Annotated in this window: 194 protein-coding genes, 1 tRNA gene, 1 pseudogene and 1 riboswitch (1 of these 197 only partly in view); of the genes and pseudogenes, 100 read left to right on the top strand and 96 right to left on the bottom strand. The window is 64.8% G+C overall.

What is annotated here, in order from left to right; translation table 11 throughout:
* Together J8F10_RS30985 and J8F10_RS30980 are read right to left on the bottom strand one after the other, a co-directional pair.
* Nucleotides 1–349, bottom strand: the 5' portion of a protein-coding gene (locus J8F10_RS30985; protein WP_210660436.1) for an RNA recognition motif domain-containing protein. The gene continues 44 nt to the left of window position 1, outside the view; only the first 349 of its 393 coding nucleotides appear in the window; the start codon lies at nucleotides 347–349; the stop codon falls past the left edge of the window.
* Nucleotides 350–715: 366 nt separating this feature from the next.
* Nucleotides 716–1,738 carry a S1C family serine protease gene (locus J8F10_RS30980; RefSeq protein ID WP_210660435.1) on the bottom strand — a complete coding sequence of 341 codons (1,023 nt, stop codon included), beginning with the start codon at nucleotides 1,736–1,738 and terminating at the stop codon, nucleotides 716–718.
* 149 nt (nucleotides 1,739–1,887) lie between these two features.
* Between J8F10_RS30980 and J8F10_RS30975 the strand changes: the two genes are divergently transcribed.
* Nucleotides 1,888–2,643, top strand: coding sequence for a segregation and condensation protein A (locus J8F10_RS30975; protein WP_210660432.1), 756 nt, complete (start codon nucleotides 1,888–1,890; stop codon nucleotides 2,641–2,643).
* 68 nt (nucleotides 2,644–2,711) lie between these two features.
* Nucleotides 2,712–3,509, top strand: coding sequence for an SDR family NAD(P)-dependent oxidoreductase (locus J8F10_RS30970; protein WP_210660430.1), 798 nt, complete (start codon nucleotides 2,712–2,714; stop codon nucleotides 3,507–3,509).
* Between the two features lie 63 nt (nucleotides 3,510–3,572).
* Here the strand turns inward: J8F10_RS30970 and J8F10_RS30965 are convergent, their stop codons facing one another.
* On the bottom strand, nucleotides 3,573–4,241 hold the full coding sequence (locus J8F10_RS30965) for a HEAT repeat domain-containing protein (protein WP_210660429.1): 669 nt from the start codon (nucleotides 4,239–4,241) through the stop codon (nucleotides 3,573–3,575).
* A 330-nt stretch (nucleotides 4,242–4,571) separates the two neighbouring features.
* On the opposite strand from J8F10_RS30965, the gene J8F10_RS30960 reads away from it, so the two are divergent.
* Together J8F10_RS30960 and J8F10_RS30955 are read left to right on the top strand one after the other, a co-directional pair.
* On the top strand, nucleotides 4,572–5,567 hold the full coding sequence (locus J8F10_RS30960; RefSeq protein WP_210660428.1) for an ROK family protein: 996 nt from the start codon (nucleotides 4,572–4,574) through the stop codon (nucleotides 5,565–5,567).
* A 99-nt stretch (nucleotides 5,568–5,666) separates the two neighbouring features.
* A complete protein-coding gene (locus J8F10_RS30955) occupies nucleotides 5,667–6,125 on the top strand; it encodes a hypothetical protein (RefSeq protein ID WP_210660427.1) in 459 nt (152 codons plus the stop codon).
* A 39-nt stretch (nucleotides 6,126–6,164) separates the two neighbouring features.
* On the opposite strand, the gene J8F10_RS30950 is transcribed toward J8F10_RS30955, so the two are convergent.
* Nucleotides 6,165–7,322: a hemolysin family protein gene (locus tag J8F10_RS30950; RefSeq protein ID WP_210660426.1), complete on the bottom strand. Its 1,158-nt coding sequence runs from the start codon at nucleotides 7,320–7,322 to the stop codon at nucleotides 6,165–6,167.
* Nucleotides 7,323–7,696: 374 nt separating this feature from the next.
* Between J8F10_RS30950 and J8F10_RS30945 the strand changes: the two genes are divergently transcribed.
* The 9 genes from J8F10_RS30945 (at nucleotide 7,697) to J8F10_RS30905 (ending at nucleotide 16,880) form a co-directional block, all read left to right on the top strand.
* Nucleotides 7,697–8,962 (top strand): TIGR02996 domain-containing protein, encoded by a 1,266-nt coding sequence (locus J8F10_RS30945; RefSeq protein WP_210660425.1) that lies wholly within the window; start codon nucleotides 7,697–7,699, stop codon nucleotides 8,960–8,962.
* A gap of 103 nt (nucleotides 8,963–9,065) precedes the next feature.
* The gene (locus J8F10_RS30940; RefSeq protein ID WP_210660424.1) at nucleotides 9,066–10,310 is read left to right on the top strand and encodes a TIGR02996 domain-containing protein; all 1,245 of its coding nucleotides are present in this window, start codon (nucleotides 9,066–9,068) and stop codon (nucleotides 10,308–10,310) included.
* Nucleotides 10,311–10,332: 22 nt separating this feature from the next.
* Entirely contained in the window at nucleotides 10,333–11,583 is a 1,251-nt protein-coding gene (locus tag J8F10_RS30935; protein WP_210660423.1) for a TIGR02996 domain-containing protein, read from the top strand.
* A 34-nt stretch (nucleotides 11,584–11,617) separates the two neighbouring features.
* On the top strand, nucleotides 11,618–12,877 hold the full coding sequence (locus tag J8F10_RS30930) for a TIGR02996 domain-containing protein (protein ID WP_210660421.1): 1,260 nt from the start codon (nucleotides 11,618–11,620) through the stop codon (nucleotides 12,875–12,877).
* A 31-nt stretch (nucleotides 12,878–12,908) separates the two neighbouring features.
* On the top strand, nucleotides 12,909–13,307 hold the full coding sequence (locus J8F10_RS30925) for a metallopeptidase family protein (RefSeq protein WP_210660419.1): 399 nt from the start codon (nucleotides 12,909–12,911) through the stop codon (nucleotides 13,305–13,307).
* 159 nt (nucleotides 13,308–13,466) lie between these two features.
* Nucleotides 13,467–14,042 (top strand): POTRA domain-containing protein, encoded by a 576-nt coding sequence (locus tag J8F10_RS40455; protein WP_210660417.1) that lies wholly within the window; start codon nucleotides 13,467–13,469, stop codon nucleotides 14,040–14,042.
* Between the two features lie 78 nt (nucleotides 14,043–14,120).
* Entirely contained in the window at nucleotides 14,121–15,074 is a 954-nt protein-coding gene (locus J8F10_RS30915; protein WP_210660415.1) for an ABC transporter ATP-binding protein, read from the top strand.
* The gene (locus J8F10_RS30910) at nucleotides 15,071–16,255 is read left to right on the top strand and encodes an ABC transporter permease (RefSeq protein ID WP_210660413.1); all 1,185 of its coding nucleotides are present in this window, start codon (nucleotides 15,071–15,073) and stop codon (nucleotides 16,253–16,255) included. Before J8F10_RS30915 ends, J8F10_RS30910 begins: the two co-directional genes overlap by 4 nt.
* 13 nt (nucleotides 16,256–16,268) lie before the next feature.
* Nucleotides 16,269–16,880: a hypothetical protein gene (locus J8F10_RS30905; protein ID WP_210660410.1), complete on the top strand. Its 612-nt coding sequence runs from the start codon at nucleotides 16,269–16,271 to the stop codon at nucleotides 16,878–16,880.
* Nucleotides 16,881–16,985: 105 nt separating this feature from the next.
* Here J8F10_RS30905 and J8F10_RS30900 read toward each other — a convergent pair whose 3' ends face one another.
* The gene (locus J8F10_RS30900; protein WP_210660408.1) at nucleotides 16,986–17,432 is read right to left on the bottom strand and encodes an SRPBCC domain-containing protein; all 447 of its coding nucleotides are present in this window, start codon (nucleotides 17,430–17,432) and stop codon (nucleotides 16,986–16,988) included.
* Nucleotides 17,433–17,655: 223 nt separating this feature from the next.
* On the opposite strand from J8F10_RS30900, the gene J8F10_RS30895 reads away from it, so the two are divergent.
* Nucleotides 17,656–18,525 carry an acyl-CoA desaturase gene (locus J8F10_RS30895; protein WP_210660406.1) on the top strand — a complete coding sequence of 290 codons (870 nt, stop codon included), beginning with the start codon at nucleotides 17,656–17,658 and terminating at the stop codon, nucleotides 18,523–18,525.
* Nucleotides 18,526–18,769: 244 nt separating this feature from the next.
* On the opposite strand, the gene J8F10_RS30890 is transcribed toward J8F10_RS30895, so the two are convergent.
* Genes J8F10_RS30890 through J8F10_RS30880 form a run of 3 tightly spaced genes read right to left on the bottom strand, consistent with a single transcriptional unit; the run spans nucleotide 18,770 to nucleotide 24,322 of the window.
* Nucleotides 18,770–20,227: a DUF1501 domain-containing protein gene (locus J8F10_RS30890; protein WP_210660405.1), complete on the bottom strand. Its 1,458-nt coding sequence runs from the start codon at nucleotides 20,225–20,227 to the stop codon at nucleotides 18,770–18,772.
* 21 nt (nucleotides 20,228–20,248) lie between these two features.
* A complete protein-coding gene (locus J8F10_RS30885; RefSeq protein WP_210660404.1) occupies nucleotides 20,249–21,211 on the bottom strand; it encodes a hypothetical protein in 963 nt (320 codons plus the stop codon).
* A gap of 3 nt (nucleotides 21,212–21,214) precedes the next feature.
* Nucleotides 21,215–24,322: a DUF1553 domain-containing protein gene (locus tag J8F10_RS30880; RefSeq protein WP_246523674.1), complete on the bottom strand. Its 3,108-nt coding sequence runs from the start codon at nucleotides 24,320–24,322 to the stop codon at nucleotides 21,215–21,217.
* A gap of 132 nt (nucleotides 24,323–24,454) precedes the next feature.
* Here J8F10_RS30880 and J8F10_RS30875 point away from each other — a divergent pair, with 132 nt between their 5' ends.
* Entirely contained in the window at nucleotides 24,455–25,555 is a 1,101-nt protein-coding gene (locus J8F10_RS30875) for a Gfo/Idh/MocA family protein (RefSeq protein ID WP_210660403.1), read from the top strand.
* 299 nt (nucleotides 25,556–25,854) lie between these two features.
* Here J8F10_RS30875 and J8F10_RS30870 read toward each other — a convergent pair whose 3' ends face one another.
* Nucleotides 25,855–27,369 (bottom strand): FAD-dependent oxidoreductase, encoded by a 1,515-nt coding sequence (locus tag J8F10_RS30870; RefSeq protein ID WP_246523672.1) that lies wholly within the window; start codon nucleotides 27,367–27,369, stop codon nucleotides 25,855–25,857.
* A 179-nt stretch (nucleotides 27,370–27,548) separates the two neighbouring features.
* Entirely contained in the window at nucleotides 27,549–28,247 is a 699-nt protein-coding gene (locus tag J8F10_RS30865) for a hypothetical protein (protein ID WP_210660402.1), read from the bottom strand.
* A 210-nt stretch (nucleotides 28,248–28,457) separates the two neighbouring features.
* Between J8F10_RS30865 and glgX the strand changes: the two genes are divergently transcribed.
* The 4 genes from glgX to J8F10_RS30845 all read left to right on the top strand — a co-directional run bounded on the left by glgX (nucleotide 28,458) and on the right by J8F10_RS30845 (nucleotide 33,769).
* Nucleotides 28,458–30,614, top strand: coding sequence for a glycogen debranching protein GlgX (glgX, locus tag J8F10_RS30860; RefSeq protein ID WP_210660401.1), 2,157 nt, complete (start codon nucleotides 28,458–28,460; stop codon nucleotides 30,612–30,614).
* A 27-nt stretch (nucleotides 30,615–30,641) separates the two neighbouring features.
* Nucleotides 30,642–31,961 (top strand): alpha,alpha-trehalase, encoded by a 1,320-nt coding sequence (locus J8F10_RS30855; RefSeq protein WP_246523670.1) that lies wholly within the window; start codon nucleotides 30,642–30,644, stop codon nucleotides 31,959–31,961.
* Nucleotides 31,962–32,359: 398 nt separating this feature from the next.
* On the top strand, nucleotides 32,360–33,319 hold the full coding sequence (locus J8F10_RS30850) for a dihydrodipicolinate synthase family protein (protein ID WP_210660399.1): 960 nt from the start codon (nucleotides 32,360–32,362) through the stop codon (nucleotides 33,317–33,319).
* Between the two features lie 54 nt (nucleotides 33,320–33,373).
* Entirely contained in the window at nucleotides 33,374–33,769 is a 396-nt protein-coding gene (locus J8F10_RS30845; protein ID WP_210660397.1) for a response regulator, read from the top strand.
* Here the strand turns inward: J8F10_RS30845 and J8F10_RS30840 are convergent.
* Complete coding sequence (locus J8F10_RS30840) at nucleotides 33,756–34,835, bottom strand: alpha/beta hydrolase (protein ID WP_210660395.1); 1,080 nt, start codon at nucleotides 34,833–34,835, stop codon at nucleotides 33,756–33,758. The two genes, J8F10_RS30845 and J8F10_RS30840, sit on opposite strands and share 14 nt — an antisense overlap.
* A gap of 113 nt (nucleotides 34,836–34,948) precedes the next feature.
* Between J8F10_RS30840 and J8F10_RS30835 the strand changes: the two genes are divergently transcribed.
* From J8F10_RS30835 to J8F10_RS30825, 3 genes are all read left to right on the top strand, one after another.
* Nucleotides 34,949–35,431, top strand: a complete 483-nt coding sequence (locus J8F10_RS30835; protein WP_210660392.1) for a thiamine pyrophosphate-binding protein — start codon at nucleotides 34,949–34,951, stop codon at nucleotides 35,429–35,431.
* A 6-nt stretch (nucleotides 35,432–35,437) separates the two neighbouring features.
* Nucleotides 35,438–36,001 carry a thiamine pyrophosphate-dependent enzyme gene (locus J8F10_RS30830; RefSeq protein WP_210660389.1) on the top strand — a complete coding sequence of 188 codons (564 nt, stop codon included), beginning with the start codon at nucleotides 35,438–35,440 and terminating at the stop codon, nucleotides 35,999–36,001.
* 302 nt (nucleotides 36,002–36,303) lie between these two features.
* Nucleotides 36,304–38,400 (top strand): hypothetical protein, encoded by a 2,097-nt coding sequence (locus J8F10_RS30825; protein ID WP_210660388.1) that lies wholly within the window; start codon nucleotides 36,304–36,306, stop codon nucleotides 38,398–38,400.
* 6 nt (nucleotides 38,401–38,406) lie between these two features.
* Here the strand turns inward: J8F10_RS30825 and larC are convergent, their stop codons facing one another.
* Complete coding sequence (larC, locus tag J8F10_RS30820; protein ID WP_210660386.1) at nucleotides 38,407–39,573, bottom strand: nickel pincer cofactor biosynthesis protein LarC; 1,167 nt, start codon at nucleotides 39,571–39,573, stop codon at nucleotides 38,407–38,409.
* Nucleotides 39,574–39,664: 91 nt separating this feature from the next.
* On the opposite strand from larC, the gene J8F10_RS30815 reads away from it, so the two are divergent.
* Together J8F10_RS30815 and J8F10_RS30810 are read left to right on the top strand one after the other, a co-directional pair.
* The gene (locus J8F10_RS30815; RefSeq protein ID WP_315854188.1) at nucleotides 39,665–41,596 is read left to right on the top strand and encodes a DUF362 domain-containing protein; all 1,932 of its coding nucleotides are present in this window, start codon (nucleotides 39,665–39,667) and stop codon (nucleotides 41,594–41,596) included.
* A gap of 100 nt (nucleotides 41,597–41,696) precedes the next feature.
* Nucleotides 41,697–42,113 carry a hypothetical protein gene (locus J8F10_RS30810; RefSeq protein WP_210660385.1) on the top strand — a complete coding sequence of 139 codons (417 nt, stop codon included), beginning with the start codon at nucleotides 41,697–41,699 and terminating at the stop codon, nucleotides 42,111–42,113.
* A 50-nt stretch (nucleotides 42,114–42,163) separates the two neighbouring features.
* Here J8F10_RS30810 and J8F10_RS30805 read toward each other — a convergent pair whose 3' ends face one another.
* The 4 genes from J8F10_RS30805 to J8F10_RS30790 form a co-directional block, all read right to left on the bottom strand.
* The gene (locus J8F10_RS30805) at nucleotides 42,164–43,024 is read right to left on the bottom strand and encodes an ADP-ribosylglycohydrolase family protein (protein ID WP_210660383.1); all 861 of its coding nucleotides are present in this window, start codon (nucleotides 43,022–43,024) and stop codon (nucleotides 42,164–42,166) included.
* A 292-nt stretch (nucleotides 43,025–43,316) separates the two neighbouring features.
* Nucleotides 43,317–44,561 (bottom strand): DUF1501 domain-containing protein, encoded by a 1,245-nt coding sequence (locus tag J8F10_RS30800; protein WP_210660381.1) that lies wholly within the window; start codon nucleotides 44,559–44,561, stop codon nucleotides 43,317–43,319.
* 97 nt (nucleotides 44,562–44,658) lie between these two features.
* Nucleotides 44,659–46,053, bottom strand: coding sequence for a DUF1800 domain-containing protein (locus tag J8F10_RS30795; protein WP_210660379.1), 1,395 nt, complete (start codon nucleotides 46,051–46,053; stop codon nucleotides 44,659–44,661).
* A gap of 145 nt (nucleotides 46,054–46,198) precedes the next feature.
* Nucleotides 46,199–47,917, bottom strand: a complete 1,719-nt coding sequence (locus J8F10_RS30790; protein WP_210660378.1) for a hypothetical protein — start codon at nucleotides 47,915–47,917, stop codon at nucleotides 46,199–46,201.
* A 165-nt stretch (nucleotides 47,918–48,082) separates the two neighbouring features.
* Here J8F10_RS30790 and J8F10_RS30785 point away from each other — a divergent pair, with 165 nt between their 5' ends.
* From J8F10_RS30785 to J8F10_RS39410, 3 genes are all read left to right on the top strand, one after another.
* Nucleotides 48,083–49,033 carry a CPBP family intramembrane glutamic endopeptidase gene (locus J8F10_RS30785; protein WP_210660377.1) on the top strand — a complete coding sequence of 317 codons (951 nt, stop codon included), beginning with the start codon at nucleotides 48,083–48,085 and terminating at the stop codon, nucleotides 49,031–49,033.
* Between the two features lie 72 nt (nucleotides 49,034–49,105).
* Nucleotides 49,106–51,691: a U32 family peptidase gene (locus J8F10_RS30780; RefSeq protein WP_210660376.1), complete on the top strand. Its 2,586-nt coding sequence runs from the start codon at nucleotides 49,106–49,108 to the stop codon at nucleotides 51,689–51,691.
* Between the two features lie 22 nt (nucleotides 51,692–51,713).
* The gene (locus J8F10_RS39410) at nucleotides 51,714–52,460 is read left to right on the top strand and encodes a hypothetical protein (protein WP_246523669.1); all 747 of its coding nucleotides are present in this window, start codon (nucleotides 51,714–51,716) and stop codon (nucleotides 52,458–52,460) included.
* Between the two features lie 737 nt (nucleotides 52,461–53,197).
* Here J8F10_RS39410 and J8F10_RS30770 read toward each other — a convergent pair.
* Nucleotides 53,198–56,047, bottom strand: coding sequence for a beta strand repeat-containing protein (locus J8F10_RS30770; protein ID WP_210660375.1), 2,850 nt, complete (start codon nucleotides 56,045–56,047; stop codon nucleotides 53,198–53,200).
* 219 nt (nucleotides 56,048–56,266) lie between these two features.
* Between J8F10_RS30770 and J8F10_RS30765 the strand changes: the two genes are divergently transcribed.
* Together J8F10_RS30765 and J8F10_RS30760 are read left to right on the top strand one after the other, a co-directional pair.
* On the top strand, nucleotides 56,267–56,869 hold the full coding sequence (locus J8F10_RS30765) for an RNA polymerase sigma factor (RefSeq protein ID WP_210660374.1): 603 nt from the start codon (nucleotides 56,267–56,269) through the stop codon (nucleotides 56,867–56,869).
* A gap of 101 nt (nucleotides 56,870–56,970) precedes the next feature.
* Complete coding sequence (locus tag J8F10_RS30760) at nucleotides 56,971–60,372, top strand: WD40 repeat domain-containing serine/threonine protein kinase (protein ID WP_210660373.1); 3,402 nt, start codon at nucleotides 56,971–56,973, stop codon at nucleotides 60,370–60,372.
* 90 nt (nucleotides 60,373–60,462) lie between these two features.
* Here J8F10_RS30760 and J8F10_RS30755 read toward each other — a convergent pair whose 3' ends face one another.
* Nucleotides 60,463–61,311: a dienelactone hydrolase family protein gene (locus J8F10_RS30755; RefSeq protein WP_210660372.1), complete on the bottom strand. Its 849-nt coding sequence runs from the start codon at nucleotides 61,309–61,311 to the stop codon at nucleotides 60,463–60,465.
* Nucleotides 61,312–61,477: 166 nt separating this feature from the next.
* Nucleotides 61,478–61,954 carry a hypothetical protein gene (locus tag J8F10_RS30750; RefSeq protein WP_210660370.1) on the bottom strand — a complete coding sequence of 159 codons (477 nt, stop codon included), beginning with the start codon at nucleotides 61,952–61,954 and terminating at the stop codon, nucleotides 61,478–61,480.
* Between the two features lie 377 nt (nucleotides 61,955–62,331).
* Here J8F10_RS30750 and J8F10_RS30745 point away from each other — a divergent pair, with 377 nt between their 5' ends.
* The 4 genes from J8F10_RS30745 (at nucleotide 62,332) to J8F10_RS30730 (ending at nucleotide 69,900) form a co-directional block, all read left to right on the top strand.
* Nucleotides 62,332–65,241 (top strand): DUF1592 domain-containing protein, encoded by a 2,910-nt coding sequence (locus tag J8F10_RS30745; RefSeq protein ID WP_210660368.1) that lies wholly within the window; start codon nucleotides 62,332–62,334, stop codon nucleotides 65,239–65,241.
* Nucleotides 65,242–65,274: 33 nt separating this feature from the next.
* The gene (locus tag J8F10_RS30740; RefSeq protein ID WP_210660367.1) at nucleotides 65,275–66,615 is read left to right on the top strand and encodes a DUF1552 domain-containing protein; all 1,341 of its coding nucleotides are present in this window, start codon (nucleotides 65,275–65,277) and stop codon (nucleotides 66,613–66,615) included.
* 293 nt (nucleotides 66,616–66,908) lie between these two features.
* Nucleotides 66,909–67,763, top strand: a complete 855-nt coding sequence (locus tag J8F10_RS39405; RefSeq protein ID WP_246523667.1) for a hypothetical protein — start codon at nucleotides 66,909–66,911, stop codon at nucleotides 67,761–67,763.
* A 49-nt stretch (nucleotides 67,764–67,812) separates the two neighbouring features.
* A complete protein-coding gene (locus tag J8F10_RS30730; RefSeq protein WP_210660366.1) occupies nucleotides 67,813–69,900 on the top strand; it encodes a choice-of-anchor X domain-containing protein in 2,088 nt (695 codons plus the stop codon).
* Between the two features lie 67 nt (nucleotides 69,901–69,967).
* Here J8F10_RS30730 and J8F10_RS30725 read toward each other — a convergent pair whose 3' ends face one another.
* Nucleotides 69,968–70,591 carry a hypothetical protein gene (locus tag J8F10_RS30725; protein WP_210660365.1) on the bottom strand — a complete coding sequence of 208 codons (624 nt, stop codon included), beginning with the start codon at nucleotides 70,589–70,591 and terminating at the stop codon, nucleotides 69,968–69,970.
* Between the two features lie 528 nt (nucleotides 70,592–71,119).
* Here J8F10_RS30725 and J8F10_RS30720 point away from each other — a divergent pair.
* The 3 genes from J8F10_RS30720 (at nucleotide 71,120) to J8F10_RS30710 (ending at nucleotide 75,648) form a co-directional block, all read left to right on the top strand.
* On the top strand, nucleotides 71,120–73,321 hold the full coding sequence (locus J8F10_RS30720) for an SUMF1/EgtB/PvdO family nonheme iron enzyme (RefSeq protein WP_210660364.1): 2,202 nt from the start codon (nucleotides 71,120–71,122) through the stop codon (nucleotides 73,319–73,321).
* 151 nt (nucleotides 73,322–73,472) lie between these two features.
* Nucleotides 73,473–74,783 (top strand): hypothetical protein, encoded by a 1,311-nt coding sequence (locus J8F10_RS30715; protein ID WP_210660363.1) that lies wholly within the window; start codon nucleotides 73,473–73,475, stop codon nucleotides 74,781–74,783.
* Between the two features lie 250 nt (nucleotides 74,784–75,033).
* Nucleotides 75,034–75,648 carry a metallophosphoesterase family protein gene (locus J8F10_RS30710; protein WP_210660362.1) on the top strand — a complete coding sequence of 205 codons (615 nt, stop codon included), beginning with the start codon at nucleotides 75,034–75,036 and terminating at the stop codon, nucleotides 75,646–75,648.
* A 236-nt stretch (nucleotides 75,649–75,884) separates the two neighbouring features.
* Here J8F10_RS30710 and J8F10_RS30705 read toward each other — a convergent pair whose 3' ends face one another.
* The gene (locus J8F10_RS30705) at nucleotides 75,885–77,714 is read right to left on the bottom strand and encodes a DUF4394 domain-containing protein (protein ID WP_210660361.1); all 1,830 of its coding nucleotides are present in this window, start codon (nucleotides 77,712–77,714) and stop codon (nucleotides 75,885–75,887) included.
* A 286-nt stretch (nucleotides 77,715–78,000) separates the two neighbouring features.
* Nucleotides 78,001–78,462 carry a PRC-barrel domain-containing protein gene (locus J8F10_RS30700; protein WP_210660359.1) on the bottom strand — a complete coding sequence of 154 codons (462 nt, stop codon included), beginning with the start codon at nucleotides 78,460–78,462 and terminating at the stop codon, nucleotides 78,001–78,003.
* Nucleotides 78,463–79,019: 557 nt separating this feature from the next.
* Between J8F10_RS30700 and J8F10_RS30695 the strand changes: the two genes are divergently transcribed.
* Both J8F10_RS30695 and J8F10_RS30690 read left to right on the top strand, forming a co-directional pair.
* Nucleotides 79,020–79,517: a DUF2203 domain-containing protein gene (locus J8F10_RS30695; RefSeq protein WP_210660357.1), complete on the top strand. Its 498-nt coding sequence runs from the start codon at nucleotides 79,020–79,022 to the stop codon at nucleotides 79,515–79,517.
* 518 nt (nucleotides 79,518–80,035) lie between these two features.
* Nucleotides 80,036–82,048, top strand: a complete 2,013-nt coding sequence (locus J8F10_RS30690) for a preprotein translocase subunit SecA (RefSeq protein ID WP_210660356.1) — start codon at nucleotides 80,036–80,038, stop codon at nucleotides 82,046–82,048.
* A 102-nt stretch (nucleotides 82,049–82,150) separates the two neighbouring features.
* On the opposite strand, the gene J8F10_RS30685 is transcribed toward J8F10_RS30690, so the two are convergent.
* Together J8F10_RS30685 and J8F10_RS30680 are read right to left on the bottom strand one after the other, a co-directional pair.
* Nucleotides 82,151–83,458 (bottom strand): aminotransferase-like domain-containing protein, encoded by a 1,308-nt coding sequence (locus J8F10_RS30685; protein WP_210660355.1) that lies wholly within the window; start codon nucleotides 83,456–83,458, stop codon nucleotides 82,151–82,153.
* A gap of 270 nt (nucleotides 83,459–83,728) precedes the next feature.
* Nucleotides 83,729–84,934 (bottom strand): lysophospholipid acyltransferase family protein, encoded by a 1,206-nt coding sequence (locus J8F10_RS30680; protein WP_210660354.1) that lies wholly within the window; start codon nucleotides 84,932–84,934, stop codon nucleotides 83,729–83,731.
* A gap of 231 nt (nucleotides 84,935–85,165) precedes the next feature.
* Between J8F10_RS30680 and rpmB the strand changes: the two genes are divergently transcribed.
* Entirely contained in the window at nucleotides 85,166–85,426 is a 261-nt protein-coding gene (gene rpmB, locus J8F10_RS30675; protein WP_052553624.1) for a 50S ribosomal protein L28, read from the top strand.
* Between the two features lie 75 nt (nucleotides 85,427–85,501).
* Here the strand turns inward: rpmB and J8F10_RS30670 are convergent, their stop codons facing one another.
* Together J8F10_RS30670 and J8F10_RS30665 are read right to left on the bottom strand one after the other, a co-directional pair.
* Nucleotides 85,502–85,900, bottom strand: coding sequence for a hypothetical protein (locus J8F10_RS30670; RefSeq protein ID WP_210660353.1), 399 nt, complete (start codon nucleotides 85,898–85,900; stop codon nucleotides 85,502–85,504).
* Nucleotides 85,901–86,001: 101 nt separating this feature from the next.
* Entirely contained in the window at nucleotides 86,002–86,289 is a 288-nt protein-coding gene (locus J8F10_RS30665; protein ID WP_210660352.1) for a hypothetical protein, read from the bottom strand.
* Between the two features lie 433 nt (nucleotides 86,290–86,722).
* On the opposite strand from J8F10_RS30665, the gene J8F10_RS30660 reads away from it, so the two are divergent.
* Together J8F10_RS30660 and J8F10_RS30655 are read left to right on the top strand one after the other, a co-directional pair.
* Nucleotides 86,723–89,725: a hypothetical protein gene (locus J8F10_RS30660; RefSeq protein WP_210660351.1), complete on the top strand. Its 3,003-nt coding sequence runs from the start codon at nucleotides 86,723–86,725 to the stop codon at nucleotides 89,723–89,725.
* Between the two features lie 59 nt (nucleotides 89,726–89,784).
* Entirely contained in the window at nucleotides 89,785–90,300 is a 516-nt protein-coding gene (locus J8F10_RS30655) for a dual specificity protein phosphatase family protein (RefSeq protein WP_210660350.1), read from the top strand.
* A 62-nt stretch (nucleotides 90,301–90,362) separates the two neighbouring features.
* Here J8F10_RS30655 and J8F10_RS30650 read toward each other — a convergent pair whose 3' ends face one another.
* On the bottom strand, nucleotides 90,363–90,791 hold the full coding sequence (locus J8F10_RS30650; RefSeq protein ID WP_210660349.1) for a hypothetical protein: 429 nt from the start codon (nucleotides 90,789–90,791) through the stop codon (nucleotides 90,363–90,365).
* A 210-nt stretch (nucleotides 90,792–91,001) separates the two neighbouring features.
* On the opposite strand from J8F10_RS30650, the gene tssA reads away from it, so the two are divergent.
* The 8 genes from tssA (at nucleotide 91,002) to tssG (ending at nucleotide 100,548) form a co-directional block, all read left to right on the top strand.
* Entirely contained in the window at nucleotides 91,002–92,117 is a 1,116-nt protein-coding gene (gene tssA, locus J8F10_RS30645; RefSeq protein WP_210660348.1) for a type VI secretion system protein TssA, read from the top strand.
* Between the two features lie 120 nt (nucleotides 92,118–92,237).
* Nucleotides 92,238–92,753, top strand: coding sequence for a type VI secretion system contractile sheath small subunit (tssB, locus tag J8F10_RS30640; protein ID WP_210660347.1), 516 nt, complete (start codon nucleotides 92,238–92,240; stop codon nucleotides 92,751–92,753).
* A 148-nt stretch (nucleotides 92,754–92,901) separates the two neighbouring features.
* Complete coding sequence (tssC, locus tag J8F10_RS30635) at nucleotides 92,902–94,398, top strand: type VI secretion system contractile sheath large subunit (protein WP_210660346.1); 1,497 nt, start codon at nucleotides 92,902–92,904, stop codon at nucleotides 94,396–94,398.
* Between the two features lie 92 nt (nucleotides 94,399–94,490).
* Entirely contained in the window at nucleotides 94,491–96,068 is a 1,578-nt protein-coding gene (gene tssC, locus J8F10_RS30630) for a type VI secretion system contractile sheath large subunit (protein ID WP_210660345.1), read from the top strand.
* A gap of 43 nt (nucleotides 96,069–96,111) precedes the next feature.
* Complete coding sequence (locus tag J8F10_RS30625) at nucleotides 96,112–96,903, top strand: type VI secretion system accessory protein TagJ (protein ID WP_210660343.1); 792 nt, start codon at nucleotides 96,112–96,114, stop codon at nucleotides 96,901–96,903.
* 2 nt (nucleotides 96,904–96,905) lie between these two features.
* Nucleotides 96,906–97,394: a type VI secretion system baseplate subunit TssE gene (gene tssE / locus J8F10_RS30620; protein ID WP_210660342.1), complete on the top strand. Its 489-nt coding sequence runs from the start codon at nucleotides 96,906–96,908 to the stop codon at nucleotides 97,392–97,394.
* Nucleotides 97,395–97,568: 174 nt separating this feature from the next.
* Nucleotides 97,569–99,446 carry a type VI secretion system baseplate subunit TssF gene (gene tssF, locus J8F10_RS30615; protein ID WP_210660341.1) on the top strand — a complete coding sequence of 626 codons (1,878 nt, stop codon included), beginning with the start codon at nucleotides 97,569–97,571 and terminating at the stop codon, nucleotides 99,444–99,446.
* Between the two features lie 55 nt (nucleotides 99,447–99,501).
* On the top strand, nucleotides 99,502–100,548 hold the full coding sequence (gene tssG, locus J8F10_RS30610) for a type VI secretion system baseplate subunit TssG (protein WP_210660340.1): 1,047 nt from the start codon (nucleotides 99,502–99,504) through the stop codon (nucleotides 100,546–100,548).
* Nucleotides 100,549–100,551: 3 nt separating this feature from the next.
* On the opposite strand, the gene J8F10_RS30605 is transcribed toward tssG, so the two are convergent.
* Both J8F10_RS30605 and J8F10_RS30600 read right to left on the bottom strand, forming a co-directional pair.
* A complete protein-coding gene (locus J8F10_RS30605; protein WP_210660339.1) occupies nucleotides 100,552–101,361 on the bottom strand; it encodes a HEAT repeat domain-containing protein in 810 nt (269 codons plus the stop codon).
* Nucleotides 101,358–102,767 carry a 3' terminal RNA ribose 2'-O-methyltransferase Hen1 gene (locus J8F10_RS30600; RefSeq protein ID WP_210660338.1) on the bottom strand — a complete coding sequence of 470 codons (1,410 nt, stop codon included), beginning with the start codon at nucleotides 102,765–102,767 and terminating at the stop codon, nucleotides 101,358–101,360. The genes J8F10_RS30605 and J8F10_RS30600 overlap by 4 nt, the downstream gene beginning before the upstream one ends.
* Before the next feature lie 153 nt (nucleotides 102,768–102,920).
* Between J8F10_RS30600 and J8F10_RS30595 the strand changes: the two genes are divergently transcribed.
* Nucleotides 102,921–103,898, top strand: a complete 978-nt coding sequence (locus tag J8F10_RS30595) for a hypothetical protein (RefSeq protein ID WP_210660337.1) — start codon at nucleotides 102,921–102,923, stop codon at nucleotides 103,896–103,898.
* 758 nt (nucleotides 103,899–104,656) lie between these two features.
* On the opposite strand, the gene J8F10_RS30590 is transcribed toward J8F10_RS30595, so the two are convergent.
* The 6 genes from J8F10_RS30590 to J8F10_RS30565 all read right to left on the bottom strand — a co-directional run bounded on the left by J8F10_RS30590 (nucleotide 104,657) and on the right by J8F10_RS30565 (nucleotide 113,561).
* Nucleotides 104,657–105,541: a DUF58 domain-containing protein gene (locus tag J8F10_RS30590; RefSeq protein WP_210660336.1), complete on the bottom strand. Its 885-nt coding sequence runs from the start codon at nucleotides 105,539–105,541 to the stop codon at nucleotides 104,657–104,659.
* 64 nt (nucleotides 105,542–105,605) lie between these two features.
* Nucleotides 105,606–107,099: a glycerol kinase GlpK gene (gene glpK / locus J8F10_RS30585; RefSeq protein WP_210660333.1), complete on the bottom strand. Its 1,494-nt coding sequence runs from the start codon at nucleotides 107,097–107,099 to the stop codon at nucleotides 105,606–105,608.
* A gap of 126 nt (nucleotides 107,100–107,225) precedes the next feature.
* Nucleotides 107,226–110,294 (bottom strand): bifunctional serine/threonine-protein kinase/formylglycine-generating enzyme family protein, encoded by a 3,069-nt coding sequence (locus J8F10_RS30580; protein WP_210660331.1) that lies wholly within the window; start codon nucleotides 110,292–110,294, stop codon nucleotides 107,226–107,228.
* Between the two features lie 490 nt (nucleotides 110,295–110,784).
* Complete coding sequence (locus J8F10_RS30575) at nucleotides 110,785–111,354, bottom strand: ECF-type sigma factor (protein WP_210660329.1); 570 nt, start codon at nucleotides 111,352–111,354, stop codon at nucleotides 110,785–110,787.
* A 48-nt stretch (nucleotides 111,355–111,402) separates the two neighbouring features.
* Nucleotides 111,403–112,176 carry a hypothetical protein gene (locus J8F10_RS30570; RefSeq protein ID WP_210660327.1) on the bottom strand — a complete coding sequence of 258 codons (774 nt, stop codon included), beginning with the start codon at nucleotides 112,174–112,176 and terminating at the stop codon, nucleotides 111,403–111,405.
* Nucleotides 112,173–113,561, bottom strand: a complete 1,389-nt coding sequence (locus tag J8F10_RS30565) for an AAA family ATPase (protein ID WP_210660325.1) — start codon at nucleotides 113,559–113,561, stop codon at nucleotides 112,173–112,175. The genes J8F10_RS30570 and J8F10_RS30565 overlap by 4 nt, the downstream gene beginning before the upstream one ends.
* A 192-nt stretch (nucleotides 113,562–113,753) precedes the next feature.
* Here J8F10_RS30565 and J8F10_RS30560 point away from each other — a divergent pair, with 192 nt between their 5' ends.
* Together J8F10_RS30560 and J8F10_RS40450 are read left to right on the top strand one after the other, a co-directional pair.
* Nucleotides 113,754–115,622 (top strand): M61 family metallopeptidase, encoded by a 1,869-nt coding sequence (locus tag J8F10_RS30560; protein WP_210660323.1) that lies wholly within the window; start codon nucleotides 113,754–113,756, stop codon nucleotides 115,620–115,622.
* A gap of 323 nt (nucleotides 115,623–115,945) precedes the next feature.
* A riboswitch (cobalamin riboswitch) is annotated at nucleotides 115,946–116,147 on the top strand.
* Nucleotides 116,148–116,621: 474 nt separating this feature from the next.
* Nucleotides 116,622–117,341 (top strand): PEP-CTERM sorting domain-containing protein, encoded by a 720-nt coding sequence (locus J8F10_RS40450; RefSeq protein ID WP_210660322.1) that lies wholly within the window; start codon nucleotides 116,622–116,624, stop codon nucleotides 117,339–117,341.
* Between the two features lie 119 nt (nucleotides 117,342–117,460).
* On the opposite strand, the gene J8F10_RS30550 is transcribed toward J8F10_RS40450, so the two are convergent.
* A complete protein-coding gene (locus J8F10_RS30550) occupies nucleotides 117,461–119,479 on the bottom strand; it encodes a PQQ-dependent sugar dehydrogenase (RefSeq protein WP_210660321.1) in 2,019 nt (672 codons plus the stop codon).
* 176 nt (nucleotides 119,480–119,655) lie between these two features.
* Between J8F10_RS30550 and J8F10_RS30545 the strand changes: the two genes are divergently transcribed.
* The 7 genes from J8F10_RS30545 (at nucleotide 119,656) to J8F10_RS30515 (ending at nucleotide 126,101) form a co-directional block, all read left to right on the top strand.
* Nucleotides 119,656–121,155 (top strand): DUF1501 domain-containing protein, encoded by a 1,500-nt coding sequence (locus J8F10_RS30545; RefSeq protein WP_210660320.1) that lies wholly within the window; start codon nucleotides 119,656–119,658, stop codon nucleotides 121,153–121,155.
* A 30-nt stretch (nucleotides 121,156–121,185) separates the two neighbouring features.
* Nucleotides 121,186–122,055 (top strand): TIGR02996 domain-containing protein, encoded by an 870-nt coding sequence (locus J8F10_RS30540; protein ID WP_210660319.1) that lies wholly within the window; start codon nucleotides 121,186–121,188, stop codon nucleotides 122,053–122,055.
* Nucleotides 122,056–122,485: 430 nt separating this feature from the next.
* On the top strand, nucleotides 122,486–123,415 hold the full coding sequence (locus J8F10_RS30535) for a DUF1559 family PulG-like putative transporter (RefSeq protein WP_210660318.1): 930 nt from the start codon (nucleotides 122,486–122,488) through the stop codon (nucleotides 123,413–123,415).
* Nucleotides 123,416–123,555: 140 nt separating this feature from the next.
* The gene (locus J8F10_RS30530) at nucleotides 123,556–123,741 is read left to right on the top strand and encodes a hypothetical protein (protein ID WP_210660317.1); all 186 of its coding nucleotides are present in this window, start codon (nucleotides 123,556–123,558) and stop codon (nucleotides 123,739–123,741) included.
* Between the two features lie 234 nt (nucleotides 123,742–123,975).
* Nucleotides 123,976–124,608: an ankyrin repeat domain-containing protein gene (locus J8F10_RS30525; RefSeq protein WP_210660314.1), complete on the top strand. Its 633-nt coding sequence runs from the start codon at nucleotides 123,976–123,978 to the stop codon at nucleotides 124,606–124,608.
* A gap of 38 nt (nucleotides 124,609–124,646) precedes the next feature.
* Complete coding sequence (locus J8F10_RS30520; RefSeq protein WP_210660313.1) at nucleotides 124,647–125,180, top strand: DUF3455 domain-containing protein; 534 nt, start codon at nucleotides 124,647–124,649, stop codon at nucleotides 125,178–125,180.
* Between the two features lie 45 nt (nucleotides 125,181–125,225).
* Nucleotides 125,226–126,101 (top strand): alpha/beta hydrolase, encoded by an 876-nt coding sequence (locus tag J8F10_RS30515; RefSeq protein ID WP_210660311.1) that lies wholly within the window; start codon nucleotides 125,226–125,228, stop codon nucleotides 126,099–126,101.
* Between the two features lie 71 nt (nucleotides 126,102–126,172).
* On the opposite strand, the gene J8F10_RS30510 is transcribed toward J8F10_RS30515, so the two are convergent.
* Nucleotides 126,173–126,583, bottom strand: a complete 411-nt coding sequence (locus J8F10_RS30510) for a hypothetical protein (protein ID WP_210660309.1) — start codon at nucleotides 126,581–126,583, stop codon at nucleotides 126,173–126,175.
* Between the two features lie 29 nt (nucleotides 126,584–126,612).
* Entirely contained in the window at nucleotides 126,613–127,542 is a 930-nt protein-coding gene (locus tag J8F10_RS30505) for a DUF1559 domain-containing protein (protein WP_210660308.1), read from the bottom strand.
* 330 nt (nucleotides 127,543–127,872) lie between these two features.
* Here J8F10_RS30505 and J8F10_RS30500 point away from each other — a divergent pair, with 330 nt between their 5' ends.
* The 3 genes from J8F10_RS30500 to J8F10_RS30490 all read left to right on the top strand — a co-directional run bounded on the left by J8F10_RS30500 (nucleotide 127,873) and on the right by J8F10_RS30490 (nucleotide 131,500).
* Nucleotides 127,873–128,778 (top strand): alpha/beta hydrolase, encoded by a 906-nt coding sequence (locus J8F10_RS30500; protein WP_210660305.1) that lies wholly within the window; start codon nucleotides 127,873–127,875, stop codon nucleotides 128,776–128,778.
* 162 nt (nucleotides 128,779–128,940) lie between these two features.
* A complete protein-coding gene (locus tag J8F10_RS30495) occupies nucleotides 128,941–130,233 on the top strand; it encodes a Gfo/Idh/MocA family protein (protein WP_210660303.1) in 1,293 nt (430 codons plus the stop codon).
* 277 nt (nucleotides 130,234–130,510) lie between these two features.
* Nucleotides 130,511–131,500, top strand: a complete 990-nt coding sequence (locus J8F10_RS30490) for a CHAP domain-containing protein (RefSeq protein WP_210660302.1) — start codon at nucleotides 130,511–130,513, stop codon at nucleotides 131,498–131,500.
* A gap of 227 nt (nucleotides 131,501–131,727) precedes the next feature.
* On the opposite strand, the gene J8F10_RS30485 is transcribed toward J8F10_RS30490, so the two are convergent.
* From J8F10_RS30485 to J8F10_RS30470, 4 genes are all read right to left on the bottom strand, one after another.
* Nucleotides 131,728–132,015, bottom strand: a complete 288-nt coding sequence (locus J8F10_RS30485; RefSeq protein ID WP_210660301.1) for a hypothetical protein — start codon at nucleotides 132,013–132,015, stop codon at nucleotides 131,728–131,730.
* A 435-nt stretch (nucleotides 132,016–132,450) separates the two neighbouring features.
* Nucleotides 132,451–132,852, bottom strand: a complete 402-nt coding sequence (locus J8F10_RS39395; RefSeq protein WP_246523664.1) for a hypothetical protein — start codon at nucleotides 132,850–132,852, stop codon at nucleotides 132,451–132,453.
* A 293-nt stretch (nucleotides 132,853–133,145) separates the two neighbouring features.
* Nucleotides 133,146–133,427 carry a hypothetical protein gene (locus J8F10_RS30475; RefSeq protein ID WP_210660300.1) on the bottom strand — a complete coding sequence of 94 codons (282 nt, stop codon included), beginning with the start codon at nucleotides 133,425–133,427 and terminating at the stop codon, nucleotides 133,146–133,148.
* Between the two features lie 118 nt (nucleotides 133,428–133,545).
* Nucleotides 133,546–133,764 (bottom strand): hypothetical protein, encoded by a 219-nt coding sequence (locus J8F10_RS30470; protein WP_210660299.1) that lies wholly within the window; start codon nucleotides 133,762–133,764, stop codon nucleotides 133,546–133,548.
* Nucleotides 133,765–133,977: 213 nt separating this feature from the next.
* On the opposite strand from J8F10_RS30470, the gene J8F10_RS30465 reads away from it, so the two are divergent.
* From J8F10_RS30465 to J8F10_RS30455, 3 genes are all read left to right on the top strand, one after another.
* On the top strand, nucleotides 133,978–134,271 hold the full coding sequence (locus J8F10_RS30465) for a helix-turn-helix domain-containing protein (RefSeq protein WP_210660298.1): 294 nt from the start codon (nucleotides 133,978–133,980) through the stop codon (nucleotides 134,269–134,271).
* A 63-nt stretch (nucleotides 134,272–134,334) separates the two neighbouring features.
* A complete protein-coding gene (locus J8F10_RS30460) occupies nucleotides 134,335–134,472 on the top strand; it encodes a hypothetical protein (RefSeq protein ID WP_210660297.1) in 138 nt (45 codons plus the stop codon).
* Between the two features lie 1,437 nt (nucleotides 134,473–135,909).
* Complete coding sequence (locus J8F10_RS30455) at nucleotides 135,910–136,836, top strand: SDH family Clp fold serine proteinase (protein ID WP_210660295.1); 927 nt, start codon at nucleotides 135,910–135,912, stop codon at nucleotides 136,834–136,836.
* On the opposite strand, the gene J8F10_RS30450 is transcribed toward J8F10_RS30455, so the two are convergent.
* The 12 genes from J8F10_RS30450 to J8F10_RS30395 all read right to left on the bottom strand — a co-directional run bounded on the left by J8F10_RS30450 (nucleotide 136,809) and on the right by J8F10_RS30395 (nucleotide 146,291).
* Nucleotides 136,809–137,093, bottom strand: a complete 285-nt coding sequence (locus J8F10_RS30450) for a hypothetical protein (RefSeq protein ID WP_210660293.1) — start codon at nucleotides 137,091–137,093, stop codon at nucleotides 136,809–136,811. The genes J8F10_RS30455 and J8F10_RS30450 overlap by 28 nt on opposite strands.
* Before the next feature lie 101 nt (nucleotides 137,094–137,194).
* Nucleotides 137,195–137,563 carry a hypothetical protein gene (locus J8F10_RS30445; protein ID WP_210660291.1) on the bottom strand — a complete coding sequence of 123 codons (369 nt, stop codon included), beginning with the start codon at nucleotides 137,561–137,563 and terminating at the stop codon, nucleotides 137,195–137,197.
* Nucleotides 137,563–138,936 carry a hypothetical protein gene (locus tag J8F10_RS30440; RefSeq protein ID WP_210660289.1) on the bottom strand — a complete coding sequence of 458 codons (1,374 nt, stop codon included), beginning with the start codon at nucleotides 138,934–138,936 and terminating at the stop codon, nucleotides 137,563–137,565. Before J8F10_RS30440 ends, J8F10_RS30445 begins: the two co-directional genes overlap by 1 nt.
* A 64-nt stretch (nucleotides 138,937–139,000) precedes the next feature.
* Nucleotides 139,001–139,801 carry a hypothetical protein gene (locus tag J8F10_RS30435; protein ID WP_210660287.1) on the bottom strand — a complete coding sequence of 267 codons (801 nt, stop codon included), beginning with the start codon at nucleotides 139,799–139,801 and terminating at the stop codon, nucleotides 139,001–139,003.
* A gap of 63 nt (nucleotides 139,802–139,864) precedes the next feature.
* Nucleotides 139,865–140,197: a hypothetical protein gene (locus J8F10_RS30430; RefSeq protein ID WP_210660285.1), complete on the bottom strand. Its 333-nt coding sequence runs from the start codon at nucleotides 140,195–140,197 to the stop codon at nucleotides 139,865–139,867.
* A 409-nt stretch (nucleotides 140,198–140,606) separates the two neighbouring features.
* Nucleotides 140,607–141,158 carry a hypothetical protein gene (locus J8F10_RS30425; protein WP_210660283.1) on the bottom strand — a complete coding sequence of 184 codons (552 nt, stop codon included), beginning with the start codon at nucleotides 141,156–141,158 and terminating at the stop codon, nucleotides 140,607–140,609.
* Nucleotides 141,139–141,327 carry a hypothetical protein gene (locus J8F10_RS30420; RefSeq protein WP_210660282.1) on the bottom strand — a complete coding sequence of 63 codons (189 nt, stop codon included), beginning with the start codon at nucleotides 141,325–141,327 and terminating at the stop codon, nucleotides 141,139–141,141. Before J8F10_RS30420 ends, J8F10_RS30425 begins: the two co-directional genes overlap by 20 nt.
* Nucleotides 141,328–141,393: 66 nt before the next feature.
* On the bottom strand, nucleotides 141,394–142,572 hold the full coding sequence (locus J8F10_RS30415) for a ParB/RepB/Spo0J family partition protein (protein WP_210660281.1): 1,179 nt from the start codon (nucleotides 142,570–142,572) through the stop codon (nucleotides 141,394–141,396).
* 131 nt (nucleotides 142,573–142,703) lie between these two features.
* The gene (locus tag J8F10_RS30410; protein ID WP_210660280.1) at nucleotides 142,704–143,963 is read right to left on the bottom strand and encodes an AAA family ATPase; all 1,260 of its coding nucleotides are present in this window, start codon (nucleotides 143,961–143,963) and stop codon (nucleotides 142,704–142,706) included.
* Nucleotides 143,963–144,364 carry a hypothetical protein gene (locus J8F10_RS30405; RefSeq protein ID WP_210660279.1) on the bottom strand — a complete coding sequence of 134 codons (402 nt, stop codon included), beginning with the start codon at nucleotides 144,362–144,364 and terminating at the stop codon, nucleotides 143,963–143,965. The genes J8F10_RS30410 and J8F10_RS30405 overlap by 1 nt, the downstream gene beginning before the upstream one ends.
* Nucleotides 144,365–144,489: 125 nt before the next feature.
* Entirely contained in the window at nucleotides 144,490–144,690 is a 201-nt protein-coding gene (locus tag J8F10_RS30400) for a helix-turn-helix transcriptional regulator (RefSeq protein ID WP_210660278.1), read from the bottom strand.
* Nucleotides 144,691–145,001: 311 nt separating this feature from the next.
* Nucleotides 145,002–146,291, bottom strand: a complete 1,290-nt coding sequence (locus tag J8F10_RS30395; RefSeq protein WP_210660277.1) for a tyrosine-type recombinase/integrase — start codon at nucleotides 146,289–146,291, stop codon at nucleotides 145,002–145,004.
* A gap of 370 nt (nucleotides 146,292–146,661) precedes the next feature.
* Between J8F10_RS30395 and J8F10_RS30390 the strand changes: the two genes are divergently transcribed.
* The 3 genes from J8F10_RS30390 to J8F10_RS30380 all read left to right on the top strand — a co-directional run bounded on the left by J8F10_RS30390 (nucleotide 146,662) and on the right by J8F10_RS30380 (nucleotide 150,534).
* On the top strand, nucleotides 146,662–147,912 hold the full coding sequence (locus tag J8F10_RS30390) for an LL-diaminopimelate aminotransferase (protein ID WP_210660276.1): 1,251 nt from the start codon (nucleotides 146,662–146,664) through the stop codon (nucleotides 147,910–147,912).
* Between the two features lie 86 nt (nucleotides 147,913–147,998).
* On the top strand, nucleotides 147,999–149,363 hold the full coding sequence (locus J8F10_RS30385) for an MFS transporter (protein ID WP_210660274.1): 1,365 nt from the start codon (nucleotides 147,999–148,001) through the stop codon (nucleotides 149,361–149,363).
* Nucleotides 149,347–150,534, top strand: a complete 1,188-nt coding sequence (locus J8F10_RS30380) for a zinc-binding dehydrogenase (RefSeq protein WP_210660272.1) — start codon at nucleotides 149,347–149,349, stop codon at nucleotides 150,532–150,534. Before J8F10_RS30385 ends, J8F10_RS30380 begins: the two co-directional genes overlap by 17 nt.
* 73 nt (nucleotides 150,535–150,607) lie before the next feature.
* On the opposite strand, the gene J8F10_RS30375 is transcribed toward J8F10_RS30380, so the two are convergent.
* Both J8F10_RS30375 and J8F10_RS30370 read right to left on the bottom strand, forming a co-directional pair.
* A complete protein-coding gene (locus J8F10_RS30375) occupies nucleotides 150,608–151,051 on the bottom strand; it encodes a hypothetical protein (RefSeq protein ID WP_210660270.1) in 444 nt (147 codons plus the stop codon).
* Between the two features lie 8 nt (nucleotides 151,052–151,059).
* A complete protein-coding gene (locus tag J8F10_RS30370; RefSeq protein WP_210660268.1) occupies nucleotides 151,060–151,374 on the bottom strand; it encodes a Dabb family protein in 315 nt (104 codons plus the stop codon).
* 365 nt (nucleotides 151,375–151,739) lie between these two features.
* Here J8F10_RS30370 and J8F10_RS30365 point away from each other — a divergent pair, with 365 nt between their 5' ends.
* A complete protein-coding gene (locus J8F10_RS30365; RefSeq protein ID WP_210660265.1) occupies nucleotides 151,740–152,618 on the top strand; it encodes a WD40 repeat domain-containing protein in 879 nt (292 codons plus the stop codon).
* 18 nt (nucleotides 152,619–152,636) lie between these two features.
* Here J8F10_RS30365 and J8F10_RS30360 read toward each other — a convergent pair whose 3' ends face one another.
* The 13 genes from J8F10_RS30360 to J8F10_RS30300 all read right to left on the bottom strand — a co-directional run bounded on the left by J8F10_RS30360 (nucleotide 152,637) and on the right by J8F10_RS30300 (nucleotide 163,725).
* Nucleotides 152,637–153,920, bottom strand: coding sequence for a YkgJ family cysteine cluster protein (locus J8F10_RS30360; protein WP_210660264.1), 1,284 nt, complete (start codon nucleotides 153,918–153,920; stop codon nucleotides 152,637–152,639).
* Between the two features lie 66 nt (nucleotides 153,921–153,986).
* Nucleotides 153,987–155,171: a hypothetical protein gene (locus J8F10_RS30355; RefSeq protein ID WP_210660263.1), complete on the bottom strand. Its 1,185-nt coding sequence runs from the start codon at nucleotides 155,169–155,171 to the stop codon at nucleotides 153,987–153,989.
* Nucleotides 155,172–155,324: 153 nt separating this feature from the next.
* Nucleotides 155,325–156,263, bottom strand: coding sequence for a N(4)-(beta-N-acetylglucosaminyl)-L-asparaginase (locus J8F10_RS30350; RefSeq protein WP_210660262.1), 939 nt, complete (start codon nucleotides 156,261–156,263; stop codon nucleotides 155,325–155,327).
* A gap of 125 nt (nucleotides 156,264–156,388) precedes the next feature.
* Nucleotides 156,389–156,655: a hypothetical protein gene (locus J8F10_RS30345; protein ID WP_210660261.1), complete on the bottom strand. Its 267-nt coding sequence runs from the start codon at nucleotides 156,653–156,655 to the stop codon at nucleotides 156,389–156,391.
* A gap of 312 nt (nucleotides 156,656–156,967) precedes the next feature.
* The gene (locus J8F10_RS30340; RefSeq protein ID WP_210660260.1) at nucleotides 156,968–157,180 is read right to left on the bottom strand and encodes a carbon storage regulator; all 213 of its coding nucleotides are present in this window, start codon (nucleotides 157,178–157,180) and stop codon (nucleotides 156,968–156,970) included.
* A gap of 757 nt (nucleotides 157,181–157,937) precedes the next feature.
* Nucleotides 157,938–158,282, bottom strand: coding sequence for a hypothetical protein (locus tag J8F10_RS30335; RefSeq protein ID WP_210660259.1), 345 nt, complete (start codon nucleotides 158,280–158,282; stop codon nucleotides 157,938–157,940).
* A gap of 70 nt (nucleotides 158,283–158,352) precedes the next feature.
* On the bottom strand, nucleotides 158,353–158,544 hold the full coding sequence (locus J8F10_RS30330) for a hypothetical protein (protein WP_210660258.1): 192 nt from the start codon (nucleotides 158,542–158,544) through the stop codon (nucleotides 158,353–158,355).
* 54 nt (nucleotides 158,545–158,598) lie between these two features.
* Nucleotides 158,599–159,048: a hypothetical protein gene (locus tag J8F10_RS30325; protein ID WP_052551037.1), complete on the bottom strand. Its 450-nt coding sequence runs from the start codon at nucleotides 159,046–159,048 to the stop codon at nucleotides 158,599–158,601.
* A 1,062-nt stretch (nucleotides 159,049–160,110) separates the two neighbouring features.
* Nucleotides 160,111–160,446 (bottom strand): low molecular weight protein tyrosine phosphatase family protein, encoded by a 336-nt coding sequence (locus J8F10_RS30320; RefSeq protein WP_210662230.1) that lies wholly within the window; start codon nucleotides 160,444–160,446, stop codon nucleotides 160,111–160,113.
* A gap of 294 nt (nucleotides 160,447–160,740) precedes the next feature.
* The gene (locus J8F10_RS30315) at nucleotides 160,741–161,316 is read right to left on the bottom strand and encodes a hypothetical protein (protein ID WP_210660256.1); all 576 of its coding nucleotides are present in this window, start codon (nucleotides 161,314–161,316) and stop codon (nucleotides 160,741–160,743) included.
* Nucleotides 161,317–161,475: 159 nt separating this feature from the next.
* Complete coding sequence (locus J8F10_RS30310; protein WP_210660254.1) at nucleotides 161,476–161,865, bottom strand: SgcJ/EcaC family oxidoreductase; 390 nt, start codon at nucleotides 161,863–161,865, stop codon at nucleotides 161,476–161,478.
* Nucleotides 161,866–161,974: 109 nt separating this feature from the next.
* Complete coding sequence (locus J8F10_RS30305; protein ID WP_210660252.1) at nucleotides 161,975–162,403, bottom strand: hypothetical protein; 429 nt, start codon at nucleotides 162,401–162,403, stop codon at nucleotides 161,975–161,977.
* Between the two features lie 233 nt (nucleotides 162,404–162,636).
* Nucleotides 162,637–163,725, bottom strand: a complete 1,089-nt coding sequence (locus J8F10_RS30300) for an AI-2E family transporter (protein WP_210660251.1) — start codon at nucleotides 163,723–163,725, stop codon at nucleotides 162,637–162,639.
* A 663-nt stretch (nucleotides 163,726–164,388) separates the two neighbouring features.
* Between J8F10_RS30300 and J8F10_RS30295 the strand changes: the two genes are divergently transcribed.
* Together J8F10_RS30295 and J8F10_RS30290 are read left to right on the top strand one after the other, a co-directional pair.
* Nucleotides 164,389–164,865, top strand: coding sequence for a hypothetical protein (locus J8F10_RS30295; protein WP_210660250.1), 477 nt, complete (start codon nucleotides 164,389–164,391; stop codon nucleotides 164,863–164,865).
* A 119-nt stretch (nucleotides 164,866–164,984) separates the two neighbouring features.
* Nucleotides 164,985–165,521: a hypothetical protein gene (locus J8F10_RS30290; protein ID WP_210660249.1), complete on the top strand. Its 537-nt coding sequence runs from the start codon at nucleotides 164,985–164,987 to the stop codon at nucleotides 165,519–165,521.
* A 120-nt stretch (nucleotides 165,522–165,641) separates the two neighbouring features.
* On the opposite strand, the gene J8F10_RS30285 is transcribed toward J8F10_RS30290, so the two are convergent.
* The 7 genes from J8F10_RS30285 to J8F10_RS30255 all read right to left on the bottom strand — a co-directional run bounded on the left by J8F10_RS30285 (nucleotide 165,642) and on the right by J8F10_RS30255 (nucleotide 173,635).
* A complete protein-coding gene (locus tag J8F10_RS30285; protein WP_210660248.1) occupies nucleotides 165,642–167,771 on the bottom strand; it encodes a helicase-associated domain-containing protein in 2,130 nt (709 codons plus the stop codon).
* Nucleotides 167,772–167,881: 110 nt separating this feature from the next.
* The gene (locus J8F10_RS30280; protein ID WP_210660247.1) at nucleotides 167,882–168,109 is read right to left on the bottom strand and encodes a hypothetical protein; all 228 of its coding nucleotides are present in this window, start codon (nucleotides 168,107–168,109) and stop codon (nucleotides 167,882–167,884) included.
* Complete coding sequence (locus tag J8F10_RS30275) at nucleotides 168,106–168,498, bottom strand: hypothetical protein (protein ID WP_210660246.1); 393 nt, start codon at nucleotides 168,496–168,498, stop codon at nucleotides 168,106–168,108. The genes J8F10_RS30280 and J8F10_RS30275 overlap by 4 nt, the downstream gene beginning before the upstream one ends.
* A 5-nt stretch (nucleotides 168,499–168,503) precedes the next feature.
* Nucleotides 168,504–170,270: a DNA repair helicase XPB gene (locus J8F10_RS30270; RefSeq protein ID WP_246523662.1), complete on the bottom strand. Its 1,767-nt coding sequence runs from the start codon at nucleotides 170,268–170,270 to the stop codon at nucleotides 168,504–168,506.
* A gap of 474 nt (nucleotides 170,271–170,744) precedes the next feature.
* Entirely contained in the window at nucleotides 170,745–172,433 is a 1,689-nt protein-coding gene (locus tag J8F10_RS30265; RefSeq protein WP_210660244.1) for a SulP family inorganic anion transporter, read from the bottom strand.
* Nucleotides 172,434–172,478: 45 nt separating this feature from the next.
* Entirely contained in the window at nucleotides 172,479–173,165 is a 687-nt protein-coding gene (locus tag J8F10_RS30260; protein ID WP_210660243.1) for a carbonic anhydrase, read from the bottom strand.
* Nucleotides 173,166–173,287: 122 nt separating this feature from the next.
* The gene (locus J8F10_RS30255) at nucleotides 173,288–173,635 is read right to left on the bottom strand and encodes a hypothetical protein (protein ID WP_210660242.1); all 348 of its coding nucleotides are present in this window, start codon (nucleotides 173,633–173,635) and stop codon (nucleotides 173,288–173,290) included.
* A gap of 230 nt (nucleotides 173,636–173,865) precedes the next feature.
* Between J8F10_RS30255 and J8F10_RS30250 the strand changes: the two genes are divergently transcribed.
* On the top strand, nucleotides 173,866–174,906 hold the full coding sequence (locus tag J8F10_RS30250) for a bifunctional heptose 7-phosphate kinase/heptose 1-phosphate adenyltransferase (RefSeq protein WP_210660241.1): 1,041 nt from the start codon (nucleotides 173,866–173,868) through the stop codon (nucleotides 174,904–174,906).
* A gap of 37 nt (nucleotides 174,907–174,943) precedes the next feature.
* On the opposite strand, the gene J8F10_RS30245 is transcribed toward J8F10_RS30250, so the two are convergent.
* Together J8F10_RS30245 and J8F10_RS30240 are read right to left on the bottom strand one after the other, a co-directional pair.
* On the bottom strand, nucleotides 174,944–178,336 hold the full coding sequence (locus J8F10_RS30245) for a PVC-type heme-binding CxxCH protein (RefSeq protein WP_210660240.1): 3,393 nt from the start codon (nucleotides 178,334–178,336) through the stop codon (nucleotides 174,944–174,946).
* A 288-nt stretch (nucleotides 178,337–178,624) separates the two neighbouring features.
* Complete coding sequence (locus J8F10_RS30240) at nucleotides 178,625–179,506, bottom strand: hypothetical protein (RefSeq protein ID WP_210660239.1); 882 nt, start codon at nucleotides 179,504–179,506, stop codon at nucleotides 178,625–178,627.
* 394 nt (nucleotides 179,507–179,900) lie between these two features.
* On the opposite strand from J8F10_RS30240, the gene ispE reads away from it, so the two are divergent.
* The 4 genes from ispE to J8F10_RS30220 all read left to right on the top strand — a co-directional run bounded on the left by ispE (nucleotide 179,901) and on the right by J8F10_RS30220 (nucleotide 184,351).
* Nucleotides 179,901–180,863 (top strand): 4-(cytidine 5'-diphospho)-2-C-methyl-D-erythritol kinase, encoded by a 963-nt coding sequence (gene ispE / locus J8F10_RS30235; protein ID WP_210660238.1) that lies wholly within the window; start codon nucleotides 179,901–179,903, stop codon nucleotides 180,861–180,863.
* Between the two features lie 21 nt (nucleotides 180,864–180,884).
* Nucleotides 180,885–181,469 (top strand): SpoVG family protein, encoded by a 585-nt coding sequence (locus J8F10_RS30230; protein ID WP_210660236.1) that lies wholly within the window; start codon nucleotides 180,885–180,887, stop codon nucleotides 181,467–181,469.
* A gap of 405 nt (nucleotides 181,470–181,874) precedes the next feature.
* On the top strand, nucleotides 181,875–182,939 hold the full coding sequence (locus J8F10_RS30225) for a TIGR02996 domain-containing protein (protein WP_210660234.1): 1,065 nt from the start codon (nucleotides 181,875–181,877) through the stop codon (nucleotides 182,937–182,939).
* 113 nt (nucleotides 182,940–183,052) lie between these two features.
* A complete protein-coding gene (locus J8F10_RS30220) occupies nucleotides 183,053–184,351 on the top strand; it encodes a hypothetical protein (RefSeq protein WP_210660232.1) in 1,299 nt (432 codons plus the stop codon).
* Between the two features lie 11 nt (nucleotides 184,352–184,362).
* On the opposite strand, the gene J8F10_RS30215 is transcribed toward J8F10_RS30220, so the two are convergent.
* A complete protein-coding gene (locus J8F10_RS30215) occupies nucleotides 184,363–184,662 on the bottom strand; it encodes a hypothetical protein (RefSeq protein WP_210660230.1) in 300 nt (99 codons plus the stop codon).
* Nucleotides 184,663–184,665: 3 nt separating this feature from the next.
* Nucleotides 184,666–185,514: a hypothetical protein gene (locus J8F10_RS30210; protein WP_210660228.1), complete on the bottom strand. Its 849-nt coding sequence runs from the start codon at nucleotides 185,512–185,514 to the stop codon at nucleotides 184,666–184,668.
* Nucleotides 185,515–185,672: 158 nt separating this feature from the next.
* Here J8F10_RS30210 and J8F10_RS30205 point away from each other — a divergent pair, with 158 nt between their 5' ends.
* Complete coding sequence (locus J8F10_RS30205; RefSeq protein WP_210660226.1) at nucleotides 185,673–187,898, top strand: tetratricopeptide repeat protein; 2,226 nt, start codon at nucleotides 185,673–185,675, stop codon at nucleotides 187,896–187,898.
* Between the two features lie 76 nt (nucleotides 187,899–187,974).
* On the opposite strand, the gene J8F10_RS30200 is transcribed toward J8F10_RS30205, so the two are convergent.
* Nucleotides 187,975–188,649: a dioxygenase family protein gene (locus J8F10_RS30200; protein ID WP_210660224.1), complete on the bottom strand. Its 675-nt coding sequence runs from the start codon at nucleotides 188,647–188,649 to the stop codon at nucleotides 187,975–187,977.
* 433 nt (nucleotides 188,650–189,082) lie between these two features.
* Between J8F10_RS30200 and J8F10_RS30195 the strand changes: the two genes are divergently transcribed.
* The 3 genes from J8F10_RS30195 to J8F10_RS30185 all read left to right on the top strand — a co-directional run bounded on the left by J8F10_RS30195 (nucleotide 189,083) and on the right by J8F10_RS30185 (nucleotide 192,792).
* Nucleotides 189,083–189,154: transfer RNA gene (locus tag J8F10_RS30195), tRNA-Ile, on the top strand.
* Between the two features lie 112 nt (nucleotides 189,155–189,266).
* Complete coding sequence (locus tag J8F10_RS30190; RefSeq protein ID WP_210660222.1) at nucleotides 189,267–190,628, top strand: tyrosine-type recombinase/integrase; 1,362 nt, start codon at nucleotides 189,267–189,269, stop codon at nucleotides 190,626–190,628.
* A gap of 328 nt (nucleotides 190,629–190,956) precedes the next feature.
* Entirely contained in the window at nucleotides 190,957–192,792 is a 1,836-nt protein-coding gene (locus J8F10_RS30185; protein ID WP_210660220.1) for an RNA polymerase sigma factor, read from the top strand.
* A 191-nt stretch (nucleotides 192,793–192,983) separates the two neighbouring features.
* Here the strand turns inward: J8F10_RS30185 and J8F10_RS30180 are convergent, their stop codons facing one another.
* The 5 genes and pseudogenes from J8F10_RS30180 to J8F10_RS40980 all read right to left on the bottom strand — a co-directional run.
* Nucleotides 192,984–193,316: a hypothetical protein gene (locus J8F10_RS30180; RefSeq protein WP_210660217.1), complete on the bottom strand. Its 333-nt coding sequence runs from the start codon at nucleotides 193,314–193,316 to the stop codon at nucleotides 192,984–192,986.
* 249 nt (nucleotides 193,317–193,565) lie between these two features.
* A complete protein-coding gene (locus tag J8F10_RS30175) occupies nucleotides 193,566–194,027 on the bottom strand; it encodes a hypothetical protein (protein WP_210660215.1) in 462 nt (153 codons plus the stop codon).
* Between the two features lie 90 nt (nucleotides 194,028–194,117).
* Nucleotides 194,118–194,762, bottom strand: coding sequence for an AAA family ATPase (locus tag J8F10_RS30170; RefSeq protein WP_210660213.1), 645 nt, complete (start codon nucleotides 194,760–194,762; stop codon nucleotides 194,118–194,120).
* Between the two features lie 911 nt (nucleotides 194,763–195,673).
* Complete coding sequence (locus J8F10_RS39390; RefSeq protein WP_246523661.1) at nucleotides 195,674–195,829, bottom strand: hypothetical protein; 156 nt, start codon at nucleotides 195,827–195,829, stop codon at nucleotides 195,674–195,676.
* A 9-nt stretch (nucleotides 195,830–195,838) separates the two neighbouring features.
* Nucleotides 195,839–196,057, bottom strand: a pseudogene (locus J8F10_RS40980) (helix-turn-helix domain-containing protein); the annotation flags it as partial.
* A gap of 275 nt (nucleotides 196,058–196,332) precedes the next feature.
* Here J8F10_RS40980 and J8F10_RS30160 point away from each other — a divergent pair.
* The 12 genes from J8F10_RS30160 (at nucleotide 196,333) to J8F10_RS30105 (ending at nucleotide 213,897) form a co-directional block, all read left to right on the top strand.
* Entirely contained in the window at nucleotides 196,333–197,802 is a 1,470-nt protein-coding gene (locus J8F10_RS30160; RefSeq protein ID WP_210660209.1) for a tetratricopeptide repeat protein, read from the top strand.
* Nucleotides 197,803–197,981: 179 nt separating this feature from the next.
* Nucleotides 197,982–198,971, top strand: a complete 990-nt coding sequence (locus tag J8F10_RS30155; RefSeq protein ID WP_210660207.1) for a hypothetical protein — start codon at nucleotides 197,982–197,984, stop codon at nucleotides 198,969–198,971.
* 94 nt (nucleotides 198,972–199,065) lie between these two features.
* Complete coding sequence (locus J8F10_RS40975; RefSeq protein ID WP_210660205.1) at nucleotides 199,066–199,401, top strand: DUF1580 domain-containing protein; 336 nt, start codon at nucleotides 199,066–199,068, stop codon at nucleotides 199,399–199,401.
* Between the two features lie 135 nt (nucleotides 199,402–199,536).
* Complete coding sequence (locus J8F10_RS30145) at nucleotides 199,537–199,902, top strand: hypothetical protein (protein WP_210660204.1); 366 nt, start codon at nucleotides 199,537–199,539, stop codon at nucleotides 199,900–199,902.
* On the top strand, nucleotides 199,899–201,254 hold the full coding sequence (locus J8F10_RS30140) for a hypothetical protein (RefSeq protein ID WP_210660203.1): 1,356 nt from the start codon (nucleotides 199,899–199,901) through the stop codon (nucleotides 201,252–201,254). Before J8F10_RS30145 ends, J8F10_RS30140 begins: the two co-directional genes overlap by 4 nt.
* A gap of 491 nt (nucleotides 201,255–201,745) precedes the next feature.
* Nucleotides 201,746–205,186 (top strand): helicase-related protein, encoded by a 3,441-nt coding sequence (locus J8F10_RS30135; protein ID WP_390891121.1) that lies wholly within the window; start codon nucleotides 201,746–201,748, stop codon nucleotides 205,184–205,186.
* Nucleotides 205,183–206,487 carry an HD domain-containing protein gene (locus J8F10_RS30130; RefSeq protein ID WP_210660201.1) on the top strand — a complete coding sequence of 435 codons (1,305 nt, stop codon included), beginning with the start codon at nucleotides 205,183–205,185 and terminating at the stop codon, nucleotides 206,485–206,487. The genes J8F10_RS30135 and J8F10_RS30130 overlap by 4 nt, the downstream gene beginning before the upstream one ends.
* Entirely contained in the window at nucleotides 206,484–207,065 is a 582-nt protein-coding gene (locus J8F10_RS30125; protein ID WP_210660200.1) for a hypothetical protein, read from the top strand. The genes J8F10_RS30130 and J8F10_RS30125 overlap by 4 nt, the downstream gene beginning before the upstream one ends.
* Nucleotides 207,044–210,079, top strand: a complete 3,036-nt coding sequence (locus J8F10_RS30120) for a DUF1156 domain-containing protein (protein WP_210660199.1) — start codon at nucleotides 207,044–207,046, stop codon at nucleotides 210,077–210,079. The genes J8F10_RS30125 and J8F10_RS30120 overlap by 22 nt, the downstream gene beginning before the upstream one ends.
* Before the next feature lie 5 nt (nucleotides 210,080–210,084).
* Nucleotides 210,085–210,669, top strand: a complete 585-nt coding sequence (locus J8F10_RS30115) for a hypothetical protein (protein WP_210660198.1) — start codon at nucleotides 210,085–210,087, stop codon at nucleotides 210,667–210,669.
* A gap of 25 nt (nucleotides 210,670–210,694) precedes the next feature.
* Nucleotides 210,695–213,652, top strand: coding sequence for an ATP-binding protein (locus tag J8F10_RS30110; RefSeq protein WP_210660196.1), 2,958 nt, complete (start codon nucleotides 210,695–210,697; stop codon nucleotides 213,650–213,652).
* A gap of 74 nt (nucleotides 213,653–213,726) precedes the next feature.
* The gene (locus J8F10_RS30105; protein ID WP_210660194.1) at nucleotides 213,727–213,897 is read left to right on the top strand and encodes a hypothetical protein; all 171 of its coding nucleotides are present in this window, start codon (nucleotides 213,727–213,729) and stop codon (nucleotides 213,895–213,897) included.
* Between the two features lie 835 nt (nucleotides 213,898–214,732).
* Here J8F10_RS30105 and J8F10_RS30100 read toward each other — a convergent pair.
* Together J8F10_RS30100 and J8F10_RS30095 are read right to left on the bottom strand one after the other, a co-directional pair.
* Nucleotides 214,733–214,960 carry a hypothetical protein gene (locus J8F10_RS30100; protein ID WP_210660192.1) on the bottom strand — a complete coding sequence of 76 codons (228 nt, stop codon included), beginning with the start codon at nucleotides 214,958–214,960 and terminating at the stop codon, nucleotides 214,733–214,735.
* A 467-nt stretch (nucleotides 214,961–215,427) separates the two neighbouring features.
* The gene (locus J8F10_RS30095) at nucleotides 215,428–215,991 is read right to left on the bottom strand and encodes a peptidylprolyl isomerase (protein ID WP_246523660.1); all 564 of its coding nucleotides are present in this window, start codon (nucleotides 215,989–215,991) and stop codon (nucleotides 215,428–215,430) included.
* A gap of 584 nt (nucleotides 215,992–216,575) precedes the next feature.
* On the opposite strand from J8F10_RS30095, the gene J8F10_RS30090 reads away from it, so the two are divergent.
* Entirely contained in the window at nucleotides 216,576–217,298 is a 723-nt protein-coding gene (locus tag J8F10_RS30090; RefSeq protein ID WP_210660188.1) for a PadR family transcriptional regulator, read from the top strand.
* 141 nt (nucleotides 217,299–217,439) lie between these two features.
* Here J8F10_RS30090 and J8F10_RS30085 read toward each other — a convergent pair whose 3' ends face one another.
* Nucleotides 217,440–218,528: an alpha/beta hydrolase gene (locus J8F10_RS30085; protein WP_210660187.1), complete on the bottom strand. Its 1,089-nt coding sequence runs from the start codon at nucleotides 218,526–218,528 to the stop codon at nucleotides 217,440–217,442.
* Nucleotides 218,529–218,591: 63 nt separating this feature from the next.
* Here J8F10_RS30085 and J8F10_RS30080 point away from each other — a divergent pair, with 63 nt between their 5' ends.
* Both J8F10_RS30080 and J8F10_RS30075 read left to right on the top strand, forming a co-directional pair.
* Nucleotides 218,592–218,831 carry a hypothetical protein gene (locus J8F10_RS30080; RefSeq protein WP_210660186.1) on the top strand — a complete coding sequence of 80 codons (240 nt, stop codon included), beginning with the start codon at nucleotides 218,592–218,594 and terminating at the stop codon, nucleotides 218,829–218,831.
* 87 nt (nucleotides 218,832–218,918) lie between these two features.
* Nucleotides 218,919–219,584 carry a MarC family protein gene (locus tag J8F10_RS30075; RefSeq protein ID WP_210660185.1) on the top strand — a complete coding sequence of 222 codons (666 nt, stop codon included), beginning with the start codon at nucleotides 218,919–218,921 and terminating at the stop codon, nucleotides 219,582–219,584.
* A gap of 173 nt (nucleotides 219,585–219,757) precedes the next feature.
* Here the strand turns inward: J8F10_RS30075 and J8F10_RS30070 are convergent, their stop codons facing one another.
* Nucleotides 219,758–220,540 carry an SDR family NAD(P)-dependent oxidoreductase gene (locus J8F10_RS30070; protein ID WP_210660184.1) on the bottom strand — a complete coding sequence of 261 codons (783 nt, stop codon included), beginning with the start codon at nucleotides 220,538–220,540 and terminating at the stop codon, nucleotides 219,758–219,760.
* A gap of 465 nt (nucleotides 220,541–221,005) precedes the next feature.
* Here J8F10_RS30070 and J8F10_RS30065 point away from each other — a divergent pair, with 465 nt between their 5' ends.
* Entirely contained in the window at nucleotides 221,006–222,514 is a 1,509-nt protein-coding gene (locus J8F10_RS30065; protein WP_210660183.1) for an ATPase domain-containing protein, read from the top strand.
* Nucleotides 222,507–224,054: an ATP-binding response regulator gene (locus tag J8F10_RS30060; RefSeq protein WP_210660182.1), complete on the top strand. Its 1,548-nt coding sequence runs from the start codon at nucleotides 222,507–222,509 to the stop codon at nucleotides 224,052–224,054. The genes J8F10_RS30065 and J8F10_RS30060 overlap by 8 nt, the downstream gene beginning before the upstream one ends.
* 2 nt (nucleotides 224,055–224,056) lie before the next feature.
* Here the strand turns inward: J8F10_RS30060 and J8F10_RS30055 are convergent, their stop codons facing one another.
* The 5 genes from J8F10_RS30055 to J8F10_RS30035 form a co-directional block, all read right to left on the bottom strand.
* Nucleotides 224,057–224,611 (bottom strand): cysteine hydrolase family protein, encoded by a 555-nt coding sequence (locus J8F10_RS30055; RefSeq protein WP_210660180.1) that lies wholly within the window; start codon nucleotides 224,609–224,611, stop codon nucleotides 224,057–224,059.
* A gap of 59 nt (nucleotides 224,612–224,670) precedes the next feature.
* Nucleotides 224,671–224,874: a hypothetical protein gene (locus tag J8F10_RS30050; protein ID WP_210660178.1), complete on the bottom strand. Its 204-nt coding sequence runs from the start codon at nucleotides 224,872–224,874 to the stop codon at nucleotides 224,671–224,673.
* Nucleotides 224,875–224,890: 16 nt separating this feature from the next.
* The gene (locus J8F10_RS30045) at nucleotides 224,891–225,286 is read right to left on the bottom strand and encodes a hypothetical protein (protein ID WP_210660177.1); all 396 of its coding nucleotides are present in this window, start codon (nucleotides 225,284–225,286) and stop codon (nucleotides 224,891–224,893) included.
* Nucleotides 225,287–225,298: 12 nt separating this feature from the next.
* Nucleotides 225,299–225,706 carry a hypothetical protein gene (locus J8F10_RS30040; protein WP_210660175.1) on the bottom strand — a complete coding sequence of 136 codons (408 nt, stop codon included), beginning with the start codon at nucleotides 225,704–225,706 and terminating at the stop codon, nucleotides 225,299–225,301.
* A gap of 232 nt (nucleotides 225,707–225,938) precedes the next feature.
* Nucleotides 225,939–226,784: a 50S ribosomal protein L11 methyltransferase gene (locus J8F10_RS30035; RefSeq protein WP_210660173.1), complete on the bottom strand. Its 846-nt coding sequence runs from the start codon at nucleotides 226,782–226,784 to the stop codon at nucleotides 225,939–225,941.
* 121 nt (nucleotides 226,785–226,905) lie between these two features.
* Here J8F10_RS30035 and J8F10_RS30030 point away from each other — a divergent pair, with 121 nt between their 5' ends.
* The gene (locus tag J8F10_RS30030) at nucleotides 226,906–227,235 is read left to right on the top strand and encodes a hypothetical protein (protein ID WP_210660172.1); all 330 of its coding nucleotides are present in this window, start codon (nucleotides 226,906–226,908) and stop codon (nucleotides 227,233–227,235) included.
* A 43-nt stretch (nucleotides 227,236–227,278) separates the two neighbouring features.
* On the opposite strand, the gene J8F10_RS30025 is transcribed toward J8F10_RS30030, so the two are convergent.
* Entirely contained in the window at nucleotides 227,279–227,500 is a 222-nt protein-coding gene (locus J8F10_RS30025) for a DUF3185 domain-containing protein (RefSeq protein ID WP_210660170.1), read from the bottom strand.
* A gap of 269 nt (nucleotides 227,501–227,769) precedes the next feature.
* Here J8F10_RS30025 and J8F10_RS30020 point away from each other — a divergent pair, with 269 nt between their 5' ends.
* On the top strand, nucleotides 227,770–228,321 hold the full coding sequence (locus J8F10_RS30020) for a hypothetical protein (protein ID WP_210660168.1): 552 nt from the start codon (nucleotides 227,770–227,772) through the stop codon (nucleotides 228,319–228,321).
* 487 nt (nucleotides 228,322–228,808) lie between these two features.
* Entirely contained in the window at nucleotides 228,809–230,587 is a 1,779-nt protein-coding gene (locus tag J8F10_RS30015) for a sigma-70 family RNA polymerase sigma factor (protein WP_210660166.1), read from the top strand.
* Nucleotides 230,588–230,686 lie beyond the last annotated feature (99 nt).

Below are 230,686 nucleotides of genomic sequence, written 5' to 3'. Positions count from 1 at the left end.
CGTAGCCGCCACCACCGCTGCGGCCACCGCCGCCACCGCCGTAGCCGCCACCACCACCGCCGCCGCCGTAGCCACCACCGCCGCCACCGCCGGTGCGGGGGCGCTCTTCGCGGGGCTTGGCTTCGTTCACGGTCAGGGTCCGGCCGCCGAGCTGGGCGCCGTTGAGGGCCGCGATGGCCTCGTCACCGCCGTCGTGCATTTCGACGAACGCGAACCCGCGGCTGCGGCCGGTTTCGCGATCGCTGACGATCTGCGCGCCCAGCACGGTGCCGTACTGGGAGAACGCTTGCACCAAGTCGTCGCTGGTGGTCTGGAACGAGATGTTTCCGACGTACAACTTCTTCGCCATTAGTCTTCTTACTCTGGGCCGAAGGCCCGATAGAACGCTGCGCGGAACCCCCCGCGCTGAGGACAGGACTGACGAGTGGCTGAGGTCACGTCATTCACGAAGAATGATCGCGTACCGCAGTTCCTCTGCGACGATGCTGGCTTGACTGTCTTGGAGGCTGTGAGGGTAGCTCAGAGTCGAAAGACCAAGAAGTGTCGAAGCAGATGGCAGCAAAGCGATTCGTAGCTCCTGGGCTGAGGGGCACCCGCCACTCAGTGTGAGGAATAATACACTGCGTTCGCAGAATAAAAAGAGCAATTCCGCCAGAACCCGAAATGTTTTCTTCCGGGACCGCAGATCGGGCGTCTGCGGACCCGGAGAAAAACGCTACCCCCGCACCGGGCTCGGGTACTCTCCGGGAACCACAGCGCGTTCCACCCGGCGCCCCTCGCGTAGTACCGCGACTTTCGCGGGCAAGCCGACCGGCAGTTGCGTGAGCGCGCGGTGCAAATCGTCCACGCTCGTCACCGGTGTGCCGCCGAAACCGATGATGATGTCGTCGATCCACAAGCCCGCGTTCTGTGCCGGGCCTTCCTCTTCGAGCATCAGGATTTCAACGCCGCTCTTTTGGTCCAGCTCGAATTTCTCGCGCAGTTCCGGGGCAACCGGTACTTGGCGCACGTGCAGCCCCAAATACCCACGGATCACGCGCCCGTGCTTCAGCAGTTGCGGCAGGATCGTCTTCGCGGTATTGATCGGCACCGCGAAGCAAATGCCCTGCGCGGGCTGGATTACTGCGGTGTTGATGCCGATCACGCGGCCGTGCGAATCGACGAGCGGGCCGCCGCTGTTGCCGGGATTGAGGGCCGCGTCCGTTTGGATGACGTTATCCACCAAGTGACCGGACACGCTGCGGAGCGTGCGCCCGAGTGCGGAAATCACGCCCGCGGTCACGGTCGACTCGAACCCGAGCGGGCTGCCGATCGCGACCGCGAGCTGGCCGACCTTGATCTTCGCCGAATCGCCGAACGTCGCGAATGGGAACGTGGCGCCCTCGGCTTGTACCACCGCGAGGTCGGTCCACGGGTCGTTGCCGACCACGCGCCCGCTCATCTCGGTGCCGTCGCTGAGGCGCACGCGAACCTTATCGTGCCCCTGCACGACGTGGTGATTCGTGAGCAGGAACCCGTCCGGCGTGAACAGCACGCCGGACCCGCTCCCGCCCCTCATACCTTTGCCGACCCTGAGATTGACGACGGCCGGGCGGAGTTTGTCCGCGACGCCGACGACGGCGCGCGAGAACGCATCGAGTACGTCTTCCGGCTCGGGAGCGGGCTCGCGCTTCGGTTCGCCGGGCGCGCCGGTGCCCTCCCCGCCGTTCGTAATGAAGTGTTGCCAGAACCGCGACATGGCACGGGCCTTTCTCGTTCGAGGTGCCCATTCTATCCCGGGGAGGCAAGGGGCAGGCTGCGTACCGCCGTCCTACCCGGCTAGGTTTCTTTTCCGCCCCCCGCTATACTCCGTGCGCGTGAACGCCCGAAAGTCGCGGTCCGGTTCCCATGTCACACCTCGTCGCACTCGACGCTTTCCACGGCCCGCTCGACCTGCTCCTCTATCTGGTCAAGCGGAGCGAGGTGGACGTTCTCGACATTCCCATCGCCGAAGTTGCTGACCAGTTCCTCGCTTACGTCCTGGCCGTCAAGGAACTGGACATCGAGGCCGCGGGCGAGTTCCTGGTAATGACTGCCACCCTGATGGAGATCAAGGTCCGCTCGCTGCTCCCGGCCGACGAGCACGCCACCAGCGACGATCAGCCGGACCCGCGGCGCGAGCTCGTGCGGCAGTTACTCGAGTACCGGAAGTTTAAAGACGCGGCGGCGGCGCTCGAAGCGAAAGCAGAGGAGGCCGGCACGCGGGTCGCGCGCCAGGAGCCGCCCGAACCGGCACGCGAACATGAGCCCAAGGTGCGCCCGGTCGAGTTGTGGGACTTGGTCAGCGCGTTCGCGCGCCTCATGCGCGAAACCCAGTCGCTCCAGCCGACGACGATCGCGGTGGACGATACGCCGCAACACGTTTACGAAGCGCAACTCATGGAGCGCGTGACCGCGTCCGGCGGGCGCTTGCTGTTCCGCGAGGCGTTCCCGGCGCCGCACTACAAGGCGCGACTGATCGGCATCTTCCTCGCGGTACTTGAACTGATCCGGCACCGCGGTTTGGGCCTGGAGCAGCCCGAGCCCGAAGGCGCCATCTTCCTCGTCACCCTTCCAGACGCCCCGGCAGAGGGCGAGCCGACCGCAGATCCTATCCTGTCTTGAACGAAATCGCCCGCTTTCGCGTGGCGGGCCACTCGAACATCGTTCGTCGCACTACAACGGGTACCGCTATGTCCACGTCACCGTCCCCGCGGCCGGTCGCGCTCGTCACCGGGGCCAGCGCCGGAATCGGCGTCGAACTCGCGCACCTGCTCGCGGTCGATCACGACCTCGTTCTCACCGCACGCCGGGCCGATCAACTCCGCACACTCGCGGACGAGTTGAAGCAGAAGCACGGGGCGACGTGCCACGTGTTCCCCGCAGACCTCGCGGAACCGGACGCGCCGCGCAAGTTGTTCGACGCCGTTCACGGAGCGGGGATCACGATCGATGTGCTGGTGAACAACGCCGGATTCGGCGACCTCGGCCCGTTCGTGAAATCGGATCTCGGTAAAGCACTACGGATGATTCAAGTTAACATCACCGCGCTAACCGAACTGACGGGACTGTTCCTGCCCGAATTCGTCGCGCGCAACCGCGGGCGCATCCTGAACGTGGGCTCCATCGCGGGCTTCCAGGCCGGGCCGTTCATGGCCGTGTACTACGCGACGAAAGCCTTCGTGAACTCGTTCTCGGAAGCGCTCCACTGCGAACTACGCAAAACCAGCGTCACGGTAACGGTGCTATGCCCGGGACCGGTGGCGACCGAGTTCGCGGCGGTTTCGGGGATGCAGGTGACGCGCGTGTTCAGTGCGGGGCAAGCGATGGGTCCGCGCCCCGTGGCCGAAGCCGGCCTGAACGCAATGAAGGCGGGTCGGCGGATGACCGTTCCCGGTTGGCGGAACAAAGTGATGCTGTTTTTGGAGCGGTTCCTGCCGCGGGCCGTGGTGCTTCGCGCGGTGAAGTGGATGATGAGTCGGCGGCTTTGAAGTTTTCCGGGATGTGACTGTTTATCCCAGGATGCGCCCGCAACGCGGGCGCACCCTGGAGGTTCAGTTCACGGCCATCGCGAGCGGGATAAATTCGACCGTGGCGGCCAGTTCGCGACAGCGCTCGTCCTCGATCGCGGCCACGCGAATCGCTTCGCTCACCTCGCCGTCGTCGGGCGCGATCTGGCTGAGCAACCGCGCGCACCGGGCGCGGAAATCGCTGTCCGCGTTGCGCAGGCCGACCAAGAGTACGGGGACCGCGTCGCCGCCGATGCGCTTGAGCGCGGTGGCGGCCACAACGCGACTGCGCGTTTCTGGTTCGGACAGCAGGTTCACCAGCCCCTGAGCACCCGGCCCGGCCGCCGGCCCGAGGCGCCCGAGCGTCCCGGCGCAGTCGCGGCGCACGCTGGTGTCGCTGTCTTTCAACCCGGTCACGAGTGCGGGAACGGCGGGAATGGCTTGAACGCCAAAATCGCCCAGCGCCCGGGCCGCGCGGCGCCGAACGCGGGCCGAAGCGTCGCGCAACCCCTTGGACAGAGCCCCGACCCGCTTGGGGGCGGGCACCGGCAGTTCGGCCAGGGCGACCACGGCCAGTTCGCGGACCTGGGGGTTCGGGTTGTTCTGGGCCTCCAGCAGCACCTCGTAAGCCACGTTCGTCTGCGCGTCCGGCAGCCCGTGGACGAGGATCGTGAAGACCAACTTGTGCATCACTTGCGGTGTGAGCGGTTCCATAATGTGCGCTTCTGGGCGGGGCGACCAGCGGGCGATCGCAGGGGATGTTCCTTCTTGTAACCGTAGATCACTGCCGCACGAAAGTTCGCCCGACTCGGCCGATTTGCGCCCCCCCGCGCGAGTCGTTAACACTCACGAGCCGGCGCTAACGCACGTTAACACCTTCACCTGTCACAACCCGGCGCCGTTGGTACAACTTGGGGAAAGTGTTTGCTATTTCGTGCCCCGTGGTTTGTGCTTCGCCTTGCGCCTTCTGGTGCGCGGGGTGAAGGCCCCGCATGAAATGTCGAACACGAAGTATCCACATAAACGCAATCGACTGAGGCAATAATGGCCGCACAGGAAAATTTCGTCGGTTTAGATGTGGGCGGAACCACGATGAAGGCCGCCGTTGTGACGAACGACGGGCGCCCGCTGTCCGCGCCAGTGGTAATGGACACCAATCCCGAGCGCGGGCAGGAAGAGGGACTGGAAACAATGTGCGCGACGATCCGTAAGGCGATCGAGGCCGCCGGCCTCACCCTTGCGGACATCACCGCGATCGGGGTCGCAACGCCGGGCCTGATGGACATCAAGGCGGGCCTGATCCTCGACCCGCCGAACCTGAAGCCGTGGAAAAACGTTCCGGTGCGGGACCACGTTGCGCATGCGTTCAACAAGCCGACCGCGTACCAGAACGACGCGAACGCCGCGGCCTACGGCGAGTTCTGGGTCGGGGCCGCCAGTGACGCGAAAAGCATGGTACTGTTCACCCTGGGGACCGGCGTCGGCGGCGGGATCATCCTCGACGACACCATTATCGAGGGCGAACACAGTCACGGCGGGGAACTGGGGCACCTGCGGATCGCGATGCCCGACACGGGTCGGCAGTGCGGGTGCGGTGCCCGCGGGTGTTTGGAAGCCTACGCGAGCGCGACCAACGTCGTCCGCCGGGCGCGCGAGGATATGGCGTGCTGGCGCGGACCGGCCACCAAACTCCGCGACTACTACACGGCCAACGACGACGATTTCACCGCGAAGGTGATCTTCCGGCACGCGGCCGAGGGCGACGAGTTGGCCCAGAAGGTGGTGGACGACACCGCGTACTATCTGGCCCTCGGGGCGTGCGCGGTGATCGCGGCCGTGGACCCGGAAATGATCGTGTTCGGCGGCGGCATGGTCGCGGCGGGCGAATGGTTCCGGTCGAAGATTGATGCTTACGTCAAGCGCTTCGGGCTCCCGTTCCCGACGAAATCCGTAAAGATCGGGTTCGCGAGCCTCGGCTCGGACGCGGGATTCATCGGCGCTGCGGGGTGCGCGCGGCTCTTGGTGCAGCGAAAAGCGTAACGCTCGGTTCGTGTACGGGGCGTTGGTTGTTGCGACCGTCCCCTCCGATGTGTGTTCAGCGGGTGCTGCCGCCCCTTGTCGCCAAATTAGGGGATCGCAATGCGGGGAGCGGACATGGCCGCGTGGGACGAGTTCGACCGGCCGAGCTACGAGCGCCCGATCGAGGGCCTGAAGCGGGTCGCCCGCTACCAGCGCTGGCTGATCGCGGTCGTGCTGGCACAACTGGCGCTGTGGGCCGGATTTATCGCGCTGACGATCCTGGGCCGGGGGCGCGAGCCGGACATGCAGTTCCCGGTGGTCCTCACGCTCATCCTCGGCGCCGTCGGCGGGATCTTCGTCTTTCTGCTGTCGTGGGAACTGCGCGGGGCCTTCGCCGCGCTGGTTTTCGGCCTCGCGACGGTCGTGCCCTGTATGGGATTACTCATCCTCACAATGGTGAGCGGGTACGCGACGACCGAGCTACGCAAACACGGGGTCAAGGTCGGGGTGTTCGGGGCGAGCTTCGCCGCCATCGACGAGCGCCCGTCGCTCTACGACGACGAGGACGCCGGTTGGTAGCCGTCACTGGTACACGAAGGGTCGAGTGCCGCGCGGGGATCAACTTCCCGTGGGCTTGTCGCGCGACTCCGGGGGGCGCGGTTTCAACGGCTGGTGGGTGCCGGACTTGCTCGGCAGCCCGACCGCGCGCCGGCGCGCGAGTTTCAGCTTCGGCACGGGTACGTCGTGCTCGTCTTCGATGTCGCCGACGATCTCTTCCAGCACGTCTTCGAGCGTGATGAGCCCCAACACTTTTCCGCCCGCGTCGCGCACGATCGCCATCGGGCGGTGCGACTTGCGGAACAGGCGGAACGCATTCGCGACCGGTTCTTCGGGGCTGAGGAACGTGGCCGGGTACAGCGCGTCTTCGAGCACCACCGCGCCGGACGTGCTGAACAGGAAGAACAAGTCCTTCGTGTTCACGATGCCGACGATCTTGTCCGGCGTGCCGTCGAACACCGGCATCCGCGTGTGGGCGCCGAGCCGGGCGATTTCGAGCACCTTGTCGGGCGAAGTGGACACGTCGAGCGCGGCCATCTTCTCGGCCGGCACCATGCAGTCGCGCACCACCTTGTCCGCGAGGGCGAACACGCCCAGCACCATGTCCGCCGCGTCCGGGTCGATCTCGCCCGCCTCTTCACTGTCCTCCACCAGCAGGCGCAGTTCGTCCACGGTGTGAACCTCGCCCTCTTCGCCGTCCCCGCGGTAGCCCAGGCGCCGGAGGAACCACCCGCTCGACCCGTTCATGAGCTGGATGAGCGGTGCCGTCGCCCGGCCGAACAGGTACACCGGGCGCGCCACCCACAGCCCGACCCGCTCGCTCTCTTGCAGCGCAGCGAGCTTCGGCATCTGCTCGCCGAACACGACGTGCATGTACGTGATGAGCGACAGCGTGATGAGAATGGAGAGCACCCGCGCCCACTCGACGGGGAACCCGGACAGGAGCGGGTGAATGAGCCGGTGGATGGCCGGTTCGCTGACGAACCCGAGTGCGAGGCTGGCGACCGTGATCCCGAGCTGGCACGCGGCCACGCTCCGGTTCAGGTCGTTCAGCGCCGCGAGTAAGGCGGACGCACCCGGGAGCCCCTGGTTCACCAGTTCTTCCACCCGCGTTCTGCGGACCGCGACCAGAGCGAACTCGGCCGCAACGAAGAACCCGTTGATCGCAACTAATAGCGGAATCGCGACCAATCCCACGATCAGGAGCGTCTGGCTCATCTCGCCCTCGGCACTGGCCAGAAGCGCGAGAGAATCCGCGGACCACGCAACCACTTTGGAGGTTTCCTTGATCTTGAAGCGCGCCGGGACCGCACACCGCGGTCACGAACGCTGAGTATTCTATCCGCGCGGGGCGGGGTGACCGAAACACGGGCGTGCGAGAGGAAACGCCTGTTAAAAGACTAACCGATCGTGCCGGCCGGCGCTAATACTCACTGCGGAGAGCAGTAACTCCGAGCGGTTACTGCCAAAAATCGATCGGATACCCGTCTCGACCGGCGCGCGGAACCGGTTCCGCCACTGGCATAGGCGCGGGCGGTACGGCCCGCGTAAACTGCGCGGGTGGAATCGCCACGGAGGACGTGCCGCACCCAATGACCAGTTCGCACGACGCACTGTACCGCGCTATCTGCGCGCACCCGGACGAGGACACACCCCGCCTCGCCTTTGCCGATCTCATTGAAGAGAACGGCGAGCCCCGGCGCGCCGCGTTCATCCGCACGCAGATCACACTCGCTCGGCTTCCCGTCTACGACCCGGGCTGGGTGAGCGTGCGCCAACACGATCCCGATGCGGCGACCGGCTGGTGCATGACCGAGCAACTCCCGAAACCACCGCCCCCCGGGTGCGAGTGGACCCGGTTCGAGTTCCGCCGCGGGTTCCCGTGGAAGATCGGCGTGTTGTCGCTGACCGCGTTCCTCGAAAGTGGCGACGCGGTGTTCGACACCGCCCCGATTCAGGCGATTGATTTGGACCAGCGCGATCGCCCCGATCTCGCCTCGCTCGCCGAATGGCCCCACCTGGCCCGACTGCACCGGCTCACGTTTTCTACCGGCTGGTTCGACCCGGCCGATATCGCTCGGCTCGCCGAATCCCCGCACACAAGCAACATCACGGAACTCGGGTTCGAGTTCGAGAGCATCTCCCCGGAGGGATTGAGTACGCTGGCCGCGGCGCCGCTGTTCAATCGCCTGAAGGCGCTCGAATTGAGCTCGAATGCGTTCCCGCCCGCGCTGCTGATCGACGCACTCGGTGCCGCCCGGGGCTCGGGCGCGTTGTCGCGGTTGTCGCTCCCGAACAATCGCGTGGGCCGCAACGACGCCGAAGCTCTATTTCGGCTCCCCGCGCTCCAGGATCTTCAACACCTGGACATGAGTGACAACCCACTCGCCGGGGAGGGGATCAGGGATCTCGCCGAGAGCGGAATCGTTCGCGGGTTGCGCACACTGCACCTGAGCCGGACGCGGCCCGGCGGCCCGGGGGTAAAGGCGCTGACCGAAGCCGGCGGGCTGGCGGGGCTGCGCATGCTCGATCTCTCGAATAACGCACTGGGGCCGGCGGCCGTGAGAGCGGTGGCCGCGTGCGGCGGGTTCCGCGGGCTGCGCGTGCTGAACCTCTCGAACAACTACGTGCGCGACTCCGGGGCCGTGAGCCTCGCCGGGTCGAGTGCGCTGGCGGGACTCCTCGAACTCGATCTGTGCGAAACAGATATCGGCGACACGGGCGCCCTTGCGCTGGCCGAATCGCCGCACCTGAACCACCTGATTCGGCTCGACCTCCGCACCCGCGCCGGCCGCGGATTCAGCGATACCGCCCGCGCCGCACTGACCGAGCGGTTCGGGGACCGCGTCAGCTTGTAAGACAGAAGAATTGTTGACAGGATTTACAGGATAAACAGGATCGAGACAGGAAACCGACCTCTCTCACCCCTGCGGATTCTGTCGAAATATCTTCCGTCTCACTATGAACGATCGCGAAGCACTCTACCGTGCCGTTCTCGACAACCCCGACGACGACACGCTGCGCCTAGTTTACGCGGACGCACTCGAAGAGAGCGGCGACCCGCGCCGGGCCACATTCGTCCGCACGCACGTCGAACTGAGCCGCATCCCGGAGTACGACCCGGCTTCCATCCGCGCGCGGTATTACGATAAAAAGCAAAAATCGGCCGGCGGGCGGTGGATCGCCGAACTTCCCCCACTACCAAACGGACTTTCATGGGGCCGCGATCCGTTCCGCCGCGGGATGTTGGGGGCGATCCAGGCGGAAGATGGGGCCTCGTTCGTCGCTCACGCCGACGAGCTTTTCGCGCAGTACCCTATTGAATCGCTCGAGCTCAAGAACGCGCAGATCGCGGACGCGGCCACAATCGCCGCGTGCCCCTGGCTGAATCGGTTGCGATCCCTTTCGCTTGCGCAAGGCGCCGGCCGGCCAACGATTCAACGACTATTTGATTCGGAGCACTTCGAGCGCCTCACCGAGCTGCACCTCGGTTCGCAACTGACGACCCCGGCGGCCGTTACCGCGGTCGTGCGGAGTCGCGTGTTCGCACGACTCACTGGACTGAGCGCCCGCGAGGACCGACCGGGTGCCGGATCGCTCATTAGCGCGCTGGCCCGATTGCCGAACCCACCACGATTGAAGAAACTCGATTTCTCCAGCAACCGGCTCTCTGCGGAATCGCTAGGTCTGTTGGTCACATCGGCTGCAGTGCGGTCGGTCGAAGAACTCGACCTGAACGATAATAGCCTCCGCGCGCAAGGGCTGACCGCGCTCGCGGGCGCCACACTGCCGAACCTGCGCATCCTACACCTTCTGCAAACCGCTCCAGCCGTCGAGGGCGTCGCGGCGCTGGTCGGGGCGAGCTTCTTCCCCGAACTGCGGAGCCTTTCACTGGGCGGCAATAATCTCGCTTCGACGGCGGCTACGTGGATCGCGGGGGCGCCAACCGCGAACCTTCGCGTCCTCAGTTTGCACGACAACCGCGTCGGCGACCGTGGTGCGGAATCGCTCGCGAAAAGTGCGAACCTCACGGGGCTGCTGGTGCTCGATGTCGCGGAATCGCACATCGGAGACGCGGGCGCCGAAGCACTAGCTCGCAGCGAACACCTGAGCAACTTGATGTACCTCAACCTGTACGGCAACGCGATCGCCCCCGCCACCACGGGGCGCGTGCGGAAACGCTTCGGCGACCGCGTTTTCCTCTAGCATTTGGTTCGCCTCGCACCACATGACCGACCACGACGCCCTATTGCGCGCGATCGGCGAGAACCCGGCCGACGACACGCCGCGGCTCGTGTTCGCGGACTGGCTCGACGAGAACGCCGACGTACTCCCGGACCCAGCCGGCGTGCGCGCGCGGGCCGCGTTCATCCGCGACGACATCGCGGTGTCGCGCCTCGACGAGTTCGCGCCCGAGCGCCTCCGGTGGGAACTGATCGAGAAGCCCCGCCGCGACGGGGACGGGTGGGTCCAGCGCCTCCCGTGGGTTACCGAACTGCTGAACGGGCCGCTCTTGCGCCGCGGGTTCCCGTGGGGCATCCGACTGAACCCGCGGCAATTTCTGACCCACGCCGACCGCCTGTTCGCCCAGGTGCCGGTCACAACGCTCGCGTTCGCCAGCAACGACGGTGCGACCGACGAGTTGTTCCGGTCGCCGTACTTCGCCCGATTGCGGGGGTTGCGCGTACACCGCACCCACCTACCCGAGCGGGTGGCGGCTCGGCTCGCGGACGCACCGGTGCTCGAAGAACTGAACGCGAGCGACAACGGGCTGTCGGCGGACGCGGTCGGCGCGCTCCTGCGATCCCCCCTATTCCCGCGGCTCACGCGCCTGGATTTGGGTGGCGTGACCGGTGTCGCGGGCGTCGTTCGTGCCATTGCCGACTTCGCCGGCCCTAACTGCCTCCGCGACCTGTCACTCGCGCGCACCGGACTGACTGGCGAGCACGTCCGACGTTTGCTCACCACAGATGCGGTCGCTGGAGTCGAGCGCTTGCGGCTGACCGGCAATCGGTCCGGCACGCTCGCACTGCACGAAGCGATCGCCCGGCTACCGCTCGACCGCCTGTACGACCTCGACCTGAGCGAGACCGCGTCCGGCCCGGCCGGGCTGCGTGTGCTGTCGACGTCTCTCACCCTGTCGCGGTTGAAGCGGCTCGCGTACCGTCAGAACGGCGTAACTGCGGCACTCGTTGCCGAACTCGCGACCTGCCACGAAGTGAGCACCCTGCGCGTGCTCGACCTCACCTCGAACGCCATCGGGAACACCGGAGTGAGCACGATCGCCCGGTCGCCGCACTTCGCGGGCCTGCTCGTCCTCAACCTCAGTTACTGCATGGTCGGCGACGAGGGGATTCTGGCACTCCTCGAATCCCCGCTCGCCGCCGGATTGGTGCTCCTCGATCTGACCGGATCGCCCGCGTCCGCGGAGACGAAGGAGCTGCTCAAAGCGAAAATGGGCGATCGCGTGCGCTTGTGATTCTTGTGGCCGGCGCCGCCCGTAAAATGCCGCCATGTCCGACCGTGACGCGCTCGTGAGCGCCATCTGCGATCAGCCCGATGAGGACACCCCGCGGCTCGTGTTCGCGGACTACCTCGAAGAACACGACGAGGCCGCACACGCTGCGTTCATCCGCGCGCAGGTGGCACTCGCGCGCACGCCACCGTGGGAGCCGTTCGCGGTGCGGTGCAAATGGCGCGAACCGAACGTGCTAAGCGGCCGAGCCTTTCGTTCCACGCTCCCGACGCTCGCGGGGGTCATTGAGTGGGCGCCGGCGCCGTTTCGCCGCGGGTTCGGTTGGTGGCTCGATGTTATCATGGCGTCGGAGTGGGACGCGCGCATCGCCCCGCTGTTCGATCGCGCGCCGATCGGGAAAGTGACTTTTCGGGTGGCCCCCCTCGACGATTGGCGCCGCGTGGCCGGGTCCGATCGGTTGGGCCGTTTGCGGGAAATCGCGTTCGCTACGAGTCCGATCGAGCCGTTGTTCGCGCTGCGCGACGCGAACGGGGTCGAGCGCGTCACCGACCTGCACTTCAACCGCGCGAGTGGCGCCGGGATGCCGGAGGTGATCGAAGACCTGTTCCGCTCGTACCTTGGTCGGGTCGTTCGTGGCCTGCACTTCCACATGGGATACGAATCGCGCGACGCGATCCTCGACGCGATCAATACGGGTGCCCCGCTCGAGCGGCTCTCGTTCTCGGTTATGGGGCTCTCGGCGGATTCCCTGCACCGCTTGTTCGGCGGCCCGGCCGCGAACGCGCTGGACGAACTGCACTTCATCAACGAACCGCTCGCGAACGACGGGCTGCGCGTGTTGGCCGAAACACTTCCCCCCGGGCTCCGCGATCTCACGTTGGTGAGCGTCGGGATGCGCGCGGACGGGTTGGAGGTGTTCGCGCGCAGCGACCGCCTCACGAACCTGCGCCGGCTGAAACTGCCCGGCAACGCGCTCACCCCGCGGGCGGTCAAGGTACTCTCACTGACGCACTCGTTGACCGCGTTGCGCGCGATCGACCTGTCCGGGTGTCACATCGGGGACAAGGGCGTCCGGCACATCACACAGGCGAAGTGGTGGCACAATTTAGTGGAAGTGGTTTTGCAGCGAAACTCACTCTCTCACGTCGGCGTGAAACACCTCCTCAACGCCCCAGTGCCGCCGGACCTCACCGCGCTCGTGCTCGATCGTGACACGTTCGGCCCGGAAAGTCGCGCCGCGCTGGTGAAGAAATTCGGCGACGCGGTCGTGTTCGTTGTGCCCGACCCGTTCGGTTGACCTGTGCCCGCGCTTCCGCGAATATAAGGTCATGGGCATGAGCATGAAGAAGTTCGCGGGCGTCGTCCGCAGCGCCATTGATTCGCTGCCGAACGAGATCAAGCGGCACCTCGAAAACGTCGTCATCGACGTGGAGGAGGAGCCGTCGGACGAGTTCCTGCGCGAGGCCGGCTTCACGGACGAAGAGATCGAGGACGGCGATTCGCTGTACGGTTACTTCATGCCCCTTGAGGGTGCCGCGGCGAGCGAGATGCTAGAGAACCCGAACCGCATCCTGATCTTCCGCAACCCGCTCGAGGACGATTTCCCCGACCCACACGAGTTGCGCATCGAGATTCGGAAAACGGTCATTCACGAAATCGCCCACCACTTCGGCTGGTCCGATCGCGACCTCGAACGGTTCGACGACAACCCCGACCCGTTCGGGTAACGCGGAATATGGAGCGCGGAACACCGAGTCGATTCCGCTTCTTTCCCCGTCTTCTGTTCCGCGTTCCGAACTCCGCGCTCCGCGCTTCTACCGGGTCGCACTTGACCGTCTCCCTCGCGCACGATTAACCTCCGCGCGCTCTAACCGAGGAGTTTAATCGTGCGCATCCGACTGTTACTCGCATCAGCCGGTCTGCTGGGCTTCTGCGGCGCGTTGCACGCGCAGCAGCCGGTCCCGCAGCCCGTCCCCAATCCTGGCGGATCACTGATCCCTTCGCCCGGGCTCCCGGTGCCCGGAAATCCGACGTTCCCTTCACCTACAGTGCCTCCGGTTCCACGAGAGAAATCGGTCGATGACCTGATCGCCGAGTTGGAGCACCTAAGCGCGCAGAAGGCCGAACTGGAGAAAAAAGAACAAGAGCTAAAAACGCTCCTCCGCAAGAAGGTCCAGTTGCAGACCGAGCGTCTTCAGAAGTTGGGCGTCGCGCCGAAGCCCGCAGAGCCGGATCGGGTGGGTCGCATCATCCTTGAGGGGACCGCGGAGAATGATGAGAAGAAAATCCTCGACATGATCGGCATTCGCCCCGGCGAGGTGCTGCGCTACCCCGTGTTGGAAGAGACTCGCACCAAGCTCGAAAAGGCCGGGTTCCGCGAGGTGGTCGTTGAGGTCGTCCCCAACAAACAGGATGCTCAATTCAAGGACATTCGCGTGCGGGTCGAAGAACTCAAGCGCTGACCGGCGCCGTTCGGCTTGCAACGCTTCGGACCCGTCGCTATTCCCCGGCCATCAAGCTTTTAAGCCGGGGGTTCGTACATGCCGCTGCCGGTGGCCCTCAGCCTCGTTGACGTGACCGTGCGCTACGGTGCGCGCACCGCTATCGAGCGCGTGTCACTCGACGTGCGGCGCGGGGAAATCGTCGGGTTACTCGGCCCAAACGGGTCCGGGAAGAGCACCACGCTCGCGGTCGCCGCGGGGGTACTCGACCCCGTGTGCGGGACCGTCACCGCCGAAGGGTGTTCGCGGGCCACGAACCCGGCTGCGTTCGCGCAGTACATCGGGCTGGTGCCGCAAGAGCCGGCCGTTTACGACGAACTCACTGCCGTGGCCAATCTCACGTTCTTCGGCCAACTGTACGGTCTGGTGGGCCACGACCTGCGCCGGCGAGTGACGCGAGCGCTGGCCCGCGTGAAACTCACCGATCGTGCCCAGAGCCGCGTATCCACATTCTCCGGCGGCATGAAGCAGCGCCTCAACCTCGCTGCGGCGCTGTTACACGACCCGCCCGTGCTGCTCCTCGACGAGCCGACCGCGTCACTCGATCCCGCGAGCCGCGACGCTCTCTTCGCCGACCTCACGCGCTTCCGCGACGACGGCCACGCGATCCTGCTCACCACGCACCACATGGACGAAGCCGAAGCGGGCTGCGACCGCATCGCGGTTTTGGAGGGGGGCCGGCTCGTCGCGAACGGTCCGCCAGCGGAACTGCTCCACACGCGCCGAACCGATCGCGCCGTGCTCTACGGCCACCTCCGCACGCGCCCGCCCAAATACCTCGAACGCGCGATCCGCCAGCGCCTCAGCGCGAGTGCGGAACTGGAGATCACCGGGCGCCGATTGCGGCTCTCGGCGAACACGAGCGAACAGCTCGGCGAAACACTCGCGACACTGCTCGCAGAGGGGATCGAACTGGAATCGTTCCGCACGCCGGCCGGCGCGCTGGAGCGGGCGCTCCGTTCGGACGAGTGCGGAACGGGGGAGCGGGCGTGAGGAGCAAGGTATCACTGGCACTGGTGCTCGCCCGCAAGGACTGGTGGCTCTTCTGGGCCGACCGGCGCGCGGCCGCTCTGTGCTTCATCGTGCCGGTGCTGCTCGCGTCCGTATTCGGCACGATCTTCTCCCGCCCGACGTCCGGCGCCGCGACGAAATTGCCCGTTGTCGTGGTGGTCGAAGACGCCGGCCCGTTCACGCGCCAGGTGGCGGACGAGCTCCTCGCGTCCCCGCGATTTGACGCGAAGGAAGTCACTCGCTCGGAAGCGGAATCCGCAGTCACCGACCGCAAGGTCGTGGCGATCGTGCTCCCGCCGGGCTTCGAGCGCCTCAAGAACTGGCAGCCCGGCGTCACGACCGAACAGCCCGAACTCCTTTTGCTCTGCCACCCGAACGCGACCGCCGAGCGGCAGATGACCCAGGGACTCGTTACCGAAGCGGTGATGAAGCGGGTCACGCGCGAGGCGTTCCGCGACGTGCTGAAAGACGGTACCGACGAGGCACTCGCGCCGCCGTTCAAGATCGAAACCGCGGCCGTGTCGCTGCACGCGGGCGCGCACTTCAACGCCTACGCGCACAGCTTCTGCGGAATGACGTTGCAGTACCTGCTGTTCTGGGGCATGGAGAGCGGGCTCCTCTTGCTCCGCGAGCGCGAGCGGAGCGTGTGGACCCGCGTGCGCGCTGCGGCGCTCCCCCTCTCCTGCGTGATTGCGGGTAAAGCACTCGCGACCGGGTTCATCGCGCTGTTGCAGGTGCTGGTCACGTTCGGCGTCGGTTATCTCGCGTTCGGCGTGACGATCGATGGCTCCGTGATCGGCTTCGCGCTCCTGGCCGTGACCGCGTGCGGGCTCGCGGCGGCGACCGGGTTGCTCGTCGCCGCGCTCGGCGGAACCGAGGCGCGTGCGCGGAACGTCAGCATTTTGGTGATCCTCGGCGTGTCGATGCTCGGCGGGTTGTGGGTGCCGGCTTTTCTGCTGCCCGGTTGGGCACGCGACGTGTCGCTGGCGCTCCCGACGACGTGGGCGCTACGCGGATTCGAGACGGCCACCTGGCAAGCCGGGAGTTTTTGGGCCGTGTTGCCCAGCATCGTGGCCGTTGCGGGTTTCGCACTGGCGCTATTAACGATGGCGGCGGTGCGATTGAAGTTCGCGGAACTGCGTCTGCGACAAGGAAAAATCTAGCGGGAGAAGCCCGATGAAGCGATTGATGTGGACCGGGTTCGTCGCCCTGATCGCCGTCGCGTCGGTTCGTGCGCAACCGCCCGCCGCGATGCCGGGGCCGGCCCCGAAAGCCGTCGAGCTCGCGCTGGAAGACCAGTTCGATCGGAAAACGAACATCGCCGACCTGCGCGGCAATGTGGTCGTCATGGTGTTCGGCGACCGCAAGGGGAACGAAGCGTGCCGCACCCTCGGCGAACAACTCCACGTGTACTGGCACCCGGACGCGAAGGGTCAAACGCCTGCGAAAGCTCAGGCCGCACCGGTGGTGCCGCTCGAGGGGTTGAAGCCGGGGCAAGTGGCGCCGAACGTGATCGTGGTGCCGGTCGCGTGCTGCGGGAAGGTGCCCGCTGCGATCCGCCCGGCCATCAGTAAGCAGATCGCAAAGGGGTCGCCGGACGTCGTGGTGTGGCTCGACTTCGCGGACAAAATGAAAGAGGGATTCGGCCTGACTGCGGGCGAAACGAACGTGGTCGTCATCGACGCAAGTGGCAAGCTGCGACTGAAGATCAACGGCACCCTCGACCAGCCCGCAATGGACAAACTCGTGAAGGCGGTCCAGGCGGTGCGGTACGAAGCAGCACGTTAATTTTGTGACTGCAGATGTGCGATTTCGGATTGAAGGTAAAGCCGCGTTACGGCCGCCGATTATCCGATCGGAAATCGCACATCTGCAATCCCCAATCTGAAGCGTTCACCCCGCCGTCAGGCGCGCCGCGACCGCGGTCCACACGTCATCAATCACCTTCTTCGCGGTGCCCTCGAGTAATCCTTTCGGCACCATCTTCAGCAGTCCGGTGACGGCCACTAACTCGCCGGTCCAGTGGATGAGCGTTCCGCCGCCCTCGCCGTCCTTGAATTCCAGTTTCGTCTCCACGGTGCTACTCGCGCCCATCGTCTTCGTGTCGATCTTGTACGCGACCGACTTGCCGGAATCGCGCGCCGTTACGGTCGCGTCGAGTGTCAGGCTTCCCGTGAGGAAGGATAACTTCGGTTTGATCTTACCCACCGCGCGGTCCGGGGTCGCTTCGGACACCTGCGCGTCGGGTACACAGTTCGCGAGAAACCCGGCGTCGGAAAGCTTGGCCGCGACCTCGGCAACGGGAAGGGGAATGATCTTGTCGCCTTCAAAGTGAATCATGGGGTGCTCGCGGAAAATGGCCCGCGCGGGTGAAGCGCCCGCCGGTATTTCGCCCATTGTATCCGCGTTGCACAATTCCAGATTTCGTGCGAGCATTTGGCGACTTTGAGTCCTATTTTGGACACGAAGCGCCCTTACGCCCGGACACCACGGAGCCGCTCCCATTTCGACCGCCGCACCGCAATCGGGCGTCGTTCCCGCTCTGCACCTCTCCGCGCTCAAATTGCCGCGCCCACCGGTCGGCTGGTACGCACGCTTGCGGGCCGTCCCGTTCATCTTGCTGCACGTCGCGGCGGTGGTGACGCCGTTCTTCGTGCCGATCACCTGGGAAGCCGTGGGATTGGGGCTGCTGTTCTACGTCGTGCGGATGTTCGGCATCACGGGCGTGTACCACCGGTACTTCGCGCACCGCGCTTACAAAACGAGTCGGTGGTTCCAGTTCGTGCTCGCGTGGATCGGCTGCGCCGCGATGCAGAAGGGGCCGCTCTGGTGGGCCGGGCACCACCGGCACCACCACAAGCACTCCGACCAGGAAGACGATCCGCACTCGCCGATTGTGCGCACGGTCTGGTGGGCGCACGTCGGGTGGGTGATCTCCGGCCGCTTCCGCGACGCTCCCGCGATGAAGGATTTTGAACGGTACCCCGAACTGCGCGTGCTGGACACGTTCTTTACCTGGGTGCCGGGCCTGGCTCTGGCGGTCTTGTGCTACGCCCTCGCCGACTGGAGCGGCGTGGTGTGGAGCTTCCTCGTCGGTACCGTGTTGCTGTACCACGCGACGTTCCTGGTAAACTCCGCGTGCCACCTGTTCGGGACGCGCCGGTACGAAACGACCGACCAGAGCAAGAACTGTTGGTGGGCCGCGCTCCTGACGATGGGCGAGGGCTGGCACAACAACCACCACCACTACCAGAGCTGCGCCCGCCAGGGGTTCAAGTGGTGGGAAATCGACATGAGCTACTACATCATCCGCGCGCTGGGCGTGGTCGGACTGGTGTGGGACATCCGCGAACCAACCGAAAAGGCGCTGAACAGCAAAGTGCTCGAACCCGAAGAGGCAACAGAAGAATTAGCCGCGGATCAACGCAGATGAAAACACGATCCGAACAAGCCAAGAAGAGCCACGGATGAGCACCGAAAACACGGATCAGAACAGAATAGGAGAGTTTCGGCAGGTAGCCGGATCAACACAGTTCTGAATTTCGATCTTGCCTCTCCTGTTCTGATCCGTGTTTTCGGTGCTCATCCGTGGCTGAATTTTCTCTTCTTCATTTTTGTCTGATCGTGTCTTCATCCGCGTTGATCTGCGGCTGATTCTTCCGGCTTTTCTTCTTGATCTAAGCCAAGATGTCCTTCACCACGGTGCCGGCTACGTCGGTGAGCCGGAAGTCGCGACCGTTGTGGCGGTACGTCAACTTCTTGTGATCGAGCCCCATCAGGTGAAGCACGGTCGCGTGGAAGTCGTTGACGCTCACGCGGTTCTCCGCGGCCTTGAAGCCGATCTCGTCGCTCGCACCGTAACTCGTTCCGCCCTTCACTCCCCCGCCGGCCATCCAGTACGTGATCGCGTGCGGGTTGTGGTCGCGGCCGTTGTTGCCCTTCTGGACAATGGGAAGCCGCCCGAACTCGCCGCCCCAGATGACCAGCGTGCTGTCGAGCAGTCCCTTGCGCGCGAGGTCTTCGAGTAGCGCCGCGATGGGCTGGTCGGTTTCTTTTGCGAACCCGCCGTGGTTCTTCGCGATGTCGTTGTGCCCGTCCCAACTCAGGTCGTTCTCCATGCCGCCGCTGTAAATCTGCACGAAGCGGACGCCCTTCTCCACCAACCGTCGGGCGATGAGGCACTGCTTCGCGAAGTGCGTCGCCTTCGGGTTGTCGATGCCGTAGAGCTTCTTCGTCTCCTCTGTTTCCTTCGAGAGATCGAGTGCGTCCGGTGCGGCCATCTGCATTCGGTACGCGAGTTCGTAGGACTCGACGCGCGCGGTCCAGTCGGGTTCACCGGGGTGCTTGTCCATGCCCTTCTGGTTCAGCTTCGCGAGCAGGTCGAGTTGGCTGCGCTGGCGCTCGGAGGTGATATCGGTCGGGCGCGTGAGGTTGTCGATCGGGTCGCCCTGCGGCTTGAACGCGGTGCCCTGGTACACGGTGGGTAAGAAGCCCGCGCCCCAGTTCAGCGAGTGCCCCTTCGGGATGCCGCGCCCGAGCGTGTCGTACATCACGCAGAACGCCGGCAGGTTGCGGCTCTCACTGCCCATACCGTAGGTGACCCAGCTCCCGACGCACGGGAACCCCATGCGCGCCATGCCGGTGTTCATCTTGAACAGCGCCGGGGAGTGGTTGTTCGAGTCGCTCCAGAGCGAGTGAATGAACGCCATTTTGTCCACGTGCTTGGCCATGTGCGGGAACAAATCACTGACCATCTTCCCGCACTGCCCGTGCTTCGCGAACTTGAACGGCGACTTCATGAGCGGCCCGACCTGACCGGTGAAGAACCCGGTGTTCGGGTCGAACCCCTTCAGTTCCTGGCCGTCGCGCTTTTCGAGTTCGGGCTTGTAGTCCCAGGTGTCCACCTGCGACGGCCCGCCGTTCATGAACAACCAGATGACGGACTTGGCCTTCGCCTCGAAATGCGGCTTCTTGGCCGCGAGCGGGTCTTCGGCGCGGGCCGCGGGCTTTTCTTCAGCGCGCAGAAGATCGGCGAGCGCGAGCATTCCAAACCCGCCTCCAGCGCGGCTCAGAAACGAGCGCCGGGAGGGGTACGCGGCTTGCGGGGGCGCGAACCAGCGTGGGAGGTCGAGCATAGTATTCTCGCGGTGGCGGGGTCAGGCTTGCGGTTGCGGCGGGAGCATGTTGCGGAGCGCGCCGAGATCGGGCGCGGTTTCGATCGCGTTGAAAAACGTCTCAACAGCGCTCGGGTCCGTAAGTTGGCGCACACGGGGCATCAGGTCGAGCCCTGGCGAACCGAACCGGAGCTTGAGGCCCAGTTGAATGCCGTCGAACCGGCCTTCCGTGCGCCCCTCAGTTCGTCCTTGTTCTTTCCACAATCGCTCACTTGGTGTGATGATCGGCATTTCTTTCTCCTTCTCAAATGCCTCGATGTCGCGGGTAAATGTGTTGGCAAGATCGGGCGGCAGCGTCATCATCCAGTCGATGAGGCGGAACATCTGGAGCAGGTCTGTGTAACTCATCCCGCGGTCGTAGAGGCGCTTCACGACTCGCAGCTTCCATGTTAACCGATCGTCCGGGTTGCGGTCCGTTTCGACCGTCTTTAAGTGAGCGAGAATGAACGCTGTGAACGGGTTGGGCGATTGCTCGAGTTTGTGTTCTTTGTTTCGCCAATCGGCCACTTTTGCTACTGGGAACGTGAACTTCACCTCGCAACCCCAGCGCCCGGCTTGGAACTCGGTCGGGCGCCACCCGCGCCCGTAATCTCCCAGTACCGCGAGACTGACCGGCATCGAGCCGTACTTGTCCTCTAACCGGTGATTGTACTGGTACATCCGCTGCGCGAGGTTCGGGTCGTTCTGTGTCTGAACCTCGACGTGGACGAACACGCATTCCTGTTTGCCGTGTCGCGTCCAAACTTTCACGAGCTTGTCCACGATCCCGCGCCCGGCTGCGGCCGTCGGTGCGATTTGCTGGAGTTCCTTGTCTTGAAACTCCAGCGCCCGCTCCCAATCCACGTCGCGATCGATCTCGGGGAAAAACAGTTCGATGAAATAGCGGAAATAGAGGTCGAGCGCCTCTTTCCACGGCCCGTCGAATTCGGAAGCGGGGTCACTCACGCCTCACTCCACATACAGGAACTCGTTCAGACAGAAGAGCACCTGGCACAGATCGGTCATTGCGGTTTCGCGGGCGGTTCCCGTGTGGCCCTTCAGGAACGCGGTCGCGTCGGCGAGTTCGTCCCTGGTCGGTTCGCGACACAGCGCGAGCTTGTACGCCAGTGTGACCGCGTCGGTATCGTTAGCTTTGCTGTCGGCCGTTGCGCGCTTGGCCAAGCCGTAGGCCGCCGCACGCACGTGCGGGTTGTTCATCAGGTGCAGGGATTGCGGCGCGACCGTTGTACTCGGTCGATCGCCCACACCCGTCGTGCCGTCGGGTGCATCGAACACGACCAGTGACGGGATCAGCTTGCTCCGTTTCATGGTGAAGTAGATGCTGCGCCGCGGGCTTTCTTCGCTCAGCGTGCCGGGGCCGTACATGGTCGTGTTCAGTCGGCCACCGACGGCCAGGATGCTGTCGCGAATCACCTCAGCCTGCAGTCGGCGCACCGGCTGGCGCCACACGAACTTGTTCTCCGGGTCGAGGCGCGCCTTTTCTTCGTCGCGTGCGGAACTTTGCTGATAAGCAGCGCTCGTCACGATCAGTTTGTGAATCGGCTTCAGCTTCCAGTTATTGCGGATGAGTTCGCCTGCGAGGTAGTCGAGGAGTTCCGGGTGGCTGGGTGATTCTCCGCGGACGCCGAAGTCGCTCGTCGTGGTCACCAGCCCCCTACCGAAGTGTTGCGCCCAGAGCCGGTTCACAATCACCCGGGCGACGAGGTGCCCGGCGCCGCCTTCCGCATCCGTCATCCAGTTCGCGAACGCGGTGCGCTGGTAGCTGAGGCGTGATCCCGTGGGCGCGGGCTTCACCCACTTGGTTTGTGCTTCTGCGTCGGGCATCAGCGTTTGCAGGAACGCGACCGACGCGACCCCAGACTTCTGGGCCGGGTCACCGCGGCGCAGGAAGTGCGTTTCCTTCAGGTAGTCGTCGCCCTGAGTGTGGAGCCGGATCGCCGGGAGGCCCTCGCTCGATACGAGCGCTTTGACCTTGTTGGGTTTCGGCGCGGTCGCGAGGTGGTCGCGTTCGGCCTTTTGGAGCTTCTGGAACTCCGCGTCTTGAGGTGCGTACCACGCTAAGACGGCTGCAATTTGCTCGGGCGTTCGCTTGTCCGCGGAGACTGCGAGTGCCGCGCGAACAGTTTCGCTCGTCGCAGTGCTAGCGAGGTCGGGCTTCTCGCTCGCGCTCAAACTGATGCGGGGCCGCCCGATGCCGTGGCCCGTGTTGTTATTGAAGGCCAGCGTGATCGTGAGCTTCGTTCCGCCCGGGAACCCGACCGGTTTCTCGAACGCGAACGCCGCGGCGTGATCCTTGCCGAACTGCGGATCAACGGCCCACGCGGTTGTCACGTTGTCGTCGATTGCGTGCGCGATTCCGAGGCCCTTCTGCTCGAAGGTGGCACGGGGGTTGGTGAGCTTCACGCGAACCGCTGGTTGCGATTCCTTCTGTTCGAGCGCCTCCGCGAGTACGCGGATATCAGACAGCGCGAAGTTGCCGTTCGTGGCTCGCCCCGGCCCGTTCTTCACGAGCGACGAGTGGGCGAGCGCTTCGAGCCGCAGTGATTTGATGCTCTCCAGGGTGGTAATCACTTCAAACGTGAGCGTTTCCGTGGTGGGGTTCTTCCCAGAAATCAGCACGCTTCCATCGGGTTGTGTGGCGAGGGTGGCACCGCCCGCGGACTTGTTCGCCGTGATCTTCGGCAGCACCCAGGTGTCCGCGGGGACCGGCTTGCCATTCTTTTCCTTCTCCCACAGCGCGAACCGCGACGGTAGTTGTTCGTTCTCAAACTTCGCGAGCGCATCCGTGAACCGTTTGTGGTCCACATCAAACACCGCCTTTGCCTTCGCGTGGCCCTTTGGATCGAGGTCGAGATCTACTTCCGTGCGGACGGTCGTGGTGAACGCCGCGAGCATCCGGTAGTAGTCGCGTGCGGGGATCGCGTCGAACTTGTGGTCGTGGCACCGGGCACAGCCCACCGTGAGGCCCAGAAACGTGGTGCCGACGTTCGCGAGCATGTCGTCGAGTTCGTCGTACCGGTGCTTTTCGACCTCGTTTTTCGTGATCTGCGTGCTGTGAACCCCGGCCGCAAGGTAGCCGGTCGCCATCATCGCGAGCGGATCGTTCGGGGCGATCTCGTCCCCCGCAATCTGCCACTTCGCGAACGAGTCGAACGGCAAATCGGCGTTCAGTGCCTTAATCACGAAGTCGCGGTAGTGGTACGCGGTGGGGCGGTCGTAGTCGTGCTCGAAGCCGTGGCTCTCGGCGAACCGCACGAGGTCGAGCCAGTGGCGCGCCTGCTTTTCGCCGAAGTGCGGTGATGAGAGTAGTCCGTCGATTACTTTCGCGTAAGCTTGGGGCGTTTCGTCCTTCAGGAACGCATCGACCTGTTCCGGCGTCGGCGGCAACCCGATGAGGCCAAGATAAACGCGGCGAATGAGTGTTCGCTTGTCGGTCGCGGGGTTCGGCTTGATGCCGGCGGCTTCGAGCTTCGCCAGTATGAACCCGTCGATTGGGTTCTTTGCGTCCGGTTTCGGGTTCTTGATGTCCTTCAGAAGCGGTTGATAGGCCCAGTGCTTCTTCCCCTCCGCGGGCGTGACCTTCTTGGTCCACGCGGTCTCATCGATCGTGACAAACGGCTTGTCGTAGGGCGCGCCCAAGTCGATCCACTCGGCGATTTTGGCGATGTCTGCGTCCGCGAGCTTGGCCCGCTCGTGGGGCATGTGCGGCTCTTTTTGGTGGGCCGTGAGCTGGTACAGGAGGCTCTTCTTGTGATCGCCGGGCACGAGTGCCGGCCCGCGCTCGCCGCCCTTCATCGCGAGTTCGCGGGTGTTCATGTCGAACCCGCCTTCTAAGCGCTCCCCGCTGTGACACTTCACGCACTTTGCCTGGAGCACGGCGCGCACGCTCGCTTTGAAGAGATCCGTCCCCTTCGCCATCTTCGCGACGTGGTCGGGATCGACCTTCTCTTTGTCTTTCGGTTGCGCGCCGGGAGCCCCCAGAGCAAATGTCGCGTAAGCGACCGCAGCGAACACCATCATGAGCAGTGCGGCACGGCGAGAGGTCGAAAAGTGCATCGGCGTGGAACCTCGGCAGGCGGGATACTCACAGAAGTTACCAGCACGGGAGCGCGAAGGGAAGCGATGGACGCCCTTCGGCACGCGCGGTGCATCTCCTCGGCCGATCTCGCCCACATGAGGAGACACCTGATGAGCGCGAAAAAGGTGCGGTTCGCGGTGGTCGGCACCGGGTGGTTCGCACAAGAAGCGATTCTGCCCGCGTTCCCGAACGCGGCGAACGCGGAACTTGCTGCGATCGTTTCCGGTGACCCGGTAAAGCAGAAAGAGGTTGGTGAACAGTACGGCGTCCCGGCCTACGAGTACGAGCAGTACGGCGACCTGCTCGAGAGCGGCACCATCGACGCGGTGTACATCGCGTTGCCCAACTCCATGCACAAGGAGTACACGGTTCGGGCCGCGAAGGAGCGCATTCATGTGCTCTGCGAAAAGCCGATGGCCGCGACCGCCGCCGAGTGCCGCGCGATGATCGACGCCTGCAACGACGCGGGCGTGAAACTGATGATCGCGTACCGGCTTCACTTCGAGTCCGCGAACCTCCTCGCCATCGAGCACATCAAGGACGGCAAGATCGGCGAACCGCGTGTGTTCAACTCGGTGTTCACGCAGCAGGTACAGGAGGGCAACACCCGACTCGATGCGCACCTCGCGGGGCACCCGCTCATGGACATCGGGATCTACTGCATCAACGCCGCGCGGTACTTGTTCCAGGACGATCCCATTGAAGTCACCGCGTTCAGCGCGAGCAACAACGAGACGCGGTTCCGCGAGGTACCAGAACTGGTGACCGCGGTCATGCGGTTCCCGAAGGGGCGGCTCGCGACGTTCACCTGTGGGTTCGGCGAGTCGAAGGTGTCCGAGTACCGCGTCGTCGGCACCGCGGGCGATCTGAAGATGGACCCCGCCTACACGTTTCACGGCGACATCACCATGCGCCTCACGGACAAGGACGGCAAAACGAAAGAAGCGCAGTTCCCGGAGCGCGACCAGATCGGGGCGGAGATCGCGTACTTCTCCGACTGCGTTTTGAACAACCGCGAGCCCGAACCGAACGGCCTCGAAGGGTTGACCGACCTCACCATCATTGAGGCTATCGAGAAGTCGTGCGCGACCGGGCGCGCCGTCAAATTAGATCCGGCCCCCGCGAAGCCGCGCCCGTCGCTCACGCAGGAGTACAAGTTACCGAAACTCGAAGTGCCGGAGTTGGTCAACGCCTCCTCGCCGGGCGGGTGAACGGGGGCGTATCGGGCGCGGCTAACAATTGCTAACATTTTTGGCCCGACGGCGCAGATCAGTGTTTTCGCCGGGGAAAACGAATCGCGCTACTAACATTGGCTAACATTGATCGCACATACCCACTCGTGATTATCCCACCCGCTCCGTAACCGTCGCGGGTCGCCAATGTAGCGAGCCCACTGCGACGGATATAGAGTGGATGGAATACCACAACTCTACCACATCTCGCATAATGTACACAAGATCACATTTTGCAAAATTGCCGCGCGTGTTCGGCGCTTGCGGGCACACGGCGCTCAGGTCTTTTCGATCACTTTCAGCCCTTCGACAGCCGGGCCGTGTTGTACTTCTCCCTTGCAACTGAACCGCGAGCCGTGACACGGGCAGTCCCACGATTTCTCGCCCGGGTTCCACTGAACGATGCCGCCCAGGTGGGGGCACACCGCGGACATCTCGTGGACCTGCCCCTTGTCGTCCTTGTAAGCCGCGCTCTTGCTCAGGCCGTGGCGGATGATCGCGCCGTGCCCGGGGGGGATCTCGGCCGCCGATTTCACCTCACCACCGGTGAGCCAATCACCGTATTGCGCCGCGAGGTTCGCGTTCTCTTCGAGCAGCGTTTTCAGCGCGCCCGGCATCCAGCGCGACGGCGAATACACCCCGGCGAACTCGCTCGTCCGACCGAGGATGAGGTCCGTGACGAGCCGCGCGCCGAGGGTACCGTGTGTCATGCCCATGCCCGAGTCGCCAGTAATCACATAGAGGTTGTCGCGGAACCCCGGCGCCCGGCCGATTAGCCCCAACCCGTCGGGCGTCTCAAACACCTGCCCGGACCAGTGGTGCCGAACCGGACCGGCTTCGGGGAACCGTTTTCGCGCCCATGCTTCTAAACGGTCCCACCGCTCTTGTTGGTCCTGCGCCTGGCCCGTCTTGTGGTCCTCGCCGCCGACGATCAGGAACTCGGTGCCGGTTCCGTGTGCGGTGCGGACGTAGTGGTACGGGTCTTCGGTGTCCCAAAGGAGCACGGGCGGCACGTATCCCGCTGGCACTTCGAGGGCGATGGCGTAGGTGATGTACGCAGCGAGTTTGAAGTGGAGCGACAGCCCCGCATCGAACGGCGTGTTAGTCGCGACGACGATCGCGTCCGCGGTGACCGCGTGGCCCGACTTCGTGTGCGCGACGCAGGGGGAGCCGTTCTCCACCTTCACCACCTGTGTGTCGGTGTGAATCGCGCCGCCATTTTTGCGAATCAGCGCGGCGATCTCGCTCAGGTACTTCAGCGGGTGGAATTGGCCGTTATCGGGGAATCGCAGTGCGGGACCGGTCGCGCTTGCCGGGAACGGAACTTGGTCCACGCGCTCGAAGATGAGCCCGAGGCGCGTGAGCGCGACCACTTCGTCCCGAATCACCTCGTCGCCCCCGCGGGCGCCGGGGAACAGGTACCCGTCCGTTCGGCGGAAGTCGCAGGCGATGTTTTCGCGTTTGATGATCTCTTCGATCAAGTTGATAGCGGCCAGATGACTCTTCGCCGCCAGCGCCGCAGTGTCGTCACCGCGAATCGACGCGACGCGGGCGAACCGGTCATCAATCACCCACGCGAGGTGAGCGGTCGTGAATTCCGTCTCGCCGCCAGCAACGGTGGGTTTCGCATCGAGAACGACAACCGACTTGCCCTCGGAAGCGAGCAGGTACGCGGTCGTCAAACCGGCGATGCCGCCGCCGATGACGCACACGTCGTATCGCGTATTTCCTGCGAGCGGAGCGCCGGCCCGAACGGGGTTCTCGAGCGACCAAACGGAACTGGTGTTAGGCATGGCTAGTGACGGCTTTAAGAACAGAACGAAGGGGCGGCGGAGTAACGGGCCGCAACCGGTGTGCCGAACGCAGTTCGGGCCGGGTGCTTGTTCGCGGAACCGACCCGCGGGGCTTTAACCCGATGGAACGGTCACGAACGCGCACCCGGCCCGACTGCGATGACGAGTACCCTTCTCAACTACGAGACGATGACTTCCCGGCGCTGAACCACTTGGCCGTGAGCGGTCGGGATCAGCCGGAACGCGATCCCGCGCCCGCACATCGCCCCGCCGATCGCGGACGCCATCGAGAGCAGCACGCCGACGAGCGCGGCCCACGACGCGCCGACTGCGGCCTCTTCCGCGCGCTTCTGGGCGACGGGGTCGTTCGCGATCTCGCGCGCCCGGTTCGGATCGACCGCAGCCTTCGCCGCGTCGATGCGCTCTTGCGACACCCCGGCGTTACGGGCCGATTCTTCCCAGTTCTGCACGCCCGGCGACTGCTGCGCGACCATTGCCCCGCCCACGAACGCGAAGTACCCCGCCCGCGCGCCCATGCCGACAAGCCCGAGGGAGAAACCCACGACGAGAGCCCACGTCAGGATGCCGTAAAGGACGGACTCGCGCTCGGTTTCGCCCGCCGTTAGTTGCGTGCTCACCCACCCGCCGACGAACAAGGACGCAATGATACTCAGGAGGCACGCGATCAGAGCGCCGGTGCCGACCGCGTTGGCCCGGACACCCGCTTCGGCAACGGTCAGCCCGATGGCCGCGAAGAACAGGGTGAGCACGAGATTGGTCGCGACCGCGACCACGGCCCCCGCGAGGACCGCGGGCCAGGAGATGCGGCTGCGCACGCCGGCAACGTCTTCCATTTTCAGTGCTTCAGTAGCTGCCATATGAACTTCTCGGGTGTGTAAAGTGGTGCTGTGGCTTGAACGGTCCGCGACCGCTGATCCGTCCTAAAACACTGCACGACCCGTGCCGCAGTCCGAACCAGTGAAGGTTTGTTGGCCCACTGGTATCCGATTCGCTTGGTTGCGCTGGCGGGAGGCGAAGTTCGACCGCAATCGGACCGACATTCGCCGTACTAGAATCAGGAGGCGTTCATGCGCGTGTGGCCCGGGAGACCGTACCCACTCGGAGCGACGTGGGACGGTGTGGGTGTGAACTTCGCCCTCTTCAGCGAGAACGCGACCGCGGTCGACCTGTGCCTGTTTGAAGGCCCCGGGCTGGTGGAGCAGCGCATTCCGCTGCGCGAGCGCACCGACCAAGTGTGGCACTGCTACCTGCCGGACGCGCTCCCCGGTCTGCTTTACGGCATCCGCGCATCCGGCCCCTACGAGCCGGAAAAGGGGCTACGGTTCAACCCGCACAAGCTCCTCTTCGATCCGTATGCGAAAGCCGTTGGCCGCGAACTCACGTGGCACGACGCCCTCTTCGGTTACACCATCGGCCAGGACGATACCACCTTCGACACTCGCGACAGTTCGGCGTTCGCCCCACTCGCCGCAGTCACGGACACGGCCTTCACGTGGGGCACCGATCGCCGCCCGGCCCGCCCGTGGCACGAGACGCTCATTTACGAACTGCACGTAAAGGGGTTCACCAAGAAGATGCCCGGCGTGCCCGACCACATGCGCGGCACCTATGCGGGCATCGGCTCGGAAGCGGCGCTCGACCACCTGAAGAAGCTCAACGTGACCGCGGTGGAACTGCTCCCGGTCCACTACCGCGCGGACGACCGGCACCTGATGGATAGAGGGCTCTCGAACTACTGGGGGTACAACACGCTCGGGTTCTTCGCCCCGGACCCGCGCTTCAGCACCAACCCGCGTGACCCGAGCGCCGCGGTGCGCGAGTTCAAGTCGATGGTGCGTTCGCTGCACTCGATCGGGGTCGAGGTGATCCTCGACGTGGTGTACAACCACACGGCCGAGGGCAACCAGATGGGGCCGACGCTCTCGTTCCGCGGGCTCGACAACCCGAGCTACTACTTCCTCTCGCCCGAGCACCCGCGCTACTACATGGACTTCACCGCGTGCGGGAACAGCCCCAACATGCGGCACCCGCGTGTTCTACAACTCGTGATGGACAGCCTGCGGTACTGGGTCGAGGAGATGCACGTCGACGGGTTCCGCTTCGACCTCGCGCCCACGCTCGCGCGCGAACTGGCGGAGGTCGATAAGCTCGGCTCGTTCTTCGACATCATTCACCAGGATCCGGTGCTGTCGCGCGTGAAGCTGATCGCCGAGCCGTGGGACATCGGCCCCGGCGGGTACATGGTGGGCAACTTCCCGGTGGGGTGGACCGAGTGGAACGGCGAGTACCGCGACGCGGTCCGCGGGTTCTGGGCCGGAAAGGACGTTTCCACCCGGTTGCTCGCGCACCGGCTCACCGGGTCCGGCGACCTTTACGAGCGCACCGGGCGCCGGCCCTACGCGAGCATCAACTTCGTGACCTGTCACGACGGGTTCACACTGCGGGATCTGGTGAGCTACGAGCAGAAGCACAATCTGGCGAACGGCGAGGACAACCGCGACGGGCACAACGACAACCGCAACTGGAACTGTGGGCACGAGGGGCCAACGGACGATCCCAAAGTGGTCGCCCGACGCGCACGCCAGCGCCGAAACATGTTCGCGACGCTCATGCTCAGCCAGGGCGTGCCGATGATTCTGGCCGGGGACGAGTTCGGCCACACGCAACAGGGGAACAACAACACGTACTGCCAGGACAGCGATCTAACTTGGCTCGATTGGGGCGCCGTGGACGGCGAATTCCTGACATTCGCGCGGGCCGTCGCGCAAATCTGGCGCGCCCAGCCCGTTCTCCAGCGGCGAACGTTTTTCCAGGGGCGCCCGATCCGCGGCGAGGGCGTGGCGGACGTGTCGTGGTTCCGCCCCAACGGGCACGAGCTGACCGACGCGGAATGGGAAGAGCCGCACAAGTGTCTTGGCATGCGATTGGCTGGCGACCTGATCCGCGAAACCGATGAGTACGGCGAGCCGGTCGTCGGGGACACGCTCCTGGTACTCATGAACGCGGGCACGAAATTGGTCCGGTTCGTGCTTCCAGCAACCAACCCGGAGCACGTGTGGGAACTGATGTTCGACACGGCCGACGACGGCACCCCGGCCGCGACCCACGCCGGGGGAGCGAAGTACGAGTTAAAGGACCACACACTGGCGGTATTCCGCACTAGGCCGGAATCGCCCCCGAGCACGGAAGTGGCCGCTCTCCACAGGGCCGCCCGGCGCGTATAAGGAGACGTGATGGAAGACGGCGGAGTAATGACACTCCTGACGCGCGGCGCGGGGCAGTGGGCGACGAGTGGCGAAGAACCGGCCCGCGAACAAATTGAAGACGTGTCCGAGGGTCCGATGACGACGCCCGAGCAGCGCGGCTACCAACCGGTTCTGGATTACATCACCGGCTTCTGGGACCGCCTGTTCCGGTTCCACCCGCACGACGAGGGCACACTGATCGGGCTACCGCGTGCGTACCTGGTTCCGTCCGTGGACCCGGTGCGCCCGCTGTTCCAGGAAATGTACTACTGGGACAGTTACTTCAGCGCGCTGGGGCTGGTCGGCACGATGCACGAGTGGCTCGTGTTCGACCTGGTCGAGAACATGGCCGCTCTGATCGAGCGGTTCGGGTTCGTCCCGAACGGCACCCGGTACTACTTCACCTCCCGCAGCCAGCCGCCGTTCTTCACCAAACTCGCCAAGCTCGCGTATGACATCAAGGTCGCGCGGGGCGATTCCGACGCGGACGAGTACCTGCGCCACATGACGCGCCTGGGTGTCCGCGAGCACGAGACCTGCTGGCTGGGCGAAAAGCACCCGCACGAGCGCCGCAAGTACCGCGGGCTCTCGCGGTACCACGACATCAACTACAGTCACTTCCTGGCGTCGTGCGAGAGCGGCTGGGACCACTCGACGCGGTGCGACGGCGACCGCCCCGGGTCCGAGGCCGGGCGCTGGATGGACTTCCTGCCGGTGTGCCTCAACAGCATCCTCTACACGCGCGAGCGGGACTTCGCCGAGGCCATGACGCGCCTCGGGGCGACCACGGAAGCGAACTACTGGCGCGAAGCCGCCGACGCGCGGGCGGCGACGATGCGCGAGCTGATGTGGGACGCGGACCGCGGGTTCTTCTGCGACTTCGACTGGAAGGCCGAGGCGCGCTCGCCGCTCCCGACGCTCGCGGGCTTTTACCCGCTCTGGGCCGGGCTCGCGACCCAGGAGCAGGCCAACGAAATGGTCGCGCGCTGGTTCCCGCGGTTCCTGCTGCCGGGCGGCCTGGTGACGTCGCTGGACTCGTTCCCGGGCCGGCAGTGGGCGTACCCGAACGGCTGGGCGCCGTTGCAGTGGATCGTGGTGGCGGGCCTGGACCGTTACGGCTTTACAGCCGAAGCGAATGAGGTCCGGCGCCGGTGGTGCGACACCTGCGCGCACGCCTTCGCCGCGTCCGGCACGCTGGTGGAGAAGTACAACGTGGCCGAACCGCACCGCGAACCGGAACACGGCCTGTACGGGCTAATCGAGGGCTTCGGCTGGACCAACGGCGTGTTCGTGGACTTCGCCCGCGCGCTCGAACGCGGTCGGTAGCTTCCAGTGAACCCGCATGCGGAGGCCGACTCCTGTGCGGGTACAGCGGAAATTCGGGCGCCTGTCACCAATTCCGTCGGGCCGACGTGGGTGGTTGCCGCTTCAGGGCAGCGGACAGAACCCGTCCCACGTAGTCAATTCTCGCGACGCGACTCATTTTTGATGCCGGGCATTGCGCGTGCTATGCAGGTTGTAGGGCCGGTCGTTCGACTGTGCCACGCGGGGCCACGCGCAATAATGGTGTGCGAAATGTGTAACGCTCGGACCGCACTGCGGGTATGCTCAGTACCGAAGCCATTCGACCGGGATACGTGAGAGCGGGCGACAGTCTCTCACCCCATGTTCATGCGGCCTTACTATAAATTCGACTTAAAACGTTGATATCCGGCGAGACGCCGATGACCGCTGCCCGACCGCTCGATCCGCTCACCTTGCTCCGTCCGCGACGGAAAATCACCGGCATTTCTGCCATCCTGCTCCCATTCACCGAGTCCGGCGACGCCGACTGGCCCGGCTTCGCGAGCCACTGCGTTCGCACGGCCGATGCGGGTCTGACACCGGCCGTGAATATGGACACGGGGTTCGTAAATCTTCTCGCACCCGAGCAAAAAAATGAGGTGCTAGACGCAACTCGTTCCGCTCTGGCCGGGAAATCTTTTGTCGCGGGCGCATTTGTCGGCGATGCTCCCGGAGCACCGTTCGATTTAGATGGGTACCGGCGCGCCGTCGCCGCAATCGTTCAGCGGGGCGGTACCCCGGTGATCTTTCAGAGCCACGGGTTAACCGCACTTCCCGATACTGAACTGCTCGCTGCGTATGAAGCCATCGGCCGGGACTGCGATTCGTTCATCGCGTTCGAGTTGGGCACGATGTTCGCCCCGTTCGGGCGAATCTACAGCGCGGACCTGTTCCGCGGACTTTTAGGGATTCGCAAATGTTCCGGGGCGAAGCACTCGTCCCTGCGGCGCGAGTCCGAGTGGCAGCGCCTCGTGATACGGGACGCGGTGCGCCCGGATTTTAAAGTGTATACGGGTAACGACCTCGGCATCGATATGGTGATGTACGGGAGCGATTATCTCCTGGGATTGAGTACGTTCGCCCCGGAACAGTTCGCCCGGCGGGACGTTTATTGGAGCAGCGGGGACGCACGGTTCTACGAATTGAACGACGTGTTGCAGTACTTGGGGTTCCTGGCGTTCCGCGCGCCGGTGCCCGCGTACAAGCACTCGGCGGCCATGTTCCTGAAACTGCAGGGGCGGATCGGGTGCGACGCCACGCACCCGCGCAGCCCGCACCGCCCGGGTACGGACCGCGAACTGCTACGCGGGATCGCCGACCAACTCGGAATTCTGGTTTGACCCGTTCGACCCGACCCGTTGCGGTCGCCCATCTCCTCAAGAGGAGGACGCTCGATGCCCATAGATGATATCACCCCGCCGCCCGCCCGCCCGCTGGTGCTGGTGGTGGACGACGAACCGAGCATCCGCTTGGTCGCCCGCTTGATGCTCGAGCGCGCGGGGTTCGTGGTGGACGAGGCCGGGGACGCGGCCGAGGCAATGGGCCGCGCGCTCCGGGCCGAGCGCCGGTACTCTGCCGTCCTGCTCGACGTTTCGCTCCCGGACCGGAGCGGGATCGATGTGATGTCCGACCTGCGCCTCGCGTCGCGCTGCGCGCCGATCATCCTCACGAGCGGCCGGGCCGAAGAGGACCTCCCGGAGCACGGCGCCGAGGGGTATCTGGCCAAGCCGTTCTCGCGGGACCAGCTCCTCTCGGCCGTGCGCGCCGCGACCGCCCTCACACCGCGGTGAACAGGAACCGCAGCACCTGGTCGAAGCGCGCGCCCCACGACCCCTCGTTGTGCGCGCCGCCCGGTACTTCGGTGTAGCGGTACCGTTCGTCACCGCGCGGGCCGTGTCGCGCGAGGAGCCGCGCCAGCCGGCGCGTCCGGCGCATCGTCGCCGCGCTCCCGACGCGCGACGAACTCTCGTGTTCCCCCACATCGACCCAGACGCGGCACCGCTCCAACCAGCCCGGCGCCACCGTCACGTTCCGCAAGAAATATTCGCGGTCCCACCAGAGCGAGGGCGACAGCGCCGCGCACTTCCCGAACACGGCGGGGTACCACTTGCACAGGTGCAGCGAGATCAGGCCGCCCATCGACGACCCGCCGACGCCGGTGTGCTCCGGTTCGGTCCGCGTGCGGTACAAGGCATCAATGAACGGCTTCACTTCTTCCACCAGGAAGCGGCCGTACTCGCGCGACTGGTCGCGCTCGCGCTTGCGCCCGCACCGTTGCGGGCCGTACTCGTGCAACCGGTCGGGGGTGTTCGCGACGCCGACCAGAATGACCGGCGGGACCGTTCCGGCGCGGATCTCGCGCTCGGCCACCTCGTCCGCGCGCCAGGGCACGCCCGCGAACGCGGTGTGCGCGTCAAAGAGATTCTGCCCGTCGTGCAGGTAGAAGACCGGGTAGCGCCGGTCGGGTTGGACACCGTACCCGGGCGGGAGCCACACGCTGATCGTGCGCGCGTGGGGGAGGAACCGCGACGGGAACCCGTGGTGGTACTCGACGCTCGTTTGGTCCCACCCGCGCACGTCCACGTCGATCCGCGACGGGCCGTCGGCGTGCAGTTCGCGCGGGAGGCGCTCGTGCCCGTGGCCATCGCTCTCGGCCTCGCGCCACCGCCCGAGGGTCGCGAGGAAGTGCCCCACGTACCCCGCCGGGAGCTCGAGCCGCGCGCGGTGCGTGCCGTCGCCCCACCGGTCGAGCGGCACACCGGTCGCGGACCAGTCCCCGAGCGGCCCGTCCCCGGCCAGGAACACCTGGCGCCACGGCGGGGTGTCGTCCGGCACCCGAACCACGAACTCGACCATTCGGCCCTCAAAGAGATTACACGCGGCCCGCTTCTCGGTATTATTCGTGGTGTCCGCGCCCCGTCTTACGCGCCTTGTTGTGCGCGCGGCGAGGGGGAATGGAGAGGCCCGTCATGCTCGGCCCCAATGAAGTCGTATCGGCCCTCGAAGCGGCGGGCTTTACCCACCTCGTGTGGATTCCCGATAGTCACCTCGGAACGTGGGAACCCGCCCTGCGTGGGTCGCGCCTGGCGCCGGTCCGCGTGTGCCGCGAGGGGGAGGCGGTGGCACTCGCGGCGGGGCTGATGCTCGGCGGGGCGCGCCCGCTGGTCGCGATCCAGTGTACCGGTTTCTTCGAGGCGGGCGACGCGGTGCGCAACGTCGCTCACGACCTGAAACTGCCGCTCAAACTTATTATCGGTGTGCGGAGCGAACGAGTTGCCCGTGCCGGCAAGACCGCGGACAACTGCCCGCACTTCGCCACGAAGTTGGTCGAAGCGTGGGAGCTCCCCCACACGCGATTCGACCCGGCGGAAGCGAGCGCACTGGAGCTGACCGGCGCGCTGAAAGCGCTCGCGGACCAGCCGACCCCGGCCGCGATCCTCTGGGCGGAGTGAATACCCATGATGACCCACCGCGCCGCACTCGAAGTACTGGCCCGCGCCCGCACCGAACAGATCGTCGTCACGACGATGGGCTCGGTCGCGATCTGGCCGCAGGTGTCCGATTCGCCGCTCGATTTCCACTACTTGCCGTCGAGTATGGGGCAGGCCGTCCCGCTCGGCCTCGGGCTGTGCTTCGCGCAGCCGGGGCGCGGGGTGATCGTGCTCACTGGCGACGGCGGGTTGCTCATGAACCTCGGGTGCCTCGTGACGGCGGCCCAGTTCCCGGTACCGCTTTACATCGTGCTCATTGATAACGGGCTTTACGAAGTGACCGGCGGGCAGGCGGTGGCGAACGCGCGCCGCACGGACTTCGCCGCACTCGCTCGCGGTGCCGGGATTTCGCGCGTTTATACGTGCGATACCCGCGAGGAATGGTCCGCGGTCGCGTCGGAGGCGGTGACGGGAAGCGGGCCGGTGTTCGTGTGCTTGAAGGTGCAAGGAGAGATCGGGAAGCCGACGCCCTCCGCCCCGCGCCCGATGGCCGACCAGATCGCGCGGCTACGTGCCGCACTGGGAGTTTAGTGCCCGGTGCCGTCTCCGCGTCGTGTTGTGACGAGACGGCATTCTGTTAATACGCGTGGCTTTTCATTTTCGTGACACGGGCCTCTGACCGAGAACCCGCCGCATCGTTTCACCCACTCGTTGGCACTCGCGAAACGAGTGGGACTTGTCTCCTCACGGGCCACGCTCTCACCAGTGCCCGAACCACGCCGCGGTGCATCTTGACGAACCGCGGCGCGGCGCAGTACGTTGCCGCACGTCCCGGCGCGCCCCTTACCCAGAACTCTGCGACGGCTCCCGAGATCGCTTCACGAGGTCGGCTCATGGACGAACCACCTATCTCGAATCCGGCCCGGGAACCCAACCAATCGGCCGGTTGGTGGGGATGGGTGGTTGTGGGCGCGCTCGTTGCGATTGAAGTCGCGACGTTCGTGTCTTACGCACGGCGCGAAATCGCGTGGGCTTTTCCCGGGTATTACGACCAGACCGCGTACATCACACAGGCTTACGGGATCGTTCACGACGCATCGAATCGGGAGTTATTCCCCGCGATCCGGTCCTATTTGGCCGCGCCCCACGCGACCGGAATCCTGCTGCCCATACAGGGGGCGATCCACTGCGTGATTTTGGGCCACGATCGCGTAAGTGTGCTGAGTGTCAATTTCGCTCACTTCGTGCTGTTCCAGTGCGCGCTCGTCGCGACGATCCTGTGGCTGACCCGGAACTGGCCCTTGGCGCTCGCGGGGTTCGGCCTGACGCTCACGCTCAAAACAGTGTTCCTGCCGGCCGGCAGCGCGTTCGACTTCCGAATGGACTTCAGCGCGTTCTGCTTGTACGGCGTGCTCCTGTGCGCGCTCATCCGGTCGCGGGTTCTCTTGAACCCCCGCGGGGCCGCGGTCGTGGGCGCGTGCGCGAGTGTGGTCGTTCTCTTTCGCTTCATTACGGCCGTTTACATCGGCGGAATATTGAGCGCGATCGGTGCAGGCTTGCTCGTTTGGCGCTTCACGCGCGCGGACGCCGAAGCGCGCGAACGGGCGGCCCGGCGGCTGCGCGGGTGGGTGATTGCTACCGGGTTCCTCGTCACGGTGACCTGGCCCGTGCTCATCAACCAGCGCGAGGCCATCAAAAACTACTACGTGGTCGGGCACATCACGTCGTCGGAGAAAGAAATCCGGGCCGCAGAAGAGGGCGTGCGCCAGTGGAGTGACGCCGCACGCTACTACCCGCGGTCCGTCGTGTGCGATCACACCGGGCCGGCGTTTTGGTGGGCGGCCGGGATTCTGGGCGCGGTCGGTTCCCTCGGGTTCGTCCGGCCCGGGGCGCGCGTCGGCAGTGCCCCCCAGCGGTCCACCGTCTTTCCCGTTGCGGTTCTCGGGTTCGGCGTTCCCTTCGTGGTCTTGAACATGGGAGCGATCAAATCGCCCGTCGTGGGCGACGTTCTCCTCCCGGCGCTCATTTGGATCGTTCTCGCGCCGCTGGCCGCGTCCGCGCAGCGCGCCCCGCGCGGGCTGCTGAGCGCCAGCGCCGGCGCGACGCTCCTTCTGGGGACGGGGACGTTTCTGACCCACGCGGCGACCCCGGCCCTCTACACGAAACTCGGGGACGACGGGCGCCGGGGCATGCAGTTGATCCAGGATTTAATCGACACCCGCATCAAAAAAGGGCTCCACGCGCCCGAAGTGTTCAACGACGCCAACTCGCACGACATCACCGGCCTGGGGCTCCAGGTTCTGGAGTTCGAGCGCCACGGGCGGTGGGCGGAGTACCGCGACGGTACCGGGATCTTCGCGTGGGACGAGGGGGCGTGTTTGCGGCGGCTGGAGGAGTGCGATTTCGCAATTCTCAAGGGCGTGCCGCCGGGACACTTCAAGTTCCCCTACGACGAAGCGATGGAAAAGATGCGCCCCGCTCTCCGCGCGTACTGCGAGGCGAACATGACCAAGATCGGGGAGTACCACATTTGCGGGCGCACGGTCACGACCTACGCGCGAAAGTCCCTCCGAACGGAAGGCATTACGACGGACGGCTGGGTCGCGCCCGAAGGGTTCCGGTTCACGGGCACACTGGGCGATCTCAAGGGGTGCCAGCGGATCGAGCTCAATCGCAGTGTGATGCCGAACCACCTCGGCCGGGTACCCGAGGTCGTCGCGGAGGTCGAGTTGCCGAACCGCCCGCGCAAACAACTCCCCGCGACCGCGGCGAGCGAGCTGCGATCGGTGAGCGTGGAGTGGGAGCCGGTGGACCTGCCCGCGGAGACGCCGGTCACGATCCACCTGCGGTTCACCGCGTCGTTCACGCCGGCCGAGCGCGGGCTGAGCGCCAATGATTCGCGGGCGCTCGTCCTACACGTCGGCCCCCAACCGCGTGTGGTGCTCCACCCACGGGACCGAGACGAGATCGCGAAGTTGGCGCCGAAGTGACGCGCATCACGCCCGTGCCACGGCCGCGAATACCTCGCGCAGGGGGACGTTGTGCTCCCGTGCGATACGGGCACAGTCCTCGTATTCGGGCGTGAGCACCGTGAAGCCGTCCGTGCGCCACCCGCGCTTGGCCTTCACCGGTCCCCACGTCGTTTCCACGGTGACCGCTTCGCGCTGCAACTTCGCCCGCGTCGCGGTTGTTCGGCGAACACCGAACGTGCCCGTTTCGCGAAAGAGAATTGTTTCGAGTTCGTTCACCTTGTCGGGCGCGCAGATCACGCTCAAAAGCACCCCGGGTCGGCCCTTCTTCATCTGAATCGGCATTGTGAACACGTCGAGCGCCCCGCACGCGAAGAGCCGCTCGGTGCAGAAGCCGATCACTTCCGGCGAAATGTCATCGAGATTCGTTTCCAGTACCGCGACGGTATCGGTTTCGGCCCGTTCCCGTTCGGGCGCCGTGTTTGCCGTTCCCACCATCAGGCGCAGAAGGTTCGGCTGCTCGATGAAATCCTTCGTGCCGGACCCGTAGCCGATGCGCTCAATGGTCATCACAGGCGTCGCGGTGTACTCCGTGACAACGGTGGTCAGAATCGCGGCGCCAGTGGGGGTCGTGAGTTCCGTTTTGATGGTGGACGGCGCGAGCGGCACGCCTTTGAGCAGTTCCGCGGTACCGGGCGTCGGAACCGGCATGATGCCGTGGGCACATTTAACCGTCCCGCTCCCGGTCGGAACCGGCGAACTCGTGAATTTCTCGACGCCGAGCAGGTCCAGACCGACCGCCGCGCCGACAATGTCCGCGATGCTGTCGAGCGCGCCGACCTCGTGAAAGTGGACCCGTTCGAGCGGCATCCCGTGGGCGACCGATTCGGCCACCGCCACTTTGCGGAAGATGGCCGTGGCGAGTTCGCGCTGTTTGGGCGTGAGAGCGCCCTTCGCCAGAATCGCCTCCACGTCCGGCAGGAAGCGGTAATCTTCCTGGTCCGCGGCCTCGATGGTCGCTTTCGTCGCGGCGAACCCGCACCGCTTCACCCGTTCGACTTCGAGTTTAATGGGCAAATCGAGCGAATCGAGCGCGGCGCGGATCGCATCGACCGGCACGCCGGCATCGATCACCGCACCGAGAACCATGTCCCCGCTGATCCCGCTGAAACAATCGAAATGAGCAACGCGCACAGCTTCTTCCTCCCGTTGACGGTGTTGTAGTGGCCGAAGTCGGTATCGCGTGGCATAAACTGATATCGCCCCGTCTCGCCGGAGGCCGATTGTGTCTTCTTCGCACGCACTGCTCACGCGCCTCGCTGGCCTCGCCAACCCGGACGGCGGGTACGGGTACCACGCCGGCAAAGCCAGCCACCCGGAACCGACGTGCCTGGCGCTCCTGGCGCTCGCGACCGCGCGCGACCCGTTCGCCCAGCCGATCGCGAACGGACTCGCGGACCTGGAGCGCAACCACCAGCCCGACGGCGGGTACCGGCTCGCCGACGGCCGACCGGAAGCCGCCTGGCCCACACCCATCGCGCTCTTTACGCGAATCACCCTCGGCGCGCCCCCCCAGGAAATGAAGCCGACGATCGACCGCGTTCTGGCGACCGAGAGCCGCACGGTCACGAAAGATCCCGAAGCGAACGACATCGCGAACGACATCGACGTGTCGCTCCTCGGCTGGCCGTGGGCCGCGGCGAACTTCGGGTGGGTGGAGCCGACCTCGTGGGCGTGCCTCGCGCTCCGCGCCGCGGGCCTGGAGGCCCACGCGCGGGTCCAACAGGGGCTGAAACTGCTCCTCGACCGCGCGTTCGATAGCGGCGGCGCGAACTACGGCAACCGCGTGGTGCTGGGCACGTCGACCGAGCCGATCCCCGGGCCGACCGCGGTGCTGTTGCTCGCGGTGCAGGGGGCCGTCGACCACCCGCGCGTCGATGCCGCGGTGGGGTATTTGCGGATGCACGCGGCGAAGGCGACCGACCTCGAACACCTCGCCTGGGCTCGGATCGCGCTGGGCGTTCATGACTCCGACACCGCGACCCGTGAGATGTTCCCGGAACTCGATCAGAAGATTCTCGAACTCGCGAGTGACCCGACCACGAGCCCGCACCGACTCGCGCTCGCGGCCCTCGCACTCGCGGAAACCAACCCGATGCGCCTGCGGTTCGGCGCCCACGCCGCGCCCGCGCCCGGCACCCCGGCACACGTCGCCGGCAGTTCGACCGCCCCCGCCCCCGGGCTGTTCGCCAAGATCGCGTCGAAATTTCGCGGGGCGATGGCCGCGGGCATCTCGAAACTGAAACCGCTGCCGATCACGTCGGCGGTTCACATCGCCCGCGCGCCGAGTTATGATGCGCCGCTCGCAGAAATTCTCGCGGCGCAGTTCGCGCACTTTCGTCAGGCGCTCCCGCTGGCGGGGAAGCGCGTCGTGCTGAAGCCGAACCTCGTGGAGTACCGGCCGGACCGGGTGATTAACACCGACCCGCGGGTCGTGGACGCGGTCATCACACTGTGCAAGCAAGAGGGCGCGGCGGAGGTCATCGTCGCGGAGGGGCCGGGGCATTGGCGGAACGTCCACTTTCTCGTTCGCGAGAGCGGGCTCGGCGCGGTGCTCGATAAGCACGGCGTCCGGTTCGTGGACATCAACCACGACGAGCCGGTGAAGGTGCTGAACCTGGGCCGGCTCACGCGCCTCGACCACCTCTACATGTCGCGCACCATTCTCAACGCCGAAGTGCTGATCTCGCTCCCGAAGCTGAAGACGCACCACTGGGCCGGTGTCACGCTCTCGCTGAAGAACCTGTTCGGCACGCTCCCGGGGATCTGCTACGGGTGGCCGAAGAACGAGCTGCACTGGCGCGGCATCCCTCAGAGCATCGTGGACATCAGTTGTACGCACCCGGCGAACCTGTCCATCGTGGACGGCATCACCGGCATGGAGGGCGACGGCCCGCTGCACGGCACCGCCAAGCACGTCGGCGCGCTCATCATGGGCACGGACCCGGTCGCGGTCGACTCGACGTGCGCGCGGCTCATGGGGCTTCCGCCGGAGCGCATTCCCACGCTCGTCTACGCGGCGGCGAAGCGGATCGGGCGGATCGTGGAAGCCGAAATTCCGCAGCTCGGCGAACCGATCACCGCGGTCGCGACGAAGTTCGAGTTACCGCCACTCGTGGAGCGCGAGTTATTTCCCGCTCCGAAGCAAACCGCGTGACGCGGCTCGGAACCCATAAATAGCTCGCCGCGCCGTTTGAATGGCGCGGCGTTTGCGTTAATGTGGAACAGCCCTTCCCCGAAAACAGGCGGGTAGTCCCATGCGCGTTCTCAGCCGTGTGATCGTTCTACTCGTGTGCCTGGGCGGTTGCTCCCCTTCGCCGACCATCACGAAGGGCACGTTCACCGACTCGTACACGCTGACCATGCAGCGCGGGTCAATGGACGTTGTGGTGCGGACCTCCGGCGCGGCCCAGTACACGGTCACCAACTACGCGATGAACCACCCGATGGGCCAGCGCCCGGACACGGAGGCGACGTTCACCACGCCCGCCGGAACGTTCGTCATCAGCGACCGGAACGTGACCGAGGCGGGTCTCAAAATCAACGGCACGTTCTACCCTCAACCGCCATCGGTAAGCACCCGATCAACGATCCTGATTGATTCGCAAGGCGTCATCACTGTGCAACCAGCAAAAGAGCCCGCAGTTGCCCCTCCACCAATCGCCAAGCCCTGAGTTGCCTGCAAGGGCAGTCAGTGCGTACCCAACACCCTTGCGGGCGGGGTTCACCGGTGACTCGGCTGTATCGCCGTCCGCAGTTTCTCGTCGAGCGCCATGAGGTAGTCGCGGCCGTAGGGACCGTTCTCCAGGCCATCGATCAAGTGTTGCGGCACGTCTTGCTGGATCTCGCGCGAACCAGAGGCCGCGGCCATCGCGATCGCTGCAGCGGTGTCAACATCCCCGCCGTACCGAATGCAATGCGTCAAGACCGTTGACAGCGAATCGCATTCGGTCACGGCCGCCAGAGCTGCGGCGACGCACTCCACGCCGGTCACGCCCACGCGCCCGGTCCACCGCTGGTCCCAGGCGTACCCCGGCACGCGAGCGGCCAAGAACGCGGGCAGATCCTTCTTTGGTTCGGTCGTGTTGAAGCAGTACCACGTCATGAGAGCCGCCGCGACCGCCGAACTCACTCCGCCCGACGTGCGGTGCGTGACTTCGGCCTGAACGGTCGCCATTTCAACGACACGAGCCGGGTCCGCGATCAGTCCCACGGGGCCGACGCGCATCGCGGCGCCGGAGCGGTCACTGTCCGGACGGATGTCGGCGAGAAACGCTTCGACCGTGTCGTGTGTTTCGAGGAACGTCTGGAACCCGCGCGCGTACCCGTCGCGCCGGTCGCGCTGGAACGCGGCGAGCCAGTGGCGGACGAGCGTTTTCGGCTCCCAGGGTTCGCCGGAGACGAGTGCTTCCGCGGTGCCGATCGACATCTGCGTGTCGTCGGTGTACATGCCCGGCGTGATACCGGCGTGCTTGGAGTGTTGGACGTAACCGTGGAGGAGGTCGGCATTGTGCCGCTCGATGGCCGGGTCGTTGAACTCGTACCCGGCCCCGAGTGCGTCACCGATGGCGATTTCCAGAAGCATCGCGTCCCCGTTTGGCGGCGAAGAAAGAAAGGGGTTAGAGTGCAAACACTCTAACCCCTTTCGCGCGCTTCTTGCGTACTTTTATGTGCCGGAGACAGGACTTGGGCGGTGCTCGTGTAATGTTGCCGGCATTCATCCTGGGCAGCGTGTGGCCCCCGGTCCCGGAATGCGGAGTCCGATCGTGGGCGATCTGAGTTCGCTCTGCGGCTCAAATCCGGTGTGTGCCGATCTGGGGCCGCGCGATTGGGCGAACCCCGCCACGGGAGGCTTCGCCGCGTTGATGTGTTTCCCGTCACTTCACAAACACTTCGACCGGCTTGAACCCGTCGCCGAGGATCGGCTTGGGATCGATGCCGATCCACTTATCGAGCACCGCCGCGTACACCTGCCGGAAATCGGTGCCGTGGACCAAGTTCCCTTCCTTCAATCCCTTGAGGCTCGGGTGCGCGCCAACGACGCCGGCCTTCACCCCGCCGCCCACCAAGAACATCGGCGCCCCGGCGCCGTGGTCGGTACCCTTGCTGCCGTTCTCGTAGGCGCGCCGACCGAATTCGGAGAACGTCATCACGCACAGCCGATCCTTGTGCCCGCGGCCGGCCATGTCGCGATAGAACGCGGAGATCGCGTCCGACACCTGGGTGAGCAGGTTCGCGTGCGCGCCGGTCGCGCCGCCCTGCCCCGCGTGCGTGTCGAACCCGTCAATCGAGACGTAAAAGATCCGCGCGCCGATGTCCGCGTCGATGAGCTGCGCGGCGAGTTTCAGTTTGTTGCCGAGTGCCGAAGTCGGGTACGGCACTTTGGGCGCGTAGTTCTTGCCGATGCTCGCGAGCTTCTCGCTGCTCGCGTAGGTACTCATCTGCGTGCGCGCCACGAAGTCCAAAAGTGACGTCGAGCCCGAACTCCCGCCCGCAATTGATGCGGCCGAGGTGATTACGTTCTTCTGCGCGGTGGCGTCCGCTCCCGTCACAGAAACCGTCTTGAGTTTGAAGTCATCGAGTGACGTGATGCTTGGTACGCGGACCGGCGCCCCGGCCAGCGCGAGCGGCGAAACTTCGTTTCCGCCCGCGAGGTGGAACGCGGGCACCGGTTGCTTCTTGAGTGACTGACCGAGCCACCCTGTAGTGAGTGTCTCCGCGGTGCTGGCCGCGTGCCACACGTCCATGCTGCGGAAGTGCGACTGACTCGGGTTCGGGTAGCCGACGCCCTGTACCACGCACACCGCGCTGTCGTCGGTGTAGAGTTTCGCGAGCGCGGTCATCGCGGGGTGGAAGCCGACGTCGTCGGTGAGTTTCTTGACCTGATCCTTCGCGATGGCGATGGTCGGCCGGAGTTTGTAGTAATCCGGGTTCGTGAACGGAACGACGGTATTCATGCCGTCGTTGCCGCCCGTGAGTTGCACGACGACGAGCACGGTGTCTTTGGCCCCGGGCTTGTCGGCGCGCGGGGCCGAAAGTGCCGTGCGCCCCAGGAACGCCGGCACCGTGGAGCCGAACCCGATCAGCGAGGAAGTCTTGAGGAAGTCGCGTCGCGTGGTCATAGGAAACTCCTGGCGAACGGCCGGTGTAAGCCGGCCGGTGAGAGTTTGACTTCAAGCGGTCGGCGAGAGCACCGGCCGGCTTACACCGGCCGTTCGCCTAGTTCAGTTGGTATTCCGGGAGCGTTAGGACCAAGTGCGTGACGGCCCGCGTGCGGTGGTTCGCGATGTCGTCCTCGGACCAGTACGCGGGGTACTTCACGTCTTTTGTGGCCTTCAGGTAGTCGAGCAGCTTGGTGCGGGCCTCGTTGGGCACGTCGCCTTGTAGGAACAAGCCCAGGAGGAAATCAACCAACTGCGCGTCGGTCCCGGCGCCGTGCTTTGCCGCGAGTTCCGCCGGGTCGCAGCGCGTGCCGAAGCGCGCGTTGTCGGTTGCAGTGATCGCGAGTGCGAGGTTGTTCCGGCCGAGGAGCGTTTGCGCGTTCAACCACGCCTCCCCGCCGTCCCAGCCCTTCACCGACGGCGGGGCGAACAGCACTTGCCCCAACCCTTCGAGCGCCTCCGCGAGCGGGAGCGTACCGACCGCGCCCTCGAGTGCCCGGACACTTCCGATAGCGAACTCCACCGGCGATTTGATCTTCGCGCGGTACGCGGTGGGGCTGAAGAACAGGTTCGAGCGGAGAATCGTCGAGACGAGTTTGCCGGTGTCGAAGTCGGACTTCCGGTACTGCTCCGCGAGTGGGTCGATGAGATCCGCGCCGGGGGTATCGGTGTCGCTGACGAGGAACTTGTAGAACTTGCGCACGATGAACCGCGGGCACGCTTCGTGATCGAGACACAGCCCCGCGATGTCCTCGCCGGTAAACTTCCCCTTCTTGCCGAACACCTCTTTTTCGCTGGCGTCGTGCTGGCGCCGGTTTAACGTGCCTTTACCTTCTTTGATCTCGTAGCCCGTGAACGCGCGAGCCGCTTGGCGGATGTCGGTTTCGGTGTAATTGCCGACGCCGAGCGAGAACAGTTCCATCACTTCGCGGGCGTAGTTCTCGTTGGGCGCGCCCTTCGTGCTGGTGTTCGTATCGAGCCACACGAGCATGGCAGGGTCCGCGCCCATTTGTGTGAGCAAGGTGCGGAAACTACCGAGCGCGTGTGCTTGAACGAGCTGATACTGCGCGAGCATGAAGCGCGCGTTCTGAACCTTCGCGTTGCTGGTGGCGAAGTGATTGTGCCAGAACAGCGTCAGCTTCTCGCGTAGCGGGTGCTTGGTCTTCAGCATGCGGTCGAGCCACCACGCCGAGAGCCGGCCCTGTGGCGCCCCCGGCGGCATGCTCCGTTCCGATGCCATGAACGCGGACGTGCGGGCGAAGTCTTCGGTTTCCGCCTCGCCCGCGAGGATACGGTCGAGCGTTTTGGCGTGCCCGTCCGTCAGTCCGGCGGCGAGTTCGGCTTCCGTCGCGCCGAACCCCGCGCGCCGGTAGAGGTGCCCGACCTTCTTCCGGTCCCACGGGTTCTCAGCGCTCGGCGTGTACGGCTGCCAGGCGTTTTTGGAGTCGAGCATGTGAGCCTCGTGAGCGAATGGTGCCGCTACCGGTCCGGGCGAACGGCCGGTGTGAGCCGGCCGGTGAGGTACTTCAACAAGCTTCTGCGCGAACTCTTCACCAGCCGGCTCACGCCGGCCGTTCGCCAATTCGAGCACCGGTCGTTTACTTGCGCGGCGCCAGATCCCACACCAGGTCGAACTTGTACTCCGTCTCGGTGATGTCGAGTTCGCCACGCACGGTGCCGAGTGACTTCACCCACGCGACCAGACTCGCGACCTCCTTGCGGGCGTCTTCCAGTCCGATGCCGCGCGACAGGATCGCGTCCGTGACGAGCGGGTCCGGGATCGCCGCGAGCGCGTCGGCCGCGGCCTTCGTGGAGAACCTCCCGCGAACCACCGCGGCGCTGGGTTGGTCTTTCTGCGGGGACTTCAGTTCCGTGATGAGCTTCTTGCATAATTCGACGGTGGTCGCGACAACCAGTTCGTCACCAACAACCGCGAAGCACGGCTCGAAGTTAAAGCGCACACCGTCCGGGTCGTCCGCGCGCTCCTTGTTCTCCGGGAACCGGTACGCGACGATCGTGACCCCTTCGTGCTTGTGCTCCAGCATCTTCAGGTCGAATTGCAGGCTCGCGATGATCGCGGCGGAGCGCAGGGCCGGCTCGATGGATTTGACAAACTTCGGGTCGCGCCCGGTCGCGACGTAACCGAACGCCGGGAACTGCTGGCCGGGTTGTTTCTTGTAGGGGGGCGTGTCGTGATTCGCGACCACGATGCGGTGGTGCGGCCCCCACATCTCAAGTAGCTCACCCACTCGCGTGCTCCCGGGGAGCACCTTCGACACGTCCTTTTCGGCCTTCTCCAACTGCCCGCGGATCTCGTCCCCGAGCAACTTCGTGCGGTTCTTCCACAAGAACCCGATATCGAGGTGGAGACTGTGCGTGTACAGAGTTCCGGGCGGCTCGAGTAGCGGGAGCGACCCCGGTTCGCCCTTCGGCGGAACGTGGAACTGGTACTCGGGCGGGAACGCGCTGCGCCCGGCCGGGACGCGCACCGAGAGCCGGAACCCGGTCTCTTCCTTGTACAGCCCGGCCGCGACGAAGTCCGCGCGCTTGAGACAATCGATGCTCCCACCCACGACGAGCGTTTGCAGGAAATCCTGACGGGTCGCGTCGAAGAAATCCTTTGACGCTTTCGACTGCTTCACGGACGCGAAATCGAGCCACAGCCACGCGAGCGGGTCTTTGGGAAGGAGCTTGAACGCATCCTTTCGCGCCTTGTGTTGTGGCGACTTGGCCCGGGCGGTGGTCGCGAGTGCCACAGCCGCTTTCAGCGTTGTTTCGTTGTTGGAAATCAGCACCGTCGCCCCGACGCGAACCACGAACAAGTCGCCGATCTTGATCGCGTCTTGCCCCGCGATCGTGAATCGTTTGACGCCGTCCTTCGCCCCCTGGCGGTTGAGTTCCTCTTCGATCGTTTTGAGTGCGAGGTCGGTCGCTTTCTTGACCTGCGCGTCGTCCTTCCCCTGCAAAACAAAAATGGTCGGTGCGGGATCGTCCGCGAACTGGAGCCCGATCGCGACACCGTCACCCGCGAGTTGGTCGAGCAGTTCGGGCCATTTCGCGCCGAGTTCTTTCTCGAACATCGCGAGCAGTTGGAACGCGCGCTTGGCGGCCGCTGATTCGTAGACGTTGCGGTACTGCGGGAGCTTCTGCGCCTTTTGAAAGGCTTCCAGCCCGGTGACGGCGTCCGCGAGTTTGCGCGGATGATCCGCGACGAGGACAAGTTGCGCCGATGTGGGAACGCAATCGAGCGGGTCCGTGGCCCGGGCGGAATTCGCGCCGAACACGAGGGCGAGCGCCGGTAGTGCGTAGCGCATCATGCCGAATCTCCGTGGTAGCTTCGCCCGGAGGTACTTCGGGTTCGGGGCGCGAGTTTCAGAAAAGTGGCACATTGCAGCGCGATAACTGTTGCGTGTCCCCACGATCCCTCTGCTACAATTTCTTCACGCCCCGCTGGGTGTAACGCTCAAACTGTCGCCTTTACTATGCCACCCGACGACTACAACTCGCCACCCGACACCGATGCGCCTCGCCCCCGGATCGGGGATTGGGGCGCAGCGGAGCCGGAACTCGATTACGACCCGGACGCGGTCCCCGTCGTGTACCCGGTCGCGGCGCTCTGGTGCTGGCGGTGCGGGGAGACCGCCGCGCCGGTCGCGGGCCGGTGCCCGTGGTGCAACACCTGGACCGACGGCGAACCGCCCCGGCGCGAACCGGAACCCGTGCGCCGGTCCGACGACGAACCCGAAGACGACTGGCACACCGACACGGCCCGGTACGCGATCCCGGTGCGCCGACCGTACCCGATTCCGCCGGTTGTAATTGTGGTGCTCGCGTACTTCGGGCTGCTCGGTACGCTCGTTGTGTGCTCGGTCATCGCCGCACTCCGAGGTGCGACGACCACGGACGAGATTCAAGAGGCCCAGGCGTTCGTCGAGGTCGCGAGTACGCTCCTCACGCTGGTGTCACTCGCGCTCGTGTGGTCGCGGGCGCGCCAGAAGGTGCCCGACGGAACAATGGCCCTCACGTGGGTCACGTCGGTGCCGGTGCTGTTCGCGCTCCTGTGCCTGAACCTGCTGTTCTTCACCTTCCTGCGCGAACTGCTCCGGCCGCTCGGGGTGATCGAGCCCGAGCGGATGAAGATGACGCTGGCCACGGTCCTGTTGATCTGCGTGCAGCCGGCGATCGTGGAAGAACTGTTCTTCCGGCAAATGACGCTGGGCGTGTTGCGAAAATCGATGAACATGCACCTGGCGGTGTGGCTCACCGCGGCGGCGTTCGCGGCCGCCCACTTGGGGAACATTCTGGGCATGCCGTACCTGTTCCTGGTCGGCGCGTTCCTGGGCTACGCCCGCGTTTACGGCGGGCTGACGCTCGCAATGGTGCTGCACTTCGTCCACAACTTCGCCGTCGTCGCTTACGATGCGTGGCGGTAATCCAGTGTGGTCCGCGCGCCCTCGTGGTGGGGCACGCGGACCACACTGGATCGCGTCTGCTACAATCCCTTCATGTCTTCATCGCACACACCGCCCGAACTTCTTGCTCCCGCCGGCGACTGGGAGGCCATGCGCGCCGCGGTCGCGAACGGCGCCGATGCCGTGTACTTCGGGCTATCGAACTTCAACGCCCGTGCTCGCGCCACCAACTTCACACTCGCCGAATTGCCGGACGTGATGACGTTCCTGCACGCGCGCAACGTGCGCGGGTTCGTCACGCTCAACACACTGATCTTCTCGGACGAGCTGGAATCGGTCGCGGAGTTCGTGAAATCGGTCGCGGCGGCCGGGGCCGATGCGGTCATCGTTCAAGACCTCGGACTCGTGCGGCTCATCAAGCGCATCGCGCCCACGCTCCCGGTTCACGGCTCCACGCAGATGACGCTGACCGAACCGCGCGGCATCGAGTTCGTGACCGCCCTCGGCGTCGAGCGCGTCGTCTTGGCGCGCGAACTGTCCCTGAACGACATTCGGAAAGTGACCGCGAACACTTCGACGCCCGTGGAAGTGTTCATTCACGGCGCGCTGTGCGTCGCGTACAGCGGGCAGTGCCTCACGAGCGAGGCTCTCGGCGGGCGCAGCGCGAACCGCGGGCAGTGCGCGCAGGCGTGCCGGCTGCCCTACGAGATGATCGTGGACGGCACGAAGCGCGAGCTCGGCGACCGCGCGTACCTGCTCAGCCCGCAAGACCTCGCCGCGTTCGATCTCATTGATCCGCTGATCGACGCGGGCGTGATCTCTTTCAAGATCGAGGGCCGGCTGAAGGGCGGACCCTACGTCGCCGCGACCACGCAGACGTACCGCAAGGCCATCGACGCGAAGCTCGCGCACCACGATTTCGCCCTTCCGCGGCGCGAGCAACTCGACCTCGCGCAGACGTTCAGCCGCGGGCTGACGCCGGGTTTTCTCGAGGGCGTGAATCACCAGATGTTGGTTCGCGGGCGGTTCCCGAAGAGCCGCGGCGTGCGCATCGGGAGGGTCGCGGGCTTCACGAAAAACGGCGTGCGCATCGAGTTGTGCGAAACCGTCAGCGATCTGGTAAAAGCCGGCGACGGCGTGCTGTTCGACATCGGCAAACCGCACGAACAGGAACCGGGCGGCCGGGTGTGGCGGGCGATCGTGCTGCGCTCCGTGGTCGAACTTTACTTTGAAGACGGCGCGATCGATTTCTCACAGATTCCCGTGGGCTGCGACGTTTACAAGACGGACGACCCGGCACTGCGCAAGCGGCTCGAACAAAGCTACGGGCAGGACAAACTGGCGAAGCGCGTCCCGATCACCGGGCGCGTGTCCGGCACAGTCGGCGGCGCGCTGACGCTCTCGCTTTCCGATGGCGAGCGCGAATCGAGCGCGACGTGGGCGGGTCCGCTCGAACTGGCCCGCAAACAACCCACTTCCGCGGACGAAATACGAGAGCAACTCGCGCGACTCGGCGACACGCCGTTCGAGCTGGGCGCCGTCGCCGTGGATTTGCCCGCGGGCGTGATGGTACCGCGCAGCGTGCTGAACGACCTCCGACGCCAAACTGCGGGCGCGCTGGCAGAACGACGCATCGAAGTGCGCAAGCACGCGATCGCGAAAGGCGACGCACTGCGGGCACTGCGCGGCGAGTTGGGGCGACCTACCCCCCCGCCCCCCTTCCCTAAGAAGGAAGGGGGAACAGAACCAACGGCGGTGTTAAGCCCCTCTCCGTTTAGAGGAGGGGTTGGGGAGGGGCTGCAGGCACAACCTACCCCCCGCCTCACCGTTCTCGTCCGTAACCTCGAACAACTCGACGCCGTCCTCGCGTGGGCGCCTCCGGACGGTCTTCCCAAGCCGTCCGCGATCTACGCGGACTTTGAAGATTTGCGCCGATACAAGGACGCGGTCGCGAAGGCGCGTGCCGTGGGTGTGCCGATCGGGCTGGCGCCGGTTCGCGTGTGGAAACCCGGCGAGGACGGCTTTCAGGCACTCGTCGCCCGCGCGGAACCCGACATTGTCCTCGTGCGGAACCTCGCTTCGATCAGTTACTTCCGGGAGCAATTGCCGGACGTGCGACTCATCGGCGACTTCAGCCTCAACGTGGCGAACGAACTCACCGCCGGCGCGCTGATGGGCGCGGGGCTCGAACGACTCGTACCGAGTTACGACCTCAACTGGGATCAGTTCGCATCAATGGTGCGGCGCGCGAACGCGGACTGGTTCGAGCCGGTGGTTCACCAGCACATGCCCATGTTCCACATGGAGCACTGTGTGTTCGCGGCGTTCCTCAGCACGGGCAAGGACCACCGCGACTGCGGGCGCCCGTGCGACCGGCATAAGGTCGAACTCCGGGATCGCGTGGGTGCGGCGTTCCCCGTGGTCGCGGACACCGGGTGCCGCAACACGGTGTTTAACAACCTTGCCCAGAGCGCGGCCGAGTACGTGGGCCGGATGCGCGAGCTGGGGCTGCGCACGTTCCGCGTGGACTTGCTGCGCGAACCACCTTCGCAGGTCGCCTCTCTCTTGGACCGCTACGCCCGCGTGATCGCCGGGCGCGACGACGGGCACGAGACCTGGCGCCAGCTCCGCGTGCTGAATCAACTCGGCGTGACACGGGGAACGCTGAACCTGCTGTGACGCGCGGTGAGAAGGGGCGAAGATGACCGAAGCGGAGTGGCTATCGCGAACCGATCCGCTGCACTTGCTCAGCTTCTTGCTTGGGCGAATCACGTTCTTGCGCGGCCGAGGGGATCGAAAATTTCGGTTGTTTGCCTGCGCCTGCGCGAGACGGGTCGTTCACTTGGTACAGGACGCGCGCGCAAGGTCCGCTCTCAGCTTCGCCGACCAAATGGCCGAGCGCGGACTCGTCAGGGAGAAGGAAAGAGTCGCGATTCATGATGCCGGGCGTGAAGCGTGCGAGGCGCTCTGGCAACAGAACCGAGAGCAATTCGACGCGACGGGACTCCGCGCGCACCTCGCCGAATCCAATGCCACCTACGCGGCCGTTGATACCGCCGCAATCGACCCCTCGGTCGCGGCGAAAAGTTGCACCGCCGCCAGCCTTGCCGCGGCGTACTTGAGTTGCCAAGCACCATCGCCCCCAACCCCGTTTCCGCCCGATCGAGGTACCCGGATTGCCGAAGAGCAGTCTCAAATCGGCTTGCTTCGGGACATCTTCGGGAACCCGTTCCGTCTTGTAAACTTCTCCCCCGATTGGCGCACCTCAACAGCCGTCGCCCTTGCGTCGCAAATGTACGAGTCACGAGACTTTAGCGCCATGCCGATTCTCGCGGACGCGCTTCAGGACGCGGAATGTGATAACGACGACATTTTGAACCACTGCCGACAACCGGGCGAGCATGTGCGGGGCTGCTGGGTTGTGGATTTGCTGTTTGGGAAGGAGTAGGTGCGTGGCACACGTGTCACCACCGCAAGCAAATTCCAAATTCGACAAAGGGAGCGATTGGAATGGCGTACCGTCTTCCGGTCGTATGGTTGTGGGTACGGCGAGTCGCGCTCGCCCTTACCGCGCCGCTATGGGTGCCGGTCGTCGTCTTCGCCTTCGCTACGGAGCTGACCTTCCTGCCCGACGAGTCGCGGATACGGCGTCGAATGCGGCGGGCCGGCCGGTGGATCGGTTGGCGCGACCTCCTGTGCCAGCTCCGAGCAAGGACAGGTACACTCATCGTCGAAAGACCGCTGCCGAGTTGGTCGCACTCCCGCGTCTGGTGGACACCCGAAGTGGTACCGAGTCCCGAAATGGTGCCGCGTCCCGAAGTGGTGTCGAGCCCCGAACTGGGACCATTTTTGTTGTGGAATGATCCACTCGACAGGGAATACCACGCACGGTTTACTGACCTGGAGCGCGGCCGCGCCCAGTTGGTCGCGGTCTGGTGCGGAGGGCGTGTGGCGTCGGTTTTGAGCCGCCGGTTCCCCAGCGTCCCGATCATCGTCTACTGCTCGTTCTTACCCCCCGACTCCGCGGCCGAACCCGGCACTACACCGAACCACTGTTAAGGGCAGCGCTCCGACTCGTGCCCGACAGCCGGCAACGGTCAACCGCTACGAGCGCTCGAAGAGATAAAACGAACACGGGCGAGGGCCAATGCCCCCGCCCGCGGTCGGTCGTCAATGAGGGGCGACTCAGTTAATCAAAACGTTGTCGCCGGTACCGCCATCGAGGATATCGGCCCCGGGACCGCCGATCAGCACATCGTCACCCGCGCCACCGAGGAGGGTGTCGTTGCCGTCGCCGCCGATTAGCACGTCGTCGCCGTCGCCGCCGTTACCGGTGAACTGAATCGCGGAGCCGGTCAGCCCGCTCGCTTCCACCACATCGTTCCCGGCTAGTGCGTTCACCACGAGCCGGTCGTTGGCCGGTTCTGCACCGATGATGTTCACCGTCGCGGCCAGTCCGAGCACCTGCGCGCCGGTCCCAGTGCCGAACACGACGATCGCGTCGTCGCCGTTGGTGCCGTTGACGATCACGGTGTCGGCCGCCCCGTCCCCCGCGCCCCCGTTGAGGGTGCCCGCGAGGTTCAAATTCACCTCTGTCACATCGGTCCCGGACAGGTCGCCGACCGTAATCTGGTCCGCGCCCCCGAGGGCGTTGAAATCGATCGCTTCGACGTCGTTCAGATCCATTACCACGTTCGCCACGTTACGGGAGAACCGGACCCGCCCGCCGTTCGCCGAGATGTCGATGGCCTCGGCTATGTTCGCCCCGTTGAACACCATCTTGTCAGTGCCCGCCTGACCCTCGATCGTGTCGTTGTCGTCGCCCGGGTTCCACACGAAGGTGTCGTTGCCCGCGCCCATGAGGGCCGTGTCGTTGCCGTCGCCGCCGTTGATGAGGTCATCACCGTCGCTGCCGATCAGGAGGTCGTTGCCGAGGCCGCCGTTCACCGTGAGCTGAATCGAGTTGGCCCGGAGCGAGGTCGCGTTGATGACGTCGTCGCCGCCCTGCCCGTTGAGTACCAGCCGGTCGCTGGCCGGATCCTGGAAGAAGATGTTGACCGTGGTGTGCAGCCCGAACACGTTGACCCCGCCCGTGTCGCCCGCGGCCCCGAACGCATCAGCGCCCTGGGTGCCGTTGACCGTAACCGTGTCGGCCGCCCCGTCGCCGCCGCCCGCGGGCCCACGCAGGTCGACGTCGACGCGCGTCAGATCCGTACCGCTCAGATCGCCCACGACGACGTTGTCGGCCCCACCGAGGGCGCGGAACTCGATGTTCTCGACGTCGTCGAGGTCCATCGTGATGTTCGCCACGTCGCGGGTGAACAGCACCCGCCCGCCGTTCGCCACGATGTTAATGTTCTCGGCTATGTTGGCACCGAAGAACAGCATCTTGTCGTTCCCGCCCTGGCCCTCGACCGTGTCGCTCCCGTCGCCCGGGTTCCACTGGAACACGTCATTACCGGCTCCCAGGAAGGCCACGTCGTTGCCCTGGCCACCTAAGACAAAGTCGTTGCCGTCGCCACCGCGGATCACGTCGTCCCCGCGGCTGCCGAGGAGCGTGTCGTCGCCCGCCCCGCCGTCGATGGTCAGCTTCACGACCCCGGCGGGCACCGTGGACGCGGTCACCCCATCGTTCCCGCCCAGCGCGTTCACCACGAGTGCGTCGTTGGCGCCCTCGGAGTTCGTGATGTTCACCGTCGCGGCCAGCCCGACCACGCTGGCCGAAGTGCCCGCGCCGAAGACGTCGATGATGTCGTTGCCGTTGGTGCCGTTGACCGTGACCGTGTCGGCCGCTGCGTCACCTGCGGCCCCGTTGATGGTCCCGGCAAGGTTGATGTTGACGGTCTTCAGGTCGGTTCCTGCGAGATTGTTAACGGTGACCGTGTCGGCCCCGCCCAGCGCGTTCAGGTCGATCGCCTCGACGTCGTTGAGGTCCATCACGATGTTGGCGATGTTGCGGGTGAACCGGACGCGCCCGCCGTTCGCCGAGATGTCGAAGATCTCGTTGATGTTCGCCCCGTTGAACACCATCTTGTCGGTACCGTCCTGCCCCTCGATCGTGTCGTTACCGTCGCCCGGATCCCACTGGAACACGTCATTACCAGCGCCCATGAGGGCGACATCGTTGCCCTGGTTGCCGTCGATGAAGTCGTCGCCGTCGCCGCCGCGGAGCTGATCGTTCCCGTTGCTGCCGAGGATCGTGTCGTTGCCGGTCCCGCCGTCCACGGTGATTTGGATCAGCGCGGCCAGGTTGCCGGTGGTCGAGAACCTGTCGTTCCCGCCGTTCATGTTGACGACGAGTTTCTCACTGGTGCCGATGTCGATGCTGAACGGGGCCGGGTTCACCCGATCGAACCGCACGCGGGTGCCGTTCGCGGTGGTGGTGAACTGTTCATCGCCGTTGCCGCCGTTCACTTCGACGGTATCGGTGCCGGCGCCGCCCTCGTTCAGATCCGTGTCGTCGCCCGGGTTCCAGATCATCCGGTCGTCGCCGGCTTCACCGAACACCTGGTCGTCGGCGTCGCCGCCGGTCAGCGTGTCGTTACCCGCACCGCCGAACAGGAAGTCCGCACCGCCCTTGCCCAGGAGCGTGTCGTTACCGTCTTGACCGAACAACTGGTCGTTCCCGGACCCGCCGGTGAGCACGTCGTTCCCCGCGCCACCGAACAGGTTGGCACGCGGCAGTGCGCCGTTCGCCTCGTTCAGGGTGATCGTGTCGTTCCCGCCCTGCCCGAAGACCTGAATGAGAGCGGTGTTAGCTACTGTCGGCGTGCCGCCCTGGACCGCGACCGCCCCGCCGTTCACGAGAATCGTCCCGGCAGCGTTGCGGCTCACGGTGATCGTGTTGTCGAGGTTGTCGCCGAAAACGGAGAGCGTCCCGGCGCTGAAGGTGGCGACGACGGCCGGCACTTCGCGGGCGTCGAGCGCCTCGAGTCCCGGTGTGAACCGGCTCGTCAGTGAAACGGTCCGGGTATTGGTCCGGGCCGCGCGCCGGCGGGCGCCGCGGAGCATGGCCTGAAACAGTGCGCGTAACATCGGACGGTCTCCTGCGAAGACTGTGGAGGGGTTCGGGGTGTACCGTGCGGTCGGAGTGGGCGAGACGTGCGACAGGCGCCTTGCGGGTTCTGTGCCGGACGGCACCCGCGGTGTACAACACCTGGGAAGCCGACCGTTGCGACCGGGGACACCGGGTAGATCCGCGTTCCGTCAGGAACCGGCCAAAAAATTTCGCGCGCCTTCGATACGGAGGTCGGAATGTCCGTAAACGACTCGTTCACCGCACTCATGGGCCGGCTGCGGTCCGGGGAGGACGCGGCCGCGCGCGAGGTGTTCGTGCGGTTCGCCGCGCGCCTGGCGGGTTTGGCCCGCTCGCACCTCGACGCGCGGCTGGCCGTCAAGGTCGATCCCGAAGACGTGGTTCAATCCGCGTACAAAAGTTTCTTCTTGCGCCAGCGCGACGGGCACCTGGACGTTGGTACCTGGGACGGATTGTGGGGCGTACTCACGATGATTACGCTCCGCAAGTGCGCGGACCGGGCCGCGTACTACCGGGCCGAGAAGCGCAACGTGGGCCGCGAGACGCCCGGCGGGGCGGCCGGGGACAGTGCGCCGGCCGTCATCGACCTGGCGCTCGACCGCGAGCCGCTCCCGGACGAGGCGGCGGCGCTCGCGGAAACGGTGGACGCGCTCTTCCGCGCCATTGACGACCCGGACGAGCGGGCGATCCTGGAACTGAGCCTGCAGGGGCACACGGCGACCGAGATCAGCGAGCAACTCGGCCGGGCCGAGCGGTCGGTCCGGCGCCTGCGCGAGCGCGTCCGCAAGCGCCTGGAACGGATGCAAGTCGAAGCGGGGTAACGCTCGACTTGACACTCGGGGGAAATATTCGCCGGACGATGTAAACCCAATCGTTTAATGTGGTAGTTAGCGCGTTATCATCCCTCTCCGCGGAACGACGCATGGAACAGGGCACCCTGATCGGCGAGACCGCGTGGGCCGCGTGCGAGTCGGCCATCCGCGCGTTCGAGAACGCCTGGCGCACGCGCGACGCGCGCCCCGACGTCGGGGCGTTCGCCGCTCCCGACGCGCCGCACCCCACGCGGCTACTGGTCGAACTCGTTCACATCGATCTCGAGTTCCGCCTCCGGGCCGGCGAGGACGCCCGGGCCGAGGACTACTTCGCGCGCTTCCCGGCGCTGCGCGCGCGGGACCTGGCCGTGGACCTGCTCGTCGCCGAGTTCGCGCTGCGGAACCGCCACCGCCCCCCCGCGTGGCCGGAGGAGTTTTGGCTGCGGTTCCCCGAATTCGGGGGGGAGCTCCGCGCCCGGATAATCGGCGACGGGCGCACCGGTTGGTTCAGCGCGACCCGCCCGGCGGAGCGCGCCGGGGCGCCGCTCGCGGGTCCGCCGGTCATTCCCGGGTACGAGATCCTGGGCGAACTCGGACACGGCGGAATGGGCGTCGTGTACAAGGCCCGCGACCTGCTCCTGAACCGAACCGTGGCGGTGAAGACGTTCGCGCACGTGCCCCGGGCCGACGGGTGCGCCCGGTTCGCGCGCGAGGCGGAGGCGATCGCCCGGCTCGACCACCCGAACATCGTGCCCGTGTACGAGGTCGGGGACTGGCGCTGCGCCGACGGCTCGGCGGTCCCGTACTTCGCGATGAAGCTGTACCCCGGCGGGAACATGGGCGACGCGCCGGCCGGCAGTGGGACCGACCCGAGGGCACACGCGCGGGCCGTCGAGACCATCGCCCGCGCGGTCCACCACGCCCACCAGCGCGGCGTCCTCCACCGCGACCTGAAGCCGTCCAACATTCTACTCGACGACGCGGGGCGGCCGCACGTCGCCGACTTCGGGCTCGCCGGGCGCGTGGACCCGGGCGACCAGCAGACGCTCACTGCGGTGGTCGCGGGCACGCCCGCGTACATGGCGCCGGAACAGGCGAACAACCCGAAGCAGGTGTCGACCGCGGCCGACGTGTACGGGCTCGGCGCGATCCTGTTCAACCGCCTCACCGGGCGCTCGCCGTTCGCCGCGGAAACGCCGCTCGCGACCCTGGACCTGGTCACGAACGTACCCGCCGAGCGCCCGTCGGCCCTGAACCCGGCCGTCCCGCGGGATCTCGATACTATCTGTTTGAAGTGCCTGGAAAAAGACCCGGCGCGCCGGTACGCGACCGCACAGGAACTGGCCGACGACCTGGAGCGCTGGCGCCTCGGGGTGCCCATCACCGCCCGCCCGACTCCGACGTGGGAGCACGCCTACCGCCGCGTGCGGCGCCACCCGGTCGTTTCGGCGATGGTCGGCACCACGCTCGCCGCGCTCATCGGCGCGGTCGCGGTGCTGGCCGACAGCAACGCCCGTATCAGTGCGAAGGAGCGCGAAGTGTGGGCCGCGTACCAGCGCGAGTGCGCGATGCGGTACAAGTTGGAAGAGACTCTCGCCCGCGAGCAACGGGCGCTCTACCTGGAGCGGGTCGCCTCCGCGGGCCGGCTGTTCGCGGCCAACCAGCTCCCGCAAGCGTGGGCGGTGCTCGACCAGTGCCCCGAACAGTTCCGCGGGTGGGAGTGGCGGTACCTTGATGCGCTCCGCAAGGCCGACGGCCCGGGGCTCGCGGGGCACACGGGCTGGATCGTCCGAACCGGGTTCCTGCCGGACGGCCGGGCAGTGTCGGCCGACGCCTCCGGGCACGTTCGCGTGTGGGACGCGGCCGGGCGCACACAGCAGTGGGACTGGCCGATTGGCAATTCGCCGATCACGGCCCTCGCCGTTCACCCGACTCGGAACTGGGTCGCGATCGCCGACGGCAACGCCGTCACGGTTTGGGACGCGGACACCGGCAAGCCGGTCGCCCAGCCCGCTCGTGCGCTGTGGGCCGCATTCAACAGTGACGGCACCCGACTGGCCACCGCGCACAACGGGACCGTTCAACTGTGGTCCGTTCCGGATTGGAAACCGGTCGCGGAACTCCGCGGGCACGAACAGAAGGTCACCGCCGGCGCGTTCAGCCCGGACGGGCGCGTGCTCGTAACCGGTTCGCTCGACTGCTCCGTCCGCACCTGGGATCTGGAAACGGAAAAATCGATCGCGCGCCGATCGGTTCCGCTCCCGGTTGCGGGCTTGATCTTCGCCGATGCCGGCCGGGTGCTCGTCGAAGCTCACGCCGACGCGGTCCTGTTCACCGACCCGGCGACCGGCGCGCTGCGGGACCGGCTCGACTACCCCGGTATCACCCGGCCCGCGGTCGCGACCGGTCCGGACCCGCGCTCGGTGGCCGTTAGTGGAGCGAACGGGGAGGTCGTGGTCTGGGACGCGGCCAAGCGCCGGGTCACGCAAACGCTGCGCGGGCACACGGCTCTCGTTTCGGCCGTCGCGTTCAGCCGCGACGGGAAGCGACTGGTATCGGGCGGCGGGGACCAAACCGTTCGGATCTGGGACCTCGCCCAGCGCCCGGAGGTCCGCGCGATCGCAGAAGCCAACGGCGGCGGGGCACTGTCGTTGGCCCCGGGCGGAGCGCACGCGGCCATCGGGTTCCCGGTTCTCGCGAACCCCTCACACGCGCGGTCGACGGCTCTCGAAACCGCGACCGGAAAGGAAGTGCGCCGGTTCCCCCACGGTACGGACGTCGCCTTCCACCCGATCTCCGGGCAACTCGTTACAGGGCAAGCGGGCGGGCGCATCGCGCTCCTCGATCCCACCACCGGTAAAGAGGTGTGGAACCGGGCGTTCCCCGACACTCCCGCGCCCGAAGGCAAGACATTCGGTCCGCCGGGTCTGCGCATCGCCTTCAGTGCGGACGGCACGCGCCTGGCGACGCGCGGGCCGCGGGCGACCGGAGTGCAGTTGTGGAACCCGGTCGACGGCTCCCCGGTCGCCCGGCTGGACACCGGCAACACGTACATTTACGCCCTCGAATTCCTCCCCAACGGTTCGCGGCTCGCGGTGGCTTCGATCGACGCGGTCACGATGTGGGACGTGGCGACCGGCACCCGGGTGCCGTGGGGCGATAACGGCCGGGGAGCGGCCGCGCTCGCTTGTAGCAGCGACGGGCGGTGGATCGCGACGGCCGACCTAGACCGCGGCGTGCGCCTCCGCGACGCGGCGACCGGGCAAACGGTTCGGACGCTCGTTGGGAACACGATGCGGGTTAACGCGCTCGCGTTCAGTCCCGACGGCACCCGGCTGCTCACCGGCGGGTCCGATCGGACGGTGCGCGTGTGGGACGTGGAATCGGGCCAGGAGCTGCTCTCCCTCCCCGGCACCGGAGACGCGGTTACGGCGGTCGCATGGGACCGATTGGGCGGGCTCATTTACGCGCTCGACGACACCCTGCGCGTTTGGGGCCGCCCCCGGGAATGACGCTCTTGGGTTGAGGAACAGTGGAGGCACCAACCACGGGTGCAGTGATCGGTGCCCGGCCCGAGGGCGTTCGCGCACGTTACCCGGGCGTCACGCCACGCCGTTCTTCTTGAACCACGCCTGCAACCGCTTCCACCCGTCCTCGGCTGCTTCCTTCCGATAGCTCGGGCGGTAGTCGGCATAGAATGCGTGCGGGGCGTCGGGGTAGAGGACGATCTCACCCGGTTTGTCCGCCTTCTTCAGCGCCGCCCGCATCGCCTCCACGTCCTTGACCGGGATGCCGGTGTCCTTCTCCCCGTACAGCCCCAGCACCGGCGCCTTGATATCGCCCGCCAGGTCGATCGGGTACTTCGGTTGCAGTTCGGTCGACTTCCCGGCCCCGGACAGGCGCCCGTACCACGCGACCCCGGCCTTGAGGTCTTTGTTGTGGGCCGCGTACAGCCACGTGATCCGCCCGCCCCAACAGAACCCGGTGATGCCCAGCTTCGACGTGTCCCCGTTGCCCGTCTTCTTGGCCCACGCGACCGCGGCGTCCAAGTCGCTCATCACCTGCGTGTCCGGCACCTTCGAGACCACCTTACCGAAGATCTCCTGAATGTCGGTGAGCTTCGACACGTCGCCCTGGCGCGCGTACAGTTCGGGGGCGATGGCCAGGTACCCGAGTTTGGCGAGTCGGCGGCACACGTCCTTGATGTGCTCGTGGACCCCGAAGATTTCCTGCACGACCAGCACGGTCGGGAACGGCCCGCCCTTGTCCGGGGCGGCCCGGTACGCCGGGATGTCGCCGTCCTTGACCGGGATCTTCATTTCCCCGGCGGTGAGGCCCTTGGTGTCAGTGGTGATCGTCTCGGCGGCGACGGGCTGGGTCGAAAGTGCGAACCCGGCGGCGAGTGTCGTCACTGCGAACTCGCGGCGGCTGATCGGCAATTCATCGCGCATACTGCGGCTCCTCGGCAGACGGGGCGAGAAAGGAATTCTCCACGAACGGGCACCGGAGGCAAGTGAAACCCGCGAGTATAGCGTTCTAGGGCGAGGGCGCCGCGTACAAGCTCGCACACCGGGCCACGGTTCCGGGCCGGCTCACGAATCGCGCTGGGTACGGCGGTTAAGGCAGTACTTCCTTGAACTTGGGGAGCGCGCGGGGCGGACCGCGAAAGACGAACCGCCCGCTCGCGAATGCCTCATCGTGGTTCAGCCCGGACACGTCTTCGGCCTCTTGCTTCGCGTCTTGCGGCGTCTCCTTGAGCACGGAATAAACGACGCGCTCGTCTCTCGTGCGGTACGCGGTATCCGCCTCCGTCCAGTCGTTGAAGGGCGACTGCTCGGGGACGAGGTAACCGGAGACGACGTGCTGATGGGTCATGATAAGGAACTTGTATCGCAGGCCGGCTTTCTTGAAATGCTCCACTAATTCTTTGTACGTCCAGCGCTCGACGTCTTTCGCGCTGGCCCGCACCTTGAGTGGGATCGCCCCGCCGCTACCGCCGGGTGGCGGGGTGTCGGACGGCGGTGGACCGTCGTCTCGGTTTTTCCCGCACCCCGCCGCGATCACCAAAACGATCGTGATACCCGCCCAGCGCATGAAGTGATCCCGTGCGGGCAGGTCTCACGGTGGCCGCGGCCCGCGCACGGCAACTCGGTTACAGTCATGATTCGGTTACAGTCATGATCGAGCACCAGTGTGCCGCACAGCGGACGAGGCGCCAAGCAGAAAGGAGCCGCCGCGTTCACGTCCCGCGGCCAACTGAATTTCATTCCCGTGGAGTGAAGATAAGCTCCTCGGGGCCGCCGTTACGGTCTCAGCCGGACGGTGAACTGCACCGGGGCGCCATCAATTATTGTCCCAGCGGGCGGCTGAACCGGGTTGAAGAGTATTGCGATTTCTCTCCCCCGCGGTTAGCTTCTTCAGGGACGAAACTCCTGCCGAGTCGCACGTTACCCGCCGCCCCGAGCGCCTTCATGACCTCTTCTCGACTTCCGTTCGCCGTGCTCGCGTTGCTGTGCGCGGCGGTGCCGGTCCGGGCCGCTGATCCGCTCGAAACCGCGTTCGACCGCGACGTGAAGCCGTTCCTTAAGCAGTATTGCACCCGCTGCCACAACGCGGACAAGCAGACTTCTGGCGTCCGCGTCGACCACCTCGACGCGAAGTTGGAAGACCGCCACCTCAAACTGTGGGAACACGTCCTGAGTCAGACGAAGGACAGCGCGATGCCGCCGGAAGACGCCAAACAGCCGACCGCCGACGAGCGCAAGAAGGTGGTCGAATGGGCGGAACAGGCGCTGAAAGTCGCCCGACTGCGCCCGGCGCCGAAGAACGGCAGCGTGCGCCGGCTCACGGTCGCGCAGTACCGCAACACGCTCCGTGAGCTGCTCCTGCTCGAAGACAATCTCGCGGAGGTGCTGCCGCCGGACGCGGTTTCGCGGGACGGCTTCGTGAACAATCAGGAAACGCTCCAAATCTCGCCGCTGCTTCTGGAGGCGTACTTCGACATCGCGGACCAAGCGCTGACCCGCAGCATCATCGACCCGAAAGCGAAACCGGTGATCCAGAACTTCCGCGTGGACCTCGGCGCGGGGATCAACACGAAGCCGATCGCGGACGAGTTAATCCTCGGCGCGGACAGCCTGCTCCTGGACAAGCGCGACTTCACGGTGGAGCAACTCAAGCCGAACAAGCCGTTCGCCTACGAACCATTCTTGATGCGGACGAAGTACCGCTTCATCGAGGGTTACCAGGGGAACGACACGGTCCGCGGGTGGCGCGAATACGACAGCATCTATCACTCGGTGTTCGCGTGCATGCGCGGCAGCCACGGGTACCCGAAGGGCCGCGCGTACAGCACGGTTCCACAAGGGCTATTGCTCCGGCCCGCGATCCCGAGTTCGGAAATTTTCGGCCAGGACAGCACCTACGGGCCGAAAGCCAACTTCAAGATCGCGCTGCGGGAATTCCCAGAACACGGGCGCTTCCGCGTGACGGTTCTGGCCGCGAAGTACGACGACGGCCTGTTGCTCGACGCGGGCACGAAGCCCGCCGAGGCGAACGACAGCGTCTCGGTACGCGATCTGAAAGCGCCCCAAACTGTGACCGTTCCGCGTGCCGGCATTTATCAAATCGATGTGTTCACGACGAAGGGCGCCAAACCCGCTGAACTCACGCTTGCACTGGGCGAGCGCCACTTCACCGGCACGCCCGGTCAGCCCGCGTTCCTCGTGGTGCGCCTGCCGACCGGGGCGCTCATGGTTGGTGCGAAGGGAGCGGTACCGGAACGAGTCGCACTCACTCCACTGGCCGCGGGCCATGAGTTGGCGAAGCGGTTCGAGGCGTTCGAGAAACGGTCCCCGCAACTCGGCGTCCACCTGGGGTTCCGGCGCGATTGCGGCAGCACGCTCGCACCCGTTGGCGAACCGCACGCGGTCCGAGACACGAAGCTCACCAAGTTCGTGTTTGAAGGAGCGATTCAAAACTACCCGGACCCGAACGTGGAGAAGGACAACGTCAACTACCTCGCCGGCGTTCGCGAAATCGGGGTACGGAGCGAGTACACCGACGGCCGCGATATGCCGCGGTTGCTGATCCGCTCCGTGGAGTTCGAGGGACCGCTGTGCGACACGTGGCCGCCGGCCCCGCACCGGAGCATCTTCCCGAACGACGACCAGACGCCCGAAGTCGCGCGAAAGATGATTCACGACTTCGCGACGCGAGCGTTCCGCCGTCCGGTCACCGCGGATGAGGAAAAAGCGTTCGTCACGGTGTATGAGAAGGCTACCAAGGGCGGGGCACGCTTCCGCGACGCGGTGAAGGACGCGCTCCAGGTCGTGCTGGTCTCTCCGCAGTTCCTGTTCCTGATCGAAACGAGCCGCACGCCCGAAGCCGAACCGCTGGACAACTACGAACTGGCGTCCAAGCTGTCGTACTTCCTGTGGAACGGCCCACCGGATGCCGCGCTTCTGAAGTCGGCCGCGAACGGCACGTTGCCGAAGACGCTGGACGCGGAAGTCGCGCGGATGATCGCCGATCCGCGGTCCCACCAATTTACGGGTGCATTCGCTTCACAGTGGTTAGCGCTCGACAAGTTCGCTGTGCTCGAACCGGACCGCAAGCGGTTCCCGAAACTCACCCGCGACACTCGCCGAGAACTGGCGGAAGAACCCGTGCAGTTCTTCGAGTACCTAGTTCGGAACAACCTGTCGGCGCGGAACTTGGTCGCGTCCGATTTCGTGCTGGCGAACGAGGTGGTGGCGAACTACTACGGCCTCGGGGACCGGACCGAGAGCGGGTTCCGGTTTGCGCCGATTCGTCACGGCCGCTCCGACCTGGGCGGGCTCCTGACGCAACCGGCGATCCTCGCGGGGCTGTCCGACGGGCGCGAGTCGAACCCCGTGAAGCGCGGGGCGTGGCTCGCCCGCAAGATCGTGGCCGAACCGCCGGACGATCCGCCACCGAACGTCCCCGCACTGAAGGAAGACACGAAGTCCGCTTCCCTCCGGGAGCGGCTCGAACGGCACCGCAACCAGCCCGGTTGTGCGCAGTGCCACTCGAAGGTCGATCCGTGGGGCGTGCCGTTCGAGGAGTTCGACGCCGCCGGTCGGTTCAAGACGATCAAAGTGGACGCGCGATCGACGCTGCCGGACAAGACCGAGATCGCGGACTTCGCCGGGCTGCGGAAGTACCTCGCGGACGATCGCGTGGATCAGGTCGCGTTCAGCGTTTTGAAGCACCTGGCGATTTACGCGACCGGCCGCAACCTGACATACGGCGAACTTGAGTTCCTGCGCACAGATGCGTTAAGATTGAAGGCCACCGGGTACCGAATGCAGGATATGATCCGCTACATCGTGACCAGCAAGATGTTCCTCGAAAAGTAACCCCGCCCCACCCGCCTCCCTCGGACACGAGCCATGCCCACCGCACCGCAACTGGACCGTCGCGCATTTCTTCGTGGGATCGGCGGGGCCGCGCTCGCACTGCCGGTGCTCGACGCGATGGGCGCCGAGGTCACGGCACAGGCGCCCCGCCGGTTCTGCGCGATTTACACCGCCAACGGCATGTCGCTGCCGCAGAAGACGCACGGGATCGACGAGTGGAGCTGGTTCCCGACCGCCGAGAAGAACGGCGAGTTCGTGTTCGGCAAATCGACCGAACCGCTGGCCCCGTTCCGCAAGAACCTCAGTTTCCTGGGCGGACTGCACCACCCGAGCGGTCCCAAGGCGGACCCGCACGTGTGCTCGGACATGTGGCTCACCGGTGCGCCGCTGCACAACCCGAAGCCGGGCACGTACAACACGGCCAGCCTCGATCAGGTGGTCGCGCAGCACACGAAGAAACACTGCCGCCAACCCTCGCTGGTGCTGTCGATCGACGCGGGCACCGGGTTTCTCTCGCGGACGGGTACGATCGCGTACAGCCTCGAGGGGCGCCCGATCCCGGCGGACAACAACCCGCGCCGCGTCTTCAACCGCCTCTTCCGTGGCGACCGCGACTCGATGAACGCGGAGCGCGAAAAGCTCCAGAAGCAGATCAAGCTGGTGGACGCGGTCTCCGCGAGCGCCAAGACCCTCGACAAGCAACTCGGTAAGTCCGACCGCGAGCGGATGGACCAGTACCTCACGTCGCTCAACGAACTGGAATCGCGGCTGATCGCGGCGGAGAAGTGGGTCGATGTGCCGCTCAAGAAGCAGGACCACGCGCACCTGAAATTGGACGCCACGAACGAGAGCGCCCCGGCCGACTATTACCGCGTGATGTTCGACCTGATCGCGCTCGCGTTCGACGCGGACATCACCCGCTCGGTGGTGTTCATGCTCAACCGCGAGGACGGGATGGGCATCAGCGACACGTTCCCGATCAAACTCGGGCTGGGCCACACGCACCACACGCTCTCGCACGCCGGGGACAAGGCGGGCCAACTGGCGTTCGCGAAGTACGACCTGTTCCTCAGCCAGCAACTCGCGCACTTCCTGGGCCGGTTGGCGAAGTATCAAGACCGCGACGGCACCGTGCTGGACAACACCATCGTGCTCTACGGCAGCGGCGCGAGCACGACGCACACCCCCAAGAACCTGCCGACGCTCGTGGCCGGCGGCTCGAAGATGGGGCTCAAGCACGGCACCTACTGGAAGAAGGACGACGCCCGCATGTCCGACATGTACCTCAGCGTCCTGCGCGCGCTGGCCATCGAACAGGAGTCGTTCGCAGACAGTACGGGCACGCTGAGCGGCTCGATTTTTACCCGCGTGTGAGTGCTCCTGTTCGCAACTTCTCCGCGCCGAGCGCCGGATGCGCGAACTCGGGCCGCGCACGTTCCGCGTGGACGTGCTGCTCAAACACTTTCACAGGTCGCTCCCTCTTGGACCGCAGCACCCGTGTGATCGCCGGGCGCGACGGGTACGAGGCCTGGCGCCACCTCCGCGCCCTCAACCAACTCGGCGTCACTTGGGGGGCACTCCAAGCCATCTAAAACCCAAATGCGACGAACCGGCAGGCCTGCACCCGGCGGCGCATCGGCTATGTTGAGGGCGGAAGGGAGTGACCAATGACCGAAGCGGAATGGCTCGCGTGCGAAGACTTGGTGCCGATGCTGCGCTTCGTGCTGGGGGAGCCGGTTGTCGGGGAGACGGTCAACCTTCCGGGTCGGGGTGCGGTGGAGGTCCACCACTTTCCGAGGTGCTGGGTCAGAGACCGCGGTCGGCGACTGTTTCTCTGCGCGTACTGCCGGGCCGTTGATCCAGCGCTGACCGGGGACGCCTTCCGCGCCGCAGTCGAAACAACCGAGCGATACCTCGTTGGTTTGGCGCCCCCCGAAGAGGTGGTGACGGCGTCGAAGTTGATTGCCGTGGAGGTTGATGCTTTTTTGGACGAGTACCTCCGGCCCTCCGCGCCGAGCGCGCCACTAGATCGCGGATGGCGCGCGATCCTCTCGCGGGTGGGACGGTGGGCGGCCGGACTCGTGGCCAACGACACGGATAACTGGTCGCCGGAGCGGTTCAGGCGGTTCGCGCTGGATCGAATTGCGCGGACGGCGTCCCACGTCGACTACGACCACTCAGCGGCGTCCGGGATCGACTGGGTGACCGAGGAGGCGGTTTGGCTCAGTCTTGCGGGATCGGGACCGCACGAATGGCAACTCCGCATTCCTGCGATCTGTCGCGACATCTTCGGGAACCCGTTCCGCCCTGTTGCCTTCTCCCCCGATTGGCGCACCTCGACAACCGTCACACTGGCCGCCCAAATGTACGAGTCGCGCGACTTCAGTGCGATGCCGATTCTCGCCGACGCGATTCAGGATGCCGGGTGTGATAATGACGACATCCTGAACCACTGCCGTGACGCGAACCAAGTTCACGTGCGCGGGTGCTGGGTCGTAGACTTGGTGTTGGGCAAGGAGTGACGGTTTGCGTCACGAGACGAGCATCCCGCACCTGCCGCGAGGACTACGTATGACCGCCTGTTACTGGCGCTGGCTGATTCTCTCGTGGCTGGTTCTCGTCGCATCGGTCGGAGGCGCGCGAGCTGTCGAACCGGAGAAGGCGGCGGCGATCATCAACGTGCGGCACGAACCGGTCGCGCCGAAGCCCGACGTGCCGGTGTTGGTCACCGTGCGACTGGCGGAGGGCGTGACCAAACCGGTACTGAAGCTCCAGGCCGTCGCACCCGGGAAGTACGTTCGCAAGACCGACGCCGAGTACGCGAAGGACTGGACCGATCTGCCGATGCACGACGACGGCAAAGACGGTGATGCGAAAGCCGGCGACGGCGTGTACAGCGTTCGCGTCCCGGCAACGTACCAGAAACACCGCTGGTTGCTGCGGTACCGCGTTACGGCGACCGACCGTGGCGGCAAAGCGGTGCAAGCCCCCGAAGCCGACGACACGTGCCCCAACTTCGCGTGGTGGTGCGATGCTGGCCCCGCGGCCTGGAGCGGCTCCCGGAAACCGGGCAAAGCCCTCCCGGTCAACTACTCCGCGGAGTTCCTTGGCACGCTGCAAACCCTGCACCTCCTGGCGCGGGCCGATGACGTCGCGAAGAGCCAGTGGGACGGCAACGCCCACAAGCAGAAGCAGCAGGGCACGCTCGTTTATCGCGGCGTGGTGTACGACCACATCCAGTACAGCAACCGCGGCCAGGGCAGCGCCCACATCGCCGGCAAGAACAAGTGGGGACTGAAGTTCAACCGCGGGCACGATGTTCCCTTCGCCGACCACGACGGCAAACCGTTCCCGGCCGCGTGCGACGGCCTCGACCTGAACCCCGGCGGCTCCACCCCGTACCTGCCGGTCCACCGCGGCATCGCGGGCCTGGACGAAGTGCTCTCGATGCGCTCGTACCGGCTCGCCGGCGTACCCGCTCCCCCGGCAACGTGGGTGCAGTGGCGCGTGGTCACGGACGCCGACGAGGTGTCCGCAAAGGACCAGTTCGCGGGCGACTTGTGGGGCCTGTACGTGGCGATGGGCGACATGAAGCCGAAGCTGCTCGCCGACCGCAAACTGGCGGACGGCTTGACGGTTAGCGCGCAGAGCGGCGTCAAGCACGCACCCAAGGAGATGGCAGACGCGCCGAAGGAGTGGGAAAAATTCCTCAACGGGATGCGGTCGAACCCCAAGGAAGACTGGTGGCGGAAGAACCTCGACCTGCCCGCGTACTACAGCTTCCACGCACTGAACCGGCTGCTGGGCAACGTGGACCTGCGGCCCGATGGCAACCACGGGTACTACCGCCACCCCGACGGCCGATGGGCACCGATCCCGTGGGACATGGACATGACGTTCGTCCCGCGGCACCACCAGCCGGGCTACATCGAGGCCATCGGGTGCCTCAATCACCCCGCGATCGCGATCGAGTACCGCAACCGCGCGCGGGAGATCCTCGACCTGTTCGCCGCCAACGGCACCGAACGCGGCGGTCAAGTGGGGCAACTGGTATCGGACCTCGGCGCCGCGCTGACCCCGAAGGAGCATACAGTGGACTGGCCCCGACTCGATGAGGCGCGCTGGAACTTCTCGCCGCGGATCAACCCGCAGGGCGCGTACTTCGTGAACCCGGCCAGCGCCGAGCACTTCGGCGGGAAGTGGACGCGAACTCTGGCAACCAACGATTTCGCGGGGTTCCGCAAGTACCTCGTCGATTTCTGCACCGACTCGCGCCCAACCAAGAACTACGCCCCGAACGACGGCGAGCCGCGCGGCTACGGGTGGGGCTACCTGGCCCACGAAGCCAAGGACGACAAGATCCCCGCGAAGCCGACGGTGGACCGGACCGGCGGCAAGTTCCGGTTCGAGTCATCAGCGTTCGCCTCACCTGCCAAACACACGTCAGCGGTGCTGGAGTGGCGGGTCGGGCGGGTCGGTCAACTCGGTTGGTACGAACTCGACGAGCACTGGCGGAAAGAGGTGAAATCGGGCCGCACGATCGACATCCCGCCGGAAGTGTTCAAGGAACCGGGCGAGTACCGGGTCCGCGCCCGCTGGCGCGACAACACCGGGCGCTGCGGGCACTGGAGCGCGCCGGTCGGAGTCAGCGTGAAATAGCGCGCCCAACCAATTCGGCGTCATCCGAAACGTGCTGTGTGCAGAGTCGCGGAGTGGTTTAGCGCGATCACTCCGCGATCGTAAACGGCTTGTTGTCACCCCGCGGCCCGGCTTCCGCGAAGAGCGCTTTCAGCTCATCGATCGGCGCCAGTGGCGCGTCCAACACTTCCAAGAACTTCGCCCAATCTGCTTTCGGCAGCGTGATTACAGATGTCAGAGTGAAGGCAAAATACGTCCCGATGCCCTCGCTTGCTTGGTTTTGCGGTTGTGGCACCATTCGATTTTCCGTGGAGACACGTAACGGTTTCGGCAGAGCATTCAGCTTCTTCCCGGAATGTGACACGGCTACCAAGAGCCGGTTCACTTCAGCCCCAAGTACCCTTGTCGCGGATACCTTGCGGTGGAACGAGATCGCCGGGCTTGTCGCCGGCCAACGCACATCATGTTCTTGATCGCGTCCGCGCTCTGGCCGGTGTTCTTGTAGCGGTCGTTGTGCCATCAGCCGTAAACACGTAGATGCCTGGAGCGTGTGACCCTTCTTACCGAGCGAGTCGGCAATGCCGCGGAAGAACGCGCCTTCTTTGTCTTTGCGCCGGCGCTGGTACCAGTCGTCACCGGTCACGGGAACGAACTTCTCTTGGCACATGCGGATGATGTCAGGATCGGCGAAGGCGGACGCGCGGCCCACCACGATGTTGTTTCATCCACAACCGAGGGGGTGCCCGTATTTCCCAGAGCAGAATCGGCTTGCCCGCGTCGGCGGCCTTCTTGCGGGCGCCCCACAAGTTCCTTGTCTCGTACCCCGAAACCGGAGGTGTTTGTGAAGCAGTTGTCAGCCGTTGTTAGCAATCGGCGCAGGCGGGAGAGGGGCTTAAAAACGCTGAATAGCTTGAAATTCCAGCATTTAGTGTGATTCCGATCGCTCGCCGAGGCCTTCGATCCAAAAATGTTAGCAAATGTTAGCCGCGCCGCAACGAACTACAAACGGGCGTATGAAACCCCCGGTTCAGCAGAGTATCCCAACCACACAGTGCGAACGGCTCGCCCTCGAATCGAACCCGGTGCAGTGAGCCGGAGCGGAGCGCGTCGTCTTGACTTCGGGCCGTGAGGACGGTGGGGGATCGCGTACAGGCTTGTGAGTTAAGGTCGATTAGTTTACACTCGTAACATCACTTACGTTTGCCGCCGGCAATACTCTCTCCCGCCCGGAGGCGTCGCCATGCCGCGTTTGCAAGCCCTACTCGAATGCGTCGGTCAATCGCTTTGCGAAAAGGGTCGCAAGGCGTTACAGGGCCTGTGGCCCTTCGCCGACGTGCTCCCCGATATCGCGCGGGCCGCGTTCGACTACGCGCACAAGAAACTACCCGGTACCGACCTGCGCACGGCCATCGCCGATTGCGCCGCGGTCGATCCGAACGAGTACGAACGGCGCCTGGGCGAACTCATCACCGAACTCGCGACCACGCACTCGGTCCCCAAAGCCGAACTCGCTGATTACCTCCGCGCGCTCCCGGTCGCGGTCCGGCAGAGCCTCCGCCGCCCCTCGGATTCCGACGGGCGCTCGGTGCCCGAGGGGTTCGAGCTCACCAAGCCGGAAGAGTTCGCGGGGTTCTTGCCGCCGCGAATTCCCCGATTCCGCCCGGGCGACAAGCCCGCCGGCCTCGACGACTGGACGCTCACCGAACTGCGCGGGCTGGGCCAGAACTCCGAGGTGTGGCGCGGCGAAGACCCGACCCAGAGCGACGCCCGGCCCGTCGCGCTCAAGTTCGTGATCGACGACGAATCGCGCGACCGCGTGAAAGCCAACACGGACCTGTTCACCGACGTGTTCGATCTGAACGACGTGTCCGGCGTGCTCCCGCTGCGCGGGGTGTACCTGGAAACGGACCCGCCGTGCCTCGAAGCGCCGTTCGTGAGCGGCTACGACCTCGCCGGGCTGATGTTCGAGTGGAAGTGGCGCTACGACAGCGCCAAGCCCGAAGCCGCACTGAAGTTAGTTCGGCGCCTCGCGGCGATCGTCGCCAAGGCGCAAGAAAAGGGCGTGATCCACCGCGACCTGAAACCGAGTAACGTGCTGCTGCACCCCACCGACGGCGGCAAGTTCACCATGTGGGTGAGCGACTTCGGTTGGGGGCAGATCGAGAGCGTGCGCGCGCTCGAGCTCGCGAAGGGCGGCCCGCGCGGGGAGCAACAGCGCCTGGCCCACCGCGGGGCCGCGACGAGCCTGTATGCGTGCCCGCAACAGGTGAAGAAAGAACCGCCGGCGCCGACCGACGACGTCCACGCGATCGGCGTCATCTGGTACCAGTTACTCAAGCGCGACCCCTCCGCCGCGGCACCGTTTGGCGCGGAATGGATCGAAGAGTTGCGCCCCGCCGGGTTCACCGATTCGCAGGCCCGCGTGCTCCAATCGTGCCTCAGTACGCGCGCCGACAAGCGCCCCAAGAGCGCCGCGGCGCTGGTCGAGGCGCTCGCCGGCGTGACCGTCGCCCCGCCCGACCCCGCCGGTCCGGACGGGTCCAAACTGATCTCACTGAAGGGCTCCGGCTCGTCCCTGCACGTGCCGATAGCGACCGCACGCGGGAGAGAGTACAAGGCCGAGGCCGCTGCGGGCGCCGCGGCCGCCATGCTCGTTGCGGCGGGCGGCGGGCCGCTCACGTCCGGCGGCCCCGGTACGTCCACCACCGGCGCCATCCGGTTGATGAAGAACTCCATCGGCATGACGTTCGTGCGCATACCGGCTGGCACCTTCCGGATGGGCGACGACACCTCCGGGCGCACCTACGAAGGCCCGGGGCACACGGTCAAGATCACGCGGCCGTTCTACATGTCCGTCGTGCCGGTCACGCAGGCGCAGTACGAAGCCGTGAAGGGGAAGAACCCGAGCAAGTTCAGCCGCTCGCGCGGGGGCGGGCTCGATCACCCGGTCGATCACCTCACCTGGGACCAGGCGTTCCGGTTCTGCGACAAGCTCGCGCGCATGACGGACGAAGAGGTCCACCGGCGCAGCTACCGGCTCCCGACCGAAGCGGAGTGGGAGTACGCCTGCCGCGCCGGGACCACCACCGACTTCGCGTGCGGCGACAAGCTCACGCCCAAGGACGCCCTGTTCATGACGTCGGGCCACAAGCAGTCCGGCAAAAGCTCGGGGCCGGTCGCGCAGTTCCCCGCGAACGCCTTCGGACTCCACGACATGCACGGGAACGTGCAGGAGTGGGTGAACGATTGGTTCGACGAGTATTACTACTTCGACAGCCCGCTCGAGGACCCGCCCGGGCCGAAGCGCGGGCAGATGCGGGTGATTCGCGGGGGCTGTTGGGGCCTGCCCGTGATCGAGTGCCGCAGCGCCGCCCGGCGCGGCCACGCCCCGGACTCGCCCTCCGAGACCATCGGGTTCCGCGTGATAATGGAAATCGGGTGACCCGGCGAACCCCCGCTCGCACGGGCGGCGGGTGCCCAATTAACCGAACTTCACCAACCTCACTTTGATGAGCAGGGTTCGCCTTGACGGTGCGCCCCCTCCCAACGTATGCACCGCCGCTCATTGCCTCCCGTACACACGGAGACACCGAATGAGCCGCGCCGCCGTTACGTTGATTGCCCTTATTGCCTTCACCCCAGTTGCCCGCGCACAAGTTACCCTCGGCGAAGCCCCGGCCGCGGGCGAGTGCTTCCGGTACAGCGTCGAACTCGACCTGACGGGCAAACTGATCGTCACACAAGAGGGCACGAAGGAACCGATCCGCCTCGACGCGAAGGCGCGGCACCTGTTCGCGGAACGAACGCTCACCACCGCCGACGGAATGCCGGCCCGGTCCGCGCGCTACTACGATAGCGCCGCGGCGTCCGCCGTCGTGAGCGGGGACAAAGCCGATCGCGCGCTCCCGACCGATCGCGCGCTGATCGTCGCGCACCGGAACTCCGACGGCACCTTCTGCTTCAGCCCGACCGGGCCGCTCACGCGCGACGAGCTCGACCTCGTCACGGAGCACTTCAACCCGCAGTGCATCCCCGGGTTGCTCCCCAACAAGGCCGTGAACGTCGGTGACTCGTGGACCGTGGCCCCCGCGGCGGTGCAGGCCGCGTGTTTGTTCGACGGCCTCATCAAGAACGGCCTCACCGGGAAGCTGACCGCCGCGGCGAACGGGCAAGCCACCTTCACCATTGAGGGAACGGCGGAGGGCATCGAGAACGGGGCGAAGGTCACGCTGACGATAACCGCGACCGGCACGTTTGACGCGACCGCGAAGCGCGTGACCGCGCTGACATGGAAGCAAAAAGACGACCGCGAACAGGGGCCGGTCGCGCCCGCGTCGCAGGTCGAGGTGACGGTCGCTCTCAAGCGCGCGGCCCTGGCCGAAGTGCCGAAGGAACTGACCGACGCGGCACTCGCGGCCGTGCCGAAGGGCGACGTGCCCGCGGCGCTGGCCCTGCTCCGGCACGCGGACCCGAAGAAGCGCTACGAACTCGTTTACCCCCGCGACTGGCACGTCACCGGTCAGACCGAACAGCACCTCATTCTGCGCCTGCTCGACAAGGGCGAGTTCATCGCGCAGGCCACTTTCATGGTGTGGAAGAAGGCGGACCCGGGCAAACACACTCCGGCCGACGAGTTCAAGAAGGCCGTGGGTAGTACGGCGGGTTGGGTCGCGTCGCGCGTGATCGAAGACGCCGAAACTTCGTCCCCGGACGGGCGCTGGATGTACCGCATCACGGCAGAAGGGAAGATGGAAGAGTTGCCCGTGGTTCAGAGCTTCAACTTGGTCGCCGGCCCGCAGGGGGACCAAGTGGCGGTCACCTTCGCCATGAAACCGGACAAGGCGAAGGCCGTCGGCGCGCGCGACCGCGAGCTCGTTAACGCGCTCGCGTTCCCGAAAAAGTGACTGCAGCGAATGTGCCGATTAATCGGGTGACCCGGGGTCCGCAAAAGCAAAAGGCGCTCCCCGAGCGCGGAATAATAAGAGCGATGACTGATAGTTTAAGCAGTTGTTGTTTGTCCGGTTCCAGAAAAACCCGGTTCGCGGCGCCCGACTCGCGATACCCGGCGCACCCGATATACCCGACCCTCTTCCGGTTTGTTAAGGTAGTAAATGTGTGTCGGCGGGCGTCGAATTGGGGCGTAACGGGGGAACTATGCGGATCGGGGTTGTCAGCGACACCCACGACCGCCAGGAGGCGGTCGCGGAAGCCGTTCGCCTCCTGTTAGAGCAGGAGGTCGAACTGGTCCTGCATTGCGGCGACATCGAGTCGCCGGACACGGTCCGCGTGTTCAAACCGATCCCGACGCACTTCGTGTTCGGCAACTGGGACAAGGACAAGGCGAAGCTGGCCGCCGCGATCAAGGACTCGGGCGGCACCCACTACGAGTCGTTCGGCGCGCTCACACTGGCCGAGAAGCGGATCGCCTGGGTCCACAGCCACGAGCGCCACCAGTTGCGCCAACTGGAGAACGCCGACTACTTCGACTACGTGTTCTACGGTCACACGCACGTGCGCGAGCAGCACCGCACCGGGCGCACGTTGGTCGCGAACCCCGGTGCGCTGTTCCGCGCGAACCCGAAGACGTGCATCGTGCTGGACCTCATCACCGGCGAAATCAAGCCCATCATCATTCCGGGTAAATTACCGGGCGCGGCGGTCCCGACGCCTCACGCCGCGACCGCCGCTCTCGACGACGGCACCGGTTCCATTGTCATGCCGCCCGGGGTGCTCCCGGACGCACCGTCCCCGCCGCCCGCTTCGAGTTGAGCGGGCCTTTTCTTTGCCCCCAGCGGACCAAATCAAAGCTACTCCAATCGGCGGCCCGTTCGGGAGGTCGCACGAATTGTGATTCAGCTATTCACTTGAAGTGCGAGCGCAGTAGGGCTCGAAGTGACTTGCGGACCGAATCATGATGAGGCGGTACAAGTGCGGGCGCGTGCAACAGAGGTTCGGCGATCTTGTATCGCCGAACCTCTGCGCAAGATCGATACTGCGGCGAGCGATTAGAACCGCGCGCCGCCGATCGTCGCGCCGCCCTGGAAGCCGGTGAACGCCGAGAACGTCGTCCCGATCGACGTGCCGACCGAGTCAAACGTCGTGACGTTGGCCTGTTGACCCAGGCCCGGCGTCACGCGGATGTCGAGCAGCCCGTCGCCGTTCGCGTCGGCCAGCGCCACGAACGCGCCACTCGTCACTCCGCTGCCGTAGGCGAAGAAGCTGCTGACCAGCGTATTGTTCAGCCCGCTGAATACGCGCACGTTGCCGCGCGTACCGGACCCGCTGCTCAGGACGATATCCGCGATACCGTCGCCGGTCACGTCGCCCGCGGCCACGTTCACGTCACCCGCATAGGGAGTGAACGCGAAGAAGCTGTTGGCAAAGTTCGGCAGCGTAGCCGAGGTGAACGCGGTCCCGTCGACGTTGAACACTTTCACGTGCCCGTTGATCGCGGCGGCGGTCACGATCTCGTCGATCCCGTCGTTGTTGAAATCCGCGGCCGACACGGTCACGTTGCCGAGGAAGCCCGGGTACGCGAGGAAGCTGCCGAGCAGCGAGCCGTCGAGCCCGCTGAACGCCTTCACATGCCCGTTCACCCCGTTGGCCGCCACAATGATATCGGCGTACCCGTCGCGGTTCACGTCGCCGGTGGCGACGTTCACCGTACCCGCAAATCCGGCGAACGCGAAGAAGCTTTGTACGAGGTTACCGGTCACCCCGTCGAACACCTTCACGTGCCCCTGCGGGGCGATCGCGCTCACGACCGCGTCCGGGATGCCGTCGCGGTTCACGTCGCCCGCGGTGACCCGCACGCCGCCCTGGAACCCGGCGAATGGGATGATCGTGGTCCGCACCGCGCCAGTCGTGGAGTCGAGGATGCGCACGTCGCCGTTGGCCCCGAGCCCGGAGCCGACCACCACCACACCGTCCGGCGCCGCGGCCAGGCTCGCGATCTGCGTCGTTCCGGTGCCGATCGCGCCCACGAGCGTCGCGGTTCCAGTGGTCAAATCGATACTGTACAGTCCGGTGATACCGCTCACCGTCAGGGCCGCGAACGCCGTTCCCAGGCCGTTGTTGAGTGTGCTTTCGAGAATATCGAAGCCGCCATTGGCCCCGGCGTCGAGCGTTACACCCAGGGCGCCGATATCGGTGACCACCCCGCCGTTGGGACTAATGGGCGTACCGTTGATGTCCCCTAACCGGGCAAGCGAACTGGTCGCGCGATTGATGAGGAACAGTGTCGTCGGCAGCGTGTTCGTGTCCCCCGCGTTGTTCTGGCGGTCGGTGTTGCGGTCGTAGGCCGCGCCAATAATGTCCGCGCCTACGGTCAGATCGGTGTCATCCCCCGCGAGTGTGCCGTTGACCGGGGTCAGGCGGACGTTCTCGTCGTTCACGTTCACGTAGCGGATGCGGTCCACGGTCGGATTGAAGTCGTACCCGGTCGCGACGTCCCCGGCGCCGGGCACCGCGGCGGCCGTCTGGCCCACAAGCGTCGCGGCCCCGGTCAGCGGGTTGATGCGGTAGGTGAAGATGATCGAGTTGTTGGCGCTCGCGTCGACGACCGAGCTGCCGTACAGTTGGCCGGTGCGCGGCCGGAAGTCGATTCCCACGAGTTGCTGGTTCGCCCCCAGCCCGGTCACAGTAACGGTTGTGGTCACGGTCGGGTTCGCGCTATCGAGCCGCAGCAGTGTGTTGGCCCCGGTCAATCCGTAAAGGATCGCGGGTACTTCACGGGCCTCCAACGCTTCGAGATTTAGGCACCGCTTGAATGCTTTTGGCGTGGGGCGACTCGGGGCCGTGCTTCGGCGCAGGCGGGAGAGAATACGCGTGAGCATTGGGAGGCACTCCGGAATCAGGGTGTCGGATCGTTGGATAGGGAGGGCGACGAACCGAATGTCGGGTATAGGCTGCGGGCGGGACGGCGTCAACGGTAACACCACCCCAATCGTTCCAATCTGCCCATTTATCCGACAGCCATTTTCCCCCAAACCGTCGCACTAATCTGCTGCGACGAGGGTAAACCAGAAGTTATCGTCGGGGTTTCAGACAAACGCCAGCGGACCGGGAACGCGGGTTCTCGTCCCCCGCGCACCGGTCCGCTGATAGTGCGCACGCGATTGCTTACGGGAGCCGGCGCTCGATGCGCCGGAGCTCGCGCGGGGTCAGCCCGTAGAACTTGTACGTTTCGGTGCGGTACGTCGGCGTGTAGAAGCTGGGATAGGTCGTGGTCGTGAACGTCGGGATCGTCTTGTACTGCTCGACGGTGATGCCGAGCGTCCCGACCTTCTTATCCAGATCCCACTTCGCGGCGTCCCAGGGCACGCTCACGAGCTTGTTGTTGTCGGTCGAGACGATCAGGTACTCGAGGTTCCCCGCGTCATCGAACACCAGGTCTTCCACGGTGCCGATCGCCGTGTTCCCGCCGATCAGGATCTTCGTGCCCATCACTTGCTTGGCGCGAAAGTGGTTGCCGACCGCGGGCGCCGCGGTAACGATCCGGGGCGGGTCCGCGGCGAGAACGGGCAACGCCCCAATCGTAAGGAGAAGGGCGGCGGAGGCCGCACGTAGGGTGTACTTCATCATGAGTGGATCTCCAATTAACGGGCGAAGGAATACCGAACCGCTCGTTGCGAGAACGGGCCGCGTTCAGTGCTGCTCTGCCTTTGCAATTCCGATGCCCCAGAAATGTTTCTCCCGCTCCTGAAAAGTGCTCTGGGCCACTCGGCGCTGTAACACACCGACCCGTCGGGCAAAGTTTGACGGAACCCTTCGGGAACGCAGTTCTTAGACACTTCCTCTGATCTTCGGATCGGCATTGCCCTCACCACCCATCGACGGTGCCGATGCGAGCGCCCCGCCGGGGACTATTTGCCCAGCCGGTGAAGTTCGCCGCGCCCGGCGAATTCAGGGCGGCGCAATGCGCGACTGACCTTCTTTTGTTGGGCGCGGAAGGGTATCAATCAAAAATCCACCGGCACCGCATCGATTTGTGGCCAGGACCATCGAACTTAACACTGGGAGAGTGGGGTCGAACCTTCTGTCACAATTCCGCGTCCGTCCGACGTTATTTCGGCGCGGGCGCTCCTAGAATGGTGACAGAGGGGCGACCGCTCCCCCCTCACTCACTCCGGGAGCCACCAATGAGCAACACGCCCAACCGCGCGAGTAACTCGGCGGGAAAGCCTCGTAAGAAAGAGGTCACCCTCGACCTCACGACCGCTCGTCAGATGCTTCCCCTCGTCCGGAGCATCGTGACGGACGTCCAGAACGCCCGCCGCGCGATCAACCGCCTCGTTCCCGAGCAAGAGCGCCTCGACCGGCAGCGCCGCGACCTCGTCTGGCAGGAGCGCCAGCGGCGCTACCAGGTGATCGACGAGATCGCCGCGGCCGAAAAAGCCTGGAACATCGCCGTCACCGAGCTGAACAGCTTGGGCGTCGCGCTCGTGGACGACGAGGCCGGGGAAGTGGACTTCCCAACAAAAGTGAACGGCCGCACCGCCGCGTTCTCCTGGCTCGTGGGCGAAGAGGCCCTCCGCCACTGGCACTACTCCGACGAAGAATCACGCCGGCCGATCCCGGCCGACTGGGATAAGGCCGGTTCCGTGACCGCAACTCGCTACCGCGGCAGCCAGCCGTAAGGTGCGAACCCGCGACGCAAAAAGCCGCGACCCGATGGTCGCGGCTTTTTGCGTTGTACCGGTCACTCCGGGCGCACATCTTCGCCAGTTTCGCGCGGTAGCGGTTGTACTTTTCAGGCCACCCGCGAAGAACTGACATTTTGTATTTTTTACCTCCAGTTGTTTGCACCGGCGCGGTGCGTGATCTATTACTTTGTTGTCCCCAAGTGCTGCTCTCAACCGGCAACGCGACGGGGGCAACCGACCCGCAGTTTTTGTGCGAGTTGGTGGCTCTTCAATGTGGGCTTTTACCGTTCCGAGGGGGGAACGGTTTAGGCTGCCAGGCTACCTAAGGGATGGACGGGACCCGTAAGTATGCTTGGTACGCGGGGCGAGCTTCGGCTCGCCCCGCGTTATTTTCGTTTCGTCACTTCTCTCGCGCCCGCGCCCGCATCAAACATCGAACGCCACGGTGGTAGCGTTCTGCTGCCCCGCCCGCTAAGGTGAGTAGGGAAGTCTCCGACCTCAAGGGGCCGAGAATGAGTACCGCTATTCCGCCCGCTGCGCCCGAACACGCGGAAGCCCCGCGGAAGATCGAGAACACCCCGGGCCGGCTCGGGACGTGGCCCGTGAACACGACCGTCGCGCGCGTCGGCCCACCCTGGAAGCGCCGGCTGTCGCGGGCCGCGCTCCTCGTGCCGAAGGTGCGGTACTTCGAGAAACTCCACGCCGACGTGACCGATGCGCAGCTCGTCGAACTGAGCATGGGGCTGCGGGGCAAGGCGCGCGGGAAGTGGGATCTCGACAAGCTCTTACCGGAAGCGTTCGCGCTCGCGTCGCTCGCGATCCAGCGCACGCTCAACATTCGCCCGTTCGACGTGCAACTCGCGGCCGGCGCGGTAATGCACGTCGGCGGCCTGGTCGAACTCGCGACCGGCGAGGGGAAGACCGTGTCCGCCAGCGCGCCGGCGTACCTCAACGCGCTCTCCGGCAAGGGCGTCCACGTCACCACGGTCAACGACTACCTCGCCAAGCGCGACGCGGAGTGGATCGGCCCGGTGTACCAGAAGCTCGGGATGACGGTCGGCGTGCTCCAACAGAAGATGGACGAGGGCGACCGCATCACCGCGTACAAGGCCGACGTTACTTATGGCACCGCGGCCGAGTTCGGGTTCGACTTCCTCCGCGACCGGCTGAAGCTGCGCGGCGGCCAAGCCACGGCCGCGCCGTTCTGGGCCGCGTGGACCGGGGGCGGCGGCGGGCGCCTGGACCCGCGCGTGCAGCGCGGGCTGCACTACGCCATCGTGGACGAGGCCGACAGCATCTTCGTGGACGAAGCGAAGACGCCCCTCATCATCGCGAACCCCACTCGATTGGCTGACCCGGAAGAGCAAGTGGTGTTCAAGTGGGCCGACGAACTCGCGCGCAGCATGAAGCGCGACGAACACTTCCACATGAACGCGAAGAAGGACAAGATCGAGCTGACCGACGCCGGCAAGCACCTCGTCCGGTACTCCAACCCGCCGACCGGTAAGCACGCGAAGGCGATGGACAAGTTGCTCGAGGCCGTCGAGCGCGGGCTGCACGCCTACTACCGCTTCGCCCGCGACCAGCACTACATGGTGAACAGCGAAAACAAGATCGTCATCATCGACGAGGGCACTGGGCGCCCGATGCCCGACCGCCACTGGCGCGACGGGCTGCACCAAGCGGTCGAGGCGAAGGAGAAGGTCGCGATCAACATGCCGAGTTCGCACGCGGCGCAGGTCACGTTCCAAAACTTCTACCGTCTGTACGAGAAGCTCGCGGGGATGTCCGGTACGCTGCTCCCGAACTTCTGGGAGATGCGGAAAGTGTACCGGCGCTGGACGACGAAGGTGCCGACGAACAAGCCGAACCTGCGCAACGTGCTACCCGATTCCGTGTACCCCACCGAGGACGCGAAGTTTGATGCGGTGGTGCAGAAGACGCAGGAGATGCTCGCGTCCGGGCGCCCGGTGCTGATCGGTACGCGGACCGTGGAGGCGTCGAAGAAACTGAGCGCGAAGTTGACCGCCGCAGCCGTACCGCACCAGGTGCTGAACGCCGAGCAGAACGAGCACGAAGCGGACGTGGTCGCGGGCGCCGGGCAGCCGGGCATGGTGACGGTCGCGACGAACATGGCCGGGCGCGGGACTGACATCAAGTTGGGGCCGGGGGTGGCCGCAAACGGCGGCCTGCACGTGATCGGCACGGAGCGCCACGAGGCCGAGCGCATCGACCGGCAGCTCATCGGGCGCGCCGGGCGCCAGGGCGACCCCGGTAGCTCGCAGTTCATGCTCGCACTGGAAGATCAGCTGCTCGAAGGGCTGGGCGGCGCGAAGCAGAAGGAACTGGAAGCGCTGGGCAAGGCCGGCGGGAGCCGCGACTGGAACTCGTTCGCGCCTCTGTTCCGCCTGGCGCAGCGCCGCATCGAAGCACGGCACTACCGCCAGCGCCTCGACCTGATGAACTACGACAAACAGCGCCAGGAGATGCTCCAGGACTTGGGCGCGGATGCGTATGTGGATTAGCGCGTTTTTCTGATCGGCGGCACAGGCACTCGGGCCTGTGCCGCGAAGACAGAGCAGGAAACACCCGAGCCGGGCCACGGAGCGCTCCGCAACCCGCGCGCATCACACCCCCACCTTCACCTTTTCACGCTTCCCGGTGCTAATCGCGGCGCAAGCCTTGCGCAACCGGCGGATGCCTTCGGGGATCTGCTCCTCAGTCGCCACACCGAAGCACAAGCGGCACTCGTTGTTCGGCACGGATTCCTCCCCATCGAACACGTGACCGAACTCGCCCGGCACGTACAGTACGCCCGTTTCGAGCGCCGCTTGAACGAGCGGACCGTTCGGGCCGGTATCGATGCCATCAAACGTGAGCCACACGTAGAACCCGCCCGCCGGAACGGTCCACCGCGCGGCCGGGAAGTCGCTGAACTCCGATTCCAGCGCCTGAACCATCAGGTCGCGCTTCTTGCGGTACACGTTGCGGAGGTGCTCTGCGTGCTTGGCGTAGGCGCCGGACGCGATCAACCGCGACGCGATGTGCTGCGACAGGTTCGCGGAGCCGAAGTCGTGGCTGCCCTTCAGGTGAAGGAGCGGGGCCATCAGGTCGGGCGGCATGAGAGCGTAACCGGTCTTCAGCCCGGGCGCGCACGGCTTCGAGAACGTGCTCGTGTACACCACGAACTCGTTCGTCGGGTCGAACCGCTTCACGCTGGGCAGATCGGCGCCGGTGAAGCGCAACTCGCGATAGGCCGCGTCTTCGAGAACGATGATCCGGTGGTCCGTGCTGTACCGGCGGGCCAGTTCCACCAGCTTCGCGCGGCGATCCACCGCGAGCGTCAGCCCGGTCGGGTTCTGGAAGTAATCGACGGTGTAGATCACCTTCACGCGGGCCAACTCACCGGACCGGCGGAGCCGCTCGAGCAGCGCCTCCAGCGCGTCCATCTTCATGCCGTGTTCGTCCAGCGGCACCGTCAGCACCTTCGCGCCGTGCGACTGGAGCAGGCTGTGGAACACGAAGTACGACGGGGCTTCCGTGATGACGATGTCGCCCGGATCGAACAGCGCCTCGCCGAGCAGGTAGAGCAGTTGTTGCGAGCCGGTCGTGATGCACACGTCGTTGACGGTGAGGCTCACATCGGAGGGCCGCACGCCGTCCGCGTCGCACACCAGTTGGAGAACCTGTTCGCGCAACTCCGGTAGGCCCTGGGTGGAACCGTACTGCAGCGTGGCGCGGCCCGCGAGCGGGTCGGCGACGATCTGCGCGACCGCGGCGCCCACTTCGTCCACCGGCAGCGAGCCCTCGTCCACGAGCCCGGCCGCGAACGAGATCAGGCCCGGCGTTTCGAGCGCCTTCTGGATGAAGTAACTGATGGGCGAATCGGTGGTGCGGCGGGACTTGCCCGACCGCGACAGGGGCGCCGGCGGCATGCGATGCTCCTTGGATAAGCAAAAAGCCCCGGAGTTTGACTCCGGGGCCGACGAGTGTTTCAGAACACGGTCGAACCCGGAGTCATGTGACTACGGCAACGGCGAAAATAGCGGCAAGCGCGAGCGCGCCGGCAGCCGCGTAAGCGGTGCGTGCCAGCCGAACTCGCGCCAGAACCGTCATTTCGTATCAGTGCCTTGTGCCCGGTTTTCTCGACGGAAGTTTACTACCGCGCGAATGGGGTTTCGACAAGCAAAAAAGTTAGTGTGCCCTCACCCTTCGTTCTCGATGTCGTCCGTTTTTGCGGGCAGCTCGAACGGTGGGAGCGGGTCGAGCCCCAAATGCACCCGCGCTGCGCCCACGAGGTTCATGAGGTGCGTTCGCGTGGGGAGGTGCGCGCTGAGGATGTCCGGAGGCACCACCACCGCGGCCGACGCACCCACACCGATCGACCGACGGAAGTCCGGTTTCTTGTTTTTCATCGGCACCCCTTTGGAGTGCGACGTGTAACTCCCCCACGCGCCCTCGATCCACGTCGCGAACACGGGCGTGCTCGGGCGCGCCTTGAGCACTTGCCACACCCCTTGCCCGAACCGGCGCAGGGGGCGGTCTTCCGACCGGCGCAAATAGCCCTCCGGGAAGATCACCACGCACTCCCCGCGGTCCAGCGCCGCGATCGCTTCGAGGAGTTCGGGTGCGTCCTTTTTGAGCGCCTTCTCCGGCACGCGGATGATGCCGAACGCGACCATCAGGCGCCGGATGAGTGGCAGGTCGTAGAACTTGGCGGTCATCATCGGCGTGAGCGGCCGGGGGAGCACCTTCGCCAAGAAAACGGGATCGAGCCAACAGGCGTGATTAGCGATCACGAGACACGGCCCGGTTCGCGGAAAGTCCGTGAAGCCGGGGCCGGCGCGCCGAACGCGGTACATCAACCACAAAACGGGTTCCACCACCAGCTCGAACAGCGGGCGGAAGAGCCGCGCCCACGACCAACCGACGAGCGCAACGGACGCGATCAGAACGAGCCCCTGCGGTGCCGCGAACGGGCGCCCGCGCGTCACGCACGCCCACGCGATCCCGAACCCCACGAGGGTCGCGCCGAATAGCGCGGCCGTTTCCGGCCACGGCTCCTGTCCCCGGCGCCCGCGCGCGAGCGCACCGACGATGAGCCCGAGTGGGGCGCCGTGTGCCCAGCCGGGCCACTCGCCCCAGTACACGCCGTGCCCGACCGCGGCGAGCCACGCGACCGCGGCCAGCGGCACCAGCCCCAGCGCCCGGTACGGCGCCCAGTAGAGGAACGGCAAAAGCGCGAAACCCACCATCGACCCGACCAGCCACAGCACGTTCCCCCGGCGCGCGTCCGCGGGGGAATCGATCACGAGGATCGCGAGCGCGGGCACCGAAAGGCACACGATTGCGGCCGCGCCGAGCGCGCTGTGCCGGTCGCGGCGGACTTGTGGCGATTCGGATTCGGGCATGGCGGCTCCGCGAATGGGTGCGGGCCATGTATATCGCGGGACTGGAATCCTTGCCACAGCCGGACGGCCCGCTATAGTAAAAAAGTCATAAAGCCTAAACGTCGTAAGCCATAAAATCGAAGATCAGTACCTTAAGTGTCTTCGGCTCTGTCGCTTGCGACTCGACGACTTGAGACTTGGAAGCTTCGCGTTCGCCTCGGACTACCGGGGTAATGTCACGGGATCACGGTCATGGCCAAGACGTGCGTTTTCACCGGTAAAAAGGCGGTTTTTGGGAACCGCAAGAAGTACCGCGGTAAGGCGAAGTACCTCGGCGGCGTCGGTAAGAAGATCCTCGGCACCAGCCGGCGGAAGTTCAAACCGAACCTCCAGAAAATGCGCTGCGTCGTGGACGGCGTGGTGAAGAAGGTGTGGGTGTCCGCCTCCGCGATCCGCAGCGGACTGGTGGTGAAGCCCGTGAAAGTGAAGCCGTTCGAGAAGGTCAACGTGTAGTCGGCCGGCTCGGAGTAAATAAAAGCGAAGGCCGCACGCAATCCGCGTGCGGCCTTCGCGCGTTTCGTTCGGCGGTTACTTCTTCAGCTTGTACTCGCCTTCGAGGACATCCTTGGCATCGTCCGCGCCCTTCAATTCGGAGAGCGTCGCGGTACCGTCTTTAGCAACCCACTTGAAGCTGATCTTGTCGCCCTTCTTCGGCTTGCTGGGGAACGTGCCCTTCTCCTCCACGTCGGTGAACTCGGCCGTCAGCACGTCTTTCTCCTTCGTCAATTTGGCCTTCACGACGACGCCGTTGTCGCCACTGGTCACGTTGAAGGTCGCGGTGTCCTTGCCGAACTCGAACTTGAGATCGATGCCGTTGACTTCGCGGAGCCACGTGGTCACGGCCTTGGGGTCTTCTTTCTTGTCTTCGGCGCCGGCGCTGAACGCGACGAGGGCCAGGGCGCAACCGGCCACCAGAAGTCGGAACATGGAGAACTCCTCTGAGACGGTGATGTGTGACGACTCGTGCCGTCGTCGCCAGAGTAGAGGAAGAGCCCGCGCCCGCCCACCGGTTCACGAGAAACACACGATTAGCTGGCGGGGCCAGCGGGTTGTGTGTCGTCGACCTCAATAATCGCGTTCTGGAACCACCGCGCAACCCCCTTCTCGGCGGCCTTCTCTTCGAGATGGCGCAGGACCACGTCGTAGGACTCGCTCCCGTTGGCAGCCTGCCCCAACTCCAGAGCGGTCGTGTGAAACAAGTCGGCGAGGTGAAAAACGGCTTTGTTTCCCGTCTGCCGGCCCTGCTCGCGGATCTCAATGAGCGCGCGGTACAAGAGCCGGTGAAGGATCTCGGCGGCGGATTTCGTTGTGGTCATCGGGTCAATCCAGATCGGGAAACATGGAAAGATCGGGCGTGTAGGGGAGCACCGGGACGAGTGTGCTCGGGGAAACGGTACTATTCGGATCTCCCGCGCGTCGAAGGAGTTCGCGGGCGCGCCCGTTACCGTCCACGAGCGCTCCGGTTTTAGTATTCTCCGTCAGGTAGTCAGCGTTTTTCGGGTTCTGAACACTTTCGAGCAGTTCGTCGTCCGAGAGCTATTGGAGGCCGGGTCGGGGTTTCGCGCGTGCAGATCCTTGAAGCGGCTTCAAATCTTTGACGGGAACGTACCGCATGGGCGATCCGATTTACGGGTCGTAAAGGCAGTGACTTCAAGATACTCCGTTCAAACAAAAAGCGGAAGCCCGGGGTTTCTCCGGTTCTCCGGTTGAGCTTCCGCACGGGGGCGCGGCGGGGTATATGACCGGCCCGTGTTCCGTAAACGGAAGGAGCCGTTCGTGGTACCGAGGCCCAATCGCAGGTGCGTGCTCGCGAGCGTCATGCTGGTCGTTATCGGGGCGGGGTTCGCCCTGGTGCCCGTTTACGGGGAGACGATCCACCGGTTCGGTTTCGGGAACAAGAACACCGCTCTCGTCCGCGGCGACGCGAACGTGAAGGTCGAGGAAAAAGAACACGACATCGACGACAACTCGTGCCACAGCCGGCCGACCAGCGAGCACCTCAAACTCTCGTCCGACCTCGCGACCGGCGACGCCGCGTTCATTCACTACCACTACGACACGCCCCAGGCCCCGGTTACGGCCGCGCTCTCGGCCGGCGTGTGGGTGAAGGCGACGAAGACCGGCATTCAGCTCCGGGCGCGGGTCGTGTTCCCGAAAGAGACGGACCCGGCGCACCCGGAATCGCCCCTCACCGCGCTCATCGTCGGCGACACGTACACCGATAGGGGCCAGTGGCAGAAGCTCACGCTGACCGAAATTCCCGGGCTCATCGGCAAGCACCTACCGGTACTCCAGACCAAGATCGGGCGCGCGGTGAACAGCACCGGCGCGTACATCGACCGGCTCGTGCTGAACCTCTACACCGGCCCCGGTACCGCGGACATCTGGATCGACGACCTCGACATCGGCCCGGTGAAGGCGCCCGACGCCGCGGGCGGCGTGCCCGGTACGACGACGGGGCGCTCGAAACCGGGCGCCCCCTCGGGCGGCGCGCGCGGGCGCATCTCCCGGCAAGACGGCGGACAACTGTTTGTGGACGGGAAACCGTTCTTCTTCCGGGCCGTGCGCCACACGGGCGCGCCGCTCCACGTGCTGCGCCAGGCCGGGTTCGACGCACTCTGGGTTCCCGCGGACGTGTCCGCCAGTGTGCTGGAAGAAGCGAACCGCGAGGGCTGGATGGTGGTGCCGTCGGCCCCGGTCGCGCTGCCCGCGTCGGTGACCGACAAGAGCGAAGCGGAGGTCGCCGCGCTCGACGGCTACTTCCGCAAGTTCTCCGGTTCGGACGTGCTGTTTTGGGACCTCGGCGGCGGGCGCGTTAAGGAACAAACCGCCGCGGTCAAGCGCACCCAGGACTATATCCGCAAGTTCGACGGGAAGCGCCCGTTCAGCGCCGACGTGTGGGACGGGTTCCAGGGCTACTCGACGTTCCTCGGCGCCATCGGGGCGCACCGCTGGCCCCTGTTCACCAGTCTCGAACTCTCCGGGTACCGCGACTGGATCGCCCAGCGCATGGCCCTCAGTTCCGACCGCGCCGTGTTCTGGACGTGGGTGCAGAACCACGCGCCGGACTGGTACGTCGAGAACGTGGCCCGGGCGAAGAACGGGGACCAGTTCGCGGACCCGATCGGCCCGCACCCGGAACAGGTGCGGTTGCTCGCCTACATTAGCGTCGCGTGCGGGTGCCGCGGGCTGGGGTTCTGGTCCGATCAGTTCCTCGCGGACAGCCACTTCGGGCGCGACCGGCTCCAGGGTATGGCGATCCTCAATTCCGAACTGGAGATGCTCGCGCCCGTGCTGCTCGCGCCCCGAGGCGCGCAGAGTATTCAATGGCTGGACACGGACCACCCCGATGTAAAAGCCGCGCTGATCCGCGGCAGTCGCGGGACACTGCTGCTCCCCCTCTGGCTCGGAAAGGGCAGCCAATACGTGCCGGACCAGGGCGCGGTCGGGTCGATTAAAGTGACCGTTCCGCTCGTGGCCGACGGCGCGGACCCGTGGCGCATCTCCCCGGCTGGAGTGGAGTGCTTGCGAAACAGCGCCGTCAAGCGAACTGGCGGCACGGAACTCACGATCACCGAGTTCGACCTCGTTGCCCCCATCGTATTCACTAACGAGTTGCAGCAGGACGGGTTGGTCGCCCAGTGGCAGGACTATAACCGCAAGTACGGGCGGAGCGCGGCGCGGTGGGCAATGGACCTCGCGGCCGAGGAGTACGAGAAGACCTACACGGTTCACGCGCGCCTCGCCCAAATGGGCGTGCAGGTGCGCGGCGCGGACGGGCTGTTCAAGCAGGCCGTGCAGTTCCACGAGGACGCCCGGCGCGACTTCGCCGCGGGCCTCTACGATAAGGCGTTCACCGACGCGCAACGGGCGCTACGCCCCCTGCGTTTTATCATGCGGGACCACTGGAACCAGGCCGTCGCGACCCTCGACACGCCGAGCGCCAGTCCGTTCGCGGTGAGCTACTTCAGCCTGCCGAAGCACTGGGAACTGTTCCGCGAGATCCAGGCGTGCCAGCCCGCGACCACGGTGCTACCGGGCGGGTCGTTCGAGCCGGGGAACACCGACATCCCCGCCGACGGGTTCCCGGTCACCGCGGTCCCGGGATGGGTCGCGCGGTTCGGTACGATCGATCGCGTAAAAGTGGCCGCGGGCGTGGTCTCGGCGGCCAAGCTCGCGGACAAGATCGAGCCGAAAAAGCCGGTCTACGAGGGGCCGAGAATGTTCCTCCCGAGCCGCCCGATCGCGCGGGCCGAGGACGGCTACGTCCCTCCGGCCCCGGAGCTCGGCCGCGGGGTGCTGAAACTCGAGGTCCAGCGCAGCGCGGACGTCGCGGGTGACGGGAAACCGGCGGAAGGGCTCGCCCGCCCGCTCGAGCGCACGTTCCTCGCGGTGGAGAGCCCGCCGGTGAAACTGCCGCCGGGCACGCTGGTCCGCGTGAGCGGCTGGATCAAGACCCCCGAGGACATCAAGTTGACCGCCGACGGTGTGCTGTTCTACGACGACGTGTGTGGCGAACCGCTCGCGGTCCGGCTCACAGGCACGAAGGGGAAGTGGAAGCAGTTTCACTTGTACCGCCGCGTGCCGCAATCGGGCCAGATCTCGCTGACGATGGCGCTCACCGGTGAGGGGGTCGCGTACTTCGACGATGTACGCATCGAGCCGCTCGTCCCGGTCGCGCAAGGGGCGGGCTTCGCTGCCCGCCCGCCGCAATCGGCCGTGCAACCGGCCGGCGGCATTCGCCAACGATAAGATTGATGCGGTCCGGGTCACAGTGACCCGGACCGCATTCCAACCTCGCCCGGTGCATCATGACACGGGAATGGTGGCGGTCACAGGTCGCACTGGTCGCGTTCGTGGCACTCATCGTGACCTGTGTCGCCTATCTCGGTGTCACGGTCGCCAACTCGAAACCGCCGAACTACACGCGGATCGAGGACGGTTTGTACCAGGGCGGGTTCGTCGCGTCACCGCCCTGGCGCACCCACGCGGTCCTCAACCTGAGCGAAACCGCCGACCCGTACTCGAGCGCGGTACACGTCTGGGAACCCATTCCCGATGCCGCGCCCGCCCCCGACCTCGAATGGCTCCGGCGCCAGGTCGAATGGGTCGAAGCCCAGCGACAGGCCGGGCGCCAGGTCTTCGTTCACAGTCACAACGGAATGAGCCGCAGCGGAATGGTGATTATCGCGTACCTGATGCGCAAAAATCACTGGTCGCGAGAACAGGCACTGGACTTCGTTCAGACCAAGCGCCCGATCACGAGGCCCAACCCGGCATTCATGGAACGCCTCTCCGAGTGGGAACAGGTCGTATTGGGGAAGTGACCGCGAAAAGTAACGCCCCCGGGCGGCCGAAGCCGCCCGGGGGCGTTTCCTGTACCCGGGTCTCAGTCGCGGTAGCGGACGTCCACAGTGCCGTTGTTGCGGAAATCGATGTCCACGGTGCCGTTTCGGAACTCGAAGCGGATGGACCGCCGGTCCACCTCGAAGTCGCGCAGTTTGCCGTTGGGCAGCGCGAAGCACACCCGCACCGGCTGTCGCGTCACCGGGTGGATGATCCACACGTCGTGCTTACCCGGTGTCGGCGTGAAGAATCGCGAGAACTCGCCCAGCGTCACCGCCTGCGGACCGACCGGTGTCAGGTACCCCGGGTTCACTACGACCGGAACCGGGACCACGACCACCTGCGGACGGTACGCCGGAAAGGGCGTGACCTGCGGTTGCAGCGTCACCCGCGGTGCGAGCGTGACGGGCGGCGTGAAAACCGGGGGTTGGGCCGGGCTCGTCAGTGTGAGCGATAGGAGTAGCGGCGTCATGGCGGGTTGCTCCGTTCGTGCCTGTTGTGCCGTTGGAGCGCCACCCGCGCCCAGAACTTGCGCGCCACTTTCGCCCACTCTTCTCGGTTCGGGTGAAATAATCTCGGCCCGCGTTCAGTAACCATCCCCGAACACAGTGCTTTTTGCTTGTGTCGGCACGGGTTCTCGGGCAATCTGAGGGCCACCCCGATTCGTTTTTTGAGAGCGCCGATGCCGTCCGCGGACGTGCTGGATTTCGAGAAGTTACTCGCCCCAATCCCCGGCGAGAAACCCACCGGGGGCGACCTCCGGGTGAACGCCGGGCCGACGTCGCTCTACTACCAGGTCAAGGACGGGCGCTCGGCGGCCCGGGCCACCGAGCGCCGAATTGAGGGCGGCCAGGACGAAACGCCGCCCGACTGGAAGCCGGTCGTCAGCGCTGCGGCGAAGGCACTGGGCGAGGCCACGAAAGACTTTGAACTGACCGCGTACCTGATCGAAGGGCTGTGCCGCACACAAGGCGTCGCGGGCCTGCGCGACGGGTTCAAGCTCGCCCGCGGGCTGGCGGAGAACTTCTGGGACGGGTTGCTCCCCGCGCCCGACGAAGACGGGCTCGCCACGACACTCGGACCGCTCGCGGGGTTGAACGGCGACGACGCCGAGGGGACGCTGATCGCGCCGATCAACCGGATCGCGATCACCGAATCGGCCTCGCACGGGAAGCTCAGCACCGCGGTGTACCTGCAAGCGGTCGCGGTGGCGAAGATCGTCGACCCGGACGCGCGCGAGCGCCGGATCGCGGCGGGTTCGCCCAGCATGGAGATGGTGCAGAAGGCGGTCGACGAGACCCCGGCCCCGTTCTACCGCACGCTGCACGACGACCTGACCGCCGCGCTCGACGAGTTCGCGAAACTCAACGCGGTCCTCGACGAGAAGGGCGGCCGGTTCGCCCCGCCGACGTCCGCGATCCGCAACGCACTCGAAGGGGTGCTGGCCGCGATCAACGACGTGGCCCGCGGGAAACTCGCCGTCACCGCGACGGTCGCGGCCCCGGTCGATTCCGCGGCCGGAGCGGGCGCGCCCGGTCAACCCAACACGGGAGACAGTGGGGCGGGCGGCGAGCGGCTCCCGACGATCCGCACGCGCGACGACGCACTCAACGCGATCCTCCAGTTGAGCGACTACTTCCGGCGCACCGAACCGCACTCGATGGTCCCCTACGCGCTCGAACAAGCCGTGCGGTGGGCACGAATGCCGCTGCCGGAACTGATGAAGGAATTGATCGACGACGACTCCGCCCGCCGCGCGCTGTTCAAGCAAGTGGGCATCCGCAGCGCCGAGAATTGACACGGCCGTTCGCCCTCCGGCCGGTGCGCAACAGTAGCGAGAGCGCCACCACGGGTGAACCTCTCACCGGCCGATTGATACCGGCCACGTGCCCGAACATCCCCTCACCACAGGTGCCGCATGGGTAGCGAGAGCTTGCAGAAGAAACTGGACCGGGTTCGCAAGCCGCGGGTCCACATCACATACGACGTGGAGACCGAAGGCGCGATGGTGGTCAAGGAACTACCGTTCGTGGTCGGGGTCCTGGGCGACTTCTCGGGCCAGCCGACCGAGCCGCTCAAGCCGCTGAAGGACCGCAAGTTCATCCAGATCGACCGCGATAACTTCAACGACGTGATGGGGCGCATGACGCCCGGATTGAACCTGAAGGTGAAGAACACCCTCAAGGACGACGGGTCCGATCTCGGCGTGCAACTCAAGTTCGGTAACATGGACGACTTCTCCCCGGAGAAGGTCGCCCAGCAGGTCGATCCCGTCAAGAAGCTCCTCGAAACGCGCGACAAGCTCCGCGACCTGCTCACGAAGGTCGACCGCTCCGAGGACCTCGAAGGGCTCCTCGAAAAGGTGCTCTCGAACACCGAGGAGCTCAAGAAGCTGGCCGATCAGGTCGGCGCCAAGCCAGCCGACGGGCAGTAAGAGAAGGGCCTGGCGCGGGAGCCCGGGACGAAGGGTGAGGGGCGGAGCGGGGCACGAGCTCCGGCGCCCGGCACCCCCAGCGCCCCATTTTCGCACCCCTTCACCCGTTCACCTTTATTACCCCTTCTCTTAAATCGGGACACCACCAATGGCCAACGAACAACAAGCGGCCGGAGCCGCGGGCGCGACCACAACCGTTGAGGCGGGTAGCCTGCTCGACCAGGTGCTGACCGCGACCAAGCAGACCGAGCGGTCGCGGGCGGAAGACCTCGTCCGCACGCTCGCCGAAGAAGCCCTCAAGGGCACGGTCACCTACTCGAAGAACGTGACCGTGACCATCAACCAGGCGATCAAGGCCATCGACGCGGCCGTGTCGAAGCAACTGAACGCCGTGATGCACCACCCGGACTTCCTCAAGCTCGAGGGCTCGTGGCGCGGGCTGCACCACCTCGTCATGAACACCGAGACCAGCACCAATCTCAAACTGAAGGTGCTCAACGTTTCCAAGAAGGAACTGTTCAAGGACGTGGACAAGGCGGTGGAGTTCGACCAGTCGCAGATCTTCAAGAAGCTCTACGAGAACGAGTTCGGAACGCCCGGCGGCGAACCCTACGGTTCGCTCATCGGCGACTACGAGTTCACCAACCACCCCGAGGACATCGAACTGCTGTCGAAGATGTCGAACGTGGCGGCGGCGGCGTTCTGCCCGTTCGTCAGCGCGGCCGACCCGAAACTGTTCGGGTTCGACAAGGGCTGGACGGATCTCTCCACCCCGCGCGACCTCGCCAAGGTCTTCGATTCGACCGAGTACGCGAAGTGGAAATCGTTCCGCGACTCGGACGACTCGCGGTTCGTGTCGCTCACGATGCCGCGGGTGCTGGCGCGCCTGCCCTACGGCGCGACCACCAAGCCCGTTGAGGCGTTCGGGTACGAAGAGGGTGAGTTCGACGGCCACGGGGCCGCGAAAGCGCTGGAGCACACGAACTACTGCTGGATGAACTCGGCCTACGTGATGGGCACGAAACTCACCGATGCGTTCGCCAAGTACGGCTGGTGCGTGGCGATCCGCGGGGCCGAGGGCGGCGGGAAAGTGGAGGGGCTCCCCGCCCACGTCTTCAAGAGCGACGACGGCGACCCGGACCTGAAGTGCCCGACGGAGATCGGCATCACCGACCGCCGCGAGAAGGAGCTCAGCGACCTCGGGTTCCTCCCGCTGTGCCACTACAAGAACACCGACTACGCCGTGTTCTTCGGCGCGCAGACCGCGCAGAAACCGAAGAAGTACGACAAGCCCGAAGCGACCGCGAACGCCGCGATCTCGGCGCGCCTGCCGTACATCATGGCGAGCTCGCGCATCGCCCACTACCTGAAGGTCATGGCCCGCGACAAGATCGGCTCCTTCATGGAAACGAAGGACTGCGAGGCGTGGTTGAACCGGTGGATCAGTCAGTACGTCAACTCGAACCCGGACGCGGGCCAGGAGATGAAGGCCAAGTACCCGCTGGCGGAAGCGAAGGTGTCGGTGGCCGAGATCCCGGGCAAGCCGGGGTCGTTCAACGCGGTCGCGTACCTGCGCCCGTGGCTCCAGTTCGAGGAACTCACCACCTCCCTCCGCATGGTCGCCCGCATCCCGAAGATCGGGTAAGAAGGTGCCCCCGCCCTGTACGGGCGGGGGCCGGACTATTGCTGACGCCCCCGCCTGTACAGGGCGGGGTTCACTTTGTTCGCTAGCACCTCATGAACCGAGCCGCGTTCACTTACGAGACACAGCTCGCCGACGCCCCCGCGGCGCCGGGCGCTGCACGCTCGTTGCTCGACGCGGTGCTCGCGGTCACCGGGGACGCGCCCGAACCGAACGAGTCCCGGTCCGCGCCGCAAGCGGTGGGCCGGCTCGACCGCTTCCTCGCGACCACCGACACCGGAGAGTCGTTGCGCGAGTGGTTCGGCACGATCCCGGAGGCGTGGGCCGGCGATCTGAAGGGCAAGATCACTCGGGCACTCAACCGCGACGTGGCCCGCGTCGACGAGCTCCTCAACGCACAGTTGAACGCGATCCTTCACCACCCCGCGTTCCAGAAATTCGAGTCCTCGTGGCGCGGGCTGAAGTACCTCGTCGATCAGGTGCCCGACGGCGCGAACGTGAAGATCCGCGTGCTCCCCGCGACGTGGAGAGACCTGGCACGGGACCAGGACCGGGCGCTGGAGTTCGACCAGAGCCAACTGTTCCGCAAGGTGTACAGCGAGGAGTTCGGCACGCCCGGCGGCGAGCCGTTCGGGTTGCTCGTCGGCGACTACGAACTGACGCACCGCGCGTACCCGGACCACCCCACGGACGACGTCGCGGCGCTGCGCGGCATTAGCGGGGTGGCGGCGGCGGCGTTCGCGCCGTTTGTGAGCGGCATCGACCCACGGTTCTTTGAACTCGATTCGTTCACCGAACTAGAAATCCCGCTCGATTTAGAAAGAACTTTCGCGCAACTGGACTACTTGAAGTGGCGCGCGTTCCGCGGCACGCCCGACGCGCGCTTCACCGGACTGCTCTTGCCCCGGGTGCTCTACCGCCGGCCCTACGGTGACGACCCCGGCAGCGGACCGGGCTTCGCGTTCCGGGAAGACACCGCCGACCCCGTGCGCAAAGGGTACTTGTGGGGCAACCCGTGCTTCGCGTTCGCGGCGGTCGCGGCGCGGGCGTTCGCACAATCGTCGTGGCTGGCAGACGTGCGCGGCGCGCGGCCGGACGCCACGAACGGCGGGCGCGTGACGGGCCTACCCAGCGTGGGTTACGGCACCGGTCACGGGGAAACGGCCCGCAGTGTGACGGACGCGCACCTGACCGACGCCCGCGAGAAAGAACTGAGCGACCTCGGGTTCGTACCGCTGTGCCACATGCCCGGCACGCCCGAGGCCGCGTTCTATTCGACCCCGAGTGCGCAGAAGCCCGAAGCCCTGGATACGGAGGGCGCGAGCGCCAACGCCCGGCTCTCCGCGATGCTGCACTACATGCTGTGCATATCGCGGTTCGCCCACTACCTGAAGGCGATTATGCGCGACCGCGTGGGCGCGTTCACGTCGCCGGCCGATGTGGAACGGTTGCTCACGGACTGGCTCGCGAACTACGTCGCGAGCAACGACGACGCGAGCCCCGAGACGAAGGCGCGGTACCCGCTGCGCGAGGGTAACGTGCGCGTGTGGGAGGTGCCGGGCAAACCGGGCAGCTACCAGTGTACGATCTACCTCCGCCCGCATTTCCAGTTGGACCAGTTGACCGCCGGGATTCGGCTGACGACGCAATTAAGCACGCGAGCGGACGCATGACGTTTGGCGAACCCGCCCGCGCGTTCGCCAAGAAGGACCACCAATGACACCGACCGAAGCCTACAAAGCCGGCAAACTCGGCGACGCGATCTCCGCGGCCCTCGAACACGTGCGCAACGCGCCCACGGACCGCGGTAAGCGGCTGTTCCTCGCGGAGCTGTGCTGCTTCAGCGGCGACCTCGAGCGCGCCGACAAACAGCTCGACGTGCTGTTCACGCCGGACGCCGCGGACATCATTCAGCTCACGCTGTTCCGCCAGCTCATCCGCGGCGAAACGGCCCGGCGCGAGGTCTTTAACCACGGCCGCGTGCCGGAGTTCCTCGCGCAGCCTTCCGACGCACTCAAGATGCGGTTGGAAGCGCTCATTCACGTCCGCGAGGGCAAAGTGGGCGAAGCCGCCGAGGTGCTCGCGAAGGCGGAAGAGGTTCGGCCCGCGGTGACCGGCGTGTGCGATGGCGCCGCGTTCGACGACTGGCGCGACCTCGACGACCTCACCGCACCCGTACTCGAAGTCATTACCGCGAACGGCAACTATTACTGGGTGCCGCTCGAAGCGGTCGAGTCCCTGGAGTTCCACAAGCCGGAGCGCGCACGCGACCTCTACTGGCGCCCCGCGCGCCTCATCGTGAGGGAGGGACCGGACGGCGTGGTCTACGTCCCCGCGCTCTACTTCGGCTCGCACACCGCGCCCGACGACGAGGTGAAGCTCGGGCGCCGCACCGACTGGCTCGGCGGCGAAACCGAGCCGTACCGCGGGCGCGGGCTGCGCGAGTTCCTCGTCGGGGACGCCTCCAAGACGGTCCTGGAAATCGAGAAGATCGAAGGGGCGAAGTAACCGTGCCGCCGATCCGGTCCGATCAACCGCTGTTGCCCTCGGTCCTCGACCGGTTGCTCGACGACGAGCCCGGTACCAGTGCGGAGCCGGCGCGGAACCGCTCCCAACTCTTACGCGAACTCAAGCTCTCAGTCCGCCGCGACATCGAGAGCTTGCTCAACGCGCGGCGCCGGAACGTGGCACTCCCGCCGGGGTTGCCCGAACTCGCGAACTCCCTCCTCACTTACGGCGTACCCGACTTCAGCGGCGCGGGGCCGGCCACCGACGACCAGCGCGACGCCTTCTGCCGCATGTTGGAAACGATCATCGGCCAGGGCGAACCGCGCCTGCTCCGCGTGAGCGTGGCCCTCGCGGGCGACGTCGATACGGCCGACCGGACGCTGCGGTTCCGCATCGACGCCCTGCTCCGCGCGGACCCGGCCCCCGAACCGGTGGTGTTCGACTCCACGCTCGAACCCGCCACGCACCAGTTCGCCGTACAGGGTGGGTAAGAGAAGAGTGGCCGCGGATAAACGCAGATGAAAACACGATCAGAAAAAATGGGCAGAGTACGGGTAAGACGACAGGACGCGGACGAACACGAATTCTGATTGTGTGTTTAATTCCCTTTTCTGATCCGGTTTTCATCTGCGTTTATCCGCGGCCGCTCTTCTGGATTTTGAACGATGACCGAAGACCTACTGCCCTATTACAACCGCGAGTTGTCGTACATCCGCCGGCACGCGGCGCGGTTCGCGGAGGCGCACCCGAAGGTCGCGGCCCGGCTGCGTCTCGGTCCCGACGGCAGCGAGGACCCGCACGTCGAGCGCCTGCTGCAGGGGTTCGCGTACCTCACGTCGCGCGTGCGCCACAAGCTGGACGACGAGTTCCCGGAGATCACGCAGGCCCTCATCGGCACGCTGTACCCGCACTACCTCGCGCCGATCCCGAGTTGTGCGGTGGTGCAACTCGACCTCGACCCGGGCCAAAACGAGCTCACGAGCGGACTCACCGTTGCGCGCGCCCAGGCACTCGAAAGCGAACCCATTCAGGGCGAGCCGTGCCGGTTCCGTACCGCGTACCCGGTCACGCTGTTCCCGATTGATGTGCGGGTCGCGTCGCTCGCGAGCGCGCCCTTCACCGCGCCCCCCACGCCGCGCGCGAACTCCGCGCTCGCCGTGCTCCGTATCGGTCTGGGCACGCGCTCGGCGAACGTGCGGTTCGCCAACTTCGCGGGGATGACGAAGCTCCGGTTCTTCCTCCGCGGGCAACCCCAACACACCCAGCGCCTCTACGAACTCCTGCTCAACCACGCGGTCGAGGTCGCGTTCGCGAAGCGCCCCGACGATAAGGGCGCGATCGCGGTCGGCCCGGAGGCGGTCCAACCGGTCGGGTTCGCGCGCGACGAAGGGCTGTTCCCGTACCCGGCGCGGTCGTTCATCGGCTACCGACTGCTCACCGAATACTTCACGTTCCCGCAAAAGTTCCTGTTCTTCGACGTGACCGTTCCGCAAGCTGCGCTCGCGCGTGCGGACGGCGTCCTCGAGATGTTCGTCTACCTGAACCGGCAGGCGGCGGACCTCGAACCGAACATCACGGCCGACACGTTCCGCCTCGGGTGTTCGCCGATGGTGAACCTGTACGAACAACCGGCCGAACCGATCCGGCTCACGCAGCAGCAGTTCGAGTACCGCGTGGTGCCGGACCACCGGCGGCCGCTCGCGCACGAGGTCTATTCCGTCAACACGGTGACCGCGACCGCGGCCGACGGGCGCGAGACGGAATACGCCCCGTTCTTCGCGGTGAAGCACAGTAGTTCGGGTGCGCGGCGCGAAGGTGCGCCCGGCACGGGGGGGCCGGCGCACCCGTACTGGCACTCGGCCCGTCGGCCCGCGGCCGACGCCGCCGAACCGCGCCCCGATTCGACGGCCGTCGACCACGGCACCGAGATGTACCTGTCGTTCGTGGACATCGGCTTCAACCCGGCCGCGCCGATCGACCGGACGGTGTTCGTGCAGTGTACCTGTACGAACCGCGACCTCCCGGCCCGGCTCCCGTTCGGCGGCGGGCAACCGAAACTCCAACTCACTGAGGGCAGCGGACTCGTTACGCGGATCACCTGTCTCACCCCTCCGACCCCCACAGTAAGAACGCACCTGCGCGAAGAAGGATTGTGGCGGCTGGTGTCGCACCTCACGCTCAACCACTTGTCGCTGACCGATGGCCCCGACGGAGCGGACGCGCTGCGCGAGATCCTCGCGCTGTACGATTTCACCGAATCCGCAGCCACGCGCGCGCAGATCGAGGGCGTGCGAGCCGTGAGCGGGAAGCGCGTGTTGGGGCGCGCGAACGGTGCGGTGTGTCGCGGGGTAGAGGTGGGCGTCGAGTTCGACGAGGACCGCTACACCGGCAACGGGATGTACCTGTTCGCGAGCGTACTGGACCGCTTCTTCACCCTGTACGCGAGCGTGAACACGTTCACCCGCACCGTCGCGACCGTCGCACGGAGGGAAGGTGTTTATAAGCGCTTCCCGTCTCGGGCCGGCGACCAGATCGTGCTGTGAGATCCGGCAAAAGTGTCGTGCGCGCTATTTTTCGTTGAGCGGATCGTGTGCCGAGATGAATTCCACTCCCCACTCCCGTTCGCCGCTCGCCGCACTGTTCGCCGCGCCGGGGAAGTTCGACTTCTTCCAGGCGGTGCGATTGCTCGAACGGCTCGCTTCGGCCGAGAACCGCGCCGCAGTCGGTGGTGATACCGCACCCGAGCAAGAGGCGGTGTTGTTCCGCGTGCTACCCGCGTTGCGGTTCCCGGTGGGGTCGGTGTCGAAGGTCGCACCCGAACGCGACGGCCCGCCGGAATTGGTCGCCACGTTCGGCGGGCTGACCGGGCCGGACGGGATCTTACCGCAACACTACACCGCCCTCCTCATCAGCCGGTCGCGGCTCAAGGACCACACGCTCCGCGACTGGCTCGACATGTTCCACCACCGGCTCCTGTCGCTCTTCACGCGCGCGTGGGAGAAGAACCGGTGGGCCGCGGTCGTGGACCGGCAGCGCGCGGAAGGGAATGCGCGCGAGGACGCCGCCACACGCGCAGGGTTCGCGGTTGCAGGGTTCGGCACCGGCGGGCTGCGCGAGCGGCTGAAGCTCCCCGGCGACGTCCCCGTCTTCTACGCGGGGTTGCTCTCGCGCCAGCCGCGCACCGCGACGGGGTTAGAACAGATCCTCGGCGATTTCTTCGGCTGGCCGGTCCGCGTGGAGCAGTTCGCGGGTCAGTGGCTCTACCTCGACGCCGAAAACAAAGCGGAACTCCCGCGCGAGGGGCGCGCGGGACTGAACTGCACACTCGGGCGCGACGTGGTGATCGGGCGCCGCGTGTGGGACGTGCAGGGGAGCGTCCGCGTCGTGGTCGGCCCGCTCGACGGGCACGCGTTCCGCAGCCTGCTCCCCGGCGGGGACGCCCGGGCGCCGGTGTGCGAGATGGTCCGCCTGTACCTGGGCCTGGAGTTCGACGCGGAGGTTCAGGTGGTTATCGAACCGGACGCGGTGCCGGTCACCGCACTGGAGTACGACGAGCGCGCCGGCCCTCGACTCGGTTGGAACACGTGGGTCCGCACGCACAACTTCGGCGCGCCCGTGAGCGACGTGAAGTTCGCGGTGAAGTGAGCATTAGCCGTTCGTCGAGCACGCTACGATCGCGTGCTCGACGTACCTGTCTCCCGGGCGCCGCACGCGCAACCGTTCGAGCGCGGGTAACACGCACGGATCAGCGAGGATTTCGGCTGCTTCGACCGTCGTGAGATACGGGTCCGGGCCGTTCAGTTCGGCAATGATGGCTTCGGCCGCGCGCGTATCTCCGCGGTGAACCAAGCCCTTGAGTGCTTCGCCGCGAGTTTCGTTGTCCGAGTCCGCAGTACGCGCCCACAGCGCCGCACGAAGTTCTGGACTGTCCCACTCGGTCTGGCTTCCAAGGGCGAAAGTGGCCCAGTCGCGGACCCGCGCACTTGCGTCGTCGGTAAGAACGATCAGCGTGGCGATAGCCCGTTCGTCATCCAAGCCGGCGAGCGCGTAGGCGACGCCGTAGCGGATGTGGTCGTCCGGATAGCTCGCAAATCGCACAGCGCTCGGCAAACATTCGGGCTGGTGCAAGTGCCCGAATGCGATCAGCGCGTCACAAATAACGTCCTCGTCTTCCTCAACTTCGAGTAAGTTCGCAAGAAGTTGAACCGACTCCGCCGCGAACGATTTGTCTTGCTTGTAACCCAATTGAGCGTGAATGTTCACACCGAGCGCGCGTTCCATTGGGCAGGCGCTCGCAAGCAAACGAGTTGCGGCGTCGAACACCTCGCGCGTTCCGCGCTTGCGAAGCGTGCGGATGACTTCCCAATGTGGATCGTCGTCCTCGTTTGTTGGTGAATGAGATAACGCGAACGAAATCAGTTCGTCCGTCGACCACATCGGATCAAAGTCGGCATTCATGCGCTGCCTCCCCGAGTGAACACCGCCATCTGGCTCGGCGCGCCGACTTCTGCGTCCACGTCGCCGAGCGGGTCGATGCGGGCCGTGTAGCCGTGGGCAGCGCCCACGCCCGCGCACCACGACGCGAACTCGGCGCGGGTCCACTCGAAGCGGTGGTCCGCGTGCCGGAACTTGCCGGCCGGCAGGTTCTCGAACCGCACGTTGTATTCGCTGTTCGGGGTTGTGAGCACGACCACTCCCGGCCGCGCGGCACCGAACAGTGCGCGCTCGAAGGCGCCCAACCGCGGCGGATCAAGGTGCTCGATCACTTCCACTATGGCCGCGGCGTCGAAGCCTTCGAGCCGGGCGTCGCGGTACGTGAGGGCGCCGTGCAGGAGTTTCACGCGGTCGCCCAGATTGTCGGGCAGGCGCTGGCGGTCGAGGCGCTGGCGCGCGATTTCCAGGCTCCGCACGGACACGTCGACGCCGACCACTTCCTTGAATTGCGGATCGGTCGCGAGCAATCGGAGGAGTTTCCCCTCACCGCACCCGAGGTCCAGCACGCGATTAGCACCGCTCGCGCGCAGGGCGGCATGAACGGTTGCGAGGCGCCGCTCGTGCAGGCTCACGCGCGCTTCCAACCGTTCTTCCGCCAAGTCTTGTGCGGCCGCGGCTTCGTCCGGGTCGGTCGCTTCGTCGCGCCCGAGTGAGTTCAGTGCAGATTTCACCAATTTGCCCTGTCTGCGCAAGTACCGGGCCGCGATCTGTTCCTTTTCCGGGTGTGCGGCGAGCCAGTTCCCGCCGTGACGGAGGAGCTTGTCTACTTCGTCGGTGCTGACCCAGTAGTGTTTCTCGTCGTCGAGCACGGGGACGAGGACGTAGAGGTGCGAGAGCAGGTCCGCGAGCCGAACCGTGGCCGAGAGTTCGACCGTGAAGTACGGCGATTCGCCCCACTCCGGGAAGTGCGTGTCGAGCGGGTGCCGCGTGGCCGAAACTTCGTACCCGAGCGGCTCGAAAAGCCTACGCAGGAAGCCCTCTCCTCCGCGCCGACAAGGAAGTGCCGTGAGTCGAGCAGCCAGGGGTAGCGGAGTCTCGGCGAGTTCCGGCTTCGCCTTGCAGCTCCCGTTGAGTGCGCTGCCGAACACTTGCGAAAGGGCGACGCTCAGAAACGAGGACGCCGCATAAGGCCGGTCATTGACGTACTGCGCGAGTAGCTCGTTGCCGGTGTTCCGCCGCTGGCGCGCGAGGCCGACCGGGTCCACGTCGAGTACAAGGGCGGCGGTGCAGCGCTCGTCGGTCGCGTCAGGGTAGAAGACGTGGGCCTGACCGAACGTGAGATCGAACGACTGCAGCTTGTCGGGGTGTTTGTGCAGGAGCCAACCCAGGTCGGTCGCGGGGCTACGGGTCGTCGTTACAGTCAGGAGCATGTGTCGTCCGTTCGGGGCGCCTGTGTCGGTTGTTTCGATGAAGGGGAACGCACATTCTTGTGATGGACCAACTGTTACGAGAGTCAGTTGGCCCGCGACGTCCCCTGCGACATATTGAGGTGTGGCCACCGCGCCGGGTTCACGGAGCCGCCAATGTTTCAGGCCGTTGCGCTGTCGCTGATGCTGTCGCCAGGGTTCGGTGGCGACCCGATCGGGCCGAAGCGCTACCCGCCCGTGTACATTCCAGCCGAAGCGCCGAGCGGGTACCTCTACCAGCCCGTGTACGACGTGCGTACTGCGGTGCGCTTACCCGCAACGCAGTACGCCCCACAAGCCGGCGACGTCCTGCTCCTGAGCGACACCACGCCGTTCTGGACGACCCTTTACCGCCTCGTGTTCAGCGGGCGCCCGGGGCACTCGGCCCTCGTGGTGACGATGCCGGACGGGAAGCTCGGGGTACTCGAAGCGGGCTTCAACGATACGATCTGGACGCGGCTCACGCCGCTCGACTACCGGCTCGCCCAGTTCCCCGGTTACATCTGGGTGCGCCAGCGCCACGTTCCGCTCACGCCGGACCAGGACGCCCGGCTCACCGCGTTCGCGGTCGCGTCGGAGAACAAGCGGTACGCGGTGGGACTGTTCGCGGCCCAAATCACCCCGTTCAGCCCGCGCGGACCGATCCGCACGCCGCTCGCCCCCGGTCCACGTGGGCCGGGGCATCCGGTGTTCTGCACGCAAGCCGTTCTCGAAGCGCTGGTGTACGCGGGCGTCATCGACCGCCGAACGATCCGCCCCGCGGCCACGTACCCGCAGGATCTCTTTTACGACTGGTCGCGGAACCCCTACATCAACCGGCACCCGCCGCTACTTGATGGGTGGGCGCCGCCCGCACAGTGGACGCCGGTCGTGGGTTGGTCGGTTGAGGGGAAGAACGTGCCGAAGCCGCCGTCAGTTTGGCCCGGCGGGGAGGCTCACGTGGTCCACCCAATCGCCAGCGGTACGAATAAGCCGCCGACACCCGTCGTCGTCGGGAGTGTCCCCGGCGAACTTCGCCCGGTCGCACTCGTCGAGAACCGCCCGCAGCGCCTCGGATTGTTCGATCGGCCACCCCTGTTGGGCCGTCGCCGCTGAAAGCTCGGTGGTTGTGAGTTTGGTCGCGGGGACGGCGAACCGGCGCTCCACGAACTCGCGCAAGATCGCCGCGACCTGTTCTGGAACCACATCGCCACACATGTCACCGCGCACGAGCCGCGCGAGAGCCTCCCGCGCCCGCTCGGCCGGTGGGATCGACTTTCGCCCCCGCTGGCGCATCCAAACCGCGAGCACGCCCACCGCGCACACGAGTGTACCCGCACCCACGATCCACGGAACCAGGGACCGATCCTGAAGCAGTGGCACGTTTACGGACGGAACGTCCTCCACGGCCGTCACCGAGTGCGGTTCTGGTAAAGGAGCGGACTCACTGCTCGTGCGCTCGACCGTAACCTCCACTGCGGGCCACGTCACCTGTTGCTGGTTCACGGTCACGGGGTTGAAGGTGGCACGCAGTGGCTTACCCGGCGCGTAGGGATCGAGCCGGTACACCTGTTGCCACCGCTCGCGGCCGTTCGGGAGCGGCTTGATCTCCGCTTCGCCATCGGGCCGGATGCGCCAGCTCCCGTCCGCGTCGGCCGTGAGTAACTGCTTCGGGAGTTCCACGGCCCCGCGCAGGGGCGCGGGGCCTTCGAGCGCGAGCGTCACACGAACCGACTGCGACAACTTCACTTGGCGCGGGTTCACCTCCGCGGAGGCGACGACGTTCGCCGGCTGCGCCCGAGCCGACTCAGAACCGGTGAGCAGAACCACCAGTGCCACGACCGCGATTCGGGTTCTCGTATGGGTCGACATCTCTACCCGTGCCTCCGGCGGCGGTCGCGCTTGCGGAAGAAGCTCAACAGCGCATCGAAGTGATCGCCATCCGTTCCCGCTTCGATCAAGTCGGCCTGACACCCGCGTGCGAGTTTGGCGAACGCTTCGTCGCGCACCTTCGTGGCAGCGGCGAACTCCTCCCGGACGCGCCGGTCACTGGTATCTACTAGCACTTGCTGACCGGTCTCGGCGTCTTGCAACCGCACCAACCCCACCGCGGGCCACACGCGCTCGCGCGGGTCGCTCGTGCGCACCGCGATCAGGTCGTGCTTGTGCGCGGCCCGGCGGAACGCCCCCTCGAACCCCTTTCCGATGAAGTCGCTCATGAAGAACACGATGGCCCGCCGGCGCTGCACTTTGTTGAGGTAGTCGAGCGCCGCGGCGAGGTCCGTTCCGGGGTGCTTGGGGTCGAACGCGAGGATGTCGCGCAGCAGCCGGAGGACGTGGCGCGGGCCTTTGTTCGGCGGGACGTAGCGCTCCACTTCGGACGAGAACGCGAGCAGCCCGACGCGGTCGTTGTTGCTCACCGCGCACAGCGCGAGCAGCGCCGCGAGCTCTGCCGCGGCCGAGCGCTTCGTGAGTTGCCGCGTGCCGAACCCCTGGCTCGCGGACACGTCCACCGCGAGGATCATCGTCAGCTCGCGCTCCTCGACGAACCGCTTGATGAACGGGTGCCCGACGCGCGCGGTCACGTTCCAGTCGATGGTCCGCACGTCGTCGCCGGCCTGGTACTCGCGCACCTCCTCGAACGACAGCCCGGCCCCCTTGAACGCGGAGTGGTACTCGCCGCCGAGGAGCGTTTGAACGAGCCGCCGGGCGCGGAGGTGCAGTCGGCGCACCTGACGAAGCACATCAGCAGGAAGCATGGGGCGGACGCTCCAGAGCGCGGGGACACGAAGTCACATTAGAGACGCACCGCGGCTCCGGCGCTCACTCGGTGGAGTAGAACCCGATCACCGCGCGCACGGCTTTGCGCCACGCCTGCAACTTCTTCGCGCGATCGGCCGCCGGCAACTTTGGCTCGAACCGTGTCGCGGCAGAGACCAGAGCACCGAGAGCGGATTCATCCGCCAGCCCCGCGCCGAGGGCCGCGAGGAACGCGGCGCCGAGGGCCGTCGATTCGCTCTGCGCCGCACGCGCGACCGGGCGCCCGAGCGCGTCCGCCTGGAACTGCAAGAACCAATCGTTCCGCGCCATTCCGCCGTCCACGCGCAGGAGACCGCCTTCCCCGGTTCCTTTCTCCGCCGCGTCAATCAAATCCGCCACCTGGAACGCGACGCCCTCCAGCGCCGCGCGCCCCAAGTCCGCGGCAGTCGTAGCCCGCGTCAGTCCGAAAATCACACCACGAGCTTCGGGAACCCAATGCGGCGCCCCCAAGCCCACGAACCCGGGCACGAACAGCACCGGTTCCGCGGGGTTCGACTCTTTCGCGAGTCGTTCCACATCCTCCGACGATTTGAACAGGCCCAGCCCGTCGCGCAACCACTGCACCGCTGCGCCCGCCACAAACACAGCGCCTTCGAGAGCGTACTTGGGCCGCGCATCGGTCATTGCGGCCACGGTGGTGAGCAACTTGTGCTTCGATGCCACCGCCGTGTCGCCGGTGTGGAGCAGGTAAAACGCCCCCGTGCCGTAGGTACACTTCGCCTCGCCGGGGGTGAAGCAGCCCTGCCCGAAGAGCGCGGCCTGCTGGTCGCCCGCGGCACCGCGGATCGGCACACCATCGGGGAGGAAGTCCAATCCCTTCGTGACGCCGTATTCCGCCACGCTCGACTTCACGTCCGGCAGCGCGGCTCGGGGTACGCCGAAGTAGCGGAGCAGTTCATCGTCCCACTGCATCGTGTGGATGTTGAACAGCAGCGTGCGGCTCGCGTTGGTCGCGTCGGTGGCGTGGACCGCGCCGCCCGTGAGCCGCCAAATGAGGAACGAATCGACCGTCCCGAACGCCAGTTCCCCGCGGTCCGCAACAACCTTCAACAGCGGCGTGCGCTCGAGCAACCACCGCAGCTTCGTGCCGGAAAAATACGGGTCGAGTACCAGTCCGGTCTTTGCGGTCAGTACCGGCTGATCGGCCGCGCGCTCGCGGCAGAAGTCGGTGGTACGGCGGTCCTGCCACACGATCGCGCGGTGAACCGGGCGCCCGCTGGCCCGGTCCCACGCGATCACCGTTTCGCGCTGGTTGGTGATCCCGATCGCGGCCACCGACTTCGCATCGCGGCCCGATTTCGCGAGCGCTTCGCGCACGGTGCGCGCGACCGAGTACCAGATGTCTTCCGGCTCGTGCTCCACCCAGCCGTCGTGCGGGTAGTGCTGTTCGATCTCCTGCTGTGCGGTACCGAGCACGTCGAACGTTTTTGCGTCGTACACCACGGCGCGCGAACTGGTGGTACCCTGATCGATCGCGAGAATAACGGGAGAGGGCATCGAGAGGCTCCGGCGAATATCCAGCGTTCGCGGCTCATGGTATCATTGCCGAGCCGTGAACGACACTACCAATGCCGGCTCCCCGTCCGCTCGTTCACCAGACGATACACGAACCGATCCACCTTGTTACGGGGCGGGGTGCGGCGGAGGAGCGACCGGGAGCCCGCGCGGTGCGGGTTTGGCCCGCACCAGCCGCGCCTTGGCTTCTGCGAGGCGCGCATCGGCGTGGTCCAGTAACTCCTGGCGGTCGACTCCGACCTCGACACGCAGCGCGACCAGTTCGCGCTCTTCCGAGCGCTGCTTCACGAGTTCTTCGAGCCGTTCGATCACGGCCGGCTTGTCCCCCTCGGCTTCCGCCAACTTGATGCGCGCCTCGGTCCATTCTGCTTCCGCAACGAGAACATCGAGCTTGCTGGCGAGGCCGCCCCCGAACCGCTTCTTGACGTATTCCAGGGCGCGCCCTTTGGCCGCCACCGCGTCGCGCAGCGGTTGCACGACTTCGGGAACGGGCGTTTGCTTCGGTTCCTCGATTTTCGTCTTCAGGCCATTGATAGCGACACGGAACCCACTGCGGGCGTGACTGTACCCCGCTTCGCCGACCCGGTAGCGCGACGCGGAACGAGACAGCCAGGGAGAAAACGCGGTCGTGCCGCCGCGGTGAACCGGTTTGCGATCCAAATCGAGTGCGATTTCCGAAACGTTGCCCGACATATCGAACAGGCCGAACGGGTTGGAACTCTTTTCGCCCACTGCGTGGCTCCGATCGTCGGAGTTCGTCTTGATCCACTCGTGGGCGCCGAGGGCTTCGGGGTCGGTGCCACAGTACCAAGGCGTTGCGGTTCCCGCGCGACACGCGAACTCCCACTGCGCTTCGGACGGGATGACGTAGGTCCGCCCGCCCTTCCGAGTGAGCCAAGCGCAGAACGCTTGCGCGTCGGCCAGTGTCACGAACACGACCGGGTGCTTGCGTGAAGGCACATACGCCGTGTTCTTCCAGGTGTGTTCGGGCTTCTGAACGTCGCGCCCACTGTTTTCGTCCCAGGCCCAACCGCCCCGGCCACTCGCTTCCGCCGTCGTGATGTAGCCCGTTTGCGTCACGAATAGCTCGAACTCCTCGCGCGTGACTTCATGAGAACCCATGTAGAACGGGGTATCGATCGTTACCTCTTTGGCGGGCGCTTCACTTTGAATTTCTTGATGCGCCCACGCCTCCGGGCCCGTTGCCTTGATCGCGGTCGCAACGGCTTCGGACGCGCTGCCGACCTGTATTCGCCCGGGCGGGATGAGCTGGAATTTCATGCCGATGGAGTTGGTATGTTCGACCGGCAGAACGAGGTGACGCGACCACAACTTCTGGAGCTCGCTCGCTTGAACCGCGTCGAACGACGCGGGCGCGGGCTGCGGTTCGGGCGACTCGATGTGGTCGGTGCGCTGGGGGTTGTCGCGCATGACGACCCGGATGGTGACCCACTCGCCGCGCTTGATCTCGAACCCCGGTGCGCGGTCGGCGCTCGTCCGCGACGAGTGGCCGGTGAGTGCTCCGTGCGTCGTGATCTCCCAGTGCCCCGCGGTCCGCTTGAGAGAGCGGAACCCCGGTTCGAGCTTGTACTTGCCCGGCGGCAATTTAATCTTGGGGTGCGCGCTCACATCGAACCAATCGGTGACCGCATCGTCACCCTGGTGAACAATCACCGATACCAGTTCGGGGTCCGGGACGACTTCGACTTCGCCTTGATCGCGCAAATACGCCACGATATTCGTGTGCCAAAAAATCGCGAACATGACATAGATCGATATTCCAATTTTCGCGGTCACCTCACCCACTTTGAGCCACTTCGGTGTGACCGGCACGGGAGGGGGGATCTGTTCGCCCCCGGTTTTAGGGGTCCGCCCGAGAAACGACAGCACCCCCGGGAACACGAGCGGTATCCACACCAAACCGATGAAAACTAATAAGGCCAGCGCCGGGTCCGGCATGAACAGAGCCGCGACGAAAGCCACGAGCATCACGAACAGAACCCGATTGAAGGGCCGAATCGGGGCCGGAGCAGGTGCGGGCTTGCCACTGGGGATACGCGCGACGTCCACTAACGTGCTGTGTTCCTGTAACTGGCGCTCACAGTCAGCGAGTACGGCGGCCACGTCCTTCGCGCTCTGGTACCGCTGGTCCGGGTCTTTCGCGTGCAGCTTCTCCACGATCCGGCACAGCCATTCCGGTATCTCGGGAATGACTTCCCGGATCGGGCGCGGGTCTTCGTCGCAGACGCGCTTCAACACGGCCAGTGTCCCGCTCGCGCGGAACGGCGGGCGCCCGGCGCACATCACGTAGAGCACGCTCCCGAGGCTGAACAGGTCGGCGCGGTGGTCGAGAGTATCTCCCCGCGCCTGCTCCGGGGCCATGTACATCGGCGTACCCGCCACGATCCCGCTCTGCGAAATGCTCGCGTCGTCCGCAGCTCGCGCGAGGCCGAAGTCGGTGATCTTCACCTGCTGGTGCGGGCCGATCAGCACGTTGGAGGGCTTGATGTCGCGGTGAACCAAGCCCTGCGCGTGGGCCGCGGCCAGCCCCTCGGCGAGCTGCCGGCTGATCCGCAGGATCTCCGCCACGTCTAACGGACCGGAACGGTCGAGGCGTTGTTGGAGCGTCTCGCCGGGCACGAACTCCATCACCAAGAACGGGAGCGGTTGCTCCTCGACCGCGTGGACCTGCACTACGTTTTCGTGCCGCACTCGGGCCGACGACCGGGCTTCGCGAATGAACCGCTTGCGCGCGGGTGATGTGGCCGCCATTTGCGGCGCGAGTACCTTCACCGCGACCACCCGCTGCAGCACGTCGTCGAACGCACGGAACACGATTCCGAACCCACCGCGCCCCAGCACTTCGAGCACCTCGTAGTGCCCGATTCGGCCGAGCGAATCCGGGCGCGATGGAGGCGCGAGAAACCGGAGCGCCTCGTCGGTGTCGGCAGGACCGGCGGAGTCGTGCGCCACGGTACGTGCGTCGGCGCGGTCCGGATCGGGCGCAGCGACCGCGGGGTGTTCGAGGAAGGAGCCCGCGCCCTCGTGGGCGTTGAGCAACCCTTCGATTCGCCGTCGGCGCTTCACATCACCGACACAGGCGCTAACTAAATACGTGGCCCGTTCGACCGGATCGGTCTTTTCGAGTGCGGTCGCGAAGATCGTTTCATCAGTCATGGCGGCTCCCCACAAAGGGCTCGGTGCCATCAATGCGAAAATGGGAGCAAAAGTGGCTCACGGAATTTCAGAAAGACGCGGAACAGCCACACAACGAAAACAGCGACGACACGATTGGGACCAATCCACGAAGTCCGCCGCCCCAGATTCGCTCGCCGCGTGGCTAACATGGCTAACATGGCGCCCGCGCTGGAGGGAATTTCGGGGGGCGTGTTACCCAACATCACACGAGCAGCGAACTCCCGCAAACACTACGATTTCAGCAACTCCAGGGTTGCCTCCCTCGTCCGGTGCGCCTCGACACTAACAATTGCTAACATTTTCGTGGTACCGAGCCGGTTCCCGCCCGAAAGCACGCACCGAGCATCTTACAGACGATTGATGCGTGCCCCTTACGAACAATGCTACCACAACCCAAATAGTGAACGCAAGAACAAATCCCATTTGCGCGCGAACGATTTCGCGCTCACCAAGTTCGCGGCGATCTCAACTATTCTGCGTCTTCCGGGTGCGGCGCCTCGCCACTCATTCGCTGGTACAACCACGCCTTGCCGTACACCCAGTGCCGCTTCGCGGTGGCCGGGGAAATGCCCAGCGCCTCGGCCGCCTGCTCGATGGTCAGGCCCACGAAGTACCGGAGCTTCACAAGTTCGGCTTTTTGTGGTTCGAGGACCGCGAACGCATCGAGAGCCTCATCGAGTGCGACCAGATCCTCGTTCGGGCGCGGGGCCACAATGGACACGTCGTTCGCATCGAGGCGGTTCAGGTCGCCGCCGTGCTTCGCCGACCGTTTCTTGCGCGCGGCGTCGACGAGAATCCGGCGCATCGCTTCGGCCGCGGCCGCGAAGAAGTGCCCGCGGTGGTCGAATTGCTGCTCGTGCCCGAGTCGCAGGTACGCCTCATGAACGAGAGCGGTGGCTTCGAGCGTGTGGCCGGGCTTCTCGGCCGCGAGCTTCGCCGCCGCGAGCCGGCGCAACTCATCGTACACGAGCGGGAGAAGTTCCGCGGCCCCGGCCGTGCCCGCCCGGATGTCGTCCAGAACGCGGGTGATCTCGTTCATGGAAGTGAGGATAAACGTCGCGACCGCTCCGGGCAACGGAATGACGTCTCACGGCCCGAGGAAGGCGCGAGCCATCGCTGCGTACTCGGCGGCGTCCTGCTGCTTTGCTTGCAATTGCCCTTCCCAGAGTTGAAGTTCGGAGATTAAAGCGGGGTTGGTTGTTACTTCTTGACGTAGGAGGACACATAACCGAACGAGAGCTTCAAGGTCTTGCAACCGCTTACGGCGATTCTCAGCCAATTCCTCGCGGTTCAGTCCGAGCACGTCGATGGTGGCCTCGCCCTCGCGACATCCTTTCACAGCGAAGGCGTACTCCTCGCGGAAACCAATGTAATCCGGCGGGTTATGCGTAGCCGGATCGATGAGCAGCGGTTCTTCGTTCGCGAGGTTGTGATTGTGTGAGCGGGCGCGGCTGCGTCCGTCTTTCAACGGGAATAGGTTCCGCTTGAATCGTTGATTGCAGAGTTGGCACGAGTAGAAGAGGTTCAACCACTCGTAGGCGAGCCAGTAGTAGCCGGGGTATTTAAGGGTGTCGGCTTCGCGTTGCTTGTACGCGCCCTTTGGCCGAAAGTGCTCGATGTCGCCGTAACCGGTGTGCGTGAAGTGTGATTCGCAGAACGCGCACTTGGAATGTTGTGCAGTTCGGAGGATGTCTTTCACTTCTTCCGCGGCGTAGATGGCGTCGGCGAATGTGAATGTGCGAGCCCCACTGCGGAAATCATCCTTCGCCGCATCATACTCATCGCAATGATGTTGCCTCTGAGTCGCCCCTCGGGAGGCCAAAACGGGCGGCGGCGCGACGAGCTTCACGACGCGAATCATGAGGCGGGCTTTCGCTCCTTGGCCAAGCTTTCGAGCAGACTCAGCATCTTCTGCCGGTCCTCGATCTCTTTGGTCGTCTCTCCCATCGGAAGCTCGCCGATCTGCGCATTCAATTCGGTCAACCGGCGTTTGTCGGCCGCAGTTTGCTTCGGCTTCGTGAGCAGGGCTTTTCTCTCCAGCAGTAGAGCTTCAACTTGCGGAGGACGGGCGGTTTCCAAACCGAACAAATCGCTCGTCAAAATCTGGTCGATGCGCCAGTTGCGGATGTTGTCCACTTCGTTGTCGATGATGACGTGATCGCCCTCGCGCCGCAGCACCGCCAAGTTCGCGTCGGCCGCGGCCTGCGCAACGAGCGGGCTGTGTGCGGTGGCGATGAACTGCGTGTTCGGGAACCGCTCCGTGAGGAAGCTCATCAGTTTCCGCTGCCATTTCGGGTGTAAGTGCAGATCGATCTCATCCACAAGCACCACGGCCGGTTCCGTGAGTGGATTCGCACTGTCGGGATAACGCTCGGCCATGCGGTTCGCGAGGTCGGCGACCCACGTAATGAGCGTCTGGTAGCCGTACCCAAGCTGACGCAGTGGAACCCAACCGTAAGGCGTCTGGAACTCTGCCCGCGGTTTCGGATTCGGTCCACTTGTAGTCGTGAGGCGAATGTCGGTGATCTCGCCATCTGGCATGATCGCAAGAAGCAGATCCTTCGCCTGCGTGAGCCGCTCTCGTGCATCCTTTCTCTTCGATGCTTTTACGGCAGCGTAGTCGAGGCGAATTAACCATTCCTCGGGATTGCGAAGTTCAGCACTATCCGAGAAGAGTGTTGCAGTTGGGTCGTCAAAACCTGACTCACGCGGGGCTGCCGTCCCAATGTGCCGACCGGCACCGTAAGCACAACACCAAGGTGGTGGTAAGCCACTATCAGAGCCGTAGATCAAAGAGTCTAGATCACCTCCACCTTCGCCCGTGACCAATAGCGACCACCCACCGTGCTCAAGTGGGACACGTCCCACGCCTTTTGCCAATACAACATCGACCGAAAGGCGAGCTTCCCGGTTTTTACCATTGAGCAATGTCTCAACTGGCAGTTCAAAAAATCGGGCGTGTGGCTCACTCTCACCTTCGGAAAGCAGATATCTTGGGAGGTGTTCAAACCCAACCAACGACTGCAGCAGCGTCGTCTTTCCGGTTCCGTTCAGTCCGAGGATGATCGTCCACGGCGCGGGCTTGCCGTTGCCGTCGGAGAGATCGAGCGTTTGCTTCGGCCCGAAGCAGCGGACGTTCTCCAGACTCAGTGACAGGAAGTAGGCGGCTTGGCGCTCCGGTTCGCCGGGTGGGGGCGATGCGGCACCTTTGGTCGGCTTCCCAGACGTTCCGTTCCGCTGGGCCATGTCGTTGCGGGTGTTGGGGTGTGAAATGAAACCGTATTCACTTTACCGCTCCAGCGCGGCGCTGACGAGTCGAACACGCCCGATGCACCAGCGCGAACGAAAGGTGAACCGCGTTCCGTGGCGTCACAAGTACACTTGCGCGGGCGCGGTGGGTATTATGGCGGCTCCCGTTCGCAACCGGAGAAGTCTGCCATGCCGCGTTTCGCGCTCGCTGTGTTCGCCCTCGCTGCGTTTCCACCACTAACTTTCGCACAAAACATTGAACTATCTGTCGATGCGTCCGAGGTGTCGCGCAAGGTCGTTCACGTCCGCGAGGTGATCCCGACCGCGCCGGGGCCGGTCGCGCTGCACTACCCGAAGTGGATTCCGGGTCGGCACCGACCGGTGGGCCAGATCGCGAACGTGACCGAATTTCGCGTGCGCGCCGGCGGGAAGGCGATCGACTGGAAGCGCGATGACGCGGACCCGTTCACCATCAACTGCACGGTGCCGGATGGGGCCACGTCCATCGAAGTGACCTTCGACCTGCTGCTCGCGGCCGGTGCCGAGGGCGGGGCGATGTTCATGACGGTCGCGTCGCCGAAGGTCATGACGATGAACTGGAACGACGTGCTCGTGTACCCCAAATTGGCGAAGCCGCTGGGCCTCACGTTCGACGCCACGGTAAAGCTGCCAGAGAAGTGGAAGTACGGCACCGCACTGGTGCCGCGCGAGGAGAAAGACGGGCGGGTCGCGTTCAAAGAGGTCACGCTGGAAGCGCTCATCGATTCGCCGCTCCTGGCGGGCGAAAACGTGCGCATCGTTCCCATCGGCGCGGGGCAAGAGGGGCAACTCCACCGCGTGGTGCTCGCGTGCGACAGCCCGGACGGGCTCGAAGTGCCCGAAGCCACCCTCAAGGCGTGGAACAAGTTGCCCGGCGAGGCCGCAGCGCTGTTCGGCCCGGCGAAGCCGTACCGCGACTACACGTTCCTGCTCGGGCTGAGCAACCACATTCCCCGGGCCGGGATCGAGCACCACCAGTCGAGCGACAACCGGTTGGCCGAACTCGCACTCGTCAAGGCCAGCGAGCGCAAGGCCGCGGCCACACTGTTCCCGCACGAGTTCGTTCACGCCTGGAACGGCAAGTTTCGGCGCCCGGCCGACATGATTATGCCCGACTACCAGAAGCCCCAGCAGACGCGCCTGCTGTGGGTCTACGAGGGCCTGACCAACTACCTCGGGTGGCGGCTCGCCGCGCGCTCCGGTTTACTCACCGCTGAAGAAGCGCGCGACTACCTCGCCATGACCGCCGCGCGCATGACGAACGTGAAGGCCCGCGGTTGGCGCCCGCTCGACGACACCGCCGCGGCCGCGAGCACGCTCTTCGACGCGACCGGGGCGTGGCGCTCCGCGCGCCGGGCCGTGGACTTCTACGACGAGGGCACGCTGCTGTGGCTCGAAGTCGATGTGCTCATCCGCACGCAAACGAAGGGCGCGAAGTCGATCGATGACTTCTGCGCGGCCTTCTTCGGGAACGGCACCGGAGCGCCGGTGGTGCGCGGGTACAATCTCGAAAACGTCATTGATGCGCTCAACGCGGTCGCTGAACGCGACTGGAAGGCGTACTTCGCGCGCCGAGTCGAAGTTCCGGCGGAAGCACCGCCGCTCGAAGGCATCACCGAAGGCGGATGGAAGCTCGCCTACACCGAGAAGCCCACCGATCTGTTCACCACGATGGAGGGACTCGCGAAGGGTGTCAACCTGACCGACTCGGTCGGGTTCGCGGTGAGCGCGGAGGGGCTCGTGGGCGACGTCGTGCCGAACTCGGCCGCCGCGAAAGCGGGCCTCGCGCCGGGGATGAAGCTGATCGCGGTCAACGGGCGCCGGTTCGCAACAGACAACCTGAAGGCCGCCGTCGCCGCAACCAAGACTAGCGGGACGCTCGAACTGCTCGCCGAGAGCGGCGATTTCTTCAAAACGCACGCGCTCGACTACAAGGGCGGGGCGCGCTACCCGCGCTTGGAGAAGGCCGAGGGCAAGACGGACGTGCTGGCCGAAGTCGTGAAGCCGAAAACGAAGTAAAAGAGCAGCAAAACGCGCGTTCTCTTGCGCCGGAGTCGGCACCACCTGGACGACCGACCATTGTGTTTTGGTTTGGTGGCACACGCCAGAGGCGTGTGCCACCAAACCAAAACCGAACCCATCAATTCAACACAGTAACACGGGCGCTCATCAACCCTTACCGCCCGGTGCGGCGAAAGCAATCCGCGGATCGAAAACTCGTGCGGGGTCGGTGCCGGCCATTGTTGCCAATTGTTTGCGCGCGGTAATGCGCAAACTGGTGCCAGATATGATTGTGAAGTGAAGTTTTTCGCCGTTCTAGACGCGGTGTGTCGGTCGCGTATAACTCACCCCACTCGACAGGTGCCCCCGCCGTTCTCGCGGCGGGGGTGAAAAGGGAAGCCGGTGAGAATCCGGCGCAGGGCCGCTGCTGTATTCGGCTAAGGGAACGGGCACCAGTGCCACTGCGGGGTCATCCCGTGGGAAGGCCGCTCGAACCCGATAGAAGCCGTGAGCCAGAAGACCTGCCTGTCGCAGTCAGTCGTTCGGTGCCTCGGACCCCAGGCGACCGGACCGGCAGGTCTTCTCGTCTGCGCGCGTGCGCAGCGCTGCCCGTCCGACCCGGTTCGTAGGCGTTTCCTCGCCCGGCCCGGCGAAGAAGGAGCAGCCCGTGCGTTTCCCGTTCCCGGCGCGGCCGCGCGCCGCGCATCGCGGTTTCACCCAGGTCGAACTCCTCCTCACAAATCGCGCGCGGCGCGATTCTCACCGGTCCGTTACGGCCCGTGGTTACGCGGGCGGCAGGAACACCGGCACGAGCGACGCGACTTTCGGAACGAACTGACGGCCGGCGCGTGGCCGCGTCCCTGCTCCCGCCACGTGGCGGGCCGGGGGCGGTTCCGCGCCTCGGGGTGTCGTCGATCGGGTCGCTCACCCCGCGGCCCGGTCCGACGGCAATTGACCCGGAGAGCCGCCGGCCGTTCGAGTGGGGTTGCCCCCGGCACCGGGGGAACGGAGGTTCGCGTGTTCAGGCAATTGGTTCTTTGTCTCGGCGCATTCGTGGGACTGGCGGGCACGGCGCAGGCCGGGTTCGTTACGTCTCTCGATGATGTTGATGTGTGGGTGGGGACGGGCAGCAACCGCGCCGCGTTCGTGGTGGACTGGAAGACCTTTTCCGGAACCTCGTCGTTCATCTGGGGGTACCGGTGGGACGGCGCGGCGACGGGGGAGGACATGCTCCGGGCGCTCGCCGCGTCCAACACCGGGCTCTACGCCAACCTCGGGGATTTTGGGTCGGGGTTGGGGTTCGCGCTGTTCGGGATCGGGTTCGATGCGAACCACAACGGCGTGTTCGGTGTGTCGCCGGCGCTCACGTTCACGAACGGCATCGCGTCCGCGGACCGGGACGGTGGGTTGGCGGACGGGCGAGCGCCGACCGACCCGGGTGACTTCTACCGGGAAGGGTGGTGGACCGGGTACTGGAGTTACTGGATCAAGCCGGACGCGGCGTCCGACTGGGGGTACAGCGACACGGGGATGTCCGGTCGCGCTCTGAAGGACGGTTCATGGGACGGGTGGAGTTTCGCGGCCGGGTTCGATGCCGGTCCGCCCTCCCCGGCATCAAACCCGTCGGTCGTCTCGACGCCAGAACCGAGCAGTTGGATTCTGCTCGTGATCGGCGCCGGTACCCTCATCGTCTACGCGCGACGCCAGCGAGTTATTGCCCCGGCCCCACAGGTGTAGTTTGGTAGTTCCATACGGTGCGGTCGCGAAGTTGCTCAAGGAGCGCGCGGGAGAGAAGTAAGTTTCGGATCGTGCGCGGGTGGCACGCTCGTCGGAGCGCGCCACCAACACAGTTCGCCTTATTGCTTCACAAAGCGGTAAATACCCTTACCATTGGCAGCAACGATGAGGAAGTACATCTCGCCCTGCTCGTCCTCACCGAACGACAGCACCGGCTTTTCCGGGTCTTTGATCGTCCGGTTCGCGGTCACGCGCTTCGCGGTTTCGTCGTACTTCAGCGCCCAGATCTTGGACGTGACGTAGTCCGCGTACAGGTAGTGCCCCTCCAGTTCCGGGAGCGCCTTCCCGCGGTACACCCCGCCGCCCGTGATCGACTTGCCCACGTTGTGGTGGTACTCCCAGATCGGGTCGATGAGGTCCTTCCGCGGCCCGACACCCTTCGGGCCGAACGGGTGGAGCGATTCGCGGATGTTCCAACCGTAGTTTCCACCCTTCTCGATGATGTTGATCTCTTCGTACAGGTTCTGGCCCACTTCGCCGGCCCAGAGCTTACCCGTCTTACGGTCGAAGCTCATGCGCCAGATGTTGCGGATGCCGTAGGCCCAGATTTCCGGCCGCGCGCCCTTCGTGTCCACAAAGGGGTTGTCCTTCGGCACGGCGTAGTTCTTCCCCTCGTCCTTCTTGTCGATGTCGAGGCGCAGGATCTTCCCATAGAGGGCGCCCAGGTTCTGCCCGTTCTCCTGCGGGTCGCCGCCCTGACCGCCGTCCCCGTGGATGACGTACAGGTAGCCGTCCGGCCCGAAGCACAAGGTTCCGCCGTCGTGGTTCCAGAACAGCTTGTTCTCGAACCGGATGATCTGCTCCTCGGAAGCGGGGTCGAGTTTGGTCGGGTCGGTCTTGTTGAGCCGGAACCGCGACACCACGTTGACCTTGTTCTCCTTCTTGGGCGTGTAGAAGACGAAGACCTCGCCCTTCTCCTTGAACTTCGGGTGGAACGCCATACCGAGGAACCCTTCCTCGTTGGTGTTGTCGTTGTACTTCACGCGATCCTGGATATCGAGGAACACCTTCGTCTCGGTGGCCTTCTGATCGTTAGCGAACACATGAACCACGCCGTGCTGCGTGCCGACGAACACGCGGTTGCTGCCGTCGCCCGCGTGCGTGAGTACCAGCGGGCGGAGCGGGTTCGGCCGGCCCGAGGCCGTTTCCGGGTTCCACCCGGTCCACTTGAGGTCCGGGAACGCGACGTCCGTCTTCAGCGCCAGCGGGCTCTCATCAACCGGCGCCCCCGGTACTTGCGCGGGAATCGCGCTCAAGGTACCGCCCTTCATGTCGGGCACGAGGATGAACTTGCCGGTCGCATCAAGGCACGTGTCCGCGGCCGACTGGAAGCCCTCGGCCGCGAGCACGGGCTTGTCCCCCGGGCGCGGGATGACGAACAGCTTGCCCGCCTGGTGGCACGAAACGAACAGCCGGCCGTAGTGGTCCCAGGTGAGGCCGTCGGCACCGGGGAGCCCGTCGGCGATCTTCTCGTTGCTGCCGTCGACCAGTTTGATGCGGTGCAGCGTGCCCGCACCGAAGTCCGCGAGGATCAGGTGCGAGGAGCCGTCCAGCGTGAGGCCGTTGGGCGTGTTCAGCCCTGGCAACTTCTTCTCGTCCACCACGAGCGAGACGCCGCCCTTCTGGTTAATGCGGTACACGGCCCCGCCGCTCCCCTTCGCACCGGAATCGCTCACGTAGACCAGGCCGTTCTCCGGGTCCACGACGACGTCGTTCAGGTACTTCGGTTCGACCGGGAACGCTTTCGCGGCGGCGAACACGTCCGACTTACCGGTCTGGCGGTTGATGCGCAACACCTTCGTTTTGTCGGTCACGAACAGCCAGTTCTGGAAGAGCGCGATGCCCTTGGGGTCATCAAGATCTTTGACGAACGGAGTGACTTTACCGTTCTCGATCGTGACGACGGCCCCGTCGCCGTCCTTATCGAACTCACCGATCACGGTGACGTAAATCTTGCCGTCCGGCCCGACGACGACCGACTCGGGATTCACCAGCCCCGTAGCGAGGGGCGTGGGTAGCTCCGCGGCCGACACCGGCGCGACGAGCAGGAGCGCGGCGAGAGAGAGGTAGCGCGTCATGTGGTGGTGGTCCTCGCGAATTGATGGGTGCCGAAATAGTGTCACCAGATGCCGCGCCGGGGACAAGGGGGGGCCGGGCATTCGCGCGCGCATTTCACTTGCCCCGATCGCCGCGCCGGGGCATTATTGTGTGTTCCCGCCAGCCCCCGCCTCCCGCGGCCCGTCAGGACCATGCCATGTTGCGCGTTCTCGGAAACCCGAAGCGGCTCTGTACCGGCGTCACCCGACGCGACCTCCTCACCGCCGGGTCCGCTCTGGGGCTGACGCTGCCGGCGTTCCTGCGGGCCGAGGCCCGGAAAGCTCCGCCCGCCGGGGCCGGCGCGGGAGCGAAGCACGACAAGCACTTCGGCCGCGCGAAGGCGTGCATTCTGCTGTTCCTCTACGGTTCACCGAGCCAGATCGAACTCGCGGACCAGAAACCGGATGCGCCGGTGGAGGTGCGCGGGGAACTGAAGTCGATTCGCTCCACTCTGCCAGGGTGCGACGTGTGCGAGTTGCTGCCGCACACGAGCCGCGTGATGCACAACGTCACAGTGGTGCGCTCGGTCACGCACCCGTACCCGATCCACGGCGTCGCCTACGCGACCACGTCGATTCCCGAGATCGACGTGGCGATGGAACTGGCGCCCCACGACAGCAAGCACTGGCCGTTCATCGGCTCGACCGTCGCGCACCTCGAACAGCGCCGGAACCCCGCTAGCGCGAAGAGGGCAGTGCCGGACAACATCGCGCTACCGTTCCCGTTCAGCAGCCAGCGCACGGGCGAGGTGCAGCGCGCGGGACCGTACCCCGCGTTCCTCGGGAACCAGTTCCACCCGCACTACACCAGTTTCCACGGGAAGGCCACCGCGAAGATCACCAAGACGCTGACCGACCGCACCATTGAATTCGACGAGCCTTACGCGGGGATCTCGCCGGACTCGTACTTCGCGCTCGGCGGTGAACCGGCGGCCGACCTCACGCTCGACCGGATGAACACGCGGAAGTCGCTGCTCGACCAGATGGAAGACGCGCGCCGGGCGCGCGAGGGGTCCGACACGCGCGACCACTTTCGCGAGATGGCCTACTCGCTCATCAGCTCGAACGCGGTGCGCCACGCCCTGGACGTGCGCCGCGAGTCCGCGAAGACGCGCGAGAACTACGGGCACATGCTGTTCGGCCAGAGCTGCCTCGCCGCGCGCCGGTTGGTGGAGGCCGGGAGCAAGTTCGTGACGGTGTTCTGGGACGAGTTCGGGCTGGCCGGGTCGGGTTGGGACACGCACTGGGAGCACTACCCGCGCATGCGGAACGAACTGATGCCGGGGTTCGACCGCGGCTTCTCCGGACTGATTAGCGACCTCGACCAGCGCGGGATGCTCGACGACACGCTCGTGATGGTGCTGAGCGAGCACGGGCGCACGCCGAAGTTGAGCAGCGCGAAGGGGGCGGGGCGCGACCACTGGTCGCAGGCGTACTCGGTGCTGCTCGCGGGCGGGGGGATCGCGCGCGGGAAAACGGTGGGGAAGACCGACAAGATCGGCGGGACCGTGGTGGACCGCCCGGTGTCGCCAAAGGACCTGCTCGCGACCGCGTACCACCTCCTGGGCTACGACCTCGAAACGACGATCGCCGACAAGACCAACCGCCCCGTGTCAATCGTCCCCACGGGGCAAGTCCTGCGGGACGTGCTGGCATAAGCAACCGCGTAAAACTCACGGGAAACGGCCATGAGCACCGCGCGCCCCGAACTGCTCGCACTGCTCGACGCCGTCAAGGACCACCCGGACGACGATACGCCGCGCCTCGTTCTCGCCGATTGGCTCGACGAGCAAGAGAACTCACTCGACGCCGCACGAGCGAACTTCATCCGGCGCGACATCGGGCGCGCCCCGGAACTACTGGTACGGAGCCGGACCCTGACCGAGGCCGAAGAAGCCGAGCGTCTGTTTCCGCTTTGGCTCGGTCCGGTTGCGGCCCTCGGCAGCGGGCGCTTCGAGCGCGGACTGCCGGTCCTGAGCATCTCCGGCCCGCGACTGCTCAAACCCGATGTACCAGCGCTTTTGGCGAGCGAAGAGTTCGCGTTTGTGCAGTGCTTACACCTCGTGGAAGCGGGCGGGGCCCGAATGCCCGCAATGACCGCGGTACCGGAGTTCCAGCACGTTCCCGCGCTGAGCGCCCACCCCTTCACGCCGCTCGGTACGCACTCGGCCGCGAAATTCTTCGGTTCACCGAACCTGGGCGGGATGCGCCAGATCGCGCTGAGGGGCGTTTACCCCGGTGCCGTCGGGATGCAGGCACTCGCCGCGAACCCGGCCCTCGCCCGGCTCCGCAAACTCGCCCTTGCTCACAACAAACTCGTCGACAAGTCCGTGACCGCACTCGCAGTAGGCAAGCACCTCGCGCGGCTGGAGGTTCTGGACCTTTCGGACAACAACATTGGTGACGCCGGGGCGCGGGCACTCGTCGAGTCACAAACTCTGGCGAACCTCCGTGAACTCAACTTGCAGGAGAACTCGCGCCTCACAGACGGGGGCAAAGCGGCACTGCGGGAACGGTTCGGACATCGCGTGAATCTCACTTCGCAACTCTTCTCGTGAAGCCGGCTGCGCGTTCCAACGCACACTTACTCAACTCCGGCATTCATCTCTCAGCATATCGGCCGTTTCCTTTGACTTACGCCGGGGCGATTTCGCGCGCCTGGGGTTGTGAGAGTGGCTGGCTTCGTTTCATGCCAAATTCATCTGTGCACCACGATTGGGCACGCTGCTGCGAGGAGCGGCGGCCGAGTCATGTGGCTTTGATGAGAGCGCAAAAGCCGGGTGCTGTGAAAGCAAGCAAAACACGTCACTTGTGAAGTTCTCGCGCCCGCGGCGCGTAAGAGCCGGCCGGTTGGCAGGTAAAGTGCTTCAGGACGCTAGCCCCTCTCTAGAAGAGTGCCGCCCGGTCCGCCCGCCCGCGTTGCCCATTGACTTATTGTCCGTTTTGCCGCCCGCTGTCTATTTTTCGTCCATTTAATCGGAGATCCGCATGTCGGTCCGGCCCCATCGTCTTCGCACGGCATTTACACTAATTGAACTACTCGTTGTGATCGCGATCATCGCCATCCTGATCGGACTGTTACTGCCCGCGGTCCAAAAGGTGCGCGAGGCCGCCGCGCGCATGAGCTGCCAGAACAACCTCAAACAAATCAGCCTCGCCGCCCACAGCTACGACAGTGCCAACGGGTACCTGCCCCCGGGCATCAACATGAGCACCTACGTGGGCACGCTCGCGTACCTGCTGCCGTACATCGAGCAGGGCAACGTTTACACCCAGATCCCGACCAACGAGTTTATCCTCCCGCCCGGCGCGGCCGGCGGGGCGTGGTGGGGCTCGGCCTACGGCCCCGCCCAGGTCCGCGTCAAGACGTTCCTGTGCCCGTCGGACTCGGCCGACGTCACCCCGACGAGCGGGATCATGGCGTACTACTACACGACCCCCGGGTCGCTCGCCTACGCCTGGTTCGACCCGGCCACGCCGCTGGGCCGCACGAACTACGCGGCCAACTCGGGCGCGCTCGGCGCGACCGGCGACACGTTCTGGGACCAGTGGAAGGGGCCGTACACGCAGAACTCCAAGAACACCATCGTCGGGATCTCGGACGGGACGAGTAACACGATCGCGTTCGGGGAAACGCTCGGCGGTACGGCGCCCGGCGCGCGCGACTTCGCCGCGAGCTGGATGGGCGGGTGCAACCTCCCGACGGCGTGGGCGCTCCCGACCACCAGCTCGCTCACCAACTATTCGAGCAACCACACCGGGATCGTGTGTTTTGGGATGTGCGACGGGTCCGTGCGCACGATCCGCAAGTTTTCCGGCACCGCGACCGACTGGTACAGCGACAGTTGGTACACGTTCCAGCGCATGGCCGGGATGCAGGACGGCCAGAGCACGGACTTCTCCAGCATCAGCAACTAAAGCCCCGTGACCAGGCTCGTACCGGCTCGACGAGCCGCGACCGCAAGGGAGCGGTGCAGCGGCTCGTCAGGCCGTCCGAAATCGGACACGTTCACACCTTTAACCGGCGGCCGGGTGCGGCCGCCGCACCCGGAGCCGTAATGATTCGCTTCCGCAACGCTCTCCTGGTCGCCGGGCTCGCCGCGATCACTGTCGGCTGTGGGTCGTCGCCCACGACACAGCCGATCACAACAGACGCGCCCAAGAATGGGGTGCAGAAGGGCGGCGGGCGCGGCGACCCGTCCGTGCCACCGATTCCCCCTCCGCCCAAGAACCCGCAGCACTAGTCGCACCGGGTAATCGCGCGGCCCGCCGGAACTTCAACGAGGTTCCGGCGGGTCGCTGTATTTTTTGTGGGTCGGACGAATTGAGGTGCGAGCGCCCGAGGACGCGAACTGTCCCCTCCGGGCGAACGCGGCGGCCGCACGCAACCGAACCGATTCCCGCGTCTACGCTCCCACTTCGGGGCCGTTACGGTATGCTGATCGGCACACCGAATTCTCGCCCACAGAGGCCCCGCCATGTCCGACCCCATCGACCGCCGCACGTTCGCGACCGCGTTCGCCGCGAGCGTGGTTCTCGGGAGCGAAGCACTCAGTGCCGATACGCCCGCGGTCGCGCCGATGCCGCACGGCAAGCCCACCGAAGCGCCGTTCGAGCGCGACTACCCCAAGCCCGGCTTCAACCCCGCCTGGCGCCGGCCGCAGATCAACCGGCTGCTCATTCAGGATTTCGTCGTCTACGCGCACACGGACGCGGCGATGGTGTCCAAACTGCTCGACAAGGAACCGGCGCTCGTCAACTCGTTCATGGATTGGGGCGGCGGGGACTGGGAGAGCGGCCTCGGCGCCGCGGCCCACATGGGGAACCGCGCGATGGCCGAACTGCTCCTGGAGCGCGGCGCCCGGATCGACATCTTCTGCGCCACGATGATGGGGCAACTCGACGCGGTCAAAGCGTTCCTCACGCTCCAACCGAAGCTCATTGATGCGAAGGGGCCGCACGGCTTCAGCCTCCACTTTCACGCGCAGTTGGCCGGCAAGGACGCGGACAAAATGGTCGAGTACCTGCAATCGGTGAAGAAGATCGACCTCCCGCCGAACCCGTTCCTTCGGAAGCCCGGCGACAAGAAAGACCCGCCGAAAAAGTCGTAAATCGTCGCGCGGACCCGCACTCGAACGAGGGACGGCTGATGACTCTGTTACTGCGCACCATCGCTCTGCTCGGATCGGCCTGGATCGCCGCGCTCGCAACAGGCGCAGAGGTTCCCGAGGTTCCCAAAGAGATCGCCGCCCCCGCGGGGCACAAAGACGTTCTTGCTGTGCGGGCGAAGGGCGTTCAAATCTACAAATCCGTTGCCGACAAGGACGGCAAACTGGTGTGGGTCTTGGACGGCCCGCTCGCGGAACTGACCGATGTGAAGGGCGCCCGCGTCGGCTGTCACTTCGAGGGGCCGTCGTGGGAAACGGCGGACGGGAGCCGGCTCGTGCGCGACGAGTCCGAGAAGCCGAAATCGGTCGCGAAGGGTGCCGCCGACATTCCCTGGCTCCTCATTCGCGTGAAGTCGGACGACGCCAAACCCGGTGCGCTCACCAAAGTGGCCTACGTTCAGCGGATCGAAACGAGCGGCGGAAAAGCCCCCGCGGAAGCGCCGAAGCGAGTGGGTACGAAGGTCGGGGTGCCCTACGAAGCGAAGTACGTGTTCTTCGCGCCAACCGAGAAATAGGCGGAACTCGTGGGGAATCCGGTCCGGCGGAAGTGGGTTCGTCGCGTGTTCGTTTTTGCTGCGTGCGCGGTCGTGCTCTGGCTCGTGGCTTCGTTTGCGGTGGCGTCACGATTAACGCGCCGTGCCCGTCCCCTCGCCCCAGAACCGCTGCCCACTGTTCCCTGGGGAACGGCGGAAGCACTCGCACTACACACCTCGGACGGCCAGACCCTCGGCGCGTGGTTCTTCGCCGGCCGGTCCGATCGGCCAACCGTTGTTCTCCTTCACGGCAACGGCGGGAGTCGGACCGCGTGCCTCCCTCAAGTGGAACTACTCGCCACCGCCGGGCACCCCGTGCTGGCGGTCACCCTTCGCGCGCACGGTGATTCGACCGGTGATCGGAACGATATCGGGTACTCCGCGCGGCACGACGTGAGCGCGGCAATCGACTGGCTCGAAGTGAACCACCCGAAGGCGCCGGTCGTGGTGTGGGGCCGGTCGCTCGGGTCGGCCGCCGCGCTGTTTGCCGCGCGGGATCTCGGAACGCGGGTGTACGGATACATCCTGGAGTGCCCCTATCGCGACTTGCGCACCGCCGTTTGGAACCGGCTGCATTCGCGCTTACCGCCGGTTCTCGATCACATCGCCTACGCCGGTTTGAGGATCACGGCGCCGATCGTACTGCCCGATTTCGACCGCATCGCGCCGATCGAAGCCGCGCCCGGCGTACCGCGTGAAACTCCCGTACTCGTGTTGGCCGGCGGAAGAGATTCCCGGGCCACGCCCGATGAGGCCCGCGAAATTGTGGCCCGCCTCGGTCCGCGCACGGAACTCGTTGTGATCGAAGAGGGGGACCACCTGGAGTTGTCAGAAGCCGGCCCGGATCAGTACCGGTCCGCGGTCTTTGGTTTCTTGGATTTGATCGCGCGGGAGCGTCCGTAGCGCGCCCCGCGCGCGAGGCGTTCAGAAGTAAAGTCGCGTGGCGCGGATCGATCCGCGCCACGCGCCGGCCGTCAGTCCTTGAACTCGATCGGGATGTCGTTACTGCCGGACTTCACAGTCACGACGACCCCACTGGAATTCGGGTCGCGGAACTTCGGCGGCACTTCGACCTTCGGCGCCGGGGACGCCTTCGTTCCCGGCGCCTGCGGTTCGGCCCGCGGGGGGGCGAAATACGCCTTGTATTCCCCGGCCTCCAGTTCGCCGGTGACCTTGTACTGACCGTTCGCGTCGATCTTGGCGCTCCCCGCCGCGCCGGTTTTGGAAAGCAAGTTCACCTCCCCTGCGGTCAACGGGTTGCCCCTATACTTCACGGTCCCCGCAACAGTGCCGGTCGGTTTCTCGCTCGAGCACCCGCATGCGGCGAACGAGGCGAAAACGAGTAAAGCCCCGCACGCGGTGCGGGTGAAAATGCGTGCTGTCATCGGGTCGGTTCTCCGGGTGTGTTGGGGGATCACGGGTCGTTAGTTACCAGACCGTCGTCGCGCACGCACTGCTTCTGGAACGTGGCGAAGTCGATGCCGTTCGTGACGAACCGGACGGACCCGTCGGTGCGCAGGGTGTTGATCCCGGCCGTGTGGTTGGAGTTCAGGATCGAGTTGCCCTTGTACGACGTGTCCGACCCGGCCGCGGTGGTCTGAGAGTTGTTGGCGTAAGCAACACACGTCAGGCCCATACCCCAGCAGTCCGCACCGGCCGTCTGTGAGCGGAGCGGGGCGGATAACGTGGTGCTACCCCACGGAGTGAAGTATCCGTTACGAATGTCGTTAGCTCCGACGAAGCCCGACTGTTCGGCAACAATGATCGTGTTCGAGGTGCCGTCCACGCAGTCGGCGATGCGGCTCTGCTCGCCCGCTACAAGCATACCGTTCGCGGCCCACCACCCGCCGTAGTTCGAGGCCAGGACCACGTTCGAGCGCCCCGTCGGGTCCGGGTACGCGCCCATGATCCCGATGTACCCGGCCACCTGGTGGTTGTTGTTCGTCCACCACGTCACCCACGCGGCCGGTTGGGTGTCCGGGGCACTGGCGGACGGGCACTTCCAGATCGGCAGGACCAAGTTCTGGAGTACCGCACTTTTGTACACATCGTTGACGTTCAACTGCTTGTAGAGGTTGTCCTGCTCCATGTACGGGAACATCTCGACGCGCCAGTTCGCGCTGGCGACGGAGGGTCCGCGCTGGCCCATCGGGAACTTCTGGTTGGCACTCTCGTAGTTGTGCAGTCCGAGGCCGATCTGCTTGAGGTTGTTACTGCACTTCATGCGCGCGGCGGCCTCGCGCACCTTCTGGACCGCGGGTAGTAGTAACCCGATCAAGATCGCGATGATCGCGATCACAACGAGTAGTTCAATCAGCGTGAACGCGCGGCCCCGGGCGCGCACCAAGGCACCCCCGCGACGCGCGGGGAGACAACGGACCGTGTGAGACATGACGGCTCCCGAAAAAAGAATGATGACGGTGGGCGAACGCGGCGGGAGTCCGGGGGAGTGAACGGACCGCCCTGGGGACGGAATACGGGAGAGGGTGGGGAGAATTTTGGGGAGGTGGAGAGCTATCGGTACACGCCACCAACAGCACTGCGCCTTTTGCAAGAGGCAAAAAGCACATCGTGAAGAATTTAAGAATTGCCTCACCAACAACGCGACGAATGCCCCTCCCAACTCCGGTGCGGCTCGAGTATCATCTGCGCGTCCCACCCCCGGAGTACCGCAATGCTCTCCCGCTTCTTCCTGGCCGCGGTCGCGGTCGTCGCGCTCGCCCCGAGCGCGTTCGCACAGCCGAACTACACCCGCACCGAGGACGTGATCTACGGCCGCAAGCACGGCCTCGCGATGACGATGGACGTGTTCGCGCCCAAAGAGAAGGCCAACGGCAAGGGGATCATCTTCTGCGTGTCCGGCGGGTGGGTGTCGAACAAGCCCGGCGGCCCCGGGCTGGCGCAGCCGCTGATCGACCGCGGGTACACGGTCTTCGCGGTCGTTCACGGGAGCCAGCCGAAGTTCACCATCCCGGAAGTTCTCGAAGACATGCACCGCGCCGTGCGGTTCATTAAGCACAACGCGAAGAAGTACAACGTGGACCCGGACCTCCTCGGCATCTCGGGCGGTTCGGCCGGCGGGCACCTCTCGCTCATGCAGGGCTGCGCCCCGAAAGATGGCAACCCGAAGGCGACCGATCCGGTCGAGCGGCAGTCGTCGAAGGTCGCTGCGGTCGCGTGCTTCTTCCCGCCCACGGACTTCCTCAACTACGGCAAGGAGGGGGAGGTCGCGCTGGGCGACGGCACGCTCAAGGGCTTCCGCCCGCCGTTCGATTTCTGGGAGCGCGAGAAGGGCACGAACAAGCTCGTGGTGATCGAGGACCAGGAGCGGCGCAAGGCCATCGGCAAGCAGATCTCGCCCGTGTACCACGTAACGAAGGACTCGGCCCCGGCGCTCATCGTCCACGGCGACGCGGACCTGCTCGTGCCGATCCAACAGGCCGAACTCGTGATCGCGAAGCTGAAGGACAGCAAGGTGCCGTGCGAACTGGTCGTGAAAAAGGGCCTCGCCCACGGCTGGGCCGGCATGGACAAGGACGTCGTCACACTGGCCGACTGGTTCGACAAGTACCTCAAGTAACCCGGTTGGTTGAGGTCAACAGCGGTCCTTGCTATGCTCCACCCGCACGGTAAGACTCGCGCGACTTGGTCGCAGTCCCACCAGCCGGCTCACGCCGGCCGTTCGCCCGAATCCCACCCGCCGGTTCACACCGACTGACCCAATTTCAGAGGTTCTCTCCCAATGCTCACGCGCAGAAAATTCCTCGCCGCAAGTGCGACCGCGCCGGTCGTCTTCTCGCGCGCTTCGGCGCTCGCCGCGAACGAGAAGCTCACCCTCGGGTTCATCGGCGTCGGCACAATGGGCCGCGGGCACCTCGGGGCCTTTCTCGGGCGCCCGGAGGTCGAAGTCGTCGCCGTGTGCGACGTGGTGAAGGAGCGCCTCGACGGCGCGAAGACGACCGTCGAGAAGCGGTACGCGGACCGCACCAAGTCTGGCGTCTACAAGGGCGTGACCCCGTACACCGACTTCCGCGAGCTGCTCGCCCACAAAGGGCTCGATGCAGTCGTGATCGCCACCCCGGACCACTGGCACCACATCCCCTGCGTGCTCGCCGCCCGCGCCGGGAAGCACATCTACTGCGAGAAGCCGCTCACGCACAACGTCGCGGAGGGGCGCGAGATCGTCAACGAGGTGAAGAAGGCGAAGATCGTGTTCCAGACCGGGAGCCAGCAGCGGAGCGAGTTCGGGAACCGCTTCCGCGCCGCGGTCGAGATGATCTGGAACGGGTGGATCGGGACCGTGAAGACGGTCCGTATCGGCGTCGGCGGTCCCGCCCGCCCCTGCGACCTGAAGGGCGAAGCGAAGCCCGAGGGCACCGACTGGGACACGTGGCTGGGGCCGGCGCCCGAGCGCGAGTACAGTTCCGTGCTGTGCCCGAAAGGGGTTCACGCGCACTTCCCCGCGTGGCGCGACTACCAGGAGTTCGCGGGCGGGCAAATTGCCGACATGGGCGCGCACCACTTCGACATCGCGCAGTGGGCGCTCAAGATGGACACATCAGGCCCCGTCGAGATCATCCCGCCCGAGAACCCCAAGAAGGGCAGCGGGCTCCGCTTCGTGTACAAGAACGGCGTGACGATGATCCACAACGAGTTCGAGAAGGACAAGGACGGCAAGGAAATCGCAAAAGCCGACTGCGTGTTCGAGGGCACCGATGGGACCATCTTGGTCGGGCGCGGCCAACTCGAATTGCGGTCGAAGAACGGTACGCCCGTGAAGTTCCCCGATCAACCGCAGCGCGTTTACCCCAGCACCAGCCACCACAAGAACTGGCTGGAGTGCGTCGTGAGCGGAAAGGAAACGATCTGCCCGGCCGAAACGGGGCACCGGTCCGCGAGCATCTGCCACCTGGGGAACATCGGTTACCGGCTGGGCCGAAAACTGAAGTGGGACGCGGCGAAAGAGCTGTTCGTGGACGACGAGAAAGCGAACAAGGAGCTCTCGCGCGAGCCGCGCGCGAAATGGAAACTGTGATCGCGTTTCGCGGACCGGAAATGCGATCCGAGGTCTCATGATTTATTCATTTCGCGGGCCGGGCCGGTTGCTCTCATAACTACCGGGCTTCAAGCTGCTTCAAAAATCGAGCAGTTTAAAGCCCGGCTCGCTTTTTGCGACATTCGCCTCTCATTTCTCGCTGTTGAACGCGCGAAAATTTCTCCTTTACGCCTCACCACCAACTCACGGGCGCTGTGTTAGATGTTGTGTGCGGTGCGCGTATTGATCTTGGCCGCCCGCACGTATTGAGGCGACAATGGAACGTACCGATTACTTCGACCAATTCATTGTCCTCGCGGCCGTCGGGTTCGGCTTGCTCCTCGTCGGGGGCGTGAACCTCGCACTCGGCGCCCGGGGCGGGCGCCGACTCGTGCTGCGTGCGAGCGCCGATCTCGCGATCGTCGCGATGGTGGCCGCCGCCGTGGATTCGCTCACCCGGAGCGAACTGGCCGTTCGCGCCGCGGCGCTGTTCGGCGGTGTCTTGCTCGCGCTCGCGCTCTTCAGTTCCGAACGGCTCCACCGGTACCTCGTGACCCTGGTAGCGCTCCTCTTCCGGCCGGCGGCGCGCTGGGGGCTCCTGTCCGTGTGCGGCCTGGCCCTCGTTCTCGGCTCGGTGATCGCGTTCGAGCACACCGAAGACGAGCTCATCGAGCAGCAGACCCTGGACCTCGAGATCACACTCGGCCGTCAGCCCAACGCGCCCACGGACCGCGCCCGCGCGGCGACCGACCGCGGCACCCGGGTCGTACTGAAAGAACCGGTGAGCCCGCGCGACGCCAGTCTCCTGAGCGGCCCCGAAGAGAAAATGCTCCGCGACTTTAAACTGGCCGGCCAGGTCATCCGCAACGGCACCGCGACCGACACCTCGAACTGCCACGGCTGGGTCTTCACCGGCGGGCTGTTTCTGCTGTCCCCGGAGGACGTGGAGATCATTCTGAAAGAGAACGGCTACACCGAAACGACCGACCCGCGCCCGGGCGACGTGGCGATCTATCGCCAGAACGGGGCCATCTCGCACACGGCCATTGTCCGGTACACCAGCGAGGGGCAACCGGTCATGGTCGAAGGAAAGTGGGGGACACTGGGCGTTTTCTTGCACGGGGCCGACAAATCGTGCTACGGCACCGACTACACGTTCTACCGCAGCGCCCGCCAGGGCCACGTGTTGGCCGGTCTCAGCGGCACCAACTCGAACCCAGTGAACTCGAACTCGGCCAGCGTAATACCCGCGGCCAGCAGCGACTGAGGCGCCACTCGTCGGCCGCAATGCAAGCGCCCGTGGGAAACCGCGGGCGTTTTTCGTTTCGCGTTGTGAAACTTATGAGAGGGGTAGATCCGGGTGGTAATACAGTAACAGCAACAACTTGCGTCGTCAATGAGCATTATACTACTGGACAAGATGTCATGCGAAATTCCCCGAGAAATATTAGATCCGGCTTCATAAGTGTGGCACCGTGCCCACCTGACGGCCGTTCACCCGAGCAGTGCTTTCACGCGAGCATGTTCCGCTGCGAGCCGCCGCTTTTCCGCGGCCGGTGATTCGGGGAGCGCGGGCCGCTCCGGGTTGCAGTCCTTCACGAACTGCTCGTACCAGTCCGCCTGGATACACCACTGCCGCCCGACGCGGACCGCGGCGAGCTTGACCTTCCGATTGCCGACCGTGATCCCTTTCGTCACCCAGTTGTAAACGGTCATGCGTGCCTTGCCGATCCGCTTCGCCAGCGCGGGCAAAGTCTCGGCGCTGCTGTCGATCCCGATCATGTATTCGCTCCTCCGGGGATGTGAACGCGGTACGCCCGACGCGCGCCGCCGGGTGCGATCGTATACGAGCGTCGCGGGAGATGAAAGTGTGTGGTGGGCGCCCCAATGGGTTATGTCTCGCGGGGTTGCCGTAGGAAGAGATGTGCTCCTCGCAGTCCTTCGGTGACCCACACGACCCGCCCACACCGGCACTGGAACTCCCAAATCGTTGGGGCGGAATGCCCTTCCGCTGGAGTGATCCAGATATTGCAACGTTTGATGTCCTTGAAGCCGATCCACGTAAGCGACGCGGAGCACGCGGGACAGGATTGGGATGCAATAGAAGCCGCCAATCGCCGGAGATCTCTCGCATCCCTCCATCGGCCGAACATGGCAATCGCCACAAAGATTGCCACCCAATACAGGCAGACGAATCCGCATGTTTCCACGCACGCACTACTCCTTCCCCAGCACGAGATCGCCGACCCAGCACCCGCGGACGTGCGGCCCCGGTCCGCGGCAGTGATCGAGTACATCGGCGCTGTCACACCCGGCGTCTTGAAGTGCGTCGGCCAGGATCGGCATCGCGCTGAAGTCGCGGGACTCGTACATCTGCGCCGCCAGCGCCACCGCGGTCGAGGTGCGCCACGAGGGGGAGAACGTCACGGGACGGAAGGGGTTGCCAAAGATGTCGCGCAGTAGGGTCAGTCGGTAGGCTTTTTCCGCAGAACTGCCGACCCGTTGGGCCTGCCGTTTCGCCTCCTCAACCGTCATCGGCCCGATAGTGAAGCCTAGTTCCAAAAAATAGGGGTCTTGAACGCCCCCCTTACTCTCATCGAGTAGAAACGGCACGTGCATATGCACCACTCCCCCGGAGTGCGTTTCGGCCAGTTCGAGGGCCATTCGCGTTTGTTCGCTCAATTTGTTCCAGTCATGGGTGCGGAATTGCGCGCAGGTGAGTAATTGGAATTTCCTAACGCTACCCCGTTTCAGTTTGCTGAGAAGGTAATCTGCATTCTTGTGACTCAGCCATTCTGCTTCGGTCATCGGTCACCCCCTGGAACCAGCATGACCGATCCGGCGCCCGGTGCAAGTGCCAACGCAAACACCCGCCGATCGGCGGGTGTGGGGCGGTCGGGTTGTGGTGGAGATCAGCAGCGACCGCACGCGCGGACGTACTCCAACGCGGCCCGGCAAAAGGGAATCGTGAGATCGTCTTCGGCGTGCGAAACCATGTCTTCCCCTTCGGCATCTACCCGACGCATTTCCTTCTGCAGCTCGATCAACCGACAGAGGAAGTTGCCGAGCGTCAGCATGCGCTCATGTGCCTGATCCTTCACGCTCGTGACCGCCGGCGCGGTCGGCTTCTGCTTCGGGGCGGCCTTCTTCGGCGCCTTGTTCTTCGTCGTCGCGATCGCGGTAGTCGTGCTCATCGTCGTTCCTCGTAGTGGTGAATGTGCGTACCTTCGACGTGACGACCCCGCGCTGGGGTCGCCGGTTGGACTTCTGGTTGCGCGTGGGAATGGGCCGGTGCGTTCCGGCCCGGGTGGACTAAGCGACCTTCAACTCTCCCGCGTCGATTTCGGCCGCCACGGTCGCGACCAGTTCCACGGGCTTCGGCGTCGGCACGTTGACTGTGATCTTCACCATCCGCGATGCCTTGCCCGCCTGCCCAACAAGCTCGTCGGCCTCACGCGACACTTCGTAGTTGCCGTCCTCATCCACGATCACCCACACCTCGACCTCGACCTCGACCAGTTCCGCGTCCATCTGTCGGCCCTCACAGTGCGCGCAGTGGCCTGATTCCCCGCGGGTCGCGGGGAGCACGTTGCCAGAACAGCCAGCGCGATCATGGAAATCGTTACGACGTGAATAGTAGGAGAGTTTTCCTACTTAAGCAAACTCATTCTGGAAATTTCAAGAATCACCTGCCGCCCGCGAAGATTCCCGGTAGAGTTCTGTCGATATGCCTCGGAGCCACCCATGCAACGGGAAGCGGTAATGACAGGGGGATTTGCTGGCAGATTGAAGCGGCTTCGCAAACGGGCCGGCATGACTCAAGAGGCGCTTGCCCGCGCCGCCAATGTCAGCAACGCTACAGTCGCTAAGCTCGAACAGGGCTTGGGCGATCCGACGTGGAACACGGTTGTCGCCCTGGCGCGGGCGCTGGGTGTATCGGTTGCGGAGTTTGATGAAGGTGGCGAGGCGGAAGTGCCGGAGCAACCGGAGGCGCCACCAGAGAAGCCGACCACCAAGAGGCCGAAGGGCAAGAAGTGACGAGCCGCCACCCAGACCGTCTACAATCACCGGGCACCCGCCCCTTCACCGAGCGCCAATCCCGTGAGCCAGAATCAAGTACCCGAAGAGAATTACAGCCACCCGACCACCGGAGGCGGCCTGTTCCTCCGCGTCATCCTGATCGGCGCGGCCATCCTCGCGGTTGTCGTGGGAGGCGTCTGGTACGCCAGCCAGAAGTGAGCTGGGAATCGCCGAAGCGCACCGGCCCGCGAGAAGGCTGCTGGCTTTCCGTCGTCGTACTCGCGCTCCTCGCCGCCAGTGTCGCGGCCATCATCTTTGTTCTCAGTAAGTGAGCCGCTCACGCGCGAGCAGCCGGGGCGGGGTAAGCCGGTGCGCGAGTGGGCGACGCGCACCGACGAAGGCGGACTCCTTGACGCCGCCCCCGTTCCCGGCGCACCCTGAGCCGCTCGTGATCCCCAGTCCCACACCTCGCGATAGTTGCGCTGCTTCGTGTAGGTGTTAGCAACACGGGCGGGATCGGGCCGGAGGTGACACGAGCCTGTACCCGCGCGGGTACAGGCGGCTCCCCTTAGTATCAGCGGCGCGGGCTACCGGGTCGGAGGCCAAAGGTAATTGTGTTCCGCCAGAAGCACGCGCGCCTCGTGAACAATCGCGGTCGCCTCTTCTCCGGTCACTTCACCCAAGCCGCATTGCCGTGACCAATTCTCGGCGTACCGCAACAGATCCTCATGCGTCACGGGGTTCGGCCCAAGCAACAACTCTGCCGGCCGACCTCTGCCGCCGCCAACACCTTTTAACCCTCCTCTCGCAGTAGTGATCCAGTTCAGGAACGCCGTCGCTCGATCTTCCACGTTTCCATCCTCCTGGGAGTGAGGCGCCCGAAATGAGCGTCCCTACCCTTATGCGCCGAATCCGGAGGGTGCGGGCGCGCGGAAATTCGATGTATCAGGCTCGGAGATTGGAGGTTGCAACTATTTCGGGAAAATGGAATTTTGTCTTGCCTCGGTAGCCGTGGCCCCTCCCTGCGCGCCCACGGCGTGAACGGGCGCCCACGCGGAATGTGGCCACGAAGTGCGATCGGGCCGTATACGCGATCCTGTGCGATCTGGCGGGGTGTTTGATCGAATCAAAGCTGACACTGCGATTCGGGTGCTCTCTCGATTCTGCCATCCGCAGGGCATGGGAGCCAACATTGGGGCAGGCTGGCGGCCGAACCCCCCGTTTCACACGGCGGTTAGAACGTCAGTGGTAGAGCGATCGATCGGCGATTGTGCTACTGTTCGGAATGCGTTATTCGCTGTATTTGGTTGAATCGCAAAATTGGTGTTGCTAGACTCACCATCCCCGTGCGAACACGGTGCCTGACTGAAAGTGGGTGCTCTGGTTGCAGTTGCGCTTTTCGCAAGCCGACTGTAAACTACAGCATTAGCGATTCTCAGCAGCTCTCTCTGGGTGCAATTATGCGGAAGAAACTCACAGCCGGACAAATCGATGAAGCGTTCCTGAAGATGGGGCTTGCTACGTCTGAGGAGCGAGCCTACTTTGTGGATCTTTCCACCCTTGGGTCATTTCCCGCCCGCGGGAAACGCAGCCCCAGCACTAAACCGCCAGCGCGGTTAGTTGCACAAATTGGCGGCGATCAGGAGCTAACCAGCGATGCCCGACTGGAACCAAGTCCTAAATGAACTGAGATCTAACGGGAGCAATTTCGACGTTATCCGCCGCAAATATTTGCGGCGGCTGCACAAGCTGACAAAGCGCAACGTCATCATCTATTACTCCGGGTGGCTGCAGAAGCGTGGCGTTGACGGCATGGAAGTGAACGATGCCGACAAAAACGGGCTCATGACAGTTGTTCATCAATTGGATAGAAAGAAGGGGCTCGATCTCCTCCTCCATACCCCTGGCGGCGATGCCGCCGCAACTGAGTCTCTCGTTCAATATCTTCGATCAATGTTCGGATCAGACATTCGCGCGATCATACCTCAACTCGCCATGTCCGCAGGAACGATGATTGCCTGCGCGTGCAAGTCGATTGTCATGGGCAAACAATCCAGTCTTGGGCCGATCGACCCTCAATTTGGCGGCATCCCCGCACACGGAGTAGTAGAGGAGTTTCGCCGCGCCTGCCAAGAAATTGCAGCCGATAGGAACATGATTCCGATCTGGCAGCCAATTATTGCAAAGTATCATCCAACATTTATTGGCGAGTGTGAAAAGGCTATTGAATGGTCACAAGAGATGGTCGCAGATTGGCTAACCAGCGGAATGTTTGCAGGGGAAGATCCAGTCGCGACCAAGGGACTCGTCGATAGGATTGTTACGGACCTTAGCGATCACGCCACTTCCAAATCTCACTCGCGTCACCTTTCAGCAGAAAAGTGTCGCGATATTGGACTGAAAATCGTGGACTTAGAGAGCGATCAACCACTGCAGGAGGCCGTACTTTCGGTTCACCACGCCTGCATTCACACACTGAGTGGCAGCGCGGCGTATAAGATCATCGAAAACCACACCGGGAAAGCGATGATAATTGCCCAGCAGCAAGTCTTTGTTCAGGCTTCACCATCCGACACGAACTGACTCACCTTCCTTCGGCGCCGCTGGCAGCAGCCCGGCGAGCAGAACCGGTTCTTGCGCTTCCCCCCACTGAACCCGGCCCCGCACCCCTCGCAGGTGAGCGCGGAACGCTCGCCCCGGCGCCGGTCCGAGTCCCGCTTGTGCCCGGCCGCCCATCGGCACGCGGAGCCGCAGTACGTCGGGAGGGGACCGCGGACGGGAACCCGAGCGATCGGCCCCGCGCAGTGGGCACACGCGCGATTCTCGACAGAACGAACCATTCGATCCCCCCCTCCCATGCCTTCGGATACGTGCGGGAGTTTTTTGAGCAGGGCCACACGGTCTTCCGGGCCTTGGGTCAGAGAAAAACACCCACTACCCCCTACCCAGCGTCAGATTGTCGCCCGCTTGAGCATTGGTCCATCCGATTGCGCTTGATGACTTCGGTGAGGATGGAGGTGGCCACCGCGGGTTCGAGGTCCGCCGCCTCGGTGGGGCTGAACATCTCGGTGCCGGCCGCGTCAACGACACTCGCCGCGATGAGCCGGCAGAAATACTGCACGGGGTCATGTGGGTTGTTGCGGCGGAACATCAGAAGCGCGGCGAGACGTTCGGCGGTGAAGGTGCGAAGGTGGATCGTGACGCCAGTAACGCGGAAGGGCGCGATCACCGGCACGTCGGGCGCGCCCGTCTCGGACATCAGTTCGCGAACAGCCGCGAGGACGATCGGGCCGGAGGGTCGACTAGTCATTACGTCACCACCTTCAGTTGTTGCGCGCCCTTCATGATGTCGATCAACTGCCGGATGTCGCGCTTCTGCTCTTTGAGCACCTTCAGCACTTCGCGCTGGATCTGAACCGGGTTGTCACCGATCGACCCGCCCGCGATCGCGTTGCTGGCGCGGAAATTCGCCACCTGCGAGTACGCTTCCAGCGAGTTACCCAGCGCCGCCCCGGAGACGTAAGGGCCGCCGGATTCCAACTTCGTGTCCTTGACGCCGTTCGCGATACTGGACGCGATGTTGAACGTGTTCAGGAGCGATTCCGTACTGTCTTGGAGCTTCTCGACTTCCTTGATTTGTCGCTCCGCGAACTTGGCGATTCGCAGGTCGTATAGCTGAATCTGGTTCGCCGTCATGCCCCAGGTGTCGGATTGCTTCTTGAGCGCCGCCGTGATCTCTTTGATCTTCTCCGAGTCCCCGCCACCCACGAACCCGGCGGCCCCGCCCACAGCGTTGGCGACGGACTCAAAGCCCTCCGTCGTCTTCGTCAACTTATCCGCGGCAATCGTGAACTGGCGAATCTGCCGCTCACTGAACCCGTCCGCGATCAGGTCCAACATCTTCGCCTGTTCCGCGGTCTTCCCGAGCGCGGCGGCCTGCCGCTCGAACGCCTCGCTCAGTCGATCGACCTCACCCTCTTTCGCAACGTCCTTGTCCGGGTCGATGATGTTGTCGCGCGCCTTCGTCAATTCCGCGCGCAGTTCGATGGCCTTCTGAAGCCGCGCGTCGGCCGCCTTGAAGTTGGCCTCGAACGGGGCTTGGTAGGTTTCGAGGCTTTGCGCGAACCACGCCAGGACGAGCTGTGAGCCCTCCGCCATCCGTTCCAGGCCCGTCTTGCTGGCTTTGACGCCGCTGTTGATGAGCGTCACGTCGCGCTGAAACTCTGCCAGATGCTTCGCAGTTTCGGCCGCACCTATTTCGGGATCGAGCGCCCGCAATTGCCGATCGATCTCCGTCGCCCGGCTGGTCGGCGTCGCGGACATGGCTTCGAGGCGCGCCGCGTTCGCTTCGGTGCGACGGTCCATCATTTTGGCGAACCGGTCGCCTAACTCGATCGACCGTTCGAGCGCCTTGTTAAGCTGATCGCCCCGCGTGACCGCGTTCCCGAGCGCGCCCGCGAGCGTGGAGCCGACCGTCGCAATGGCGCCGACGAACCCCAGCCCGAGCAGGTTGGGAATCTTGTTGATCTTCTCCAGCGATTCGCCGACACCGTTGATGTTCTTGCCGGTGCGCTGCGCCCAACTTTCGGTATCCTTTTCGGCCTTCTTCAAACCGGTCAACAGCGCATCCGCGTTCGCCGTCAAGACCACTGCACCGGTTCCGATCGTGTTTGAGCCGGCCATTTGCTATCTCGTAGTTCGACGTGAAGGGAACCGCGCCGACGAGTGCCGGCGCGGGAGGAGTGAGTTAGACGCCGCTCATGAACGGACAGGAGGCTCGCACCTCTTCGCGGGTGAGCCAGCCGTCGCGCACGAGGTGGAGAACCACGGTGTTGTGCCAGGGGTCGAGTAGTTCGGACGTGAAGGTGCCGCCGGGTTGAGCGAACCCCGCAGCCCGGAGCCGGTTGATTGCGTCCTGCTCCGCAGCTTTGCAGCGCATCAGTTCCAGAAGCGCCAGTGCCGATGCGCGGGCCGCCGGCCTGAATTCCGCATCTGCGGCCCGCGAGGACAGCTCCCGACGCGCCCGTTCCCGCGCGTCGATGAGAGCTTTGTTCGCCAGTTCTTCAGCCCCGGTGAGCCGGCGCAACTTGACGCGGAGCGCTTCCAGATTCGTGATGGCGTCGTCCGGCTTGCCCGCGGCGAGAAGTTGCACCGCAAGGCGCTCGATGTCACGGGCACTGGCACCGGCCTTTAGCCCCAACTCGGCTTCCGCGGCCGTGATCTCCGCTGCCACGGAAGCCCGTTGCTCCGCGAGTCGCACCACACCCGCCCGCGCCTGAATGACCCCTTCGATTTCCTCAATGCTTGGCAGCCCCGGCACCGACAACCCCACGGTCGCGGCCACGGTGCGCGGCGCGATCACGATGTCAGCGCCGTCATCCGCAAATGCGTCGCTGTCATCGCCATCGTCGTCACCGATCGGGGCAATCGGTTCCGCCTTCCGCACGGTCGGGCGCACCCGTTGGCGCGGAGCGGGTTCGGGCGCTTCGAGTTGCTGCTGGATGGTCCGTTCGATCAGGGCGATATCTGATTGCGCTTCGGAGGTCACGATTTCGGCTCCATCGGTTCAAAGAAGTCCGGCCCGCACAGCGCGGGCGCGGGGTTTGGGCGATCAGCAGAAACAGCCTTCAATCTCGCATTCGCCGCAGAATGAGCAGATCATTTCCGGTTCCGCGGACCTCGCCGGGCGGCGCCCGGCAAACCGCAAGGTCTGCGCGATCGACTCGCGTTGCGCCTCGCCCGTTAGCGCCCGGCACTCGGCGGACAACCGTTCCATCTCAAGGGTGAGCGCCGACTTGCTGCCCGCCGGCGCCGCGCGCCCCGATTTAAACAGCGAACGCGCCACGGTCGCCGCCACCTCGCGTTCACCCGACGCACGAGCGCTGAGGTATGCCAGCTCACCTTCGTCCCGAACCGTCCGGGGATCTCCCACATGCTGAAACATTGAACACCTTTGAGTTAACGGACCTGAACAGCTCGCCCGCCGCGCTCGACTGTCCCGCCCGTGTGCGAGTCCAGCCACTGCAACACGACCGCGCGAGACCACCGAGCGAGTGCGCCCAGCTTCGCCGGAGCGGGAAATTCGCCACGGCGAACCAGCGCCCGGACGTGAGAGCCACTACACCGCAACAGCGCGCCCACGCCATCGGCGTCGAGCGATTCGCCCGCGTCCGCCGGGGCGCCGTTTGAAACTCGTTCGGTGGTTTGCATGATCCGCCCTCGCGTCGTGTGCCGTTGCGTGCCGCCCTGACACCAACCCGTGTCTCGCGCGACCGCGTTTTGTCAGATCGCCGAAAACGAAAAAGCCGCGGATCGCCCGCGGCCTCTCGTGTCGCCCGTGCTCCTGCCCGCACTCACCCCGCGCTCAACCGCTTTTCGCCCGCGCGACGTGGCGCCCTCTCCCGCCCGCCCGCGATCCGTTCGGCCGCTTTGTGCAGCAACACGTGAATGATACTATGGCCCTTGCCAGTCAGTAGAGCAATTTCCCTGATTGTGAAACCGTCTTCAGTATAAAGTCGCACGATAAATGCCGTGTCCGTGTCGAGGTCTTCAATTAGCACAGGGTTTGCCGGCTTCGTCACTCGCGCGCGATCGGCTACGGCGCCAAGTTCAACCATCTGCGGCCTGTTCTCCTTCTTGAGCTTTTCGCGGTGCGATTGCCGCCGCAGCCACGTCCGCACGGCCCGCGAACAGAACGCGGGGAACGTCGCGAGGCATCGGCAATTTGCGCGTGCCCACAAGGTCGCGCTCGTCGCGGCATCAATCAACTCCTCGCTGATGTCCGGCCGCTTTCGGCCCCAGCCTTCCGCGACTCGCATTGCCGCCAAATACGCGCGCTCGAACAGGTCATCCGGCACCGCGACAACTGGCGCCTTCTCTTCGGCTTCACTTTGCTGATCGATCATTCGACCTCGCGATGGTGGGTAGTTCGATGATGTGCCAGTCGCCGCGCCCGTGGATCAGCAGCACGGCTTCGAGGTGCGTGTTCGCGGTGGCGACAGTTTTCCAGCGACCGCGGCCCGGACGGAACCGCACGACGTACATGGGCGAGTCCCCGGGCGTGGAAGTTTTCAAGACGGCTCTGGAGAGGAGAGAAAGAGGGAGCCGGCTCACTGTGAATGAACCGGCTCTCGTCGTCGCTTAAACCGAAGCGACAGGCAGCGACGGCTGTGGTTTCGGCTTCTTTCTCTTCTTCTTCTTTGCCACCTCCTTCTCATCCTTCAGTCGCTGCTGGTACTCAGCCTCTAAGTTGGTGAACTCCTTGTGTCTCCGATCAACCTCCTCATCAAAATTAAACCACTCGTCATTTGCCATAAGATCGTTGTTGAAGTAAGTCAGAAGGCCTAGAGCCTTCTGTATCTTTAATCCTTCGTAATAGCTTGGTGGCACGGTCGCTCCCGCGAATTCGTTCATGCGATCGCGCGGGATGCTAGTGAGGTCGGCCAAGCCCTCTAATGTGCCACCAAACACAACCGTAGCCCTGAGCTTGGCTTTTCTCATTTGGTCAACGCAGCCTGCTCGCGCAATGTACAAAGGCACGTAGTTGTGTGTTGCAAGTTCCTGAATAGCTTCCGCGAACGCCTTAAGCCACTCCGGTGCAGACTGGGAGATCGGAATCGCAGGCGGATCGTTGGCCGCAACCGAGTCCTCGACTGCCGCAACCTGTGGCGCGATCATCACGGGTGCCGCTTGAGGCACTACCACATCCGGCTTCACGACCGGCCCCACTTGCGGTTGCTTCACCGTGTACTTCTTCCCGTCCCGCCCTTCTCTTTTCTGTGCGACTGGTTCAGGCAGGTGAGGAGATTCCTCACCTGCCTGAGCTGGGGTATCACACTCCACCCGACGGACGGACGCGACCGTCTTGTTGTCCACCCCCACCTCTGCGGCAATTGACCGGTCGGACCGGTTGGGGTTCTCTCTCACCTTGTACGCGATGACGGCGCGCTTCTGTTCTCGCGTGAGGTGCCGCCGATCCAGGTTCAACACGTCGGAGTGAACGGCGGCCTCATTCGCGGTGCCGACGAACACCTTCACCTTCGGTTCGATGCCCAGGTCTACGCACGCCCGGTAGCGGTTGCGCCCGTCGAGAATCTTGCCCTCGAATAGCTCGATCTCGACCTTCTGGCCGTTCGCCCCCAAGCTGTCTTTGAATGTCTCGTACTCTTCCCCGCTGAGAAGTGGGTAGCGTTCCGCGATCGGGTGGAACTCGTAGTGCGTGACCTTCACGGTCGTCGTCGCGTCGTCGTTGCTCATGGTGCCCTCGAAGTTGTTGATGCCCACGGTCAGGAAGTTCAGGAAGTTCAGGAAGTTGAACAAAAACCCTTGAGAAGTAAGTAAATTCAACTTCCTGATGACAAGTATTTGAATTCAGGAAGTTGATCCGGTTCAGGAAGTTGAAGGGGTCTACTTCCTGAATTTCAGTAAGTTGAATACTTAATTAAGTGTTATCAGGAAGTTGAATATCCTTGTTTTTCAGGCACTTCAGGTCTACTTCCTGAACTTCCTGAACTTCCTGAAGGGAATGCCTCCCGCAACAGCCACAGGTCCGTTCCGCCGGTCCCCCAGTACCACGTCCCCGCACACCTGCCGCTCTTGCTCGCGGTCAGCCCTGCGAGATCCTTCGCCTTGTAGATCGAGTCGCGCCCGAACCCGGCGGCCTTGCCCGCCGTGAACACGACCGACGACGGGTAAGCGACGTGTTCCTCGTTGAAGACCGACACGAGCCATTCGGCCGCCTGCTCCGGGGTCTTCTGGCGCGGCCGCGTGCTGGTACTCGCCACCGCGTTCGGATCGGCCCGAACGTCCTGCTCCCACTCCTGGCGGAACAGTTGGGCCGCCAGCTTCACGACCTCTTCGGCGTCGAGGTCGGGCCACTCCGCAAGAAGGAGCCGGCCCGCTTCATCAGGTGCGAGTTGTCGAAGGCGGTAGGCGAACCCCAGGGCGCCCGGCGGCAGGATGTTCGCCTTGATCGGGAGCATGAGCTTCCGGTCCGCGTCGTCCGGGTCGGGCACGATCATGTAGACGTAGCGCACGCCGTTGACGTAGCCGACCGACCCGCCCACGCGCTGCACCGCCGTCGCCCCGGCCGACTTGTTGAGGTGCTTCACGAGCAGTACCGCGGCCCCCGTGCGGTTCGCGGCCTCGGACAGCGGTCCCAGGAGGGACCGCAGTTCCGAGTCACTGTTATCGTCCACACCGGCGCGACCGATGTACGCGCCGGCCGGGTCGATCACGACGAGCTTGATGTCCTTGTCGCGGGTGAGCAGGCGTTCCAGTTCCGCGAAGTGCGCGAGGTTGAAGTCGAGGAGGCCGCCGTCGGTCTTCCCGATCCCCTTCACCCTCAACACGCGGGACAGGTCCGCCCCGAGCGCGGCCAATCGCGGCACCACGGTACACTGCCAGTCGTCCTCGCAGCAGATGAGCAGCGCCTTGCCGCTCACCGCGTTCGGGTAGGTCATCCCGAACGCGCACCGGCCGCGCGTAACGGCCGCAGCCAGTTCCAACGTCGTGACGCTCTTGCCGTGCCCGCCATCACCCGCGAGGAGGCCCACCATACCGGCGGGGATGCGCCCGGGGACGAGCCAGCGAACCGCCCGCGGGCGGACGCCCGCAAGGGATTCGACCAGCATCTCGCCGGCGTGAAGGACGGGCGCGTCCGCACGAATTTTCTGCTCTGCCCGATCAAGGGCACCGCCGGGGCGAGCCATTAACGCGCCCCCTTTCCGGTCGTGAGCTTGACCACGATAGCGGCCATCTCATCGACATCACACCCGCGGGCGCGGACCTGCTCCACGAGAACCAAAAACTCTGCGCGAGAGACGGGGGCTACATCATCGCGCCGGTCGTGAAACTGTCGCCCCGGTTTGGTCGGATACCATCCCGTCGGAGCGACCGCGCCGAACGCCGCAGGCGTAGCCCCGCCGTGCCCAGAAAGCAGCGCGAGCGGGTTGTGGTTGTTGATGCCGCTGGTGCCGGCGTTGAGATCGTCCGGCCACTTATCGAGGTGTTCGCGGAGCTTCGCCTTCACCGCTTCCGGCGTATCTTTCTCGATCTGTTGTTCCGATGGGAAATTGACATTCCCATCGGGATAATCTATAAATAGGTCCATCCCAGCCTTTCTTCGTGCGGTGCTGGTTACACTGCACGAGTGTCGAGGTTGTGGTAGTCTGAGTTGTTAGTCCGCCGCCGTTCGATCACTGCACCCACAGCCCAGAGCTGTGGGTGTGCTCGTTTTCACGAGGCGCTTGTCGTGGTCGTCGCTGTGTCGAGGCCGAACAGTCGATCGATTTGAGATTTGGGCCACGCGCTGCGCTTGCCGATGCGCACCGGCTTCGGGAGTACGTTGTTGCGAAGGGCCTCTTGCACCCAGGTCCGCGAGCGCCCTGCGATCTTCATCAGATCCGGTACGTAGTAGACCAACTTCGTCGCGCCCATTGATTCCCCCTTGGTGGTTGAGCTGTGCTGGGTTCACGAGCACTTGTCCCGCGATCCGCGCGGATGTCCTGCATTCCAGCTAGGAGTGTGAAATCGCGTTCATTACTGAACAGGACCGGAGATAACGGGCAGAAAAAACAAAAACAAGGACACCGCTTATCACGTGGTTTGGTATGGACTTGCGCAGCGAGGGTGGCCGAATCCCAAATCGCCCATTCTGATGATCTCCGAAGTGATTCGAGATGGACGTGAACGAAAAAACGCCGCGGAGAGATCCGCGGCGTTGAGGTGGTTGTGGTACTTCGAGAGGACTACCCCATCGCGCGGGCGATCTCGATCTTCGCGCGCATCTGGGGGTCCATGTGAACGTAAAAGGCCTCGGCTACGGCCCTGGTGTCACCGATGGCCGCCGCCGCGTAGTCGAGACTGCGGAACTTCTCCGCGACCTCCGTGGCGAGCGCGTGCCGGAGTTGGTGGGGTGTCCACCGGCACTTGGCCTTCACGCTGGCGCGAATGATGGCTTGGCTGTAATCCTCCGGGCCTTCGCCGAAGATCGGCCCGGCCGGGTTGCCTTCGAGGTACGGCGCCAGCAGCGAGACCGCCTTCGGCCCCAGGTAGTACGTCTGCGCTTTGCCGCGGTGCCGATTCTTATTGGCCTTCCCCACGCGGTAGATCCACACGTCCGTAGTGCGCTCCAAGTCTCCCGCTTCGAGCGCACACACTTCGCCCGGCCGCATACCCGTCAACCGTTGCAGGCGGATCATCGTCACGAGCTTCGCCCGGCGCTTCGCGTCCGTGGGCGCGAGGTGCGGGAGCGTGGCTTCAATCTGCGCATCGGTCGCGGGCCGCTTCTTGGCGCGGTCCGGCGCCGCCGATCGACCAGCCTTGAGCTTCTCGACCAGCTTCAGCGCACCATGAACCGTGGGCGGAACGAGCGATTGGCCCGCACCCCACGCGAACATTCTTACGATGCGGCCAACATAAGCGTTTACCGAGGCGCGCACGCCGCCACGGTCGATAAAGAGCTGACGACAGGTTCGGAGCGCCGCCGGGTCGAAGTCCACCGCGAGGCGATTTTCCCCGCTCTCGATCAGCAGACGTGCGGCCGCGGTACACGTCCTGACCTCGCTCGTCGGCTTGCCGTCCTTTGTGTAGTAGTCGCGGACGTGCGACAGCCATTTTTCCGCGAGCGCAGCGACCGAGATCCCGCCAGCCGATTTCATTCCAGACTCGGTAGCCGCGTCGTACTTTCCCGCGGTCCAGTCCTGCGCGAACCTCCGATACGCGGTGTTCGCCTCCGTAGTCCCGTGTTTGCCGAAGTACCTTTCGTTGACCTTGCCCAACATCTTCCAGCGCGAGTACGCGCGCCCGGACGGGTGCCGCTTGAACTTCGGCACCGGCCGCGGGACATTCACCGGATGCCGCCCGCCGAACCGGGACTTCTTGCGCACGGGCACCGTCGCCGCTTCCTCGACACTTTTGCCACAAGTGACGATCCGGGTGCGCAGGGTTGCTACGCCGATCCCGGTGCGCTTCGACAGTTCCGCAAGCGTGATCTTCTCGCCGCGAAATTCCACGATCTTGGCTTTCCCCTGCGACATTTTCGCCTCACTTCCAAAGGAAGGACTATCCACACCTCCCGGATGTAACCGCCACGAAGATAAGAATCAAATCGCCTGAATTTCAGGCGATTTGACACCCACCCTCAATAGTGAACTTTCATTCAGTTTCGCGTTGTGGAACGGTTCCCGTTTGAGATCCGCGTCGCGGGTGAACGAACCGCGCTGCGAGATCGCGGGGCGGCTCGTTATCAGAACTCCGACCGTTCGAGGCACGATCGGCGCAACCCGTTGCCGTACCGCAATCGGCTCCCGCTCCCGTTTCGTAAGTGGACCGAGTGTATAGGCTTTCGCGTTTCCCGCTGCTACAACACCAAATATTCCCCTACTCCGCCCCGGGACCGTTCCACCCATGTCCGCTTCCGCACCCTCCGCTTCCGATCCGTGGTTCCAAACGCTGTTCGCCGACCGCATCGGCGGGGCCAACTACGGCAAGGGCACCGACGTCTACAAGTTCGAGAAGATCAAGCGCGCCAAGCGGAAGGCGCTCGCCGATCACCCCGAGCGCAAGCTGCTCGACTTCGGCATCGGCGAAAACGACGACATGGCCGACGCGACCGTGCGCGACGCGCTCACGCGCGAGGCCAACAAGGTCGAGAACCGCGGGTACGCGGACAACGGCATCCAGAACTACAAGGACGCCGCCGCGGAGTTCATGCAGCGGCAGTTCGGCGTGGCGCTCGACCCGGTGAACGAGGTGTGCCACTGTATCGGCAGTAAGCCCGCCTACGCGATGCTCCCCGCGGTGTTCATCAACCCGGGCGACGCGACGCTCATGACCGTGCCCGGCTACCCGGTCGCCGGCACCTGGACGCGCTACCTAGGTGGCGAGGTGGTGCGACTGCCGCTGCTGGAAAAGAACGGGTTCTTCCCGGACCTCGACGGCATCCCCGACGACGTGAAGAAGCGGGCGAAGCTCCTCGTCATCAACTACCCGAACTCGCCGACCGGCGCGGTCGCGACGCGCGACTTCTACAAGCGCGTCATCGAGTTCGCCCACAAGCACCAGATCGTGATCGTGCAGGATGCAGCGCACATCCTCCTGAGCTACAAGTCCGAGCCGCTCAGCTTCCTCCAGGTCGAGGGCGCGAAGGAGGTCGGCGTCGAGGTCCACTCGATGTCGAAGGGCTTCAACATGATCGGCTGGCGCCTCGGCTTCGTGTGCGGGCACCCGAAGATCGTGCAGGCTTATGCCGACGTGAAGGACAACAGCGACAGCGGGCAGTTCATGGCGGTCCAGCACGCGGCCGCGCACGCACTGCGCACGCCCGAGATCCCCGTACAGATCCGGGCGAAGTACAAGCGCCGGCTCGAAAAGCTGGTCGCGGCGCTGAAGCAGGTGGGGTTCAAGTGCGAGATGCCGGGGGGCACGTACTTCCTCTACGCGAGCGCGCCCAAGTCGGCCGGCGACCTCGCGTTCGCTAGCGCCGAGGCCGCGTCGCAGTACCTGATTCACGACCAGTCCGTGTGCTGCGTGCCGTGGGACGACGCGGGTGCGTACCTGCGGTTCTCGGTGACGTACATTGCGAACAGCGAGGCCGAAGAGGACGCGCTGATGGCCGAAACCGTCGCACGGCTCAAAGGCATGAACCTGAAGTTCTGAGCCGGGGCATTCACGCGAATTTCATTCGCGCATTGCCCGAAGCTCCTATCTCAATCCGGGAACCACCCCGCTTCCCGGAGCCGCCCGTGCCCGACGAAATTGCCCGGCTCCGCCGCTGGCAGGCCGTTACGGTCGTCACACTGTTCACCGGCTACGCGGGCTACTACGTGTGCCGGTCGAACCTGTCGGTCGCGTCGCCCCTGCTGCTCGAAGAGTACGGACCGGCCGGACTCACGAAAGCACACATCGGCGACGTCGCGTCCGTGGGCGTGCTGTTCTACGCGATCGGCAAAGCGCTCAACGGGGTCATTGCCGAGTACCTCGGTGGCCGGCGCATCTTCTTGCTCGGCATGTTCGCATCAGTCGCGTGTACGGTTTTGTTCGCGCTCGCGCCGTTGGGCGCGGGACCGCTCGCGGGCGTCGCGAGCAGCTTCGGCTTTCCGGTCGCGGTGCTGCTGCCGTTCCTCGTGGTGTGGGCCGCGAACCGGTTCGTGCAGTCGATGGGGTGGGGCGGGCTGGTACAGATCACGTCGCGCTGGTTCACCGCGGGCCGCATGGCGACCGTGATGGGCGTGCTGACGATGAGTTACCTGCTCGGCGACGCGCTCGCGCGCCTCTACCTCGGCGGGATCGTGGAAGCCGGGTTCGGGTGGCGCGGGGTGTTCTTCGCGTCCGCGGCGACGCTCGGCGCGATCGGCTGCATCAGCTTCTTCACACTCAAGAACCGCCCCTCGGTGGTCGGGCTGCCGGACCCGCCGCCGCCGCCGGGTAACGTCTACGGGGCCGATGCGGGGCACGAAAAAATTTCGCTCCGGGGGCTGCTCGGGCCGCTGTTTTCGAGCTTCACGTTCTGGCTCGTGTGCCTGATGAACGTGGGGCTGACGCTCATCCGCGAAACGTTCAACTTGTGGAACCCGACGTACCTGAAGGAAGTGGTGAAGCTGGACGCGGGCACGGCGGGGATGGCGAGCCTCGTGTTCCCGCTCATTGGTGCGGTAGCGGCTCTGTTCGCCGGGTGGCTCGTGGACCGGCTCAACGGGCGCTACGGCCTGGTCGTCGTGTCGTCGCTCGCGGGGCTGATCGTTGTACTCGGCGTGTTCGCGTGGGCACCGCTCGAGGGCCAGACGTGGGCCGCGCTCGCGCTGATCGGTGCGGTGGCCCTGTTCCTGCTCGCGCCGTACACGTTCTGCTCCGGCGTGCTCGCAGTAAAACTCGGCGGGCAGCGCGGCGGATCGACCGCGGCCGGCATCATCGACACGGCCGGGTACCTCGGCGCGACGCTCGCCGGGTCCGGTGTCGGGCGCATTGCCCAACATTACGGTTGGGGAACGGCGTTCGGCGCGCTCGCGGGTGTGGCCACGCTGACGATGCTCGTCGCCACGGTGTACGCGCTCCGCACACCGTCCGATGCACCTCCTGCAGAACCTGAAGACGATGGCAATTACTCCTGAGATCCGCGCCGCGGTCTTCGACGGTCCCGGTGCGCCGTTCCGCGTGGAGCCGACTTCGCGCCCGACACTGAGCCTGGGCGAAGCTCTGGTCCGCGTGTCGCTGTGTACCGTGTGTGGGAGCGACCTGCACACGTTCCTCGGGCGCCGGAAAGAAAAGACGCCCTGTGTGCTCGGGCACGAACCGGTCGGCGTTGTCGAAGAGGTGGCCGGCGACGTTCGCGATGTGGGCGGCGAACCGGTCCGCGTGGGTGACCGCGTGGTGTGGGCCGTGGCGGTGTCGTGTGGCGCGTGCTTCTTTTGCACGCGGGGGTTACCCCAAAAGTGCGAATCGCTCCGCAAGTACGGGCACGAGGCGATCACACCGCAATGCGGTCCGGTCGGCGGGCTGTCCACGCACTGTCACTTGCTCTGCGGCACCGCGATTGTGAAAGTGCCCGCGGAACTGCCCGATGTGGTCGCGGCGCCCGCCGGGTGTGCCACGGCTACCGTTGCGGCAGCGCTGCGAGCGGGGGGAGTGGTAGAACCTACCCCCCCAGCCCCCTTCCCTGAGAAGGAAGGGGGAGCAGAACCATCTTCTGCTTTAAGCCCCTCTCCGTTTAGGGGAGGGGTTGGGGAGGGGTTGCCTCCGAAGCCTTCCTCTATCGTCGTCTTCGGCTTGGGGATGCTCGGGCTGACGGCGTGTGCGTGGGCCGATGCGCTGGGGATGACCGCGATCGCGTGCGACGTGAGCGACGGCCGACTGGCGCAAGCGGCGCGGTTCGGGGCGCGGCACCTCGCGAAGCCGGATGCGCTCGCGGATTTCGTGAAGTCACTCACACAGGGGCGCGGCGCGGACCTCGCGCTTGAATTAAGCGGGGCGCCCGACGCCTCGCGCGCGGCCCTCGACGTGCTCCGCATCGGCGGAACGGCGGTGTGGGTCGGCGCGGTGTTCCCCACCGCGCCGGTTTCCATCGAGCCGGAAACGGTGGTTCGCCGGTGCCTCACCGTGACCGGCGTTCACAACTACACTCCGCGCGATCTCGCGTCCGCGGTCGAGTTCCTCGCGGCGAACCACACGCGGTTCCCGTTCGCGGAACTGGTATCGAAGTCATTTCCCCTGGCCGAAGTGAACGAGGCGTTCCGGTTCGCAGAGGCCGAGCGGCCGGTGCGCGTCGCCGTGGCGTGTGACTGACGGCGTATCTTCGTCGGGGGGCGCAATCACTGCCGCGAGAAGGGCTCGTTCATCAGTGCTTCGCATGGGCCACTCAGGGCTGGGCTTCGCCTTCTGCAGTTCCCTTCGGCTTCACCACGTCCCAGAACAACTCGCGGCCCGCGGCGAAGACCTCGCTGGCGCGGAAGTCGAACACCTGGGCCGTTTCGCCCGACTCCAGACCGATCGAATCGAGGGTCACGTAGAACAGGCCGTTGAGGTAGCCGATTCGGGCGTCGGTGATTTTGGATTTGGGCTGAGAGGGCCGCATCTGGAAGCGGAACTCCTCCACGCCATCGAGCCGCAAGCGGAGCTTCACGTGACGCGGGTCTTTGCCCAGGTCCGTGATCGCCTCGCGCACGCGCGTGTGGAACTCAACGGCCACGACACGCGCGCCCTTGTGAACCACCTTCACCGCGCGGAGCCGGCCGCCGATGAACCGGTAGGCGCGCAGGAACTTCGCGACTTCGTGGAGCTGCAGGCGGTTCATTTCAGACATGGAATCACTCACACCAGCGAATCGAACACGCGGACCCCGGCCCAGTTCGGCTTGTTCTCGTCGATGAACTTGTTGTGCGTCGCGTCGTCCTGGTACGCATCGTGGGCCGCTTTGTCCACGAACACCAGGTGCAGCCCGACGTGCCAGTCGCGGTCGTTCACGTCGCGATCGAGTTCCGCGCACAGCGGGCCGGCCGCGAAGAACACGATACCGGGTTGCACGTTCAGGTACTTCTTGCACGCATCGACCAGTTCCTGAACCTTCGCCGGCGCAGCGTCCTTCAGTTTGAAGAACACGTTGTGGGCCAGTCGGGGAGAGGACATTGCGGTGGGCCTCGCGGTTCGCGGTGGGTTTCAGCAGGCGCGCGCCCGCTCCATCACATCGTAGTAGGGCGTCGCGCGGTCGTCGTCCCGTTGCGCCCGCGCGTCGTGCCCTCCGCCGCGATCAGAAGCACTCCATTCATCATAAACCCGCGTGCGGGCACACCGCCGAGCGTAATTCGGCCCGGGCGTGTTTTTCATCTACTCAGATTGAGCCGCGAATGGCACCGAATCACCGGACCGGGCGCCCGGTTTATGGTCGCTACCCGTGCCAAGCCGTCCGCGGAACCGCAGCCGTACCAGCGGCCACGAGAGGCTCGTGGTAGTATGGACCCGGACCTGTCACATTCGTGGTTCCGAGCACTGTCATGCGATTGATCGAAGCGGACCTGGGCGAAGTGCGCGCGGTGGCCGTATCGCCCGATGGCCGGTTCGTCGCCGCGGCCGGAAACAAGTCCTTTGGGGTGTTCCACTGGGCCACGGGCGAACCGGTACCCGGCACACAGGGACTCGGAAAGTCCGAACAGATTGCGTTCGCGCCGGGCGCCCAATGGACGGCGCGCGCTACCTTCGGTCGGCTCTGGCTCGACGGAATCGCGGCCCCCGTTTCGCTTCCGCCGAATCCGGCCGTTCGGTTTACGGGCGGTGTCGCCGTGTCGCCGGACGGCAAAGTATTGGTCGCGACCAGTGTCCGCAATTCCTCCGAACAGGCAAAGTTGGAGCGGTGGGCACTACCCGCCTTGCGGTCGATCACCGGGGTTGATTTTTGGTCGCCGTTCAGCCGGCTCGCGTTCAGCCCGGACGGTGAGTTTCTGGCCGGTATCTGGAGCAGTGGTTTTGAACTACGATTCGCCGTTTCGGGCGGTTTGGACTACCGCCACCGGATGCCCCGAGACTACAGATTCACCGCACCCGGCTTCGTCTCATTTGACCGCGACAGCGGCACCTGTGTGTTCGGGTGGGACGGCGAGTTTCACGCCCTCGACATTTCGACGGGCACGAGCAAACCGGGCCGGAGGGTTGAGGCGCTGTTCCGCGACGCGGCGTTTGCTCCTTCCGCCGATCGGTTCGTAACTGTCGGGGACGACGGGCGCCTGAAGCTCTGGAACCCGCAATCGTGGGAGGTCACGCGCGAGTACGACTGGGGGTGCGGACCGCTAACGTGTCTCGCGTTCACCGCCGACGGCTCAGCCGGCGTGTGCGGCACCGCCGACGGGCGCCTCGTGCAGTTCGACGTGGACGAATGAAGCGCACGGTGCGGCGCTCTACTTGTCGCTCGCGCGACCGTACCACGCGACCAGGCGCGGCAAGTCGCCGCGGTTCGCGATCAGCCGGAGCGCGAACTTCTGGCGAACCGAGCCGAGGAGCGGGTTGAAACCGAAGTTATCGTCCACCATCCGCACCGCTTGGGTTACGGCCGCGTCGGGCGTTTTACCCCCCGCAACGAGCACGCGCGCGAGCCACATCGCGGCCGGGAACGTGAGCGCCAGCGACTCCAAGCCCTCCCACACGCTCAGCCCGAAGTTCGGCGCGCCGCAGAACTGGAGCGATTCGATCTTCATCCGGTGCCAGCGTGAAAGCAGCGCGACGGTGGTGTCACTCAGCGCGCCGAGCGGGACTTCGCCCGCTGCGAACGTGGCCGAGTCCGGTAGAACCGCGTGGACCTTCGGAACGCGCCCGCGTGCGCTCGCGAACTTCACCGCAGACATGAAGCGGCTCACCGGGCCGCGCTGGGCGGTCCCCTTCTCGGCGCCGTGGTCCTTGCGCGCGAACACGGCCACGAGTTGCCGGAACACCGTGCGCCCGGCCCACCCGGGCCGCTTCACTTCAGTAGCCGCTTTCGGCTCCTCGTCGTCGGCCGCGAGCCCGAGCACGTGGAGCATCTCGCTGAGTTTTCCGCCCGTGACGGCCTTCTTGGGATCACCGCCACCATCGAACGTCGCTTTGCGCAGCATCATGATGATGGAGAGTATCTTGCGCCACCGGCGCTCGAACGGATCGACTTCGTTCGTGAGCAGCTTCGAGAACGCGGTCGCGATCCGGGCCACGTCGCCCCACGAAACGACCTGCGTTCCTTGCAGGGGTGGCGGCGGTGCTTCGAGCGCGGCCTTTGATGTGGTGCTCTCAAAGAACGCCGCGTACTCGCGCGCGTCACCGAGTTGGGCGCTGAGCGCGCGGCCCTTGTTCTCCGCCGCCGACGGGCACGCGAGCCGCAACCCGAGGTTCCAATGGTCCCCCGCCGGCACGAGCAAAAACGGGTAGATGCGGCACGCGAGCGGCTTCGCGGCGGAGCCGAACTTGCCGTGAATGCGACACAGGTTGTCCGCGCCCAAGAACACGCACCCGCCGTCGGCCCGGTGGTTCAGGTAGAACTCGCCGCCGCGCTTCACGAAGAACGGGACGCCCTGAAACTCCGGTAGCGATTCCCAGCCCTGCCCCTCGATGCGCCGGCGCTCTTCGGCGGTCGCGGGCACCGCATACGACCGGCAGCAGTCGCCACACGAGTGACAATCCCAGTTCTGCAACACGGGTAGCGAGCGGACTTGCATCGGGAGTTTTCAGGGTTCAGTGTTAGACAGGGAACCGTCGCGCTAGGTTGAACCGAGCGCTCGGTCCTATTTCCGCGGAAGGGGCTCAAATGAACCAAAAAATCGCTCGGCCGGGTCGTCGCTGGCTACCAATTCTGGCCCTTCAGCAGACAAGTAATAAACGCGCCCCTCAATGATGAAGACCTGCACAATGCGGACGGTTCCGCCCGTGCCCCCCAACTCGAACATCCACTGGCGCCCGTTCGAGTCCGGGGCCAGAGGGTGGGCGATCGACCTTCCCCCCTCGACCAATTTTCCGCCCCGATCCTTGAGTTCCCGATCGACCCGGACGAACCACATCCCCTCGCGAATCCGCCCGAGCCACCCGTCGGCCGAATCTCCCACATTCGGATTCGCCGGCCCCGCACCGAAGTAGTATTCGTAGGCCGGCCCTTCCTGTCCTTTGGGCTCGTATCGCGCCCGCCGAACCTCCGACATTCGAGCCAAGCCCGGCAACGGTTGTGTTTCCCTGTCCACCACAGCCGGAAACGGCATTCGGACGTGCCAGCCCTTGTCTTCGGTCCTCACCCAGTGCCACTCGGGGGTCACGCTGAAGAACTTCTGAACGCGGTCCATCAGGTCTTTTTTCAGGAAAAACAAGCCGGACGCGCTGAGGTACGACAGCCCCACGAGCATCAACACGCCCTTGATACGGGTCGCGGCCGTCCAGTCGATGGTGTAGACCACACCCAAACACAGCGCGGATGCCGCAATCGCCAGAGACACCGGCACCGCGAGTGAGAGAGAGGCTTCTTTTCCCGTGACGAGCGGTCCCACGAACCACAGCAGCGGGATGCCGAACGGCATCAGTGCGAAACCGACGAGCACCGACACCGGCAGCCCGGCCACGGGTCGCGAGTGCGGATCGTGCTCCGGGTCCGGCACCTCGATCGCGAGCACGGGCGCCGATCCCGGAGCCGGCGCCACAAGTTCTTCGCGCGTGAGCTCGGGCCGGAGCCGGCGCGGGGGGGCAATGGGAATGGCCGCGGACGGTCGGGGCGGCGATCGAACCGGCACTTCGGGCGCAGGTCTGGGTTTGGAGTTAGCGCGCACGGGCGAATTGTGCGCGCGCGACGGCAGCGGCGCCGCGGGCGCGTCTTCCTCGGCCACGAACGGGGACTGACAGCGCGGGCACCCGACCATCTGACCGATCGCGTCGACCGGAACGCGGGACGCGCCCCGACACGCCGGGCACCGAACTACCAACGACATTCCGCCCCTCCGCGCTCTGAAACGTGGGACAGGTCAATTCTACCAGTCTGTAAGGATTCCGGGGGCGCGGATTCGGGAAGAAGAAACCAACATCGTGTCACACGAGCACAGGAACCGCCGTGCCGAATCCCGAATCTCGCCCCGAATCCCTGTTCAAGCCGTTGGCCCGATCTCTTTTGCGGTGAGCAGTTCCACTTTATCGCCGCGCCCAACGGCGTACTTGAAGTCCGTCTTCTCGGTGCAGGCCGCGCCGACGTTCCCCTTCGGGTCGAGTGCCAGGAACGCGACTCGGGCGGGATGAACCCCTCGGCGCCCGGCCGCGGCGTTCGCCCGCTTGCAGGCCAGTTCGCACGCTTCTTGGGGCGTTTTGCCGGCGCGCATCTGCTCGGCGATGAACAGGCTCGCACCGATGCGGATGATCTCTTCGCCGACACCCGTTCCGCCGGCAGCGCCCGCGAGGTCGTCGACGTACAACCCGGCCCCAATGATGGGCGAATCCCCGACGCGGCCGGGCAACTTGTATCCCAACCCGCTCGTGGTGCAGACCCCGCCGAGGTGCCCCTTCTTGTCCAGCGACAGCACCGTCACTGTGTCGTGGTTGAATTCGTTCACGGTGATATCGGACGCGCCGTCGGCTCGAACCGGTGATTTGCCGGGCTTTTCTTTCTTCTTGAGATCCGGGTGCGCGTCGAGCCACTCTTTAATGCTCTCCGCGGTGTACGGAACTTCCAGCGGGAAGCCCTGTTGCAGCGCGAACCACTTTGCCCCCTCGCCCACGAGCATGACGTGCGGAGTTTTTTCCATCACGCGCCGGGCGAGTGCGGCGGGGTGCCGGATGTGCTCGACGCACGCCACCGAACCGCACGCGAGCGTCCGGCCGTCCATTACGCACGCATCGAGCGTGAGCCGGCCCAGGCGGTCCGGCAAACTCCCGAAGCCCACCGAGTTACGGATACTTGTGTCGTCCTCGACCGCCTGCGCTCCGGCCAGGGCCGCGTCGAGAGCGGGCTCGCCCTTCGCAAGCACCTTCATCGCGGCTTCGACTGCGGTCTTACCGAACGGCCAAGTGGCGATCGTGATTGGTTCTGCCATGAGCAAGTTCCGGGTTTCGGGTTCCGCGTTCCTAAATGAAGAGTGCTTCAGTGTGAACGCGGCGCTGCGCCAAAGCAAGACGGTGGGGCGCGAAAGCGATTGTCTTTAAACCAGGAACTCGGCACTTATCGCACCCCAGAGCGAATCATGACCGCGAACGCTTCGAGCGTGGGCGCGGAGAGTGCCGCGTCGAACCAGCGCGTGAGCGGGTCGAGCGCGGTCTCACTGCGGACCGCGGAGCTGAGTTCGGGCGGGAGCGTAACGAACTTCACGCGAAGGAGTTTCAACAGATCCTCGCGCCGGGACTCGATCATCCCCGACGCCAGCCCTTCGGCGAACCCCTCGGCCCGCCCCTCTTGCTTCCAACTCAGGATCATTGCCGGTGTTGCCATCGTCCGTTCCTTATCTGGGAATCGAAAACGAACGGCAAACTCTAGTCCAGTTTCAGGCTCTCTGTAACGAACCGCGACCGCAAGGGATTGGGAGGTGCCTCCGCTCCCTTGCGGTCGCGGCTCGTCCAACCCGCTGCTACGATCCCGAAACGAGACTCGTGCGCAGTGGTAACGCGAGTCGAAGACGAACAAACGCGCGGCGGGCAGCGCTCACTCGAGAGCACCGCCCGCCGCGCGATTCTGGAGAAGGCGAACCAGAGCGACCGGCACCACACATCCGGGACGAACGAGGTGAGATGAGAGCGGGGGTAGTCAGGAAACGGTCGGAACGTTCGACTGACCGGCCGCGGCGTCGGCCCGCTGTTGCTGCTGGTTTAAGGGGAGCAACTCCTGCCGATAAATGGGCACGTCGCGCGGCGCTTCGATTCCCAATCGAATCTTGCCGCGGTCGATGTCCACAACCGTGATACAGATGTTCTCACCGATGAAAATCTTCTCGCCCAATTTACGGCTCAGAACGAGCATGATCGCTTCCCTCCGTTGTGCATCACTCGTCCGTAAAACGCTCCCCAATTCTACGCCACGATTCCGTATGGGGTTGCGGCGCCGGGGGAAATGACTTTTCGACACCTGGGGGAGCGGGCGCACGGCCGGAATAATGAGTGCGCCAGACACCCGAACGGGCGAACACTGTGCGCAACCCACATTGCAAGCCGAATCGCGCCAAGTATTAAGGTGACCGTCACAACCGCCAGCGGGTTCGCGGACGAGCGCAACACAAGCCACAGAACCCGCCTAGCCCGCCCACAACCGGACACGTTGTGCGTGGGACGCGGTGACAACCGGTTGTCACTTTTGAGGCAACGCTGTGAGTGGTGAAACCTCGCCGGCGCTGGATCAAGCGGCCACGGCCCCATTAAACGACTCGAGCCAGAGTATTGTTCGCTGTTGCGCGACATCGCGGCGCCAAAATGAGCGGCAAAACCTATTTTCGTGTAGAAATGTCGTGAAAAAACGAACCTCACCCGTCTGTATCGGGTGAGGCTCGGCGAGAAACGGGCGAAACGCTTCCTGTATTCGCCCGTTTCTCGTGTTTCGACGCGGGTCGCGACTTCGTCCGACCAGTTGCTGTGGTAGGTCCGGCGCCGGGTGAGTCAGAATTCACGCCGAGAAGTTCGCTGCCGACAGCGGGCGAGCGATGACCGGTGGCGTTCTGACGGTGGTTGGGGCGCCCCTACGGTTCAGCAACCGGGACTCGGTCGCGACCCGCGACATTTCGCAGTCACGCGACGCACGACATCTCGCTCACAGCGCTGCGGGACTTGTTTTTCAGGAACTCCAGCGGCCGGGGATCGCCCTCGAAGCGGGCGTCGGCCGGGTGGAAGATCGCTTGTTTCATCTTCGCGCGCATTTCCAGAACCGCGAGCTTTTCGGGCGTTCCGGGCGCGGCGGTCGTCGGCGAGGACGGCAGCGGCGCGCTGCCGGTGAAGTTGCCGACCCCGCGGCGCGCGTACTTCGATGTCGACGGGTACAGCTCTTTGACGCCCGGGGTGTAGTAGCAGCTCCAGCACAGACCGCGGGGACGGTTGATCTTCGACTTCGTGCAGTGGCGGCAGATCGGGTTCATGGCGATATCCGAGATTATGGGATGAATGTTTTGGTTAGGTCGCTTGTGCGGCTCGTGCTGGCTGCGCTAATTACATGCCCATCGAGCGGCCCGGGCGGAGCACCCGCAGCGGCATCGGCTGGGCGATCCGTTCGAGCGTAACGCGATACGCCCGGCCCTTTTCCGACCAGCGGTCCGCATACGCGCGGGCCGCGTCCCAGTTGGTGAACGCCTTGCGCTGGACCCGACCCGAACTAACTGTGCAAATGATTACTTCAAACATTGTGGACTCCCGAACAGTTAGTGTTATCTTGTGTAGGGCGTTTTGTTTTGCGGCTTACGCGGCGGTAATTTCGGGGTGCTTCGCGAGCCGGTCGATTTCGGGACCGACGCGGTCGATCGGCAGGCGCTGGGCGAGGGCCTGTTCGACCTCGGCGAGGAGGTCGCGGCGCATCTCGTCGCGCGGGGTGTCGTCGAACCAGTTGAGGAACCAGCGGCACGCGGCCGGTTCGCCGAGGCGCTGATCGGCCTCGAAACAGGCCCGGGCGAAGAACTCTTCGACCTGGCCCACGGACTCGAGCTCGTCGCCCTGCCAGCCACAGAACCCGAGGGCACATGCGGCTTCTACCGGCCAGTCCTGCACACACATCAGCGGCGGCGGGGTTGTGGTGCTGCCCTGCGTTAGCCGGGGGTCATCGCCGCGGAGCGCGTCACGGAGCGATTCCAACCCGGCAGTCGAGAGGACCGGCACGAACCCGTCACGCCATACCAGACGCCAGCTTTCCATCGTCGCCCCTCCCACGTGTTCCCGCTTCACCCGTCGGCTGCTGGTCTCAACTCCTCATTTGCATCCGACACACTACTTATACATTCGTTCAGTAAGCATGTCAACTCAGAAAGCGCGTCTTTTTCGATTTTCTTTTTTGCCAGAACGCGATTCGTGATTATTTCAGACACTTTTAGATGCGGCACCACCGCAAAAACAGACATCAATAGACACCCGCTTTGCAGCAATGCGGTCCTGAAGGAAACAGGCATTGGCGGCCCCCAAGGGAAACGCAACGCTCGTGAATCGCGGCCCGCAAGCCGGCGAGAACCGAGAAACCAGCGAACGCCGAGCTACCGGCGATTTCACTCGTTTAGCCTCGCTTCGAGATGCGTGTAGCGACCACACGAGCCGCGACCGCAAGGGAGCGGGGCTTCCCGTGCATTGAAGCGCGACCACAAATGGGAGCGCCTCCCGCTCCCTTGCGGTCGCGGCTCGTTACAAGGACACCGAAGCGGGATTAGCCCAAGAAGAAGCACGCTGAAGAGGACGGCCGACTCTTCCCAAAGGGCGAAGAAACGGCGTTGAAATGAGTTCGATGCAGGTTTGCCGAGGCGAGAGGACACTTACCCGCCCGGCTCGATCCCACAGCATTTGGCCCCGCGGCCCAGACCGAGACGACCGCCGGGCTAACATTCGCTAACATTTTGGGGCCGTTTCGGGGCCGCACACGAGCAAAACGATCGCTAGCTACTGACGCCGTAATTCTTTCCGGCACCCTTTCCGCTCTGGGACCACTCGCCGATGGCTAACATTCGCCACAATTTCTGCAGTTCAAAGCTCACGCGGACCAACATTCCGGTAACTCCCGGCTAACATCTGGCCCCACATTGCGCCCCAACAATTCGGGACAGTGGCCCATTCACTCGCCATTATATCAATTGTATACTAGTGTACGGAAAAATACAAAATGATTTTGGGTTTACACCACGAGAGGGCACAACGACCATCACGGAAAAGATGCGATTGGAAATGCTTATCGCTCCGCTACTCGCGGAGGCCTGAGCATCGGAAACAGGTCGATCACGCTCTATTCGGTTCGCCGAGGTGAGGAACCAGCCGCTCGGTCAACACGGCGATGAGTTCCGGCTGCATGAACTGGTAGTCGTCGGGAATCTTCAGGCAAACCAACAGTTTCCCGTCGAGAGCGAGCGCGAAACGGCGCCGGATGAGCTTTTCGAGCCGGGCCTCCATCACGAACAACATATCCGCCCAAGCGAGCAACTCTTCGGTGAGTTCCACACGCGCCAACGGAGATAAACCCGCCGAGCGCGAAGCGACTCCGGGCGTCGCGGAATACAGGCGCTCGGCCGTCGGGCTGCGGTGCCGGTTGCCCTCGCAGACGAACAGTGCTCGCACCGCGTTCGCCACCGTGCCTCCTCACTCCGGATGCGTTACCCATTTAGGCTAACAATCGCGGCGGAACACGGAAATCCGGCGATTCCCGATCCGATTCTGGCTAACATCTCGCCAATATTGCCCGACGATCTGATCGCGAAATCACATCCGCAGCAAGATCATCACGCTCTTGTCTGATCTGCGTTATCGGCGTGATCCGCGGCTCTTCCTTCTGCTTCTCGCGCCTGGGAAATGCCACCGCCCAGCACCGTGATGAGTCACAGCGCCGGGCGGTGGGAAATTTGGTCGCGCGAGTTACTTCTTGCTGTTACCGGTCTCGGTCAGTTCCATCAGGATGTCCATGTCCTGCCCGGCGATCTTGGCGGTCATGGTCATCTTCACCATCCCGCCCGCGGCCACGTCCTTCGCCATCCACGTCTTGAGGTCGGCTTCGATTTCCTGGCCCATCACCTTCATCTTCGCGGTGTACGTGGTCCAGGTGGTGGAGTACTCCTTGTCGCCGACCTTGATCTTCTCCTTGCCCTCTTTGCCCTTCTCGACCTTGGCCTCGGCCCCGCCCGGCAGGTTCGCGGCCTTCGTCGGGTCGAACGGCTTGGTCAGGTCGATCTTCTGCTCCTGGGCCGGGATGTCCATCTTGTTGCCGTTGAACTCCACGGTCCCGGTGCCCTTAACGGTAACTTCCTTGTCGCTCTTTTCGGTCACGGTCTGGGTGACCGTGCCCTTGATGTTGAAGTCACCGACCTTCGTGGTCATCTTGTAGACCGCGAAGTCGCCGACTTTGGCACCCTTGTACGGGTTCTCCACGTCGGCTGCGTGGGCGACGACCGGGGCCAGAACGAGGGCCAGAACGGAAAGCGAACGCACGAGCATGACTGGGCCTCATATAGAGGGGTGGGAGCGAATTGCCCCCGCACGGGAACAGGTTACTTCCGATCGCCCCAGATGCAAGTCGGGCGCCGGAAGGCCGCAGTTTCACGAGCCGATCCCGTGCCCCACACCGAGTCAGCCGAACTGCGCGTGGCGGGCGCGTCAACCGACCGGCAAGCCGAGTTGACCGAACCACGTCGCGCGATCGAAGTAGCCCCGCTGCGCCTTGATCTTGCCGCCCGTGATGAGGAAGAACCCGCACCCGCGGAGCGTGAACGTCGCACCGGTCGAGGCGCGCCCGGCGAACGGACCGGCCCACGTCGCGCCGCCGAACCACTCCACCGCGGCGCGATCGCCGTCGATCAGCGTGACCTCGACGCGGGTGAAACTGTCCGGGAACGCGGCGAAGCACTCGCGGAAGTCCGCGCGCATCGTGTCGCGCCCGACGCGCGGGGCGCCGAACGCGACCTGGTGGTTGACCGCGTCGTCGTGGTAGAGGGCCGCGAGCGCCTCCGCGTCGCGCGCGTTCCACGCCTCTTCCCACGCTGTCATAACTTCGCGCACTGTTCGCACCGCCGCGCCCTCCGTTGAGTTGTGAGCGCTGGTGCAGACACGGCAGGTGGAAGAAGGGTTCGCTGGTATTACCTCAGCACGCTGATCGTTACGAGCGCCCCCAGGCGAGATCCCACGCAGCGTGATGAAGGGTTAACAGGAGTTCCCGTAGCGGCAACTCCGTCACAAATACTCTTCCCCGTTCGGAAGGGTCGTGGTGGCGATCGCGCCAAAACGAGAACGCGAAGTGCGCCGTGTCTCCTTCGCGGAACAGGCAATTGTCAAGATTGTCGGATATCGGTCCCCAATCCATCATTCGGTAAGACAGGTACTCGTCGTTTTCCTCGGCAGCCGTGTTAGCCAGCAGTCGGCGAAAATTGTCCTCAACGGATAGCTCTGGATAGGGTCTCGCGCGGTTGTAAATTGCGGGGTCCGCAAGCAACCAACCGATACTCGCTTCGAGGGAACCAACGAATTGCGGAACGTAAACTGTGTTGTCGTCGCACGTCAGCCACCGGTCCGCGGCGAACACGTCCACGCGCCGCGTTCCCGTGGTCGGCTGCTCTTTATCGGGTGGCCCGATGTCGAAAGCGAACCGCGACCGCTCACCGTAGCGACACCACATTCACAAGCCCTTTGCTGTACTGAGCGATTGCGCTTTCCTCGTGGCACAGGCCTCTGGCCTGTGTAATGCTTCCACAGGCCAGAGGCCTGTGCCACGAAATCAAAACCCGAACGCCCCACTCCAACAGGGCGAAGCCCTTTTGGAAATCACCCGCCCTTGAGGAGCTTCGCGAGCGCGCGGGTTTGGTCGAAGTGCTCCATCACGAGAATCATCACCGCGGTGAGCGGGACCGCGAGGAACATTCCCGGGACGCCCCACAGCAGGCCCCAGAACGCGAGCGAGCCGAGGATGACGAGCGGGCTGACGCCGACCGCGTTGCCGATAATCATCGGCTCGAGGACCGACGCCGATCCCCCGTGGCACACGAACAACAATCCGGCCGCCGCGAACGGCTGCCACGCCGGGCCGAACCACAGGAACGTGAACCCCACCGGCAGCACATACGCCACCATCGTCCCGATGTACGGAATGAAGTTGCAGAGGAACGTGAGCACCGCCCACAGGAGCGCGAACTTCACGCCCACCAGCCCCAACACGACGCCGACCGGCACCGCGAGGAACAGGCTCGACTTCACCTTCGCCTTCAGGTAGCTGATAACGGCCGCGTTCACCTGCCCGGCCACTTGCAGGATCTGCTCGGCCCGGTCCGCGGGGTACGCCCGGCGCACGCGGTCCGGGAACCGCGTGCCCTCGAGCAACAGGAACAGCAAGTAAAGGGCGATCACGCACGCCTCGAGCATCGCGGTCGCGGCCACGTTGAGGCCCAGCCGGACGACGAACGTGATCTGCTCGGTGACCTGGGTCCGCATCGGCTGACCGGTTTCAACGGGCGCGATCCAGGGGGCATACGAACCAACCGTCTGTTCCAGGCTCGTCAGTAGCGCGTCGGCGCGCTGCTCGAGTTGGGGCACGTCGTCGCGGAGCGCGAGCACGCTGGCCGACGTGATGAACGCCAGCCCCACCAGGACGCCGGCCGTGCTCCCGGCGAGGACGCCGATCGACGCGGGCGTGCCGACGTGCTTCCGCAACCGCGAGTGGTACGGCATCAGGACGTAAGCGAGGAGCACCGCGATCAGGAGCGGGCGCAGCACCGACGCGAGCTGCAGCATCAGGTACCAGCCGGCCGCCGCGCCGACGAGGAGCGCCGCGACCGTGTACATGACGTCCGGGTCGCGCCACTTCGCCAGAACGGGGGGCGCGGGCCGGTCGTCGGACCGGGGATCGGGTGCGGGCATCGGGCTCTCACGTGCGCGTGTTCTTGCGAACCGGTCCGCCATCTTATCCGACTCTGCCGGCGCGAACCACTCGCGCCACCCGCGAATCCATTTGCCCACAATATTCTTACTTCGTTAAGTGTGCCGAATCAGAGCAGGTTTCGCCCAAGATACGGGCAAAAACGAGCACCCCGAGAAACCACACGAGAAAAACTCAATCCATAAGTCCTTCCTTAACAATGGCTTACGATAATGACTTACGAAACACGGCGCCCGGCTCGGGTGTTGCATAAGGAAACTGTGTTAGATTCCTCCACGTAGCCGGAACTACCTGGAAGAACGAAGAGCGGAACTCCCCACCCCTACCGTTCGCGATCCGAGTCGGCCTGGAACACCGACCCGGAATGAGCCGAACGGTCCTCGCCAGAAGCGGGCTCTGCCCGTCGCCGGTTGCCGTGCGAAAGCACGTACCCGCGCGGCCCGCCCGCAGACCCCGAGCCCGACCCCGCGGATCGCCCCGCTAGGTCACTCGTGGTCCGCTTGTGCCCCCCTCCGACACCGCACGCTGGAGCCGTTCCTGACGGCTTCCACCGGAGGTTTTGTCGGCCGACGTTCAGCCACTCGCTACCGCGGACGGTAGCCGGGTCCGGGGGCTCCACCACCTGTTCCGACGGAGACGATTCCTTGTTCGCGACCCTGACCGCCCGCCCGCGCCTCCTGGCAACCGCTCTCGTACTCGCGGCCTTCACGGGCCTCGCGGGGCACCCGACGCTGGCCGAATCCGTCGGCGCGGACGTGTGGAACGTTGCCGAACTCCAAGAATCCCTTCGCGAATCGACGGACGTGAGCAGCCAACTGGACACCGAAGGGGGCGCGGTCCTGCGCCGGATCGCGGTGAAGGAAGCGCTCGTCGACGAGCTCCTCGCCGGCCGCGCGCCCCTGGCCGAAGTGACCACGAAGTTCACCGAACTGAACGCCGCCCGCGCGGAGTACCTGACCACGATCCGCGCGTTCTACCCCGGGGCCACGGACCAAGAAAAAATGGCCCGCAACGTGATCTCCTTCGCCCTCCTCCGCGCCCCCGCCCGCGCCCGCAGCGCACTCGCCCAGCGGCTCGACGCCGAACTGAACCAGATGATCGCTCCCAGCGGCACCCACTGACCGCGCCCCCAGACTTCGCCCGCTTCACCGGGCGGGATCTCTCCAACGCCCCCGGCGCTCGCCGGGGCGTTCCCCCCGGCGCCCGTACCGTGCCCTGACGCATCCACGAGGTTCCCGATATGGCTACGATTCGTCGCCCCGGTGCCGCATCCGCGGCCGTTCTGGTCGGACTGAGCATCAGCATGGTCGGCGCCCACATGGTCGCCCCGAAGTGGTCCCGGCGCATGGGGCTGGACGTGTGGAACTTCGCGGCGGTCGAGGCGGAACAGCGGCAGGTCGCCGACGAACGGGACGAGATCGAGTCCAAAGGCGAAGGGTCCGCCCGGCGCCGCGTGCTGGCCGACCAGTTCGCCGCCCGGCTCGCCACCCGCGACGCGGACCTCGCGACCACGGCCGTCATCATGCGCGACCTGTTCCGGGAGCACCCCGGATCGCGACTGACGCTCGAGACCATGTACCCGAGCGTGCGCGACTCGCGCCTGCTCTACGCGCGCCACACCATCAACCGCGTCGAGCGCCTGTTGCTGAACGACCCGACCCAGTGCGAAACCGTCCTCGCCCGCCTCGAAGCCGAGTACCGCGAACTGGCCCGGGTTTGGACCGGCGAGCCCCAATCGCAGCCCGTGTCGTCCACGGGCGAACTCACGAGTCACTGAGGTGACCGGCCCTTCTCAGGCGAACGGCCGGTGTGAGCCGGCCGGCTGGTGCCACCGGCCGGCTCACACCGGCCGTTCGCCTTGAGCGGTCTCGCACCGCAATAGTGCGGGCGCCTTCGTCTACACCACGTTCACGCCCAGCTCTTTGAGTGCGTCGCGGAACGCCGCGAGTTGTTCCTCATCCACGCTCACCGCGAGCGGCCCGAGGCGCTCGGCGACGAGCGACCGCGTTCCGGGCCACTGCATCACGCCGTCGGCGACCTCGGCCGTCGGCAGCTTCACCACCAACAGCCGTAGCGCTTGCGGCGCGGGCAACTGCGAACCGAGCAACAGTAACCGCCCCGCGGCCGAGAGCGGCGCGCCGCTGCGCTCGACGAACCACGCATCGAGGTCCGCGAGCGGCCGGCCGTTTTCGACCGCGCGCCGGAGCGACGTGGGCGTGAGCCGGAACCGGCGCGTGCCGTTCGGCTCGATGGGCAGCGGTTCCGCGAACTGCCCGATTTCCGCTTCCAAAAGCAAGTCGGCTTGGGGCGTGTCCACCGTGAGCGTCACGCCGTCGTCCGCGGTCGTGAGGCACCGCTGCGGCTTCGATTCGTAGTCGCGGTTCCCGATGAGCCGGAGGTTCGAGAGCGACGGCTCGCCGCCGTCCGCGGTCATGCCGATGCGGTCCGTGAGGCGCAGCGCGATGATCCCGCGCGCCACGGCCGCGTCCAGTTCGGCCGGCGTTTGGAACTCGACCAGCACCGCGGACGAGAAGATCGTGATGCGCTCGCGCTTGCTGGCCCACCGCTGGAGCAGGTCGGCGACGCCGGCGGGGACCGGGCGCGTGCCGTGCCGGTTGAGCGTCTGCACGATCATCGGCAGCGTGAGCCCGGACTCCAGCCCGCGGTACGTTTGTTCCGGCGTGAGTTCGAGCGTACACGCGGGGCCGATCCCCTTCCACCCCGCGAACCGCGACAGCGCCGCGATCAGCGCGGGCGTCAGCCCCTGGCGGTACGCGAGCACCTCGGCGTTCGGCTGAACCAGGAGCGTTTGGGGGAACGCGGGCGGCGCGGGCGGCTCCTTCTCGCCGAACAGCACGAACCGGCCGAACGCGGACAGGCGCACGAAGTCCCCGGACACCTCGACCACGCCCAGCGGGTACGCGACACCGAGCAGGAACCCGCGGACCCAACTCGCGCCTCGATCCTTCGCGGACTCCGGGGGCAGCGCCCCGGCCCAGGAGGGGTGGTGCGACCACAGCCACTCCGCGACCGTATCGGGGTACACGAAGTCGCGCGCGAACAGGAGCGCGAGCAGCCCCGCGGTGGGCGTGGGCGACAGCCCGGCCTCGGTGGGCGAATAACCCGCGAGCGGGTCCCACGCCTCCACGAGCGGCAGCGCCGCGAACAGGTCCGCGAGGAGCGCGAACAGCGGGCCGTCCCACGCGGGCGGGAACGTGCCGGCCTCGAGCGCGCCGTCGCGCTCGCCGAGCAGCCCCACGGCCCGCGCCCACAGGAGCGAAAACACCCCGGCGTCGGCGATGGTGACGAGCTGGTCCACGGGCGGCGCGGCCAGAACCGCGTCCGATTGCAGCCGGAGCAGGTCGCGCTTGAAGAGCGTGTTCCCCTGCGTGAGCCGCACCGCGTCCGCGTGGACCTGCTGCCACGCGACCGCGAGGCGCAGCGGCCACTCGAGTCCGTCGGCCTGGCGCGCGGCCCCGGCCTCGTGGTCGGGGCTCGCCAGGTTCGGCAGCTCCAGGTCCTCGCTCCGCGCGCGGGCCGCGACCCCCGGCAGCGCGACCACGACCGCGTTGTGCGTGCCGGCCGCGCCGAACCACGCGGCGAAGTCGTCGATCGGCGGGCCCTGGGCGTCGAGTTCGGGAAAGAGCAGCCCGGCCTCGAGGAGCGTTTGAACCGGGCCGAAGCCGTCGTTGTGGTCGAGCGCGGCGAGCAGCGTGAGCAGGTGCCCGACCTTCCAGCGCGGCTGGCGGCTCAGCCCCATGAACGCGAGCAGCTTCCGCGCGGCGGGGGGCTGGTCCTTAATGCGGCGGTCGATGACCGGCGCGTTGATAATGGTCGCGACGGCCTTGTCGAGCAGCTCGTCGGCCGGTTGCTTCGCGCGCGGGCGCACGAGCTTGTCCGCGACCGCACGCAGGAGCGGCTCGGCGTAGCGCCCGAGGGCGTCGCGGTAACGAAGGGACCAGTCGGTTTCGGGAATCGCGGACATCGAGGTGTTGTAGTGTTCTGTGAGCAGAGCAGCACTCTTCAATGTGGTCCGCTCGCTCCGCGAGCGGGTTGCGTCGCCACACATTAACGCGGCATGAGTGTTCTCGAAGCCCGTGAGTGAGGTAGCCCCGCTCGCGGAGCGAGCGGACCACACTATCTTCCTACTACCTGCGGCGTGTGGCCCATCTTGCGCAGCTCGTCGAGGACCGAGTCGAGGCGCCCGGGGCGAATGAGCAGCACCTTCTCGGATAGCCGCCCGGCGACTTCCGACGCGAGCTTCTTCCGCGCGAGCAACTCTTCCGCGAGCACCGCGTCCTCCGTGAGAACGAGGCACACGCGACGGTGCAACTTCGCGGCCAATCGAGCGGTGGGGTTCGTCATGCGTTATCCGCGTCAATACTCGGATCGTATTCGTTACGCTCGCCGTTCCAAACGACGGGGCGGTGGTCTATGTCAACGGACCATGTCGCGCCGGCTAGCACTCGCCGGATCAGTGTGAGTACGCGGCACCAGTGCTGAATCGCTTCCCAAAACTCATCTTCGGTAGTCAGTGGTAGTTTAGTCGCGCCTTCAAAGATCACACCCGGCTCCGTGTCCTCGTTCGGCTCGTAGATGCAAAAGCTTTCCCAATACGGCGCGTTGACCCATTCGCCGGTTTCGTTCGCACCACTCGCAAGTGCGTGGCGCCGATCAATGTCCGCAATCGCCTGACGCTCCGCGGTGGATAGAGGGTGATCGCGACGGGCCTCGTAATAGATGGAGACGCCCACCGCGCTCACCCCGCGGCGGACTTCGACGGGAGCACGTCGCGCTCGTCGAGGATCTCGTAACTGTACCCCTGCTCCGTCAGGAACATCTGGCGGTGGTGGGCGAAGTCGAGTTCGCGGGTGTCGCGCGTCACCAGCGTGAAGAAGTGCGCGTCCCCGTCGCCGCTACTCTTGGGGCGCAGGATGCGCCCGAGGCGCTGGGCCTCCTCCTGGCGCGAGCCGAACGTGCCGCTCACCTGTATCAGCACGTTAGCGTCCGGCAAATCGATCGCGAAGTTGCCGACCTTCGAGAGCACCAGGTGCCGGACCTCGCCCCGGCGGAACTTGCCGTACAAATCTTCGCGCTCCGCGTTCCCGGTGCTCCCGGTAATGAGCGGCAACTCGAACCGGTCCGCGAGCCGGTGCAACTGCGAGAGGTACTGCCCGATCACGATCACGCGCTGGTCGTGGTAGCGCGCGAGCAGTTCCGCAACGACCTCGTCCTTCGCCACGTTCTCGCTCGCGATGCGGTACTTCGCCCGGTGGTCGGCGACCGCGTACTCCATCCGGGTCGCATCGGTCGGGAGCGCGACGCGGACCTCCGAACAACTCGCGCTCGCGATCCACCCCTTCGTTTCCAGTTCGCGCCACGGCACATCGTACTTCTTCGGGCCGATCAGTGAGAACACGTCGCCCTCGCGCCCGTCCTCGCGGATGAGCGTGGCCGTCAGCCCGAGCCGCCGGCGCGCTTGGATCTGCGCCGTGACGCGGAACACCGGGGCCGGGAGCAGGTGGACCTCGTCGTACACGATGAGGCCCCAGTCGCGCTGCTCGAACAGCCCGAAGTGCGGGAAGTCCTCGGTCTTGTCGGGCCGGTACGTCAGGATCTGGTAGGTCGCGACCGTCACCGGGCCGATCTCCTTCATCTCGCCGGTGTACTCTTTCACCTCGTCCGCGGTGAGCGTCGACTTGTCGATGATCTCCCGGCGCCACTGCTTGACCGCGGTGATGCTCGTGGTCAGCACGAGTGTGTTCTTTTGGAGCAGCGACATGGCCACGATGCCGACGACCGTCTTCCCGGCGCCGCACGGCAGCACGATCACGCCGCTGCCCCCGCGCACGTCGCCGCCCGCGTGGAACACGTCCGCGGCCTCGCGCTGGTAGTCGCGGACGTGGAACGGTGCCCCGCTCGCGGCCGTCTCGCGGAGCGCGATCGGCAGCATCGCGCCCTCGGTGTAGCCCGCGATGTCTTCGGCCGGGTACCCGACCGTAATGAGCGCCTGTTTCAGCACCCCGCGGTACGCCGGGGTCACCACGAAGCTCGTGTCGTCGAGCTTTTCGCCGAGATATTCCTTCACTTTCTTGTTGCGCGCCAGCTCCGCGAGCAGCGGCTTGTCGGAGCACACCAGTTTCAGCGTGTCGGCGTCGATGCGCTCGAGCTTCACGCGCCCGTACCGCGCGACCGTCTCCGCGATGTCGGTCGGGATGTTCTGCGGGATGGGGAACTTGGTGTACTTTTGGAGCACCGCGACCACTTCTTGCGCGCTGAACCCCGCGGCGGCGGCGTTCCAGAGCGAGAGGTTCGAGATGCGGTACGTGTGGATGTGTTCCGGGCTCTTTTCCAGCTCGGCGAAGGGCGCGATCGCGTCGCGCGCCTCCGTGTATTTCGGGTTGTCCACTTCCACCAGGACGGACCGATCCGACTGGACGATGAACGGGTTCGTCGGGTCGAAGGTCAATGCAGCGGGCGCGCCGGGCGCTGCGGGCGCCGGTGCCTTCACGATCTTCGGCGGCATGATCACCGTCGGGTTTTGGTGCCCCTGAACTCCGTCAGGAGCGAACATCCCATACTAACGGCGCGCGCGACGCAACGACAAGGCGAAGAATTCTGTGGTCGCGGCGGACGTGTGGAAAGAGGGCGCGTGATGGCCCCACGCTGCGGTACGCAGTCGGCAGCCTCGAATTTACTGTAACATGCAATTCTATTTCAACTTACGACTCAAGCAACAGTCACGAAGTAAGGGTGCCTTGTAGTGTCGTCCGCTCGCTCCGCGAGCGGGGTTCGATCGCCAATACATTGGGGTATCAATCGCGCGCGTTCGGCTTTTGCTTTCGTGGCCAAACTTTCGGCAGCAATTTCACATAGGAGCCCGGCCACGGTGCGGGAGAGGCACCTGAAGTTCGGTTCCAAGAGCGTGTGGACTGACACGAACATCTGGGAGTCAACCGCTCGCGGAGCGAGCGGACTACACTCCACACTCCCAAACGCACTACAACGCGGCCCCGGCCTTCTCGCGAACCGTCTCTTTCTTGGGCGCCCCGTCACTGTGGCTGTCGGGACGGGTGTCGTGGAACCGCGCGTGGAGCCAGTCCCAGTCGATGAGCATCTGGCCCCCGGTCGCCTCGTACTGTTTCTGGAACGTCAGGATCAGGTGCAAGATCGCGTGGTCGACGAACTGGAGCCGGTCGAGGTGGACGTGCAGTTTCAGCCCCTTTGGGACGCCTTCAAATGCCTCGGCCAGCACGGGTAAGCGGAGGAACGTGGCCGCCCCTTCCAGGTACAAGTGAACGAGCTTGTGCTCGGCTTCGTCCACGCGGATCACTTTGAGGTGCGAGAACCGGACGAGGAGCTTGAGCGCGGACAGAACCACGCCCAGAACCACACCGGCGAGCAAATCGGCCCCGACGATGGTCCCGGCGGTCACCACGAAGATCAGCGCCTCGCTCTTGCTCTCCTTCCACAGCGCCCACAGGCCCGGCAAATTGAGGAGTTTCCACCCGGTGTAGACCAGGATCGCCGCGAGCGCCGCGGCCGGGATGCGCGAGAGCAGCCCCGGTAGGAGCGAAACGAACAGGAGCAACCAGAGGCCGTGAAGGATCGCCGAGAGGCGCGATTTCGCCCCGGCCTCCACGTTCGCGGCGCTGCGCACGATCACGCCCGTCATGGGCAGCGCCCCGACGAACCCGCAGATCGTGTTGCCGACGCCCTGTGCCATCAGTTCGCGGTCGAAGTTCGTGCGCGGGCCGTTGTGCTTGGTGTCCACCGCCACCGCACACAAGAGCGTTTCCGCGCTCGCGATGAGCGCGAACGTGAGCGCGGCCTTCCACACCAGGGCCAGCGTGAGAATCTCCCAGCCGGGCCACCCGAGCGGCTTGATCGAGTCCGCGAGGCTCGCCGAGATCTGCACCCGCTCGACGCCGATCCCGCCGTGACTGTCCACCGCCGGGCCGATTTGTACCCCCAGCCCCTCGAAGACCGGGCGCCCGAACTCGTTCACCAGAACCGCGGCCAGCACCGCGACGACCGCGGCGGGTACGATCTTCAGGCGCTTCGGCGCGACCGGCTTCCAGAGCGCGAGAACGAGGACCGCGAGCAGCCCGATGACCGCGGCCTCGGTGTGGTTCGCGCTCGCGCCGGTGGGCGGGTCGAACGCCTTCCAGACCGCTTGCGGGATCGTGAGCAGGCCGTCCAGCACCTTCTTGGGCGCGGTGTCGTCCACCATCTCGTGGAACTGCTTCGCGATGATGGTGATACCGATCCCGGCGAGCATCCCCTCGACCACCGCCGGCGAGACCGCGCGGAACCACTGGCCGACGCGGAACGCGCCCGCGGTGATCTGAATCGCCCCGGCGATGACGATCGCCAGCCCCAGGAGAACAACGGGGCTCGTGTCCGGGACGTGTGCCTTCGCGTCGTCCAAAAACTGGATGACGAGGACGATCAGCCCGGCCGCCGGCCCGGAGACCTGGAGCGGGCTCCCGGCCAGGAACCCGACGATCAGGCCGCCGACCACCCCGGTAATGATCCCCGCTTCCGGGGGCAGCCCGCACGCCTGCGCGATCCCGATACACAGCGGCAGCGCCACCATGAACACGACGAGCGACGCGAGGAAATCGGCCACGACCGAGCCGCTCGTGCGGCCCGGTTCGGTCGGCAGTTTAGGTTCTTCCCTGACCATGAAATCGGAGCCCCCGGAGCGAAGAGGAGGTGCGGACCGAACGGGTCACACGCCCGCGTGGACGGCCGAATTCATCGGCCCGCGCCGGATCAGCGGGTGCGCCGGGATCGCCTCCGCTCCGAGGTTCGCGAACTGTCCGCTCTCCGGGTCGTAAGCGAACACTTCACCGGTCTCCATCTTGTACACCCAGGCGTGCAACTTCAGTTCGCCCGAGGCGAGGGCGGTGGCAACGGCGGGGTGCGTCCGCAGGTGCTCCAGTTGCGTTAACACGTTCTCCTGAACGAGCACCTTCGCCCGCGCCTCGCCCGTCAGGTGCGAGTAGCAGGTGCAGACGATTTCCGCGCTCGCCTGGGCGTGGTCGAGCCACTGCTTCACGCGGGGCATGTTCGCCGTGCATTCCGGCTGGAGCACGGCCTGCATCGCGCCGCACCGCGTGTGCCCGCAGACGATGATGTGCCGGATGTTCAGGCCCCGGAGCGCGTACTCGATCGTCGCGGCCTCGCCGCTGGGCGAGCCGGGCGAGTACGGCGGGACGATGTTGCCCGCGTTGCGGAGCACGAACAGTTCGCCGGGGTCGGTCTGGCAAATCATGTCCGGCACCATCCGCGAATCGGAGCAGGTGATGAACAGGGCTTGCGGGGACTGCCCGTCCGCGAGCTTGCGGAAGAACGCGCAATTGGGCGCGAACACGTCGGACTGGAACTTGTGAATACCGCTGATGAGCTTTTCCAAGAGTACCGTCTCCCGAATCGGTGAACTGGTGTGGGGACGGGCGCGAGCGCGACAGCGCACCGCGGCCGTAAAAACCGGTCGTTGATTAGGGGCGCGAAAACGCACCGGTAGACGGACGGGGGTTAACAGCGATAGGGGGTGCCGAGACCGTTACGGAACGGGTCTTCGGGGACGGGCGGGACGGCGCAGACGCGCGCACTATGGGGACGGTTGGAAGTGTGTGCCGGGGCGAGGCGGGCGATCAGTTCTCGGAGCGGCGGGTGGTGCCGGGACTGGGACGAGACGCGCTCCTTACCGTCGGTCTCTCGTTCGTCGTCTTCTTCCCTCACCGGGACAACGGGAGCGTCGTCGCCCGCGGGCACAATGGGCAAAATCGGTGCGAGCGCCCCCGCGGCTTGTTGCGAACTGGTGAACGGCACCAGGCACGCAAGAAGCATGAAGGTTCGGAAGATCGCACCGAGTCGGAGCATGAGCCCTTTCAAACCGGAACCAAGAAACAACACGACAATTTTAGGTCGGTAGAACCGCTGCGGACAAGCGCAATCGGTCGAAGTCGCAGCACAACGAATGCCGCCTGTCCTTCTTCGTGAACAAACGGCACAGATTTAGTGTTCGGCGCGGAATACTGGCGATACGTTGAAAAAGCAACAAGAAATCGTTCTGGTACGCCTCCGAACCCGCCACGAAGTCGAGCGCACTCATGCTCACTGCTCAACTCGTTGACCACATTTTGACCACGATCCCCGGGCGCACCGTCGGTGTGCTGGGCGACCTGTTCCTCGATCGGTACCTGGATATCGACCCCGCACTCAACGAACCATCGGTGGAAACGGGATTAACCGCGTACCAGGTCGTTGGCGTGCGGAGCTATCCGGGCGCCGCGGGCACGGTCATCAACAACCTCGCGGCCCTCGGGGTGGGGCACATTTACCCCATCGCGTGCATCGGCGACGACGGCGAGGGGTACGAACTCCGCCAAGCACTGGGCAAAATGCCCGCGGTCGAACAGGGCGGGATCTTCCTGTCCGCGACGCGGCGCACGCCGACGTACACGAAGCCGATGTTGGGCAAGGAGGAACTCAACCGGCTCGACATCAAGAACCGCACGCCGACGCCGGAAGACATTCAGGACCGCGTCATCGCGCTACTGGACGAGGCGTGGCCCCGGTTGGACGCACTGCTCGTGCTCGATCAGGTGAGCGAAGAAGACTGCGGGGTCGTTACACGAAAAGTGCGCGACCATTTGGCGCAACTCGCCGAACGCGATCCCGCGAAGTTCGTGCTGGCCGACAGCCGCGAGCAGATCGGGCTGTTCCGCAACGTGTGCGCCAAGCCGAACGAGCGGGAAATCTGCGAGGCGGTCGATTGGTGCCCGTGGGATGAGGAACGCGAGGCGCAAGACAAGGCGCTCGCGCTGGCGCACGCCACCGGGCGCCACGTGTTTCTCACTCGTGGTGAGAAAGACATCTTCTTGCCGACGCCGTGGAAAAGAGAGGGAACCACCGAAGGCAGTGGGGCGACCGTGGTGCCCACTTACCCCGTGTCCGGTCCAATCGACATCTGCGGGGCCGGGGACAGTTGCTCCGCGGGAATCGCGTCGGCGATGGTCAGTGGGTTGACGCACGCACAGGCCGCGGCGTTCGGGAACCTGGTGGCATCGATCACCATTCAGCAGATCGGCGTGACCGGCACCGCCCCTCCGGATCTCGTGCGCAAGAGGTGGAACGAAGTGAACAAGTAGCCGGCCGGTTCACACCGGCCGGCTCAATGCGGGCGGGTTACTTCCTCTCGCCCGCGTCCAGGTACTTCAACTTGCGGTCGGGGTCGAGGAAGCGCGCGTAGACCGCGTTCGGTCCCCCGCCCTTCACCACCACCGCGAGCGTGTGCTTGCCCGTGGGGACCGTCACGTCGAAGGCGTCGCGGTCCGGGCGCGTCTCCTTACCCGCCCCCCGACCGGTGCCGATTACCTTCCCGTCGAGCCGCACTTCGTAATCGGCCGTCGAGCCGATCAGCACCCGCGTCTTCAGTTCGCTCGACGCGGTCACTTCGGCCTCGACCACCGCGGGCGCGCCCTTCGTATCGGGGAGCACCACCCGGCCCGGCGCGCCGACCGCGTGCTTCGTGCCGTTCACCGTGACGTCGGTGACGAACGGGTTCGCCATCAGGTACCGCACGAGGTCGCGGAAGTCTTGAGGCGTCATGTTGTAGCCCAGGCCCTCGGGCATGAGCGACTTCTCGGCCACGCGGACCGGTTCGGCGAGATCCTCCTTCTTGATCTTCTTCAGCACCGCGTTTTCGAGTTTCAGCGTAATGGTCTTGTCGTCTTCTTCGGCCAGGAGGCCCGAGAACACGGTGTCGTCGGTTAGCCGGGCCGTGCGGAGGAAGTACGGCGCGCCGATCACGCGGTTCGGGTCGAGCACGTTACCGAGGATGTACTCGATGTCGCGCCCGGCGCCATCGAGCGGCGGGCCGACTTCGGCCCCTTTACCCTCGAACTTGTGGCACTTCCCGCAGGTATTCTCGAACACCTTGCGCCCGCGATCGAACGACGCTGGGGCCTCGTACAGCGATTCGCGCGTCTTGTCGATGAGCTTCGCGAGGTCGGCGGGCGTCGTCCGCGTGCGGCCCCACGCCTTTTCGATGAGCGCGTTCAGGTCTTTGTCGTTGAACGCCTGAATGCGGAGAATGGTGTTATCGGTCACTTCCGCGCGATCGATCTTCTTGTCGGCCATTGCGCCCAGCAGCGCGCGTGCCCACTCCTTGCGGGTCGCGAGCGTGTTGATGACGTCCGGGCGCACGGCCTTCGGGTAATCCTTCCAGCCGGCGAGCAGATCGCCCCCGAGCTTCGGGACATCGAACCCGGCCAGCGCGCGAGCAGCTTCGCTGCGCACCGTGTCGGACGTGTCTTTGCGGACGAGGTTCAGCAACAGCGCAACGGTTTCCGGCGCCCGGATCGACCCGAGTTGCCGCGCAGCTTCGGCCCGCACGTCGGCGGCGAGCCCGGTATTCGCCACGATCTCGACCGCTCGCTTGAGCGCGGCCGGGTCGCGGAAGACCACCGCGAGCTTGTTCGCCAGCGCGACGTGCTTGGCGTTGTTTTCTTTCGCGATCTCCGCTTGCAGCGCAGCCCACCCCTCGGGCGCGTTCACAGATTGTTTATCGAGCGCGAGCGCCAGCCCTTCGAGCGCTTTGGCGCGGGCGTCCGCGTCCTTCAGCTTCGTGACGAACTCGACGCACAACCGCAGGTCGCTCGGCTGCCCCGTGGCGACGAGCCGGCGCATCACCTTCGGCACGATCTGGTCACGCACGAACTCGTTCTTCGGCGCCTCTTCCGCGAGCCACACCAGTTCCTTCTCCGCGGGCGTGCTGGCCCCCTCCTTCTTCGCGATGACCCGCTCGTATGCGAGCCACACCAATTGCGGAATGACCGGGTCTTTCGCGTCCTCCTTGCGAGCCATCAGCGCGCGAAGGAGTGGGGTCACGTCGTGCTTTTCGGATAGGCGAATCGCGGCCGAGGCAAGTTCGCGACGAACATTTGGCGATACGAACTCGGTCAATTGGGCGAATACCTTAATGGTGTCGTCGGTCGCGAAACCTGACTCCCAGGTGGCACGAACCAAGTGTTCGGCTCGAACCGCGATTCGCTTCAAGTGCTCCTCATCTGTCTTAAATCCTTCGACACTTTCTTTGGTAAATGCTTCAACAGCGAGAACCATCCACATGAAGCGTAAGGATGAGCCCGCTTTTTCAACACTGTAGTGTTCCGATCTTATTACCTCTTGTTTGTCTGCTTGCGACTCACGAAGTAATCGCAGCGCAGTACGATAGAGGTAAGGATTAGAATCACACGCGAGAGCAGCCAACTCTACCACCGTCTTCTTGCTCAGATCCTCCGCCTTCTTCGTCTTCGTGCCCTTCAGTTGGATGCGGTAGACGCGGCCGCGTTCGTAGTCCCAGTCGTCGGGGTTCGTTTGGTGGCACGGGTTCTGGTCGTGCCAGTCGATGAGGTAGATGTCGCCGTTCGGCCCCCACTTCATGTTGATCGGCCGGAAGTTCTTGTCGCCGCTCACCAGGAAGTCGTCCCCGCGGCTCGCGGTGTACGTGCTGCCGTTGGGCTTCAGGACGTTCTGCTTGATGCTGCACCCGTGGATGCTGCCGAAGATCACGCTGTTCTGGAACCGCTTCGGCATGTGCGGTACGTCGAGCGAGATGAGGCCCGCGTGCGCCCAGCCCGATTCCTTGTGGAACGTGTGGTCACTGATCTCGTTGAGGTAGCCGTACACGTGCGGGTTGAAGCTCGCTCCCGCTTGGCGCTTGTAGACGCCGCCGGGAACGATGTGGTACAGGTGCGGGATCACGCAGCACGCGAGGATGAACTGCCCGTCCGTGTTGCGCCAGTCCATGCCCCAGGGGTTCGATGTGCCCTCCGCGAAGATCTCGAACTTCTTCAGCTTCGGGTGGTAGCGCCAGATGCCGCCGTTAATGCGGGCCTCCGGGCCGTCGAGCTGGTCGCCCGGCTTCACCGCGGAGTTCGTGAAGATGCCGTGCAGCCCGTACAGCCAGCCGTCCGGCCCCCACTGGAACGTGTTCAGCGTTTCGTGCGTGTCCTGGCTGCCGAAACCCTTCAGGAGCACGTCGAACTTCCCGGCCTTGTCGTCCTTGTTCTCGATGAACCACAGGTACGGCGCGGCCCCGACGAACACGCCGCCGTGTCCGACCTCGATGCCGGTACACAGGTCGAACGCGCCCAGCCCGGCCTTCTTTCGTTCCTCTGTAACTGGGAAGTCCTTGCCCTCGGCGAACACGGTGCGCTTGTCGCACACGCCGTCGCCGTCCGTGTCTTCGAGGATCACGATGCGGTCGCGCGGGGCTTTGCCCTTCGGCGTGCGCTTCGGGTACTCGAAGCACTCCACGACCCAGATCCGCCCCTTCTCGTCCACCGTGAACGCGACCGGGTTCACCACCTGCGGCTCGCCCGCGAACAGCTTCACCTCGAACTCGTCGGGCACTTTGATCTTCGCGACCGTTTCGTCCGGCTTGAGGTACGGCTGCCCCGAACCCTTCTGGTTATCGAACCCGAACTCTTTCTGAGCGTAGAGGTGTGCGGGAGGGGACAGGCCGCCGAGGGATACGAGTAACGTGAAGGCAAACGCGGGGGAGAGACGCGGCATGAGAGTCGTCCTTCTGACTTAAGGGAGCCGGAAGGATGATGGTATTCGGCCGCCGCGCGAGATGCAAAGAGAAGAACCTAACCCCCCAACCCCCTTCCCTAAAAAGGAAGGGGGAGCAGACCCAAAGGCGGTTTTAAGCCCCTCTCCGTTTAGGGGAGGGGTTGGGGAGGGGTTGTCCGCAGAACCTACCCCCCAGCCCCCTCCCTGAAGGGAAGGCGAGCAAAACCGAAAGCCGAAGACGGCATCATGTCTTCGGCTTTCGGGGAGGGATTGGGGAGAGGCTGGTCTTTACCGCTGCAATGAGGTCAGGATTTCGAGCATGATCCGGCCCTGGTCGGTCTCGCTCAGGTAGACCTTCTCGGTCTCGCCGTACTCGCGAATGTACGCGCTGATGACCTTCCGCAACTCGGTCACTTCGAGCCGCGTCACGTCGTACACCTTCAGCGCGGCGAACTTGGAGAGCAGGCGCTCGAGAATCCGCACGCGGTGCCGCGCGAGTGGGTCACTGATCCCCGACGCGGGCGGTTCACTGGGCACGCGCTGGGCCGGTATCGCGGTGATCCCGCTGCCGGAGCGCGACCCGGGGGTGGGGCCGGATATGGTTTTCAGCGTCCCGTGCGAGGTCGAGCCGGTGGCCGGCAGACCCGGGAACGCGCCACTCGTGTCCTTGGATGCCATCGGGATTGAGGGCGCGGAGTCGCGCAGGAACGAGGCCGTCGCGGGCTGGTCGAGCGCGTCCGGCGGGATCACCGCGATCGCGCGGAACCCGTTGGGCAGGCGCATGTCGAACAGCGTAATGCTGGTCATGACCGGGCCGACCGGTTCGGCGTGCGCCGCGATCCGGTCGAGCGTCGCGCGGACGTGCCCCTCGTCGCGGAACTTCACGCTCGTGGGGAGCCACTGCCCGTGCTCGCGGCGCGCGATCACCGTGCCGGGGCCGGTCACCATGACCTCGCGCACGCCCGGGTCGGCGAACAGCTCTTCGAGCGGCCCGAACCCCATTAATTCGGCGAGGGCTTCTTCGATCAGGCGGTCGCGGTCCGCTTTGGCAAATCCGCGGGCCTCTTGATCGGTAATCTGTTCGGCGTGCTGTCTAAGGCTTTGGCGCAGAAGCGATTGGGGCATCCGTTTGGACGAGCTCATATCGAGCCGGTCTTCGAGCTTCGACATGACCCGCTTCTTCACCGTTTCATACGAAGCGGGCGGCGCGAACCCGCTGGGGCGGTTCGGAGCGTGAGAGACGGGTCCGGACGGACGCTGCGGCAGCATAGCGGCAACTTCCTGAGACGGAATGCGGCGGTCTGAGCAACAACCAGCCTAGAACGGATTCCGGACACGGGTGGAACCGGGACAAAAAACCGCGCCCGAACCCCTGATCGGGTACTGTGAACGGATAATTCGCCCAAATCCCCCTCTTGACGTACCCGGAATCTTCGTTTAACGTTCGCTCTCAGTTCACTGAGTGCCCGCAGGACCGCACGCGGGCAGCTCCACACCGGCCGCACGGACTCGATTCGCACCCACGGATGGGCCGCTCCCCTTGCCGGTGAGTTGCCCCGACACCATGACGCGCTCCAGCGCCTCGCATCCGCACGCGGACCCGCTACCGGTCCATCCGACGTTTTTCGCCGGGCGCGACTCCGTTGTTATCGCGGCACCCGCGAAGCTCAATCTCTTTCTCGAAATCCTCCGCAAGCGCCCGGACGGGTACCACGACCTCGAATCACTGATGGTCGCGGTCGGCCTGTTCGACACGCTCGAGATGCGCGCCGCGCCGAACGGCGCAATCGCTCTCACCTGCGAACCCGCGACACTCTCATCCGGCACGGATAATCTCGTTCACAAGGCCGCGACCGCTCTGCGAACTCGCGCCAACCGGCCCGACCTCGGGGCCTCGATCCACCTCACGAAACGTATCCCCACTCAGGCCGGTTTGGGCGGCGGATCGAGCGACGCGGCGGCCGCACTCGTGGGCTTGAATCAAATTTGGAAATTGGCGCTGACACGCGAAGAACTTGTCGCTATTGCCGCGTTCATTGGTTCGGACGTGGCGTTCTTCCTCTCGCTCCCGGCCGCCTGGTGTACCGGGCGCGGGGACGTGACGACGCCGGAGTCGGCGGCGCTCGGAAGTGGGACGGATAGCGGTCCGTGTTTCGTGCTGGTGTTCCCGCCCGTGGGGATCAGCACGGTGGAAGTGTACAAGCGCCTGGCGGTCCCGAACGAGCCGGTGAGCGGGGACCGCGTGCGAGCGGCGTACCGGGCCCGCGACGCGGTCGCGCTGGGCCGGGCGATGTTCAACCGACTGGAAGAGCCGGCCTTCGTGATCGAGCCGATTGTGGACCGCATTCGGAAGCGATTGAGTCAATTGAACGCGGCCGGGGCGATGATGTCCGGGAGCGGATCAACGGTCTTCGCCCCCTGCCGCGACGCGCGTGAAGCTCAAAGTGTGGCCGCGGCCTTTACGGACTCGCGCCCGGCCGACGAACCCGAATCTCGCGTACTCGTAGTTCACGGTTTTACCCCCTGATCCCGCTGAAGGAGACGTGCGGTGGTCATCACGGAAGTTCGCATCAAGTTGTGTGAGGAGAACAACGAGCGGCTGCTCGCGTTCTGCTCGGTCACCTTCGACAACGCCTTCGTCGTCCGGGATTTGAAGGTCATCGAGGGGACCAAGGGCATCTTCGTTGCCATGCCGAGCCGCAAGCTCACCGACCGGTGCTGTCGGTGCAGCGGTAAGAACCACCTGCGGGCGCGGTTCTGTAACCAGTGCGGCACGCGGCTCGACGACCAGCGCGCGATGCGCGCGGTGGACGGCCGCGCGAAACTGCACGCGGACATCGCGCACCCGATCCACAGTGGCGCCCGCGAGCTGATCCAGTCGGCCGTCGTGGAGGCCTACGCCAAGGAAAAAGAGCGGTCGAAGCTGCCGGGCTACGTCTGCACCTACGACGAGTTCGACTACGACGACGATGTCCCCGTGAGCTACGGCGGCATGGTCACCGAGATGGGCAAGACCGTCAAAGCCCACGGCCCGCACGCGGCCCCGAAGGGCACGCACTTCCACAGCACCGACGCGCCGGCCCCCGCTGCCAAGAGCGGCCGGCCCGACGATTTCGCGTCCGGGATCGTGTAACGCGAAGGTGGAAAAGCCAAAAGCCCCGAGGTATGAACCTCGGGGCTTTCGCGTTCGAGTTGTGGTGAGGTCTACTATTCGACCTGGGTTGTGGAAGGCTCACGGCACTGCCGCCCGGAGGGGTAATTCCCCTTCAGTGGAACCACGACTCGCGGGGTTGTTCCAGTCCACTGAAGGGGAATTACCCCTCCGGGCGAAAGCAGTGCTGGAACAGCCTTCCTCAAGTCGCGTTCCCGGCCATTCGCTCGGCTGACGCAACATCAGCCTGGTGCAAAGCACCGAGCTAAACACACACCAACAACACTCACGCAGAGTACCCCGGCGCGCGCTCGCGTGCAATCACCGTTGCGAGATCGCGGCAGAACTTTCGCTCCGCTCTTTTCCTCTCATTCGTGAGAGGCGATCATGTCTTCAGCCATGCTCCACACGAACGACGATTTCCTGAACGCGATCCGGGCCGAACCGCACGAGCGCACGCTGCGCCTCCTCTACGCGGACTGGCTCGACGAGCACGAAGACCCGCGCGGCGAATTGATCCGCACCGAAGAGGAGATGCGGCAGGTGCCGGTGTTCGCGGACCGCTTCTGGGAACTGAAACCGCGCCGCAACGAACTCCGCACGACGGCCGGCACGGAATGGTGCGCGCTCATGAAGTACGGCACCGAGTGCGAACCGGTGTTCCGACACGGCATCCCGGACGGCTGGCGCGAGCGCTGGCGGCTGATCCGCGAGTTCACGGAACGCTGGTACCGCGTTCCGATGCCGGATATCGGCGGCCGACAGGCTGAGATTGCCGAAGCGGAAGCGCGATTGGGAAGGAAGTTGCCACCCTCAGTGCGGGAGTGGGTAGCGTTTGCACACGATGCAAACATGCGCCCCAACCATCCCATTTACCTACACGTTTTCCGCGAACTCTACGAAATGGAGAATGTCCCCGATCACCCGGCACTCTCATTGTTGCGTCAATATGAAGACGGTTACGCGTGGGCTGTACATCATAACACGCTTGACGATCCCGACCCACCAGTCCACGGATACGGCTTTGAATTCGAGAACGGAATGGCGACAACCTGTTCCCCAGACACCGAACGGAATCCGCTCGCTACCACGGTAACGGAATTCACCTTGGGAACAGCTCTCACGTACATGAAAGGACATGTCAGTGGAGATTGGGTTAGTACCACAAGCGCTGATCCGGCATCTGTACTTAACGAACTCGCTGCCACATTTCCCCCACCGACCCGATTCGGCCATTACAACATCTACGAGGCCGAGAACATCATGGTGCTGGCGAGTCCGGAGATTCGGAGATCAGGCACTTGGTTTGAAATGAGGATCTTCAAGCCATTAACTCGCGAACAAATGCCTGCATCACTCTGGAGGTATTCCAGTAATGGGCGGGCATCTCACCAACTAACGGAGCGCAGCATCCTACCACCTGCTGGACCAAACGACCCCATCCCATTCTAAACGCAGCGAATCACAAAATCGGACTTTACTGTCCACTTTCATCTGCTACACTTCCTTTGCACCCCGCAGAATCGCCCTCCCGCCGGTTCGCCTTTCCGCTTCGAGGTCGGCTCATGCTCCGACTCACTTTCTCGGCCGTTGTCGCGTGTGTCGTCGCGTCACCGGTAGCCGCGCAGATCGATGGCTTTGAACGCGAGCCGATCAACTACAAGACCGCACAGGCCGAGAACGCCGTGACCGCACTCCAAAAGCGGATCACGGCCGGTCAGGTGAAGCTCAAGTTCGCGGGCGACCACGGGTACCTCCCGTCACTGCTCAAAGAACTGAACGTGCCGCAATCGTCGCAGATTTTAGTCTTCTCCAAGACCAGCTTTCAGCGCGACCGGATCACGCCCAAAACGCCCCGCGCGCTTTACTTCAACGACGACGTTTACTTGGGCTTCTGCCTGCGCGGGGACGTGCTCGAACTGTCCGCGGTCGATACCAAACTCGGCACCGCGTTCTACACGCTCGACCAGGAGCCGGAACCGGACGGCAAAGTCGAGTTCCTCCGCCAGCGCGACAACTGCCTCACGTGCCACGCCTCTAACGCGACCGGCGGCGCGCCGGGGCACCTCGTGCGCTCCGTGTTCACCGACCGCGTCGGGATGCCGATCCTCAACGCGGGCACGTTCCGCACGAACCATTCCAGCCCCTTTTCGGAGCGCTGGGGCGGGTGGTACGTGACGGGCACGCACGGGAAGCAGACGCACATGGGCAACTGGGTCGTCGAGAACAAGAAAGACCCGGCGGCCGAAGGTAACGCGACCGGTCAGAACGTGACCGAACTGAAGACGCGGTTCACCGTTGCGAACTACCTCACCCCGCACAGTGACATCGTCGCGCTGATGGTCTACGAGCACCAAACAGAGGGGCACAACCGCCTCGCCCGCGCGCTGATCGGCACCAAACAAGCACTCCACTACGAAGAAACACTGAACAAGAACCTCGGCGAACCGGCCGGGCACAGGTGGGAGAGCGCCCAGCGCCGGATCGCGTCCGCGGGCGACGAATTGGCGAAGTACCTGCTGTTCAGCGGAGAGGCGAAACTGGAAGGCGCGATCGCGGGCACGTCGACGTTCGCGAAAGAGTTCGCGGACCGCGGGCCGTTCGACAAACAGGGCCGCTCGCTCCGTAAATTCGACCTCAAAACGCGCCTGTTCAAGTACCCGTGCAGCTACCTCATCTACTCTCGGGCCTTCGCCACGCTGCCCACCGAAGTGAAGGATCACACTCTGAAGCGCTTGCACGAAGTGTTGACGGAAAAGGACAAGTCGGAACCGTTCGCACACTTAACACCGGCCGACCGCAAGGCCGTACTCGAAATCCTCCGCGACACGCTCCCGGACCTGCCGGCCTACTGGAAGAAGTAGCGAAGCGCCGGCTATCCTCGCCCCGCGCGCTGACGCAATTCGCGAATCAAATGGGGGTGCGCCTCTTCACCGAAGTATCGCGTGAGGAAGTTGGCGAACCGGATGGCCTCGTCGGGTGTGAGAAAGCTGATCGACCACGGTGTGCAGGGGCGCGAGGTCCACCACCCGTCCTGGTCGAAGCCGTGATCGAGAAACCGCAGGAACCGTCCGCGGTCACTGGTAATAGCGTCTGGAATACCGCAAGCACGCAACTCCGACCCGTGCTGCTTCAAGAACTCATCCCACTCGTCACGTTTCCGTCGAAACGACATTGTTCACCCCACCAGTTCGCGCCTTCGCCACGAAGTGCCCCACGGCGGCGCGACACCAACCCAGTGCCAAAACGCTGCTGCGATCCGGCGCTGAATCTCGTTCTCCATGTCCGCGTCGCCCAACGCGCGATCGACGTGGTTCACCAATCCATCGGTACCAACCTCCAGCGCAACCCATTCACCGGTCGGTCTCTGAAGTAAATCAACACACCCGAACGACCCCAACAGCCCGGTCGCGTTAAGTGCGGCCCGTGCCACCGCGGTCGCGGCTTCGGGTGCTTCCCCCCCGCGCTCGTAACGCGCTCCGCGTGCGTGTGCCACCCACGGCGAGGTGGACGCATCGGTCGGGTATCGCCGGGCCATCCAGCCGAATGTCGTCCCGCCGGCGGCATAAATACGATACACCTCCGGGCGCTCGAGCCGCACGAATTCCTGCACCACGAACGGCACCGGCCACCACTTGGGCGGGGCCGCTTCGGTCAGCATCCGGTGCCCGCTCGCGCCACTCGCGGTGGGGAACTTCAAACACCACTCTGTTTCCGCGCGCGTCTCCCGGAACTGTTGGACTTCGTCCCACAAATCGAAGAGGCGCGTTTCGGGGATCGGTACGCGGGCGCGTGTGAAGACGTGAGCCAGTCGGCGCTTGTCGGCCGCAAGTCCAATCGCATCCAGTGGAACAAACGATTCGCAGCCCTTCGGGAGCGGAACCGCGTCCGTAAAGAGCAGGTAATTGAGCCGTCGCGGTTCGGGCGACACCTCCACCCACAGCGCGGCGGCGAGATCGCGTGCGAGCGGCTCGAACGCCCAGGCCCCGTCTCCGCCACACAGCACGCAATAATCGGAAGACGCCATGAACGTGTGCCACGTGATACCAGCGAGTGGGGAAACTTCTCCGAGTATAGGGCCGCTGACGGTGAGGTGGAAGCGTTCGGTGTTCGCGTTGGCACGCGGCGCGATCGCGGCTATTATCCAGCGACTTGCGGGGCGCCCCCTACGCAGCGAGAGTCGCTATGGTCGCGAGTTTGTTTGTCGGTGCCGTGCTGTGCGTGTCGGCCGAACCCGCTGCGCCGGGGATGACCGAGGCCCACCGCGACGCGCTCGCGCGCTTCGGCGCGGGCATCTGGAACCTGCGCCGCGAACGGCTCCTGACCGCCGCGAAGCAACTCGAAGCGGCCGCGAAGCAAGACCCGGACGCGATCGAGCCGCTCAAGGAACTCGCCAAACTCTACGCCCAACTCGGGCGCGACCCCGAAGCCATCCGCCTCGCGCGCAAGATCAGCGCCAGAGACCCCGACGACTGCGACACCGCCCTTCTTCTGGGGCGCTTGCTCTCCAACGCGGGCGAGTTACCCGAGGCGGTCGCGGCGGTGAGTCGCGCGTGCGGGAGCAAGGCAATCACCGAGCGCCCGGAGAAGGCCGTTCGCGCCTTCCGCGACCTCGCCACACTCAGCGAAAAGACTAAGGATCTCTCCACGGCCGAAGCCGCGCTCCGCAAAGCGGTGGGCCTCGTCACCGAGGGCCGCGCAACGGTCATCGCGATGGCCGCGTTCACGCCGAAGGAAGCCGACTCCGAGGCCGCCGAGTGCCTCGAACAATTGGGGCACCTGCTCGTGAAGCGCCGAAAGTTCGCTTCGGCGGTCGAAGCCTACACCGACGCGGCGAAGCTCTTCGCGGACCCCAAGAAGGCCGACGACGCGCTCAGTGCCGCACGACTAAACTGGAACCTTTCGGGCGCGCTTCAGGCGCAGGGCGAACCAGTGATTGCTCTCAAGCACCTCGAAGAGTTCCTCAAACTGCGGCCCCAAGCGCCGGAGCCGTACCAGCGCTACGCGAAGTTACTTCACGCCGCGAACCGCGACGACGACGTTGTACCCCAACTACGAAAACTGACCGAGCGCGACGAACGGAACCGCTCGCTCGTCGCGGTACTCGCTGCGGAGATGGCGAGCGACCCGGCTTCGCGGCGCGAGGCGGACGAACTGTTCAAGGCACTGACCGGCATCACGGCCGAGCCAAGAGTGATCGCCGTGATGGTGCGCTCGCACCTCGACACGCGCCGCGCCGGGGAGATCATCGCGGATCTCGATCGGTCGTTCGCACTCCTCGAAGAAAAGAAGAATGACAAGGCCGAAGCGCCGGTCACGGCCGAGGCGAAGGCGTTCGCGGCAGAGAAGGCGCGGGCCATCGCCGAAGCGTTCCAAAACGACCCGGACGGCGTTTCCGCGCTCCTGCGGGCCGCCGCCGAGGACCTCCGCGTCGGGACCAAGCGGACCCACGGCACCTACTACTTTCTGGGCACGCTCGCGAGCCAGCACCGCCGACTCGACCTCGCTGCGGCGCAGTACCGTCAGGCCGTACTTCGTGCCCCCAAAGAGTTGCAGGGTGAGGCGTACTCGGCACTCATCGACGTGCTGTGGTTCGCGGGGAAACCGGCCGAGGTAGAAACCGTGTGCCGCGACGGGTTGGACGCCCCGGGCGTTCAGATCGCCCCCGTCTTCTTCAACTACCACCTCGCGCGTGCCCTCGCCGAGCAGGGCAAGGCGATCGCGGCGATCGCCGCTGCGGATAAAGCTATTCAGCAGGCCGGCACCGAACGGCTCGCGGTCCGGTTGAGGAAACACCAGGTACTGCAAATTCTCGGCCAGTGGACCGACGCCATCGAGTACGGCAAGAAACTGTCCGAGGAGTTCGATTCGCCGACCGACCGACCGAAGGTGCGGTACGCACAAGCGGGGGCGTATTGGGGCGCGAAGAAGCCGCTCGAGGCGGAAGCCCTCCTGCGAGCGATCCTCGACGACGACGCGGACGCCGCCGGCGCGTGCAACGACCTGGGCTACCACCTCGCGGAACAGGGGCGCAATCTCGATGAAGCCGAGCGGCTCATCCGCCACGCGATCGAACTGGACCGCATCGAGCGCCGGAAGTCCGGTAGCGCGGAAGTGGAGAATGCCGCGTACCGCGACAGTTTGGGCTGGGTGCTATTCCGACAGGGCAAATTTGTGGACGCGAAAGCGGAACTGGAGAAGGCCCTGACGCTTGTCGGTGGGGACACGGACGCGACCGTATGGGACCACCTGGGCGACGTGCTGTTCCGGTTGAACGACAAGCCGAAGGCCAAGAGCGCCTGGGAAAAGGCTAGGGAACTGTACGAAGCGGACGTGCGGTTCTCGGCACGCGGAAAACGCGACGGCCGGCTCGACGAAGTGAAGCGGAAGTTGGCCCGCGTCCCGCAGTAATACCGGGGCGAAGCGTTGCGCCCAGAATTAGGAAAAAGCCCCGAGCGATTGCTTACACCCGGGGCGTTGCGGCAACTCACTCCGCGGGCGTGACGCCCAAGATGATGACGAAATTCGCGGCCAGTTCACCGGTCTTCGATCCCTTCACCTTCTCGAAGTCCACCGTGATCGCGGCGCGCTGTTTTTCGTTCCGCACGCCCTTCCAAATGCCGTCTTTCTCGTTGCCCGCCTCCCCCTTCACGTACAGTTGCGTGGTCAACAGTTCCTTCTTCCCCTGTTTGATCTTGAAGTGAATGTGCGGCGTGCGCCCGGGGTACGGAACCGGTTTGATGGTGCGGAAGTAATACTCGCCCGTCGTACCCGTCACGAACCGCCCGAACCCCTGGAAGTTCTTGTCCTGCTGTTCCTTCTTCCCCGCACTGTCGCCGGTGTGCAGGTACACGCCTTTGGCGTCACACTGCCAGATTTCCACCACCGCGTTCTTCAGCGGGTTCCCCTTCGCGTCGAGTACCTTGCCGGTGAGGTGCGTAATGTCGCCGACCGCGGGCGTGATCCCGTCGTTGATGACGAGGAGGTCGTTGTCGGTATCGAGCGGCAACTTGTTCGGGTAGAACGGCCCCTCGGTTTGGGCCGGGGTGCGGGTCAGTTCCTCGGCGAACGCGCCGCGCACGGTCCAGAACGGAGAGGTCGCCGCGACCGCGGCGGACGCCAGGAACAACCGGCGGTTCGGCAGGTGCAACGGGCTGCTCATCGGAAACCTCCTTACGAATATGGGACCAGTTGGCAGTGTAACTCGACCACCGGGGAAAATACAGCAGGCACTCAAAAGAGCGCTCCGGCCGCACGAACCGAGTCTCGCCCGCACCACCATTCTGCTATTCCACCGGGCTCCCGAGTTTGATCCCGATTTCTTCCATTCAGCCACAATTCAAGTGTGAGGCCACCCACGCGCGATCTTTCGTCGCTCGCGGCCCGTATCAAGTGAACCAAACACGGGACGGTTTTGTCGTAACGTTGGTGAGCAACTGTGGCCGGCACCGCCCACGCGGACCGGCGGTAGTTTGCAGGCGTGGGGCTCAAACGAAGTCGGCGAATGAAGGGGCGCCTTGCGATGACGTGCAGGAATCGGGATCGTGGCGAAGTAGCGGTTCCCACCGGAGCGTGACGTAATAAAATGCCGCAACGGGTCTGAAGCTCAACGGTCGAGCAGGGTGCTCATAACACCTTGGAAGTGGGTTCGACTCCCACCGGACCCACTGACCGAAAACCCTATCGACCAAAGCATTTACGCTTACTCCGAGGCGGTCTCGGACGTGGTCGGAATCATCAGGAAATGGCGTAGTCTTACGCCACAACTCCAGGTGTCCGATGCCACGACCTGTCAACGCCGTTCCCGCCTACCAGCAGCACAAAGCCAGCGGCCAAGCCTATGTCCGCGTCACCACCGGTGGAGTTCGCCGGGTGATTTATCTGGGTAAGTACGACACGCCCGAGAGTCGGGCTGAGTACCGGCGCGTCATCGCAGAACTCGAAATCACCGGTCCTGCCTCTGTCGCTACCCGGCCAGATGAGCGCGATACGACCATCAACGAACTGCTCTTAGCCTACCTAACTCATGCGGCCGTCTACTACCGTGATCCGGACGGGAACCCGACCTCTGAAGTCGATCAGGTGAAACGGTCCGTCACCCCGCTGCGCGAGCTGTACGGACACCAATCCGCTGCTCGGTTCACGCCAATGGCCCTTGAAACAGTTCGCCAGCGGATGATCGACTCTGATCTCTGTCGGAAGCTCATCAACAAACGAATTGACCGCGTCCGGCGGGTATTCAAGTGGGGAGTATCGAAGGGGATCGTACCGGTGGGGGTGTACGAGGCTCTGCGGACACTTACTGGCCTACGGGCCGGGCGAACTTCGGCCCGTGAGCGCGATCCTGTGAAACCGGCCGATCCGGTTCATGTCGCTGCCACCCTACCCTTTCTAAACCGCCACGCTGCAGCAATGGTCGAGTTACAACGGCTGACGGGCATGCGCCCGGGTGAAGTATGCAAACTTAAGCTCGGGGAAGTAGACTGCTCGGGCGACCTGTGGCTCTATACTCCGGGTCGGCACAAGACCGCTCACCACGGTAAGGAACGCGTGATTCCACTCGGTCCCAAAGCCCAAGAAGTCATCGTCGGATTTCTCGTCGGTGGGAAGCTGCCACCGAACGGGCTCGCCCACGTCGATCTGAATGACTCGGGCCAACGCGGTGGCCGCCTAATGATGGCGGACGTGTATCAGAAAGTTGGCAGAGAGGGGGACGCGGCATTGCTCCGAGACACGGCCCGGTCCGTCGTGCTCGTGGCTGGTTGCGTGGTCGATCCGCGTGCCCCACTGTTCAGCCCAAAAGAGGCTCGGGAAGAACGTTACCGGGCGATGCGGACCACGCGCAAGAGTAAGGTTCCACCGTCCCAAATGAATAGGCGCGCAACCAGTCCGAAACGCCCCCCGACGGTTTCATTCAATCCGGTCGGGTATGCGAAGGCGGTGGCGCGAGCGTCGCGCCGTGCGGGCGCTCCTCACTGGCACCCAAACCAGTTGCGCCATTTGCTCGCGACCGAGGTGCGCAAAACCTTTGGGCTTGAGGCGGCTCAAGTGGTGCTCGGACATTCCAACGCAGCCATCACGCAGGTTTACGCGGAACGCGACCTGACTAGGGCACTGATGGTGGCACAGCAAATCGGGTGAGTCGATCATCACGGGACGGCATGGCCCTATCCACGCCGTCCCACATTGTTTCTTTGCGTGAAAGAGCAAACTTCCCGTGTCTCAACGAATCGACAGCTGCTTACAACTTAAGCGCACGCAGCCCGATTTCATCTCTATCAGGCCGCCAAGTTGAGTAGATACTCCACGACGGCCTGTAATTCCGGCTCGCTTGGAGCGTCGTCCGGCGCGAACGCAGTCGGCCGTTGTTTAGCGATACCGTAACTCACAGCTCAGCCCAGCGATTTTCGATCCGACGATCGCAAACGGATACGAGATGACGCCCTCGAGCGGCCGGCGCACATGATACATGGAGAGCGCCGCGAGAATCAGGAGGCCAGCTATGGGAGAGAGGGCTGCCAAACAGTTCGGGCGGGCAATCCGGGCCGTAGGGAATGTCAACTCGGATCGCGTATCCGACGGGCAACTGCTCCGCCGGTACGCCGACGAGGGCAATCAGGCGGCGTTCGCGACCCTGTTCCACCGGCACGCCGGCATGGTCCTCGGGGTGTGCCGCCGGAGCCTGCCCACGGCACAAGACGCCGAGGATGCGTGCCAAGCGACCTTCCTAGTGCTCGCGGCGAAGGCAAAGGCCGGACGATGGCAGGCGTCGGTCGCCAACTGGCTATATACCACTGCGCGGCGAGTGGCTCGCAATGCTCGCGTGGCCACCGGCCGGCGGACGCGGCGCGAGGCCGTGGCTGCCCAGGCGACCGTTTCGGGAGTAGTGGATCCCCTCGATGCCATGACCGGCCGGGAATTGCTGGCAATCTTGGACGAGGAGATCGGCAATCTGCCGCCCCGGTACCGAGGGGCGCTCGTGCTCTGCTATCTAGAGGGGCTCTCCCGGGACGAGGCCGCAGCTCGGCTCGGAATTCCGGTCGGGACCCTCAAGACGCGGCTGGAGAGGGGACGCCGGCGACTGAGTGATGCCCTCTCCAGCCGCGGCTGTGCCCTAGGATCCTGCCTCTTGGCCCTCACCGCCGTTTCCTCGGTAACGGCATCTGCGCGCGCGCTTGACGCCACAATAGCCGCACTTGCCGGAAGCCCTCCGGTGGCAGTGGCCGCACTCGTCTCGGGAGCCTCTGTGAACAGTTCAAAGTACGCCGCTCTATTCGTCGTGCTAGCGGTTGCTGGTGCGTTGGTGACCGCTTTGGCGGCGGGGATTGCTGCAGGGCCGCCAGTCGCCGAACCGGTGGCCAAGGGACCGCCGGAGCCCGGTCGGCCAATAGGTGGTCTCCGTTTAGGTCCGAAACTCGACGACGTGGAATTGATCAAGATCCTACACAAGCGGTGGGAAAATCAGCAAGCGGCCATAACGAATGTCCACTTCAAGGCCAGGTTATTCCGTTACACGGACAGCGACCCGGTGAATCTCACCGGCGCGGACTTCGATAAGCTCGTCGCGGGTGCGGCGAAAAACGAGAAACTGCACGACGGCCTGTTCGGCCGCCTCCCAAAGGCAGGGTGGGCGGGCGGCAACGCGGGCTGGCCGGTAGAGGTGTGGGTGGATCGGGATCGGGTTCGCAACGACTGGCTGGCGACATTCGACGAAGGGGCGAAGCCGACGAAAATGACGGTCTTGGACGGCCCGAACGAAATCCGGTATGAGAGCAAACTCGGACAGGCGACGATTTACCCTAATCCCTCAGGCGTCGAGGTAATCGATGCCCGACATCTCGTCTGGTTGCCGCGTGGGATGTCGTTGAACCCGAAAACGGTTCGAGTCGCGGCCCGGTCCGACGACGTGGTCACGCTGGCGGACGAGTACAAATCGATCACGGCCGACCCGAAGACGGGGTTCGTCTGGAGCTGCGTCGCATTCGACCGGAGCAAGAGGGGACCCATCTATCGGGTGTTCCAGTGCCAGCCGACCGAGTTGCACGGCGGTGTGTACGTGCCCCGGGTTACAGGCACAATGCAACTGACCCCAGACGGAGCGGTGACCATATGCGACCTTTTAGTCGTCGAGAGTGTCGAAGCCAACGTGGAGGCCGGTGCCGAGCGATTCCGAGTCACTGTTCCACTCGATACCACGATCGTAGATTTCCGCAAGGACCGCAAGAACTCCCGCATCACGTTCGCCGCGCGTGACTCGGCCGATGTCATCAGGGAGGCCGAGCGCATGCCAGCATCCGACAATTGATCCACTGCAGAACACGACCTCATCGGTACGAATACGAGTTTCAACATCGCCCTTCAGCCTTCGCTCGGCTGAGGTTAGTCGGGCGGCGAATCGGGCTGACAACAAGTGTGACTCAGCATGGCGGCGGACCGGAGCCGAAGCAAGGCTGCCTCGGCCAGGCGGCCGCCGTTGTGCAGTGGGTGACAGCCAGATCAGCCTCGCGTCTCGGTGATAAGGGCGATTTCGCACGCCACGAGCCCGCAGTCGATTGCCACGGCCATCGGCATCGCTAGCGCCAGCGGTGAGCCAGTCAGAAGGGCGATCGAGTTTGCACAGTGCCACACACTCAGGAACAATAGCGCCGCGCCCGACGCGCCGGCCAACCCGCCGACGCGCCGCTGCCCGGCGCGCCATTTCTCGCCCGCGACTTTTGCCAGCGTCAGCACGATCACCGGCACAGCTAACCCCATCAGCCAACCCGGCCACGCAACTGGCGAGTGCTGAGCGTTTGCGTACCCGTTTAGCCCTGCCGACAGCGCCGACATGAACCCCACTCCAAACCGCGCCCAAATCCGCACAGTTGGCCGTCCGGCCGCGTGCCGCGATGACTTCGGCGCGGACGTCTTGAGTCTCCGCGTCGGCTGTCGCTTCGGCTTGTTCGGCTGGTGGATACCGTTGGCACTCGGCTCGAGAATCTCGATTCGACCGTCCACTTCCACTCTCCTGTATGCAGGGAATTGACTCGAGAGGAACCGGCCCAATGCGGGCCGGCCCTTAGACTGCAAACTGTCAATTCAAGCCGCTTTCGCTGCCGCGACCGGAGCAGATTGCGAGTCAACGGCTTCGGTCTGGGAGATGTCAAACACGGTCCCCATTACGAACCCGGCGCGCTGCCCGCCATCGGCCCGCCCCTCGTTCGCGGGTTGGCTTTCAGTCACGACAGGTGTCGTGGCGTCCTTGCGAGAAGTGGGAACCCAAATCATCAGCCCGCGTTCGCCCCGCTGGATCCGGCGTCCGTGTGCCAGCCATTGACGGAACCCGCCAACCATCGAAGCCGTCGGGAGTTGGGCGAACACGAGACACGAGTTATGAGTCGAGAGAGCGCGGCCCTCGCACGTCACGATCGCGCCGACTCGCGCCACCAGTGCGGCACGCTCGTCGTCGGTAAGTGCGGCAATGCGGTTCGCCAATTCGGTGAACCGGGCGCGCCGTTCGGTCGCCGCCGCTTTTTGTTCTGCGGATGGATGCCGTCTCATGGTGAGTCCTCTTCGCTGTGGAAATCGCGCCCGCACGTCCGGCCGCGACCAGCGCCCCCGCGCACGGGGGCGGTAGTCGGGGCCGCAATGTCAGGCGAGCATCTCCCCGGCGTCGATTGCCTGGAGCATAGCGCGGAGGTTATTACGATGGACTTGCGCGAGGCGCACGTAACGCTCGACGGGTTGGCCGTCCAAACCTTCGGCTTCCGCGATGTACTTTGCGCGCTCGGCGAACGGCTTCGCGAGGTCGCGGCGCGCTAGTTCGAGCCGCAAGCAGCGGGATAGCAACGGAGAAGCGTCGTCGTAGTCCTCGAACAGCGCCTCTTGCCCCTCACAAGTGGCTGTGAAGACGATTGCGACATGACGGGGAATGCGTTCGAGCAGAACCAGTAACTGCCGGATGACGGGCTTGCGGAGCGCGTGCGCTTCGTTGATCAGATACGCGCGGCCCGCTTTCTCACCCCACCCGCGTGCCGACATCTCGCGCTCCAGTTCCTGGAGGTCCGAGACGTTCAGCGCACCTGCGTCCAGTTCGGTAACGAAGAACTCGTCCGCGACCTCGGCCGCGATGAGGCGGGCAATCGTTGTCTTGCCGGTTCCCGACTGACCCGAAATCCAGAATGCCCGACCGGCCAGCCCGCTGCGATTGGCGAGTGCTTGAAGCCGCAAGACGGCTTTGTCCTGCCCGACCACTTCGGCCCACTGCTTAGGCCGGTACTTGTCCGCGAGTTGCACCCTTATTTCCCCCTTGTTTGGTCACCGTTTGGCCCGTCTTTCGGCCCTGTCCGGGACGTGCTTGCGGCCTGTTGGGTAATCGTTTCGGGACGGCTTCCCGTGTCCGTTGGTGGCGCGCCGTGCGCCGGTTCGGAGGGAGCGGCCCCTTTACTCAGGGCAAGTGTCAACAAGCGGAGTTGACGTGCTGTCAGGTTTGAGCCACCACGGGGTGGGGCGAATGGGACTCCGAATGGACATAACCCCGCTTCGCCGCACGGACCGCTTGGCAGCGGCTGCCAGCGAGACAGAGGAATTGGGAATCGGATGGACCCGGGCCACGCAGGGTGCATAACCCAATCAGCCGTAGATCACAAAAACGGGAGGGGTGAAAGAAGGGTGGACCAATGCTAATCGCCCACAGTTACAGGTATTTTTCGCTCAACGAACCTATGATCCGATTGAAAGGCGGTTAATGTAAAGTTATCGCCAGCAACTTGTCAAACGACGAAAACTCGCTGCAACAGTGACAGCATTCGACGGGAATGTTGCTGGATGTTTCAACAGGCAGTGACATGGGGTTTCGACCACCGAAAGGCGTTCGCCCGCCGCAGTTGGAGGGAAAACGCACCGGCCGCCCGAAGGGCTCACAGAGCTACGCGAAGGCGTGGGCCGACGTAATTTGGGGCTACGCACACCGCGAAGAAGAGAGGGCGTCGCCGCCGAGTACGGCCGCGTTCTTCTGGTGGGGATTTGCGAGCCGATATCCCGATGAAGTAAGGGAGTGGCTTGAAGCGTGCGACCAGATCTGAATGGAGGCGCGATTTATGGACGCTTGCAGGTCGATTCGAGGAAAGCCGTGAGCGGGTCGAACGGCGTGAACGCCTGCGGATCGTCAATCGGAGCACTCGGCCCGCAACCGCATGGGCGAGCGCTCAGCGACGACGCTCGGCCGCGGCGACGAGTTGGGCCAGGAGTGGGTTGAGCATGAGAAGCGTTTCGCGATCCGCGGCTACGAGCAGCGCGTCGAGCAACTCACGGGCGCGGTTGCTGAGGATCGCGAGGGTGTCAGGGGAAGCGGTCGTTGGCATCAAATCATGAGTCGTTGTACCGAGGGCAGTTGCGAGTCGTGCTACGAGGTCGATGCCCGGTGACACGGTCCCATTTTCCAGTCGCCAGACATAACTCGCCGTGACGTGCGCGTTCCGGCCTAACTCCGCCTGTGACATTCCACGAGAGGTTCTCAATTCGCGAAGACGCGAAGCGAACAGCAACACTACCTCGTCTTGCTTGATCCGCTTCTTCGGCCGTTTTGCCATAAAGAACACCCACGCCCATGATCGTCACGGGGTAGGAGCTCCACGACTCCACTAAAGGCGCTGTACAACTCCTTTTTTGGTTCTAGGGTTACTCTGCGGGGGCAATAAATTCGGAACTTCGCTCTACCACCGAGAGTGAACCGGTGGGCCAACGGTGCCAAATGGCTGAGGATCGCATAATTCCGCGCCGCCACGTTGACCGCGCGCCTCACCAACCAACTACGACAGCCAAACCGTTAGCAGTTAACGACGCTGGCGCCGAGCGCCCGGCGCGAATGACTTTGGCCATTGCCGTCGTGTTTGCCGTCGTGTTCGTTGGCGGCTTCTACGGCTTCCAAAACGTTCAGCGAGCGACGCTCAAAGAAACCGTTGCTCGACCTGCTGTTGAACCGGACAAGCAGGTCAAAGATTCAGGTACCGAGCAAGAGGATGTTCAGGACTTCATTAGCGAGGTTTTGGGAAAAGATGCTAGGGAGAGGGGTAGTGGGAAGGACTCCGATGGTGCCGCAAAACGCTCTCCACTCGAAGCCGATGTGCTTTTCGCTCGCAGCTCACCCGCGGTTGTTCAGGTGATCACTCACGATCGGCAATGGCGCGCCAGCGGCACGGGCTCCGGTTTCTTGGTAGGCACACAACGCCTGATCGCCACGAACTATCACGTCGTCGCAAAGGCTTATTCGGCGCACATCGTTCTCCCAGACAAAACCAAAGTAGCGGTGGTGGGCGTGGCGGCGTTCGACAGGGATGCCGACCTTGCCCTCCTCGCGCTGGTGGGCCAAGTCGATGCGTCCCCCTTAGAACTTGCCGAAGGTGGGCTTCCGGCCGTTGGTGCGAAGGTGTACGCCATTGGGAATCCCCTCGGCCTCGCCAACACCCTCAGCGACGGTCTTGTTAGTGGACATCGGCAAATCGATCGCATCACCGAGATTCAGACGACAGCGCCGATCAGCCCGGGGTCGAGTGGCGGCCCGTTGCTCGCGGCCGACGGAAAAGTCGTCGACGTGACGACCGCTACGTTCAGAAGCGGCCAGAACTTGAACTTTGCAGTTCCCGCATCATCCGTCGCGCATCTTCTGCTTCAGTGGAACGCCAAAAAGGAACTAACACAATTTCCGCTGGTTCAGCAACCAGACACGAGTGTACTCATCAAAAGCGGCTTTAATTGGATGAAGCAGCAAGACTACGATAAGGCCATCAAGGATTTCAACGCGGCCATCCAACTTGACCCGCGCTCCGCTCTCGCTTACTGCAATCGGGGCCTCGCTTGGCACGCCAAGAAGGACTACGATCAGGCGATCAGCGACTTTAATGACGCCATTCGCCTTGCTCCTGATGACGCTCATCGTTACTGCTACCGCGGGCACTCCTGGGAGAAAAAGAAGCACTACGAGAAGGCTATCGCGGACTACAGCACGGCCATCAGATTGGATCCGAGCGTCGCGGATTTCTACTTCAACCGCGGCCACGCTTGGGAAGGAAAAAAAGGCTACGACGAGGCCATTCGAGACTATACCGCGGCCATCCGGCTCAATCCGAATGAAGCTTTCTACTACTTTCTTCGGGGGAGCGTTTGGTCAGACAAGGGGGAGTACGACAAAGCAATAAGTGATTACGACGAGGCTATCCGGCTCGATCCTAATGTCGCCTCCTACTACTCGTTTCGTGGCAATGCGTGGTATGCCAAAAAGGACTATGCCAAGGCAAAGAAGGATCGCGATGAGGCACGCCGCCTCGATCCGAAGTAGTGCGAATGCACCTTCCGTCGTGCAATCGCGCAATGAATCTGCTGACATCGTTCCGTAGCCGGGCGGCTGTAAACTCATTGTTGGGACGGCCGGAGTAGCTACCGGCTGGCTCGCTCGGCAATCGTCTTTTGCTGTTTCGAGATGGTTGCCGGGCGGGCGTGCCCATCTAGGAACAGCAGATGTCCAACTCATTTGATCCCACTCACTTGGTGAGTGAATTTTTGCAAGCGATTGGCCCGAACTTAGACCAAATTCCTCCTCCATTCGATCTACCTGAACGAGGTCGCTGCCCAACAATACCGCTGTCTTTTGGGCTACTCGGCAAGCTCGCGCAACTCAGCGAAGTGGAAGAGGCGGTCACCAATCGCTTCATCGCCCGCCACGAGGAGATCATCCAAGAGTTCACCTCCCGCGGGCTCTCCAACTCGACCGCACGCGATGCAACGCTGCGCCAACTCTGGCTGGAGGAAGAACAGGAACGCTCAACAACACGAGAACGATGGTACTGCGGGCTGTCCGTCGAGGAGCGCTATGCCTTCAACCGGCAATGTCTCACCCGTTCCGGGCCGTTATTCGCACAGCTAATCCCGGAGGGGATCCCTTCCCACCAACACGGAGCCTGCGCGCGATTGGCTCTCGAAGTGGCGGAACTTGCCAGACGACACAGGAAAAGACGCAGTGCGATTGAAACCTCCCTGTACGATCGTGGCCTGGCCCGTCGAACGGTCTCGTCTGGCGACGTGAAGCATGTCAACGACAATAAGCAGCCCATCTTGTCTGGCGCCCTGAAACGCGCCGATGACGATAAGGAAAATGCCATCTCACGACTCATCGAGCGTTGGTGGCGCGAGATGAGTCATGACGAACCCACCACTTCCAAACCCATGCCCCCGTCCGAGGCGCCACCACCGAGCGAATTTCCTGAATGGGACGACACCGAAAGAGTGTTACGGTTCCGCGGCCAGGAATGTAAACGGTTTAAGAAAACAGCACCTCACCAAGTGAAAGTGCTCAACGCCTTTCAAGAAGAGGGCTGGCCCAACGCAATCAGTGATCCGCTTCCGAAGGGCAAACTTGCGAAAACAATAGAGTCTCTGAACATGCGTCTTCAGCATATCAAGTTCTCTCTCAACGGGGCTGCGGACGGCATCCTCTGGCAGCCACTTTGATCGCGGGTGCATCGCGGGTGCATCGCGGGTGGATCGGTCGGCTTGCATCTCAAAAGATACCTCGCGTCCGGTTACTCAACGCGCGAGGCATAACATGACGAGCACCTCTTCGACACCGCCACTGAACGGCGAGCTCCTAATTCCCCTGTCACAAGCTGCAAAACGTTATCCGGGGCACCGCGGAGCAACACGGTTACACCCTGCCACCCTAACACGCTGGATCCTCAAGGGGGTGAAGGGTCTGAACGGCACGCGGGTGAAGCTGGAAGCCCTTCGGGTCGGTTGCCGCTGGCTCACTTCGGAAGCGGCCCTTCAGCGCTTCACAGAGTCTCTCAGCGAAGGCGAAGGCTCTGCCCCCCTCCGCTCGCCCTCAGCGCGGCAGGTTATGAGCGAGCGCGCTGCGGCAGAGCTGGAGGCTATGGGGGCTTAACCGAATCGCGGCTCGAAGTCGTCGGAGCGTTACTGGCAAACCCGAGCCGCTCCATGCCCCTGAAACTCCGCGAGCCGACCTGTCGGGGTCGACTCGCGAATGGTGTGACAGCGGGCGATTACCTTGGATTAACAAATGAATCATACCACATCTTATGCGATCCTCAAGCGCGGATGGCCTTGGGATGAGATGGAGCTCGCAAATCAGCGATTCGAAGACGCCAAGCGCCGCGAGTGGAAAGCGCGCATCGGCGAACAACGCAGTGAGTTGGATGAAGCTATTTCCGAACTCAACGAAGCAATGGCTGAACGCCAGAAGTTGCGCGATCAGTTGACCGATCTCGTCATTGGTGGCCTGCGAATCGCTCTTGAGGAGCAGCCCGAGTTCCTTGCTGCGAAGCTCGCGGAAATACCAATTTTGGCCACGCTACTGAAGGATGTTGCCCAAATTGCGACGGCAGTCGCAAATCTAGAGCCCCTTCTTCCCGGAGGGTCACGATGAGCGCGCTTGATGAGGCCCGCAGCAAACGAGTTCGATCCTCACGCCTCGAAACTTCACCTACTCAAATTAACGGCCCTCTTGTTCGAGACGCAACTGCTAAATGGCCACGCCCGATGGCACCAGCGGCGTACCGCGGTCTCGTTGGCCGGTTCGTCCGTGCGGTTTCGGAGTCGAGCGAGGCCGACCCGGTCGCTCTTCTCGTTCAGTTTTTATTGTTTGTTGGGAGCGCGATCGGACGCACTATGTACGCCACGGTTGAGGGCGACCGGCACTATCTAAATGAGTTCGCCGTTCTCGTTGGACAATCGGCCAAAGCTCGCAAAGGCACTTCATGGTCACGGGTGAAGAAAATCGCGCAACTCACTGACTTTCATTGGTCCGATAAATGTGTTCAGTCCGGGCTATCCAGTAGCGAAGGTTTGATTTGGCAGGTGCGAGACCCGACCGAAAAATCAGAGAGGGTCAAGGAACGAGGCCAAGCACCACGATATGAAATGGTACAAACGGACCTGGGGATCGGGGACAAACGTCTCTTTGTTCTGGAGTCAGAGTTCGCCAGCGTACTGAAGCAGACAGAGCGACAAGGAAACACGCTTTCGGCCGTGTTGCGACAAGCTTGGGAGACGGGCACTCTCCGGAGCATGACAAAGACCAGCCCTGGTCAAGCGACGGATGCGCACGTTTCTATTGTCGGGCACATCACAAGAGAAGAATTGTGCCGGTACCTCACAGCTACGGAAAGCGCGAACGGCTTCGGCAATCGCTTTCTTTGGCTTCTTGTCAAACGATCAAAACTCCTTCCCAATGGCGGTACTGTCAACCAAGCAGAGCTTGCTGAAGTCGCCCGTGAGGTGAGCGAGGCAATACGCTTTGCCAACGCGGTCGGAGAAGTATGCCGTGATAACGAGGCCAACGATCTATGGCGTGAAGTGTACCCGATACTTTCTCGTGATCGGTATGGGCTAGCTGGCCACCTGACCGCACGGGCCGAAGCTCACACCCTTCGACTGAGCCTTATTTACGCCGCCCTCGACCGATCGTCGGCCGTTCGGGCCGAACACTTGAGGGCGGCCCTGGCGGTATGGGATTATGCCGACGAGTCGGTGCAGTGCCTGTTCGGTGACTCAACCGGCAACCCACTGGCTGACACGATCCTCGCGCTGCTACGTGAGTCAACGACCGGCCTGACGAGAACCGAAATTCGCGACAAGGTCGGTAAGAATATGGCAGCCGAGCGGATCGAGAACGCACTTGGCCTTCTCTCAGGGCAAAGCCTCGCACGGGTTGAGCATCATGACACGAGCGGCCGTCCTGCGGAGCGCTGGTGCACTTCCGGGGTTAGTCGCGTCTGAACATCTTGGTGGCGCTCATCCCTTCTCCGCTGCGTGACCGGGCGAAGAAGGGAAAGAGTGGAGAAAAGGGAACGAATACCACTTAATTCCCTTTTCTCCCTTTTCTCCCATTACTGTAACCGAGTCACCGTGTTCACTCACTTACAAACTCTGACAGAACTCCGAACCCGGTTGGGAGCGGGTTGAATCAGGGGACGGGCAGAGTTTGATACGGCCCGAACATCTTCGTCTGAGGGCAAGCCCTAACCAAGTCGTAAATGCCCGCATCCGGGCCGAGAAGCCACTAACAGCATTCCCTGCACAGAGCAGGCTTGTTTCTCCGAGCTGCTCCTTCAGGTATCTTCACGCCAGAGAGTTTGTGTCCTTACAGCAGTTGCCGCACTGCGCACCTGGGCGCACGGCATGTCGTCGGTTATGCTCCCTTCTCATACCTTAAGGGGGAGCGTTCGCTTTCCCAAGAATGGCGAGCCGCTAACAGAGCATAGTGCCTAATGACTTCCGCCCTTTCTCTCTCAACGGGCAACGTTGTCCGCGGTCCCACACTACCTGAGCCGGTAGAGGTGCTGACCGTCATCCCAATGGGGGACGCGGTCAAACTCATTGGGCGCGGTTTACGCACCGGACTCACTTACGATCCGATCCTCAACCCCGCCCAGCTCGCCCAGCTGACCATTTCCTCCGGGCAAGAGCCGCTCGACGGTGACGCGCGGCTGTTCCGACTCGGTGTTGAGGCCCAGCGGCTCGGGCTGGCATACGAGTACGACCCGTTCTTCGCGCTCTCTATTGCTCGTGTAGACCCGCTCCCGCATCAGCTCGAAGCCGTTTACAATTACTTCCTCCGTCTGCCACGCATCCGTTTTCTGCTCGCCGACGACCCCGGCGCCGGAAAGACCATCATGGCCGGGTTGCTCCTCAAGGAGCTGAAGGCGCGCGGTTTAGTCAAGCGGGTTCTCATCGTCACCCCAGCCAATCTTACATTTCAGTGGCAACGCGAACTATCTGACAAATTCCGTGAGAAGTTCGAGGTTGTTCGCGGGGACGTACTGCGCGCCAACTACGGGCAGAATCCGTGGCAGGACAAGGACCAGGTCATTACGTCCGTGTCGTGGGTATCAGTGATTGAGGACGCACGGGAGAGCCTGCTCCGGTCGCGGTGGGATCTGGTGATCGTGGACGAGGCGCACAAAATGAGCGCACCGGCCGACGACCGCAAGACCTATGCCTACCGACTCGGTGAAGCGCTCTCCAAGATGACCGACCATTTTCTCTTGATGACCGCGACTCCACACAAGGGGGACCAGGACCACTTCCGGCGGTTCCTCGCACTTCTCGACGCCGACGTGTACGGCAGCATTCAAAGCCTCCAGCATGCGATGCGCGAGCACGATGCCCCGTTCTACCTTCGACGCACCAAGGAGGCGCTGGTCACGTTCCCGCACCCCGAGACGGGCGAGGTCCGGAAACTGTTCACCAAGCGGGAAGTGCGCACCGCCGCGTTCGATCTGGACGGCGACGAACTCGCCTTTTACGACGAGCTGACCCGATACGTCGAGGAACAGTCCACGGCCGCCGCGGGCGAGGAGACGGCCCGTGGGCGGGCGATCGGGTTCACGATGGCCCTGCTCCAGCGCCGCATGGCCTCGTCCGTGTACGCGGTGCGGCGGAGCTTAGAGCGGATGCGGGAGCGGCGCGAGAATATCCTCGAAGACCCGGAAGCCCATCGCCGCGGGCAGATCGAACAGCGCATACCCGACGACTTCGACGACCTCACCGACGAGGAGCAGGCCCGAATCATCTCGCGGCTCGAGGGCGAGGTGCTGTCCGCCGATCCCACAGTGCTGCGCCAGGAAATCGCGCAGCTATCGCGCCTCATTGACCAAGCGCAGTGCCTCGAATCGCGCGAAACGCAGTCGAAACTGAGCAAGCTCCGCTCGGTGCTGACCGAGCACCGACTGTTCGCCGACCCGAAGATGCGGCTGCTCGTGTTCACCGAACACAAGGACACCCTCGATTATCTCGTCGGCGATGGGCGCGACGGGCGCCCTCTCGGCAAGTTGCGCCAGTGGGGGCTGAGCGTCACCCAGATCCACGGCGGGATGAAGATTGGCGACCGTGACACCGTCGGCACGCGGATCTACGCCGAGCGTGAGTTCAAGGAGTCGGCCCAGGTGCTGGTCGCGACCGAGGCCGCGGGCGAAGGCATCAACCTACAGTTCTGCTGGCTGATGATCAACTTCGACATCCCGTGGAACCCGGTGCGGCTCGAACAGCGCGTGGGACGCATCCACCGGTACGGACAGGAAAAGGACTGCCTCGTGTTCAACTTCGTCGCGCAGAACACGCGCGAGGGCCGGGTGCTGCACAAGCTGCTCGACCGGCTCCGCGAAATTCGGCGCGAACTCGGCACCGATCAGGTGTTCGACGTGGTCGGCGAGGTGTTCCCTTCGACGCTCCTGGAGAAGCTGTTCCGCGACATGTACGCACGGCTCACGGACGAGCACAAGATCCAGGACCGGATCGTGAAGGACGTCAGCCCGGACCGGTTTCGGGCCATCACCGAGAGCGCGCTGGAGGGGCTGGCGAAGCGGGAACTGAATCTCTCCGCGGTGGTCGGCAAGAGCGCGGAAGCCAAGGAACGGCGGCTGGTGCCCGAGGTGATCGAGCAGTTCTTCATTGCGGCCGCGCCGGAATCCGGGGTGCAGCCGAGAATCACGGCGCCGAACAGCCGCGTGTATCGGATCGGGAAGACGCCCCGCAACCTGTTCGCGATCGGCGATGCCCAGGAGCCAAAGTTTGGTAAGCTCGGGCGCGAGTACGGCAAGGTAGCATTTGACAAGGCCGTGCTGCCGTCGGACCCGGCCGCGGAGTGGGTCACCCCCGGCCACCCGCTGTTTGAAGCGGTGCGGACCGACATCTTGGCGCGTGTCGAGGACCACCTGCGTCGCGGGGCCGTGTTCTTCGACTTGCACCGTGACCGCCCGGCCGTGCTGGATGTCTTCGCGGCGTCCGTCAAGGACGGGCGCGGGTTCACATTGCACCGCCGGCTGTTCGCGGTCGAAACGTTGGCCGGCGGCATAATGGCACTGCACGAGCCGACGATCCTTCACGACGTAACTCCAAGCCCGAAGGGCACGACCGCACCGACCAACCTCGTGGTGCCGGAGCGCCAACAGGTCGAACGGTTCCTGTACGAGCACGCTCTGAAGCCGTGGGCGGCCGGCGCGGCGGATGCTCGGGCACGCGAGGTCGGGCGCGTCGAGCAGCACGTCGAAATCAGCCTAAACGCACTCATCGACCGCCAGCAGCATCAGCTCGGGGAGTTCCTCAATCGGCAGATCGAGGGACAAACGGTCCAGGGTCTCGACGGGTTAATCGCTCAGGCAGAACTTCATCTGGACGAGTTAAACACGCGGCGCGACACGCGGAAACGCGAATTGGAACTGGAACGACACTGCACGATCGCAGATATTACCCACATCGGCCGAGCTGCGCTCCTGCCGCACCCCGACCGCGCCAGTCCACAATTGGCGCCGATGGTCCGTGACGACGAGATCGAGAAGATCGCGGTGGCCGAAGCGATTAAGCACGAACAGGCCCGCGGATGGGTGGTCGAGAGCGTTGAGAGCGAGAACCGCGGGTTCGATTTGATCAGCCGGCGGCCGCACCCACACGACCCGCTGACCTTCCTCGAGGTGCGGTTCATCGAGGTGAAGGGCCGCGCGGGTGTGGGCGTGGTGGCGCTGAGCGAGAACGAATACCGCACCGCCCAGCGGCTCAAGGGCGACTACTGGTTGTACGCGGTGTTCAACTGCGCCGCGACGCCCGAGCTGCACGCGATCAACGACCCGGCTCGGCTCGGGTGGAAGCCGGTGATGACCGTCGAACACTACCAGATCGGGCCGCAAGAATTGGTCGGTCGGAAAGGAACATGAACAAGCGCCTTCACGAGCTGCGGGACCCGATCCACACGTTTATTCGCCTGGACACCGATGAGCGCCAGGTGCTCGACTCGCGCCCCGTTCAGCGGCTCCGATACATCCACCAGCTCGCCCTGACGTACTTGATCTACCCCGGCGCCACGCACAAGCGGTTCGAGCACTCACTCGGCGTCATGGAGCTGGCGGGGCGGGTGTACGACATCGTCACCAACCCGGCCAATCTGGTGTCCGAGGCCGCCCGCGATCTCGTCCCGACGTTCGGTTCGTTCGACCACCAGCGCTGGCGGCGGGTCGTGCGCATGGCCGCCCTCTGCCACGACATCGGTCACCTGCCGTTCTCGCACGCCGGAGAAGAGTTACTCCCGGACAAAAAGAAGCATGAGCACCTCACGATCGCGCTCGTCGAGAGTAAGCTCATGCGTCCACTGTGGGACGCATTGAACATCAAGCCCGCCGACGTCGCGCGCCTGGGCGTCGGGCCGGGCAAGTACCCGAGCCCCGCATTTTCCGACTGGGAAGCGATCCTCAGCGAGATCATCACCGGCGACGCCTTCGGCGCGGACCGCATTGACTACCTGCTCCGCGACGGCTACCACGCCGGCGTCGCCTACGGGCAGTTCGACCACAATCGCTTGATCGACAACCTGCGCATCTTGCCCAAAACCGCCGACCGGGATGCCGAACTCACCCTCGGCATTGATTCCGGCGGGTTGCACGCGACCGAAGCCCTGCTCCTGGCACGGTACTTCATGTACACCCAGGTCTACTTCCACCCGGTGCGGAGGGTCTACGACCACCACCTCGTCTCGTTCTTCAAGGCCGGACTACCGAACGGGCAATTTTCACTCGATCTGGAGCAGCACCTCCAGATGACCGATAACGAACTCACAGCCGAACTGTTCGCCGCCGCCCGGACCCCAGCGCACGCTGGCTGTGTGCCCGCCCGGTTGATCGCCGAGCGCGAACACTTCCGGCTGGTGTACCAGCGGAACCCCGAAGACCTGGCAAAGAACGTCAATGCGGCCGCGGTCTTCGCCGAGGAACTGGCATCGCGTTTTTCATCAACCTCCGTACACTATGCCCGTTACCGAGAGCGGAACCGTGCCATCGACTTTCCGGTCTGGACAAGGGGCGGGGTTTGTTCGGCTCTGGCACTCTCGGAAATCCTGAACCGTCTTCCGGTCGCGGGATTCGACTACATCTTCGTTGCCCAGGACAAGAAGCTGGAAGCCGAGCGGTGGCTCCGAGATAATCGCGAGCGCATGCTCTCGCCCGAGGTGGGAACCGAAACATGACCGAGATTCAAAAAGATGCCGTACTCCTGTCACTGCTTCACGCGCTTAAAGAGCGGGGGAGCTGGTGCGGAGAGACCCACGTCCAGAAGGCGACGTTCATCTTCCAAGAAATGCTCGGCGTGCCCCTCGGGTTCAACTTCGTTCTGTACAAGCACGGCCCTTACTCTTTCGACCTCAAGAACGAACTGACGGCCCAGCTCGCCGATGGCCTGCTCGCCGTTGTGCCCCGCCCACCCTACGGCCCGGGCCTCCACCTCGGCGGCAACAGCGAGACGTTCCTCCGCCAGTACCCGAAAACGCGGGCGGCGTACCGCCCGCAGACCGAGTTCGTCGCTGCTCAGCTCGGGTCCAAGGGGATCGCCGAACTCGAGCGGCTGGCCACGGCCGTGTTCCTAACCCTCCGCGAGCCGGACCGCAAGACGTCCGCCGACCGGGCCGCCCGGTTGCATGAACTCAAGCCCCACATCCCGCTCGACGCCGCCCACACCGCCGTCGCCGAGGCCGACGCGCTGATCGCGGCGGCGCGGGCGGTGGCCCCCAGCCCGACAACCGACGTATGCACTACCCCAAGCGCCTGATCGAAGTTGACCTCCCCATCGCCCGCATCTCGGCGCACGCACGGCGCGAGAAGTCGATCCGGCACGGGCACATCTCCACGCTCCATATCTGGTGGGCGCGCCGGCCACTCGCAGCGTGTCGAGCGGTCATTTGCGCCTCGCTCTGGCCCGATCCAGCCGACCCGCTCTGCCCACAGGTGTTCCGCGACGCGGCGGCCCAGCACATCCTCGCGTTCGCGCAACGAGTATACCCCAAAGGCATCACCAGCGAGAAGGAGCAGTTACAGAAGTCGGCGTCGGAAGCGAGCCTGACCCGGTGGGAAGTCATGGCGAAGGCCGGGAAGCCGCTCGACGCGACCGACCCCGACGCCCTCAACGTGCTCCGGTTCGCGCTGCTCGACTTCATCGCCGATTTCGCCAACTGGGACAACTCCACGGTCCCCGCGTACCTCGAAACGTCACGCGCGCTCACCCAGGCGGCCCACGAGGCGCTCGGCGGTGAGAAGGGCACACGTCCGCTCGTCGCCGATCCGTTCGCGGGCGGCGGAAGCATCCCGCTGGAGGCGCTGCGGGTCGGCGCGGACGCCTTCGCCAGCGACCTCAACCCGGTCGCGGTGCTGCTGAACAAGGTCGTGTTGGAATACATCCCGAAGTACGGGCAGAAGCTCGCCGACGAGGTCCGCAAGTGGGGCGCGTGGGTGAAGGAGCAGGCTGAGAAGGAACTCGCCGAGTTCTACCCGAAGGACGAGGACGGTGCGACGCCGATCGCGTACCTGTGGGCGCGAACGGTGACGTGCGATTCGGCCCTCGGTGGATGCGGGGCGGAAGTGCCTCTCATACGGTCGCTGTGGCTGGCGAAGAAGGGCGAGCGGTCGGTCGCGCTGAAGATCGTGCCGAACAAGGAAGCCAAGCTGATCGAGTTCGAAATCATCACGAAAGCGACACCGAAGGACGTCGGGAACGGTATCGCACAACGTGGGTCGGCTACCTGTCCCTGCTGCGGGTTCACCACGCCCGTGAAGTCGGTACGGGTCCAGTTGAAGCAGCGGCGTGGTGGTGCTGCTGACGCTCGGCTATTTTGCGTTGTGACGACGAAGCCCGACGTTCAAGGTCGTTTCTACCGTTTGCCAACGGAGCGCGATCTTGAAGTCGTGCGGAAAGCGTCCATCGAATTGGAGAGGCGCAAGAGCGAACATACTGGGGTACTGAGCCTTGTACCAGACGAAAAATTTACGGGGATTGAGCCGCGTAGAATCCCACTTCCTCAGTACGGCATTAATGGCTTTGCTGAAATATTCACACCTCGTCAAGCGCTCACGCTGACGACACTTGCACGTTATGTCGCACAACTTCGCGCCGAATTTTCCGACCGGTTGGAATCACGATTCGCAAGGGCCGTCCAAACGCTTCTAGCATTTGCAGTTGATCGACAGGCCGATTATCTTACATCTCTTACCGTATGGTCAACATCTGGCGAATTCATTGCTCACACATTCGGCCGACAGGCCCTCCCGATTGTTTGGGAATGGCCCGAATGCCAACCTTTCGCTGATGGTTCGGGGAATTTTGAAGGGGCGCTAAACTGGGTTCGCCTCGTCGTTGAATACAACTCTGTTGAGCAGGTGTCCACTGGGACCGTTAACTGCAATTCGGCGACCGAACACCCACTCGCGGACGATTCAGTTCATGCGATGATTACAGATCCGCCGTATTACTACTCCATTCCGTACAGTGATTTATCGGACTTTTTCTATGTTTGGCTTCGCAGGATGCTGGCAGTAAGTGATCACCCAGAGCTATCTGAAAGGCTCACTCCCAAATCACTAGAAATCGTTCAAAATCTACCTCATTCAGAAGTTGCGCACTTGCAGAAGGATCGCAATTTTTATGAAACAAATATGGAGCTTGCCCTTCGCGAATGTATGCGGATAACCGCAAACGATGCAATCGGCCTTGTTGTTTTCGCCCATAGCGAAACCGACGCTTGGGAATCCCTACTCAACGCACTTCTTCGCGCCGGCTGGCAGGTAACCGCGTCGTGGCCAATCGATACGGAACGCGCGGCCCGGGTTCTTGCGGTCCGGCAGAGTACGCTTGCCTCTTCCGTGCATCTGGTTTGCCGCCCGCGCATGAAAGACGAAGCTGGCGACTGGCGGGACGTGCTTTCCGAGTTACCGAAGCGAATACACGAGTGGATGCCCCGTCTAGTGAGCGAGGGCGTGGTCGGGGCGGATGCGATCTTCGCGTGCCTCGGCCCGGCGCTGGAGATCTTCTCCCGCTATTCGCGCGTCGAGAAGTCCAACGGCGACCCGGTTCCGCTCAAGGAGTACCTCGAACACGTCTGGGCCGCGGTCTCGAATGAGGCCATATCGACCATCTTCCGCGACGCAGACACTTCGGGCCTTGAACCAGACGCCCGGCTCACCGCCGTTTGGCTGTGGACGATCGGCGGCGGCGCGAAGCCGACCCCCGAGAAGGCCGACGAAGAAGACGTGGACGAAGCCGACGAGGATGCGCCGAATGCCGTGAAGGTCAACGGGTTCAGCCTGGAGTTCGACGCCGCCCGCAAGATCGCGCAGGGGCTCGGCATCCACCTGGAGAAGAGCGACACGATCGTCGAGGTAAAGGGCGAGAAGGCCCGGCTGTTGTCCGTCGCCGAACGCACCCAGCACCTGTTCGGCAAAAATACGAAAGAAACCGAGGCCAAGCCCGCCAAAAAGAAGAAGCAGGTGACCGGCCCGATCCCCGGCATGGAAGAAGCCGAGACGTCCGCAGGAACTACAAAGACGACCGTCGTCGACCTGAAGGCCCCGCCGCCCGGGACGACCGTACTTGACCGCGTACACCAAGCGATGATCATGTTCGGCGCCCAACGCGGCGAGTTACTTAAGCGGTTCCTGGTGGACGACGGCGTCGGCACGAATGCGAACTTCTGGAAGCTCGCGCAGGCGCTCTCCTCGTTGTACCCGCCGGGCACCGACGAGCGCCGGTGGGTCGAGGGCGTGCTCACTCGCAAGAAGAGCCTGGGGCTGTAGCGCCGATGGCCGAGCAGTTCCAACCCTGGAAGGATGCGTTTCTGCAGCACCTGCAGAAGCCGTCCGTCGCCGCGCCGCTAAAGGACGCCGCCACGTCCGGTCACCTCATGGACTGGACCGCGTGTTTAACTGGCGCCGTAGTGAGGTCGTGCGAGGCCCTCGGTTGGCACGCCGCGGGCAAGGGGCACCCGCTCGACCTGCTCCCGCAGATGGGCCAGGAGTACCTGGGTATCGATGCGATGGCGTTCGTGAGTGCGTCGGCGGGGCGCTGGCCGTTCCCGCTCGCGGCATTCGAGTTGGAGAACAGCAAGGCCGACGATCGTGTCGCGTACTCGCTGTGGAAGGTACTCTGCCTGCGGGCACGGTTCCGGGTCGTGTTCGCATACCGCCCGGACTGGGAGCAGGGCCGGAAACTCGTCCACGACGTCTGCGCCGACGTGATCGGAACCATTCCGCCCGACCAGCGTGCCGCGCTCAAGGGCGAAACTGTGGTCGCCGTCGGTAACCGCGGGGAGGGCGCGACCTTCCCGGACGGGTACTTCAAGTTCTGGATGCTGGACACTAATCTTGGCCGCTTCCATAAGGTGTGAAGCGCCCTCGCCCCGGTGAACTCTTATGGCGAAACTGAAACCTTGGTATGACGTGGTCGAGTTGCGCGAGGACCTGCGGGAGAACCGCCCGCTGGACGCCTCGGAGTTCGCCGTCCACCTCGACCAGATCCGCGACGGCCGGGCGGGCAAGGATTACACGGACCCGCAACGGTTCTTCGACCGTACCTACGTGACGGGCAGCCTTCTCGATCTGGCGTCACAAGTAGCCCGCCGACTGTCGGGCCTCCAGGTCGAGACGTCGGCCGTGTTCAACATGTCCACGCAGTTCGGTGGCGGCAAATCCCACTCCCTCACCGCACTGTATCACCTCGCCAAGAATGGGGCGAAGGCGAACAAGTGGAAGGGCGTAGATAGCATCACCGCAACCGCCAACATCAAGAGCGTACCCGAAGCTGCAGTCGCGGTGTTTATGGGCAAAGAGTTCGACTCGCTCAACGGCCGCGGTGGCGAAGGAGAACCGCGGCGGTTCACCCCGTGGGGCGAGATCGCGTGGCAGCTCGGCGGCGCGAAGTCGTTCGCGGTGGTCGAGAAGCACGAGAAGGAGTTTATCGAGCCGAAGGGGGACGCGATCCGAGCCATGCTCCCAAAGGACCGGCCGGCCCTCATCCTGATGGACGAGATCATCAGCTACGCGAGCACGTACCGGGCGAAGGGGTACGGCGACCGGCTGTACAACTTCCTCGACTGCCTGGCGGAGACGGCGCGGGGCGAGAAGAACGTGGCGGTGGTGGTGTCGATCCCCGCGTCGGACCTGGAGTACACGCCCGCGGACGCGGCCGACGAGGCGCGGTTCAAGAAGATGCTCGACCGCCTGGGCAAGGCGATCATGATGTCGGCCGACACCGAGATCGGCGAGATCATTCGCCGCCGGCTGTTCGAGTCCTCGGGCTCGCAGGACGAGGCGCGAAAGACGGCCGCGGCGTACACCGAGTGGGCGATCGAGCACGCGCAAGAGCTGGCTGGTATCGACCCGGAAACGGTCCAGAGCCGGTTCCTCGCCGCGTACCCGTTCCACCCGTCGGTGCTGTCGGTGTTCGAGCGCAAGTGGGCCAGCCTACCGCGGTTCCAGCGTACCCGCGGCGTACTGCGCCTGCTGGCGCTGTGGGTGGCGCACAACCACCAGGACGAGCACCGCAAGGCGACCCGCGAACCGCTCATCACGCTGGGCCTGGCGCCGCTCAATAACCCGGTCTTCCGGGCGGCGCTGTTCGAGCAGCTCGGCAGCGACGCGCTCGAGGTACCGGTGGCGACCGACATCATCGGCAAGAGCGACGCGCACGCCCTGCGACTGGACAAGGAGGCCGACGACGGAGTGAAGAAGGCTCAGTTGCACCGGAAGGTGGCGACGACCATCTTCTTCGAGTCCAACGGCGGGATGAGCCAGGGGAAGGCGGACGCGTCGGTACCGGAGATCCGAACCGCCGCGTTCGGCCCGGACGCGAACTTGGCCGACTTGGAGGGCGTGCTCGAAGGGCTGACCGCCACCTGCTACTACCTGAACTCGGACAAGAACCGGTTCCGGTTCGGGCTGACCCCGAACCTGAACCAAATCCTCGTGAGCCGCCGCGGCGCGGTGCAGCCGAAGAGCGTGGACGAGCGCGTCCGACAGCAGACGCAGAAGCTGTTCGACAAGCAGACCGGGGAATCATCGAAGTATGTGGACCGGAAGTACTGGCCGGCGCGGACCAACGACGTGCCCAACCGGGCGGCGCTGACGTTAGTCGTAATGGGCCTCGAAACAAACGCGAGCGACAAGAAAACAATGGACCTGATGGAGGCAATTGTTCGGGACTGCGGATCGAGTGGGCGGACCTTCAAATCGGCGCTCCTATTCGCTGCACCGGACACGGCCGATAACGTCCGCACGACGGTTCGGGACGCGCTCGCGTGGGAGGACATCGACGATGACGAGGACACCAAGAAGCGGTTGGACGACGCGCAGCGGAAGCTGCTTCAGCGGAACTTGGACAACGCTAGGCGGGCGGCAGACGAGACTCTATTCCGCGCTTACCGGCACGTCTTCCTGTTGGGCAAAGACAACGCGCTACGGGGCCTCGACCTCGGGCAGATCACGTCCAGTTCGGCCGGGAGCATCACCGAACTGATCCTCTGGGAACTGGAAAAGAATGACGAGATCACGGCCACGGTCGGGCCGGCCCGTCTGGTCAAGTTCTGGCCTTCGTCGCTCACCGAGTGGCCGACGAAGGGCGCCAGAGACGCATTCTACTCGTCCCCGCAGTTGCCTCGGCTGCTCAACCCCGATGCAATCAAGCGGACCATCGCGGACGGGGTGACGAGAGGCGACCTCGGGTACGCGACGAAGAATGCCGACGGCCGGCTGAAACTCCAACGCTTCCAAGAGAGCATGCTGGAAGCGGAAGTCGAAATTTCGGACGACGTGTTCATCTTAAAAGCTACAGACGCGGTGAAGCTGAAAGAGCCGCCACAGTTGGCGAGCCTGAGTGTTCGGCCGGAACACTCTCGGATCAAGGCGGGCGAGCAAGTGGCATTCACCTGTTCCGCCCAAGACCAGTACGGTCAGCCGCACCCGCTTGCGCTTGTCATGTGGTCGGCGACGGGCGGCTCGATCACTTCCGAAGGTGTCTTTACAGCCGGGGCCGTGAGTGGGCTGCACGCCGTCCGCGCGGAGGCAAACGGGCAACAGGCAAGCGTTGAAGTTCGCGTGGAGGCTCCCCAACAGAAACCCGAGACGAGTAACGGGGAAGAAACGGTCGAGGAACTTCCCGCCAAGCTAAAAATCCGTTGGCGCGGACCCGTCCCGACTCAGAAGTGGATGAACTTCTACACCAAGGTGCTCACCCGCTTCGCTGGCTCTTCGGAGCTGAAACTCGAGGTATCGTTCGAGGCCACCGTGGACCGCGAGCAAGCGCAGTCGAAGGCCGACGACACCCGCACCGGGCTCAAGGAACTCGGGCTCGATGACAACGTTTCAGTCACCTGAGCCGAACCCGGTGATCGGATAGGTGTCCATTCGGGAAGCGACCGCAGACGTCTCTTAACGCCCAGAGGAGCACGATGCTGCTCGACACCTTACGTAACCCGGTCACGAGTATTCCGTATGCCGCGCTGCTGGCACTCAAGCAGCAGTCGCCCGGCTTGTACCTGCTGGAGACCGCGGACTCCGATTTCGACTGGCCGCAACGATGGCGTGGGTGGACAAGCGAGAAGTGTCAATGGATGAGGTGATGGCGGCTCACCTCGTTGGCCTCCGCGAGCAAATGGTCAGCGCCAAGCCCCAGGGAGAATCGCTCAGCAACAACGGTATTGTTTGCCGGCCCGAGCTGTCACCAATCTCATCTTAGGGCTGACCGTGTCTGGCTCCGAAACGGTTCACTGCAACCGGCTGCAACGGCCGGACGGTAACGTGCGTGGCGCAGGGCCGAGGACGACTGAGGCTCTACGCCACAACTACGCCATAACCTGTCGGAGTACTCCAATTCCATGCGTTTTCACGCAGTGGGTGTCGTGACTTGCAAACCTAAGCAAATAGTGTAAAACTCAATATCCCTGATGATTTCGGCGTTTTCGATAGGGTCAGTCTCTCGGCTCATAACACCTTGGAAGTGGGTTCGACTCCCACCGGACCCACTCATTCGTAAATCCTTTGCCGAACGCCATTTCCAGCGTACCTGTCCGACGTCGGATCGTGCGGCCCGCAACCCAGGCTCCTCCGGGCCATACGGAGCGTCCCGGAAAGGTCGCACCACGTGCCCCGTCAGCCCTACGTTCCGAAACACCGAGTTCGGCCCGAAGCGGCTCTCTGAGCTAGGAATCCGTCCCGGAACCGTCCCCGCTTCCGGTCGAACCGAGGTATGAACCCCTCGCCCCGGCCGAAGGCGCGTTCGTGAACGAGTAACCGGGAGATCACGCACGAAAGCTAGCGCGGTGGCAACTGGGGCCGCTCATAAGGAAGCACCGCCAACAGAAGAGAAGTAGGGCGGCGACGCCACCGAAGAGCGGGATCGCCGCGGTGGGGGCGCGAGACGAGAGGAACGGTCGAAAACTCGCCGCCCCGGAATCGTCACTCGTCGGGCTCGATCTCGGTACAAGCGATGACCTTGGCGTCATCGTTGAAGTACACGAGCACTTCCGTCCCGTCGGTGTCGCGCCCGACGTACATTCCGCCCTTGTCCTTCTTGAAATCGACCCGGGCCGCGCGGGTGAACGCCTGGCCCCGTTTGACCGACGGGCTCAGGTCCGCCTTGGGATGTTTGGTCCATAACTCCGCCACTGCCTCCGCGAACGTCATCGTCTCGGACCTCCATTCTGCCGAAGAAGAAAGAAGATTAGGAACGAGAGCGGGGGCCGTCAACCTCGATGGCCGCGGACTTTTCTCCGGCCTCCCCCACGCCCCGCCTCCACGAGAGCAGGTCATCTTCTGTGACGACAAGATCGTGTCGCAGGCCCGGGAGGGGACTGGGACCGGGTGGCAGAGTGGCTTCGCAAGTGCGTGGACGAAGCCGTCGCTCCGCGCATTGATCCGGTGCTTGTTGAGGCCGAGGTGAGCGCCGGCCGAACTTGGAGCGCGTAACACTCGGGGTGATTACTAACGAACCAAAAGCGGCAAATTCCAGAATTGCCGCGCCGTCCGATCCCCCCCCCGGTAATGCGCTCCAGCAAAAGACTTATCTGCGAACCAATTATCGAGGGCGGCCGCGAGCCATATTGGGCGTCGCGGCTTCACCGTCGCGTGCAGGTCCACCGTACACAGCGCAACTACTCGACCTTCCCACAATCGCTGATGGTGACCTTGGCCGACGTCTTCCCGCTCCGCGAACCAACGGCTTCAATCTTCTTGACCACGTCGTAACCCTTCACGACCTGTCCGAACACGACGTGCTTGCCGTCGAGGTGTGGCGTTGCGGCGGTGCAGAGGAAGAACTGAGAGCCGTTCGTGTTCGGTCCCGCATTCGCCATCGAAAGGGTACCGGGGCCGAAGTGCTTGCCGGCCTTGCCCTTGAAGGTTTCGTCGTCGAACTTTCCGCCGTAGATCGACTCGCCGCCCGTGCCGTCCCCACGGGTGAAGTCACCCCCTTGACACATGAAATCCGGGATCACGCGGTGGAACGACGAGTCTTTGAAGGCCAGCACCTTCCCCGTCTTGCTCTTGGTGCCGACGCACAGTTGCAGGAAGTTCTCGGCGGTCTTGGGGCACGTGTCGGCGAACAGTTCCATCTCGATCCGCCCCGCCGCCTTGCCGTCGATGGTCATCTCGAAGAACACCTTGGGATTCTTGGGGTCCACGGCGTGGAAGGGCTTGTAATCGTCGGCTGCTGGCATCACTCGCTCGGGGGTTATGGGTTGACTGTTTTCGGCGTCCGGCCTGCTCATTGAGCACGCGGGCAGAACCGCAAGGCCGGCCAACAGAAAGACTCCGCGCAGGAGAATCACGGGTCGGTGAGTCATCACGGTCTCCATTGAAAAATCAGATGAGGAAATTAGCGGTTTGCAAGAGGGAATACAAGATCGCCGTTCCACCGCTCGGTCTGAAGGCGTTGAAATCATGGTGCGAGCGAACGGCGCGGCGTAAGTCCGCCGGTAGTTTTAGCCGCTACCGGCGGGCTTACGCCGCGCCGTTCACAAGGTTTCAACAGAGCAACCGCACGGTCTGAAGGCGCTGGCACAACTCCTCCTCCAATCCGAATGAAATTCATCACCACAAGCCTTTTCAAAATCTGATCTTGCGTCACTCATGCGGAGAAAATCGATCGCATTTGATATATCGAACTTGCCCTCAAAGGCCGATTTGCGATATATCTAAGTACGCACTCAGACTGCTTGCGAATGGCCTCTGACGAACCGTTCATAAGCGAGTGTTTAGGGCCGCGACTCGCGGTGCCCTTTCCCAAGATGGAGGTTTGCGAATGTTCGGCTATTTCAAACATGGACGCGGTGGCGGCGATCCCCGGATCCTGGCCACGATGGCGGCTCACTGCCGGGGACGGGGCGGGCGGCACTTCGGGCACCGGCACGGTCCGGACGGGCGCCCGGAACCGGATGCCGATGAGGGGTCGGACTTCACACTGTTCGAGGACGGAGGCAACGAGATGGGGCGTCACGGTCACGGCGGGCGCGGCCGGGAAGGTTGGGGGTTCGGTTGGGCCGGCGGGCACCGGGGGCGCGGCCCCGCCGGCCGCCCGCTCGAGCAAGGCGACCTGCGCTGGCTCACTCTGGATCTGATCGCGGCCCAGCCCCGGCACGGGTACGAGATCATCAAGGCCATCGCCGACGCGCTGAGCGGGCACTACACCCCGAGCCCCGGTGTCATCTACCCCACCCTCACCCTGCTGGAAGAGACCGGGCTGATCGCCAGTGAAGCACAGGGGCCGAAGAAGCTGTACCGGCTGACGGATGAGGGGAAAGCCGAGGTGGAGTCCCACGCGGCCGACATTCAGGCGGCCAAGGCCCGGCTCGCCGAGGCCAACACGCGGTTCGGCGGGGCACCGGCTCCCGAGTTGATGCGCGCCATGAGCAACTTGCGGGCCGCTCTCCAGGTCCGGCTCGGCAAGGGGCCGCTGACGACGGAGGCACTGAACGCTATCACCGCCGCACTCGACCGCGCCGCCGGCGAGATCGAGCGGAGCTGACGCTCCGCTGCGGACCCGGGGCCGGATGACATGCCCCACCCGGCTCCGTCCTCAACCGGAACCCGCCGAACAACCGGCTCCGTTCCGAAAGTGGACCAGGCAGAGCACGCACGGTTCGCGGCTTTAGCACCGGTCCGTCGGCTACTTGTCCTTCTTCGGGGCGTACCCCTTCCACACCCACTCGATGGCGTGCGGGAGGAACTGCGACTGGGCGTTGCCGATGCCGTGCCCCGCCCCCTGGCAGAACAGGTACTGGTACTCGTACCCCTTGTCCTTGAGCACCCTGGCCATGCGGTGGTTGGCCTCCACCCAGTCGTGCATGTCGTCGCGCATCACGTTGGGGTTGAGCAAATCTTTGTCGCCGACGGAGAGGAAGATACGGATGGGCTTCTTGGCGCTCTTGGGAACGAGCGCCTCGTGGAACCCCCAGGCGCCGTCGGGGAACTTGGGGTCGAACGGCCACGCCTGGTTCACGAACGTGCCCGACGTGGTCAGCACGCGGTGGTACAGGTCGGTGCGGAACCAGGCCATGATGAGCGCGGCCGAGCCCCCGGAACTGTTGCCCATCGCCGCGCGGCCGTCGGGGTCTTTGGTCAGCTTCACTTTGCAGGCCTTCTCCACGCGCGGCAACACTTCCGTTTCGATGTACTCGGCGTAGTCGCCGTTCATGTTGTCGTATTCTTTCCCGCGCTCGTGCCCCTGGGCGTCGCCCCCGCCGTTAGCGATGGAGATGACGACGAGGGGGGGAATGCGCTTCTGAGCGATCAGGTTGTCGAGGACGGTCCTCATGCCCAGCCCGGGGCCGTCGTGGACCACCATGAACGGCGCTTCGGTGCCTTCCTTGTATTGAGCGGGAATGTAAACTCCGACCTTGCGCTTGTAGTCGATGGCGTGCGTCTCGACGATCAGCGCCTTCGGGTTCTTCGGGTCGACCTTCCCGAACACCTTGCGGGCGATGCCGGGGTTGAACAGCTTGGTGTCCTTCGAGTCGATCTCGAACTGTTCGACCTTCCCCTCGGGAACGCCTTCGACCTTCTTGCGCTCCGGCGCGGGCACGTACTTCGGCCCGATGACGAAGTTGTCGTAGGCGTCGATCGGCGGGTTCTCGCCCTCCTTCAGCACCTTGAACGGCGGGGCACCCTTGTCGTCGTACTTGCGCACGGGCTGCGCGGTCGCCGAGCTGGAGCAGGCGAGAGTGGCAATTAAAACGGCCGTCCGCAGCTTGAACATGAGATCCCTCGTTGTTTCTGTCTTGTGGCGGGCGCTCTTGGCGGTGCTCGGTTGAGCGGCGTGGTGCGTATTATTTACCCGATTCCGCTCCGATTTGCACCGCTATGTACCTCGGATCAGCAGGACCTCCGGCCACCGCTACCGAACGCCCGCGTCTCCGTCACCGGGTCGTCGCCGCGCGTATCCCCGGCCGCGGCAGCCCGCGCCTGCTCGACGCGGACCCGAAACACCACCGGGGCGCTGTACGGCACGTTCCGGCACCGCAAGCGGGCCGTCATCGCCCACGGCGACACGTTCCACTAAAACCTCACCGCTGTATCACCGAGGCTCGAAGCGGAAGCTGCCCGCCGGCAGCCCTTTCCTACCGCGTTCGGCACGAAAGGACGATCCGTGTTGCACGACTTCAGTTCCACCGTACTTCTGCTCGTCGCCGGCCTGTTCCCGATCATCAACCCGCCGGCCGCCGGGTTCATCATCCTGAGCCTGGTCCCGAACGCGGCGCCCGCGCAGCGCGCCGAACTGGCCCGGCGGATCTCGTTCAACAGCTTCGTCATCCTGCTCGCATCGCTCTCGGTCGGGGCCTACGTGCTGGCCTTCTTCGGGATCTCCATTCCCGTCCTGCGCGTCGCGGGCGGGATCATCATCGGCAGCGCCGGGTGGAAGTTGCTGCACTCGCCGCACGACGACAAGAAGGGGCACGAACCGCCCCGCGCGGACCCCTCGGGCAGCGAGTCGCTCGGCGTCCAGGCGTTCTACCCGCTGACCCTGCCCATTACCGTCGGCCCCGGCTCCATCGCCGTCGCGATCGCTCTTGCAACCGGGTTCCCGCGCGAAGGCCCGACGCCCGTCCACGCCGCCGCCGTGAGCACCGCGCTGTTGGTCCTCTGCGCCAGTATCTACTTGTGCGTGCGGTTCGCCGCCAACGTGGAGCGGCTCCTCGGGGCCGTGGGCTCCCAGGTCGCGATGCGGCTGTTCGCGTTCATCCTGTTCTGCATTGGCGTCCAGATATTCTGGCTCGGGCTCTCGGAACTGATCGCGGCGCAAAACACGAAGTGACGCCCGGCACACGGCCTCGATGCGGCCGCAACTTGCTCGGACGTGGTCAGGAGGGGCGCGATAGAACCGCACGGCCCGGTTCAGGTCGCCGACGCACAGGGTCAGGCGCTCGCCCGGGGCTTCATTTCGGCCCCCGACTTACCGGACGTGTGGTCAGCGACTGGCGCCGCGGCTCAGACGATCGACCGGAGCAACCCGCCCTCGACTCGCAACGCCGCACCATTGGTCGCGGCCGACAGCGGGCTGGCCAGGTACGCGACCATGTGAGCGATCTCCGCCGGGTCGATCAACCGCTGGAGCAGCGACGAGGAGCGGTGCACGCGGAAGAACTCGGCCTCCGCCTCGGCCGCGTCCTTCGCGTGAGGTGACACCGACTTGAGGAAGTCGACGATCCCCTCCGACATCGTCGGCCCGGGGAGGACCGTGTTGACCGTCACCTGCGTCCCCTTGGTCAGCTCCGCCATCCCGCGGCAGAGGGCCAGTTGGCTCGACTTCGTCATCCCGTAGTGGATCATCTCGGGCGGGGTCATCACACCCGACTCGCTGGCCACGAAGATCACCCGCCCCCACCCCGATGCCAGCATCTGCGGGAAGTAGTGGCGGGACAGCCGCACCCCGCTCATCACGTTCACCTGGAACAGTTTCAGCCAGTCCTCGTCCGGGATCTCGGCGAACGGCTTCGCCTCGTAGATGCCCAGGTTGTTCACCAGGACGTCCACCTTCGGCACCCGCTTGATGAGGGCCGCGCACCCCTCGGCCGTGCCCGCGTCGGCGACGACCCCTTCGGCGTCACCTGCCTTCCGTACCACATTGAGCGCCTCGTCGATCTTCGGTTGGGTGCGCCCGGCGACGAACACCTTCACCCCCTCGCGGGCGAGTTCTTCGGCGATCGACAGACCGATCCCCGCCGTTGACCCCGTGACAACGGCAGTCTTCCCCTTGAGTTGCAAGTCCATGTTCGGCCTCCGCAGGTCGAAGTGTGTTCGAGGCGATGTCGAAGATCTTACGGAGCGGTTGTTGCACCGCCTTTATCGGAGCCCTTGCGCGAGCGGTTGAGTTGGGGCATTCTGCCGTCGCGACGAACCGCACCGAGATCCACACCGATGGCACCTTCAACGACCAGACCGACACAGGCGACCTGCCGAACGCTGTGGGACCAATTATTCGCTGGCGCTGCGGGCAAGGACATCGAGTTCGCCTGAAAAAGGCGGGACCAGTCGCTCGGATCGCGGCTCACCCCACCAACTCGCACGGGACGAGGCGAAGGGCGGCGACTTGCCGTTTGGCACACGACTTGCAAATTTACCCAGCCGTCCGGGGAGCCACCTCTTGTGGCCGAAACCGGTTCCATTTATCTGGGCGTGGTGCCGGGGAGGTATTCCGGGCCGGAACTACTGCCTTGACTCGAGGTTGCGGTTCCAATGGACGGCTCGCCTAAACGCTCGTCGCGCCTTTCCGCCACCGGCATCGCCGGTCTGGATAACGTTCTGGGCGGCGGGATCACCACCAATCGCCTCTACCTGATCGAGGGCAATCCCGGTTCGGGAAAGACCACCCTAGCGCTCCAGTACCTCTTTGAAGGCGTGCGCCGAAAAGAGCCGTGCTTGTACGTGACGCTGTCCGAATCGAAGGCCGAACTCATTGACGTGGCCGAGTCCCATGGGTGGTCCCTCGACGGCATCGAGATCGTCGAGTTGGCCGCGTCCGAGGCCGATCTGGAACCGGACAACCAGCACACCATGTTCCAGCCGGCCGACGTCGAGCTCGGCCAGACCACCAAAGCCGTCCTTGCCGAGGTCGAGCGGGTCAAGCCCCGGCGGGTGGTCATCGACTCCCTGTCCGAACTCCGCCTCCTTGCCCAGAGCTCGCTCCGGTACCGCCGCCAGATCCTCGCGCTCAAGCAGTTCTTCACCGGCCGCGAATGCACGGTGCTGCTGCTCGACGACAACACCTCGTCGGCCGGCGACCTGCAGCTCCACAGCATCGCCCACGGGGTCATCAGCCTCGAGCACCTGTCCCCTCAGTACGGGGCCGAGCGCCGGCGGCTGCGGGTGGCCAAACTCCGCGGGCAGAAGTTCCGCGGCGGGTACCACGACTTCAACATCGCCACCGGCGGGCTCGACGTGTTCCCTCGGTTGATCGCCGCCGAGCACGTCGAGAACCGGGAGCAAGCCGTGCTCACCGGGGGCGTGCCGGAATTCGACCGCATGCTCGGCGGCGGGATCGACTTCGGCACCAGCGTGCTCCTCGTCGGCCCGGCCGGGTGCGGCAAGTCGTCGGTCGCCATCAACTATGCCCGCGCCGCCGCGACGAAGGGTGACCGGGCCGCCCTATTCACGTTCGACGAGCGGGCCGAGGTGCTGCTCCGCCGGGCGACCGGGTTGGGCATGGATCTGACCGCGCAGATCAAGGACAAGACGCTCACCCTCCAGCAAGTGGACCCGGCCGAGATGTCCCCCGGCGAGTTCGCCGCCGGGGTCCGCCGGGCGGTGGACGGGGGGGACGGGCACGCCCCGGCCAAGGTCGTCGTCATCGACAGCCTGAACGGGTACCTGCACTCCATGCCGGAGGAGGAGTTCCTCACGGTCCAGATGCACGAACTGCTCACGTACCTCGGGCACAAGGGCGTCGTCACGTTCCTCGTCCTCGCCCAGCACGGCATGATCGGGAGCATGCAGAGCCCGGTGGACACCACGTACCTGGCCGACACCGTCGTCCTGTTCCGGTACTTCGAGGCGGCCGGCGAGGTGCGGCAGGCCGTCTCGGTGGTGAAGAAGCGAAGCGGCATGCACGAACGGACCATCCGCGAGATGAAGCTGGACGGCGGCATCCGCGTGGGCGAGCCGCTCAAGGAGTTCCGCGGGGTGTTGATGGGGACGCCGACCTACGGCGGCGAGACGGACACGCTGATGGGGCCGGCGAATGTCTGACACCGACGAGCGGGTGCTGTTCCTCGCCCCCACTAAGAGAGACGCGACCGCCGGGCTGACCCTCATGACCGGGGCCGGGCTGGTGTGCCACGCCTGCGCGTCCCTGGCCGAATTGTGCCGCCTGGTTCCGGACGGCGCCGGGGCCGTGGTCGTGCCCGAGGAGGCCGCGATCGGGGACGGGGACGGGGCGCTCAAAACCGCGATCCGCGACCAGCCGCCGTGGTCGAACCTGCCGATCCTGATACTCACGGCCGCCGGCCCGACCGCGACGGCGCGCGTCAAGGCGCTGCTCGACCTGGGCGACGTCACACTTCTCAAGCGCCCGCTGGAGGCGGCCGAGTTCCTCAACGCGGTCCGGTCCGCGCTCCGCGACCGTCGGCGGCAGTACCAGGTGCGCGGGTACATTGCCGAGCAGACGCGGCAGGCCGAGGAGTTGCGGGACGCCGACCGCCGCAAGGACGAGTTCCTCGCCATGCTCGCCCACGAGCTGCGCAACCCGCTCGCGCCCATACGCAACGGGCTGGCGATCCTCCAAATGGCGGACGGGGACCGCGCGGTGGTTCGGCGGACGCACGGCATGATGTCTCGTCAGGTGGACCACCTCGGGCGCCTGGTCGATGACCTCTTGGACGTGTCCCGGATCACCCGCGGGAAGGTGGAGCTGCGGCTGGAAGCCGTGGACCTGAACGCGGTCCTGGCCCGCGCCGCCGAGGCCGCCCGCCCGCTGATCGACGCCCGCCGCCACCGGCTCGTCGTGACCCAGCCCGGCCGACCCGTGATGGTGTCGGCCGACCCGACGCGGCTGGCCCAGGTGGTCGGGAACCTGCTCACCAACGCGGCCAAGTACAGCGACGAGGGGGGCCGCATCGACCTGATTCTGGAAGAGGACGGGGTGGCGATCGTCCGGGTGCGGGACACGGGCCTCGGCATCCCGGCGGAGATGCTACCGCGGGTGTTCGACCTGTTCACCCAGGTGGGGCGGACCCTCGACCGGTCCGACGGCGGACTGGGGATCGGGCTGACCCTGGTCAAGAGCCTGGTGGAACTGCACGGCGGCACGGTGTCGGCCGCGAGCGCCGGGCCGGGCGAGGGGAGCGAGTTCACCGTCCGGCTGCCGAAGCTCGCGCGGCGCGAGGAAAACGGCGCGCCACAAGGGGCGCCCGCCGAACGGGTGGTGCCGCGGCGCGTCCTGATCGTGGACGACAACCCGGACGCGGGGGACAGCCTCGCCACCCTGCTGGAGATGACCGGGCACCGGGTGGAGGTCGCCCGGAGCGGGCCGCAGGGGCTGGAGATCGCCGCCCGGCTGAAGCCCGAGGTGGCGGTGCTCGACATCGGGCTGCCGGGGATGAACGGGTACGAGCTGGCCGGGCGCATGCGGGCGGAGCCGTTCGGCCGGGAGATAATCATGGTGGCCCTGACCGGGTACGGGCAGGAGGAGGACCGGCGCCGGACTCACGAAGCCGGGTTCGACCACCACCTGACCAAGCCGGCGGACCTCGCCCTGCTCGCCGCGCTTCTCCAAAACGGCGGCCCCTGACGTCAGGGCGCGGCCGCGACGTACTCGTCCGCGGAGACCAACTTGGCGTACCCGAACTGCAGGGCCGCCATGAACGCGGCGTGCACCTGGGCGGCCGGAACGACCGCACCCGAGAACTCCTGGTCGCGGGTGGCGCAGGCGTCGTGTACGACCACGCACTTGTAGCCGAGATCGCTCGCCGCCCGCGTGCCGGCGTCCACACACATGTGGCTCATCGCCCCGCAAATCACCACCTCCTCGACCCCGTGTCGGTCCAAGATCGCCTTCAGGTCCGTCTCGCGAAACGAGTTAACGTGGTGCTTCAGGACCACCGGCTCGCCGTCGAGGTTCCGTACCTTCGGGTGGATCTGCGCGCCCGCCGATCCCGGTGTAAAGAACGGGGCGTCCGCGGAGGGGAACTCGTGCCGGACGTGGACCACCAGGTCGCCCGTCTTGCGGGCGGCGGCTAACACCTTCGCCGCGTTATCGGCGGCGGTGTCGATCCCGCTGAGGGTCCACTTCCCGCCGGGAAAGTAGTCGTGCTGGATGTCGATCAGGACCAGTGCGCGCTTCGGCATGTTCGCCCCCCGTCGGTCGTTACCCTTACCGTTATAGTGTGAAGGCTTCGGGGCTCCTCTTATTCGGGACCGCCCCAACCCAGCCACCGGAGCAGCCGGGTGCCGGGGACGATACGCTCGACCAACAGTCCGCCACCAAAGAACGCCCCGGCGGCGGCGAGGAGAGTGGCCCACCAGGGCCACCCGCCGGCGGTCGCCCCGGCGATCGCGGCAGCCACCAGGACCGCGAGGCAGGTCAGATTGGCGACCTCGAACCGGTTCATCCTCTATCCCCCCGGGTTATTCGATCGCCCCCTCACGCGGGACGAACAGCCCGGTGACCCGGGTGACGACGCCCTCGGCCACGCGCTGCGGCCCCTCGTGGCAGAAGAACCGCACGCCCGGGGTAATGCGGCCCCGGTGTACCTCGACCCGCATCTCGTCCATCAGGATCGTCATCCGCGCGGGCAGCTCGATGTCCACGGGTAGCGGTTGGTCGTTCGGAAGGCTCTTTCCGTCGGTCCCGATGAAATCCGGCCAGATCATGTACAGGCTCGGCGGGTTCGGGCCGTCCTCGGCGTGGGCGAAGTCCCACCGGATGCCGTTGAACGGAGGGGTTCGCCGCCCTCCTTCCTTCCGGGTGAAGATGCGGATGGTCGCCTCGAAGTCGTCGTGCCAGTCGAGTCGATTCCCCATTCGGCTCCCTCGCTACCATCCGCCAATGAAGTCGGCCCACCCGCGCTGGAGGCAGACCCGGGCTTCCGCGGCCCAGCTCCGCTCCCGGCGGAAGAAGTCTCTCAAGCTCGAATACCCGACGACGAACGGCCACTCCGGGTTCGGCTCGACGTGCCAGGTGAAGTGGACCAGGACGACCGGCAGGCCCGGGCGGTCGGTCAGGAACAGGAAGTCCTTCTTGCTCCAACTCTCCCAGGCGATCGGTCGGCACGCGGCCCCGGCGAGCGGGTGCCGATCGCACACCTCCCGCCGCAACTCGGCCAGGACGGTGGGGGCGACGTTCGGGCTCATGGCCCGGCCGAACGCCAGAGCCTCGTTCTCGTCGGTCAGGGGCCGCCACGGGACCGGCCAGCGGACCCGCGTCGGATCGACTCTCGTCACGCGCCGCCCTCCGACGTGAGCCGGGCCGCCCACGGGTACCACCCCGCGGGCACGGCCGCCTTGCGAGCACCGGCTCGACCGGACACGCATCCAATCCGACCGGTGTGGTGCGGGGCCGCGGCACATCGCCCGCTCCAGCACCCTCCGCTTCGACGGCGGCGTTCCCCCGACCAGTTTACACACTCAGTTCGAGAAGAACCCGCGCGGTACTGCTGAATCTCCGACGGTCACCTCAGTCCCGGTTAATCGTCAGCACACCACGGTCCTTCGATCCGCCCCGGTACCCGCAAATCCGAAACGTCACGGCCTGGCCCGCCGTCACGGGGATCTCGGCGATGGGCAGAATCTTGTTCCCGTTGAACGCCAGTGTGTCGCGCAGCGAGACGCGCTCGCCCAGGTGCGCCAGGCCCGAGATGCGAACGGCATTGATGACCCCGCTGGTCGTCGGCACAACGCTCACCGCCACCTCGAACTCGGGGTCGATGAGGTCGTTAAAGTCCGCGTCGAACACCTTCGCAGTCTGAGTGATCGCTCGGAACGTCAGCGGGTGCCACCCGCTGTTGTCGTCGAGATCGGGCCAGTCGTGGATCGGGAACGGCAGCTTGAACCCGTAGCAGTCGAAGTTCACCTCGCCGAACGCGATGAACGCCTCGTACCGGTGCGGGACGATGCGCGTCTTCGCATCAATGGTACCGACCGCCCGAAGGGCATTTAGCGCGGGCACCTGGTGCTCGTCCAGCAGCCAGGTGTCGATCATCTCCGCGAGCACGACGTCGACCCGCTCCGGAAGTGCCAGCGAACGGACGTCGCCACAGATGACCTCGACCACCTTTTCGAGACCGTTCAGCTCCACGTTCGCGCGCAGTCGGTTCGCCAGGGCTTCGTTGGCTTCGACCGCGTACACCTTCCTGGCCCCGGCTGCGGCGGCGAAGAACGCGAGGATGCCGCTCCCCGTTCCGGCATCCAGCACCACGTCACCCGAATTTACTGCGCGTTCGATTGCCGATCGGAATGCCTTGGTGCGCGTCACGTCTCGCAGGCACAGCGAGGGCATTTCCAGGTGGGAGAAGAAGTCCATCGGGGAGTAAAGGCCTTTCGGGCGTTGGCGGACAGGAATACCGAGGGCCAGTTTACGCTAAATCGTCCGGCAGCGGCTAAAATGAAGCTGCCGTCCGAAGATCGCTCGAAAAACGCAATTCATGGCCGAGTCACCGAACGAAGTCGTCCTCACCAGTGGCATGACGTATGGCGCGGCGCAGGCGCTGATTGCCGCTGCGTGGCCGCGGTTGCGCGCCGTCCTCTTCCGGCCAACGGTTGAACACTACAAGGAAGGCCGTCCCACAGCGGAGGAACTGGAGCTCGGGGCGGATGACGAACTGTGTCGCATTCCCGACCGAAAGGCAATTCTGCGCGGGGGCATGACCGGACAGAACCTGCAGCACGCCGTGATGACGGCGTTCGGCCTGGAGACGGAGGTTACGGGGGACGGGATTCGAGGGATATGGAGAACGGCGCTGGATGAGGTGTGAGCAGCGGAGCGCCCGTTCGGCGCCCCGCTGCGGGAGAGTCGGCTCAGACAGTTCCGGTTTTGCGGCCGCCGGCAAACACCAGTGCGATGCCAGCGACCGCGGCGACGACGCCGACGATCGGGTTCAGGACGATCGTGTGGGGCTTCTTGGTGTCGATGGTCAGGAAGCTGGTGTCGACGGCCCGCTCGGTGGTAAAGAAGGTGAAGCTCGGGACGGCCAGGGCCAGGATGCCGACGACGATGAGCACGATACCTAATGCGCGCATGGCGTGTTCTTCCGTATTGGGTAGTGTTTGATCGGGACCCACTCTGACCCACTCGGGTCAGAGGCCCCGGCGTGTTCGGAAATCAAGCAAACGCGGTGCCACTCCGCCACGAGTGAACGGCACTCGTTCACGATCTTCACGCCCGAAGTTGTTGCGAACGTTCACGAAGGGTCATTTGGAAGACGAGTTTTTTCACCCAAGAACCGCCGCGCGGGTGCGAAATACCAATCGGCCCCGCACTCGAATGGGCGATCAGATCGCCGACCAAATTGCCAACGGAAGCGTCCACCCTCGGTAACGTCATCGGGGTCGTCCGCCCGAGCTTCTGGTCGTGGGCCGTCGGCATCTTCCCGGCGGCCGGGTGGTGCCTGGGGCTCATCTTCGGCGGGCTCGTGTTCGCCCTCGCGTTCGTGTCCGAGCCGTTCGCGTTCCTGCTGAACATCGGCTGGGCCGCGGTCCTCCTGCCGATCGTCCTCCCGATCGGTGGGCTGTACATCCTTGGTAGCCACCTCGCGCGGAACCTGCGGGGGCGCATCGTGGTGCTGGAGGGAGGGTTCGTCGTGATCCCCGGCCGCCCGGAGGACGGGAAGGTGTACCCGTGGAGTGCGGTCCTCGGGTTTATGGACGCGAACACCGCCCCGCCGTCGCAGTCCGAATCGGAGTCGGCGACGGTGTTCGCGCACGGGAGCTCGCAGTGTACCGCTCACATGACTGACGGTTCGGCGTGGGTCTTCGGCAGCGACCTGTCCGGGTTCGCCGAGTTGCGGGCGTGGTTGGAGCACAAGGCCGGGGTAAAGCCGGCCGAGCCGACTCGGGTGTGACCGCTCTCGATAGGCAGGGATGCCGGATCGCGTGACGTTCGGGGTTCTTTTGGGCGACGGCGCTTCGCACTGCCCCCCGCTCACATCGGGTGGGCCAAACGGTAACGGGGGCTGCGTTATGCGGCCGGTGCCGCCGGCTGCGTTTTCCGCTCCCGGTCCCGGTTATCCTGGTTTCCCCACCGGAGAGCACTGGCGCGAGGAATCGCGCGTGCCGGGTACGTGCCGGAGCATTGACACGGATAAGAAACTCGAAGTCGTAAGAGCGTCCCGGTACTTGTAGCCGAAATCATGTCCCGTTGTCAGGCACACCGGCGCACGCGCCGGGCCACTCCAGTGGCTCAACAAATTAACACGCCGCAAATACGGGAAGAACAAGGGGGGAACGATTCGCGACGGGCGGGACAAAGAAAAGTCGCAAAAACTTGTATGCGGCGGACCGAGCGGTGCCTTTGTACGGGTGGAAGGGCACGACACAGTGGGAGGGTGCATGACCGCGCCGACGATCCGCGATTACCTGAACGTCCTCGGCAGCGCCACGGCCCGCGCGGACGACGCCGACCTCGTGGCCCGGTTCGCGGCGACACGGGACCAGGCCGCGTTCGAGTTACTCGTGTGGCGACACGCGGCCCTCGTGTACCGGGTGTGCCGGGCCGTCCTGCGGGACCACCACGCGGCCGAGGACGCCGCCCAGGCCACGTTCCTCGTCCTCGCGCGCAAGGCCGAATCGTTCGGCGGGCGCGGGTCGGTGGTCGGGTGGCTCTACCGGGCCTCCCGACGTGTGTCGGTGCGCCTCGCACGGCAGCGCGCGCGTCGGCCGGTCGGAGGTGCCGTACTCGACACCTGGCCGGCACCCGCGCCCGCCGCTGCGGACGATACCGCGGGCGCGCTCTGTGCCGAGATCGACCGCCTGCCCGAGGGGTACCGAGTTCCCATCCTGTTGTGCTTCTTCGAGGGCCTGACCCACGCCGAGGCGGCCCACCGGACCGGGTGGCCCGTGGGCACGGTCGCGGGCCGGCTCGCCCGGGCCAAGACCCTTCTCGCCCACCGGCTGTCGCGCCGGGGCGTGGGACTGGTCGCCATCGCCCTGCCGGTCGCGTCCGCTGCCTTCGTTGGCTCGACCGCACGGGCCGCCACCGCGTTCGCCGCCGGCACGCCCGCCCCCGGGCTCGTTACTCCAACCGTTCTCTCCCTCGCTCGAGGAGCATCGACGACCATGACAACGCCCCTTCTAAAACTGTCGGCCGCGGCCGTCGCGGTGCTGTGCGCCGTTACCGCCGGTGTGTGGGGCTTTGCCCCGCCCGCTACACCCGCGCTCGTGCCCGCCCCGCCCGGCGCTCCGGGGGGCGCGCTCGGCGGGGCCGCCGGGCCGGTCCCGGTGAAGGATACGAAGCCGGTCGTGAGGGACGCCGACGCCCAACAACGGGCGCGTAGCTCGAACAACCTGAAGCAAATCATGATCGCCGTTCACGGGTACCACGACCAGAACGGCTGCCTCCCGCGGGACATCACCGACAACGGCGGCAAACGGCTCCTGAGCTGGCGCGTCCACCTGCTCCCGTACCTGGAACAAGAGGCCCTGTACAAGCAGTTCAAGTTGGACGAACCGTGGGACTCGGAGAACAACCAGAAGCTCCTCGCGCAGATGCCCGCGGTGTTCCGGACCGGTACCGACCCGAAGAACGGCACGAAGACCTACTACCAGGGGTTCGTCGGACCGGGCACCGTGTTCGAGCCGGGGGAGCGAATCACCATCGCCGAGATCACCGACGGCACCTCGAACACGGTCGGGGTGATCGAGGCCGGTCCGGCGGCGGAATGGACCAAGCCGGGCGGCATCGCTTACGACCCAAAGCAGCCGTTCCCGAAACTCGTCGGCCCGTTCTCGAACGTGCGCATGGTCGCGCTGATGGACGGGGCGACCGTAGCGTTCAAGCCGGATCTGAAGGACGGCGCGTTCCGCAAGTTCGTCGAACGGGCCGATGGTGAGCTCGTGGACCACGACGGGGCGCGGGCCGACGTGAAGCCCGCGGCCAAGGAGGACCAGCCGCCCGGCGGCGACCTCCTGAAACAGAACGCCGAGTTGGTGGACCGGATGCACGCTCTCCAGGCCGAGCGACAGGCGTTGCTGGCGGAGGTCGCGAAGAACGCGAAGCGGGCGGAGACGAGCGTGGAAGCGTTGACCCGCGAGAACGAGGTACTCAAGGCGGAGATCGAGGAGTTGAAGCGACAGGTCGAGCAACTCAGGAAGCTGACGCCGAAGAAGTGACGGTCGAGTTATCGAGGCCCTCACCTTCACGAGGTGAGGGCGGAATCGGCTCGCCCTGAGAGCAAAGGCGCGAGTGGCCCCTTCGATACCGGGCACTGA

Origin of the sequence: Gemmata palustris (assembly GCF_017939745.1) — a bacterium.
GTDB classification, from domain to species: domain Bacteria; phylum Planctomycetota; class Planctomycetia; order Gemmatales; family Gemmataceae; genus Gemmata; species Gemmata palustris.
Note: the sequence above shows the minus strand (reverse complement) of the source record. Positions and strands in the feature narration are given on the sequence as shown.

Bases quoted from the DNA above. Each gene is read 5' to 3' on its own strand.
- J8F10_RS30980 (WP_210660435.1), bottom strand. From the start codon at position 1,738: ATGTCGCGGTTCTGGCAACACTTCATTACGAACGGCGGGGAGGGCACC.
- J8F10_RS30975 (WP_210660432.1), top strand. From the start codon at position 1,888: ATGTCACACCTCGTCGCACTCGACGCTTTCCACGGCCCGCTCGACCTG.
- J8F10_RS30970 (WP_210660430.1), top strand. From the start codon at position 2,712: ATGTCCACGTCACCGTCCCCGCGGCCGGTCGCGCTCGTCACCGGGGCC.
- J8F10_RS30965 (WP_210660429.1), bottom strand. From the start codon at position 4,241: ATGGAACCGCTCACACCGCAAGTGATGCACAAGTTGGTCTTCACGATC.
- J8F10_RS30960 (WP_210660428.1), top strand. From the start codon at position 4,572: ATGGCCGCACAGGAAAATTTCGTCGGTTTAGATGTGGGCGGAACCACG.
- J8F10_RS30955 (WP_210660427.1), top strand. From the start codon at position 5,667: ATGCGGGGAGCGGACATGGCCGCGTGGGACGAGTTCGACCGGCCGAGC.
- J8F10_RS30950 (WP_210660426.1), bottom strand. From the start codon at position 7,322: ATGAGCCAGACGCTCCTGATCGTGGGATTGGTCGCGATTCCGCTATTA.
- J8F10_RS30945 (WP_210660425.1), top strand. From the start codon at position 7,697: ATGACCAGTTCGCACGACGCACTGTACCGCGCTATCTGCGCGCACCCG.
- J8F10_RS30940 (WP_210660424.1), top strand. From the start codon at position 9,066: ATGAACGATCGCGAAGCACTCTACCGTGCCGTTCTCGACAACCCCGAC.
- J8F10_RS30935 (WP_210660423.1), top strand. From the start codon at position 10,333: ATGACCGACCACGACGCCCTATTGCGCGCGATCGGCGAGAACCCGGCC.
- J8F10_RS30930 (WP_210660421.1), top strand. From the start codon at position 11,618: ATGTCCGACCGTGACGCGCTCGTGAGCGCCATCTGCGATCAGCCCGAT.
- J8F10_RS30925 (WP_210660419.1), top strand. From the start codon at position 12,909: ATGGGCATGAGCATGAAGAAGTTCGCGGGCGTCGTCCGCAGCGCCATT.
- J8F10_RS30915 (WP_210660415.1), top strand. From the start codon at position 14,121: ATGCCGCTGCCGGTGGCCCTCAGCCTCGTTGACGTGACCGTGCGCTAC.
- J8F10_RS30905 (WP_210660410.1), top strand. From the start codon at position 16,269: ATGAAGCGATTGATGTGGACCGGGTTCGTCGCCCTGATCGCCGTCGCG.
- J8F10_RS30900 (WP_210660408.1), bottom strand. From the start codon at position 17,432: ATGATTCACTTTGAAGGCGACAAGATCATTCCCCTTCCCGTTGCCGAG.
- J8F10_RS30890 (WP_210660405.1), bottom strand. From the start codon at position 20,227: ATGCTCGACCTCCCACGCTGGTTCGCGCCCCCGCAAGCCGCGTACCCC.
- J8F10_RS30880 (WP_246523674.1), bottom strand. From the start codon at position 24,322: ATGCACTTTTCGACCTCTCGCCGTGCCGCACTGCTCATGATGGTGTTC.
- J8F10_RS30875 (WP_210660403.1), top strand. From the start codon at position 24,455: ATGAGCGCGAAAAAGGTGCGGTTCGCGGTGGTCGGCACCGGGTGGTTC.
- J8F10_RS30870 (WP_246523672.1), bottom strand. From the start codon at position 27,369: ATGCCTAACACCAGTTCCGTTTGGTCGCTCGAGAACCCCGTTCGGGCC.
- J8F10_RS30865 (WP_210660402.1), bottom strand. From the start codon at position 28,247: ATGGCAGCTACTGAAGCACTGAAAATGGAAGACGTTGCCGGCGTGCGC.
- glgX (WP_210660401.1), top strand. From the start codon at position 28,458: ATGCGCGTGTGGCCCGGGAGACCGTACCCACTCGGAGCGACGTGGGAC.
- J8F10_RS30855 (WP_246523670.1), top strand. From the start codon at position 30,642: ATGACACTCCTGACGCGCGGCGCGGGGCAGTGGGCGACGAGTGGCGAA.
- J8F10_RS30850 (WP_210660399.1), top strand. From the start codon at position 32,360: ATGACCGCTGCCCGACCGCTCGATCCGCTCACCTTGCTCCGTCCGCGA.
- J8F10_RS30845 (WP_210660397.1), top strand. From the start codon at position 33,374: ATGCCCATAGATGATATCACCCCGCCGCCCGCCCGCCCGCTGGTGCTG.
- J8F10_RS30840 (WP_210660395.1), bottom strand. From the start codon at position 34,835: ATGGTCGAGTTCGTGGTTCGGGTGCCGGACGACACCCCGCCGTGGCGC.
- J8F10_RS30835 (WP_210660392.1), top strand. From the start codon at position 34,949: ATGCTCGGCCCCAATGAAGTCGTATCGGCCCTCGAAGCGGCGGGCTTT.
- J8F10_RS30830 (WP_210660389.1), top strand. From the start codon at position 35,438: ATGATGACCCACCGCGCCGCACTCGAAGTACTGGCCCGCGCCCGCACC.
- J8F10_RS30825 (WP_210660388.1), top strand. From the start codon at position 36,304: ATGGACGAACCACCTATCTCGAATCCGGCCCGGGAACCCAACCAATCG.
- J8F10_RS30810 (WP_210660385.1), top strand. From the start codon at position 41,697: ATGCGCGTTCTCAGCCGTGTGATCGTTCTACTCGTGTGCCTGGGCGGT.
- J8F10_RS30805 (WP_210660383.1), bottom strand. From the start codon at position 43,024: ATGCTTCTGGAAATCGCCATCGGTGACGCACTCGGGGCCGGGTACGAG.
- J8F10_RS30800 (WP_210660381.1), bottom strand. From the start codon at position 44,561: ATGACCACGCGACGCGACTTCCTCAAGACTTCCTCGCTGATCGGGTTC.
- J8F10_RS30795 (WP_210660379.1), bottom strand. From the start codon at position 46,053: ATGCTCGACTCCAAAAACGCCTGGCAGCCGTACACGCCGAGCGCTGAG.
- J8F10_RS30790 (WP_210660378.1), bottom strand. From the start codon at position 47,917: ATGATGCGCTACGCACTACCGGCGCTCGCCCTCGTGTTCGGCGCGAAT.
- J8F10_RS30785 (WP_210660377.1), top strand. From the start codon at position 48,083: ATGCCACCCGACGACTACAACTCGCCACCCGACACCGATGCGCCTCGC.
- J8F10_RS30780 (WP_210660376.1), top strand. From the start codon at position 49,106: ATGTCTTCATCGCACACACCGCCCGAACTTCTTGCTCCCGCCGGCGAC.
- J8F10_RS39410 (WP_246523669.1), top strand. From the start codon at position 51,714: ATGACCGAAGCGGAGTGGCTATCGCGAACCGATCCGCTGCACTTGCTC.
- J8F10_RS30770 (WP_210660375.1), bottom strand. From the start codon at position 56,047: ATGTTACGCGCACTGTTTCAGGCCATGCTCCGCGGCGCCCGCCGGCGC.
- J8F10_RS30765 (WP_210660374.1), top strand. From the start codon at position 56,267: ATGTCCGTAAACGACTCGTTCACCGCACTCATGGGCCGGCTGCGGTCC.
- J8F10_RS30760 (WP_210660373.1), top strand. From the start codon at position 56,971: ATGGAACAGGGCACCCTGATCGGCGAGACCGCGTGGGCCGCGTGCGAG.
- J8F10_RS30755 (WP_210660372.1), bottom strand. From the start codon at position 61,311: ATGCGCGATGAATTGCCGATCAGCCGCCGCGAGTTCGCAGTGACGACA.
- J8F10_RS30750 (WP_210660370.1), bottom strand. From the start codon at position 61,954: ATGCGCTGGGCGGGTATCACGATCGTTTTGGTGATCGCGGCGGGGTGC.
- J8F10_RS30745 (WP_210660368.1), top strand. From the start codon at position 62,332: ATGACCTCTTCTCGACTTCCGTTCGCCGTGCTCGCGTTGCTGTGCGCG.
- J8F10_RS30740 (WP_210660367.1), top strand. From the start codon at position 65,275: ATGCCCACCGCACCGCAACTGGACCGTCGCGCATTTCTTCGTGGGATC.
- J8F10_RS39405 (WP_246523667.1), top strand. From the start codon at position 66,909: ATGACCGAAGCGGAATGGCTCGCGTGCGAAGACTTGGTGCCGATGCTG.
- J8F10_RS30730 (WP_210660366.1), top strand. From the start codon at position 67,813: ATGACCGCCTGTTACTGGCGCTGGCTGATTCTCTCGTGGCTGGTTCTC.
- J8F10_RS30720 (WP_210660364.1), top strand. From the start codon at position 71,120: ATGCCGCGTTTGCAAGCCCTACTCGAATGCGTCGGTCAATCGCTTTGC.
- J8F10_RS30715 (WP_210660363.1), top strand. From the start codon at position 73,473: ATGAGCCGCGCCGCCGTTACGTTGATTGCCCTTATTGCCTTCACCCCA.
- J8F10_RS30710 (WP_210660362.1), top strand. From the start codon at position 75,034: ATGCGGATCGGGGTTGTCAGCGACACCCACGACCGCCAGGAGGCGGTC.
- J8F10_RS30705 (WP_210660361.1), bottom strand. From the start codon at position 77,714: ATGCTCACGCGTATTCTCTCCCGCCTGCGCCGAAGCACGGCCCCGAGT.
- J8F10_RS30700 (WP_210660359.1), bottom strand. From the start codon at position 78,462: ATGATGAAGTACACCCTACGTGCGGCCTCCGCCGCCCTTCTCCTTACG.
- J8F10_RS30695 (WP_210660357.1), top strand. From the start codon at position 79,020: ATGAGCAACACGCCCAACCGCGCGAGTAACTCGGCGGGAAAGCCTCGT.
- J8F10_RS30690 (WP_210660356.1), top strand. From the start codon at position 80,036: ATGAGTACCGCTATTCCGCCCGCTGCGCCCGAACACGCGGAAGCCCCG.
- J8F10_RS30685 (WP_210660355.1), bottom strand. From the start codon at position 83,458: ATGCCGCCGGCGCCCCTGTCGCGGTCGGGCAAGTCCCGCCGCACCACC.
- J8F10_RS30680 (WP_210660354.1), bottom strand. From the start codon at position 84,934: ATGCCCGAATCCGAATCGCCACAAGTCCGCCGCGACCGGCACAGCGCG.
- rpmB (WP_052553624.1), top strand. From the start codon at position 85,166: ATGGCCAAGACGTGCGTTTTCACCGGTAAAAAGGCGGTTTTTGGGAAC.
- J8F10_RS30670 (WP_210660353.1), bottom strand. From the start codon at position 85,900: ATGTTCCGACTTCTGGTGGCCGGTTGCGCCCTGGCCCTCGTCGCGTTC.
- J8F10_RS30665 (WP_210660352.1), bottom strand. From the start codon at position 86,289: ATGACCACAACGAAATCCGCCGCCGAGATCCTTCACCGGCTCTTGTAC.
- J8F10_RS30655 (WP_210660350.1), top strand. From the start codon at position 89,785: ATGACACGGGAATGGTGGCGGTCACAGGTCGCACTGGTCGCGTTCGTG.
- J8F10_RS30650 (WP_210660349.1), bottom strand. From the start codon at position 90,791: ATGACGCCGCTACTCCTATCGCTCACACTGACGAGCCCGGCCCAACCC.
- tssA (WP_210660348.1), top strand. From the start codon at position 91,002: ATGCCGTCCGCGGACGTGCTGGATTTCGAGAAGTTACTCGCCCCAATC.
- tssB (WP_210660347.1), top strand. From the start codon at position 92,238: ATGGGTAGCGAGAGCTTGCAGAAGAAACTGGACCGGGTTCGCAAGCCG.
- tssC (WP_210660346.1), top strand. From the start codon at position 92,902: ATGGCCAACGAACAACAAGCGGCCGGAGCCGCGGGCGCGACCACAACC.
- tssC (WP_210660345.1), top strand. From the start codon at position 94,491: ATGAACCGAGCCGCGTTCACTTACGAGACACAGCTCGCCGACGCCCCC.
- J8F10_RS30625 (WP_210660343.1), top strand. From the start codon at position 96,112: ATGACACCGACCGAAGCCTACAAAGCCGGCAAACTCGGCGACGCGATC.
- tssF (WP_210660341.1), top strand. From the start codon at position 97,569: ATGACCGAAGACCTACTGCCCTATTACAACCGCGAGTTGTCGTACATC.
- tssG (WP_210660340.1), top strand. From the start codon at position 99,502: ATGAATTCCACTCCCCACTCCCGTTCGCCGCTCGCCGCACTGTTCGCC.
- J8F10_RS30605 (WP_210660339.1), bottom strand. From the start codon at position 101,361: ATGAATGCCGACTTTGATCCGATGTGGTCGACGGACGAACTGATTTCG.
- J8F10_RS30600 (WP_210660338.1), bottom strand. From the start codon at position 102,767: ATGCTCCTGACTGTAACGACGACCCGTAGCCCCGCGACCGACCTGGGT.
- J8F10_RS30595 (WP_210660337.1), top strand. From the start codon at position 102,921: ATGTTTCAGGCCGTTGCGCTGTCGCTGATGCTGTCGCCAGGGTTCGGT.
- J8F10_RS30590 (WP_210660336.1), bottom strand. From the start codon at position 105,541: ATGCTTCCTGCTGATGTGCTTCGTCAGGTGCGCCGACTGCACCTCCGC.
- glpK (WP_210660333.1), bottom strand. From the start codon at position 107,099: ATGCCCTCTCCCGTTATTCTCGCGATCGATCAGGGTACCACCAGTTCG.
- J8F10_RS30580 (WP_210660331.1), bottom strand. From the start codon at position 110,294: ATGACTGATGAAACGATCTTCGCGACCGCACTCGAAAAGACCGATCCG.
- J8F10_RS30575 (WP_210660329.1), bottom strand. From the start codon at position 111,354: ATGAACGAGATCACCCGCGTTCTGGACGACATCCGGGCGGGCACGGCC.
- J8F10_RS30570 (WP_210660327.1), bottom strand. From the start codon at position 112,176: ATGATTCGCGTCGTGAAGCTCGTCGCGCCGCCGCCCGTTTTGGCCTCC.
- J8F10_RS30565 (WP_210660325.1), bottom strand. From the start codon at position 113,561: ATGGCCCAGCGGAACGGAACGTCTGGGAAGCCGACCAAAGGTGCCGCA.
- J8F10_RS30560 (WP_210660323.1), top strand. From the start codon at position 113,754: ATGCCGCGTTTCGCGCTCGCTGTGTTCGCCCTCGCTGCGTTTCCACCA.
- J8F10_RS30550 (WP_210660321.1), bottom strand. From the start codon at position 119,479: ATGACGCGCTACCTCTCTCTCGCCGCGCTCCTGCTCGTCGCGCCGGTG.
- J8F10_RS30545 (WP_210660320.1), top strand. From the start codon at position 119,656: ATGTTGCGCGTTCTCGGAAACCCGAAGCGGCTCTGTACCGGCGTCACC.
- J8F10_RS30540 (WP_210660319.1), top strand. From the start codon at position 121,186: ATGAGCACCGCGCGCCCCGAACTGCTCGCACTGCTCGACGCCGTCAAG.
- J8F10_RS30535 (WP_210660318.1), top strand. From the start codon at position 122,486: ATGTCGGTCCGGCCCCATCGTCTTCGCACGGCATTTACACTAATTGAA.
- J8F10_RS30530 (WP_210660317.1), top strand. From the start codon at position 123,556: ATGATTCGCTTCCGCAACGCTCTCCTGGTCGCCGGGCTCGCCGCGATC.
- J8F10_RS30525 (WP_210660314.1), top strand. From the start codon at position 123,976: ATGTCCGACCCCATCGACCGCCGCACGTTCGCGACCGCGTTCGCCGCG.
- J8F10_RS30520 (WP_210660313.1), top strand. From the start codon at position 124,647: ATGACTCTGTTACTGCGCACCATCGCTCTGCTCGGATCGGCCTGGATC.
- J8F10_RS30510 (WP_210660309.1), bottom strand. From the start codon at position 126,583: ATGACAGCACGCATTTTCACCCGCACCGCGTGCGGGGCTTTACTCGTT.
- J8F10_RS30500 (WP_210660305.1), top strand. From the start codon at position 127,873: ATGCTCTCCCGCTTCTTCCTGGCCGCGGTCGCGGTCGTCGCGCTCGCC.
- J8F10_RS30495 (WP_210660303.1), top strand. From the start codon at position 128,941: ATGCTCACGCGCAGAAAATTCCTCGCCGCAAGTGCGACCGCGCCGGTC.
- J8F10_RS30490 (WP_210660302.1), top strand. From the start codon at position 130,511: ATGGAACGTACCGATTACTTCGACCAATTCATTGTCCTCGCGGCCGTC.
- J8F10_RS30485 (WP_210660301.1), bottom strand. From the start codon at position 132,015: ATGATCGGGATCGACAGCAGCGCCGAGACTTTGCCCGCGCTGGCGAAG.
- J8F10_RS39395 (WP_246523664.1), bottom strand. From the start codon at position 132,852: ATGCACGTGCCGTTTCTACTCGATGAGAGTAAGGGGGGCGTTCAAGAC.
- J8F10_RS30475 (WP_210660300.1), bottom strand. From the start codon at position 133,427: ATGAGCACGACTACCGCGATCGCGACGACGAAGAACAAGGCGCCGAAG.
- J8F10_RS30470 (WP_210660299.1), bottom strand. From the start codon at position 133,764: ATGGACGCGGAACTGGTCGAGGTCGAGGTCGAGGTGTGGGTGATCGTG.
- J8F10_RS30465 (WP_210660298.1), top strand. From the start codon at position 133,978: ATGCAACGGGAAGCGGTAATGACAGGGGGATTTGCTGGCAGATTGAAG.
- J8F10_RS30455 (WP_210660295.1), top strand. From the start codon at position 135,910: ATGCCCGACTGGAACCAAGTCCTAAATGAACTGAGATCTAACGGGAGC.
- J8F10_RS30450 (WP_210660293.1), bottom strand. From the start codon at position 137,093: ATGGTTCGTTCTGTCGAGAATCGCGCGTGTGCCCACTGCGCGGGGCCG.
- J8F10_RS30445 (WP_210660291.1), bottom strand. From the start codon at position 137,563: ATGACTAGTCGACCCTCCGGCCCGATCGTCCTCGCGGCTGTTCGCGAA.
- J8F10_RS30440 (WP_210660289.1), bottom strand. From the start codon at position 138,936: ATGGCCGGCTCAAACACGATCGGAACCGGTGCAGTGGTCTTGACGGCG.
- J8F10_RS30430 (WP_210660285.1), bottom strand. From the start codon at position 140,197: ATGTTTCAGCATGTGGGAGATCCCCGGACGGTTCGGGACGAAGGTGAG.
- J8F10_RS30425 (WP_210660283.1), bottom strand. From the start codon at position 141,158: ATGATCGATCAGCAAAGTGAAGCCGAAGAGAAGGCGCCAGTTGTCGCG.
- J8F10_RS30410 (WP_210660280.1), bottom strand. From the start codon at position 143,963: ATGGCTCGCCCCGGCGGTGCCCTTGATCGGGCAGAGCAGAAAATTCGT.
- J8F10_RS30405 (WP_210660279.1), bottom strand. From the start codon at position 144,364: ATGGACCTATTTATAGATTATCCCGATGGGAATGTCAATTTCCCATCG.
- J8F10_RS30400 (WP_210660278.1), bottom strand. From the start codon at position 144,690: ATGGGCGCGACGAAGTTGGTCTACTACGTACCGGATCTGATGAAGATC.
- J8F10_RS30395 (WP_210660277.1), bottom strand. From the start codon at position 146,291: ATGTCGCAGGGGAAAGCCAAGATCGTGGAATTTCGCGGCGAGAAGATC.
- J8F10_RS30390 (WP_210660276.1), top strand. From the start codon at position 146,662: ATGTCCGCTTCCGCACCCTCCGCTTCCGATCCGTGGTTCCAAACGCTG.
- J8F10_RS30380 (WP_210660272.1), top strand. From the start codon at position 149,347: ATGGCAATTACTCCTGAGATCCGCGCCGCGGTCTTCGACGGTCCCGGT.
- J8F10_RS30375 (WP_210660270.1), bottom strand. From the start codon at position 151,051: ATGTCTGAAATGAACCGCCTGCAGCTCCACGAAGTCGCGAAGTTCCTG.
- J8F10_RS30370 (WP_210660268.1), bottom strand. From the start codon at position 151,374: ATGTCCTCTCCCCGACTGGCCCACAACGTGTTCTTCAAACTGAAGGAC.
- J8F10_RS30365 (WP_210660265.1), top strand. From the start codon at position 151,740: ATGCGATTGATCGAAGCGGACCTGGGCGAAGTGCGCGCGGTGGCCGTA.
- J8F10_RS30360 (WP_210660264.1), bottom strand. From the start codon at position 153,920: ATGCAAGTCCGCTCGCTACCCGTGTTGCAGAACTGGGATTGTCACTCG.
- J8F10_RS30355 (WP_210660263.1), bottom strand. From the start codon at position 155,171: ATGTCGTTGGTAGTTCGGTGCCCGGCGTGTCGGGGCGCGTCCCGCGTT.
- J8F10_RS30350 (WP_210660262.1), bottom strand. From the start codon at position 156,263: ATGGCAGAACCAATCACGATCGCCACTTGGCCGTTCGGTAAGACCGCA.
- J8F10_RS30345 (WP_210660261.1), bottom strand. From the start codon at position 156,655: ATGGCAACACCGGCAATGATCCTGAGTTGGAAGCAAGAGGGGCGGGCC.
- J8F10_RS30340 (WP_210660260.1), bottom strand. From the start codon at position 157,180: ATGCTCGTTCTGAGCCGTAAATTGGGCGAGAAGATTTTCATCGGTGAG.
- J8F10_RS30335 (WP_210660259.1), bottom strand. From the start codon at position 158,282: ATGAACCCGATCTGCCGCCACTGCACGAAGTCGAAGATCAACCGTCCC.
- J8F10_RS30330 (WP_210660258.1), bottom strand. From the start codon at position 158,544: ATGTTTGAAGTAATCATTTGCACAGTTAGTTCGGGTCGGGTCCAGCGC.
- J8F10_RS30325 (WP_052551037.1), bottom strand. From the start codon at position 159,048: ATGGAAAGCTGGCGTCTGGTATGGCGTGACGGGTTCGTGCCGGTCCTC.
- J8F10_RS30315 (WP_210660256.1), bottom strand. From the start codon at position 161,316: ATGCTCGTGCGTTCGCTTTCCGTTCTGGCCCTCGTTCTGGCCCCGGTC.
- J8F10_RS30310 (WP_210660254.1), bottom strand. From the start codon at position 161,865: ATGACAGCGTGGGAAGAGGCGTGGAACGCGCGCGACGCGGAGGCGCTC.
- J8F10_RS30300 (WP_210660251.1), bottom strand. From the start codon at position 163,725: ATGCCCGCACCCGATCCCCGGTCCGACGACCGGCCCGCGCCCCCCGTT.
- J8F10_RS30290 (WP_210660249.1), top strand. From the start codon at position 164,985: ATGGCTACGATTCGTCGCCCCGGTGCCGCATCCGCGGCCGTTCTGGTC.
- J8F10_RS30280 (WP_210660247.1), bottom strand. From the start codon at position 168,109: ATGACGAACCCCACCGCTCGATTGGCCGCGAAGTTGCACCGTCGCGTG.
- J8F10_RS30270 (WP_246523662.1), bottom strand. From the start codon at position 170,270: ATGCCGCCGAAGATCGTGAAGGCACCGGCGCCCGCAGCGCCCGGCGCG.
- J8F10_RS30265 (WP_210660244.1), bottom strand. From the start codon at position 172,433: ATGGTCAGGGAAGAACCTAAACTGCCGACCGAACCGGGCCGCACGAGC.
- J8F10_RS30255 (WP_210660242.1), bottom strand. From the start codon at position 173,635: ATGCTCCGACTCGGTGCGATCTTCCGAACCTTCATGCTTCTTGCGTGC.
- J8F10_RS30250 (WP_210660241.1), top strand. From the start codon at position 173,866: ATGCTCACTGCTCAACTCGTTGACCACATTTTGACCACGATCCCCGGG.
- J8F10_RS30245 (WP_210660240.1), bottom strand. From the start codon at position 178,336: ATGCCGCGTCTCTCCCCCGCGTTTGCCTTCACGTTACTCGTATCCCTC.
- J8F10_RS30240 (WP_210660239.1), bottom strand. From the start codon at position 179,506: ATGTCGAAGCTCGAAGACCGGCTCGATATGAGCTCGTCCAAACGGATG.
- ispE (WP_210660238.1), top strand. From the start codon at position 179,901: ATGACGCGCTCCAGCGCCTCGCATCCGCACGCGGACCCGCTACCGGTC.
- J8F10_RS30225 (WP_210660234.1), top strand. From the start codon at position 181,875: ATGTCTTCAGCCATGCTCCACACGAACGACGATTTCCTGAACGCGATC.
- J8F10_RS30220 (WP_210660232.1), top strand. From the start codon at position 183,053: ATGCTCCGACTCACTTTCTCGGCCGTTGTCGCGTGTGTCGTCGCGTCA.
- J8F10_RS30215 (WP_210660230.1), bottom strand. From the start codon at position 184,662: ATGTCGTTTCGACGGAAACGTGACGAGTGGGATGAGTTCTTGAAGCAG.
- J8F10_RS30210 (WP_210660228.1), bottom strand. From the start codon at position 185,514: ATGGCGTCTTCCGATTATTGCGTGCTGTGTGGCGGAGACGGGGCCTGG.
- J8F10_RS30205 (WP_210660226.1), top strand. From the start codon at position 185,673: ATGGTCGCGAGTTTGTTTGTCGGTGCCGTGCTGTGCGTGTCGGCCGAA.
- J8F10_RS30200 (WP_210660224.1), bottom strand. From the start codon at position 188,649: ATGAGCAGCCCGTTGCACCTGCCGAACCGCCGGTTGTTCCTGGCGTCC.
- J8F10_RS30190 (WP_210660222.1), top strand. From the start codon at position 189,267: ATGCCACGACCTGTCAACGCCGTTCCCGCCTACCAGCAGCACAAAGCC.
- J8F10_RS30185 (WP_210660220.1), top strand. From the start codon at position 190,957: ATGGAGAGCGCCGCGAGAATCAGGAGGCCAGCTATGGGAGAGAGGGCT.
- J8F10_RS30180 (WP_210660217.1), bottom strand. From the start codon at position 193,316: ATGTCGGCGCTGTCGGCAGGGCTAAACGGGTACGCAAACGCTCAGCAC.
- J8F10_RS30175 (WP_210660215.1), bottom strand. From the start codon at position 194,027: ATGAGACGGCATCCATCCGCAGAACAAAAAGCGGCGGCGACCGAACGG.
- J8F10_RS39390 (WP_246523661.1), bottom strand. From the start codon at position 195,829: ATGCCAACGACCGCTTCCCCTGACACCCTCGCGATCCTCAGCAACCGC.
- J8F10_RS30160 (WP_210660209.1), top strand. From the start codon at position 196,333: ATGACTTTGGCCATTGCCGTCGTGTTTGCCGTCGTGTTCGTTGGCGGC.
- J8F10_RS30155 (WP_210660207.1), top strand. From the start codon at position 197,982: ATGTCCAACTCATTTGATCCCACTCACTTGGTGAGTGAATTTTTGCAA.
- J8F10_RS40975 (WP_210660205.1), top strand. From the start codon at position 199,066: ATGACGAGCACCTCTTCGACACCGCCACTGAACGGCGAGCTCCTAATT.
- J8F10_RS30145 (WP_210660204.1), top strand. From the start codon at position 199,537: ATGAATCATACCACATCTTATGCGATCCTCAAGCGCGGATGGCCTTGG.
- J8F10_RS30140 (WP_210660203.1), top strand. From the start codon at position 199,899: ATGAGCGCGCTTGATGAGGCCCGCAGCAAACGAGTTCGATCCTCACGC.
- J8F10_RS30135 (WP_390891121.1), top strand. From the start codon at position 201,746: ATGACTTCCGCCCTTTCTCTCTCAACGGGCAACGTTGTCCGCGGTCCC.
- J8F10_RS30130 (WP_210660201.1), top strand. From the start codon at position 205,183: ATGAACAAGCGCCTTCACGAGCTGCGGGACCCGATCCACACGTTTATT.
- J8F10_RS30125 (WP_210660200.1), top strand. From the start codon at position 206,484: ATGACCGAGATTCAAAAAGATGCCGTACTCCTGTCACTGCTTCACGCG.
- J8F10_RS30120 (WP_210660199.1), top strand. From the start codon at position 207,044: ATGCACTACCCCAAGCGCCTGATCGAAGTTGACCTCCCCATCGCCCGC.
- J8F10_RS30115 (WP_210660198.1), top strand. From the start codon at position 210,085: ATGGCCGAGCAGTTCCAACCCTGGAAGGATGCGTTTCTGCAGCACCTG.
- J8F10_RS30110 (WP_210660196.1), top strand. From the start codon at position 210,695: ATGGCGAAACTGAAACCTTGGTATGACGTGGTCGAGTTGCGCGAGGAC.
- J8F10_RS30105 (WP_210660194.1), top strand. From the start codon at position 213,727: ATGCTGCTCGACACCTTACGTAACCCGGTCACGAGTATTCCGTATGCC.
- J8F10_RS30100 (WP_210660192.1), bottom strand. From the start codon at position 214,960: ATGACGTTCGCGGAGGCAGTGGCGGAGTTATGGACCAAACATCCCAAG.
- J8F10_RS30095 (WP_246523660.1), bottom strand. From the start codon at position 215,991: ATGCCAGCAGCCGACGATTACAAGCCCTTCCACGCCGTGGACCCCAAG.
- J8F10_RS30090 (WP_210660188.1), top strand. From the start codon at position 216,576: ATGTTCGGCTATTTCAAACATGGACGCGGTGGCGGCGATCCCCGGATC.
- J8F10_RS30085 (WP_210660187.1), bottom strand. From the start codon at position 218,528: ATGTTCAAGCTGCGGACGGCCGTTTTAATTGCCACTCTCGCCTGCTCC.
- J8F10_RS30070 (WP_210660184.1), bottom strand. From the start codon at position 220,540: ATGGACTTGCAACTCAAGGGGAAGACTGCCGTTGTCACGGGGTCAACG.
- J8F10_RS30065 (WP_210660183.1), top strand. From the start codon at position 221,006: ATGGACGGCTCGCCTAAACGCTCGTCGCGCCTTTCCGCCACCGGCATC.
- J8F10_RS30060 (WP_210660182.1), top strand. From the start codon at position 222,507: ATGTCTGACACCGACGAGCGGGTGCTGTTCCTCGCCCCCACTAAGAGA.
- J8F10_RS30055 (WP_210660180.1), bottom strand. From the start codon at position 224,611: ATGCCGAAGCGCGCACTGGTCCTGATCGACATCCAGCACGACTACTTT.
- J8F10_RS30050 (WP_210660178.1), bottom strand. From the start codon at position 224,874: ATGAACCGGTTCGAGGTCGCCAATCTGACCTGCCTCGCGGTCCTGGTG.
- J8F10_RS30045 (WP_210660177.1), bottom strand. From the start codon at position 225,286: ATGGGGAATCGACTCGACTGGCACGACGACTTCGAGGCGACCATCCGC.
- J8F10_RS30035 (WP_210660173.1), bottom strand. From the start codon at position 226,784: ATGGACTTCTTCTCCCACCTGGAAATGCCCTCGCTGTGCCTGCGAGAC.
- J8F10_RS30030 (WP_210660172.1), top strand. From the start codon at position 226,906: ATGGCCGAGTCACCGAACGAAGTCGTCCTCACCAGTGGCATGACGTAT.
- J8F10_RS30025 (WP_210660170.1), bottom strand. From the start codon at position 227,500: ATGCGCGCATTAGGTATCGTGCTCATCGTCGTCGGCATCCTGGCCCTG.
- J8F10_RS30015 (WP_210660166.1), top strand. From the start codon at position 228,809: ATGACCGCGCCGACGATCCGCGATTACCTGAACGTCCTCGGCAGCGCC.